This window comes from Pedobacter sp. B4419, assembly GCF_059693725.1.
This window is the reverse complement of sequence record NZ_JCASSL010000001.1, coordinates 1-230,686: the sequence shown is the minus strand read 5'-3', so window position 1 is coordinate 230,686 and position 230,686 is coordinate 1. Positions and strand designations below refer to the sequence as shown.

The following is a 230,686-nucleotide window of genomic DNA, read 5'->3' as shown; positions in this document are numbered from 1 at the left end:
GCTCTTCACTTTGATAATTTGGCCATCGATACAATAGAATAGAACTTCGATTGGCGAATTTTGACGTTTTTCGCATTCTGCCATTACCTGCAAACATGAGCCACAGGAAGTAACCGGATTTTCGATCTTAAAATTATGGGTAAAAGCGGTAATGGCCATTGTTTTGATGACCGCATTAGGGTTGTTGGCACCAATGGCAAACAAGGCTACCCTTTCGGCGCATAAACCCGATGGATAAGCTACGTTTTCTTGGTTGCTGCCCAGAACAATCTGTCCATCGGCCAATAAAATCGCAGTACCTACCTTAAATTTAGAATATGGAGAATAAGAAGTGGCCAATGCCTCCTCTGCTTTTTTACATAATATTTGATCGCTTGCACTGAGCTCTCCTACCCCATCAAACGCCTCGTAGCTAATGCTAAAACTTAGTGTATTCATAAACTAAACATACAGATTATTTATGTAAAACCTAAAATGCCTATATTTAAATAGCTTTTTTTATTGCTTTTACCGAACATTTTAAAAATTTGTTTGTTCTTTTGAGGAGTTAGACCAGATGAGGGTTTACTAAGGTCTAAATTAATTACACAAATAGTTACGCTTGAAGAAGTATCTACGCAAAGGTTTAAAAATTATCCTATGGATTATCGTCAGTGTATTGGCGCTAATTATCCTATTGGCCATATCACTCAATATACCAGCCGTACAAAATTTTGTTAAAGATCAGGCCATTACCTACCTGAAAAAGAAGACCAAAACCGAGGTCCGGCTCGAAAGCATTAAAATTGCCCTACCCAAAGATGTGGTGCTGAACAAGTTCTACATCGAAGACCGCAAAGGCGATACCCTTTTATATGCCGAAAAACTGACCGTCGACATCAGTCTTTTCAAACTCCTCAAGAATACGATCGAGGTTAACAATATCGAACTCAAAAACATCCGCGCCAATGTAAGGCGTATCAATCCCGATACCAGTTTCAATTTTTCTTTTTTGGTTGATGCTTTTATGTCGGAACAGAAAAAACCAGAAGAAAAGGTAGATAAAGACACTACTTCTACGCTTAAGTTTTCTGTAGATAAGGTTTTGTTTGAGGATATCGGCATTACCTATCACGATGATGTGGCCGGCAACGACGTGAAACTCCACCTGGGCGAGTTTAGGACAAAAATTAAAGACTTCGACCTGAACAACCAGCGCTATGTAATTAAACAGCTGAGCCTTAAAAATACTTCACTCAATTACCTGCAGCAAAAACCACTTACCCAGCTCGTACAACACATTACCAAGACGGTTGACAGTGCCGAAAAGGAACAGGGCAAATTGCCGTATATCGAGGTACAGGATTTCTCCTTTAACAATGTGAAGGTAAATTACGACGACCGGCTATCGACCACGAAAGCAGTTGCAGCCATCAACACTTTGGGTCTGGTTAATTTAAAGGTAGACCTGACCAACAGCAAATACGAAGCTGACGAGGCCAAGCTCCATCAGTCGAACATTTTATTTGCCTTTAAACCGGCACCAGCCAGTCAAACAAAAACCGCAAAGCCAGATACAGTTTCAAAGCCATCGCCTTTGGCCTTGCTACTTAAAAAAGTAGATTTTCAGCAAAACAGTTTTCAGTTTGACAACCAGGCGGCCAAGCCTGCCAACAAAGGCATAGATTTTAATCACCTGCTCATTACGGGCCTTAATTTAGGTGCCAATAATGTGAGTTATAGCGCGGCAGGCATCAAGGCCAACGTAGAAAATGGTGCTTTAAAAGACAAAAGCGGTTTTATATTGAGCTCACTAAAAGGCGATGCAGTGTATAACGACAAACAGATCAGGCTGAATAATTTTAGCCTGAGCACGCCAAATACGCACATCGAAAACGTAACTTCTCTTGATTATACTTCGCTTGAAGACTTAACTAAACATCCGGAAAAGGTAAAAATGAGCTTGGTGTTTAAAAATACCACCATTGGATTAAAGGATGCCGGCTTCTTTAGCGATGCCATACCTGCCAACTACCGCAACGAAAAAATAAAGATCAATGCCAAGGTAAATGGCTACCTGAACAACCTCGATATTCCACAGCTTCAGGTAACTGGTTTAAAAAGTACACAAATTGACATTACTGGCAAGGCGAAAGGCCTACCTGATATCAAGAAAACCTGGCTCGACCTCAATATTAAAAAACTGCACCTCACCAAGAGCGATCTTTTGGTGGCCGTACCCAAAAACACATTGCCAAGCAATTTAGAATTGCCCAATGTAATTAATGCAACAGGTAATTTTACAGGTTCGATGACCGATTTCAACACCAAGCTCAACGTACAAACCGATATGGGTTCGGCCGTGGTGGTTGCCAACATGAAAGGTCCGAAAGGCAAAGAAAGCTATAAAGCTGATGTAAGCCTCAACAACTTTAATGTAGGTCGTTTGCTGAAACAGCAGGCTACTTTGGGACGAATTACCGCCAGGGCCAATGTAAGCGGTACAGGATTGGATCCTAAGAAAATCAATGCCAAGTTTACTGCCAATGTATTGAGCGCAACTTATAACAAATACAATTACCGAAACCTGAGCCTAAGTGGCAATTATGCCAATCAACGGGTGGATGTAAAAGGAAACATGCCCGATAGCAATCTCAATTTTAACCTGGATGCCCAGCTAAACCTGGCAGGAAAATATCCGGCGATAAAAGCCAATTTGGAATTGAAACAGGTAGACCTACAGAAACTCAATTTCATGGCTTCAGAACTCAGATTGGCAGGTAATATCAAGGCCAACCTTACTACTGCCGATGTAGATTACCTGAACGGGGATGTTTTTGCAACAGGCCTGCAAATAGTTAAGGATGGCGAACGTTTTAATGTAGATACGGTACAGATAAATGCTGTATCAACCGCGACCGAAAACAAGCTGACCTTAAAATCAGAATTGCTCAGTGCCAAAATTGATGGCAAATACCAGTTGAGCAAGGCAGGCAGTGCCATCATCAACCAAATCAATAAATATTATCAATTCGGACAAGTAACTTCTATTCCAGATCAGCGCATCCGCTTTGACGTACGCTTCTACAATTCGAAGCTACTTCAACGTTTTGTGCCGGAACTGACCACTTTTGCAGCTGCTTCACTTAACGGATTGATTGATACCCAAAAAGACAGCTTGTTGCTCAATGCTTTCTTTCCAGCAGTAGTTTATGGCGATTTCAGGGTAGACAGTACACGATTAACCGTGAACAACAGCGATCAAAAGCTCAACTATAAATTATTGGTGAACAGCATACAGAGCTCGTCTATTGCCTTGTTCAATACAGAAATTTCGGGTATGGCTGCTAATAACCAGCTCGACCTGAATGTTTTCCTGCGCGATAGGCAACGCAAAGACAAGTATGTAATTGGTGGTATTTTTAAATCGATGGATAAGGATTTCAGGTTCAATATCGATCCGAACAAACTCTTGTTGGATTACGAAAAATGGACCATTGCTCCAGAAAACTATATCCAGTTTGGTGCAAATGGTATCCTGGCCAATCAGTTTAACATCAGCAAAAACGAACAGTTGCTCAGCATCAATAGCATCAGCAACACTCCTAATGCGCCACTGAAGGTGGAATTCAAAAATTTCCAGATCGAAACCTTAACCAAATTTGCAGAAACCGACACTACCTTGGTTGGAGGAACCATCAATGGTTTGGTTGATGTAAAGGACTTAGCCAGCAATCCTAAGTTCGAAGCCAATATTAACATTGCCAAGCTTCGCTATCAAAAAGACCAATTGGGCGATTTGAGCGTATTGGTGAACAACAATACCACCAACGCTTTTGAGGTTGATGTACGCTTAAAAGGCATCCATGAACTGCGTGCAAGTGGTTTCTATTATACAGCACCACAAAGTGCGCTAGACCTTACCGTAAATATCGATAAGATAGACCTGAAAGCCATAGAGAGTGTAAGCATGGGGCAGATCAGGTATGGAAGAGGTACGGTAACCGGGCAACTAAGCGTTAAGGGTGAATTGACCAGTCCGAAGATATTAGGCGCTGTGAAGTTTAACAACGCGGGCTTCAATGTGGCTTACATCAACTCCTTCTTTAGCATTCCAGACCAAGAAATTGCCTTTAGCAACGAAGGTGTAAAATTCAACAAGTTTACTTTGGTTGATAGCCTGGGCAAAAAAGCTACGATAGATGGAATGATCTATACCAGCAATTTGAGCAACGTAGGTTTCGGACTCGACATCAGAACTGACAATTTCAGGGCATTGAACTCTACCGTGGCCGACAACGATATGATTTATGGAACGGTGTTCTTAACCAGCAACATCAAATTGAGAGGAAATCTAAAACGCCCAGATGTAAACATGAACATCAATGTAAATAAGGGTACGAAGTTTTTCTATGCCTTGCCATCTGAGGATCCATCGATCATAGAACAAGAAGGCATTGTAGAATTTATTGATGCAGATGCACCGCCATTTAATGGCAAAAAGCCTTTAAAAGTAGACAGCATAACCAAATCGGATATTCAGGGCATGAATTTAGCGGCGAGGATTACCATCGATCCAGAAGCTGAACTTACCGTAGTAGTAGATCCTAGCAACGGCGATGCATTAAATGTAAAAGGCGATGCCAATTTGAACATCACTATTGATCAAAGTGGCAAGATCAGCATGACGGGGCGCTACGAACTAGTTGATGGTTCTTACAAGCTTTCGATAGGCCCATTGAGCACAAAGGAATTTAAGCTGGTAAAAGGAAGCACTATTGTTTGGACTGGTGAACCAACTTCGGCCAATGTAGACCTTACCGCGTTCAATGAAGTAACAGCAGCTCCTATCGATCTTTTAAATGGTTCTGAAAAAGCCGGCGCCAAAAACAAATTGCCATTCCTTGTTTATCTTTACATGAAAGGCGAGTTGCTAAAACCACGAATTTCCTTTAAGATAGATTTGCCTGAAAACGAAAGAGGCGCTTTGGATGGCGATGTATACACCAGGCTCAATATTATCAACAGAGATGAAAGCGAACTGAACAAACAGGTTTTTGCCTTGTTGGGCTTTGGCAGGTTCTTTGCCAACAACCCGTTCCAAAGTTTGGCCGGTGGTGGCAGTGCCTCATCTATTGCGCGCCAAAGTGTAAGCAGGCTGTTAACCGAACAATTGAATAACCTGGCCTCCGACTTGATCAAAGGCGTAGATATCAACCTGGGCCTTAACTCTTCTGAAGATTACAGCAGCGGTGCCATGGAGCAAAGAACAGATTTGGAAGTAGGCCTGTCTAAAAAACTATTAAACGATAGACTAACCGTAACAGTTGGTAGTTCTTTTGGTTTAGAAGGACCAAAAACACCTGGACAAAGCAGCACCAATATTGCCGGCAACGTCAATGTTGAATATGCACTATCGGCCGATGGCAGGTACAGGCTAAGGGCTTACAGACGCAACCAAAACGATGTAATTGTACAGGGCCAGATTATTGAAACGGGCTTGGGCTTTACCCTAGTGGTCGACTATAATAAGTTTAAAGAGATTTTTCAGAAACGCAACCGAAGAAACAGAACAACCATTGAACAGAAACCAAAAAATGAGAAACCTAATTAGACCCTTCTTTTTGATATTGATTTGCTTGGTTTTAGGAAGTTGCAGCAACCTGAAATACTTAAAGCCAGGGCAAGTTTTGTATACCGGTGCCGAGGTTAAGATCAATGTAGACAGCGCCAAACGAATTGACGACCAAAAAGCGGTTAAGCAAAGCTTGGAAGAAAAGACCAGGCCAAGGCCCAACAAAAAAATTCTAGGCTTAAGGCCAAAACTATACATTTATAATTTAGCAGGAGAACCCACCAAGCCCAAAGGCATCCGCCACTGGTTGCGTACCAAGGTTGGTGAACCACCAGTATTGTTAAGCCAGGTGAACCTCAAATACAATAACGATGTATTGAAAAGCTATTTGATTAGCCAAGGTTACCTACAGGCAAACGTTGTAGGCGAAACGGTAGTTAAAAACAAAAAAGGAAAGGCCGTTTATACTGCATCAACTGGTGCAAGGTATAAAATCAGCAGTGTAACTTTCCCTCCAGACACAGGCGATCTCACGAAAATCATAAATCAATACAAAGGCAATACGCTTTTAAAGGTTGGCAATTTTTATGACCTCGATACTTATAAAAACGAAAGGGTTAGAATAGACAATGACCTTAAAGAGAATGGTTATTTTTACTTTAATCCCGATTATTTGATCTTGCAGGTTGACAGTACCATTGGCAAGAATTTGGTGACTATCAATGTAAACATCAAAAAAATTGCGCCAGATGCAGGCCTAAAGCCTTATTCTATTAAAGACATCAACATCTATCCAAGCTACAGTTTAAGACGGGATAGCCTATTGAGAAAGCTGAACCCTACCCTTTACAAGGATTTTAACATCTATGATGACAGAAATACCTTTAAGCCTGGTGTATTTGATAGATTGGTTTTCTTTAAAAAAGGCGAAGCTTATAACCGTAAAGACCATAACCAATCGTTAAACCGAATGGTGAATATTGGTGTTTTTCAGGATGTGAGGGCCGAATTTTTACCAGTAGACAGCTTTAAGAACAATCAACTGGATTTGAACATCTACCTTACACCATTAAAGAAAAATTCGCTTACTTTTTCGGTAACCGGCACCAGCAAATCGAATAATTTTGTGGGTTCAGAAATCAAGCTTACCCAAACCACCCGAAATTTATTCAGAGGTGCAGAACAACTGGACATTAGTGTGAGCGGTGGTTTCGAAACACAGGTAAAAGGTACTTCGCAGGGTAAAAACTCCTACTCTTTTACCGCCGATGCCAAACTGACTTGGCCGAGGTTCATTATTCCTTTTTTCGATTTTACCAGTACCACAGCCTTTATTCCAAAAACCGTGGCCTCTGCCTCCTACCAATTGCTCAACCGAGGTTCCTTATATAGCTTGCATGCTTTTAAGGGCGAGTTTGGCTATAATTTTAAAGAGAACCTCTATAAAGAACATGTGTTCAACCCTATTTCGGTTAGTTATGTGAGGCCTGGCTTTCCTTCTGATAATGTAAGAGATAGCTTGTTTGAGTCCAATCCATCATTGAGAACCTCGCTAGAAAAACAATTCATTATTGGTAGCAATTACAGTTTCACCTATACCAATCAAATGGAAACCCAAAGGCGCAACAATACCTATTTCAACGCCAGTATTGAAACAGGCGGCAATTTATGGGGGGCATTTGTAAAAAAAGATGAGACTGGCCAACGTTCCATTTTCAATGTACCTATCTCACAATTTGTCCGTTTGGAGGCCGATCTGAGAGATTATTACAAAATAAACCGCAACGTTACTTGGGCCAACAGGTTGAATCTGGGCTATGGTTATGCTTATGGCAATACCACTTCGTTACCGTTTATCCGTCAATTTTTTGCCGGAGGAAGCAGTGATATTCGAGCTTTTCCGGCAAGGGCATTAGGTCCTGGAACATATAAAGTTAAAGATGATGCCACTTTTGCAGATCAGGGAGGCGACATCAAAATCATGCTGAATACAGAGTTGAGATTCAAAATGGTGAGTGTACTTTATGGTGCGTTATTTGTAGATGCCGGAAATATTTGGCTCAGAAAAGAAGACAAAGGCGATCCTAACATTCCTGATAGTGGCAAGCCAGGTTCGGGTTTTAAACTAAGCAATGCTTTGAGCGAGATGGCAGTAGGTACCGGCGCAGGCTTAAGGGTTGATGCCTCCATATTCGTTATCAGGCTCGATGCCGCTTTTCCAATCAGAAAGCCTTATTTGCCTAGCGGACAACGTTGGGTGATGGACAAAATAGACTTTGGCAGCAAAGCTTGGAGAAAAGAAAATCTAATTTTAAACATCGGCATCGGTTATCCGTTTTAATGATATGACGAAATTTATAAGCAAGCTCAAAAACTTTTTTGTACACACAGGCCATCTCTTTATTGCAGCCGGAAAAGGTTTTGTAGAAGATAGGGTAACCAAACTGAGTGCGGCACTTGCCTACTATACCATATTTTCGCTTTCGCCATTGATCATTATCATCATTTCTTCAGCTAGTTTGATTTACAGTCAGGATGCAATAGAAAACAAACTCTTTTCGCAAATCAATAAATTGGTTGGACACGATGCAGCCATACAGATCCAAGGCTTTGTGGCCAATGCCAGTTTATCGGGCAAGAGTTCCTTTGCGCTCATCATTGGCATCATTGTGCTGATCATTGGTGCCACTGCGGTGTTTACCGAGATCCAAGACAGCATTAACCTGATCTGGAAAGTAAAGGCCGTACCTAAAAAAGGCTGGAAAAAAATGATCACCAATCGCTTGCTTTCTTTCTCGCTGATCGTATCATTGGGTTTCCTGCTTTTGGTTTCGCTGGTAGTTAATAGCTTGGTATTGAGCTTGGGTAATAAGCTTACACAGTTTATCCCAGAGATTACCAGTACCACCACCGTGATCATTTTGGTGCTGAACAACGTCCTTACCTTTGCCGTGGTTACCGGTGTATTTGCCGTTATATTTAAGGTGTTGCCCGATGTAATTTTAAGATGGAAATCGGCCCTGGTAGGCGCAGCCTTTACCGCATTGCTTTTCGGTTTGGGCAAGTATCTGATAGGCCTTTACCTCGAAAAATCAAATCCAGGAGTGGTGTTTGGGTCAGCAGGTTCAATTATCATCATCTTGCTGTGGATCTATTATACGTCGATCATTCTCTATTTTGGTGCCGAATTTACGCAGGTATATGCCGAGAAATTCGATAATGGCATTGCCCCAACCAAATATGCGGTGCACTTAAAAACCGTTGTAGTGGAGAAAAAAGTAGAAGTACTGCCTCCGCAACATCCGGAAGATACCATGGCGCCTTAATAGTTTTCAGTTATTAGTTACCAGTTGTTAGTTGCCAGTTGTTAGTTGCCAGTTGTTAGTTGTTAGTTATCAGATCAACAAATCGTCATTGCGAGCTTGCAAAGCAATCTCAGTTTGACAGTTTTCAGTTGCCAGTTAACCGCAAAAAGCACGGAGTTTTACGATAGTTGATACGATCTGTCATCCAGAGCAACGCGAAGGATCTATCTCGAGTGAGATACCAGATCAAGCCCACTATGATGCTTCCATGTAAACCATGGACTATAAACTATTAACCATCAACTAAAAACCTAAAAATATGAAGCAATCTTATCGATCAGTTCTTTTTCTGAGAAAGGTTTAAGCACTAAATCATTAATTCCAGAATCGATGTACTTTTTGCGGTCTTCCTGTAAAACGTTTGCCGTAACACCTAAAATCAGGATATTTCGTTTAGCTGGATCTGTATATGCTCTTATGGTACGCGTTAGTTCTACCCCGCCCATTTCTGGCATTTGGATATCGGTTAAAATCACGTCGTACAAGTTTTGTTCAAACAGCTCAAAAGCCTGCTTGCCATCATAAGCTACATCAGTAATCATCTTGTACTTTTTGAGTACGGTTTGCGCCAATAAGATGTTCATTTTATTGTCGTCGGCCAGCAAAATACGTTTGCCTTCCAAATGACCGACACCAACGCCCACTACAAGGCTTTTAACCTCAGTACTGTTCTCTTTGCAAAGCTCGTACGGGATTTCGAAACTAAAGGTAGAGCCTTTGCCCAGTTCGCTTTTCACGCCGATGCGTCCACCCTGAAACTCCACAATCTTTTTGCAGATGGCCAAACCTAAGCCGGTACCTTTTTGCCTGATTTTGCTTGATGAATAATATACCTGTGCGAATTCATCAAATATCATATCCAAATCTTCTGGCGCGATGCCAATTCCGGTATCGATTACCTGAACCTGAAGCACAGCCTGCTTTTTGGTATTTGGAATGATCTCTGCCTTGATCGTCACCGATCCATCGTTGGTAAACTTAATGGCATTGCTTAATAAATTCATCACCACTTGCTTCAAACGCAATGAATCGCCTGAGAAACAAACGTTCTTTTTAAACGAAAGCTCCTTTTTAAGCTCGATGTTTTTGTTAGTTGCCTGGATACTGATGCTGTTTACCACTTCGGTTATCGCATCTAGCGGCGTAAAAGCAATCTTATCAAAATTTACCTTGCCAGTTTCGTATTTAGAGAAATCCAAAATATCGTTCACCACATCTAGCAGCATTACCGATGAACTTCTGATCGCACTCACCTGCTCTGCCTGTTGCACATTCAGCTGGCCTTGGCTCAACTGTTCCGAGAAACCAATAACCGAGTTGAGCGGAGTTCTGATTTCGTGGCTCATATTGGCCAAAAACCTACTCTTTGAAATGGCATACTGGGAAGCCTTTTGGCTGTAGTTGATCAGCTCGCTTTCGTTTTTATAGATTTTCCAAAGGTTATATAAAATAGCCAACACCAAGGCCAGCAACAGCACAATGCTGAGCAAAAACATCTTATCGATGCTTTTTACGGTGGTATCGATATTCCCTTTGATTTCCGTACGGTTCATTGCTACAAAACCCTTTTCATAAGTTTTATAGTCGCGCAGAAGCGTAACCAGTTCAGAAATAATTTGGTTGTTGAGCTCTAAAATCTCGGCTTCGTGTTTATTCAGCGTGCGATTGGTAGCATACAAATTGCGAAAATAGTTGTTCATTTTCTGCAATTGCATCTTGTTAAAGTTTCTGCTTTTTAAAGAGGTATCCAGCTTAACTTCGGTGCGTACCAATTTCTTGCTGGTATCGGCTGCCTTTGCTTCTTCTTTTTTTCTCGAGAAGGCATCGGCCAAACGGCCAAAAAGGCTTTTCTCCGGTCCTTTTTGCTTTGCTGTATGAATGGTATCAACAGAAACCATGGTTTTGAGCTTGCTGTAGGTCATTTGACGACCGTCGCTGCCCTGTAACTGATTGCGGTTTGAGTCTATTCCCGATGACAGCTTGATTAAGCTATCGGCCAGTACCCTTAACCTTAAGTAAAGATTTGTTCTCGCTTTCTTTTGCTCCACAAGCCCTTTAATGCTTTGGGGAACGTTTTTTTCTTTTTCTTCATCAATGTTCCGAATGGTTTCTAAGGTATTCGAAACAAAATTAATCGACTCCCCATAGGCCTTGATGTATTTTTTTTCGCCGGTAGCGGCATAAAGCCTGCAGTTGTTATCGGCCTTGTACAGCATCACGATAGAGGAATCTATCTGCGTATAGTCTTCGTTTAAAGCAGTAAGCTGATGGGTATAAAGCCTGAGGTCGTCGGTTTTACTATTTCTTATATAGAAAAAAATTGCGCATAAGAATAGTGTCAATATCAAAAAGACAACAAGGCTATAGCGCGTGGAGCGATTTTTAGCAGAGGCAAGGGGCATAGGAGCTCGTTATTATAAATCTTAAAACCCAAAAAAAGGGATTTTCAATAACAAATAGGGATGTACAAGTATACGCTAAAAATTTGTTGCTCAATAGTTAAATTTTAAAAATTTTACGCTACTTCCAAATCTTCGGTGCTTACTTCTTTGGCTTCCTCTTCTTTTATCTCGTCTTTTTCGATCCTTAAATTCCTAATGATATGTTGCTGTCTTTCTGGCGTATTCTTGCCCATGTAATATTCTAAAAGACTTTTGATCGTCTGCTCCTTCAAAATTACCGGATCCAACCTGATGTCTTTCCCAATAAAGAGGCCAAATTCGTCAGGAGAAATCTCTCCCAAACCTTTAAAGCGGGTTATTTCTGGTCGGTTGCCCAATTTGGCAATCGCATCTCTACGCTCTTCGTCGCTGTAGCAATAAATGGTTTCTTTTTTGTTGCGCACCCTGAACAAAGGCGTTTGCAGGATGTAAACATGGCCTGCTTTTACCAAATCTGGGAAAAACTGCAAAAAGAAAGTCATCATCAACAAACGGATGTGCATACCGTCTACGTCGGCATCGGTAGCAATTACGATGTTGTTGTAATGCAATCCTTCTAAACCGTCTTCAATATTTAGCGCATGCTGCAAGAGGTTGAATTCTTCATTCTCATAAACCACTTTTTTGGTGAGTTCATAACAGTTAAGCGGCTTGCCCTTTAAGCTAAATACTGCTTGGCATTCTACATCCCTCGATTTGGTGATAGAACCTGAAGCTGAATCGCCCTCGGTAATGAAAAGCGTGGTTTCGTATCTCCTGTCGTGCGTACTGTTGAAATGGATTTTGCAATCCCTCAGTTTTTTGTTGTGCAGCGATGCTTTTTTAGCCCTATCGTTCGCCAGTTTTTTAATGCCGGCAATGTCTTTACGCTCACGCTCCGATTGCAAGATCCTTTTTTGCAAGGCATCGGCCACGTCGGGATGTTTGTGCAGGTAATCGTCAAGTTCCTTTTTCACAAAATCGTTGATAAAGGTACGTACCGATGGCCCGTCTGGCCCTACGTTTTGTGAACCCAGCTTGGTTTTGGTCTGCGATTCGAAAACAGGCTCTTGAACACGTATAGAAACCGCAGCAATGATAGAAGCCCGAACATCGGAAGCATCAAATTCCTTTTTGTAAAACTCGCGAATGGTTTTTACTACAGCTTCCCTAAAAGCCGCCTGGTGCGTACCACCTTGGGTAGTATGCTGCCCGTTTACAAAGGAGTGGTAATCTTCGCCATATTGCTGACCATGGGTCATGGCAATCTCGATATCATGCCCTTTAAGGTGAATGATGGGATAACGGATTTCTTCAGGCTTGTTCTGTTTCGATAATAAATCGTACAGCCCACGCTCAGAAAAATATTTTTGGTTGTTAAAATTGATGGTTAATCCGGTATTCAAGAACACATAGTTCCAGATCATGCTCTCTACAAAATCAGGAATGTAATGGTAGTTCCTAAAAATGGTTTCATCTGGATAAAAAGTAATCGCCGTACCGTTGCGTTGGGTGGTTTCTATAATTGGGTTGTCAATTACGACCTCTCCTTTAGAAAATTCTACTTTTTTGGTTTTGCCATCGCGATAAGACTGCACCATAAAAGCGGTAGACAAAGCATTTACAGCCTTTGTACCCACTCCATTTAAACCTACAGATTTTTGAAAGGCATTGCTGTCGTACTTACCACCGGTGTTGATCTTAGACACACAATCGATCACCTTACCCAAAGGAATACCACGGCCATAGTCGCGAACATTTACTTTATGGTCTGACAGGGTGATTTCTATGGTTTTGCCCGATCCCATTACAAACTCATCGATAGAGTTATCTACAATTTCTTTAAGCAATACGTAAATGCCATCGTCCTGCGCCGAACCATCGCCCAACTTACCAATGTACATACCTGGGCGTAAGCGAATGTGTTCTTTCCAGTCGAGTGAACGTATACTATCGTCGTTATAGATTGGTTCTGCCATAATTTTATTTGTTTTATGCGTCTCTGCGGTAATTGCGAAATGAAGTTGACCTACACCAAATACTTTTGGCACAATAGATTCTCCACTCCTACAAATTTAATCAAATATGGCGTGCTTTATATCATTAGATTTCAACAATTGCACATCTTGGTTCGTTGTTGGTTGTTAGTTGTAAGTTGTTAGCTGATGGCCCATTGTTAATTGCTAAAACTGTTTAATTGCCTTTCGGTCTTTAGGCCTCGGGGCATGAACCAACTATTCGCTATCAACCATAGACTTTAAACTTTCTACTTTAAACCTTAAACTACCGACTATAGACTTCCCAAGACTTTGGACTCAAGCCTAAAAATCCCTATCTTCCAAACATCAAACCTTAATGCATGCAACCTAAAAAGCAGCTTTCTCTCTTTGACCTTTCCATGATCGTGGTAAGCCTCGTTATTGGAATGGGTATTTTCAGAACACCAGTAAACGTGGCCAACAAGGCCCAAATTCCAGAATTGTTTTTTGCGGCCTGGGCGGTGGGCGGTTTCGTAGCCCTTTGCGGCGCATTGACCTATGCCGAAATTGGTTCCCGTTATCCGGTTACAGGTGGCTATTACAAGATTTTTTCGGTTTGCTACCACCCTTCCATTGCTTTTGCCATCAACTGCATCATTGTGGTTTCTAATGCGGCTTCGGTGGCGGGGGTTTCGCTCATCGGTGCAGAATACATTGGCAAGGTAATCCTGAGCCCCGAAATGCAGACCCAAGAATACCGGATATTGATTGCTGCCGTGAGCATCATCGTCTTCTACGCCATCAATCTGTTAGGCTTAAAAACCAGTTCAAAGACCCAAAATGTGCTGACCATGATCAAAATAGTAATGGTGCTGACCTTGATCTGTGCAGTATTTTTTGGCAACCATGCCCCGAGTGCCCCTTCTGTATTTAAAAACGTTACGGGTGCTGCTGCCGGCTGGGCCGATTATGGCAAGGCATTGGGCCTCTGTTTAATCGCAGTATCGTTCAGCTTTGGAGGCTATCAGCAAACCATCAATTTTGGGGGCGAGGCCAAGGAAGCCAAAACCGTTATTCCGCGTTCTATTATCGTAGGTTTGGGCATTATCATTACACTTTATTTGGCCATTAATTATGCTTATGTGAAAGTAATCGGCTTTGAACAGCTGAAAACCGCAGAGAGCATTGCCGCGATATTGGCAGGACAGATTTTTGGTCCGGCGGGCTTTGTATTGCTTTCGGTGCTCATTTATTTCTCGGTTTTGGGCTATGTAAACGTCAACCTGCTCAGCAATCCGAGAGCTATGTATGCCATGGGCGAAGAAAGAGCTTTGCCGGCTGTATTTGCCAAGAAAACAAAGAAAAACGATGTAATGATTGTAAGCCTCACCGTGTTTACGATCATCTCTATATTTACCATATTTTACGCCAAAACCTTCGATAAAATTTTAAATTACACCATCTTTCTAGACAGTATCGGCATGGCCTTTTCGGCGGCTACCATTTTCTATCTGCGCAAAACCACTGCCCATTTAGACAAGAAAAGCATTTATACCATGAAGCTTTACCCCGTTTTGCCTATCATCTTTATTTCGGCCTATTTGTTTGTGGCTTTTAGCATTTATAGCGACGATCCGAATGCGGCCTTGAATGGGCTTTATATTTTTAGCGGTTTTGTGCTCATCTATTTTATCAACAAATACCTCAATCGTAAAAAAACAGTCGCTTAAAAATGGATCTATCCTATATTTTAAATGAATTGGGCGAAGAAAGGGCCAACTATTTTAATGCCGTGGCTCCCCCCATTGTACAAACCAGCAATTTTAGTTTTGATACCGTAGCCGATTTTAGGAATGCCTTGGCCGATGAATACCAGGGCAACCTATATTCTCGTGGTTTTAATCCCACCATTGATATTTTAAGAAAGAAATTGGCTGCCTTGGATGGCGCCGAAGAGGCTTTGGTTTTTGGCAGCGGCATTGCGGCCGTTAGCATTCCGGTGATGGCTTTGCTGCAACAGGGCGATGAGGTCATCTGCGTAGAAAACCCCTACAGCTGGACCATTAAGCTTTTCAAGGATTTCCTGCCCAAATTTGGTATTACCTGCACCTTTGTAGATGGTACCGACTTGGGCCAGTTTGAAAAGGCCATCAGCGCAAAAACCAAGCTCATTTACCTCGAATCGCCCAACACCTTTAGTTTTGATGTACAAGACCTGGGCGCGGTTGCCCAATTGGCCAAAGCCAAAGGTATTTTAACAATGATAGACAACAGCTATTGTTCGCCCATTTATCAGCAGCCTATTGCCTACGGCATTGATTTGGTTGCACAATCGGCCACCAAATACCTAGGCGGGCATAGCGATTTGATGGCAGGTGTATTAACGGGCAGCCGTGAACTTTTAGAAAAGATCTTCAACCACGAATACATGAACATTGGCGCGAGCATTGCACCACAAAGCGCCTGGCTTTTGTTGCGTGGCCTACGTACCCTGCCTATTCGCTTAGATAAGATAAGTGCAACGGCCGAGCAGGTGATCTATTATTTGGAACAGCACCCAAAAGTGGCCAAAGTACTTTATCCTTTTAGCAAAAGCAATAAGGACCTGGCCTTGGCCAAAAAGCAAATGAAAAAATGTGGCGGTTTGTTTAGCATTGTACTGAAAGAGGCATCGCTAGAAAAAATAGAAACGTTTTGCAATAGCCTCCAGCACTTTTTAATGGCCGTTTCATGGGGTGGCTATGAAAGCCTGGCCTTTCCGGCCTGTGCAGGAATTAGCAAAAATGATTTCGACAGCAATAACAACAGGCACATACTCATTAGGCTTTACATCGGATTGGAAGAGCCCCATTATTTGATCAAAGACTTAGAACAAGCATTAGCGATACTATAAATGCCCTTAAAACAACTACCTTTTAAAAAACAATTGGCTTACTCGGCAGGGATGATGGGCTGGAGCATTATGACCAACATCATTATCGTAATGCTGCCCTATTTTTACCTGCCCCCCAACAATTCTGGCCTGGTGCCTTTGGTACCGCAGCTTTTGGTATTTGGGGCGCTCAATATCCTTTCGCTTATTGCAGCTTCTGGGCGTTTGTTCGATGCCGCATATGATCCTTTTATTGCTTCCATCAGCGATGCCAGTACCAATCCAAAAGGCAGGCGTTTTCCGATTATGAAATGGGCCATTTTGCCTGCCATTGTATTTTGCAGCTTGGTATTTAATCCATTGGTGAAGGGGGAAAGCCTGAATAATGCCTGGTGGCTCACCATAGTGCTAGCTGGGTTCTTTATCTCGGTTACTACTTATATCATTCCCTACAATGCCCTATTGGCCGAATTGACCCATACGCCAGAAGAAAAAGTAAAGCTCTCTACCTTTCAGCAGGTAGGCTTTGTGCTGGGCATGATCATCGGCGCGCTCTGCAATAATTTTGCCGACCTTATCCAAACTGTTTTTCATGTTACTGAACGGTTCGAGGCTTTGCAGTATACGATTTGGGCCTTGAGTATTTTCTCGGGCTTGGTGATGACATTGCCCATCATCTTTATCAAAGAAAGAGAATATGTGGAAAGCAAACCTACCCACGTTCCTTTATTGCTGGCGATAAAAAGTACTTTCAGGAATTCGAACTTCAAATATTACCTGATTTCCGATTTTGTGTATTACACGGCATTGAGCCTGATGTCGAGTGGCTTGCTGTATTTTGTAACGGTGCTGCTGGGCCTTCCCGATTCGGATGGTGGCAAATTCATGGGTTTAATGGTGGTGCTTTCACTGGTCTTTTATCCCTTTATTAACTACGGCTCTCAAAAGTTTGGCAAGAAGACCTTGGTTTTATTGGCCTTTGGCATATTAAGCCTGATTTTCGTCACCATTTTCTTTTTGGGAAAATTGCCTTTCGAGCCCGCCAACCAGATGTATATCTTGGTAGTTTTTGCTTCTTTTCCACTCGCAGCATTGGGTATTTTGCCTAATGCTATTTTGGCCGATATTGCCCAAAAAGATACCAAGGAAACCGGCGAAAACCACGAAGGCATGTACTTTGCCGTTAAATATCTATTTGTAAAACTGGGCCAGACCTTGGGTATTGCCATTTTTGCCATGCTTACCGTTTATGGTAAAGACCCAGGTCATGATTATGGCCTGCGCCTAAATGGCGTAGTTGGTTTTGCCTTATGCTTATTGGCTTTGCTCTTCTTTACCAGGTTTAAGGAAAAAGCCTGAGTTTTCGGTTGGCAGTTGCCAGTTTGCAATTCGCAACCAGCCAATCCATACTAATGAACCAACAACACTAATGAACGATTGAACGATTAATACCAATGAACATACAATTTAAACCCGCCGTTACAGACCAAGATTTTGAAGGTATCTTATCACTTCAACAACAAAATCTGTATAGCTCTCTTAGCGAAGACGAACAACATCAACAAGGTTTTGTGTTTGCCCAACATACCGTAGAACTGCTCAAGACCATGGCTGCCGAACTACCTCAGGTAATTGCTGTTGCCGATGATCAGGTTGTGGGCTATAGTTTAGCCATGACTGCAAATATGAAAACTGTTGTACCCAGTATTATCCCCATGTTCGACGCATTTGAAAACTGTATTTATAAGGGAAAACCATTAACGAGCTATCGATATATTGTTGGCGGACAGGTCTGTGTAGACCAAGCATTCAGAGGACAAGGATTGTTGAGCAAACTTTACCATGCCACAAAAGACCTCGTCGGCGATGACTATCAATTTTGCGTGACAGAAATTTCCAGCAGAAACCAACTGTCGCTAAAAATACACCGGCGCATGGGCTTCGAAGTAATTGGCACCTACCACGACGGCCAAGAACTTTGGAATGTGGTACTTTGGGATTTTAACCAATAGGCGGTTTTCAGTTCACAGTTGTCAGTTGCCAGTTATTAGTTGTTCGTTGTCTGTTGTTCGTTGCTAGTTGTCAGTTAAACAGTTCTCACAATTAATCAATTGTTAGTTCAATTCAGAACACAATTTATCATCCAGAGCAAAATTGTCATTCAGAGCAAAGCGAAGGAGCTACTCTTGAAGCAGATTCCTCCAAAATTGTCATCCAGAGCGAAGCGAAGGATCTATTCTTGAAGTAAATCCCCCGCTCATTAACTGCCAGAGCCATGTCTAACCTATTGCTGTCTAACCAAGGTAATGAAACCTTTTTGCTTCAGCTTCTCTGTTCCAAAATCGATAATGTAATAATAAGTGCCTTCGGCCAATGCCTGACCGTTCACCGTACCGTCCCAAGTATTATTGTAGCCTTTTTTGGTAAATAAAATCCTTCCTGCACGATCGAATACCTGTACCAAACAATTCGGATAGGCATCAATGTTCTCAATAACCCAAAGGTCATTTACCCCATCGCCATTGGGCGTAAGGATATTATTGGCTTTTACTGCCTGAAAGTCGTCGTGAACTTCGATGGTAATGCTCGCCGACTGGCTACACCCGTTGGCATTGGCTACTGTTACGGTATAGGTAGTAGTTTGGCTTGGCCTGATCGCTAATGTTGCTCCATTCTGGCTACCAATAATGCCGTTTGCTGCAGCCCAGTTATACGTTCCGCCACCAATTGCCAAAAGGTTCAGTGTTTCGCCTTTGCTGATGCTCAATCCTTTGCTACTGGTGATGGCAATTACAGGCAATGCGTTAATGGTTAAATTGCCTGTTGCATAGCTGATGGTATAATTATTGGCAATCGCAGCAGCCGGTGTAAGTATATAAACACCTGCCGGCGAATTACGATTAGCTGTTGTGCTTACCGTTGGTTTGGTACTGAGGGCATTTTCATTGTCTCCATTTTTAAAGCCCGAATAAGTTACGCCAAAGCTTGGCAGATTGTTGCCTTGGCATAGGGCACTGTTATTGGCTGTTATTAAAAGTGTTGCCTTGGTAATCGTTAAATTTGCCGGAACATAGCTGATGCTATAGTTCGATCCTGCAACAAGCGTACCTTGATTGATGGCATAAGTGCCTACATTTTCGCCTGTTGCCCTGCTCAGTGTACCCGTAATGGCATCGGTACCAACCAAACCAGAGCTGGTATAGGTCAGCGAAGGATCGGCATCGCCATAGACCTTGCTTTTGGCTTGGGCAGTAATGGTTAGTATTTTATTGGTAATGCTTAAGTTGGCTGGCACATAGGTGATGCTATAATTCGATCCTGCAACAAGTGTACCTTGATTGATGGCGTAAGTACCTACATTTTCGCCTGTTGTCCTGGCCAGTGCACCCGTAATGGCATCGGTACCAACCAAACCAGAGCTGGTATAGGTAAGCGAAGGATCGCCATCGCCATAAACCTTGCTTTTGGCTTGGGCAGTAATGGTTAGTACTTTATTGGTAATGCTTAAGTTGGCTGGCACATAGGTGATGCTGTAATTGTTCCCGGCAACAAGTGTACCTTGATTAATAGCATAAGTGCCTACATTTTCGCCTGTTGTCCTGGCCAGTGCACCCGTAATGGCATCAGGACCAACCAAACCCGAACTGGTATAGGTAAGCGAAGGATTGCCGTCGCCATAAATCTTGCTTTTGGCCTCAGCTGTTATAGTTAAACCTGCTTTGGTTATGGTTAAGCTTCCATCCTGATAAGTAATGGCATAGTTGGTTGAGGTATAACCTGTCGGACTGATGAAATAGCTTCCCACATCCTTGGCTCCAATTGCCGTTCCTGTATAACTTAAAGCGCCTTGCAGAATCTGTTCATTTTCTCCATTTACAAATCCATTATAGCTCACGCCATTCCCTCCGGTATAAGCTGCCGCATTATAGGTTTTGTTGAAATTATTAGCGGTAATGGTCAGCGCTTTTTGTTGCACATTGATTGTAAAACTTACCGGACTGGCCGCAGTGTGGTTCACATCTCCGGGCTGGCTGGCCGTTATCGTCGCCGTTCCTGCAGCCAAAACCTGCACCTGTCCGCTTGCATTAACGGAAGCTACCGCAGGATTGCTGCTTGCATAACTCACTGCCAATCCTGATGAAGCAACAGCCGAAGCATCAACAACAGCACTTCCGTATGTTAACTGGAGTGTAGCACCCGATACCTGGTTATTAAACGTAATTACATTGGCTCCAGATGGCACAATGCTAAGCGTACCATTTTTATAGTCGAAATCGTAATTGGCCGAGGTTAATCCGCTAGGGGCGATCAAATAATTTCCGGTATTCACGGCGCCCTGCGAATTACCGCCATAAACTACTGTTCCATTTAATGCAGCCTGGCTTTCGCCGTTTACAAAGCCATTGTAGCTCACTCCATTTCCGCCTGCATAGGCTATAGCATCATAGGTTTTGCTAAAATCATTTGCGGTAACGGTTAATATTTTCTTGACTACCTGCACCTGAAAACTTATTGGGCTGGCTGGACCATAATTGGCGTCGCCGGCTTGGCTTACCGTTAGGGTGGCTGTACCTGTCCCCAACAAGCTGACCTGCCCCGAAGCATTTACGGTAGCCACCGATGGGTTGCTGCTTTGGTAAGTTGCCGTTAATCCAGAGCTGGCATTCGCCGATGCATTGAGATCGGCATCGCCATAGGTCTTGGTTAATATACTGCCTGCGGTTTGGGCATTAAAGGTTAAGGTATTTACATTGTTAAGCGAGATTACCAATTGACCATTTATATAACTGATGGCATAATTAGTCGCGCTCAATCCGCTTGGAATAATGGTATAATTGCCCGTATTTATAGCACCTTGAGCACTGCCACCAAAACTCAATGTTCCAGAAAGTACGCTTGGATCTTCGCCCAAGGCAAATGTACCATAGCTTACCCCATTGCCACCGCTATAGCCAAAACCATCAAATACCTTACTGAAATTGTTCGCGGTAATGGTCAATGGTTTTGGCATAATTGAAGCGGCAGTACTCGAGAGATCGCTAATATTTGCTACTTTATAATTTCCCGCCTGTGCGCCAGTCAATAAAACATTGGCTATGGGCAGGGTAATCGTCTTTCCGGTTCCGGCATCTTTGCTATCGTATTGAGCTAGGCCAGAATTTAAACTTAGTTGTACATCGTCATTGTTGATGATATCGCCATTAGCCAATATCAGATCTGTAACCTGAAAGGTGCCAGCGGTATTGGCATCGTAAACTTTACTAAAAGTAGCCGTTGGCTTGATACTTACGTTAACCAGCCTCTTATTTATTGTTAAACTGAAAACAATATCAGGAGCTGGCTCGAAACCACTTCCTCCAGCCTGACTGGTTGTAATATTTACGGTTCCCGCTTTTTTGATATTCAGTTTCCACTTATTGCCATCTGCAGCATCTTGAAAGGCTTCGGCAATGCTATTATCAGCAGAAGCATAGCTTAATGCCAAGCCTGAACTTGCTGTTGCTACTGGCACAAAGGCTACATCGCCATAAGTCTTAGTCTGATTGCCTGCTGTAATGGTTTGCGATTGATTTTGTAGCTCATAAGCTCCCAAATCGATATTAGCTCCCATTAAACGCGTACCACCACTAAGATCTTTGGTATTTGCATCTAAACCTGCATAAAGTGTTTGGTTACCAGCATTTATAGCAGGACTTCCTGTTTTTAGTCGGTAATCTCCTCCAGTGTTAAGTCCAGCCGCCAAAGGTGCTACAAAAACATCGCCCGTTAAAATTCCGGTTGCGTTTATATTGCCATTTGCCGTACTGCTTAGTCCTTGTACCAAACTGCTTTTGATAATTGGTATACTATTATTATTGTTGATTCCGCTGTTATTGCCAAATATAAAGCTGTTATAAATAGAAGGCGACTGACCTTCGTTGTGCAAACCTCCTCCAGCCGTAGTGGCTGTATTGGCAACAATGCTAAGGTTAGTTAATACAGCTGTAGCGCTCGAAAGATACATGCCCCCACCCCATGATCCGGCCGTATTGCCACTGATTAGCAAATTGGTAAAGCTCGAATTGCCACTGATCGAATAATCACATATACCGCCTCCATTGCCTGATGTGCTATTGCCACTAATAATCATATTGGTCAAGTTAAGCGATGACCCAAACGCATCGCTAAAAATACCCCCACCGTTTACAATGGCGTTATTGTTCGTCATTCTTGTACTACTGGCATTAAGGGTTGCTTTGTTGTAATTATAGATGCCGGCCCCTTCGAAAGAAGCTTTATTGTAAGCGATGATTAAATTGCTTAAAGTCAGTGTGGCATTGATGTTATAGAGCGCTCCACCATTATTTCTTGTAATTATTTCACCATTTACAGTGGTAAAACTGTTTGGAGTAGCATTGCCCCCGGTTATGGTAAATCCATTCAGTTCGGCGGTTCCCATCGCACCAGCCGAAACCACCACATGGTAGCTGTTATTGCCGTTAATCGTAGTAGAAAGGTTATCGGCTAACACATCGTTATTATCAATATCGCCACTGAGTGTACTTTTATTAGTGGTTAAGGTCAAATCGCGTTGTGCAAGCGTTGCTTCTGTACCGGCAAAACCACCGTATACTTTCACATCTTTAACCAGCAAAAAGGCATTGTTTTGGCCTGCCGGAATACCAAAATCGTTATCTGCCGGACTATACATTGGCTTATAAACGCCACCTGCTACCCAAATCTGTTTTACCTTTCCGGGAAATCCTTTATTTAGGGTTTTGGCCGCTACCAATGCATCACTCAATTCCGATATTGCATTAGACCATCCGTTGCCATTTCCAGTAGCTCCTTGCTTTACATAGAGTATGCCATTTACATCGGGCTTATAAGGTGTCTTAAGCAAAACCGTTACCGTAATTGGAGTTCCGCTACAACCATTAATAGCTGGCGTAATCGTGAAATTTACGGTTCGTGGCGGACTGTCAAGATCATTGGTTAATGTCCCACTGATGATATTGCCGGTGCCATTAGTTGGCATGCCCATTGCATTAAATATATTGTTTCTTATCCAAGTATAGGTTGTTCCAATTACATTACTGCTGAGCACGATTGGGGTAATTGCCTGGCCCGAACCAACTGTTTGTGTGTTGGGTGTAGCCACCACATTAGGCGTTGGATCTATGGTATAGGTAAAAGTCTTGGTCTCAGGACTAGGACATGGCAGGGAATAAGCAATAATGATTTCTCCCGTACCATTCTGAAATCCCTGTGTGTGCACAACCGAAGTAGCTTGCGGATCGGCATAGCTGCTGCCACCGCCACCACCGCCATAAGCAGCGCCACCACCGCCGTAATAGCCACCACCACCACCGCCAGAAGCCGTACCCAAACCACCAGCAGTACCACCAATACCTAACGTACCTGCAGTTGCTGGCGTGGTGCCCGCAGCACCTCCAGCCGATTGGGTTCCCCCCTGTCCAACAGACGTACTCGTTTGGCTGCCACATTGATAGCCAGTTTCACCGATCGGGCCGCCTCCCGCACCTCCAGGTTCTACATTGTTACTACAGTTATTTCCTCCGCCGCCGCCACCACCAGCAACAATTACCCTATTGGCTAATGCCGTTCCACCAATTCTGATATCGGAAGCACCGCCGCCATTGGGCTGTGCAATGCTACCAGCACCATTTCCACCACCGTTATAGCCTACACCGCCAACAAAAATATTGAGCGTTTGGCCAGGAGTAACTGGATATTCGGCCGTTACCCTGCCCCCATTTCCTCCTAAATCATCAGGTTTTACTCCAGGCTGGTTATAAATAGCGCTTCCTCCCTGCGCCCCCTTTACATCAACCCTGATGCTGGTTACCCCGACAGGAACCACAAATGTTTGCATTGCGCCTGTATAACTAAAAGTTTGACTGATTTCGAACTTTGGCGAAACCGTTATTGTTGCAGCAACTGAACTTGTTCCGGTATTTACTGGATTAAATGCGGGAAGGTTTCCTTTGCCACTTGCCGCCAAGCCGATAGCCGGATTAGAATTTGTCCAGGTATAAACCACATTCGGAGTGCTACTTGTAAAAACAACCGGAGCCGTTAAAACTCCATTGCAGGCCTGCTGATTTAGGGGTTGGTTCATATTTAGCGGACAACCATTGAGTACAGTCCATTCTAATGTATCGTTCAGTGCATTTGTATCTCCTGCGCGCACTACCCATACCTTGATTGTGTAAATACCTGGAGCAGATAAGTTTGCCTTTGTATTGAAAGAAAAATTCCAACTTGCCCCCGGTAATAAATTTGAACTCAATGGCTGTGATACTGTTGCACCACCATTAATTGAATAATTTACCGTTATTGTATTAGACGGCATAACTACACCCGAGTTGTTGTTGATCAGTACCGTTACTGTTTCCGAATTGCTTAAGCTTCCAGAATTTGGCGAGAAATGATTTTGTAGCCAAACATCCTGAGCAACTACAAGCTTAGCCATAAAACAGAATAAGATAAGAAGTAAAGTTTTTTTCATTGGAGATAATTTAGACGTGATTTAATCTATTAGAAAAATAGAACCAGACCAACACCATAAGGCAAAGTGCAATAACAATAATAATGATTGATATTAAGCTGTCTTTTGATGGCTTTCGCATGTATCGAAATTAGAAAGCCATATTCGCCATAACAAGGAATCAGGGCGGACAAAAAGCGGACAAATATGGGAGTTTAGAGTTTGGGGCGCTGAGTTTGGAGTTGAAAGTTCAAAGTTTAGAGTTCAAGGTTGAAAGTTCAAAGTTGAAAGTTCAAGGTTGAAAGTTCAAAGTCTCAGTTGGCGACTTTAAAAGAATAGGGCATGTTGACCTCGATCTAGTATTCCACTCGGGATGACGAACCGATGGACGATCAATTACAAAATGAACTAATCGTTCAATGTACGAATGTACTCTTCCAAGATCGTATCATCAGGCAGGTCGATTCGGTTTTTCAAACGTCGCTTGCTTCGCGAAACACTATCGGCACTAATACCTAGCATATTTGCAATTTGTTGGTTATTCAATTGCAGGCAAATCAAACTGGCCAAACGTTCTTCGGCCGGATTTATTCTTGGGATCAATTCCTTTAATCGGAGAAAGAATATGGGATAGGCTTTGTTAAAGGCTTCTTTAAACCTGGTCCATTCGCTATCCGTTAGCAAAACATAGTCGAACAGACTTTCGCTAATAGCCGAGCCTTCCGTATCGGCTGATCCATGAGTTGCCTTGATAGTCTGTTTCAGGTTCTTGATCAGTTTTTCCTTTTCGTAAATGTTGCGCGTAAACGATTTGATTTGCTCCTTTGCTTCTTCTACCTCTTTTTCGGCCTGTTTTCTTTTCTGATGCAGTATTTCGGCTTGATGCCCAGCTTTGAGCCTTTGCCGGTTATACAATAGCAAACTAATTACGGTTAATAATGCAATACCTATCAGAATGAGGTTGCGGACAAGCTTTTCCTGTTCCAATCGATCGTTAATCCGCTCTAAATCGCTCTGCATATCGTCGTACTGCATCTTTACCTTTAAGGCAGAGAGTTTTTTCGAATTCACATCTAAAACCCGCTGGTTGGTCAGGTTAAAATAAAGATGGTCGTATTTGTAGGCACTGTCTACTTGGTTCAGCTTCCGGTAGCTACTGGCTATGCCCTGTAGAGACAAAATCTTCTGCTCAATTACATAATATTGGCTCTTCATGGCCCAAGCATGCGCCTGTTTCCACTTTTCGAGCGCCTCGGCAAATCGCCCATATCGATACGCCATCCCTGCCAAAATATTTTGGGCTATAGCCATGTTGTTATACGATTTAACTTCGGTACTGTACTGCAACTGCAGGTTGACCAAAGCCAATCCTTCTGCTTCGTGTCCCTGCAAAATCAAGACATGGCCAATATTTCCCTTGGCTATGCCCAACCACAGTTTTTGGACATTTGCATCTATATCAGGCTTATCGATTAACGTGTCGATGATCTTCTGGTAATAATACCGGGCACTGTCGTATTTATTCAGTTTGAGAAAAGATGCCCCAATGATATCGAGCTGGAATAAATACACGCGTGGATCCCAGCTTTTTTGAGCCACATTTTTATAAGAAAGACATTGCAAACCATAATTGAGGCTTTGTTGATACTCGTTGTTCATGTAAAGCCCATAACTGGCATTGAAATATCGGTTATGAATATACATGAAGTGCTCCAGCCCTATTTTCTTTTCCAGCTCAAGCGCTTTAAGGTTGTACAGCACGTAATTGCTTGGACAAACATCTGCAAAAAGCGTATACAACTCGGCTTTGAGCTGATCGTCTTTCAACTTGTGGGTGAGTTTGATGTCTTCAAATAGCTGGGCTGAATCTTGCGGAATGATCTTAAATTGATGGTGTTTTTTGGTGAGTACAGCATACATATCGATGCGAACCTTTAGCCTGTCGTCAGGATTTTCGGCCAGATAGGCATAAAGTGCCTTGATGGTTCCCCCATGGGCTATAGGGTTTTTTAGGCGCTTCATCTGCTCATAGGTTTCTTCGGCAACATGTGTCTGGCCGGTATCCGAAACCCGCCAAGCCTTGATCAATGGCTCAATAGGTAATTGTTGCGCTGCGACAACCGAACAGCACAAAGCACAAAGAAGCGTTAGGAAAGTGCGTTTAAGCATCAATGCAAAGGGGATGAAATTTTGCTAAAATACACGAAAATGATAATTCAACCTAGATTTTTGGACATTAATTGGCAAAACGTCTCATATCGACACCTTAGCTCCTATTTAGTACATAAGTTAAGGCTCAACTATTTTTTGTATCTTTGTGCACGAAGCAGAATTTCTTTAATCATTTAAAGCAACTCGCAAGTTAGTCTTTCCCACAATGATTGTTCTAGCTTCTTCGATTTACATTAAACATATTTACTTTGTTATTTTCAGAATTAAAACTCATTGCGCCCCTTTTAAAGGCGCTTGAAACCGAGGGTTATACACAACCAACCCCTATACAAGAACAAGCCATCCCAAGCATATTAAAAATTAAGGATTTATTGGGCTGTGCACAAACAGGCACGGGTAAAACCGCAGCCTTTGCCATTCCGATGCTGCAGATTTTGCACATGCGCCACCTCAATACCAACAAAAGAGCCATTAAGGCTTTGGTATTGACGCCAACCCGCGAGCTGGCCATTCAAATTCAGGAAAGCTTTAATGCCTATGGCAAAAACGTGAACCTTAAAAACCTGGTTATCTTCGGCGGTGTAGGACAGCAGCCACAAGTTGATGCACTTAAAAGAGGTGTCGACATCCTAGTAGCCACGCCAGGCAGGTTATTGGATTTGATGAACCAAGGCTACATCAGCCTAAAAGAAATCGAAATCTTTGTACTCGACGAGGCCGACCGCATGCTCGACATGGGCTTTATCCACGATGTGAAAAGAGTGGTAGCCAAACTTCCAGAGAAAAGGCAGACTTTGTTTTTCTCGGCAACAATGCCTACCGAAATCCAAAAATTGGCCAATACCATTTTAAAAGATCCGGTTACGGTAGAAGTTACCCCGGTTTCATCTACGGCAGAAACCATTAACCAATTCGTTTACTTTGTTGACAAGCCCGACAAAAAGAAGCTGTTAAGCCATTTGCTCGACGAGTTGAAAATAGACCATACTTTGGTATTTACAAGAACCAAACATGGTGCCGACCGTATTGCCAAAGATCTGGTTAAATTAGGCGTTAAAGCTGCTGCTATTCACGGCGACAAGTCACAAAATGCCCGTCAAAGAGCTTTAAACAGCTTTAAGGATAGAGAATTGAGGGTTTTGGTGGCAACGGATATTGCAGCAAGGGGAATCGACATCGACGACCTTCAGTATGTTTTCAATTACGATTTGCCAAACATTCCAGAAACCTATGTACACCGCATTGGCCGTACAGGTAGAGCTGGAGCCAGCGGCACGGCCATTTCTTTTGTTGATGGCGAGGAAAACGAATACCTGATCGACATTCATAAATTGATTAAACGGGTAATCCCGATAGTTGAAGAGCATCCTTTCCCTTTAAGTTGGCAAGGCATGATGGCCAAAAAAGAGGTGGTGCGCCAGCCACAGAAAGATTCAAAAGGCAGTGGTGTTGCCAAACCGAATAAGAAAAAATTCTTCAAACGCGGACCTAGGAGAAACTAGTCTGTAGTCTAGAGTCAGAAGTCCATAGTCATTGGGCTTCCGGCTCTAGGCTTCGATTTAAAACTACCTGCTGATATTGTTTGGTCTGGTGTAAACCATTTGCATGACATTGATGTTGCGCATTTCGAAAGCCGCTTCGCAATAGTTGAGGTAATAGTTCCATTTGCGGATAAAACGATCGTCGAAACCCAAAGCCTTTACTTCGGCTATGCTATGGTTGAAGGCATCGAACCATAATTTTAGGGTGCGTGCATAATCTAAACCCAAATCTTTGAGATCAACCAAAGTCAGTTCACTGGTTTGATTGATGGCCTTATTCAATTGGGCGACCGATGGCAACAATGAACCTGGAAAAATGTGTTTTTGAATCCAATCTACGCCGTTGCGTAGACTCTCATAACGGCTATCTGGACTTGTAATGACCTGAAAGGCCAAGATTCCGTTCTTTTTCAGCACTTCGTTGCATTTGGCAAAATAAGTTTCATAATAATTATGGCCTACGGCTTCGAGCATTTCTACCGAAACAATCTTATCAAACTGTCCCTCAATGTTGCGATAATCCTTGATCACGATTTCTACCTGATCCGTCAGACCTGCATCGGCCACTCGTTGTTGCGCTAATTTTTGCTGTTCTTTTGATATCGTAACCGAAGTTACTTTACAGCCATAATTTTTGGCCATAAAGATGGCATTCGCGCCCCAACCGCTCCCAATTTCGAGGACATGATCATTGGCATTCAGTTGCAATTGTTCGCAAAGGCGACGGTATTTTTCTTCCTGCGCCTGTGCCAAAGACAAATCCGGGCTTTTAAAATAGGCGGCAGAATAAGTCATCGATGGATCGAGAAAGGTGGCAAAAAAATCGTTGTTCAGGTCGTAATGCTCGGCAATGTTCTTCTGCGAACCCGTAATGCTGTTCGACCTGTTGTTATGCGTCCACCTGTTGAACCATTTAAGCAGGTTCAGTCCGATGTTTTTCACCCTGCTTCCTGATACCGACGGTGCATTTTCTATGTTCAGGATCACCCATTTAATTACATTGGTTACATTATCGGTTTCCCATAAACCATCTACATAGGCTTCGCCAAAACCAATATCTCCATACAGCACCACATTTTTAAAGAAGAGCTTGTCTTTTACTACGATTTTAGCCCTGATGGCTGAATGTTGCTGGCCAATTTCAAGATTTTCGCCGTTGGGCAAGTCGATTTGTAAAAAGCCTGCCTGCATTTTGCCCAATGCCTGGAGCACGGCATTTTCATAAAAACCAGCTTGATGTTTCGCTATCGAAATTGATGACATTCGTTTATGGATTAGGTTTATAGGGCTTATATACGTCTTTTTGCAATTCTTGGTTTGCAGCTTTACTATGGTATTTTATCTTTTTTATCCAAAGCAAAAATGCCTGCCAATGGATCATCCACATTATCCGCAACGGAATAAGCGGCATCGAAAAAAAATAGCGCAGCATGGCCGCATTGGTCAGCGGTTTTTGCTTTCCTTTTAAAGTACTGATGAAAAACCTTTGTCCGTTCTTATCATAATCATCTATCTTAATATCGAGTTCTTTATCGGGAATAGCAAGATTAAAGTCGAAAAAATCGTCCAAATCAATGAATGGAGAAACATAAAAAAGCTTTTCGGTTCTTAGCTTAAAAAGGCCATCCTTCAGCTCCTCTTGGCCAAAGAAGAACATTTTCATTTCGTGATACGTATTGCTGATCTCGGCAACTGCGCAAAGCGGATGGCCTTGTTCGTTGAAACAGAAATAAAAAGAAACCGGATTAAAATTGTAACCTAAAACACAAAGATTAGTCAACAGCATTACCTTGCCAGCGCCTATTTCTATACCATTTTGCAAGAGGTATTGGCTAAGCTGTTGCTTGGTTGACGCCCGATGCGGAAGATGCGCGATGGAAGCTGGAAAATCGGCGGATAGAGCGCCTTCACCCGTTGCCTTCTTTTCGAGCTGGATATGGTCTTTATCCCTAAAATTAAAAAGATTGAAACGGTTGTAGCCGAACCAACGCAGTTTTTTAGACAACAGCTCAAGTTCATCCAAATCGATATAGAACATATAGACCCGATACCAAAAGCTGTGCTTTTTAGGCGCCAACCTGTGGTGCATTACGCGAGCGGTATATATCGACGAATTCATTATTAATGTAAAATGGAAGAGGGCATATGGAAGATGTGTGTTACAATGGATAAGTTTACTCTATTTGCCAGAAGAGAGCTTAATGGAGGCAAATATTTTTTTAAGCTCCATGGCCTCTTCTTTGTATTTTTTAAACTCTGTTTCAAATTTTTCATCATCATACAATTCTCTTAGTACTCTCAACCAGTGAACACTTTCACGTGCCTCTCGATAAGAAATCCCAATTCTATAGTTAAAGTCTCTTTTGCTCGACGCTCCCTGTGCCTCTTCATAATTTGCCCCAATAGAAGTAGAAGATCTGCTCAGTTGTAAAACGGGAACTTTATAAACAAAGCTGTAAGGCAGTCTGTTCAAAAATTTCAATACATTAACCCCAAAACAGAATGTTCTGTCAAGGAGTTGTTCGGTTTTTGCATTCATAGTATGATGTTTTAGGTATAGATTAAATCTACCAAAAATCACCCTTTTAACCTACCTCACTTTCAACCTCATACCTTCCCTCTTACATCTTACATCTTCCCTATTCCCTATTCCCTCCTATATTTTACCCTTTACATCCTTCTACACAAATCCACCGCACTTTTATACGCATCTTCATGGAAGCCGTACTTAAAATAGCTGCCACAGAAATAAACAGGTCCTTTTTCGTTTAGTTTATATAATTCCTCTTGCGCCTGCATGGCCGGTACATCAAACAAGGGATGTTCGTAAGCTATTTCCTGGATCACTTTGCTCTTGTCTAAACTCGAGCTCGGGTTGATTGACACAAAATAATCTACCTGATCAGATACGCCTTGCAATTTGTTCATCCAATAAATGGTACTGGGCACCAAGCTCTCGCCCTGCTTTTCTACCCTATAATTCCAGCTGCTCCAAGCCAGTTTTTTCTTTGGCATCTGGCCCTTGTCGGTATGGAGCACTGCCAAATTTGGCTGGTACTTAAACTTAGATAACAAGCGTTCCTCATCTTCGGTTTGGTGTTTCAGCATGGCAAAGGTTTGGTTGGCATGGCTGGCCATAATCACCTTGTCGAATTCCATTTCCTCGCCACTGGCAGTCACCACCATTACTTTGCCATTATCCAGTCGTTGCACAGAGGCAATCTTGGTATTGATCCTGATTTGGTTCCTGAAAGGAGCGATCAGTTTTTCGCGGTAAGCTTGGCTGCCCTGGTGCAAGGTATACCATTGATGCTGGGTATCAAGACCCAAAAAGCCGTGGTTTTTGAAGAAGCGCACCAGAGACACCGCCGGAAAATCCAAAATCTGCTCCATTGGGGTAGACCACACGGCCGAACTCATTGGGATAAGGTATTTCCATAGCATGTCTTCGCCATAGCCAAACTCTTTGATATAGCGTCCCAGCGAATAATCCAGGTATTTGGGATCATCCAAAATCTGTACACTCTCCTGGTTAAACCGATTGATCTGCATCAGCATCTTTAAAAAAGAAGGCTTAAACAGGTTTCTTTTCTGTGCAAAAAGGTGCTTCATGCTCGAACCGCTATACTCCAAACCATTGGGCAGGTACTGCACGCTAAAAGACATGTCTGTTTTTTTAACAGGCGCCTTAATCTCGTCGAACAGCTCGCACAAATGCGGATAGGTTTGGTAATTAAACACCATAAATCCGGTATCGATGTAAACAGGTTTGCCTTCTTCTTCAACAGTAATGGTATTGGTATGCCCGCCCACATAATTGAGCGCCTCGAAAACGGTAAGGTCGTATTTGTTATGGAGGAAATGCGCACAGCCCATTCCAGCGATTCCCGTTCCTATGATGGCAAGTTTTTTCATATCTAACATGCTTTCGTCATGCTGGCCCTGATCCAGCATCTTATCTCGAGATAGCTCCCAAATCGAGGTCCGGGATGACGATATTTTTATTTTTCAAACAAATAATGGCAAACCATCCATTCGTTGCCTTGGTTGTAATTGAACAATTCGGCACAGGCCATGTAAAAAAGACGCCAGTATACCCACCACTTTACTGCATTTGCAGCGCCGTAGGTTTCTACCAAAATAGGCATGATTTCTTTTTTGTGCTTGTCCATATTGCTGAGCCAGGCTTCTGAGGTTTGGCCATAGTGGCTGCCATTCACCACCCAATGTTGCTTTACCTGCAAATCATCATTAAAATAGAACAGCAGATGATTTGAGGGCATTATTCCTCCGGTAAAAAAGTACTTGCTCATCCAATCAGTTTCGTCAATTATTTCGTACTTGTAGGCCAGGGTTCGGTGTGTAAAAATGTGCACAAAAAGCTTTCCCTCTGGCTTTAAAAAAGAAGCTACTTTAGCCAGCAACAGTTTGTAATTGCGCATGTGTTCGAACATCTCTACCGAAACTACGCGGTCAAAGGTATCGGCGATGCTAAACGTATTCATATCGGCTGTAAGTACGGTTAGGTTTTGTATACCTCTTTGCTTGGCTGCATCGTCTATAAAAATCTTTTGTGTTGCCGAATTAGAAACCACCGTAAATGTGCTTTCTGGAAATTTGGCTGCCATATACAAAGACAAAGAGCCCCAGCCACAACCCAATTCCAATACGTTTTGGCCATTTTGAAGCTCGGCCCTTTCGCAGGTCAAGGCCAGCATATCATCTTCAGAAGTATCAATATCGTGTACGCCTTTGTTCCAATAGCCACTGCTGTACTTGAGGTTTTTGCCCAAGCAATATTTAAAAAAGGCGGTAGGCAATTCATAGTGCTGTTCGTTGGCATCTGAAGTATTGACGGCAATTGGAGAGGCCTTTAATTCGTTTACAAGGGCCATTACCTTCCGTTGCTGCAATTCCTCGTCGCCTATGCTTTCGTCTTTAAGGCGTTGCTTGAGGAGTTTTCTAATACCAGCCCGCAATACCGGATCGGGGAGTTTATCGTTTTCTAAGAGTTTATCGTACCACATATGATGGATAATTTAAATATAAAACGGAAGAGGTAAGATGGAAAATGGTTGGAGTACATCTACCCTATCACCTCTTCCATTTTACCTGCTTTTTTTCCAAGGGAAAAAAGCGCTGGTTGTTTCCTGGTATTTTTTATAAGCTACAGGTTTGCTTCGCAGGTTTTGTTCTTCGTTATTGGGCACTCCCGTAACTTTAAGCAAGAGGTACAAAATAATTGCCGGACTAAGCACAGCCAATATTCCCCAAGGCGAAGCCAATGCAAATACAAAATAGGCCATCCAGCTTAGCCACTCGAAAAAATAGTTGGGATGCCTGCTGTAGTTCCAAAGGCCTGTATCGCATACTTTGCCTTTGTTGCTGGGATCTTTTTTAAAGTTGGCCAATTGCTTGTCTGCCACCATTTCGCCAATAAAGGCCACCAGCCAAATGGCCAGGCCAATATATTCCAATAAATGCAACTGAGGATCTGGATTGGCCATCACCAACAAAAAAGGAATAGCCAGCAATACATTCGAAATGGCCTGAAACTGGAAAAAGAAAAAGAAGTTGCGGTCGGCCTGTTCGCCCCATTCTTTTCGCAACTGCTGATAGCGTCCCTCTTCTTCGCCCAAATGGCCAATTACCCTTTGCCAAAGGTGAATGCCTAATCTTAATTCGGCCAACAAAAACATACCGCCGATCAATAGCTTGCGTGTTTCGAAGCCATCAGATAAAAAGTAAATAATAAGGGTAATTACCGGAAAATTGAGCGCCCAAAAAACATCGACCACTCCGGCATTCTTGATGCGCCTGGCCCAAAGCCAAACCAAAGCCATAATAGTACAACAGGCCAACAGGCAAATGAGCGCAATAAATAGAAGGTTTTTGTAGTTCATTGAGTATCAAGCAGCAAGTATCGAGTAGCAAGTATTAAGATAGCTACGCCCTTACACCTTCTACCCTCTCACCTTCTACCTTTCTACAAGCAATTCTTTAACACCTTGGCCTGGCTTTAGTTTAAACAATTTGATTAAAACATAAGCGCATGTGCCCAAGCTACCTAAACATACGAATAAAATTGTCCACAGGATTTTAAATGCGACAGATTTTTCTTTGTAGTACATCCATAAAGTAATGATCAAAATATTGGCATAAAAATCCCAAAGCGTTGCCCGCATCCAAGGGATGGCTCCCAAGAAATCCCATTGCTCAAACAGGGAACTTGCCAGGCTGGTACTCACCACTATATAGATCATCCACACCAAAACAAGTGAAAAAAGAACTTTTAATGTGGTGATCGTTTTCATAGTACAGTATTTAGATTTTTCTGATCCTGATGATCCGCATCCAATGCAAAACCTTCATCACCGGATAAGTTGGGTCGAATTCGAACCATCGGGTGGCAAAATTCGGACTATTTGGTTTTTTATGGTGGTTATTCTGAAAAAGCTCGCCCATCAACAAGAAATCCCAAGGCAAGGAGTTTTTGCTGTGGTCATCGTTATTGTGGTTCGAATAGCCGTATTTATGGCCGCACCAGTTTACAATGGCACCGTGCAATGGCCCCATCAAAAAGTGGATGGGCAATAACAGGAACATCCACCATTGTGTGGCATAAACCACATAAAACCCGATATAGAATAAGCCACAACCAATGCGCCAGAACCAAGAATCACCAATTCGGTCTACTAATGGCCACTCCGGATAATTGCCCCTAAAAGCCGGCTCTGGCTCTATCTTGTGGTGCAGGTAATTGAGGTACATGTTCTTTGTGGCGATCATCATGCCAAACACATCCTTGAAAAAATGTGGCGAATGCGGATCTTTCTCGGTATCGCTGTAGGCATGGTGCATGCGGTGCAATATGGCATAGGCCCTAGGATTTAAAAAAGAAGATCCCTGCGAGATCAATAAAATAAGGTAAAAGAATTTTTCCCAAAATGGCTCCATCTTAAACATCTTGTGCGATGAGTAGCGGTGCAGAAAAAAGGTTTGGCTAAACAACGACAGGAACCAGTGGACTAAAAAGAATATTAAAATGATCATGTATATTATAAACGGTTGTTAATTGAATTTGGTTTTAAGCATGTGCTAAACAGCACCAAAAAGCATCAGTAAAAACCCTATTGCAAATCCCATAATCGACGTAAGAATCATGGTAATCAGGTAGCTGAGCAAGGACAAAAGAAGAACTGTTATGCCCGAAAGCTTATTGAAGAACTGCATATTTACCCATATGCCTAAAACTAGTGCTATCAGTCCCAAAAAACTGCTCAAAATTACAAGGGAAGGACTACCCGCTAATAAATAACCAAGTGGAAAACACAACAGCTGTATCACGAGCATCTGCCCTAATAAAAAAGTGGCAAGCACAAAATGTTCGATAAAGTTATAGCGTTGTTTCCTAAATGCGAGATAAGATCCAAGTGCGGCAAAAGGCAAGGAAATAAGTGAAAAAGCCACATAATGATGTGAAGCCCAATCATTAATTTTCTTAAATAATTCTATGCCTTTGGGGTCATCGCTAAACTTAAAGCCACCTGTAACATCGGTATGAAAATAGAGTGTTAAAAGCCCGTACAAAGTAGCCAATAAGACCACAAAAGAAATGGGTTTAAAATGCATTACCCTTTTGCCCTCGATATATTCGCGTATAGAATGTCCAGGACGGGTAAACAGCTCTTTAATGGTAAAGAGCACCCCCCTATCAAAATGCAACAAGCCATGCTGGATGTCGTGCACTACAAAGTGAGAATTTAATCGATGCGTATTTGTGGCTTGGCCACAGTTGCTGCAAAAATTGCCAGCTATATCATTCTGGCAATTTTTACAACTATTGGTTTCTTGCATAAGAGCTTAAATTAGTACAAACTGTGCCTATCTGCCGAAATCGTCTTGTACACGAACGATATCGCTTTCATCTGATGGATTTTGGGCATCGGTATGTTGCCAAATTTCGGCTACTACGCCCCAGTCTTCCAAGCCGATTAAACGGTGGCGTTCGCCTTGCTGCAGTTTGATCTGGTCTTTTGGATGGTATTGTTTCACTTCGCCTTCTTCGTCGGTTGCGCTGGTTTTAATGCCAACCGTTCCGCTTACTACTTGCCAAATTTCGGCTCTGCGGTGGTGGTATTGCCAAGAAAGGCGGGTATTTGGAGCTACGATTAAAATTTTCGGACTTAATTTGCCTCCAATCTTAAGACTGTTTACATCCAGTCCATCAAAATAAGTATCGGCAAACTGTTGGGCTTGGTCTTCGTCTATCACAAAGAAACCACCCCAAGGACGTGTTTCATCGCGATTTACCACATTAAAGCCTTCTATCTGCAAACGTTGTGCAACGGTATCGAATATTTCTTTCTTTTGGTTTTCCATCAATGTTATTTTTTGTTTTTATCAGGTTTGAAACACCTTGACAACAGTATTTCAATAAGTTGTAAAAATAAGAAAAAAGCCCTTTCGGGCTTTACATTTTTTCAACAAAAACGTTTTAGTTCTCAGCAGACGATTTTCAACTTGCAGTTAATTGCATTTTTAGGTAAGGCGTATCAAGTATCAAGATGGGGTGCTAAGAATTTAAGCAACTAATGACCAATGAACTCCTCAGCAAAAAACTTGCGTAATCCTTCTTTTCTTCGCGGTTAATACCTTACTACTTGATTTCGTGGATCAAGATATCTAAGCCTAGTCCTGCTGTTTGCAAGATGAGCGGGAAGTTGGGGTTGTTTAAAATCCAAAGTTCTACTTTGCCATCTTCGCTCGCCACATGGGTAGCATCAACTTCTTTATCGCCAAATTTCATCGGCTTTGCTCCCGTTTCCTTTACTTTGAACTTAAGGGTATTATAAGTAAAGGATTTGTTGGCTACCAATGATTTATAGGCTTCTTTTGAGATCAGTCCGTACGTTTCGTCATCGCCCAGTTTTGTAGTTCCTTGCGGGGGCTGCTGCGTATAAATTGTTTTGCCGTTATCCAATGCTTTTTGGTTGATTTCGAACTCGCCTTCGCCATAGCCATCTACATACCAGGCAAAAGTAACTGGCGCTTCAACGCGTTTGATGGTAAAAAGAACCGGCACTTCTTGGCTCTGTACATAAGCTGTTGCGCTTAAAGTGGTGCCTGCCTTGATTTCGGGCAATACTTTTTGTGCTTGGGCTACCAATAAAAACCCTAAGCAACACAGGGTGAGGATGACTTTTTTCATAATGGTTTTAATTTTCCGGTTAATGGTCTAACCCTATGAAATTATTCAATTTAAGCCATACTAAAAATAGCTGTGTCTATTAATTTTATGTAAACAATATTGTGTACAGCGAATTGCCTATGACAAGGCCATATCACACTAAAATTTCAAATAGCTTTTCTTTACCCATTTATGGTCGGTACTGATCTTGCACCAGCCATTTTGCGTTGTACTGATAAAAACCTCCTGCCCATTTGCCAAGCTGCCCACCTTAGGATAGCTTGTGCCTGGTCCGCTTCTTACATTTAGCGTAGTGGCATTCACTGTGGCTCTTATTACATCCGCAGTATAGCTGCCATTTACCCAATGGCTTTCCAAATTCGATATTTTATACCAGCCATCTTTTGCTTCATAAACCCTTAGTATAGCGCCTAATGTTGCAGGCTGTCTACCCGGCACCATTTTGCTTTTGGCATTGCTACCCATTCTAATGTTTAGGGTGTCGGCTGTAACGATTACGTATTTCAGCAATTTTGGCACTGCAAGTGGTGGAGTACCACTCAAGGCATTTTCAACCAGCGGCAACAAGTTATTCTCGCAATCGGCCACTTTATTTCCGCCAAAGAAATTTGTTCCCGGACAGGTCTTATTGTTCTTTGTGCCATTATTGCGAACACCACTTATCAAGTCGAACCAGTGGTGATAAACTACTTTGTCACTATTAACCGGCACGCTAAAACGCCTGCACAAAGCTGCTGTCATCCTTATAATCGTATCTTGATGCGCCTGTGTCATTGTATCCTTGCCTTTGTCAAAATTGCCCAGGTTCTCTATACAAATGGCAAAGTTGTTGTTGCCAAAGATACAGGCAGGCGAATTTTCCAAACTCCGTCCAGTCACTATGCTCCCGTCTGGAAAGCTGGTAAAGTGCTGGCCAATATCCATCCAGCCATTGTTGCTTACGTGATAGGTCTTCATGCCCTGCTGCAGCTCAAAATGATTGCTGCCATTAAAGGAAGCATAGCTTGGATTCCAGGCATGGTGTTCTTGAACATACAGGATGGTCCTGGCCACCTTAAGAGAGGCAATCCAAGTTTCGAACTCGGATATGCTCATTTTTGTAAAGCCGAATTTTGTTGTCATACCTCGTAGTTGTTTAGCGAGAATAATATTAAATATCGGGTTAAATTACGACAGATACATGCAAGATAAAAAATTGAACGTCTCTAAAACATAAGCCTGTAGAAAGCCAGCCACTGCTTTTGTAGAGTCATGGATTTGTTTTGGAGCGCACTGCCATGTGGCAGATTAAAGCCAATCCAACTTTCCGCTGTATCTTTTTTGCCCTAAAGCCAAAAAAGGATGCCGCTTCAATTCGGGCTATTTTACGCACGCCTGTATAAGGAACATAGCTGTAGGGACTATTGTTAATAAACCTGATGGAAGCGCGCACGCAGTAAAGCGGACAGCAGGACCAGGTTTGCCATTAAAGCTCCCGCTCTCCCTTTCAAAAAACACCTGTATATATTGGGGAAGTCTAGCCAAATTCGCTATAAGCCATCTTATTTAAGCCATTCGCCTTGAGGTACACAAAATTACGCTCCGCATCGATAATGATATTGAAACGTTTCAATACATCACCGCCTATGATACTCATTTTTTGGCGACCAATCGATCCTTCAAAAAAGCCTACGGGCACATCCTTCAGTTTTTCTTTCCCTAAAATAAATGCAGGCAGCACGGCTTTTTTGGTTTTGATGCTATTGCCGTATGAATCTTTAAGCGATTTCTCTCCGATTACCTTTAGCAACTCGCCCAATTTGTTTTCGCTGGCGAATTTATCGTCTAGCAAAATGCCACCCGAATAGCCTGAATGGATCAAGAATTTGTTCTTGTAAGTGCTTTCGCCAATTTGGCAATTCCCCTCGATAAACATATTGCCATTGCTATACGTTAATTGGAGCTGTTCATATTTTTTTGCTTTGCTTGGTAAGCTATTGCTCACGATGATCACATTTTTATCGAAATCAATTTCTATTACTTTTTTGTCGAAAAGATTAGTGCCGAACTTGCCATCGGTATGTTGGCCAGAATTTTTATCTTCCCATATCGGCAGATTCGCCCAGCTAAGCCCTTCTATTTGCAGGGTGTTGCTTTTGCTAAACCTCGACGAGCTTTGTCCACCCCAGCTGCTTACGCTATCTGTTCTGTTAAATTCTAAACTAGACATGCGTTTGGTGGCCTCTTCGGTAAGCATGAGTCCATCAACAGCCATATGAAACATTAAATTGACCGTATCTTTTTGGTTAACGACCGCCTTTACCGACATGTTGTTGTATTCGGTTAACTTAAAAGGGATCACGGTTGGTTTTGTACTTTGCGCAAAAGCAAGCTGACTGCCAAAAGCCAGTAATGCCAGCAGGCAGGATCTTAGTTTCTTCATGGATTGGATTTCTTTTGTGTTAAAAATAAAACCTCCGGAAAATTTATCCGAAGGCTTTACAAATTAGAAATTTATGGGCTGATCTCCCTACATCTATCTTATATTTTACTTTGTCTCTTCAAAACTAATTGCATAGCCACCCGCTGCTGCACAAAACTGCGCCAGTTTGGTTTTGCTGCTTACTGCTACCTTGCGGATGTTGTAGGCCTGCGGATTGGTTTTGTAATTGGTTTCCTTGGTATCGGCATAAATGGTAGCCATGTATTTTTTGCCTTTTTCCAAGAAATCCAATGAGATGTTAGAAGTACGCGTGTTATCGCCGTTCACGCTACCCAAAAACCATTTGCCAGTGCCCTTGGCCTTACGTGCTACGGTAAGGTATTGGCCCGGTTCGGCTTCCAGGTATTTGCTGTCGTCCCAGTCAACTGCTACGTCTTTAATAAATTGGAAAGCATCAGGAAAACGGTCGTAGTGCTCAGGCATATCGGCTGCCATTTGCAAAGGACTGTACAAGGTTAAATACAAGGCCAGCTGATTGGCCAAGGTACTGTTTACGTGGGAATTATTGCCTGGACTGAATTTGCTGATATCCATCTCGAAAATTCCAGGTGTATAATCCATCGGGCCACCCAACAACCTGGTAAAAGGAAGAATGGTTACATGGTTTGGCTTAGAGCCCCCAAAAGCCTGATATTCTGTCCCCCTGGCTGATTCGTTGCCTATCAGATTCGGATAGGTACGGGCAATACCGGTTGGTCTTACAGCTTCGTGGGCGTTGACCATGATTTTATATTCAACTGCTTTTTCTATCGCATATTGGTAATGGTTGATGATCCATTGGCTATAATGGTTTTCGCCCCTCGGTAGGATATTGCCCACATAACCGCTTTTAACCGCATCATAGCCATTGGCCTTCATAAATTTGTAGGCCGTATCAATATGGCGTTCGTAGTTTCTTACCGACGAGGAAGTTTCGTGGTGCATAATCAGCTTAATGCCCTTGGCTTTGGCATAGGTTCTCAATTCCTGTACATTAAAATCGGGATAAGGCGTAACAAAATCGAAAACATAGTCTTTCGAGTGGCCAAACCAATCTTCCCAACCTACGTTCCAGCCTTCCACCAAAACCGCATCAAAACCATTCTTAGCGGCAAAGTCGATGTATTTTTTCACATTGGCCGTTGTTGCCCCATGCTTGCCGTTAGGCTTGGCCTTGCTGTAATCGGTTACCCCCAATTGAATGGTCGGATATTCATCGGTATAAGACCAAGTGCTTTTTCCGGTAATCATCTCCCACCAAACGCCTACGTATTTTATGGGCTTGATCCACGAAACATCCTTGATTTTTGAAGGCTCGTTCAGGTTGTAAATCATTTTCGAAGCCACGATATCGCGGGCATCATCGCTTACCATAACGGTACGCCATGGCGTATTAAACGGAACCTGGATATAGCCTTTGTCACCTTTGGCATCAGGAGTCAGCCACGATTGGAAAACCATATTCTTATCGTCGAAGTTGAGGTGCATGCAGGGATAATTGATCAAAGCTGCCTCGTGTATGTTAAGGTAAAGGCCATCATTGCTTTTCATCATCAAGGAAGTTTGTACACCTGTTGGTGAAAATCCCTGTTGCGACACATTGGCTGTCCTGGCTTTTTCGCCAAGCGCCCTGATTTCGCTCAGCTTTGTGGTATTATAGTCGTATTCTTGGGTATCGTAATCGCCCGGAATCCAAAAAGCCGTGTGGTCGCCAGCCATGGCAAACTCTGTTCTTTCTTCTTTGATCACAAAATAAGTGAGGTCCTTTTGCGAAGGAAATTCGTACCTAAAACCTAAACCTTCGTCAAACAAGCGAAAGCGAATGAGGATTTGTCGGTTGGTTTCTTTTTGGGCCAAAGTTATCGCCAATTCGTTGTAATGGTTGCGAATGGCATTCACTTCGCCCCAAACTGGTTTCCAGGTTTCGTCGAAAGTGGTGGTTTTGGAATCCGTGATGGTAAAATCATCCAACAAGGATTTTTTATCGTCCTTTAGTTCCAAGCCCAGCTTACTGGTTTTGACTACTTCTTTTTGCTTGTATTTCAAGCTATAAGTTGGTGTACCATTTGCTGCCAAGGCAAAGTTGAGGGTGATATTGCCATTCGGCGATTTTAATTGCTGTGCATTTACCGCAAGTGCAAAAACGAACACCAAAACAATTAAGAGTTGTAGTTTCTTCATATATTAGAATTGAAGCAATAAAATTAGCCTATTAATTCAATAAATATAAATCTTGTTACAAAGGAATTTGCGCCATGCTATTTAAAGAAGTGCAGTTACAGGGAATCAGGTCTGGAATAATCAGTCTCGCTTTTAGAAAATGGGGAAACGCTACCGTAAAACAAGGAAGTCTCATCAAAACCTCAATTGGCATAGTAGAGGTTACAGCCATTTCTATCATCGAAGAACAGGACATTACCCTTAGCGATTTAGAAAAAGCGGGTTATAAAAATTTGCAGCAGCTCTTAAAATCATTCTTTCAAACTAACAAAGGCAACATTTACAAAATAGCAGTCAGGTATCATTCTGAAGATCCAAGGCTAGCGCTCAGAACACAAGAAGCATTAAGCGAGCAAGATTTTTTGCTGTTGAAAGAAAAATTAAACCGCTTGGACCGCTATAGCAAGCATGGCGATTGGACCATGAAAATTCTATTGGCAATTAAAGACCATCCCCATTTAAGGGCCCGAGACCTCGAAGCGCTAACTGGATTTGAAAAGGAATGGCTGAAACTACATATCAGGAAACTGAAAAACCTGGGACTTACCATCAGCCACTTGGTGGGCTATGAAATTTCACCTTTTGGCGAAACCTATCTGGCAAAAGTCGGGTAATTAAATGAGGAAAACCTTAAGAAGTGAGGAGAAGGTTGTTTTATTCCTCCCCCTACCTCCTCCAAAGAGGGACGGCATAACGTCCAACAACTCATATGCCTTAGTTTTATTTCCTCCCCCTGCCCCCTCCAAAGGGGGACGGCATGGCGTCCAACAACTTACATACCTTATGTCTCTTATGTGGTAATGTAGCCACAGCTTAACAGATTGGTTTTTGACCACCTTCTTTTAAAAATCGTCATATCCGACCCCGATCCGGTATCCATTTCAAGAGTGAATAATTCGCTTATTCCTCCCCCTGCCTCCTCCAAAGAGTGACGGCATGACGTCTTGTGGCCTTTGTGCTTAAACCCCACTAAGTATTTACCACATAGGCACATAGCTTGGTGTATTTTGTGCCTTTGTGATTAAATAAGATTCAATCTGTTAAGCGGTGGCTAAAATCAAGGTGTTAGAAATAAACGCCAGAAGCCAAATCTTCAAGCAGGCTTACCTGTTTTGGTTCCCAGCCCAATGTTTGGCGACTTTGTTTGCTTGAAGCCATACAATTTTTAGCTGCAAAAAAAGTAAGCCAGCCAAAATGCGCTTCCGCATCCGCAGCTTCTTTGCTTACCGTGGGTAGGTTTAAGCCTTGTCCAATAGCCGCAGCAATTTGTCTAAAAGGGATTCCCTCTTCGGCTACCGCATGATACACCCGTTGCTTAGGCTGTTTTTCTACAACGAGGCGATATAAAACAGCTGCATCAAAGCGATGCACTGCCGGCCAGTTATTTTGCCCTTCACCAATGTAGGCTGATTCGCCTTTTTCTTTTGCCATGTCGATGATCATCGGAACAAAGCCATGGTCGCCTTGCCCATGTACCGTTGGCGGGAGCCTTACGATATAGGCATTTACCCCTTGTTGAACAAGCGCCTGCGCAGCTTCTTCGGTAGCCGCACGTGGCATTAGTGCCGACTCTATTGCCTGGTCGTCTTCGGCAAGTAATTGACTGGTACTGAGCACGCCTATGCCCGAGGTAATTACCAATGGCCGATTTGAGCCCGCAAGCCCTTCGCCCAATGTTTGGATGATTTGCCTATCGGCCTCGCAGCTTGCTTTAAACTGGGTAAAATCGTGGTTAAATGCAGTGTGGATAACCGCATCACAGTTCTCCACGCCTTTTTTTAGACTTTTCAAGTCATCGAGGTTGCCCCGATGTACTTCGGCGCCCACGCTAACCAATTGTTCGGCAGCGCTGTCGGTACGGGCCAGGCCAAGCACCTGATGTCCGGTCTGTAAAAGTTCTTTAACAATGGCAGCGCCCACAAATCCGGAAGCTCCTGTAACAAATACTCGCATAATGAATGAATTTTGAGCTACAAAGTTGCGTCAATCCATTGCCCAAAAAAGAGGTCATTTGACCCTATTTTAGCTTAGCGATGTAATCGTGCGTGGCGGATGCGGGTAAGTGTTTTTAGGGAAATGCCCAGGTAAGCGGCGATCATACGCAAAGGCACACGCGATAGCAAATCGGGCGAACTGCGTACAAAATCTTCGTATTTTTCTTCGGGCGTAGCGCTCAAAGCAGTGAGGATCCGTTGCCTGCTGCTATGCATATTGTGGGAAATGAGCTTTTCGGAAAAAACCTTCAGCTTTGGGATTTCCTTTAACAGGCGATTAAAATCAGGTTTGGCCCACAGCAATACCTCGCTTTTTTCGATAGCCGAAATATTAAAAACGGCAGGCGTTTCGCGATCATAGCTCTCCACATCCAAGGTCCAGTTGTTGGCTGCTGAGAACTGTAGAATATGTTCATTTCCATCAGCACCAATGGCGAAATTTCGAAGCAATCCTTTTAGTACAAAGACCTTATGCCGGCATACCTGTCCCTGTTGCAGCAACAATTCGTTGCGTTGCACTGTTCGTTGGATAGCCAAGGAGTATACCTGTTTCATCTCCTCATGGCTCAGGTGAACCTGTTCACTAAAAAAGGCTTGAAATTCGGCTGTCATTGCACCAAAGTTAAGCGCTTCTTAGTTGCTAATCAAGAGCCCAGCAAAAAGCCCTCCGATTATCAGAAAGGCTCTTTGTTTGGTATTATTCAGACCAAGGTGAATGCAAAATGCAATCGCAGAAGTTTTTCCGGTGGAAATTAGGGATCATATAAGCACAAACATCAGCCTTGATATTGCCAAAGGTGGTTTCCGTTTTATGTTCAAATCCAGAAAAGAAGGTAGGAATGATTTTATTTTTGAAATCATTTCTTGGGAAAGCATCGATAATGGCCTCGCGGTTGGCATCGCTTAGATTTTCGTAGCCCTCTCCCATTACATCGAGCCCCACACCCGAATACAACAAAGCCACTTCCGGTTCTTTGTATTCGGCCACGCCAATCGTGGTATGCAAGGCAATGGCATCCCATACCAATTGCATCGACTCTTTAGGCAAGCCATGGCTTTTTAAGAATTCCCTGGCAGCATTGGCTCCATCTACTTCAAATCTTTTATCCGCACTGCTATAATGGGGCACCAAACCCAAATCGTGAAATACCGCACTGATGTAAAGCAATTCGGGATCGTATTTGAGCTTGTTGCGTTGTCCATTTAGGGAGGAGAAGATAAAAACCCTCAACGAATGGTTATAGATAAAGGAGGTACCGTGCTCCAGCAATAATTCGGTGGCTTGTTGCGCTAGGGTACTGTCGGGAATATTGATTCCTGCTACTGATTTTAACCTATTTACTGACATAACATTTTGATTTATGCCACAAAGTTAGGTGCTCCAATCTCGAACGGCTTATCAGAATTGGCGTTTCACCTGTTAAAATTTACGGCTTGAAACCGATAATCGGAAGGCGAGTTTTGGGCGTTTTTCTTAAAGAACTGGCTGAACTGCTCGGGAGTAGCAAAGTTGAGCTTATAAGCGATTTCTTTTACCGCCAAGGAAGAAAATTGCAACTGGCGCTTGGCTTCGGCCACCAACTGACCATTGATCATTTCTTTGGCACCCTTGCCGCTGCTTCGACGGCAACTATCGGATAGCCTACGAGCAGTAACATTCAATTGCCTGGCATAATCAGCCACCTCATGCCATTGATCAAACCGTTGGCTTAACAGCTTAACGAACTGATGATACAGTTGTTGGTCTTCGTTGTTATAGCCTTTGGCCAGTGCCAAATTGATATTGGCCATTTTAATCATGATGATTTTGAGATAAGCGGCCAGCACATCCAATTTATTGATATAGGCATCGGCCATAACTTCTTCGTACAAGGCCACAAAATGAGGCAAAAGCCCCAACATATCGGCATCGCTTAAAGGCAGGCATTGGTTATGGCTTGCATCGTTAAAAAGTACGGCTTTGCAGTTATTGGCACTGGATGGCGTGCGCTCCCAAAAACAATCGCCAAAAGCGATTTCGTAACCCGTTAATTGGAGGTCTTTGGCGCCTTTATAAACCTGTCCCTTCGAAAGCAAGAACAATTGCTTATCCCTTACCGCAAATTCTTCTTCATCTATTTGGATGTAGCCTTCCCCTTTAATCACCAGCAAAATGCGATGGTAGGCCAAACGATAAGTTTTCCTTGCCTGATCGGAGTCCAATAAATTTACCGCAAACGAATCAGCTATGTTTGCTTCTAGGATGGGAAACATAAATGTAAAAGTAAGCAATCTATCAACTAGGTATGTAGCCTACTTGTAAAAAGAAAAAGCGAAAGGCATCGTGCCAAATCGCAGTGATTTTTAATTGCACAAAGCCTTTTCAAAATCCTTGGTTTGATAGGCGTTTAAAATCTGATATTCTTTTGAAGCCGCCGTCAGTACTTTTTCTGTCGGCTTAACGATAGCTTGATCTTCCATGCTTCTGATCACGCTATCGTTTCTCACATAAGTTCGCAGCTCTCTTTTTGTTTCGGGACCAATCGCAGGCCCACCAATGAGTACATCGTATCCAAAAATAAACTTGCCGTCTTGATAATAGTATTCCGTTACCCATGAACCGTCTCCAATGGCTCCACTTTCAACAATTTTTACGATTTTGCCTTCGTTGAAAAAATAGCTCACTATCCCGTCTTCCACACAGCCATCGGCTTCCCAGTTAAAACTTTTCTTGGTCAATTTTAGCGCGTTTATTCTCGCAAACTCAGCCCTGATTTCTTTAATAACCTCTGCCGTATCAGGTTTTGACACTGTTTTGCTGTCAGACAGGCTATCGGCGATAGCGCTCTTGTCTTCTTTCAGGTTTGCTTCTTTTTGTGTTGCATGATCTTGCCTGCATGCCGTGGCCAACAGACAAAACGCCAAAATTATAATTGGATATCGCATAATTATCGGGATTGATTGCCTAGGGCTTTGCAAAACCGATGCCAAGCTGGCCATTGTATAAATCAAATTACAATGCATTAATTGGTCGTTTTTACCGATATTGATGAACGATTAAAGCCTAAGCTTATGAAAGGTATTCTATTGATTTTGATGCTATTCACCTTGGCCTGCCGGGATAAGACACCTAAAAACCAGGTTAGCTCAACAAAAAAGAGCGATTCGGCTTTATTGTGGACGGATTACCAGATTGGCGAACTGCCGCCAGAAGGATATTATGATGCAAAAGACAGCATCATTAAAAAATGGAAGATCCGTTATAAAAGAATAGAAGGTGGCTGCGAAGCAACTGTGGCCGATAGGGAAAAATTTGAAGCGGGAAATGCCGAATATTTTTTGGAGCTAGAAAAGAAATATGGCAAAGATTGGCAAACACAATTTAGGCAGGAAGTTACCAAACTGGATAGTGTTTTGAAGCTAAACAAAAAAAGCCCATGACAAAAAACAATTCTAATTATAGGCGATAAAATTAATGGGAAGAGTTCAATTTTGCTACTTTTATCCAATTGTGGCAATTACCTAAATTTAGCATTGCTATCGTAAAGCAGTACAGCCACTTGCGTATTTTACCAATATCTTGATGGTATTTATTTAACATAACACTATTTTGTTATTGCCACCATTTCGGTATATGATCCGATCGTTGAGACCTGTAGCCTGATGCGGTATGCTGAAGGTGTACAGCCTTGAAATTCCTTGAAATAACGGTTAAAAGATGTCTTGGAATTAAAACCGCTTCTACTAGCCAGCACCTCGAGCTTAATGTCCATTCCCGATTGGCAGATGAGCTTGCAAGCATAGTCAATCCTAAATTTTCCCAAGTATTTGTAAAAGTTCATTCCGATCCTGTTGTTGAGCAACTGGGTTAAATGGTGTTTGGAGATATGCAACACAGCGGCCAATGAAGTGAGCGACAGGTCACTATCTAGAAACAGTTCATCAACCGCCATTAGCTTCTCTAATGTTTCTTCATACCTGTCTAGTATTTCTTCAGAAAGGTTATTCTTTTGATACGCCTGAACTACAGAGCCTCCCTTGGTCCTCGTCTCGAAGCCCAAAAAGAAAAGCAATCCTGCCCGATAACGAAAAGCGAAGTATACAGCAATAAACAAGAATAGGCAAATCAATAAGATCATCGCTGTTACCTACCTGTGCTTTCTTTCAACTCTGTGAGATAAGCCCTGATTTGATCTTCCCCGATCATATCAAGCAACTCTGTGTATCCGTAATAGCCTATAGCGATTGTAATATCTACCTTGTTGAGTAGCCTTTCTGTGGCCATGCTGTCCATTTGTTGGTTTGCCCAATAGAGTGGTGGCACCAAATACTTTTCATTGGATTTTCTTTCTCTCATTGTTACGCTTTTTTCAAGTTGAATCCCATTCCTTGCCCTGTTTCTAGTGCATCTCTTTTGAAAGCATTTCTTTAGAAATCCCGCCCCTCTTTCTCTTGACACATAGCTATCTCCTATCAGAATTGCTCCGATTTGCAATAGTTATGCTTGTTATTGCCCAAATTTAGCATGGATATCATTTGGCGAAACAGACACACAGGCATTATAGCAACATTATGCCATGCTAGGATTCAAAACAGCAAAAACATGCTATTACTCCTATTTAAAGGCCCAAGTTAATTGTGCTTGCCACACGTAGAAGATTTGCGCTGGATGGAGACATGTGTTACATTTGCAACGAATGGCATGAAGGTGATATTGATAAAGTAATAGCCAGACTGACATCGGTCTTAAAGTATGGGCATATCAGCAAAATCAAGATTTACGGACATATAGATAAACAGTTGACTTTGAAGCACAGCAAAAAATTTAGCCCCTTAAAAAATTACGGGGTCATATTCCTGATACTATCATTCTATAGGTGTACAGCTTGCAACGCCCAAGCAAACCCTAAATATATCGGCAACCAATACGGCGTTTTTGACCTGGACAAGATCAGCTTTTCAGAGCAACCAGATACTTTGCTTTCAAAAACTGAAAAATTCTATAAGCTTCCCCAAGAAGATGGATATTTCGATGAAAAGCAAAAAAAGTTCGTTGCCACGGGTACACTTTACCATATTTATAGAATACTGCCAAAGCATGTAAGCTCAGGGATGTTTAAGTTTAAGCAACTGGCGATACCGCCCAATCAGGTTATAGATTTTTATGTAGACAATTCCCAAAAACTCAGAAAAGTTGAACTATCAGTTTACCTGGAAGATAAAAAGTACCGTGACCTTCTCACTGCATGCAAGGATTTTAAAGATGTAACCACTGCGCAGATCAGTAAGTTTAACAACGGCAGATACGTGATCCTGCAACATGAAAATCCTGAAAAGACCATCCAAACAACACTTTACTGCCTGGATAACCGCAATGAAAACAGCACAGACCTCAACCAGAATTATTTCGTGAGGATATCCAAGATCAGCCTTAAAACCAAAAATGACAAGATTTACAAACGGCTTACTGATGAGGTAAAAACACCGTCAGGGAATAATAAAAACTAATATCTCAGATTTATTGAAAGCACGAGCCATCTATCGTTCGTTATCGTAGGCAAAGAATTACGACAGATGAGGTCATTTGATCCAATTTAAAACAAATTCTCTTAGCCATTGATCCAACAATCCATCAGTATAATTCAGTTTTTTTAATTCATCCCTCTTTGGTTTTAATTCAATTACCTGTTTTACAAATCCTTCTGCGTTCATGTTTATCTATATAATTATAAACTTTGCTTCAACTGTCTTCTGGCTTCCACAATCATTAAGTCAAAGTATTTTTTAAGCCTTAGTTTTGATTGGTAAGCTTTTACGTAACATAAAAAAGCCAAATGCGGACATAACTATAATCAACACCAGAACATGCGTATCTAATGGGCAAGCAATATAAGTTGTAATTGTAAAAAGATAGCCTCTGGGATAATCAATGCCCATACTTCTTAATGTACAAGATCCGGCCGCACCTAGCGCAGATTTATTAGAACAGGCCAACTCAGTGTATAGACCAGAATAATTAATGTCGTAATCAAATGTTGTTCCAGTAACCACAGTTTGGTACACATTGCCAAATATTGGATCATAACAAGCCGATCCAGGAACCGGAGTTATCTTTGGCCCGGCAAATAGAGAATTGCTAATTAAAAGAAAAAACAGGCATAGGGGAAATATAACCTTCATAAAGTAAATTATAGTAACTTATTTAATAACTATATTTACAATAAGGGATGATGTTATAAAAGTAGTATTTATTTTGAGAAAACGACGGCCTTAATTTGCCTTCCAAATACTATAACATAACTACTCAATTGATATAAAAACATAACGTAAAAAGGAAAGTATCTTATGTGGTCTTTTTTAAGCACATTAACATAGGTATTCATCCTAATCAATTCTGCAAGTTGTGTTTCAAGGCTTTTAGTCATTGATGCTATTGTTAGTTTATTTGGTTTGGCACTCAAAACCTTCTTCAATAATTCATCAGATAAATTATCATCATAACGCCCTGAAAACTTAAATACCTATGTGGGTTGATATTATTCCTATCCTAATTTCAATGTATGTATTGCTACAAACATTTTGAGTATATTTATGTTAACAAAATATATCCTTATTCTAATTGTTATGGAAAAATCAGAAATCATAGCGCTACTCGAAGTCATCAATCAACAGGTAAGTTCATCAATACTAGGGGGAATGGAAGAAGAATATGAAGAACTTGAAAGTATGGGTCTGATCAAAATCAATCGCGAATCCGTACAATGGTCTGCAGCAATGACCCCTGAAGGGAATGCCTATCTAGGGCATGATTAGCCAACCACCGTTTATCAGCTACCATAACCTGTCAATTCACTTGCAAAACGCCAATTGAATCTTGAACATAAAAAAAAGGATGCCATTATTGACATCCTTTCATGTGGACTTAACTGGACAAACATCGAACCGTTTTATCGAAGATCTTTCAAAAATTGCCTCTATTCATACGCAACTAGCCGACGATGATATATCTCCTTCTCCAAAGCTAAAACCGGCATATTTGACAATCAAGTACCAGAAGAAGAAAGCCCCGAAAAGCAATAAAAGACCAAAACTCTAAAAAGCATTTCTGTGTCAGAATGGATAGTATCATTCATTTGATAGTGCTCGGGTGGCTCGTAAAACTCCTTAAGACTTTTTAGGCAATATTTTTAGCAACGCCTGATACCCATCCTTTTGGATTGAGTAGCTCGAAAGAAACGGCAGTGGCAAATCCATTTCCCGCAAATAAGGGGTTAACATATCTTCTTCTGTGACAAAATACGATTGCACTTCATAGTCTGTAACATCTATTCCGTATTTATCCGTTATCTGAGAAAGATTAGCCTTAAGCCATTCATCTCTTTCCATGTGCTTATCTATCCAACCCTTTTTGTCAGGGCTACCGAACAATTTCCCTGACTCCTCAACCATTTCCCGGATATTCCTACTTGGAGCCATAGCTTTGCATTCAAGACTTGATACACGTTTTAGTTGTTGATCGATAACTAGAACATCAATATCTCCTATCAGTTTAACATTTTTCAATTCATGTTCATCTTTAGGGCCAATAAATTGGTCCGTAACAATAAATAGGTCCTTAGAATCAATTGAGTCAACGACCTTCTTTACTAATGCATCTCCTCTAATTTGGGCGAATTCCCCCAGCACTTTCTTTACCGCTTTCTCGCCTTTTAAAACTCTAAATCTATCAAGTTGGCACTGTTCCGCTAAATAGATTCTGCTGGAAAGCACCTGCCTTGCTCCCCAATATGCAGTCTTTATTCCTTTTTCTTCAATGATTAATAAAGGGCGTCTCATCCATGACAATAACCTATTAAATCTCCAAGGTTGGATATCTATATCCTGATATCCTTCGGGTACATTATTTACATCACCTCGATAATTAAGCGATAAGAAAGAAACTGCATTATCAAACTCATCTTTTTCGAACTTAAATGCTCCTTGATTAATTTGGTCATAAAGTTCATCAAATGGTAAACTCACAAAATCCTGTGGTTGAGAAAAGCCAATGACAGCGAGCCCATCAATGAATTCACAAATTCTGGTGAAACTTATCCCATAGTCTGTTTTGAATGCATCATCCAAGTTAGCAGGAATTGCTTGACCTTCAACTTTGTCATTCTGCGGAAATACTTGTTTAAATGTTCCAATGGCGTCCACCACGTTTTCAGATGCCTTTGACTTATGGTATGGATCAAATACGTCATTATGAATTGTCTTATCAGTGCCAACTCTTCCTGATTTTAATATCCCAATCCTTATATCAAAAAGATTAAAATAAATATGGTCACTGGTTGAACCCCAAGCAATGATCTGATCCATTATCCCTATCAATTCATCTACTGCTGTTGTTGAAAGAGGACTTGTCCCATAGTATGGCTCAGCAGTTATATGCTCGATGATTCCCCTAATTGCCACTGTCGTTTTGCTTAGCCTCCCCATACTTTCTTCTAAATCCGCCGCTTGCTGATTCTCAGAAACAAAACATGCTATTCTAGTGGGCGTGTGAATTCTGATTTCTTCCCTTTTACGTATCAAACTTTCGTGCTTTCCAATTAATATCTTGAGCAAGTCAGGGGTGTTGTATAGTTTCAGTTTCTCCCGCAACAAATTTAATAGAACCTCTGTAGCTATTTTATTCGCAAATAATTGACGTTCCTCTTTAGTGCCAATTTCCCCTACTGGTGGAACTGCAGTTCCAAGAGCAGGAACAATTTGATCTAAGACATTACTTACATCATATTCTTGCACATATCTGTGTTCCTTTAGCTGCCTTGGATCAAAAAGCAAGTTATCGCTACTATCCAGTATAAAGAATTTTTTCTTCATCCCTAGAGGCGCATTGTTTTCAATCATGGCCTCTAAATCTTCTATAGACACTACTGGTAAGTTTTTACTGATTAGAAATTGGTTAAAACCTTCCAAAATCTTCTTGACAAGCACACGTTCTCCTTCATTATTAATACCATATAGGTATGCAATTAGCTGAAACGGAACAACGATATTAAATCCCCATTCCTTAATCTCTAACTTGAAAAAGGACTCTAGGTTTTCCTCCCTTTTGAAATCTAGTTTTATATCTTCAAACTTTGTTGGCTCATCTAGTTCGAAAGTCACGACTAAAGGGTGGCTAGCCAAATCATTTAAATAAGGAGATAAATCTTTTTGCACTTGCCAAAGCCAAAAAGCAACGGCATCGGCCAGTTGCCAGTAAATGTCTTTTAATTCCTTACTTAAAGTATCTGGCACATTAAATGGTTCAATCCATAAAGGCTGAGGAAATCCTTCAACCGCAAATTTAAGTTCTCCAGCAGCGAGTCCCATTAATTCAAGATATACGGGAGCAAATATATCTTTCCTTTGTACAGGTACAGGAACAATCCTTCCTTCTCTATCGTAATATATCGAGTGGGGATCCTTATTTTTCTTAGCCCGCGCTAGCCACTCTTTACATTCGCCAAAATTTAATGGTGGCAATGGATGCTTACTCTCATCAGTATAATAGAAAGAGTCATTATGTTCCTTGTAAAATTTAAGTAAATCTAAAACAGAAAATTGCGATGGTAAGGGATGTGCAGTAAATTTTTCTCTGGTAATAGCAAACTTCCAAAGATCGATCGCTGTGATATTTTGTAATCGCCAAATTACCTCTATGTCAAAAACTGGGGTCACAATTGTTCTTAATTCCTCATGGCTTTTGTGCATATAATAAACGGTTCTGCCAATCATCGACAACAGTGTAAGCTGCATATATTGGAAGGCATTGTAATTAGTATCTGCCTTCAACAACGCAATTGCCTTTGCAGTTTCGTCTGGGCTGATTGCACCTGTGACTGCGTGCTCAGGATTTTTATGATATCCAAATCCGTTATCGGCTACATAAGTGATATAAGCAATTTTATCATCATCAAATTTGTAAAACCCGGACCATTTATTTTCCAATCCCTCTTGGTTTTTCACATAAACGCCGCTAAATCCGATTTGCCCGAGATAAAGCTGCATCGCATTCCATATAACACTGTGGTAAGCATCACCTAATGCCTTCACACAACCACTTTGGTCAGCACTAGCCCAAATATAATCTGTCAAAGCTAGGCCAATAGTAGCGGGCGATGCAATTATGTATTCATCATTTATGTACACAATAGGTTTATACAAAAGTGGATTTCTTTCCATTGCTAGCGTTTCCTGAGTTATCTCCGCTGGATTCAATAGAAACAGATCAAGGGCTTCCTTCGCTAGTGAATGTTCCGCAAGTAAAGCTTCCATTTCTGCTTTAGAAATGGTAACCGCAGACTTAAGCTCATTAAGCTTTTCTGATCCGGGAATCTTTAATAAGTCATTTGAAACTTCGCCATCTTGATAACGATGTAGACCGGCTTTTTTAGCAATCTTATCACTTATTAGAAGTAAGAGTCTTGCCACAAAATGTACATTGGTTTTATATTGTTCGGGTAAATCGTTGTCAGGCCATTGATAAATTGCCGTGAGCAAGTTAGTGAGCATTTGTTCTCCACTCTCTGTAATTCCAGGTAGCAGTAAGTAGTCTCCCCCAAAGAAAGTTACCAAATCTGTAAACAGGTTGACACAAGGATCTTCCATATAACTTGATTCGAAGTTCTCTTCAGTAAAATTCCGTATATCGTCTGAATTTGGAGACAGATTAGTGCCGTTGATATTAATTAAAGCGTGTGTACTTAGCTGTTCCAGCCTAAAGTTCTTGCCATAATTATCAGGCAACAAGGTCAGCGCTGCAAAAACTTTTAACAGATCAGCTGTCGCATATTCACTAAAAAACGGTTCCTTTTCGTTCTTCATGGGCGATATCTTCGAGGGAGGAATAATTATAGGTTTGCTATTCAGGAGCATACAACATTTTTTATACTTAATTCCGCTTCCGCAGTTACACAATTCATTCCTTCCCTGAGCCATAGTTTATATTTTTTAGTTAATCAAATTTACACTTAATTAAAGCGATATGACTAAGTTTACGCTATTATTCAATACGGATAACACTTCTAGTAATAAGGGCTTTATGAGCATATCTGTTGATTTTGATAATTATCTATCGCAAAGCATGGATGAGGTAGGTCTAAAGACCATCCATCGCTTTTTCATTACTTTTTCAAGATTTGAATTTGCACTAAAGGCATCTATAGTCTACGCTCGTCAAGCGGGAAATTATTTAGAACCTAACTGGGATGTTTTTACCAATACAATACAAGCTAACTTCCATGCTGCAAAAAATCAAGAACTACAAGATGCTGTTGACTATATTCTCCAGCATCCACCCCAAAAGCAGTCTATAGCTAACGGAGTCATTATATGGATAGACAGGGTGTTTGTTGATAATATCTCTGATGTAAAAAAATTAGATATCCATATTCGTGACATAAGAAACAATCTTTTTCACGGCTCAAAATTTAACGGTAATTTCCAGCCAGATGTTTCCAGGGATTTTACGTTATTGCACTCCTCACTCATAATTTTGGATGAATGGCTCAATTTAGAGCCTAATGTTGCCCATTTATTTTCTCAACCTGTTAGCTAATGAACCTAGCAGGCTTAAAATTCGAAAAATGCGGTATAACAGGCTATCCATTAAAAGCAAGTGAAGCCAAATCTGTTACAGGAACGCTTTTAGAATATGAAACTCAATTTGTTGGCCAAGTAAAGATTGAACTTTCAGTGTATGCTGCTATGTTGGACAATAAGAACCGTATGCCAGGGATATTCTTTCAGATATAAGTAAAAATAGAACACTGAACAATCTGGCACATCGCAAAAAACACCCGAGAACTTGGCGGGAAATCAAACACAAAACAAACGCCCTGAAGGTGGCACCAACACATTTTTTCAAATTTCATCCTGTAAAGTCCTTGGAAACTTGGGGAGAAAATCGAACACAAAATCCAGAGGATCAAAACCTATTGACTGTCAAATATTTACGGACACAAAAAAACGGAACACCAGTATTATGGTGTTCCGTTAAGTGGAGAATACCGGATTCGAACCGGTCACCTCTTGCCTGCCAGGCAAGCGCTCTAGCCAAATGAGCTAATCCCCCATTTCCCAAGTTTAGTCCTTGGGCTGGCAAAAATAGCAATTAGTTTTTTTAATGCAAACAATAAGTCAACAAAATACCGAATACGTTTTACAAACTGTTTAAAAATGGAGTAAAATATTGCAGATTAATAAGGCGGGTGGTGACACCCGCCTCTAGCACGAGCTAATGGGCGGTGTCCCCACCGCCCATATGTCATAGATAATAAATAAACAATAGCAATTAAACAGCTTTTCAATCTTTATTGGCCACAATAGACAATTTAAAGCTATTTGTTGTTTCTTTGCCTTTGGTCACCAATCGGATGCGATAGATTTTCTTGCCCCACATTTTGGCAATCCGCTCATCATCAATCACCTGCTCATCTATCTTGGCCTCTAATTGTTGGACATCAAAATTCAGGACCACACCCCGATCTTGGAAGATGAGCTTCCCAGGTTTCAATTCAACTGGGACAGCAGTTAAAAAATTGAGTTCAGACGGTGCCTTATAGCTGTTCAGTACAAAAGCATCGGTTAAATTGATCATATTTTTCGATCGGTTAAGGCTAATGCTCCGTTCCCATTTTTGAACAGCAGCCTCAGCGGGATAGGCTTTGGCAATATCCATCGAAACCGTAGCCAGACTAGCGGTATTGCTAAACTTAAAGCCCTCCGCCTTATATTGCTTTCCATCCTTTTGCTGTACCCCATTAATAGTTGGGCAATTGTGCCATTGCGATTGTACATTCCACAGTTCATAGCGTTTGCTGCTAAATGTCTTGGCGGTATATACCCCTACACCCGCATCTATCAACAAGGGATTGCCATCATGATACACAATGAAATTGCCAATATCGTTATGGTTATGGCTTTCGGCATTATTACCCCCCTTCGCCGCGAAAAAGAAACCTTTGGTACTTCCGGCAACTGCACGTGCGTTAAAAACCTGTAAATCTGGAAGCGCCGAATAAAGAGGATAGGGTGCCTTGGCCGGCGTGTTGTCCAAATCTTTATAGGCTGCCGCAATGGCCAGAAAATCAGTAATGTCATTGGCCGAAATTTGCTTCTCCCTTGCCTTGAACAAAAACGAGGCATACCCTTTAAGCATTTCATCCTTAAACAAAAACCCATATTGGTAAACGCTTTCGGGATTTTGCGTGTAGGTTGGAAAGGCATCGGCAAAATTAACCATATAGGTTCCGTTGATCTGCATCTTATAAGTATAGGTACCGATCTGATGCAGCAATGGCTTATCATTCCAATTCAATTGGCCATCTGAGGCTTTGTTCAACAAAGACAGCAAACGGATCAATCGGCCACCGGCCATGTCCCAATAAGAAGGGCCCTCGTCACAACCCCCATCTTCTGGATATTGATTAATAAAATTATCGGTGCTTTTTAATATTTTGGCGCTAATCGAATCGAGCTTTTTGCCCGGAGGCAATACCAATAAAGCCGCCTGCAAGGTATTGCTGTTCACGTAGGTGTTCCAATTGTTAACAGAATTGCCCTTAAAGCCCATCCACCAAAAATGGTCGTATTTAAGGTAAGGATCAAAAAGGCGACGGTTCAGCTCGTAAACAATCCGTCCGTTGACCACTTTAGAATAGCTGGCAAACTTTGCCGAAAGCATATTGTAAATGGTGGCGACGGTAAGTCCCGTGCTTGATGCATGCAAATCTATATATGGATTTTCGATATTAGGCAGATCTGCACCCTCCTTCTGCACGGTAATATGTGCCGGCGCCACCCAGGTACTCTCTTCTAAAACAAGCCAAAGTCCGTTTACGATTTGGGGAATAAACCTGCCTTTGTTTTCGATCAACTCGCCTGCGGCAAGCAAAGAGAGTGTTCTGCGACGTTCGTTCACCAAATTTTCGTAGGTGGTTCGGGTTCCGGTAATTTTATAGTCTAGGTATAAGCTAGCAGGTAGCGAAGGCCATTTATAGTTGAGCGCAGCCTCAGCCTGTTTCAAAATCCGCTGTTTGACGGAATCGGGCAAATTGGCCACATGAGCAAGGCTACTTGAATGCTGCTCTTTTTGCCAGTTTAAAAGATTGGGGAAAGCCTTGCCATTCGCATAATTCTTTTGATAGGCTTCCATAAGCCAATCTCTTTTCACCACTTTCTGGGCATTTAAATTCAAGGCGATGCTCCATAAAATGAGGCAACAGCAAATGGTTCTTTTCATATTGGGGATGTTCATTGGGGATAGGTTATGTGATAAAAATAAAACAAATCTGTAAGCATAAAAAGGCCGTCAATATTTTGACAGCCTAACTAACCAATTTAATTTATCCAACCCGTATTTTGTTTCAAATTTGGATTTCGTTCAATTTCAACTGCCGGAATTGCCCAGTTGTAGAGGTAATCTCCCTTAAACGAATAGGCATAAACCACTTTGCCCCAAGCTTGTTTTACACCATTACCAGTATAAAAAACTTTGTCTTTCCAGCTTTTCCATCTCATTTCGTCGAAGAAGTTGATCCCCTCATTAGGAAACTCTACCCTTCTTTCGTTGCGGATGCGCTCTTTTAAATTCGCCTGATCGCTTACAAAAGTTGGCAATGCGCTATTCGTATTTTGCAATATAGCGACACCAGCTCTCGCCCTCACTTCATTTACTTTTGCCATGGCTTCGGCAACCAAGCCCTGCTCATTTAAGGCTTCGGCCCACATCAACAATACATCGGCATACCTGATCAGCGCGAAATCGGTCGGACCATAATCTCTAGCTGGGGTTTCGGCATTGCCTTCGTACACATATTTCCTGTACAGGTAATAGAACAAGCTTTGGGTATCCGTACGCAAATCGCCATTGGTTGCTCCTTCAGAGCGGTAAGGCCATCTTGAAGTTACCACAGCATTTGCCCCGCTAAATACGCCCAAATAAGTTGAGTAAGGCGTAATGACGTTGGCGGCCAAGCGAGGATCGCGGTTGGCATAAGCCTGCAAAATCCTGGCTTCATTACCAGTTGGAAGGTACAAACTCATTTTTGCCCCTCTTGTTGTAGCGGCCGTAATTTCGGCAGGCGTTAGGTTGTTGCGCAGAAAATATACTTCTCTTTCGGCCACTGATAATGCAGAATAACCTGGCAAAACTGCGTCCCAATTAAATTTGGAACCGTCTGCATTTTCATATAAATCCACCAGGTTTGGCGATACATGATAGGTATTCCAGCAGGAGCCAAAAGAAGAACGGGTACCACAATAAAACTGTGTGGTAGAACCAAATCCGGCGATACCAATTTGCTGAATAGAGAAAATCATTTCATTGCTCTGCTCATTGGCCGTTTTAAAAAGGGTAGCGTAATTGTTAAACAATCCATAGCCTGCATCTTTTACTTTTTGGAAATCGGCAGCGGCCGAATCCCATTTCTCCATATACAAATAAGCCTTTCCACGTAGCGCGTAGGCTGCGCCTTTGGTTACATGGCCGTAAAGTGCATTGCCGGCTACATAACGATCAGGCAGGTTAGGTTCGGCAATGGCAGCCGTTAAATCGCTGACCACCTGTGCCCAAACTTCGGCTTCTGTAGCCCTTCCTTTTTTGGCTTCGTCAGCCGTAAATGGCTCCAAATAAATAGGGACGCCCTTATAAAGCTGATTTAGCCTCAAGTAGAAATAAGCCCTTAAAAATTTGGCTTCTGCAATGTACCTGGCTTTCTTTTCTGGAGCCGATGGCGATTTCAATGGAATATTTTTAAGCGCATCATTTGCCCGCTGGATTCCCTCGTAAAGGTTTTGCCAATGCGAACTGAAATAGCCGTTGCTTGGGGTTACTGTTCCAGAAAGCAATGATTCCGCTCCACTTGTCTGACCGGTAAAGCCTAGACAATCCATTTGGTAAAGCTCCAAACCCGATGCCCCACCCGAGGCATTTCCATACCTCAATAAGGCATACACTCCTGTCATGCCCTGATCGGTCAGGTTATCTGTTGTCCACATCGTTTCAGATGCCACCTGAGAATAAGGTGCAGTATCTAGTAAGTCTTTTTTGCAACCCGTTAACACGATAACGATTGCCACTATTATTGTTATAATCTTTTTCATCTTCTTTTAAACCGTTAGAAAGTAACATTCAATCCCAAAGAATACTGGCGAAGTGTTGGATAGCCTACACCCGCTCCAATTTCTGGATCGAGCCCAGGATAGTTGGTAATCGTAAACAGGTTTTCTCCCGACACGTAAATCCTTGCCCTGCTCATCGCTACCTTTTTGCTAATGTGTTCTGGCAAAGTATAGCCAATCTGCAGGTTTTTAAGTTTAAGGTAAGAAGCATTATACAAGTAGAAATCGCTTGCCACGGCCGCATTTTGCGCATCGGTGGTATTCTTTAACCTCGGGTAATGTGCCGTAATGTTATTTGCCGGATCATTCGGATTAGCCTCATTGTAATAGTAATGGTCATTGGCAATTAAAGTACTCACTGCATTTCCCAACGAAACGATAGAGTTGTTATAGCCTGTTGCATTCCAATAATACCACATGCCTGCACTTCCCGACCATAGCATAGACAGATCGATGTTTTTATAAGACATATTCAGGTTCAGGCCATACACGTATCTTGGTGTAGAAGACTTGTTCAGAAATTGTGCATCGAAAGAGTTTCCGTAAAGTCCATCTCCATTGTTATCCGCATAGATTAAATCGCCGTAATAGATTTTGGTTTTGCCTACACCACCAGCCGGCTGAAAGTTATAGCCCGCGGCGATCATCGCATTTAACCAAGCCATGTCATCAGGTGTACGGATCATTCCGTCTTTTGGTCCGCCACCGGCATTTACCTTGCCATCTACAAAATAGCTTCCATTGCCCTTGTAAACGGTTTGTAGGTAGTACTCGTTAATTTCATGACCTTCTAAAATCCGGTTGGCGCCTCCACTGGAAACACCGCCCAGGTTTGAGGTGTACACCCGGTTGCCAGCAGCGTCGGTGGTGTAGCCTGCCTGAAAAATCCCCTTGTACTTGTTCACACGGTTATAGTTATAGGCGAAATTACCCGAAACACCATACTTGAAGCTTCCAATATTGCCCATATAACCCAAGGTTACCTCAATGCCTTTATTGGATACTTCGGCAATGTTTTGGGTAGCTGCCGTGGCCGTTCCGGTTGTGATTGGAATAGTTGGGGTAAACAAAATTCCATCGGTATATTTTTTGTACCAATCGATTTCGAAGGTCAAAGCACCTTTAAGCAGGTTTCCATCTAAACCAATATTGGTGGTGGTAGTGGTTTCCCATTTCAGGTTGTTGTTGGCAAACTTGGTAGACACCAATCCCGACGACTGCAAGCCATTGAAAGAATAATTGGTTGCGCCATAAACGGCTTGGTAATCGTAATTGCCAGAAGCGTTGTTACCTGTTTTACCCCAAGAAGCCCTTAACTTCAAATTGCCGATGTAATTATTCAACCCTTGCATAAAAGGTTCTTCAGAAATACGCCACCCGGCAGATACAGCTGGAAAAAAGCCCCAGCGGTTTTCGGAAGAAAATCTTGAAGAACCATCATACCTGAAAACGCCTTCTAACAAATAACGATTGTTGTAAGTGTAGTTTAAACGGCCGAAATAAGAACGCATGGCATAATCGTATTCATCGCCAGAGGCCGATGTGAGCGTAGTTGCCGAGCCCAAAGTGGTAATGGTTTCATCAATCAGGCCTTTTTTGCTGGCACCGAAGTTATAGTAGTTGTAATAATATTGGTTATAACCCGCCAACACACTCAGCTCATGCACCTTGGCAATGGTAGTGGTATAATTAAGGCTGTTATCTATCGTGTATGCATAGTTTTTATTGAAGCCATAATTCGTGCTCAGCTGATCGGGCGTTGTAGCGGCCTGCTTGAGCGTGTTGCTGGCAAAATTCCACTTCTCAAAAGTAACCGAATGGGTATTGAACTCTTCCTGACGGGTTTGAAAGTTGAAACGGCTCTGGAAGTTCAAGCCTTTCAGGATATCAAACTTGGCAAAAACAGTCGTATTGATCCGGGTTTCATTGTCAGCACCTCCCGTGCCATACAAGTACTGCACAATGTTGTTTGCGGTAGAAGATTCTTCCGCAGCAGCCGGGAAACCATATTTTCCATTATATAAGGGGTAAACACCTGGGGTAGTTTGACGCAAAAAGTTGAAGGCATTATCTGTACTGGCCAAGCCATAGGTTTGATAAGAGGCAAAAGTTTGGGTACCTACCGTTAAGAATTTAGCCACTTTAGATTGCAGGTTGATCCTCAGGTTGTACTTATCAGATCCCGTATTGGCCATTGTGCCTGGGTTATTCAGGTAAAAGGCCGACAACAGGTATTGTGTATTTTCTGAACCGCCATTCAACGAAACGTTATGTTGCTGCACCAGGTTGTTTTCGAAAATCGCTTTTCCCCAGTCGGTATTAGGGTAGGCAATGTAATTCGGGATACCTTGCGCCGTTAAGCCATTAGGATTGGCATTTGCCGCTTGCCATTGGGCAATGGTTGCATCGGTATAAATTCCAGTCTGACCCAAATTTCGATAACCCTCGTTCACCAATTGCATGTGCGTAACATAATCGGTTACAAAAGTGGGCAAGTTCGCAGGTTTAGCTATAGAGGCCAAGCCACTGTAAGTTACCGTAGTTTTGCCTTTGCTTCCTTTTTTAGTGGTGATTAAGATAACGCCATTGGCTGCCAATGAGCCATAGATAGAAGCCGCGGCTGCATCTTTTAAGATGGAAACCGTTTCTACATCGTTAGGGTTTACGGCATCCATGCTGCCCACAATGCCATCTACGATAATCAAGGCATTGTTGCTGTTTAATGTTCCGGTTCCACGAATACGGATAGCTGCACCATCAGAACCCGGCTTGCCCGACCCCTGCTTTACAAAAACACCAGAGCTTAAACCGCCCAAAGACGACGACAGGTTGGTTACCGGCCTGTTTTCTATGGCCTTGGCATCGATAGTAGCCACAGAACCGATGAGGTTTACCTTCTTCTGCACGCCATACCCTACAACCACCACATCATTTAAGGTATTGTTTTGTTCCTGTAAAACTACATCGAGCGTAGGCGAAGAGCCAACCGTAACTTCTTTGGCTTCATAGCCAATAAAGCTGAAGAGCAGCACGCTTTCTTTAGACGGAACGCCGATGGCAAACTTTCCATCTGCGCCTGTAACAACGGCAGCCGTTTCGCCTTTTAGCTTCACGCTTACGCCAGGCAGAGGTCCGCCCTGCGCATCTTTAACCGTGCCCGTTACTTTTATCGCCTGTGCAAAAGCTGTAAAAGCCATTAAATTAAATAAGAAAAGCATCAAAAACAGTTTTCGCGAAAGCCAGCGGTTACCGGCATTTAACTGTTCTAGCTTAAAATCATTGTAGCATTTTTTCATAGTTGTTCTGTTTTTTCATTTTGGATATTTGGTTATTGATAAGGTCTGGAAGAATAAGACCGGTGTAGGAGATTACTCGATGTTGTGATAGCAACAAGCACAGGGATTCATAGGCTATATATAGCCGTATCAGCTTGACGGGGATCATGGTTTTCAATTTGGTTTACTCAAAATTGTTGTTTTAATACTTACCAAAAGGGGTAAAATCTTTAATAAATAGGGGTAAAATTCTAAAATGATACATTTCTGAACATCAACTCCTGCTTTATTGGGCTTGGGCAATCAGGGCGAAAACCATTTTGTAGATAGAAACATAATTGTACATTTACGATACCCTATGATAATTTAAAGATGAGACTGCTCCCCCTGGCATTTTTATTGTGTTTCGCATTTTTTGCGCGGGCTCAGCACGATTATAATTTTAAACACCTCAATGTAGAAGATGGCCTTTCGCAAAGCGCTGTGCTGGCCATTGCACAAGACGCCAATGGCTTTATCTGGTTTGGCACCCGTTTTGGCCTTAACCAATACAATTCGAGAAATTTTAAGGTGTATAAAGGCAATACAAAAGATTCAAATGCCTTAAGCGATTCTTATGTAGTTTCTCTGTTAAAAGCAAAGGATGGAACCCTGTGGGCGGGCACCATTGCAGGCTTGAACAGGTACAACGAAAACAAAGACAATTTCGAGCGTTTTGTCCATCAGGATACTATCCCTTCTTCTATTAGCAACAATAGTATTGCCTGTATTTTTCAGGATAGCAAAAACAGGATTTGGATCGGCACCGGAAACGGACTTAACCTTTGGTTGCCCAAAAAGAAGGCATTTATGCACTTTCTCTTGGGCGATAAAATTGAACAAAGGGTATATACCCTGGCCGAAGACCACAAGGGAACCATTTGGATCGGCACCTCTACCGGACTGATGAAGCTCAACATCAAAAACGGCAAAGCCAGATTTACGTTCATCAAGCCTTTTAGCGATCAGATTAACCTGGCCAACGACAATCATGTAACCAGCATCATTGAAGATCAAAACAAAAACTTATGGATAGGCACCAAGCAAACTGGCTTAAGCAAACTCGACCTGAACACGGGCGCTATAACTACTTATCGTTATTCGAGCCTAAACCCTGATGGTATTTGCAGCAATAACATCCGCAAGATCATTATGGATTCGGAAGGAAAGCTTTGGATTGCGACCATCCATGGCATTAATATTTACGATCCAGCCAAAGGAAGTTTCAGCACCTTACAAAATGAACCAGAAAACATAGCCAGTTTAAGCCAGAACTCGGTTTATGATATTTTTCAAGACAAGCAAGGTATTGTATGGATTGGTACTTATTACGGTGGCATTAACATCGCCTACCCAAACTATACTCCATTTAAGGTTTACAAAAGTGCCAATAAAAATGGCTTGAGCAGCAATGTGGTAGGTCCGATTATAGAAGACACCAAGCACAATTTGTGGATTGGAACTGATGGCGAAGGGCTCAATTACTTTGATCAAAGCACCCGAACCTACACCCATTATAAATATAGCCCCAACAACCCGAACAGTTTGAGCTCCAATTTGGTTAAAGCCATATTGAAAGATGGACAAAACCGGATTTGGGTGGGCACGCACCTCGGCGGACTCAATCTTTTTATGCCCGGCAAGGGCTTCAAAAGGTTGATGAATCGGAAAAACGATCCTACTTCCTTAAGCAATGACGAAATAACATTCTTATTTGAGGATAGTTACGGCCGGTTTTGGGTAGGTACCAACGGTGGCCTTAATGCCTTTGATCCTGGTAACAGCAAGTTCCAGCTCAATAATTCCATAGGCAAATCGACAGCCATTTATTACATTTTTGAAGATTCTAAAAGAAATATCTGGGTTTCGTCTAACGCCGGATTGTTTTTGATGCGCGCCAACTCGAACACCTTTGTCAACATTAATGATGCCCTTATTGCAAAAGAAAAATTTAGTCTTGGTGGCATCAACTGCATTGCCGAAGACAAAAAAGGCAACTTGTTTTTTGGGACTTTAAGGAGAGGCCTCTTAAAGCTGGATGTTCAAAGCAAAAGCTATAGCCTCACCACAAAAAAGGACGGATTGCCCAGCGATAACATCATGGCCATATTGGAAGACGAGCAACAGAACCTTTGGATCAGTACCGACAACGGCCTATGCAATTATAATCCAGCCAAAAGCACATTTAAAACCTACAATATTGAGGATGACCTGCCGGGCAACGAATTCAATTATCGCTCTGCGTTAAAAGATTCAAAAGGCGAGTTCTTTTTTGGCAGTCTCAATGGGCTGATCAGTTTTTTCCCATCGCAGATTAGAGCAAACAAACTGGTACCCAAAGCCATTTTTACCGACCTCAAGCTGTTCAATAAGCCGGTGAGCCTGGACAATGAAGATGGATTGCTTCAAAACAATATCAGCCATGCCAAATCGATTACTTTCAATTCGGATCAAAACGTTTTCAGCATAGATTTTACCATTCTCAATTTTATCAAATCTGATAAAAACCGATACGCCTACCGATTGGAGGGTTTTGAAAAAAACTGGAATTACGTAAACGTACCTTCGGCCAGTTATACCAATCTATCGCCGGGCAATTACACCTTAATGGTAAAAGGGAGCAATAACGATGGAGTTTGGACAGCCAATACCACCAATTTAACAATAAAGGTCTTGCCTCCTTTTTACAGAACCTGGTGGGCTTACCTTATCTATTCGGCGTTGGCAATTGGCATCTTGCTGCTTTTGCTGCGTTATTTGCTGATTAAGGCATTGCTCAAAAAAGAAAAAGAAGTCAACGAGCACAAACTCGCATTCTTCACGCATATTTCTCATGAGATACGTACGCCTTTAACGCTTATTGTAGGTCCATTGGCCAAGCTCATCGAAAATGCAAAAGACGATCCCACATTAAACAGAGAGCTCCAGCCCATCAAAAACAATGCTGATCGTTTGATGAACCTGGTGAGCGAACTGCTCGATTTTAGAAAGGCCGAAACAGGCAAAATGACTTTGCAGATCAGTCCGGGCAATATGGTGAAGTTTAGCAAGGAGATTTTCATGGCTTTTCAAAACATGGCCATTGCTAAGCAGATTACCTACGTTTTTGAGACAGATCAAGAAGAAATAGAACTGTATTTTGACAAGATGCAATTGGAAAAAGTGCTGTTCAATTTGCTGTCTAATGCCTTTAAATTTAGTAACACTGGCGGAAAAATTAGTGTCCACATCGAACAGGAAAACGCTTGGGTAAATATCCACGTAACCGATAATGGCAAAGGCATTCCGATAGATAAAAAAGCCAACCTATTTACCGATTTTTACCAGGCGAACCCCAGTACAAATATTGGCACCGGATTAGGGCTCTCCCTTTCGAAAAGCATTGTAGAACTGCATCATGGCCAAATTGATTTCGAAAGTACGCCTCAAGAGACAGGCAAGGCTGGATTTACCTGCTTTAACGTTAGCCTTAAAACCGGAAAAGACCACTTTAAGCCAACCGATTTTATCAGAGACTATGTTTATTACGATGATGCAGCCAATTACCAGCCAAAGCCAATTGAAAAAGAGAGCCCTGAAATAGCACCAACTGCTACCCACACTGTAACTGCTACTCCTACAGTAACTGCTGTCTTAGAAAAGAAATATACCATTTTATTGGTAGAGGATAACGAAGAAGTAAGGCTGTTTATCAAAAACCTGCTCGACAGCACCTATCATATCATAGAAAAAGAAGATGGTTTAAAAGGTTGGGAAAGTGCTTTAGAATTAATGCCTGATTTGATTATAAGCGATGTAATGATGCCAAACATGGATGGGCTGGAACTCTGCAGAAAATTGAAAACCGACGAAAGAACCAGTCACATCCCCGTAGTGTTGCTAACGGCCAGGTCTGCCTATATCCATCAGGTTAACGGATTTGAAAATGGTGCCGACACCTATATCATGAAGCCGTTTAATCCTAAAATATTGACGCTTAACGTGCATAATCTTTTACAGGCGAGGGAAACCATTAGGCAAAAATTTGCCCAAGTCATTACGCTGGAACCTCAAAAGCTGATCATCAACTCTACTGAGCAGAATTTCCTGAACAAAACCATTCGGATGATCGAAGACCATATTGCCGATCCAGAATTTGATGTGCCTACCTTGGCTTCAGAAATTGGCATGAGCCAGCCTATCCTTTATAAAAAAATAAGGGCCCTCACCGGTCTTTCTGTTAATGACTTTATCAAATCAATGCGCTTAAAAAGAGCCGACCAACTTTTGAAAGCCGGTATGGGTAGCATTGCAGAAGTTGCTTACAGCGTTGGCTTTAACGATCGTAAGTACTTTAGCATAGAATTTAAGAAGCAGTTTGGAAAAAGTCCGACGGCGCATTTAGGAAATCTGACAAAAGACGAGGAGCAGTAATTTTCCTATATTTTTAACTGTTAACGATTTAAGACTAGCGCAATACACAATAATTGTTATTTTAGAGGCTGATTATGCGCCTCCCATCCTCTCTATTGATCCCTGTTTTGCTATTGCTCTTTATGGGCAGCTCCTGTCATTTGGCCATGGCACAAGTAATGGGCACTCCACCTCCTACAAAAAGCTTGGCAGAACTGAAGGAGATGAGTCCTTCTGCAGAAAAAACGATGCAGGTTTTGCGCTATGTACGCAATCCCAAAACCATTTATTCTGAGGAACTCAAAACAATGCTCGATGAAGCGTTAAAAAACTCGAATGACCTTGGTCGAGAAGATTTAATGGCGAGCACAATAGCTACACAGGCCATTTCAGAATTGGGATTGGGTCATCAGGAAGCTGCCATTAGCCTCATTAAACAGGCCGAAACCTATTTGCCTAAATTGCCCGATCAGATAGTCATTAGCCTGCTTTCGGATCTTTCGAGGATTTACAACAGGGTTGGAAACATCGAAAAAACTGCCTTCTACTACGACAAAATAGAAGCTTTTACCAAAGATAAGCCTCAAATGCTTATTTCGAGGGTTTTTAACCTCCGAAACCGCTCCAACCTAGACTTTAGGACTGGAAATCCAAACAAGGTTAAGCAAAACTTTGAACTGGCGCTGAACCTGGCCAAACAAAGCAATAATCCTTCGCTTTTGAAAGATACCCGATTTGCCTATGCCTATATGCTGGTTAATCTTCATAAAGAAAAAGAAGCCTTCGCCATTTTACAGGACCTTATTCCAGATTTGGAAAACAACATCAACGATCGGACCATTCAGTTTTTTGAAATCCTATCGAGAAACTACGAATCTACCGGCGACTACAAAAATGCCTTTTTATATGCCGAAAAAGCCTATAACCTGCCGGCAGCCACGATACAACAGAAAGGCTATAACGTTAACCGTATGCTCATGCTATCGTTTCTGCTAAAAGACTATAGCAATTTCGATGCGTACTTTGCCGCACATAAAAAGTATGGCATGGATCAAAACAGCCTGCATTCTAAAAAATCATATCAATTAGCCGAGGGCCGATACTATGAAGCCAAAAACAAAAACCAGTTAGCCAAAAACAGTTATATCAAGGCCTATAAAATGAAAATGGGCAACACAAACTCACCCAATTTTGATGTAGAAATTTTAGCTGGACTGGCCAATTTGTATGTGCGTGAAAACAAGCTGGACTCGGCATCGGCCTATCTCAAAATGGCTGATGGCATTCTGAAAAGATACCCCCTGCCCCCTGATACCCGTCTGTTTTATACGAACGCGCTGAAAAACCTCAATCAGCAAAATCCAAAAGGCCAAGACACCTTGGTCAAAAGCTTGGAACAGCAGCTCCATTTACAAGATACGCTGCATCAACTGGCCTTGCGCAAAGCAACGGGCGAATTGGAAACCAAGTACAAAGTACATGAAAAAGAGCAGCAACTGGTTTTGGCCAAAAAACAGCAAGAAGTACAAAACCTAGAACTGAAACAGCAAAAGCAGCGCAATTGGATCATTTTTAGTTGCTCGGCCATCGTGGTTTTGATATTGGCGGGCTTAGCCTACCTCTCTTATCAGCGTAAAAGACAGGCCGGAATTTTACATCAGGCTACCTTGAGCAATTTAAAGCAGCAACACCAGCTCGATTTGAGGGATACACTTACCGAAGTACAGGAACAAGAGAGAAAACGCATTGCGGCGCGCTTGCATGATGAGGTTGGCGCCATGCTGTCCATCACCAAACTAAATATCAATACCTTGGGCGATGAAGTGTTTGTAGTTGGTTCTGATGCTTCAAAAAAACTGGAAGTTGCCCGAAACCTCTTGGGCGACATCAGTGAAACCGTTCGGAACATCAGCCATGCCTTAATGCCGATTGCCCTTGAGAAATATGGGTTCAAAACGGCTATCTTAGACCTGATCAGCGCCATTAAAACAGCGAATAGCCTAAGGGTCGAACATGTAATCGAAGGCTTTGAACATACCGAAAAATGGCCTCAGCAATTTACGTTGAGCGCCTATCGCATTATTCAAGAAATCTTAAACAATGCCATTAAGCATGCCGAAGCCAAACACCTGTTTATCCAATTGATCGAACTGGAAAATACCATGACCATTTATATTGAAGACGATGGCAAAGGCATTAAGCAGGAAAGCAATGAGGCAACAGGCGCAGGCATGAAGCTGTTGCAGACCAATATCGCCTATTTATCTGGCAGATTAGAAATAGAAGGCAAACCCAACGAAGGAACTTTTGTATTAATTGAACTACCTATCCCCCCTATAAGCTAATATGAAAATCCAATTGATACTGGCCGATGACCACCCTGTTGTGTTAAATGGCATCAAAGCACATTTTGAGAACGACGATCGTTTTGAGATTATTGGCATGATGAACAATGGCATCGAGCTTTTAAACTCTCCATTGCTGGTTGAGGCCGATATCATTCTGCTCGACTTGAACATGCCCGGCATCGATGGTCTTAGGGCTTTGCAAGAACTGAACAAGAGAAGAATAAAGGCCAAGGTAATCGTATTGACCAATTACCACTCTCACGAGCTGGTAAAAGACACTAAGGCCAATGGGGCCAGTGGCTACATTGTAAAATCTGATGAACTGCACAAATTGGCGACCAGCTTATTGGAGGTAATAGACGGCAAGGGTGTTTTCCCAAACTTCAACGAAAAAGAGACACCAGAAAGCCGTTTCTCCTTTTTTGACGATTTCCTCAAAAAATATAAGCTCACCAAAAGAGAGGTAGAAATCATCAGGCTTGTTTGCCAAAACCTGCGTACCAAGGACATTGCCGAACGCCTGTACCTTTCGGAGTTTACCATTCATACCCACCGCAAAAACATCATGCGCAAACTGGATCTTTCAGACTCAACGGTGGCACTCTATGAATTCGCCTTAAAATCGAATTTGATTAGTCATTAAATAAGGTTAAAGTATAAAGCTGAATTTCAAAAGCTTGGCGCACATTTGTCCCCCTTTGGAGGGGGAAGGGAGAGGAAAAAGAAAAGTCTAATCTAAAACTTGTTGGTGGAGGCACCAACAAGGGCTGAGTGCAGTACCGGATCAAGTCCGGTATGACGCGTGAATACGATTTGGTCACCTTGAACCCTTATTCAAATTAAAAATAAAAACGATTTGTCATGCAGAACAACGCGAAACATCTATCTCGAGATAGATTCCTCGTTAAACTCGGAATGACAAACCGTTTTTAAACTAGCCGAACTGAAAAAGTCCAAAAACTTGGCGCACATTTGTCCCCCTTTGGAGGGGGCAGGGGGAGGAAAAAGAAAAGTCTAATCTAAAACTTGTTGGTGGAGACACCAACAAGGGCTGAGTGCAGTACCGAATCAAGTCCGATATGACGTGTGAATATGATCTGGTCACCTTGAACCATGATTCCAGTTGAAATAAAAAACGATTTGTCATGCAGAGCAACGCGAAGCATCTGTTCTTGAGATAGATTCCTCGTTAAACTCGGAATGACAAACCGTGGAAACACCATTGTATGAATGTCATGTTGAGCCTGTCGAAACACATCAAAAACTTCTAAAATATTCGTTGTCTTCAACAAGCTCAGATTGACAATATGTATCAAGCAAAAAAGGCAGAACCTTTGTTCTGCCTTTTTGATCTACTTAGCTGTAGAGAAAGAATAAGGAAAAGCGCTCTCGCTAATTCCTCTTGTTTTATTTGGCGTAGCCGACATGCCAAAATCAAGTACGGCCCCTTTTTGCAAAGTCGAATGGCTCAACCAGTTTTTATCATAGCTGGCACCATTTACCTTCAAGGTTTGAACATACCTGTTGGCATCGCTGTTAGCAGCAGCATTGATCACTACGGTTTTACCATTCTCTAATGTTAAGGTTACCTTTTTAAACAAAGGCGCACCGATTACATATTGGTCAACCGCTGGGGTAACCGGATAAAAGCCCATGGCCGAAAACACATACCAAGCCGAGGTTTGGCCGTTATCCTCATCGCCGCAATATCCATCTGGCGTAGCATGGTACAACCTGTTCATTGCTTCGCGAACCCAATATTGGGCTTTCCAAGGTGCACCACCATAATTGTACAAATAAATCATGTGCTGTATCGGCTGGTTACCGTGTGCATATTGGCCCATGTTGGCAATCTGCATTTCTCTGATCTCGTGGATCACGCCACCGTAGTAGGTATCATCAAAAATTGGTGGCAAGGTAAATACCGAGTCCAGTTTTTGAACAAATTTCTCTTTGCCGCCCATCAATTTGGCTAAACCAGCAATGTCTTGAAAAACCGACCAAGAGTAATGCCAGCTGTTGCCTTCGGTAAAGGCATCGCCCCACTTAAACGGACTAAACGGCGATTGAAAAGTACCGTCTTGGTTTTTGCCACGCATTAAGCCACTCGCCGGATCGAACAAGTTTTTATAGTTCATCGCCCTTTTGGCATAAATACCGATTTCGCTTTCAGGTTTGCCCAAAGCTTTACCAAATTGATAAATGGCAAAATCATCATAGGCATATTCTAAAGTACGCGCTGCGTTTTCGTTGATTTTTACATCGTAAGGCACATAACCCAACTCGTTATAGTATTTAACGCCTTTACGGCCTACCGCTGTCATTGGTCCTTCGTTATTAGCGCCATGTTTTACAGCTTCCCAAAGCGTTTCAGTATCGTAGCCACGCAAGCCTTTGATATAGGCATCGGCCACTACCGAAGCAGAGTTGTTGCCAATCATGATATCCGCAAAACCCGGACTGCTCCATTCTGGCAAGAAACCGCCTTCTTTGTAATCGTTAATCAGGCCTTCCTGCATCTCTTTGTTGATGGATGGATATACCAAGTTCAAGAAAGGATACAAAGCCCTGAAGGTATCCCAAAAGCCTGTTCCGCCAAACATATAGCCCGGCAAGATCTTGCCATTGTAAGGGCTCCAGTGCACGATTTTATTATTGGCATCTAGCTCATATAATTTATTAGGGAAGAAAAGCGTGCGGTAGAAAGATGAATAAAAAGTGCGGGTTTGGTCAACCGTGCCACCTTCTACGCTAATGCGGCTCAAGGTTTTGTTCCAAATGGCTTTGGCCTTGGTTTTGGTCGCATCGAAACTATCGTTGGCCAACTCTCTTTTCAGGTTGATTTCTGCCTGCTCAAAACTGATGAACGAAGAAGCTACCTTGGCATGTACCTTCTCGCCGTTTTTGGTTTTAAAGCCAATCACCGCGCCAGTATGATCGCTTTGCAATTCTAAATCGCTTGCATTTAATTTATTGCCCGACCAGGTTTTGGCCACGGTAAATGCCTTGTCGAAATAGATCACAAAGTAATTTTTAAAATTGCTTGGCAATGGTCCACGGGCATATTTGGCGGTATAACCAATAATTTTGCGTTCCTCTGGAATAATCTTGATATACGAACCTTTGTTTAAGGCATCAACCACTACAAAAGCGCTATCAGTTTGCGGATAGGTAAAACGGAATTGCGCAGCCCTTTCAGTAGGCGTAATTTCTGTTGTTACATTGGCATCGGCCAGGTATACGCTGTAGTAATAAGGCTTGGCTACCTCTGCCTTGTGGGTAAACCAGCTGGCACGCTCATCTTCGGTAAATTTGAGTTTTCCAGTAACCGGCATGATGGCAAATTGGCCATAATCGTTCATCCATGGAGATGGCTGATGTGTTTGCTTAAAGCCGCGGATTTTATCGGCATCATAGGTATAAGCCCAACCATTACCCATTTTACCCGTTTGGGGCGTCCAGAAATTCATTCCCCATGGCACTGCAATGGCAGGATAGGTATTCCCATTAGAAAGATCGGGCTTTGATTGTGTACCCATTAACGGATTGATCCATTCTACAGGATCGGTAATTTTGCCTACCGTTTGCGCCGAAAGACCCAAACCTGCAAATACCAATGTAGCGGTGAGTAGTTTCTTGATCATTTTTAAATATTGAGGATAAAAGAATATTTTAAGCATTTGGATTAGCCGCATAAGCTGCCCAAAGTTCATCTACAGTTTTGCCCGTCAGGTCTTTCCAAACGGTTTCTTTATAGGTATGCGTACGCATGATGTTATCGAGTTTAACCACGATGCCCTTGTTGCCATGCGTTTCGAGCCAGTTGAGGAAACGGGCAGTGATGCGATAGGCGTTTTTATAGCTATGCTCTGGCTTGAATGGTGTTAAAGTCCAGTTGGCACCAGGATTATCAACGCCATATTTAAAGCGCACATAATCGGCAATGCCTTCGGTTAGCCAGCCCGGTCCGCCACCATTGCCATAGTTTTGTACCACGTGCATTACTTCGTGGGTCACCACATCGATATCGCCTGGGTGTTTTACAAACCACTCTGGATTGTACACAATTCGGCCGCCACCTGTTGCCGCTACGCCTTTGTAGGCCGTATCAATGCTAAAGGTTACCGACTTATCGGCATTTTTGTTAAAATCATTGGCCAATACCGGATACACTTTGAAAAAGGTTTCGATCATACGTTTTTTAAGTGCTGGATCAAAAGAGGCCGAATTGTTCAAGAAAGTTAGGGTATAGCCATTTCTGCTTATTGTTTCAGGATTTTGGGCTTGTACGCCAAGTGCAGTTAAACTGAGCGCTAATCCTATTAAAAATGTTCTTTTCATTGTGCTGTTATAGTTATAGTTATTTTAGGGATTATAGTTTAAAGCTGAAGGAGGCAAATTGCTGCTGCCCCATGTTTTGTTGGGCAAACTGCCCATTTGCAAAGCGAGTACACCACCCTCTTGCAATTCTTGGTGTGTAAACCACGAGCGATTTAAAACCTTGCCATTTAAAGTAGCGCTTTGGATGTATTTGTTGGTGGCCGAATTATTTTTGGCCAATAAGGTAAAAGTTTTGCCATTATCCAATTTCATGGATATTTCGTTAAAAGCCGGACTGCCGATGCTATATACCGGAACTCCTGGGGTAACCGGAAAAAAGCCCATCATAGAGAAGACCACGAAAGCGGTCATCCCGCCCCCATCTTCATCACCCGGAATACCAAATAGGTTATCGGTGTACCAGGTATCCATCAGCATCCTGATGCGTTTCTGTGTTTTCCAAGGCGAACCTAGGTAATTGTAGAGGTAAGGAATATGGAAGCTCGGCTCATTGCCCATTACAAACTGGCCAACCAAGCCTGTTGCATCTGGAAAAGTGTACCACAAATTGTATTTGCTGCGACCAAGGCTTGCCCTAAACAAATCATCCAATTTCTCTTCGGCTTTTGCCTTACCTCCCATCAATTGGAAAAGGCCATCCAAATCGTGTTTCACATCCCAGTTGTAGGTATAGGCATTGTTTTCGGTAAAATATTCACGACCGCCTTGTCCGCCAGAAAATTTAGGATCGAAGGGTTCTATCCAATTGCCCTCGCTGTCTTTTGGCCATACAAAACCTTTGTCTTCGCGAAATACGTTCTTATAATTGGCCGCACGTTTCAAGAACAAGGGTTTATCGGCCTCATTGCCACTTTTGCTGGCCAACTGTGCTAAGCACCAATCGTCGAAGCTGTTTTCTAACGTAACCGAAACACTCTGTCTTTTTTCGAAGCCATGTACCGCTGCTACGGTTTCTTTTTCACCGGGTTTAAGTGCAGGCATATAGCCCTTTTCGGTATAAAAAGTATCTAAAGAAGTTGCCTTACCATTCTTCCATGGCAATAAGGTAGCTTCTAAGGAGTTCTTTTTGATGCCTTCGTAGGCTTTTTTCAAGTCGAAGTTGCGGACGCCTTTCTGATACGAATCCAAGAACCAAGCCGTTGCATGGTTACCTGTCATACAGGGATTATCGCCAAAAGCCAGTGCAAAAGAAGGCATCCAGCCACTCTGTTCGTACATCTGCACATAAGAATTGAGCTTATCGCCCTCCATTTTTGGATTTAAGATAGTTTGCAACGGTTCTAGCGCGATATACGTATCCCACAACCAATTATCCACAAAAAACGGACGGTTGGAACTGTGCACCTGATGATCGTAGGCACTGTAGTACTTGCCATATTCGTTAATATCCACCATGCGCTCGTAAGAACGATACAGCGAAGTATAAAAAACACGTTTCTGAGCTGTTGTACCCCCTTTTACATTGAGTTGCGAGAGCACTTTGTTCCAGGCAGCGGTAGCTTTATTTTGTAGCTTGCTTCTATCCCAATCGGTAATTTCCTTGGCCAGGTTTTCTTTAGCCTGCGCAATGCTGATGAAAGAGACACCATATTTAAAAACGACTTTTGGATTTTGATCGGCAATTTTGATCAAAGCACGTTTTTTGCCTTGTCCGTTTTGGTAACTGATCTCGTCCAGGCTTGCATTCACCTCGGCATAGAAATAAGCCTTCATTCCCTGAAAATCTTCCGTACCGCTAATGGCGTGTTTATTTTCCAGCTTGATTTCGCCATTGTTCAGAATGTTGAGACGCAAATAGTGGTTGCTTTTATCGGCAAACACAAATTCAAAAAATCCAGCTTTGGCACCAGGCGTGAAGCTGATGGCGGTACCATTATCTTCGAGCAAAGCTTTGTAAAAATCGGGCTTGATCTGTTCGTTGTCTGAAGTAAATTTCTTTCCCCAAGCCTGCTCATTGATTGCACCCGAATAAGGCATCAATCCGAACAGCCAGTTTTGGCGGTGCGAAGAAATGGTTAAAGGAAAATAGGCAATCTGGTCGTCCAGTTGATCTGTACGCGCCGGAAAAACCCGAACCATGCTGTTCGGCAGGTGTACGGTTGGCCGGGTAGGTTCTAAAATAAGACCAACGCTTCCTATGGTGGGATCTACATATTGCAGATTGCTCGGATTCTGTTGGGCAAAACTTGAACTTGCCATCAACAAAAGCCCAAGAGAAACCATCAACTTTAAACTGCCTATTTTTACCGATTTCAACTTCATTTTTATTTAAGCAATGCTGGTTTTTCGTTATAAACTTTCCATAAAAATTCGCCAAACAAGGTATTTGCCCAGGCAAACCAGCTGCGGGTAAATTTGGTAGGATCGTCTTTGTGGAAACTCTCGTGCATAAAGCCCTTGCCTGCATGTGTGCGCTTTAGCATGGCGATACAATTTTTGATCTCTGCGTCGCTTACCGATGTAAGGCCCTGCATGGTGATAGACATCGGCCAAATCATATCCGGACCAATATGTGGCCCGCCTACCCCTTCGGCAGCCGTTCCCTTAAAGAAATAAGGGTTATTGCTCGACAGGATAAACTTGCGCGTGCTTTTGTAAAGCGGATCGTCTACTTTAATGGCGCCCAAATAAGGCATAGACAATAAACTTGGCACATTACTATCGTCCATCATATAGGCACTGCCAAAACCATCAACTTCAAAGGCCAGCATTTTGCCAAACTCTGCATGGTCTTTCACTGCGTATTTTTTCAGGGCAGTTTCTACTTCTACGGCCAATGCCACCAACTGATCGGCCAAGGCTTTGTCGGGTTGTAGAGCCGTGATCATTTCGGCCGCATGCCTTAAGCTGCTTGCTGCAAAATAGTTGGAAGGAATTAAGAAAGGATAAACCGTGGCATCATCGCTCGGGCGGAAAGAAGAACAGATCAGGCCTACAGGTTTTACCGGAAATCCGTAACCATTCATCGAAAGCGTATCGGTTGGATACAAACTTTCGCGCTGAAAACGGTAAGGGCCTTTGTTTTCTTTACGCTGTTGTTCTTTGAAGGTTTTTAAGGTTGCTTCGATTGCTTTTTTCCAATCGGCATCGAAAGGTGCCTTATCACCTGTTTTCTTCCAATAGTTATAGCCCAAGCGAATGGGATAGCAAAGCGAATCGATCTCCCATTTACGCTCGTGTACGCCTGGTTTCATATCTGTTTTATCGCTTTTCCACTCTCCTACCTTGGTTGGATCGTTATAAAAAGCATTGGCATAAGGATCTTTTAAAATATAATGGGTTTGACGATTGATTACACCCGCAATCAGGTCTTTTAGCTTTTGGTCTTCATTTACAAATTGTAGGTACGGCCAAACCTGGGCAGAGCTGTCGCGCATCCACATGGCATCAATATCTCCGGTAATGACATAGGTATCTGGTTTGCCATTTTTTACAGAATAGGTTACCGTAGTATCCAATGTATTTGGAAAGCAGTTTTCGAAGAGCCAACCCAGTTCTTTATCGGCCACATGTTCCTGAAAGGTTTTAATGGCTTTTTCTACGGCTACGCTTGTAAAATGGCGCTTATCAGCGGCTACCCTAACCACCGGAAATTCTGGTGTTGGCAACGCAAAGGAAAACTTTGAAGCCAATACTCCAGCCCCTAATAAACCTGTGTTTTGAATAAATTTTCTTCTTTTCATGGTTTAGATTTTTTGTTTGAAGCGCGTGGTTCTTGCGCATTATTTCTTGTTGCTTATCTCTTTTAGTGAGTGGTTAAATCCCAGCTGCTGGCTGCACCAATCAGCGCAGCGTGTTCATTTAATTCGGTTAGTTTAATAGGAATATTTAAACCTTGTTCGCTGAGCCCGATGTTTAAGCTTAACGCAAAAAGCTCAAAGGCCTGTGCAATATTCCCTCCTAAAATTACCACTTCGGCATCATGTTTCTTAATAATCGGCGCTAAAAATTGAGCCAAATTGGCTCCAAATTCTACCAGCACCTGTTTAGCCGAGGCATCGGTAGCAACCAGGTCGGCCAGCTCTTTTACCCCGTCCAAGGTTTTGCCACTGAGTTCGTTGTAACGACCAATAAACCAGCGGGTAGAAAGGTAATCTTCGGCTATGCCATCCAGAAATGCAGAATCCCACAGTTCGGCATCAGAAGCCACCCCATCGATTGACAGTGCCGAGCCGAGTCCGGTACCCAAGGTTAAGCCTAACACACGGCTATGTCCTTTGGCCGCACCACTAAAAACCTCGCCCTGCATAAAGCCGGCTGCATCGTTGATGAAATGGATCGAAGCAGGTTTGAGCTGCAATCGCTTAGCCAGTTCTTCCTTAATGTTGATCAAATACAAGGCATTGAATTTATCCTGTTCCTTGATGAGCGAAATACCCTTTTCATAATCGAAAGGACCAGGCATGGCAATACCAATGTATTTTTCTTTGCCATTGGCACTTTGAAAAGCATCTTCTATTACGCTGCACCAGGCACTTAATATTTCTTCTTTTTCTTGTTTAGAATTAACTGCGTTTCGTTTAATCGACTCTCTAACTAAAGTTCCTGTTTCTAAATTTACCAGCGCAGCCGTAATATGCGAGCCACCTATATCAACACCTAATACAGCAGGTTTTTCCATCTTCATTTATCTAATATATTCTTCTATTCACTTACTAAATCCTTTTACTTAGTAAGCGAAAAGGGTTTATCTTCTTTTGCCAGCCCTCTGTTGGTGGCTGGTTTGTTATCCATTTCTAATTTTAAAATCCCTCCATTAACCACATCAGCATGGTTAATGTAATTGTGCGTGTAGGGCTTGCCATTGAGGGTTGCAGACTTAATGTATACGTGAGATGCGTCATTAGCTGGTGCTTCAATTACAAATTTCTTTCCGCTCTCTAAAGTAAGGGTTATTTTTTTAAAAAGTGGACTTCCCATTACATATTCGCCTGTTCCGGGAGTAACGCTGTAGAAACCCAAAGCGCTGAGTACATACCAGGAAGAGGTTTGTCCTTGGTCTTCATCGCCAGGGTAGCCGTTTTCAGTGGCATTGTAAAGCTTTTTCATTACCTCGCGGGCATAAAATTGCGCTTTCCAGGACTCATTGGCATAATTATACAAGTAAACCATGTGTTGAATAGGCTGATTTCCATGTGCATATTGCCCCATATTGGCCATTACCATTTCGGCCATTTCGTGGATCATGCCTCCATAAGTACCCACATTTACTTTGTTAGGCTCAGAGAAAACAGAGTCGAGTTTAGCCGTAAAATTTTTATTACCTCCCATTAAATTGATGAGGCCTTGGGTATCCTGAAATACTGACCATGAGTAATGCCAGGCATTTCCTTCGGTAAAAGGGCCACCCCATTCTGTAGGATCGAATTTTGGAGTCCATTGACCATTGGCATTTTTGCCACGCATGAAACGGGTAGTAGGATCATATACATTTTTATAGTTATACATTTGGCGGGCAAACACCGATTGGTAAAAATCATTGCCTGTTAGGCGGGCTAGTTCAAAGCCGCAAAAATCATCATAGGCATATTCGAGGGTTTTGGCTGTAGCCTCACGGTATTTCGGATATGGCACATAACCCAGTTCGAAGTATTCTTTCCAACCATCGCGGCCATTTGCCGGTCCCCATGGCCCTTTATTCATGGCCTCGTGGGCATAAGCTTCCAAGGCTTTAGCTGGATCAAAAGTTTTAATACCCTTGGCCCAGGCATCGGTAAATAAAGAAATAGCATGGTTACCAATCATACTGCCCCCTTCGCTCGGGAACGACCAAGAAGGCAGCCAGCCGCATTGCTCATAGGCATCGAGCATGGCCTGCATGTAACGACCGTGCATTTCTGGGTGCATCAAGGCATTTAATGGAAATTGTGCCCTAAACGTATCCCAAAAGCCTGTATCGGTAAACATATAACCAGGATGTATTTTGCCATCGTAAGGACTGAAATAATAAGGCTGACCGTCTTTACCTATTTCGTAAAACTTGCGAGAAAACAAACTGGCCCTGAAAAAACATGAATAGAAAGTAGCGATGTCTTCTTCGCTGCCACCTTCTACCAAAACTTTACCCAATGATTTATTCCAAACCGCAGCAGCATTGGCTTTAGTCTGCTCCAGGTTTTTGTCTTTGCCCAACTCTTGCTGCAGGTTTAATTCGGCTTGTTCGGCACTGATGTAAGAGGATGCCACCTTGGCCTGTACCTTAACCCCGGCTTTAAATTCAATATAGGCGCCTTTGCCCAATCCTTCAGCCACGGTAGAATCAGCCTTAATGGTATTGGTTTTATTTTCCCAAGTTCCATAAGCTTTGATAGGCTGATCAAATTGGATCACAAAATAACTTTTCCATCCCTTTTTAAAGCCCTCGCCATTGTTTACATAGCCTGTAATCCTTTGCTCCTTTGGAAAAATCCGGACACCGCTTAAACGGGTATAACCATCGAGCACCAGATAGCTTTTTTTGCTTTTCGGATAGCTGAACCTAAGATGTGCACCACGCTCTGTTGGGGCAATTTCTGTGGTGAGCTGGTTATCGAAAGTAACTTTGTAATAGTTAGGCTTGGCGATTTCGTTTTGGTGGCTAAACTTGGTTTCGCGTTTATTTTCGTCAACCACCAGCTCGTCAACCATGGGCATGAGCGAAAAAACAGCATAATCTCTTGTCCAAGAGCTGCATTGGTGCGCCTGTTGAAAGCCACGGATTTTGTCTTTAAAATACTGATACTTCCAGCCATCGCCGTTTTTGCCGGTTTGTGGTGTCCAAGTGTGCATACCAAAAGGCAGTGCTGTAGTTGGGTAGGTGTTGCCACGCGTAAGTTCATGTTTGGAATTGGTGCCCTGCAAGGTGTTTACATAATGGACCAAATCTTTTTCTTGCGCCGTTACACTCGTAATGGAGCAGCAAATTAAAAAGCCTAATAGTTTGAGTTTCATGTTGTGTGTTTGTGTGTTTTGGTTACCAGTTGATAGCTACGCTTACGCCTTCGCTGTAATTATCAAAGCTCAGCAAGAGGGTTTTAGAGCGCTCATCCCAATCATTTTTAAGCAGGTTCAGGTCTTTTCCATTTAGCTTGGCCGATGTCTGCCTTGGTTTTTTAGGCAAGAGGATCCGCATGGCATTAACGGTGTTAGACGGACTTTTGATGATAAAGGAATAGCTGTTTTTAGTGATTTTCACAGAGGCATCCTCCAAACGGCCAGCGGCTGCCAATACCTGTGGCGTGTTTTTGGCAGTTGCCTTGTTAACATCGAACAGGTAGGCCTGGGTGTTTGGGGCAACGGTTTTTTGTTGCAGAATAGGTAAAGTAGGGTCGAATAAATCGATAAAAGTTCCAGTTAACGTTAGGGCTTCGTCTTTAGGGGTTTCATTTAAAACGGCCACCATTTTAAAAGGGCCACGATCTAGCACGAAGTTGTTTTTGAAGATAAGGTTTCCTGCATGGGCCTCTTTTTCATAGGCTTTTTTTAATTGGACCAGGAAATCGGCATCGCCATTGGCCTGCATCACCAGTTCTTTGGGGTCTTTGCGTACAATGAAAACCTTGCCTTTGCCGGCACTGTATTCAGTTTGGCTATCGGTTGGCTCAAGGCCTAACAACTTAAACAAATGGGCCGATGGAGCTTTAAAGCTATTGCCATTTGTATTCCACCATTCCTTCACGTTTTGAAAAGGGTCATTGTCTCGGCCATAATACAAAAGTACGCCTCCATTTTTTACCCATTTGGCCAATTCTTCGTGGTAACTGGTGGCCAAAGGCTTCATATTGGCATAGCTCATGATCAATACTTTAATGTCTTTCAGCGTATTTTTATTGGCCAGATTTTCCATATGGACCGTTTCTACCGGTATTCCTTTTTTCAACAAAGGGATCGCCATGCCATAGAAATTCGATAATTGTGGATCATCATAGCCCGCATGCGTAGGAAAACGCTGAAACATCATTGAATTGGCCAATAGTACCCCAATACCGTGACTACCATTCAGTTTGTTATTTGACAAGGGCATTTGGTTGAGCGAATTCACCATGACCTGCATTTGGGTGGCATAAGCTTTAGAGATGGGCTGTTTTTCCTTTTGGCCCTCTACATTGAATTTGCCGTTGTAAATGCGGTTTGGCCATGGCATTACCTCATAGTTATCAACCATTGGGTATAAGAGCTTAGCCGTGAAGGTTGCTTCGTAATTGACTTTGTAATCGTCCCAGCTCCTGGTGCGGTCTTCAATTGGATCGGTTAGGAAAAAGATTTTTCTCCCGGTTGGCGCTGTCATCGAAACCATGGAGCCATACTCCAAGAACGCATTTTCAAACACTCTTTCCTTTTCTTTGCCATTGTAGTAAATCGGTTCTCGAGAGGTACCTGTCCACACCTGTGCGATGTAGCCATCCATGCCCTCTAAATTAGCCAAGCTAGCTTCTGGACTCACAATTTGCCAAGAAGAATAATTGATTAAAGAATGTGTAGGCACATAGCATTTTACCCTTTTGCCGATGCTTTCGCTATAGCTTTTCACATAGCTGAACACTTCCTTTAGGGCATTGAAATAAAGCTGATATTTTAATTTGGAAGACAGATAGGTAGCTTCTGGCGATTCATGTTGGGCCATCCATGGCGAACCATAATAGTTTTGCCATTCTTTTTTAAAGGCATCACCATAGCCTGCACGTGCCCAAAACTCGGGTTCTTCGAGGTAAATGGCGCTTACGCCAGCATCTATTGCGCGTTTAACATGGGTTTTCATGTAGGTTAAAAAGTTGGCAGAAGGCACGATGTAAGGCACATTTTTGCCATGCCAAATGGTTTCTCCATTACGCATTACCTGGCCTTCGTCCAAGTGGTTTTTGCCATCCCACTCGCCCAAGAAATAATCCTTGTATTCGCCCCAGGCAATACCGGTCATGAATTGCACTTCATAGCCTTTATCGCGATAGCTTTTTACCCTTTCCTCAAAATTGCCACCAGCATCGTTAATGCCATACACCATGGCAATATCAGAACGTACATCGTAATTGGCGCTCCAAGGCGCCGCTACCTGAAAAGAGGTTTTCTGTTTTGATTTATTTTGCGCAAATCCGCTAGCGGAAACGAGCAGCAGGATTGAACATACGATTGTTAACTTTTTCATAGCATTAGTTTGTAGGGACGACGTCGGTAAAATCAAGATAGTGCAGTGTTCCGCACTACCTGATCATTATAAATTGATTGGGACAATTAAATTACCAGCCCGGATTTTGCACCATCAGGTTATCTGCATTCACATCCTTTGCCGGGATTGGAAACAGGTAATGTCTTTTGGTGAATGTCCTGGTTTCGAAAGCAGTTCTTTGGAAAAATTCTGGCAGGTTTTTGGTGATATTCAAGCCATACATCGGTCCATTATCGGTGGTTTCTGCAATTTTCCATCTTCTGGTATCGAAGTACCTTACGTTTTCGAAGGCCAATTCTGATCTGCGTTCTTTTCTGATGGCTTCACGCATGGCATCTTGACCAACCGGAGCCGGAATTTGACCTGCACCACTTCCATACTCGGGGATACCTGCCCTATTTCTGATCTGATTGAGGTAAGTTAAAATATCTGCATCTCCAGGGGTAGCTTCGTTCAAAGCTTCTACGTAATCCAAGAACAAATTGCCTACACGGTATAAAATTACCGGACGGTTGTTCTCTCTCCAGTTGCCCAAACCTTGTGCTTTCCTAACCGCATAACCTGTTACGCTATAATCATTGCCACCAGTTGCCTTGCCCGAGTTGCCATTGTTGTTAAACTGGGTAACTACATTGCCAAAGTTGGTGTTTAGCCACACACTGTTGTGATAGGTGATGTTTACATAAAAACGCGGTTCGCGGTTTACCCATTGGTTATAGGTATCTGTTGCAATCGGGCTGCCCGGTGCCTGGTACATGGTTGTTCCTGTTTGTACATAACCGCCTAGCGGATCGTCGATACTGCGGCCATTGGCAGTAAAGAAGGCATCAACTTGATTTTGGGTAGCGCCCAAACCAGCAGAGCCTCTTACTTCTGAGTTAAATCCGTTATGGTAAGGGGTCATTTCGTATTGTCTGGCCTCGATAGAAGATTCGACACGCATCATGATGATTTCGTTGTTGAAACGGTCGATGAAGATATCCCTGCACGATAAATACGGATCGAAAACTCCAGCCGAATTATTTTTTCTGAACAAGCTGTAAGTGCCCGGTACAAATTGAGTGATATAGGCTTTATAGGCATCGGCTGCTCTTTTCCACTTGTTTACATCAACGCTTTGGCTGATCAGCTGTTTGCCATCCTTATTTTTCAGATTGGCCAAATCGGTATTGCCATTATACAACGGACTTGCCGCTAACAACAGAGCCTGCAGTTTGTAGCTTAAGGCCATGCCTTTGGTAATGCGACCGTAGCTGTTGTCGTTAACCGGAGTGGTAGGCAAATTAGCGGCAGCGGCATCCAATTCCGATGCAATGTAATTGACACATTCGTCCATGCTGCTTCGTGGCAACCTGATGCTTTCAGTTGGCGCATCTGGCTCGATTACATTTTCGCCAATAATAACTACCGGACCATACATGCGTACCAAATAGAAATAGTACATGGCCCTTAAGGCTCTGGCTTCGTTTTTATACTGGACGATGAGTTGTGGCGTAATATCTTGGTTTACCTTATCGATATTAGCCATAAAGAAGGTTGCCGAACGGATGCCTCTGTAAAAATTGTTCCAATAATCGTTGACGAAGCTGGTGTTTGAATCCCAACTACCAATGTTCACATTATTAGCAAGGTTAAAGCCCCAAACCCATTCTGCCTCATCAGAAGCGCCTGTCCAGATGCCCGCATTACGGTCTGTATTAGGGTTACGCTGACCAAATTCATCTGGTATTTGGCTATATACATTGTTGAGGAATTTCTCGGCGGTTGCACGGGTGTTAAAAGTTTCGTCAAGGGTAAGCCTATCATTGGGCACTTGATCTAAGAAGCCTTTTTTACATGATGTAGCTAGCGTTAAAGCCAGTACAAGCGAAAGATATATATACTTTTTCATGTTCGTAACAATTAAAATTTAAGATTGATACCTAGCGATAAAGTTGCAGTTAAGGGATACCTGTTACCATTTGCCCTGCCACCAGTATTCAATTCGGGATCCCATAATTTCCAGCTGCTGAAAGTAGCGAGGTTGGTACCGATCAAATAGATCGCTGCGTTTTTAACATGGATTCTTTCAGACCAGGATTTTGGCAGGTTATAGCTCAGCTGTGCGGTTTTTAAACGCAAGAAGTTGACATCTTTTACCCACCAGGAGCTTTCTTGGGTATTATTGGTGTTATCGGCTTCGCCATAGGCTAAACGCGGGTAAAATACGTCTTGGCTTGGGTTAGCCTCTGTCCAACGGTCTGTTGCTATAGTATAGGCATTGCTTAAACCGCCTCCGCCATTAAACGGAAAGATTCCCGAACCGCCCAACATGATATCCGCACCATGTACGCCTTGGAAAAAGGTGCTCAAGGCAAAACCCTTGTAAGAAATATTTAGCCCAAAGCCGTATACCTTATTAGGGATATCGCCACGGCCAATTTTGGTTTTATCATAATCATTGATCAAACCATCGCCGTTTAGGTCTTTATACTTGATATCGCCTGGCTTGATAGAAGCTTTCGAGCCTGGAGTAGCACTGGCATCGATTTCGGCCTGCGAATCGAATAGCTTTTCGGCAATGTAGCCATACCTGGCAAGTACGTTATCTCCGATATGCGACATCCATGGATAAGGCTGTACCGGACGATCGTCTTCTACAATCTTGTCTTTGTTATAGGTAAACGTAGCACGGAAACCCAAATCTACTTGCCCTAATTTCGTATTGTATTCTAAAGTGGCGTCAATACCCCTATTATCCACCACACCCAGGTTGCCATAAGGCTGATTGGTTAAACCCACATAGCCTGGGATAGATTGGCGCTGGAAGAAAATGCCAGTTCTGTATTCCTTAAACAAATCTACGATAAGGTAAAGGTTGTCTTTTAAGGTTCTGATCTCCACACCTAAATCCTGTTTTCTCGATTCGGCCCAGCTTACATCGATTCCATAATCGGTTACGTTGATCCCGCCGGTATTAGAGAAATTCTTACCGAATTGGTAGCCATTGGCATTATCGGCCACCAAAGTTAAATAGGCAAACCTTCGGCCCGGCAAATCGCCGATACCGGTTTTACCATCAGAATACCTGAATTTCAAGAAAGAAATCACATCCTTCATGTTGCCCCAGAATTTCTCGTTCGATGGAATCCATCCAATACCAAAGGCTGGGAACGAACCAAACCTCTTTTTAGGATTAAAGTTCTCCGAACCATTGTAACCAAAGTTGAATTCGGCAAAATAACGGTCATCGTATGAATAGGTAGCTCTTGCTGCAGCGCCCAATTGCCTAAAAGGGATAGAGGCTGTAAAATTGTCTGCAAAAGGTTCTGTCCTGTCATCAGAATAGCCAAGCAATAAACCGCCTACACGATGTTTGCCAAAGGCCCTGTCATAATTGATCGAAGCTTCTGTATAAAACTTGCGGTTGCCCCCTCTTCCAGGTTCATAACTTAAATAGTTTTGCGAGCTGGTAAAGGTTTGGATCAGGTCAAGGCTGCCATCAGCTTTGTAGGGATTATTAATGTCCCTTAAAAAGTAGGTACTTTCTCTTTTTGATCTTTTAATAGAGTTGGTATTGGTGGCATCAAAGGCAATCATGGCTGTAGCACTCAAGCCTTTCACCAAAGGACTGATATCCTGTGTTACCCTCAAATTGCTATAAATCTGATTGGCAAATTCGGTTCTGTAGCCTCTTCGGGTTAAATCGGCATAAGGGTTACGGAAACCACCGTTAGAAGAACGGCCAGGTACCGAACCGTTAGGGTAGATTTTTGGGTATTCTACAGGCGAAACATCCAATGCAGAACCGAAAATACTTTCGGTGGTTTCGCCAGGATAGTTGCCATTAGCTGCAAAACCCTGAATACCTAAATCCAATTTGGTTGTTCCAGTAATTTTGAGGTTCAAGTTACTGGTAAAATTATAACGGGTATAGTTCATGGCCGAGTTATAAGCTGCCAGATCATCTGTTTTTAAGAACCCGTTTTCGTTGTAATAAGCTAATGATACATAGTATTGTGCATTTTCTACGCCACCGCCGGCATTCAGGTTGGCCCTGCGGATGCTGCTGTAGTCCTTAAACAATTCATCCATCCAGTTTACGTTTGGATAAACCAAGGGATCTACACCCGATGCCGTTTTATTGATATAATCTTGGCTATACTTCGCGGCCTGTCCTCTGCCGGTTAATGCTTCGTTGGCCAAATTCATATAGGTAACCCCATCTAAGGCTTCTGGATGGCGTGTGAAAGTACTTAAGCCTTCGTTATAATCGAAAAAGATAGAAGGCTTGCCCACTTTACCGGTTTTGGTTTTCACCAAGATTACCCCATTGGCACCTCTCACACCATAAACAGCTGTACCTGAAGCATCTTTTAAAACCGTAAACGATTCGATGTCTTCTGGGTCGATATTCGAAATGCTTCGTTGTACACCATCTACCAAAACCAAAGGCGAACTTGAACCGCCACCAAAAGTGGAAATACCACGGATCCAGATATCAGCTGCACTTCGGCCAGGCTCCCCACTCCTCTGCACGCCAACCACACCGGCAATTCTACCGGCCAACGATTGGGTAACACTGGCTACCGGAACCTTCAGTTCTTTGGCATCAACGGTTGATTGTGCTCCAATCAAAGAGACTTTACGCTGCGTACCAAAACCTACGATAGCTACTTCTTCTAAGGCATTGCTGCTCGGCTTTAATTGTACGGTAATTGTTTTTTGGCTGCCCACAGTTACTTCTTGCGTTTCGTATCCTACATAACTGAATACCAAGACCGAGCTTTCTGAGGGAACCGTAATGCTGAAACTTCCATTTACATCGGTAGCCACAGTAGTTAACGCGCCTTTTAACTTAACGCCAACACCAGGTATGCCTGTGCCCGTTTCATCCTTTACAATACCCCGAACTGTGATATCTGCAACCGAGCGTTGCAGTTCGCTTTTAAGATTGAGCGATGCTGGAGCATCTTTTGCATCCGCCGATGCGCCAAATGCCAAACAAATCGCCATTGATAAAGCACCAACCTTGAGGGTGCTCTCTTTCGTCATCAGCCTGCGCTTGATGAGTCGAGTAAATGTTTTGTCCATAATTTTCTGTTTATAGTTGGTTTTTATTTGAAGCTGTTAGGTGATGGTGGTTTTTCTTTTATTTTTTCATAGGCTGTTTTTTAATTTTCTTCTCAATGGCCTGTGCCACAAGCCAGGGTTTTATTTTTTATTTTTCCATTGCTCTGCCAACAACTTGATAAAGTAGCCGCCCACCACGCTCCTCGCCTGGAAGCCTACCATTTTTCCGTTGGTGGTTTCATGCCAATCGCTCAAGGGTACCCTACTGCTGGTTTCTGTCGCAAAGCGGAACACAGGATTGACGAATTTTTGAAAATCAGCCTCTTGATCTGTTAAGGTGGCGGTCCACATAATCCAATCTGATTTGGTATAGGTTTTACGGCTATCCAGTGGCAAGCCAAACTCTTGCTGCTTGGTGAGGTAATAGCTGATTTCCTTTTGATATACTTCTTTAGGGAATAAATTAAGCTCCAGCAACTTGTCCCAAACCATGTTGTATTTTTGGCTCCAGGTGCCTTTATCGTTAAAAGTCAGTGCATAGTGATCGCCATCAGCTGCCAATTCCATCCATTTTTTGGCCATGGCCAAGGCTTCGCCCCTTACTTTTTTGGCTTCTTCGGTTTTACCTAAAGCCTGCGCCAGTTGGGCATAGCCTCCCAAAGCCACGATTGCTTTTACAGATAAGTTCGCGTTTCTGGCCAAATGCCCTGCAAAATCATCGGTGCATAACTGGTTGGCAGGATCAAAACCTTCTTTAAGCAAGTAGTTTGCCCACACCGAAAGTACTTCCCAATGTTTTTTGGCATAATTGGCATTGCCCTCGGCCTTCGCAATAGCGGTGGTAAGGATGATCATATTGCCGGCCTCTTCTACAGGCATGTCTTCGCCGTAGGTTTGTCCATTGGCTAAGGGATAAGTCCCCAAATCGTGGGCAGCGAATGGTTTTTTCCACTTGCCACTTTCCGAGTAATAGAAAATTCCGTTCAACATGCCCTTGAGCAATTCTGGATTATAAATCAAATATTGGGGTGCTGAAGGATAGGTGATATCAACCGTATTGATTGAGCCATTACTAAAGTTTTCTTTAGAAAGGAATAAAATATCGCCGTTTGGCGCATATACGATTTTATGTGCTGCTATGCTTTGGCGATAGGCCAATTTGCATAGATTGGCGTAGGCCTTGCCACCGGCACGTAGGGCATCTGCGTAGAGTTTTTGGTCGAAAGCCGAGCATTTAAGCTTAATTGATGCATAGTCCTGACTAGCTTTGATCAAGTGGGTTTCAAAATTTTTGCCCGATTTTTTCCAGATTGGGTCAAGCTGTTCTTCGAAATATTCAACCGATTTGACATCGTCATAACCCAACATCAGGTATTTGGATACTGTAGCTTTGCCTACTTTTCCGAATGGAATGATACTGGCTAAATTCAGTTGTTTGCTGTCGGCAATTTCTTTGGTAACCGGATATTTTTGACTGATAAACTGAGGCAGGCTTTCGTTTTGCGGTGCCAAGTACTGTAGCGCCTTAAATTGTGATGGAACAGCAACATATACATAGCCCCAATCAATTCTTACATCATCGCCTCTCTTTTTTAAGATGGGCTGTTCAACAGTTCCCGCTTTTTGGATGGATAAACCTCCGGCATTGCTTTGCCAGGCGCTTACCGGCTGATTAGGCTGGTTAACGGCTAAAGTAGAAGATGCGCTAAAATAAAGGTCGACCTGATGGGCTTGGGCATCGGCAGTTTTTACTGCATAGCTGATGTAGCTGATCGGTCTGGCTGTAAGCTCGATATCATTAAGCAACAAGGGCGAAGTGAAGGTAACTTCGAGGTTTACCTTGCCACAGGCGAAATTATAGATCGTACTAGTTGCGGTTAGCTTTACATTTTTCTGCACGGCTTCCAACACTTTCGAACCATCTGGAATTTCTTCTACGATACCTGCGTCCAAGTGTCGGCCACCGGCCGTGTTCTTGCAATGGATGGCCAAAGTATTTTCGCCCGTTTTTAAAACACCGGCTTCAATAGGAATATAAATGTACTCATGCACCCAGCCCTCTTTTTGGTAAATCGTTTTACCATTTAGGTACACAATAATGTTATCGTCGTGGTTTAACTTTAAGTATTTTTTGGCTGTTGATGGTTTGCCTACCGAGAAGGTTCTGCGGAAATAAATATTGTCGGTATTCCATTTGGTTTTGGCAGATTGGTCGTCGCCAAACGGCGCATCGGCTTTTTTCCAGCCCTGCTCGTCAGAACCTGCAGCTGTCCAGTTGTTGGCTGGCGTATCAAAAGTATAGCTTGCCTGGTAGGCCTGTTCGTCGGCTGTAGGCAATAGGCTTTTGTAGTTTTTGGTGGCCGCACCTAAAAAGCGATAGTACTGGCCATCAACTTTAAGCACCCCCAATAAAGACTGCTCTCTTCCGGTCCAATGCTTGGTTACTGATCCATTCAGCTTGTCGCCAAAAGACCATACGCTAAAATAGGTATCGTGGGTAATTAGGGGATAAGCCGGCGCTTTGTCCTGCGCATTTAAATTAAAGGCTAAAATTAGGCTACAAAGTGCCAGCAGACATTTTTTCATCATACAGTTTATTTTGGTTACTCTTAATAAAACGTTTTAGTAAATAATTAAACAGGTTTTTGTTGAGGTTGCCCTGAGGCTTTTAAACAAAAATCTATGTTGAGGGTAATTTAGAGCAGAAAGCGCTAAAACGTTTTACTAACTCAATTTTAAGTAAAAATTTTCACGGATGAAATACCAAAAGGTAACTTTTATGTTACAACAAAAGTTGCCACAATAAAAAAGCGCTCGGTTAAAAGCGCTTTTTTATGAATGTTTATCAATTAATTGTACCCTGGATTTTGTGTCAAATTGGAATTCAGGGTTCTTTGCACCTGAGGAATTGGAAATAGGTTCCTAAATGCTGCCGATGGTGCATGGTCCCACCAGCTGCCAGTAGTAAATTTCCCAAAACGGATCAGGTCATCTCTCCTAAAACCTTCAAAGATGAACTCTCTTCCTCTTTCTTCCAACAATTCATCCAATGTTAAAGTTGTTGTGGTATAGGCTCTGCTTGCCCAATCTGCATCAGTAAATGCACGTTTTTTACAATCGTTGATCAGCTGCACCGCTTCGGCATTGGCTAAACCTCCGTTTTTACGCATGATGGCTTCGGCTTTTGCAAAATAGATCCAGGTTAAACGGTAAATGTTCCAATCTGTGTTGTTATAGTTTGGATCTGGTGCAACAGGCACACCGTTTACCACTCCCGCTACTTGATTACCCAACTTATACTTGTTAAAACGTACGCCGCTGTTTTCCTCGCCTTCACTCATGGTTGAAACTGTTGACCCTATTTTGTTCTTCCTGATGTTGTCTACAAAAACGATCTGCTGGTCGCTGTACTCATTTCCTCCCCTGGCAATAGCGGGTTGTCCATTGTCAAACCTTACCATCGGACCTTCTAACAACCATCCCCTTTTTCTGAGGTCTGCATCGTCATATTTGGTGAATACACCAGGAATAACCACAACGCCATCGTTTCCGTTACGTGCGCCACCGTAGATCTGGTCTTGCTGAAAATGGTAGAATTCTCCTGTCCATGAAGGTTGGAACGAAGCCAGCCTGAACTCGTAGGCAATGGCAAAAATTGCTTCTTTTGACAACTCATTCGTTGATTTAAATTGGTCGAAGATATTTGGGTCAAGGGCCATAGCGCCATTTTGGCCACCCGCAGCGCCGCTGATCAGCTTGTTGGCCGCAGCAATACAATCGTCCCAACGGGCAGTCCCTGTCCAAACCTCGGCATTCAGGTATAATTCTACCAGCATGGCATAGCCGCCAGCCTGGCTCATCCTGCCTGTCATTGTTTTAGAATGTAACGGCGCCTTATCAATGTTGTCTTTTATTTCTTTTTCTATAAAGGCAAAAACCTCGTTTCTTGGCAAAGTTGCCGGTCTAGCCGGAATACCCACTTGTGTTACAACAGGAATATTGCCAAAAAGATCCATTAACTTAAGGTAGTGAAAGGCTCGGAGCAATTTAAGCTCGGCGATGTATGAATCTTTTTCTGCCTGCGTAATGCCCATTGCGGCAATATCTCTTTTCTCTAAGTTCTCAATAGGATCGTTGCACAAGCCCATGCCCCAATACATCAAAGACCAGGCATTGTTCAATGGTCCATCGTCACTTAACCAGGTGTGGTAATGCAGGCGCTTCCACTTGCCTCCATCTTCGCCATGGCGTCCTTTGGTTGGCCAGGCCAGCTGATCACCGGCAAGCTCCGAGGGGCGCCACCAGCCATCTTGGCCCGAAGGCGTAACCCAGGCATTGGCATGCGTATAAGGCCTTAAAACTGCCGAAAGCACTTCGTTTTTGTTGTTGTAAAAGTTATCAGAAATCAACTGATCGTAAATATTTTCGTCAAGCTTGGTACAACCGTTGATCAAAAGCAGTGGTGTAGCCAATAACGCTATGAATATTTTTTTATAATTTTTCATCTTTCTAAATATTAAAATCCAAAATTAACACCGAATAAAAACTGTCGAGTACTAGGATATGGGCTTCTCGAATCGATACCCGGACCTAAGCCTGTGTCGCTGATGAAATCAGGGTCGTTACCTGTATAACCTGTAATGGTGGCCAAGTTTTGTCCAGTGAGGTAAACTCTCAAATTCCTGATCTCCTTAAGCCTAGTTTTAAAGGTATAGCCAATGGTTACCTCGTCTATCTTGGCAAAGCTGCCTTTTTCTATATAATAGTCGGAGTACATATAGGTATCTTTAATTTCGGCATATTTGGTAAATGCGGTATTAAGCAAATTGCTTTGTGCACCGTTTTTATTGCCATAAGAAATAGCCATGGTGTTCAAGATGTCATAATCAAGCTTACTTCTGATAAATACCCTTAAATCAAAACCTGCATATTTAAAGCTATTGGTTAACGACAGGTAGTATTTTGGAATGGCATTACCGATTACCGCTAAATCTGTTTGGTCTCTAAATGTTGAGGTATTGATATTGGCATTAGAAACAATTTCTCCTTTTCTGTTATAGAACTGCCATTTGCCATCAGGTGTGAAGCCTGCAAAGCGCTTGCCCCAGAATTCGCCCAGGTTTCTTCCTTCGTAGGTACGGATGGCATCGCCCAAGGCACCAAATCCACCAATAGCACCAAAGGTTTTCAGGTCTCTTTTGTATTCATCATTAGAATACCTGTCTAATCGATTTCTGGTTGTGCTTCCGGTAAAGTCAACATTCCAGGAGAATTTTGAATTTTGAATGGCCGCATAGCTGAGGGTCACCTCAATACCTTTAGCAGAGATTGTTCCTACGTTTGTATTGATAGAAGATACGATAAACGGAGGTTGCGGAGAGGTATAAGTATCCAATAAATCTTTGGTAATCCTATTGTATAAATCGATGGAACCCGACAACCTGTTTTTTAATACCGTAAAGTCTATCCCCAAGTTGGTTTCTTTTTTGGTTTCCCATCTGATATTTGGGTTAGGGTTTCTGTTGGGACCATAAGTCTGCAAATACTCTCCCGTTGGAAATAAATAAATGCCTCCGCCACCAAGCGTTACCAGTGAAGAGCCATCAGCAAATCCGGTATTACCCGTTTCACCATAGCCTATTCTCAGTTTAAGGTTATTGACAAATTTCACGTTCTCCATGAATTTTTCCTGGGTCAGATTCCATCCCGCAGAAATTGCTGGGAAATTGGCCCATTTGTTATTAGCCCCAAATCTCGATGAACCCTCGCGACGGAAAATGGCCTGGGCAAAATACTTGTCATCGTAAGCATAATTCACCCTTCCGAATACCGCAATTAAGGTATTGTCGTTTTTATAGCTGCCCAATCCAACCCTGCCTACTACAATAGGCACGCTGCCCATGTTATTGTCTTCAAAAACATCATTCACATAGCCACGGTTGTTGGCATTGAAGCCTTCGTTTACTTCGTATCGATAGCTGTAGCCTCCAATAGCGGTTAATTTATGTTTGGTGCCGAACATACGTGTGTATTCCAAGGTAGGTTCGATGTTAAAGTTTTGGTTCAGGTTGGTACTCTTGCCAGCATAGCCTCCATTTGGCGAATCGCCATTTTCTACAGAGTTCTGACTGGCTTTATCTCTATACTCGCTGCCTTGGGTCCAGTTTCTCTGGTGCGCTCCAAAAATAGATCCCTTTAATCCTTTGATGATTTCAAGATCAATCTTGCCATCTACCGATGAGGTTTGTTGTTGCAAAGTGTTCCGCTCCTGCTCTAACCTGGCGATCTCGTTGGTAATGTTTCTGGTAAACAAATAAGAACCATCTGGTTTGTAATAGGATTCGGTTGGGTTTTTAGTCAGTACGTTCTCCCAGCCACCGCCACCTAGCAAGTTTGCATTATTAAAATTGGTAGCCACGTTAAACTGGGCAGTAAGTCTGTCTTTAAATCCCTTTTGGGTTAAACTTAGCCTAATTCCGTATTCTTTGCGCGAATTTTCCTTGGCAAAGCCCTGCAAATCTCTATAGTTTAAACTTGCCCTATAGCTTGAATGCTCGCTTCCTCCAGAAACAGCCAAGTTATGGTTGTTAGAAATGTTGTTTTTATTGATGAGGTCTTGGAAATAGTCAAAATCTCCACCATAGTCTGGAATGACATAGCTTCCATTGGCTATTTTTTCCCTCAGCTGGGCGGCATTCATAAAATCAGGCCGTTTTACCAAGGTTTCTGTTCTTACATAGGCATTGTAATCGAATTTGGCGGGGCCTTTTACCCCTTTTTTAGTGGTGATTAAAATTACGCCCGCATTAGCTCTTGTACCATAAATAGCTGCGCCAGAACCGTCTTTTAGCACACTAAACGATTCGATATCGTCTTGTTGCAAGAGGTCTAGGTTTCCGCCCGGGATACCATCGATAATGATGAGCGGGCTTTGGGAACCTACCAGCGAAGTTACACCCCTTAGCTGCACGCCAACGCCAGAGTTTGGATTAGTGCCGCTTGTTCTGGTAATTTGTAAGCCGGCTACTTTACCCACCAATAAATCGAGTGCATTTCTAGAACCGCTTTGCCTAAACTCGGAAGAGTCGATTTTTGTAACTGCGGAGGTGATCTCGTTTTTATTTAACGTACCATAACCCACTACTACGACCTCGTTGAGTTTGGTGCCTTGCGCGGGCACAAGCTTAATGCTGAGCGAAGTTTGTGTACCTACTTTGATGTCTTGCGTAGCATAGCTGATAAAAGTGAATCGGATTACATCATTTTCATTTGCTTCGATGCTGAATTTACCACTGGCATCAGTTACGCTACTTTTGCCACTTGTAATGTTCTTAACACCAACCCCGGCTACAGGCAGGTTGTTTTCATCCACGACGGTGCCGGTTAACACTTTTTGACTTTGAACCTGCTGCCACAACAGGTTTGTTTTCATGAATCCCTCGGATAGCTCCTTGTCATGATTCATCGAAAACGCAGTACCACTGAACAGAATGCCTGTACAGAGTCCTGCCATCTTGAGTAAATTAATTTTCATGTGCGATTTTAGTTTAGTTATAGAATTTAGTTTTGTTGCACTGCTTGACTAATCAACTATGTGGCAGATTTCATAATCAACTAGTGGTTTTAGGAGAACCCTATAGGAGCAGACCCATCCCTGCCAATCCGATATTGGTGACATGAATAATTGATCATACAGTAACTTGGTTATCCTTATCAGTAAAACGTTTTACTAAAAGGTGCAATGGATTAACTTTTTTAATGTTCCGCTACACCTTAACTAAGTTTTACGTTTCAACTAATTTAATAGTAAAACGTTTTACTATCTCAATATTAACCAATTTCTGCCCATGTAAAATAACTATGATGTAACTTTTATGTTACAATTTCAGTCGTTGGGTTTGGCGCTATCCTTGCGCTAATGAATAGGAATTTAAGGTGATATTAGCCTAATACCATCTCCGATTGAAAAAATGCCTAGTGGCGTAAAATCAATTTTCCCGGAATGATGATCTGCTGATCTGGCAATTTGTTTTTAGAAGCCAGCTGATTCAAGATGAGCCTGATGATGGTTTCAGCAATCTCTTCTAAAGGCTGCTGAATGGTAGAAATACTTGGCGTATGCAGTTCGAAGGCCTCATGATCGTCGTAACCGATTACCGCAAAATCTTCGTCTATTTTTTTATTCAGCTCTTTAAGCACCTTTAGTCCGCTAATGGCCAAATAGTTCGTAGCAAACAATACCGCATCGATCTGTTTGTTCTTGAAAAGCTGCTTGATCTGCTTAATGGTATTGGCTTCTGCCTGATTAAAAGGGATTTTGAGCAATAGTTCTTCATCAAATGGAATGGCATGATCGGCCAATGCCTTTTTATAGCCTTCCGCACGTTCGATGATCTGCTGCACATTGATGTCGGTAGTAACTAGGGCAATGTTTTTCTTGCCTTGTTTGATGAAACTCTCGATAGCCTGGTGCGATGCCACAAAATGGTTGGCACCTACATAATTGGTATTGAGTTCGGGCAGGTTCCTGTCGAACAAAATCACAGGCTTGTTTTCGTTGAGCAGGATCTGGATGTCTTCTTCTATTCCCTTGATGGGTGAAATGATATAGGCATCTACCTTTCTGGATTTGAACATGTTAATGAGCTCTTGGGCTTTTTCTACGCTGTTCTCAGTACTCGAATAAATAATTTTATAGCCTTTTTTATAGGCTTTGTCTTCTATCAGGCGGGCAATTCTTGAGAAAAAGGAGTTGGAAATATCCTCTACGATAAGCCCTATGATATTGGAATTTCCGGTTCTCAGGCTTCTTGCAATCTGATTGGGCTTGTAGCCGCTTTCGGTAATGATCTTCTGAACTTTCTTGATTACCGCATCGCTAATCGACTTCTCCTTGGCCTTTCCATTGATGATAAATGAAACTGTAGTGATGGATACTTTGGCTTTTAAGGCTATGTCTTTAATAGAGAGGGCTTTCATGTTGTGAGTTAGCTAATCGATCAAATATATCATAAATGTTCGAAGATAGCTTATTTTGAGTGAGTAATGTGGCTAATGATATGTTAAAATATGTTATTTTAGTTCTTGTACAATCAGTTTTGCTGTTCTTTCAGACGCTCCAGCCGTACCCATTTTAGTCGCTAGTTCTTCATAATCGGCCAGCATTTTTGTTCTGCCCGCCCCTTCTACTATCAGGTTCAGGTTTTGACTAATCAGTGTGGCATTACAGTCTTCCTGGATCAGCTCTTTCACTACTTCCCTATCCATAATCAGGTTGACTAAGGAGATAAACCTGATTTTAACCAACAAGCGGGCAATGGCAACAGATACCGAACCACCCCGGTAAAGCACCACTTGGGGCACTTTGAACAGTGCGGTTTCTAAAGTGGCCGTACCCGAAGCCACCAATGCCGCATGTGCGTGATGCAATAAATGATAGGTTTGCGCAAACACCAGGTTGGCTGGCTTATGGCCAATGTATTGCTGGTAATATTGTTCGGTAAAAGTTGGCGCTGCCCCGACTACAAACTGATAACCCGGGAATTGATCCACCACCTGGAGCATATCTGGCAACAAACGTTCTATTTCCTGTTTACGGCTACCCGGCAATAAAGCAATGATAGCTTGCTCGGTTAATCCATTTTCTGCCCTGAAGTTTGAATTGGGCTTAAATTGGGCAATTTCATCTAGCAAAGGGTTCCCTACATAATTGACTTCCATGCCCCATTCTCTGTAGAAATCTACTTCAAAGGGCAAAATGCAGAACAGCTGATCAACGATCCGTTTTATTTTTAATACACGTTTTTGGTTCCAAGCCCAAACTTTTGGCGAAATATAATAGCAAACCTTTATGCCCTGTTCCTTTGCAAACTCGGCAATTTTGAGGTTAAAGCCCGGAAAATCTATCAATATCAGTGCATCTGGCTGGTAGGCCAGTATATCTGCTTTGCAGGTTTTGAGGTTTTTGAAAATGGTACGCAGGTTAAAAAGCACTTCGGTAAAGCCCATAAAGGCCATATCGGCATAGTGTTTCACCAGTTCGCCACCTTCGGCCTGCATTTTATCGCCACCAAAATACCTGAATGTTGCATTCGGATCTTCCGATTTCAATGCTTTCATGAGGTTGGCCCCATGCAAATCTCCAGAAGCTTCGCCCGCTACGAGGTAATATTTCATCTTGATTGGTTCATTAGTGTCACTAGTTCATTAGCTGATTAGTCATTGGCTGATTGCTTTATTGTTCAATTGTTAATTGCTAGCTGTAAACTATTCACTTTCGGTTTCCCTTCCTAGAGTACTTTATAAAAAAAGAAGGCAAAGGCCCACAGGAATGTGATGCTTAAAATACCTCGCCCCACATTCTCTTTATTGATTTTAAAAAAATAGTTCATTAAAAAAGCATTGATGGCTACGCAGCCAATCAACAATAAATCAGCATGCTGCAGGGCTTTTACGTTTTGCATCAGGTACCAAACCAAAATACCTGGAACAACAGGAGCCAAGATGCCTATGGCGATACCCATCCAAACATTATTTCTGATTGCCCTGATTCTTTCCTGCATCATTAACCCAAGTTTGTGCCGTCAGGGCCTGCCGTCTTTTCTACTTTTGACTGTGAAGCCGGGCTGGCATTTAAATCCCAGCCATTTAAGATTGGAATGGCATGATGGGCAGTTAGATCGAACTGTACCGGAACCACCGAAGCAAAGCCATGTTCTAATGCCCACACATCGGTATCCTCACCTTTATCATAATTTTCGAAAACTCCGGTCAACCAGTAATAAGGCCTTTGGTAAGGATCTTTTCTTTCTTCAAAGTCTTCGGCCCATTTGGCATTGGCCTGCCTGCAGATTTTGATGCCCTTAATATCGGCTCCTTTTGGAAAATTGACGTTAAGCAAAGTGGCCTCTGGCAAGCCATGGTTAAGCACCTGCAAAGCGATGGTTTTAATAAAAGGCTTGCAATGACTGAAATCGGCATCTTGTGCAAAATCATCAAGGGAAAATCCGATAGATGGAATTTTCTCAATTGCACCTTCAACAGCAGCAGACATGGTTCCCGAATAAATTACGTTGATCGAGTTGTTTAATCCGTGGTTAATGCCCGAAACGCATAAATCTGGTTTTTTACCTTTAAACACTTTGTTCACGGCCAATTTTACACAATCGACCGGAGTGCCGGAACACTTGTACATTTCAACACCAGGATAAAGGTCTACCCGATCAAAGCGCAAAGGTTTGCCAATGGTAATGGCGTGACCCATGCCCGACTGTGGACCATCGGGTGCCACTACTACTACCTTGCCAATTTCCTGCATCACTTCGATGAGGTTTTTAATACCGAGAGCGGTAATTCCATCGTCGTTCACCACCAAAATAGTGGGCTTTTGGTTGTCTTTATTCATGCTGTAAAAATAGCAAGAGTTAACCATAAAGGCACTAAAAATGAGCAGAAATAATAATTGGGGTCTAATTAATTAACAGAGAAACCAGGAGCTGCTTAAAGAATTTTACTTGAGAAAAAGCCTTTTAATGTAATCAATCGAGCCGTTTTGCAATCCGCAATGGCCGAGCTTAACAATTTATTGAGGGTCTAAAATAGCATAACTATAATTTTGGCCAGTATTAAGGGTGTAATTTGCATATAGCTTACCTTCTATTAATACATAGGTTTCTTTATATCCACCAGAATTTACAGCATAACCGCCTACGTTAGCTATAGGCAAGAAAGTTTCTGTACGCAAAGCGGTACCTACTACAAAGCCGGCATCTACTTTATTTTCGTTAGGATGAAATGTATAAAAAAAGTTAGAATGCTGCACCGTGCCATCCTTATTGTAATATTTACCTATATAAGTTTTACCTGAAAGGGAACTGGCTTTACCTTTTTTTACCAAACGCCAAGTACCTTCTATTAGGATACCTGCGCTATAAAACTGCACCTCGTTATTATTGATAATAATGGTAAACTCAAGACCACCTCCACTTATTTTGATGCTATTGTCTATTACTTCATAAGGTATCGAATTATTGTTCCCGCCAAATGTCACATTCGCTTTTTTCCCTTCAGTAAAATTAACTGTAACGCACAGATGTTCTTGCTTTGCAAACCCTATCACTATATGGTCTTCTGGCTTGTTGATATCAAATTTTCCGGTTTCAGGATCATCATTTCCCTGCCTGTCTTTTTTACAAGAAACAAAGGTGGTTAGGAGGCCTGTAATCAACATTAAAATCAAAATTCTTGTTTTCATGGTAAATAGATTTTATAACAATGCCTAAAAATATAACCGAAGGAGCACTATATTTTTTAGAATGATCGAAACCCTGCATTTAGCGAGCAGACCTATGTTTCTAATGAGCAAATACCAAATCGCTTAAAACGCATTTCTTAAATATGCCAATCATATCCATCGATTTTGGCAGCAACTATTCTTCTCTAAGAGGCCATACAATTTCCATAGGCGACGTATCGTCCATCATGCAAGAGAATTTTCATCTTAATTTATTGGGAATTACTTTCCATCCGCTTATATTTGATAACTAACTTATTAGAAATCAAATATTCTTAAGGGGCAGGTATCACTTGCCTTTGAACTTTGATCAAATTTAAATCACATAAAACTGATGAAAACCAAACTTTTACTCTTTGTCTGCTTGTTACTGGCGGGCAAACAACTATTGGCCCAGTCTACCTATCAATGGAAAACAGCCACATCTGGGGGTTACACCTATAAATATGTAACCAACGATCCTTCTAAAACCCGTTTTTACACTTTAAAAAATGGATTAACGGTTATTCTTTCGCCTAACAACAAAGAGCCTAATATCCAATGGAGAATGAGCGTAAGGGCCGGCAGCAACACCGATCCGAAAAACGCAACCGGTTTGGCCCACTACCTGGAGCACCTTTTGTTTAAGGGAACCGACAAATTCGGCACCAACGACTGGGCTAAAGAAAAGCCTTATTTAGATAAAATCGATGCGCTTTACGAGAAGTACAACAAAACTACCGATCCTGCACAGCGCAAAGAAATCTACAAAGAGATAGACAAAACCTCGGGCGAGGCTTCTAACTTTTCTATTGCCAACGAATACGACAAAATGATGGCCGGAATTGGTGGCAACTCTTCCAATGCGCATACCTGGTATGAAGAAACTGTTTATAATGAAGATTTCCCTTCTAATGCCATAGATAAATTTCTGGCCATCCAAGGCGAGCGTTTCCGCAAACCTATTTTCCGTATTTTCCATACCGAATTAGAAGCAGTTTATGAAGAGAAAAACCGTGGCTTAGACAATGATGGCAACAAATTGGACGAGGCCATGATGGAGAAGCTTTTCCCAACGCATAACTATGGCCAGCAGACTACCATTGGTACCATCGAGCACTTAAAAAACCCATCGTTGGTAGAAATCAAAAACTACTACAACAAGTACTATGTGCCTAATAACATGGCTGCCATTTTCGCTGGAGACTTCAATCCTGATGAAATGATCAAAAAAGTAGATCAAACTTATAGTTACATGGTGGCTAAACCGGTAGTACTTTACAATCCTGTTCCAGAAAAGCCACTGGCCAGCATTCAAAAAGTCGATGTATATGGTCCTAGCGCAGAAACAGTAGAAATCTATTATCGCGGTTACCCTGAGAACTCGCAACAAAGTCTTTTGCTTGAACTTATCCGTAGCATTTTAATGAACGGCAAAGCAGGTTTGATCGACATCAACTTGAACAAACAACAAAAAACCTTAAGGGCCAGCGCCAGTTATCAGCAAATGAAAGACTATGGCGTATTCAATCTTTCGGCACAGCCTAAACAAGGCCAAAGCTTAGAACAAGCGGCTAAATTATTGTTAGAGCAGATCGATTTGCTTAAACAAGGCGCTTTTGACGATGAGTTGTTAAAGGCAATCGTAGCCAACCGAAAATTAAGCTTCTTACAGGCTTTTGACAGCAACGACAACAGGGCAGAAAACCTTTCGACCGAGTTTATTTTAAACAGAGGTACCAAATGGGACAAAAGCCTAGGCGAAATCGAAGCAACTTCAAAGATTACCAAGGCCCAAGTGATGGCTTTTGCCAAAGAGTTTTTTAAAGACAACTATGTAATCGGCTATAAGCACAAAGGCGAAGACAAAAACGTAATCAAGGTAGAGAAACCGGCCATTACACCAATCAATGCCAATGCAGACCTTACGTCTCCGTTTGTAAAAAACATTTTGGAGTCTCCGGTAAAACCGATTGCACCTAAATTCTTGGATTACCAGAAAGACATCGCCTATGGCAAAGTAGGCGTGGCCGATTTAATGGCAACCAAAAATAGCGACAATTCTATTTTCAGAATGACCTATAGGTTGAATATCGGCTCTAATAATTACAAGTTGTTGCAATATGCAGCGAGTTATTTGCCTTACCTGGGCACCGATAAATACACTGCCGAAGATTTGAGCAAACAGTTTTACAACATTGCATGTACCTACAACCTGAGTGTTGGTGCAGAAAACACTACCATTAGCATTAGTGGCTTGCAAGAGAACTTTGATAAGGCGGTAAGTTTGGTTGAGCATGTTTTTGCCAATGCTAAAGTAAACGAAAAAGCTTTAGAAGAATTAAAAAGCAGCATTTTAAAAGGCCGTGAAAACGCCAAACTGAACAAAGGCCAAATTATGAATGCCTTAACTTCTTATGCACAGTATGGCGAAGTTAATCCGTTTAACAATGTATTGACCAACGAGGAAGTAAAAAATATCAAAGCTACAGACTTGGTTGATCTATTGCACAACCTGACCAATTATGAGCATGTAATTACGTACTACGGTCCTAAAGACTTGGCCAGCATTACACCAGAAATCAAAAAGCAGCATTTATTGCCAAAAGAATTTACGCCTGCAGCGCCTGCAAAAGTGTATACCTACACTACCCAAGATGCCAACAAGGTATATTTTGCCAATTATGACATGGTACAATCAGAAATTCGCTGGTTAAGGAATACAGGTGTTTACAACAAAAAAGACGCTGCCAATATCCAGGTATTTAACAGCTATTTTGGCGGAGGCATGGGCTCTATCGTTTTCCAAACCATTAGAGAATCGAAAGCATTGGCCTACTCTACTTTTGCTTCTTACGTTTCGCCAGACAAAGCAGACAAGCAGTACAGCATGGTGGCTTATGTAGGTAGCCAGGCCGATAAAATGACCGACGCCGTTAATGGAATGAATGAATTATTAAATGTTTTGCCAAAGAGCGACAAATCATTCGATGGTGCCAAAGCAAACGTAGTAAACAATTTAGAAACGACGCGCATTACAAAAGATGCCGTAATCTATAGCTATCTGGCCGATAAAAAGCTAGGCTACGACCACGATTCTAGAATTGATTTGTACAGCGAGTTGAAACCGATCAATTTTGATAGCATCAAGGCTTTCCATGGCGAAAAAATTGCCAACAAGCCTTACACCTATTTAATTGTAGCTTCCGACAAGAAAGTGAAATTAGAAGACATGCAAAAATTTGGCACGGTAACCACCTTAACTTTAGCGCAATTGTTCGGCTATTAATCCAGGGCTGACCAAACCTAACAAAGGCTGTTTCGAAATCGGAACAGCCTTTGTTTTTTTACGAATGCCAGTTTTCTATTTTAAGAGATTTAGCTTATTTTTAACCTCATGCGCTTCTTCATCCTCGCTATTTTATTTGCTCTTTTTGCGCTTCCCACAAAGGCCCAAGATCCTATGGCCGATCGTTTGAAAGCATATGGCGAGGCCAAACAAAACGCCAACCTCTTTGTGCATTTTGACAAAAACGTTTACACCAATTATGAAACGGTATGGTTTACGGCTTACCTACTCAGAAAAAACAAATCTGCCATAAATCAGCATAGGCTTATTTCTGTAGCCTTGATTAGGGATGTAGATAGCGTTGTAGTTGTGGAAGACAGGTTTCCGATGCAAAACGGATTGGCTTTTGGCAGCTTGGTTTTGCCAGATTCGATTTTGACGGGCAATTACCGCTTATTGGTTTTTACAGACAGGGTAATCAACAATAAGCCGGAGGCGATCTTTGTACAACCCATCACCATTAAAACCAATCTCGATGTTCCCTTTAAAGCGAGCATGAAGCTAGCCGAACCTTTTACGCTTGCCAGCAACAGCCATAAGGTATTGCTTTCGGTGACATCAAAAGACAACAATTTTCTCCCCAAGCCTACCAGCATCAATTATAAATATGGAAACCTGACAAAAACTGCAAAAACAGATGCTTCTGGTCAGGTTTTGCTCAACTTGCCCAAACAGGAGAATGTTTCGGATCCCAATCTCTATGTTAAACTGAAATATGAAAAAGACAGCAGTTTTGTGAGCATGGCGTTGCCAATTGGCAAGAGCAGGGCGAGCGTAAAGTTTTATCCCGAAGGCGGAAACTTGGTGGCTGGCTTGCCCATCAACATTGCTTGGGAAGTGAAAGACCAATTCCAAATGCCTATTGCACTCACTGCCTTTTTGCTTAAGAACAATCAGGTAATCGATACCATAGAAACCAGCAGTTATGGCATAGGCAAGTTTAGGCTATTAATAGAAGCAGGTGCCGACTATACGGTTAAGCTTTTGCATTCAGGCCTGGCCGACAGTGTTTATCACTTGCCCGTTTCATTGGCCAATGGCATTAGCCTCAGTATCCCAGAAGCAGTTGCAAAAGATAGCTTACGCCTAAGTTTGCGTACAAATAGTACCCAAAAGCTCATCATTCGCATCCACAACTTTAAACAAAGTTTTTTATATACGCCTTTTGATATGGGCACCCATTATCGGACTCTTAAAATTCCGTTAGAAGAGGTTCCGAAAGGCCTCAATACCATCACCATTTCTGATAGCCTGGATAGGCCTTTGGCCGAAAGGATGTTTTTTGCGCATTATGACAATAGCACTAAACTGGCTATTACTACTGACGAAGAAAGCTATGGACAACGGCAAAAAGTAAGCCTCAAACTCAAACTCGACGACAAGGTTGGGAATGCGCTAGTTTCTATTGCCTGTGTACAAGACAGCAGGATCGACATCAAAAAAATGAACGATATCGAAAGCTATACTTTTTTAAGCAACGAACTACAAAAACTGCCCATAAATTTGGGTGGCAATGCCTATAGGGACAAGGCCTACCTAGAGCAGATCCTTTTGGTTAAGGGCTGGAGAAGATATACCTGGCAAGATTTTCAGGCATTTAAACCTGAGGAAGCCGATGCAAAACCAGACAGCCTTCAAATTATTGGCAAGGTAACCAAGTCAAAAAAAGAGTTGTTGGCTCCCATACTTTTGGGGGCGATGAGCGCTCAACAAATCAACTTGGTTAACACTACCGAAAGGGGAGCGTTCAATTTGGATGCCAACGAACTCATGGTAGAGGCCGGCAAAAAAATGTTCTTGTTTATCAATGAAAAGAACAAACTGCCTTACAAAATAGAAATCGACGACCCTTTTGCCAAGATAAACACAAGCCTGGGAAAGCAACTTTTTGAAGAAACCAATGCCTTGCCTTCTACCTTATTAAACAACGACGAATTGGTACTTAAGCGTAACGAAAAGGCCATTAGGCTAAAAGAAGTGACCATTACAGCCAAAAAGGACAATGGCTTTGCCTATGGTTCAGGCCTGCCTGGCAGCAATCCCTGTGGCGATTACGTATGCAGGTACAACATCTTAAATTGCCGCAATCATATTGGAGATTATGGCAATACCCAACCCATTCCGGGGAAATCATATACAATGGGTGGCACTTCTATAGTGTATAGGGAATGCAAGATCAGCGCAGCTAACGACAATGAGATTTTCATGCCTGCAAAAGGCATACACCTGCAAAAGGAGTTTTACCTGAATGATTATAAAGATCCGCAAGAACCTGCATTTTTTTCGACCATTTATTGGAACTATGCTACAGTATTAAATAGCGCCACAGCCAAAGAACTCAGCTTTTATACCAGCGATATCACGGGCAAGTTCCGGATCGTTGTACAAGGCATAACAGATACAGGCGTAATTTATGCGGAGCGTTTTTTTGAAGTGAAGGCCAAACAAAAAAGCGACCCCTAAAAGAAGTCGCTCGTTGATGTAAAAATCAGAGAGAATTAATCCATTTTACCAATTCGTCCCTTGCTTTACCAGTTTTTTGCTGCAATCTGCCTAACAATTCGTCATCCTGGCCCTCTTCGTGTTTCAGGTCATCGTCAGTTAAATCTGCGTAAGCCTGCTTCACTTTTCCTTTGATCTCGTTCCACTTTCCTTTCAACTCCAGCTTGTCCATAGGTTTTGTATTTAGTTCAACAATCTATTTGTTGATTAAGTAACAGACAGATAGTTGTTATTGTTTTGGCAGATGGCTAATAGTTCATGGTTGATAGCCTAAAGCGTCAATTGCTGCTTCACTAGAATAGCAGTTGTTTGTTGGCGCCAGTCTTGTTGCTAACGATACCCAATTGGCTCCAAGTTCTGTTTTTTTACTTTATTGATTTAGTGCTTTCGTATTCCAATATTTATTGATTAATCAAAATAAATTAAAACATGAAAATTCTAAATTACCTCCCAAACCACAAGCTTAGCGATAAGCTAAATTTAGTCGACGACAGAATTGACATTGATTTTGTAACCGGCAGAGTTGAAATCATCAGCAATCACAGATTCGAATTAAAGAACCTCTCCAAAGAAGAGCTGTTGGCCATCAAAGACAAATTAGTTAGCGTAGAGAAGTTCGACTCGGAAAACGAAGTACAGGTTCAGTTAGACCCTGGAACGATCATCACCATCATTTCTATCATTGTAACCTTGTTAAGTATGCTACAAACAGTGATCGGCTATGTAAATGGCGGCAAATGCAAGAAAATACTGATAGAAGAAACGCATGAAGAAGTAACCGAATACAGCAACGGTACCACTAAAAGGAAAACCTGGAAAACAAAACGCGTTGAAATCGAATGCTAAATAAAAGGGCCCCTCACGGGGCCTTTTAATATTATAATGATTTAGCTGCACTAACGATCTCTTGAACTACTGCCGGATCGAGCAAAGTACTGATATCGCCCAAATTCGAGGTATCACCTTCGGCTACCTTGCGCAAAATACGACGCATAATTTTTCCAGATCTTGTTTTTGGCAATCCAGATACAAATAAAATCTTATCAGGTTTGGCAATGGCGCCAATAATACGCGTTACTGTTTGCAAGATGTCTTTTCTGGTTAAGTCCTCTTCCTTACTTAGACCAGGATAGATGACAAAAGCAAAAATGCCTTGTCCCTTTACCTCATGCGGATAACCCACCACAGCACTCTCAATTACGCCAGCATGCATATTGATGGCATTTTCAACTTCGGCTGTTCCAATTCTGTGTCCAGAAACGTTAATCACATCATCTACCCTTCCGGTAATGCGGTAATAGCCATCCTCGTCGCGCAAGCAGCCATCCCCTGTAAAATATAGATTTTCGTAGGTTGAAAAATAAGTTAACCTGCAACGTTCATGATCACCATAGGTAGTACGTAACATGCCTGGCCAAGGAAACTTGATACAGAGATTTCCATTTACGCCATTGCCTTCGATTTCCTTACCGTTCTCGTCGACCAATATCGGCTGGATGCCTGGCAGAGGCAAAGTAGCGAAGCTGGGTTTGGTAGGCGTTACAAAGGCAATCGGCGAAATCATGATTCCTCCAGTTTCGGTTTGCCACCAAGTATCTACTATCGGGCAGTTCTTTTTCCCTATTTCTTCGTCAAACCAGTGCCATGCTTCTTCATTGATCGGCTCTCCCACCGAGCCCAGCACACGCAGGCTGCTCAAATCTTTGCCTTGGATTGGTTCGGTTCCAAATCCCATTAAGGACCTGATGGCCGTAGGCGCCGTATATAAAATATTTACTTTGTGTTTTTCTACAATATCCCAAAATCTCGATGCATTGGGATAAGTTGGTATCCCTTCGAACATCAACGTTGTTGCACCTTGAGACAATGGCCCGTAAACGATGTAGGAATGGCCTGTAATCCATCCGATATCAGCAGTACAGAAATACACTTCTCCAGGCTGATAGTTGAACACGTTGGAGAAGGTATAGCCTGCGTAAACCATATAGCCCCCACAGGTATGCACTACGCCTTTGGGTTTGCCCGTAGAGCCGGAGGTATAAAGGATGAACAACATGTCTTCGGCATCCATTTCTTCGGCCGGACAGTTTGAGTCAACCAGTTTAATCTCATCTTCCCACCAGCAATCCCGACCTTTTAGCATAGAAACAGGCGTGCGGGTATGGGTGAGTACAATTACTTTTTCTATAGTAGGGCAACCGATTAAGGCATCGTCTATTACTTCTTTTAACTGGATCTGCTTATTGCCACGGAAAGCGCCATCGGCCGTTACTACTACCTTGCAGGCAGCATCGTTAATCCTATCGGCGATGGATTTGGCAGAAAAACCTCCAAAAACAACAGAATGTACTGCACCAATGCGGGCACAGGCCAAAACGGCTACGGCCAATTCGGGTACCATAGGCATGTAGATACATACCCGGTCTCCTTTTTTCACTCCGTGTTTTTTCAACACGTTGGCAAATCTGCAAACCTGCTCGTGCAGTACACGATAGCTTAAAGTAATGCTTGCTTTTTCAGGATCGTTGGGTTCCCAGATGATGGCTGGCTTATCGCCATTCTCTATCAGGTGCCTATCTAGGCAATTCTCGGTTATGTTAAGCTTGGCTCCTTCGAACCATTTGATATCTGGTGTCGTAAAATTCCACGATAGTACATTGTCCCATTTTTTCTTCCACAGGAAGTTTGAGGCAATATCAGCCCAGAATTCTTCAGGATGTTCTACACTTTTTTGATACGCTTCTTGATATTTTTCAAAGGAATTGATCTGCATAGTAATGATTTTAGGTATTTGGTAAGCCAAATATAATCGTTAATCCTAAAAATTCAGAAAAAGCAATGAGCTAAATCCAGCAAATCGTATATTTGATTGCACTATTAACAAAACCCTATCTTTTCATGAAACTTAATTTCACCCTGATCGCCCTTTTAATGGCATTTGGCTTAGCAGCTAGTGCAGGGACGATCAAAAAGAACATCGATGTTCAAAGCGATACCTTGAAAAAAGGCAAAAACTATATCCTTTTTAGCAAAAGCGAAGAAGTAGAAAACGTATTTTTTAGCAAGAATAAAAAAGCGAAGGAAACGGTACTCAGAATCCATTTTGGCTATGTAACACCGATCCCAACTTCAAATACCATCAGCAGCAATGTCATATCGGCCCATAAAAAGAAAGATGTTCAATTGCCGGTTTTCGATAAGATCGATATTATCAGTGGCAACTATAAGGATATCAAGGTGGAACGAGAATCGGATTTAAAAAACCTATTTACCTTTACAGATCTTCAATTTCCGTTAAGATTAAAGCTGACCAGCGGAAAAGAAACCCTTGATTTGGAGCTAACTGAGGCCGGCGAATGGGATATTCGCATTGATTTGAAAAATAATTAAAATCATCCTTGATGTTTACGAAAATATTTCAGATATTTGCACACTCTTAAAAAAATTAAGAAGCAACGAATTATCAAATAACAATAAAGTCATGTCAAGAGTTTGTGATTTAACCGGAAAAATGGCGATGTCGGGACATAATGTTTCTCACTCGAACGTTAAAACGAAACGCAAGTTTTACCCGAACCTACAACTTCAGAAGTTTTATATTCCTGAAGAAGATCGTTGGATAACACTAAAAGTGTCTACTTCAGCTATTAAAACCATCAATAAAATTGGTATTTCTGAGGCGATCAATCGTTTCATGAAAAAAGGATTTTTGTAAAAACAATGCTGATTTCCATCAGCTTTAATAAAAAATAAAATGGCAAAAAAAGGTAATAGAGTACAGGTTATTTTAGAATGCACCGAGCACAAAACGAGTGGCATGCCTGGTATGTCTAGATATATTTCTACGAAAAACCGTAAAAACACTACTGAGCGTTTGGAATTGAAAAAATTCAACCCAGTATTGAAAAAAGTAACCGTACACAAAGAAATTAAATAAGACTGAAGGCGAAAGGTTTAAGGCTTAAAAACCTCAATCAATCTATCGTTCAATCATTAAAATTTTAAAGACATGGCAAAGAAAGTAGTTGCAACCCTTAAAACGGGTACCGGAAAAGAATATTCAAAAGTTATCACGATGACAAGATCACCAAAAACTGGTGCTTACTCATTCAAAGAAATCATTGTTCATAACGATCACGTAAAAGATGCGCTTGCTAACAACAGCAAGTAGTCTTATCCACGAATAGCATTAAAGGCCGTTCCGTATTAAACGGAAGGGCTTTTTTATTTTAACAATATTTTATGGGTTTATTTGATTTTTTCAAGAAAAAAGAAACTGCGCCAGAAGCTCAAGAGGCTTTAGACAAAGGCCTGGAAAAAACCAAAGAAGGTTTTTTGAGCAAAATCACCAAAGCGGTTGCCGGCAAATCGACCGTTGATGATGATGTACTCGATAACCTGGAAGAGGTTTTGGTTACTTCTGATGTAGGTGTGGCCACTACTTTAAAAATCATCGACCGTATTCAGGCCCGCGTGGCTAAAGACAAATACCTGTCTACCACAGAGCTTAACCATTTGTTACGCGATGAAATCCAGTTGCTATTGGCCGAGAACAACAGCAATGATTTCCGCAATTTCGAATATGGCAACCACAAGCCTTATGTAATTATGGTGGTGGGCGTAAATGGTGTAGGCAAAACGACCACCATTGGCAAGTTGGCCCATAAGCTCAAAAACGAAAACCTAAAAGTAGTATTGGGCGCGGCAGATACTTTCCGTGCAGCAGCTGTTGACCAGATTAAGCTTTGGGGCGAACGTGTAGGTGTGCGTGTAGTTGCACAGGCTATGGGTTCTGATCCGGCTTCTGTTGCCTTCGACACCCTGCAATCGGCCGTTGCCAACCAAGAAGACGTAGTGATTATTGATACCGCTGGCCGTTTGCACAACAAAGTTGGGTTGATGAACGAACTAGGCAAAATAAAGAACGTGATGCAAAAGGTAGTACCCAATGCTCCACATGAAATTTTGCTGGTACTTGATGGCTCTACCGGACAAAATGCATTTGAGCAGTGCAAACAATTTACCGAAGCTACCGATGTAAATGCCTTGGCCATTACCAAATTAGATGGTACGGCAAAGGGCGGCGTGGTGATCGGTATTTCAGATCAGTTTAAAATTCCAGTAAAATATATTGGCGTTGGCGAAAAAATGGACGACCTGCAGTTGTTCGACAAAAAAGAATTCGTTAACTCCCTTTTCAAATAAGATGATTACAAAAAAGGCTATAAAATCAGTTGCTAAACCTAAAATTAACGTTATTACCTTAGGTTGTTCTAAAAATACTTACGATTCTGAGGTATTGATGGGACAATTACGTGGCAATAACCTTGCTGTTGAACACGAATCCAATCGCTTAGGCAAAGACGATATTGTGGTAATCAACACTTGTGGTTTTATTGATAATGCCAAACAAGAATCAATTGATACCATTTTACAGTACAGTCAGCTGAAAGACGAAGGAAAAGTTGGGAAAGTAATTGTAACCGGCTGTTTATCTGAGCGCTACAAACCCGAACTCGAATCGGAAATTACCAATGTAGATGCCTATTTTGGCACAAACGACCTGCAAAATATCCTCCACAGTTTAGGAGCAAACTATAAACATGAGCTGATTGGCGAGCGTTTGCTGACTACCCCTTCGCATTTTGCCTATTTTAAAATTGCCGAAGGCTGTAACCGTCCCTGCTCTTTTTGCGCCATCCCGTTAATGAGAGGCAAACATGTTTCTAGAGACATGAACGAGCTGGTAAACGAAGCCAAAATATTGGCAGCGAATGGTACCAAGGAACTGATTTTAATTGCCCAAGACCTTACCTATTACGGCTTGGATATTTATGGCAAACGCAACCTCGACGAATTATTACGTCGCCTATCTGATGTAAAAGGCATTGAGTGGATTAGGTTGCAGTACGCCTACCCTTCTGGTTTTCCAATGGAGATCTTGGATGCCATGAACGAGCGCGAGAACATTTGCAAATATTTGGATATGCCTTTGCAGCACATTACAGATAACATGCTGAAATCGATGCGCAGAGGAATTACCAAACAAAAAACCATTGATATTGTAAACGAAATCAGGGCTAAAGTTCCAAATATTGCTATGCGTACCACTTTAATTTGTGGCTATCCCGGCGAAACCGAAAGAGACTTTGAAGAAATGTACAGCTGGGTAGAAGAAACCCGTTTCGATCGTTTGGGTTGTTTCACTTATTCCCACGAAGAAAAAACACATGCCCATAACCTGGTTGACGATGTACCTGACGAAGTAAAGCAGGAACGCGTAGACGCCATTATGGAGTTGCAACAAGGTATTTCTTTTGATATTAACCAAACCAAAGTAGGCCAAACCTATAAAGTACTGATTGATAGAAAAGAAGGCGATTTCTTTATCGGCCGCACAGAGTTCGACTCACCAGAAGTAGATAACGAGGTGCTGATTGATGCCAATTCTGGCTATGCTGCCGTGGGAAGTTTTGTACAAGTGAAAGTAGACCGTGCCGAAGATTTCGACCTGTATGGACAAATTGTAAAATAAACATGTCTGCCATAATTTTGACAACATTAATTTGCAACTTGGCGGAATATTGTCAAAGTTTAAACCATAATGAAGGCTAAATACATCTCTTACCAAGATACCCACTCGTTTTCTAAATTAGTATTAGATTATGTAGACGACGAGGAATTTCTGCGTAGCTTCTACACTTTCAGACCCGATATTAAAGGGCTAAAGCAAGCTGTAGATGCCCGTAACTTTAAGGGAAGCAGAGCTGTACTGGTTGATGTACTGAACCAACAATACGAAAACATCAAGACCAATAAAGCGGTTAATCAAAATATTGCTTTGCTGGCTAAAGACAACACTTTTACGGTAACTACAGGGCACCAGCTCAATTTATTTACCGGTCCGCTCTATTTCATCTACAAAATAGTAACCACCATTAATTTAGCCATCGAGTTAAAAATGGCCTATCCCGAAAAGAACTTTGTTCCGGTGTATTGGATGGCTACCGAAGATCATGATTTTGAAGAAATCAACCATGTAAGTGTAGATGAAAAAAACATCAGCTGGATTCAGCAGACCAATGGTGCTACTGGCAGGTTGAGTACCAAAACTGTTGCCGCCGCCGTAATGGCTTATAAAGGCTATTTGGGCATCAGCAAAAACGGAAAAAAATTGGCCAAACTGGTAGAAAATGCTTATCTCAACAATGATAATTTAGCAGATGCTACCCGCGTATTGGTCAACAGCCTATTTGAACAGTATGGCTTGGTGATCATCAATGCGGATGATGCCCAGCTCAAAAAAGAATTTGCACCGATTATTGAGCAGGATATCCTTGAACAGCACAGCGCAAAACTGACTGAACAAACCAGCGAGGAGCTGACATCAAAAGGCTACAAAACCCAGGTGAACGGTCGTGAAATTAATTTCTTTTACCTCATTGATCACCTTCGAGAGAGGATCATTGAGAAAGACGGACTGTTTACAGTAAACCATACCGACATCAGCTTTACCAAAGAAACCCTGATCCAGGAAATCCAAAACCATCCAGAAAGGTTTAGTCCGAATGTGATTATGCGTCCGCTTTACCAAGAAGTGATTTTACCCAACATTGCATACATTGGCGGTGGCGCCGAAGTTTCTTATTGGATGCAGCTCAAAGCTAATTTTGATTATTACCAAATAGATTTCCCTGTGCTCTTGTTGCGTAATTCGGCTTTGCTGATCGACGAGCGTAGTGCGGATAACCTGAATAAATTAGGCTTTTCTTTTGAAGATGCTTTTTTAGCTACCGAGGCCTTGCAAAAAAGATGGATCAGCGAAAATAGCCAGTCTAATTTAAGCCTAGCCGATGAAACAAGGGCGATACAGGCGGTGTTCGACCAGATCAAGCTTCATGCCTTCAAAATCGACAAAACGCTGGAAAGCTCTGCAGATTCGGCAAAGACAAAAACCAATCACCTACTGGCTAACCTGGAGAAAAAGTTGTTTAGGGCTGAGAAACGCAAACACGATGTCTCTTTAAACCAAATCGAGAACGTAAAAAACAGGTTGTTTCCTAACGGCACCTTGCAAGAACGCGTCCTCAACCTGGCACCAATGTATGTGAATTATGGCGATGATTTTATTTCGTCGCTTATTGAAAACTTCCAGCCATTGGGCGGAGATTTTACTTTATTGCTTCCATCCTAGCACCGCGTCATCCTGAGCTTGATTCAGGATCTCATACGATAATAAAAACAGATGTCGGATCAGGTCCGGCATGACGAAGATATACGATATGAACTTTATCACATTTACCGAAGAAACACTTAGAAACTTTACCTATAGCGTTTTCGAACGCATGGGTTGTAGCGAGGAACATGCCAACCTAGCAACCGATGTATTGATTCGCTCTGATTTGCGTGGAATCGATTCGCATGGCGTTGCCCGTTTAAGCGGCTATGTTCGCCTTTGGGAGAAACAGCGGATCAACCCTACTCCAAACATCAAAGTTGTCCACGAAACGCCTACTACAGCTACAGTTGATGGAGATGGTGGCTTAGGCCTAGTAGTTGCACCTTTTGCGATGGAAATTGCCATTCAAAAGGCCAAACAATATGGAAGCGGCTGGGTGGCGGTAAAAAACTCAAACCATTTCGGCATTGCCGGTTACCATGCATTGCTAGCCGTTGAGCAGGACATGATTGGGATCAGCATGACGAATGCCAGTCCTTTAGTAGCCCCTACCTATGCCAACGAACGTTTACTGGGCACTAACCCAATGTGTTATGCTTTTCCGGCAGGACAACACCCGCCTGTAGTGGTTGATATGGCTACCGCAGCTGCCGCCAACGGCAAACTAGAAATTGCACAACGGGCAAATACTTCAATCCCAGATGGCTGGGTTCAAGATGCGAATGGCCAAAGTTCCATTAATCCGAACGAATTGAAAAATGGTGGCTCCTTATTGCCTTTAGGGAGCGACAAAGACCATGGCAGCCATAAAGGCTATGGACTTGGTGCCACCGTAGATATTTTATCGGCCGTACTTTCTGGTGCCAATTATGGTCCTTGGGTGCCTCCGTTTGTAGCTTTTCTGGAGCCTCCTACCGATCCGGTTGGCGAAGGTATTGGTCACTTTTTAGGTGCTATGCGTGTTGATGGCTTTAGGCCAGTTGCCGATTTTAAAAACCATTTGGATAATTGGATCGAACGTTTCAAAAGCGCAACAACAGTTGATCCCAACAAAAAAGTGGTGATTCCTGGAGAGCCTGAACATGCATTTGAACAGGAAAGAAAAACGGCTGGTATTCCGCTAATTGATGTGGTGGTAAACGATTTGAACGAATTGGCTGCCAAATTAGGCATAGCCAAATTGAATTAAATAGAAAGGGCAGCCTTTTGGGCTACCCATTTCTTGACCAACTTATAAACTACATCCCATAACAGCTTGGGTTTGCAGAGTTTCTTTAATTGCTTAGTTTACTTTTACGCCAATGTATCTCCAAGGTGAGTAGTAAAACGGACTTGTACCCGTGTAAACTTGGCTTTCTACATTATACAAAGTGAAAGAAGAAGAGCCGATGTTGCTCACCGTTACTGTATAAGCTTGGCCAACTGGCAGCGGTGTGCTGATTTGCCAAGGCCCCGAAGAGGTAAAATTACCTGTCCAGCTTCCTGCTGTTCCCGAAACCGTAACTGAGGCTCCACCCGAAGGCACTCCATAGGGAAAGCCTACATAAATACCCGTCCTCAGGCTATTGTAATAATCCCATTGGTAAGAAAAACGACTTTTTGTTGTTGCATTTGCAATTGAACTGATCATTGCAAACAGTAAGATGGCTGTGGCCACAGCCATCTTAAACTGTAATTTGCTTGGTGTTTTCATAGTTTAATTTTTTTATGGTTTCTTATTGAATTTTTACAGATGACATTTTATCATTGGCAGTTGGCGATAAAGCCCCAAACCAACTATTATTAGCAGTTAAATTCCACGAAGTGCCCGAAAAATTATCATTGGCATACATGGTTACTGTCCAGCCCGGAGGTATTTTTACAGAAGAAGCCCAATCATTCGGTACGCCTTTTGCCTGCAATTGAGCCAATGTATAATTGCCTTTGGGCAGCAATTGGGAAGCTGTGCCTCCATAGTTCGAATCCTGAAAAAACTGCACACCTGTTGTAGGTGGAGTTGTATCCGAACCCTTTTTGCCAATTAGGTTAATTGACAACATCACACTAGCTGTTGTGCCCGCGTTTTGAGTTATCATCATGGTAAGCGTATGGCTACCCTTAGTTAGCGTACCTGGTATACTACTGGTGTGGGGCGGAACGGTATCGCTTTGACAATAATTTCTTGTAGGGTAGTTCCAAAGGCCTGATTGTATACTCCCATTCGCTACAGAAGGATTTCTATCTTGATAACGACCTTCAGGCTGACAGATCATTCTAGTGCTATAACTATCTATCTGTACCCCATCTATTGATACGACATTTTGCGTATACTGTCCTTCGCTTCCCGTATAAATAGTTCTAATTTGTGCATTGGTCAAATCATTGGGCACATTAAAAGTTCTAGTTATTGTGGTCGATTTAGGCATAGTAGATATGGTAAAAGGATATATAGACTGTACATGATTTTTTGAAAAAGTAGCTACATCTGTGCTGCCCGAGCTTGCTAAAAAAGCATCAACCTTATAAGTAAAAGATTGATTAGATGGCTGGCCTTGGTTATGGGCTATCCATACGGTAGAATCCGGGTCTTTCAGTGCGGATGCAAATGCACTTATATCAAATGCATAGGTAACTGCGGTATTTGAAGGTATGGTCTTAAGCACTCCGCTTGTCCAATCGGTAGCCAGATACGGAAGAATGTACCTTACCATCTCTACACGTTTGGCATTATAAGCAGTGGTTAAGCCTACATCGTCTTTTGCAGTAGGCACAGCAGTATTATTGGCCGTTTTAAAATAGTAAAAATAGCCAAATGGCTCTGTATCGGCAGTGCCGGGATAGATGTTAAGCTTTAACGTAAGTGTAGCACCAATGCTTTGTTTTTGCGCATCTGTCAACTTGGTTGCATATACCAGGTTATCATAAACAGTTGAAAGAAGAGTAGCGGTATTTGCATTGGTATAGGATATCCCATTAGTAGGATAAAAACGTACGGTATCTGCCAAATGTATTTCCCCTGTGCCAGTATGTGGCGGGGGAAGAACCTCGGTTTTCTTTATGGATAAACTTACTGGGGGTTCCTGTACAACAACATCCCGTTTGCACGAAGATAAATAGCCTAGCAAAGTAAAGGCCGTTAACAGCCCATACAATTTAAAATTTGTTTTTTTCATGGTAGTTTTGATTATAGGTGAATGAATTAACTGATCATACTTCGTTATAAACTGCTTGACAAAAGCCCTATACTACATCTTATCACTATTTATTTAACAAATAACTGCCTAAAAGCACCAATTGCATTACTACAACTGGCGCCTTTAATGGCTTCTCTTTATGGCATCCAATATACTTTTTTGAGTACTTGGGCGCTTTCATTGACACCACCTGTTGCCGCTTGCCAGTTTGCCTGGTTGTTTACCTGCTCATCATTAGGGTAAGGCAACCTGTTGTATACCGCAGGTGTATAACTTGCATCTTTTGGTGTTAATCCGGTACGCCTAACCGTATTCCAGGCTTCTACAGAATTGAACAGATCGGCCAGCCACGATTGGGTAATGATCTTTTTGTAGTTTCCGGCAATGTCACCAGTAGTAAATTTCACTGCAGGGTTTGCGACAAAAGCATCTATTTGCGCTTGGGTAATAGGCCCTGGTTTGGCCGCAGCCGGCCAAATAGTAGTGGTATTGTTATTTACCGTTGTGTACCAGAAATTTACAGAGGCTTTTATGCCCGCATTGTATGCGGCCTCGGCCAAGGCCTGATCGGCAGCCACCCCAATGCCTTGATTATAAATCTCGGCCTTTAAAAACTGTACATCTGCTTCAGAAATAACTACATAAGGGAAGCTCTCGTAATCGCGAACCAGGTAATAATTAAACGAGGCAAATTTATTGCTAGGATCGGTACCTGGCGCCATTGGTGCATTGCTTGATGTATTTGGATAGGGTGTTCCTCCATCCTGCACAGAGCCGTTTTGAGGCTGTGGCACCCATTTACCTGCATTATTTGGCATAAACCAAACCTTATACCTCGGATCGAAAAATCCTGAGCCATCGTCGGCATTAGTAGACGACATTTGAGCGAAAACATTTGAGCTCATCCTGATCCTCGAAACAGAAAGCTCTCGGAACGAATACCATAAACGGTCAAAATAATCAGGATTATTAGGGACTACGATCAAGGGGTAATTGCCAAAATTGCTTTTGCTCAAGCTGGCCAAATCTTGGTTATTTGGCAATGGGTAGGTTGAGGGATCGCCCAAAATTTCGGCGATAATACCCTTGGCCTTGCTTTGCAGATTGGTCTTGCTCAAACGAACAGCATATCGTAGCCTTAATCCGTTGCCGAATTTTTTCCAGGCTACAAAATCATTCGCCAAAAACGATTCATAAGTGCCAATAGAAACCTGGTTAGCACCACCAATACCTACCACCGCTGCTTTCAAATCGTCTAAAACACTGCTGTAAATGGCTTCTTCCTTATCGTATCTAGGCTTGTAGTTTGCAACGCCTTCCGCAGCAATTCCTGCCTGACTATAAGGAATATCGCCATAGCGATCGAGCATAGACATGGTCTTGTAACTCATCAAAATAGTAGCCATGTACTTCACGTCGTTATAAACTTCAGGGTTTGAAGATTCCCTGACCAGTTTTAGCAGTTGCTTATAATCTGCCAAATCCTGATAGTAATTACGCCAAAAACCGGTAATATAATTCAGGTAAGGCAGGTTTACGTTTTGAACGCCCTGCTGATTGGTAATCGGCATAAATAAGCCGGTAAACAAAGTATAATCGTCTTCTGTTGCACGTTTGGCCAAGTTGTTAAAAAATCCGGCCGGCGTTGCCGTAGAAACTGTTGCGTCTTTATAAGGCTTGTTTAATTCTTCAAACCCTTTTTTGCACGATACCACACTAACCATTAATGTAAGGCCAAGTATCGAGGAAATTAATTTATGTTGAATTTTCATGTTTTGATACTTTAAAGGTGATTAGAATGAAGATCTTATAGAGAAACCAAATGACCTGGTTTTTGGCAATGAATCATATTCAATGCCCTGCATGTTACCAATACTATTTACCCCTTCTGGATTGAGGCCTTTAGGTATGGTGGTAAAAATATAGAACAGATCTCTTCCAACCAGTGAAAGCGACATGCTTTGGATAAATTTGGTTTTTTGGATCAGCTTAGTTGGCACCTGATAGGTTAAAGCAACTTCTCTCATCTTCATCCACGAGTTTTTAAATACCGAAGCTGACCGGGGCACGCCAACGTGGTTCCATGCCGAGTAAGTACCTTGGTAATACCACAAATAATTTACTACATCATTATTTTGGCTAACATTGGTAATATTGCCCTGCGCATCGCGGGTAACAAAAACACCTCCAAAATTAACTCCGGTATTGGCTCTTGTTCCATCTGGATATACCAAAGGCAACCCCCCGCCATTACGCTCTTTCAGGGTTTCTTTGAGATTCCCGCTGCCCATGCCTGCGGCATAAGAGCCAAAAAAGGTGTCGCCACCAATTTTTGCATCGGCCAGTACATATAACGAAAATGCCTTATACCTGAAGGTATTGGTAATACCGCCTGTTAAAAACGGCTGCGAGTTGCCAATAGCCACTTCATTGTCTGTTAAAACCCATTGGGTACCTGCATAATAGGTTTTTCCATCAACGGTATATTGCATAGGCAAACCATCTGTTCCCTCTGCGCGTTTCACTACTTTTTGGCCGTTTACATAGGTAAAATCTTTGCCATAAAGCGTACCATAATAATCGCCTACCTGTACTTTTTGACTAATTCCGTTACCGCTAAAAAAGGTACCTAGGGTTAGGGTATTTACTCCATCTTGCAAGGCCAAGACCTTGGTACGTGCATGCGAACCGCTTACAGATACATCCCAGCTAAAATCTTTCGTTTTTACTGGCGAACCGCTCACAATAAATTCGAAACCCGTATTGCCTAATGAGCCTGTATTGATTTTTACGTTGCCAAAACCAGACGATAAGGCCAATGGGTTATCCAGAATCTGATTAAAGGTTTTCATAGAGTAGGCTGTCAAATCTACATTCAGCCTGTTATTGAAGAAACCTAAGGTTAGCCCTCCTTCATAAGACCTGCTTTTTTGAGGCTTTACACCTTCAAACTTCAAGGTTGATGGCAGACTTTGCGCCTGTTGGCCATTGTTTGTGGTTACATCTAAAAGGTTGAATATGGTATAAGGATCGGTATCTGATCCCGTTTCGGCATAAGAGAACTTAAGCTTACCAAAACTTAGCCAAGGCATATCTTTTTGCAGACCTTTAAAAGCATCGGTAAACACAAAACTCAAATTAGCTGCAGGATAAAAATAGGAGTTAGAACCGTTAGCCAAAGTACTCGACCAGTCGTTACGGCCAGTAGCCTCTAAAAACAGGTAATCTTTATAAGAAAGGTTCAAAAAGCCAAAGGCAGAATTGATCTTTTTGGCATACCTGGTTTCCTCTGGCTGCGGTACAGGTTTTGAACCATTATTTAAGGCAAATACAAATGGCTTTACCAAATCGCCATCAGTACGGTTACTCGCGATATAATCGTTTCGGTAATAGCTTTCTACACCTGCCGTGAAGCTTCCGTTAATCTCTTTTCCGAAAAGATTGTCTTTGTGCAAACGGGCAAATACCTGCAGGTTCGAAGTAAGGTTTTTGGCCTGTGCCAACTTATAGGCGCCTTCTTTCTGTCCCAATACATCTGTCGGGTAGATTTTGGTGGTCGTTACATCATTAGAATTGTCTACACCGCCTTGTGCTGTAATGTTTAAGAAATCGGTTAGATCGGCTATCAATTTCATACCCCCCATTAAGCCATTTCTGTTAAACACGGTATTGTTGTTATTGATGTTCCAGTATTGATTAGCCAGGTAGCTGCCGCTATAAGGATAGGCGGGCGAACCTGCCGGAAAATTACTCTGGGTTAATGCATCCCTTCTCGAATTGTTAGGGCCATAGGTATTCGCAAAATCAACATAAGGATCATAATCTCTAGGCATCGAATAAATTACACCGCCCAAATAGCCAGAGCCTACAGCAGGGGCATTTAAACGGGTAAAATTAACATAGCTACCGGTTACCTCGGCACTTAGCTTCTTAGAAATCTTAAGCGTAGACCCCAAGTTGAAGGTATTCGATTGGATGTTGCTGTTTAAAATATTGGCATCGGTATAGTTTCTGGTGTATGACAAACGTCCAGTGGCATTTTCGCCACCGCCAGAAATAGCTACATTATGGGTCTGGATAGAACCATTAGGAAAAAAAGCCTTCCAGTTATTGGGCTGGGCCGAATAAGGCCTTAATACACCATCGTAATTTAAAATAGGCTGATTATCGAATCTTGGGCCCCATGACTGGCTACCTGGATAACTGAAATAGGCATCGGTCAATTTACCATTTGGATAAGGAACTGTACCGAATGAATTGCTTTTATAATCGCCAGGCGAGTTGTAATTATTTCCGATCTGGTAACGTTGGCCTGCTCCATTTACCGGGAACATTTTATTGTTATCAGCGGTTAACATCGCTGCCACTGCACCTTGTCCGTATTCATTTTGAAAATCCTGTATTTCGTATGGGTTGGTATAGCGATAAGAATAGTTGTAATCGATGCCCAAACCTGGCTTGCTGCTTCCTTTTTTGCGGGTGATTAAAATTACACCATTGCCTCCCCTGGCCCCATAAAGTGCCGCGGCAGCTGGTCCCTTCAATACGGTTATGCTTTCAATATCATCCTGATTGATAAAGTTCATGCCCGTGCCCCAGTCGTTGTTAGTTGAAACGTCGGTACCTGTACCACCTGCAACAGATGAAGTATTGTTGCCATTAACGTTGGCGGGATCGTTGTTGATAGCTACCCCATCTACAATAATCAGCGCCCTATTATCACCAGTTAGCGAGGTATTTCCACGCACCACAATCCTCGATGAGCCGCCTTCTACCCCACCGCCTGATTGCGATATCTGCAAACCCGCCACTTTACCCATCAAGCCTTGCGCAATGGTAGGTGCCTGTGCAATGGTTAAGTCTTTGCCGGCCACTTCTTGGGTGGAATACCCCAGCGCCCTCTTTTCTCGTTTTACGCCGAGCGCTGTGACTACTACCTCGCTTAAATCGTTGGTAGACGGCTCCATAACGACCGTTAGATTGCTCGAAGCACCAATCGTTACTTCCTGTGGCTTAAAGCCAATGTACCTGAACACCAGGATATTTCCTTCTGTAACAGAGATGCTAAATTTTCCATCGGCATTAGTACTGGTTGTTTTTTGCGTATTCTTGACCTGAATACTTACGGCTGGCAGAGTCTCGCCACTTGAATCTTTCACCGTTCCCGTAACGGTTTTTTGTGCATAAGCTGTTATGGCCATGCAGCCTAACAGGAGTATGCCTAAACACATTAGATAGATTTTTTTCATAGTTTTAATTGGTTTAGTTGATATGTAGGATAGTGTGTGTTCTTTAAGTCGGGCTGATCGGCATGATAGGGATGGTTATTGTTAAAAAATTAGGTTCTTAGTTAAAAATGCTGTGCTCTATAACCAAACTTGCGGAAGCCATTAATTCGGCATCTTCAATGAGTTTGGAAAGTATAATGGTTGTTTTTTCTGCGATACGCGGAATACAGAATTCGTTGATGGCCTGTTCTATGGCTGGCAATAACATTTTTCCTGCTTTTGCCCCCCTGCCACTCAGCACAATGCTTTCGGGGTTCATGATATGGATCAAAGTAGCCAGGCCCTTGCCAATCTGAAAAGCGGCATCAGATAAAATAGCGATGGCCAAAGGATCACGCTTTACCACGGCATCTAAAAAATGATCGGCTTTGTGTTTTTGCCCATCTTTAAACAGCTCGCGCATGAGCGATTCGGAACCATCGGCCAATGCCTTTTCTGCATTAGCTACCATGACCAGCAAGGAAGTATCTACTTCTAAGCATCCTACCTTGCCACAAGAGCATAAATTTGATGTTTTCGACAAAGGGATATGGCTAAATTCGCCGGCGTAGCCGCTGCTTCCTCTGTAAAGACTGCCATTTACAATCATACCCAAACCAGTTCCCCAACCAATATTCACTACTAGTACATCTTTTTTGTCTCTGGCCACCCCAAAATTGAGCTCCGCCAAAGCAATTAAACTCGAATCGTTGTCTATATGTACCGATAGGTTTAAGCTTGCACTGAGGTAATCGCGCAGATTGGAACCATCGTTTGTTTTAAGGCAGGAATAATTAATGCCTTCTTCGATGTTTACAAAACCTGGCATTCCAATGCCAACACCTAAAATCTGATTTTTCGATAGCCCTTTCGCCTCAATGTTTCGGGCGATGAACTGGCTGATCTTGGCTACGGCATTTGGATCTTGAATATCTAAATCAAGATTTTGCGTCGGCATCACGACTTCGTGGGCCAGGTTATAAATGGCCATCCTCGTCATCAGCTGGTCCATGGCCACCGCGACTACAAATTTTTCCTTTTTGGGATTGAGCAAAAAGGTCTGTGCACGGCGCCCTCCAGTAGAAGGACCCAAACCTTGTTCGATGATATATTGCTCTTTGATTAGCATGTTTACCGTTGACGTAATCAGGGGCAGGCTCTTTTGGGTTCGTTTACTGATTTCGGTTAGGGAAAGTGCTTTTCTATAGTAAAGTTGCTTGATAATGTCGGCCCGAAGCTGTTGCCCTTTAGCTGTTACAGTCATGTTTAATTTAGTTGTAACACTAAACTTACAAATAAAATAATGAACAATGCAAATCTTTTTAAAAAAATTATAAAGATCTATAGAGTTAATAATAAAAAAGAGAAGCCATCCTGATGATCAGGATGGCTTCTCTTTTTAAAAATAGCGTATGTCTTTTAATGGATGTCCTTAAATAGTCTGTTCCAGCGAATTTTGCTGAACCAAGAGCCTTGGCTGTCAAAACTCATCCAAATGAACAAGGCCTTACCCACTACGTGATCTTCGGGCAGGAAGCCCCAAAAACGCGAATCGATAGAATTGTGTCGGTTATCGCCCATCATCCAATAATAATTCATTTTAAAGGTGTAGGAAGTAGCGGGTTTGTCGTTCAGCATCCACACATTGCCTACCTTTTCCAGCTTATTGCCTTCGTAGGTTCTGATGGCGCGGTAATACACCGGCATGGTATTACTGTCCAGTTTAACGGTCCAGCCTTTTTTAGGTACGATTACCGGTCCGAAATTATCAATGTTCCATTTGCGGTTCGGATCGTAGGTAAACAGGTTGTCGTCATCTACACCCGGAGCGGCCACGCTTAAACTTACTGATTTTACAAAATCCAGCTTCTTCACCTTTTCGATCATTTCTGCTGTTGCAAAGCCTTCGTAAGTATTTGGCTCAGCCGTCATTCCTCCTTCAAGCCCTATATCAGTCAGCACATTTAGGTTAACTTCTGCAATGTTGAACTGTATTTTATAAGGCATTTTTCCGGCACTGGCCAAAGGTTCGGCCTTGCCATTTACGGCGACCAAGCCATTGCTCATGCTAATGGTATCGCCTGCAATACCAATGCAACGCTTAATGATGTTTTCGCGTTTATCAACCGGCCTGGTAGTGATGGTATATTGATTGTTTACCTGCTTCCATCCCAGCTGCCTGACCAAGGTATAATAGCTGATGTCTTGATTCTCGAGGGCAACGGTATCGCCAACCGGCAAATTGAAGACTACAATATCGTTTCGTTTTACATTCTGAAAGCCCGGCAACCTTCTATATTTCCACTGTACGCCATCCCAATAGGCTTTGGTTCCCGTCAGGGGCATGGTGTGGTGCGCAAAAGGAAAGGCAATTGGGGTCATCGGAATTCTGGCGCCGTAGTTTACCTTGCTTACAAACAAGAAATCGCCTACCAGCAACGATCTTTCCATCGAGCCCGAAGGAATGGTGTAGGCCTCGATAAAAAACACCCTGATAATGGTGGCCGCTACTACCGCAAAGATGATGGCATCGGTCCATTCGCGGGCCTTGCTTTTTTTCTTCTTAGGCTCAGTGCCCTTATTTTTTTTCCAAAATTTCCAATTCATGTCGTTGTATATTGTCTTGTTTAAAAAACAGGGTTAAATTAAAGTTTTTTCAAGATTTTAGAGCGGAACATTTTTATTTTGTTACATATAAAAAAAAGTGCCATTCAAACGAACGATGCTTTCTAATTTTCTATTCTGTTATTGTTTTTGAATACTCTGACGGAGGGGCATTCTGGTGGGTGAAGACACCCAACAGTGCATCGAGAGCAGAACATTTTTATTTTGTTACACATAAAAAAAGCACCATTCAATTGAACGATGCTTTCTAATTTTCTATTCTGTTATTGTTTTTGAACACTCTGGCGGAGGGGCATTCTGGTGGGTGAAGAGACCCAACGGTGCATCGAGAGCGGAACATTTTTATTTTGTTACACATAAAAAAAAGCATCATTCAATTGAACGATGCTTGATATCATGTTGAGGCTTTATTAGTGGATTCCTTTAAATATCCTGCCCCAGCGTATTTTGCTGAACCATGAACCTTGGCTATCAAAACTCATCCAGATGAACAAAGCCTTGCCTACGATGTGATCTTCGGGCACAAAGCCCCAATAACGCGAATCGAGCGAGTTATGCCTATTATCGCCCATCATCCAATAGTAATTCATTTTAAAGGTATAGGAAGTAGCCTTTTGACCATTGATCAGCCAATCGTTGCCTACTTTTTCTACTTTGTTGCCTTCGTAAGTACGGATTGCCCTATAATACAAAGGCATGGTATTGCTATCAATCTGAACGGTCCATCCTTTGGCAGGAACTTTAATCGGGCCAAAATTATCCCTGTTCCAATTCCTGTTGGGATCGTGCGGAAATACGCCACCCATTTCTGCATCTGCGGCACCAGCAGCGGTAAAGGTGGCCGATTCAACAAAGTCAAGCTTTTTCAATTCGGCAATCATCTCTGCAGAAGCGTTAACGATATAGCTATTTGGTACATTTCCTTGTTGAAATTCGCCAGTTGTAAAGCCTAATTTCTCCAACAGCTGCAAATTTATTTCTGGAGAAGTAAACTTAACGAAGTAAGACATCATCCCTGTATTTTTGAGGGGCTCATCCTTGCCATTAATATTGGCTACGCCGTTCTTCATGCTCACCACATCGCCAGCAATGGCAATGCAGCGCTTAATGTAGTTTTCACGTTTATCAACAGGCCTGCTCGTAATGGTGTATTGGCTATTCACCGATTTCCAGCCCAAACCTCTTACCATATCGTAATAACTAGAATTCTGATTTTCTAGCGCTACGGTATCTCCTTCTGGGAAATTGAACACTACTACATCATTTCTTTTCACATCCTGAAAGCCTGGGAGCCTTCTGTATTTCCACTGTACGCCATCCCAATAGGCTTTGGTTCCCGTCAGGGGCATGGTGTGGTGCGCAAAAGGAAAGGCAATTGGGGTCATCGGAATTCTGGCGCCGTAGTTTACCTTGCTTACAAACAAGAAATCGCCTACCAGCAACGATCTTTCCATCGAGCCTGAGGGGATGGTATAAGCCTCGATGAAAAACACCCTAATGATAGTTGCAGCAACTACCGCAAAGATAATGGCGTCGGTCCACTCGCGGGCCTTGCTTTTTTTCTTCTTAGGCTCAGTGCCCTTATTTTTTTTCCAAAACTTCCAGTTCATGTCTTAGGCTTTAAAATTAAAAATATCGGCAATGCTATAAAAGCCTTTCTTATCCTGTAGCCACTCTGCCGCGATTACCGCACCCAAGGCAAAACCTGCCCTGCTGTGTGCCGTGTGTTTAATTTCGATATCATCGACCTCCGAACTGTACACTACGGTATGTGTTCCGGGAATATTTTCGATGCGATGTGATTCGATCAGCAATTGCTCGTTTTTAACCACATCTGGAATTGGTGTTCCGATAACTTCATTTAGCCATTCAGATTTACGGTCCATTTCCTCGATAATATCTTCGGCAATGGTCATGGCCGTACCGCTTGGTGCATCCAGTTTTTGGGTATGGTGTATTTCTTCTACCTGTACATCGTAGGCCGGATAATTGTTCATCAGCTTAGCCAGTACCTTATTGAGGTGAAAGAAAATATTTACTCCAATGCTAAAATTAGAGCCGTAAAGCAAGGTATGGTCGCCGGCTGCACAATCGTTTTTGATTTGCTGAATATTGCCATACCAGCCGGTGGTACCTACCACAACTGGAACTTTGGCTTCAAAACATTTATAAATATTGTCTACCGCAGCGCTTGGCGCACTAAAATCGATGGCCACATCGGCCTTCGACAGGTTTGTTGAATTGAGATCTTCTAAATTGTCGATGCTGATTTTGAGCACAACTTCGTGCCCCCTTTCCATGGCAAAGCGCTCTATAATCTGGCCCATTTTACCATAGCCCAATAATGCAATTTTCATCTGTTAAAATATGTCTTCAGTGGTGATTAAGCTACCATGATTGGCATGGCGGTTTCATTTATATATAATTAATTTTTATCGATTGGCTGATGCTATACATGTTCAAACATCTACCCATTGGCCCTAAAGGTAAGGAAACAGATTTGCAATTAAAACACAGGAATACATTAGTTGAACTCGCCTGGTTTCATAGCTTGATGATCAGCTTTAATGCCGGTGTGGGTGCGCTGAAACTGTACATGCTGCCCGAGTTGATAACCGATGGGGTAACCTTAAACGACAAACTTTCGTCTACATTGAAATATTTTAAACGCGCAGTTACGTAGGCATCCACAGCGCTGAGGCCATAAAGACCTACCAAGGAGATTAATACCACTTCACGGTTTCGCTTATAAATATTTTTGGCTGTTGTTAAGGCCTGGGCATCTCTATACTGCTCCAATCCATTACCCTGCAAAGGCTGGTTGTTATTCAGTTGCCTGTACTGCAGTTCTTTTAAAAACCTGCGGTACAACTGGTTATTATCCATATAGGCGATAACCAGTGCGGTACCACCGCCATAAATCCCTCCCAATTTGGCGAGGATGTAGGTTTTTTGCCAAAATTTTGTGCCTTCTACCCTACCGCTTTTCACATCGTCAACTACTTGGCCATAATTATACATCTGGCCGAGGCCAGGAAAGATCAAAGAGCGTCGGAAAGCTTTTCGACCGGCAATTTTACCTTGGTTGATGTATTTTGGTTCGCCATCTAAGGTATCTAACTTACCTTTAACGGTATCTTTTGGTTTTTTTACCACAGGATCCTGTGCCTTTGCCATAGCAAAAGTGAAGAGCAAAACCACCAAAAGAAAAAGGTGTCGCATTACCAATCTAACAGTTCTAAAATTCTATTGAGATCGTCGCCTGATACAAAAGGAATTTCGATGGCGCCTTTGCCATTTTCGTTCACTTTCAGTTTTACCTTGGTTGCAAATTTAGAAGCCAGGTCATTCTGTAGTTTTTGGTATTCGAAAGAAACACCGGCAACTTTGGCCTTAACAGGCTTTACTTGCACATGGTGGATGCTACGTACCAATTCTTCTACCTTACGTACTGAAAGGCCTTTATCTAAGATTTCTTGGTGGATATAAAGTTGTTTTTCTGCTTCTTCAACGTTGATGAGCGCACGGGCATGGCCCATTGATATTTTGCCGTCGCGAATGGAAGCCTGAATTACTGGTGGCAATTTAAGCAGACGCAAATAGTTGCTCACGGTTGTGCGGTTTTTACCTACGCGATCGCCCAATTGTTCTGGCTTGAGGTTACACTCGTCTATCATCATCTGGAAACTCAAAGCCACCTCAATGGCGTTCAGGTTTTCCCGCTGGATGTTTTCGATCAAGGCCATTTCCAACATCTGTTGGTTATCGGCATCGCGGATGTAGGCGGGAATTTGTTCCAGTCCGGCCAATTTCGACGCCCTAAGCCTACGCTCACCAGAAATCAACTGGTATTTGTTACCATGCTTTCTTACCGTAATGGGCTGGATCAATCCTTGTACTTTGATCGATTCTGAGAGTTCGTTCAAGGCAACCTGATCAAACTCTGTACGAGGCTGATAAGGGTTGGTTTCTATATCATTGATATTAACTTCGCTAATGCTGCCGGCCAATAAGGTTGGCGCTGGCGACTCGACAGCCGTTTTGGGCTGATTTACCGAATCATTATCATCTAAGAGCGCACTTAATCCTTTTCCTAAACCTGTTTTTCGCTGAAAAGATGTCATCTATGTAATTTATATGGTTGCCGTATCTAGGTTTTGTTCTTCGCTGGTTATCAAACCGTTTTTGCGAACAATCTCTCTGGCCAAGTTTAAATAGTTAATTGCCCCTTTGCAGTTGGCATCGTGCATAATTACCGATACGCCATAGCTAGGCGCCTCGCTCAAACGTGTATTGCGTTGGATAATGGTATCAAAAACCAAGTCTTGGAAGTGGGTTTTCACTTCTTCAACTACCTGATTAGACAAACGCAAACGCACATCGTACATGGTTAATAAAATGCCTTCGATTTCCAATGCAGGATTTAAACGGTTTTGTACGATTTTAATTGTGTTCAATAATTTGCCTAATCCTTCTAACGCAAAATATTCGCATTGTACCGGTACGATTACCGAATCGGCTGCAGTTAAAGAGTTGATGGTGATCAAGCCCAAAGATGGAGAGCAGTCGATGATGATGAAATCGTACTGGTCTTTAATCTTATCCAGCACGGCTTTCATTTTGTATTCGCGGCTGGTCAGGTTGATCATCTCGATCTCGGCACCTACCAAATCAATGTGTGCCGGCAATAGGTCCAAGTTAGGCGTATCTGTTTTAAGGATGGCATCTTGGGGTTCCACATCATTGATGATGCATTCGTAAATGCTGTTTTTGATGTTTCTTGGATCAAAGCCAATGCCTGAGGTAGAATTGGCCTGCGGATCGGCATCAACCAAAAGCGTTTTGAACTCCAATACCGCCAAGCTGGCAGCTAAATTAATAGACGAGGTAGTTTTACCTACGCCTCCTTTTTGGTTTGCTAAAGCAATAATTTTACTCATCTATCTTTCTAAAAATCGCCAAAACTGGACATGGCTTTATTTCACAATAAAAAATCTTCAAAAAATGCTATTTTTGTATCGATTTAGGCATTTTTTACAATTAGCTAAGATACAAACTAAATCACAATTCCAGTACTAAAGCCATAAGTGTTTTGAACATCTTATTAACAATTTTAGCATGATTACCATTATATCCGGCACCAACAGGCCCGACAGCAATACCCTCAAAGTAGCTCAATATTATCAGAAAGAGCTGGCTAAAAAGGGATTGCAGACTCAGCTGCTTAACCTGCAGCACTTGCCTGAAAATTTGATCAGCTCGGATCTTTATGGCAAAAGAAGTGCGGAGTTTCAGGAAATGCAGCAATTGGTAGACGATACCAGCAAATTCCTGTTCATCATCCCTGAATACAACGGTAGTTTTCCGGGCGTACTGAAAACCTTTATCGATGCCTGTTCTTTCCCATCCAGCTTTTACGACAAGAAGGCTTGTTTGGTGGGCATTTCCTCGGGCAAATATGGAAATATTAGGGGTGTTGAACATTTTAACGGGGTGTGCGCCTACCTACACCTGAATGTAATGCCTTTGCGCCTGCACATTGCCTGCATTAAAAACGAGCTTGACGAGGCAGGAAATTTCCGTTTGGCAGACACGCTCAAATTTACCGACGAGCAAATGGATAAGTTTGTTAAGTTTTAGCTTGGGCTCAATTGTTTAATTGCCGATTGTTAAAAGGTTGGAAAGTTAGAACGTTGGAAAGTTCTAGGTGTAAACTAGCAACTGAAAACTTCTTTTAACCATATCAGACATTTAAGTTCACTTAAGAACCATGTGCCTATGTAGTCAGCCTGATGCTTCAATTCTTGCCACTGAAAATTGGTAACTGAAAATTTGTCAAAAAGAGATTGCTTCATCACTGCGTTCTTCGCAATGACGAGCTTTTGAAGCAGTCCATCTTACATCTTCCCTTTTACATCTTCCCCAACTATGGACTATCGACTGCAGACTAGAAACCTATCGCTCAAGCGCATACACCGCAAAAGAAGCCAACCAATGGTCGCCACCGTAATTCCCTGCAAAAACCAAAGGCAAGGCATTGCTCAGGAACTTATTAGCGGTTTGTTCAAAATGTTTTTTCCATTTATGGTTTGATGGCAAATGAGTCGCCACACTCCGCATGCACCAGGCACGGGTAAAAGACAAGCCCACCAAATGAACGGTTTGGTAATCGTTCAAATCGCTGATGATTGGCAGTTCGCTAATGCGCTGTATGCTTCTTTGTTCATAAAATTTATTGAGCCAGGCTACAAATTCCTTTTGAGGCAATACCCTACTCATTAAATCGGCCACTTCTAGGCTTGGCGAAAAGAAATCGGAACCATCTGGCTCCATATAGGCCGGAGTAGCCACATTAGTAAGGTAAAATGATTTGGCTTTGGCAATAATTTCCTGTTCAAAAGCAAGATCTTTTTTAGTGCGGGCCCAATCTAAGGCAAACACCAATCCGAATGCCGTATTCGGATGTACTCCTGTACGATTTGGATAGGTTTGTTTGGGCAGGTAAGCTTTCCAGAGTTTTAAGATTTGTTGGGTTAAGGGTTGCAATGCCGCATGCCAGCGTTTGGCGTCTGGATTATCCCAGGTATAAAGCTCTTCGTCTAATTTGAGCAGCCAGGCCCAGCCGTAAGTTCGCTCATAGGTATTGGCCACCTGATATTTGGTAAAATAGGCCGCCTCGCTCTCCATGTTCGCCTGCGTAAATGTTTTGTTCAGTAATGCAACAATAGCTTCTTTATTTTTAAGATCGGTTATGGTTTTGAGCAATCTGATTAGCATCCAATGTCCATGCACCGAGCTATGCCAATCTAAACAGCCGTAAAACGCAGGGTGTAATTCGCTCGGCAATAGCCTGCCATCAACTGCAGTATTGGCTACATGCGAAGTCTTGTTCGGGAATTCCTGTATGATACAGCCCAATGGCATTTTGGAGAGTTTCTCAGCTACATTGGCAGTGAGCGTTGGCACTTCTTGAGCGCTTAAAGCACCGAATATGAGCGAAAGGAAAGTAAATAAAAGCGTTTTCTTCATGGGTATATTGATGAATGCTGAAATTAGTTAATTGTTAAATTGCCCAATTGTTAATCGAAAACCGAAAACTAGCAATTATTTAATATTGTTCGGTGCCATGAGGCACAATTACCATATTGCTAAGTTGCTTACTCAAAACTGGCAACTGAAAACTGGCAACTGAAAACTTATCGAAAGAGATGGCTTCGTTCCTCGCAACGCCGATTCCATCTTCCATCTCACCTCTTACATCTTCCATTACTATCCACAACCAGTTATACGCTAAACCTGATCCAGCGGGAACCTTCATGGCCAAAAATAAAATGTCCGGGATGGATCATTTCGGCCATGTCTTCAATTAAGGTAATTGCATTTTCGGGCGTTCGCTGTCTGTTCGCATCGTCGTTCAGCAAAATGATTCGACCATTTTTTACAGCCTGCCATTCTTTATCAAGCAATGCCGGAACTTCGCGCATCAAATCTACCAGCGTTTTATTGGGTTCATAGTAAATAATATAAACCGCGCCTATTACATCTGTTTCGAGCATGCCACCAGCGGCCTTCATTTCTTCGGCCAACAACAAACTCGGGTTATTCGCCGTATCTAAACAAACCACAGGCACCTGTTCTATAAATTTGATTTTATGTGCTACTATATCCACGCGTTCTTGCAGCTCTTCGCGCAAATTGGCGTCATTTTCACTATTTATCAACTCATTTAAAAAAGACATCTGAATTTATTTATTAATTTGTACAAAAATAGTATTCTCAACCGATGCGTAGAATTATAAGCGATATATTTTGGATTTTCGCCCTCCTTTTCATGGTTTCCTGCAAAAGAAGTACTGAAAACGATGGCAAAAAAGTGTTTAACATCAACCTCGATCAAAATGTAACCTCGCTCGATCCTGCTTTTGCACGCAATCAGAATGCCATTTGGATGATCAACCAGATTTTTAACGGTTTGGTACAGGTAGACCGGCAACTGAACACCATTCCCTGCATTGCCAAAAGCTGGGAAACTTCTGCAGACGGTCTTGTTTACATTTTTCATCTTCGCAATGATGTTTTTTTTCAAGACGATGCCCTGTTTACAAACGGCAAAGGCCGAAAGGTAGTGGCCGAAGATTTTGCCTATAGCTTTAACAGGCTCATCGATCCTAAAGTGGCTTCTTCTGGTGGCTGGATTTTTAGCGACAAGGTAAAAGACGCGCAAAGCTTTAAAGCGGTTAACGACACTACTTTTCAGATTACGCTGCTCAAGCCTTTTCCGGCTTTTATGAATTTGCTAACCGCCCAATATTGTTCGGTAGTGCCCAAAGAAGTGGTTGAACATTATGGAAAGGATTTTAGGAGCCATCCGGTTGGTACCGGCCCGTTTAAATTCAAATATTGGAAGGAAGACGAAATCCTCGTCCTGCTTAAAAACGACCATTATTGGGAGAAAGACGGCAATCAAAAGCTGCCTTATCTAGATGCCATAAAGGTGAGTTTTATCACCGATAAGCAGAGTGCTTTTATGAATTTCATCAAAAAAGACCTCGATTTTTTCAACAGTGTTGACGGCAGCTACCGCGATGATATCCTGACCAAAAGCGGCCAGATGACCAGCAAGTACAAGGGCAAGTTTCAATTGATCAAAGGCCCCTACCTCTGTACAGAATACATTGGAATTTTGGTGGATACCTCTAAAGCCATCGTTAAAAATTCGCCCTTGCGCATGCAGAAAGTACGACAAGCCATTAATTATGCCATCGATAGGCAAAAGTTGATCAAATATTTAAGAAACAGTATTGGTACGCCAGCCACTGCCGGATTTGTACCCAAAGGGATGCCCGGCTTTGACAGCACGCGCGTAAAGGGCTATGATTATAATCCAGCCTTATCGGCTAAATTATTAGCCCAGGCAGGCTTTCCAAACGGTAAGGGAATGCCTGAAGTTACCCTGAGCACCTCTACAACCTATAAAGACCTTATCGAATTTGTACAGGGCGAACTGAATACCATTGGCATCAAAGTTAAGGTAGATGTGAGCCCGAATGCCAGCCTGCGCGATATGATGGCCAAAAACGAAGTCAACTTTTTTAGGGGCTCGTGGATTGCCGATTACCCTGATGCAGAAAACTATCTTTCTGTTTTTTACTCTAAAAACCGAGTGCCTTTTGGCCCTAATTATACAGGCTATTTTAACGACGAATTTGATAAGTTGTTTGAGCAGAGCTATTACGAAAGTGATGCCAAGAAACGTTATGAACTTTATTATAAAATGGACAATATGGTGATGCAGTATTCGTCTGTTGTGCCCATTCTCTATGACCAATCTGTAGTGATGCTCCAAAACAACATCAGTGGCTATCCTACCAATGCATTGAGCCTCATGATTTTGAAAAGAGTGAAGAAGCAATAGTTCATTGGTCCACTAGCTATTAGCTGATCAGGTGTTGTTCAATTGTAAACCTACAACTGCCGATCGCAAACTTAGATTTAGCCTATTGCTAAGATTCGTCATGCCTGACACTGATCCGGCACCTCAATGGAGACAGACCCTGAATCAAGTTCAGGGTGACGGCTGATAAATTAAAAAGCCTCTGATGCAATTGCACCAGAGGCTAGAAATTATATTTGGTTGTTTTGAATCTCTTTTTTATTCCGACTTGTCTCTTATTTTAACTAGGTCGTTTTTCAAAGATAGAAGAAAATTTGATTCCAAACGAATCTGATTAAAAAATATTTTCAACTCTTTGTTAGAGCGCCGGCACAACTATAATCGGCTTTAATTCATCGCGGCAGATAAGCATGATGCCATGCAAGCTGCATAGGTCAATTCTGGTGCGCCTGCTGGTGGCGACATGCCTGGTATACCTGTTTGCCATCCGCCAGCTTCTGTTTTACATGAGGAATCGCATTTCAAATAACGATCGGCATCGCTGTTGCCTGTCCCGGTTGATGGTGGCACCGAACCCGAGCCCGGTGTATCGGCCAAACCACCAAGAATATTTTTCATTTGTTTTCTGTCTAATACTTCTAAATTCTTTTTCATATTTATTGGGTTAATGGTTGAACCTAAAGCTAATCACAAGTCTTCAAAAAGCCAAGTTTGTAAAAAAAAAGACCTTTGATTTTACTCAAAGGTCTTTAGGCTCATTTGTGTTTAATATTATTGATTGCCACCCATTTGGCCACCGCCCATGCCGCCGCCTTGTTGCTGGTCTTGCTTCACGTCGTCGTTTTTGATTTTTTTCTTCTCGGTAAATTTAAGCTTACCAAAATTGTAGCTAAAGTTCAAGCCAAAAGAACGCAATGGGTAAAGAATGTTCTGGCTTTGATAGGTAAATGCCGATTGCGTAACCGAATTGATTTTCAGGTCACGCTGAAACGGATTCAGCGTATTGATGGCAATACTTCCTTTTTTGTTCAGGATCTCTTTCTTCACCGCGAAATAGTGGATAAAGAAAGCGTCTGTTTTCCCTTGAAAAGTATAACGTGGAGAATTGATTACGCCAAAAGCTTCAAAGCTCCATCCTTTTTTAAACGAAGTTGCCGAACGCAAAAACACGTTGTAGTTCCAGAATGTCTTGGTGTTGTTCACCGTACCAAATGATGCGCTGTTGGCATCGATGTTATTTACCTGGTAGCTATTGATACCGATATTGCTCATCAATGTCCATTTTGGCGTTGGATTGTATGAACCAAACACATTAAAGCCATAACTTTCTGAGGTACCTACGTTGATAAAGGTAGTCAACACCTTAGTGTCTGTTAACGGGTCAACCAAGTTGGCATTTTCGATTACGTTTTGCGTACGGCGATAAAAAACCGAGGCATTGATGATAGAACCCTTAATGAAAGTTGAGTAACCAAATTCCAAGTTATCGCTCAGCTCAGGATCAAGATCTGGATTTCCCTGAAAAACAGTGAACTGATTGGCTTCATTACGGAATGGGTTCAAGTAGCTTAAACTTGGACGTTGCACCCTGCGGTTATAGCTCAGCTTAAGTGTCGTCATCGGACTAAGCGGATGCGATATGATGGCACTTGGAAAAAGGTTAAAATAATCGTTTTTGCTATTGGCGAAATTAATTGCAGTATACTCAGCCCTTAAGCCTCCTTTAAACTGTAATTTTTTGGCCAAGTTAAAACTGATCGTGCTGTACAAGGCACCCACGTTTTGATCATAGTCAAAAGTTTGCGCCGAACCGCTGCCATAATCGCTAATGATGTTACGGAAAATCCCTTTGGCACCGGCCTCAAAAGTTACCGATTTGCTAAAAGGATAAACATAATCGGTTTGGGCCGTATATTCTTTGTTCTTACCGGTATTGCTGCTGGCCAATACATTATCTGGAAAACCAACTTTTTGCAAAGTATTGGTAAACTCATTCGTATTGCGGCCACTGGTTAACTGACCCGAAACCGAAAACTCTTCGCCGGCTTTTTTGCTGGTCTTTTTATAATCGATGTTCCAATCGATATTGCTGTTGCCCATATCGGTTTGGCCAAGGTTTTTAGCGGCCTCATTATCGATCATTAAATTAGTTTGACCCGGACCGCCATTAAAAAAGTGGTTATACCTTGCGTTTGTGCTGATATTGTTATAAGCATTGAAATCGTAGTCTAAACCTAAGCTACCGTTGTACATCTGCCTGGTCCAATCTGAATAACCATCCTGAAAAACACTGGTTGTACCTGTGCTAGAGGTTGTTCTATTTAACGATGTTACCCTGGTTTCTTGCGGATAAGCCAACATGGTACCCAAGTTGGTATTTACACTCAAGCGACCTGTTTTTGCCGTTAAGTTAAACGAACCTGTATTTTGACGGGTACCTGCAGTTGCATTTACGCTACCGCTCACCCCTTGTGCATTCGATTTTTTGGTAATGATGTTGATGATACCACCAGAACCTTCAGCATCGTATTTGGCCGATGGGCTGGTAATTACCTCTACGCTTTTGATCTGATCGGCTGGCAACATTTTCAAGGCATCGGCAACGCTGTTGGCCATGGTACCCGAAGGCTTGCCATTGATCAATACGCGAACCGCAGCGCCACGCAATTGTACGTTGCCGCTCATATCTACCGAAAGCATCGGCACCTTACGCATAACGTCGGTTGCATCGCCACCGGCATTGGTTGCATCGGCTTCCGCATTGTACACCATTCTATCGATCTTATTCTCGATCATGGCTTTCTTGCCTTCCACTGTTACTTCTTTTAAGGTATTTGAGCTCGACACCAAAACAATATTGCCCACATTATTATCTGGCTTTCCAGGTGTAGTGGTTACCAAGATGCTTTTTGAGGCATAGCCGATAAAGCCAACTGTCAATTTATATTCGTCTGGAGCCACATTTTGGAGGATCACTTTTCCTTTTTCGTCGGTTACCCCACCATTTACAGCTTTGCCATCCTTTACTTTTACTAAAGAAACGGTTGCGTAATCAACTGGCTGTTTGGTTAGCGAGTCTATGATGATTGCAGTTATACGACCAGTAACCTTCGGTGCCGCTGCGCCACCTCCCATGCCTGGGAATTGTGCCTTTGCACCAATCACTGTCATTAAACCAATACATAGTAGTAGAATTCTTTTCATTATAATTATTGTTTGTTTGCTATTTAGTCTGCCAAAAATAGATTTTGTTACAGGCAAAGCCTACTGATTTCTGTTTACTGGACAGGAAAAATCGGTGAATGGCATTTTTGAAGCGGTGAGTGGTAAAGTATGACCAATCGCCTCCCAAGCCAATCTCTGTAGGTTTTGGCTCGGGGCGATGGATTACAGGTCTTAGGCTTTTTCAAAAGCTTCTATTTCTTTTAAAAATTGGCCAGATTTAATCACCGAGGTCCATTCTGCTCCGGAAAACATGATTTTAAACCATTTTTTGTCGCTGTTTTTAAGATTGATGTTTCTATACAACCAAATGCTGGCCAATACGAAAAGAAACACAATAGGCAGGTGGATAAAATAGAACGAATTTGGCGATTCTTTGATCCATTGAAAATTGATGTACCAAGTAGAATAAAATGGCAGCTGCAACAACAATACCCTTACAATTTTCAAGGTAGAAGCCTGCAAAGCAGACAGTTTCTGCTGGATGTAAACTACGCTTTCGCTGTTGTCTATATCATTAATCAAGTAGAGCTGATCGATATAAACCACAATGGCAATGATTGTGATCACGATACTGATACTGAGTGAGGCCACAAAGAATATCTTCTCGAATGTAAGCGAATGATAAACCAGAAAGCCTAAAACAGCTACGTAAATTAAACCTGCAATAACGGCAAACAGTTTCATTCTTTTTGCTGGCTTCAGGGCTTTTTTTGCCTTTTGCTGCTGCAAATCGGCTATAATTTTTCGATTGAGAGAAAGTGATTGTTCTAATTTCTCGTCGTATTGTTTCCAAAGATTTATGATTTCTAATTCTTGCATGATGCTAGGCTTTTAAGTTTGAAAATTTTTGTCTCAACAGTTCTTTGATGCGGCCAATTTTGGTGGCTACATTGCTGAGGCTGATCCCCATGATTTCGGCTATTTCCTTTTGTTGTTTCTCTTCCAAGTAAAGCAATAAAAGCGCCTTGTCTAATGGTTTAAGCTCGTTGATAAATTGCTGCAACAGGCTGAGGTTAGTTTCTAAACCCGCGTCCAGGTTTTCGTCTGCCATTTCTATCACATGTTCGCCCATTAAAACCGTGTTTGTTGCTTTTCTTTCCCGGCGGTAAAAAGAGATGGCTACATTCAGGGCTATACGGTACATCCAGGTAGAGAGCTGGTAGGTATTGTTGAAACTGCTCCACGATTTCCAAAGCTGGAAAATGATTTCCTGAGCCAAGTCTTCACGGTCGCTCGCATTGCGGCAATAAGAATTGCATACCTTAAAGATAATGCGCTTATTGGCTTCAATGAGCTGGATGAAATCTGGTTGGGCTACAGGTGCTTGTTGCATGTTTTTAAAACTGTTTTCCCTATTATTCGCAACAAGGTCTAAAAAATCACAAAATTTCTGAAAAATATTTTAAGGAAAGGCGGAGGTCTGGAAGGTTGAAGGTATAGGGCGACAGTTCGAAGTTGATAGTTAATCGTTTGGATTTAAGAATCCATCAAGCGAAATACTGAATTAACTTCAGCATGATGATTGAAGAAAAAAGCCACAGACCAACAGTTTTAAAATCTGTCAGTCTGTGGCTGAATTATGCGAAGCTGAGATCCTGAAACAAGTTCAGGATGACGCCTACTATTATTCCTTAAACTACAATATTTACAATCTTTCCTTTTACGAAAATGATTTTTTTCGGCGCCTTGTCTTCCAAGTGTTTCTGCACCTGTTCATTGGCCAATACGGTTTCCGTTACCTGCGCTTCGTCTAAACCTAAACTTAAATTCAAGTTCATCTTCATTTTGCCATTGATCGAAATCGGATAGGCAAACTCATTTTCTTCCAAATAAGCCGGATTAAATGTTGGGTAGCTTGCCGTAGATAAATTTTCATGCCCCAACAACGACCACAGCTCTTCACAGATATGCGGTGCATAAGGAGAAAGCACCACCACCAAATCTTCCAATACCTGACGGTTTTTGCATTTCAAGTCAGTCAGTTCGTTAACAGCAATCATAAAGCTCGAAACCGAAGTATTGAACGAGAAGCGCTCGATATCATCCTGCACTTTTTTAATGATCTTATGCAATGCTTTCAACTCAGCTTTGTGAGGCACCGAATCGTTCACATGGAACTGCCATTCTTCATTGTGGAACAAACGCCAGAATTTACGCAGGAACTTAAATACACCTTCGATTCCGTTGGTGTTCCACGGCTTGCTTTGCTCCAACGGTCCCAAAAACATCTCGTACATGCGCAAAGTATCTGCTCCATAATGCTCAATCAACACATCGGGGTTTACCACGTTGAATTTTGATTTCGACATTTTTTCTACTTCTACGCCACAGATGTATTTGCCACCTTCTAAAATAAACTCGGCATTTTCAAACTCAGGCCTAAACTGTTTGAATTGTGCGACATTGAGTATATCGTTCTCTACAATATTTACATCTACGTGCAAAGCGATGGTTTTGTAATCTTTCCTCAATCCATAAGACACCAAAGTATTGGTACCCCTGCCCTCGGCATCAACTACGCGGTATACAAAATTGCTACGCCCCTGGATCATCCCTTGGTTGATCAGTTTTTTGAATGGTTCTTCTTCGCTTACATAACCCAAATCCTTCAAAAACTTGTTCCAGAAACGGCTGTACAGCAAGTGTCCGGTAGCATGTTCAGAGCCGCCGATGTACAAATCAACGTCCTTCCAATAGGCTACTGCTTCTTTTGAGGCAAATTCAGAATCGTTTTGCGCATCCATGTAACGGTACCAGTACCAGCTGCTGCCTGCCCAACCCGGCATGGTGCTCAATTCGTATTCGTATTGGTCTTCGTATTTCCAATCGGCAGCACGGCCCAAAGGCGGTTCGCCGGTTTCTGTTGGCAAATATTTATCGATTTCTGGCAATACCACAGGCAATTCCTCTTCTTTCACCAAATAAGGCAATCCGTTTTTAAAATAAACTGGAATAGGTTCGCCCCAATAGCGCTGGCGACCAAAAATAGCATCGCGCATGCGGTAATTGATTTTTGCTTTGCCTACACCCTGCTCTTCCAACCAGTTGTTTAAAAAGGCAACGGCATCCTTATAGTTAAGGCCATTGATAAAGCCAGAATTGATGTATTTTCCTTCTTTAGTGGCATCTGCCTGGGTTTCGATATCTTGTTGGGCATCTAAAATCTGGATAATCGGCAAATTGAAATGCGTAGCAAAAAGCCAATCGCGCTGATCGCCACTTGGCACGCCCATTACGGCACCAGTGCCATAGCCTGCCAACACGTAATCGGCAATCCAGATCTGTACCTTTTCTCCATTAACCGGATTAAGCACATAACTGCCTGTAAAAGCACCAGAAACCGTTTTGGTATCAGCCATGCGATCCAGTTCGGATTTCTTTTTGGTTTGTGCGATATAATCGTCGACCATTTGCTGTTGCGCAGGTGTAGTTAATTGTTGCACCAATTCATGCTCCGGCGCCAATACCACAAATGAAACACCGAAAATGGTATCAACTCGGGTGGTGAATACCTCTATGTAGTTAGCAGTTGGCAGTTCTGAGTTTGCAGTTTCAATCTTAAACCTTACACTGGCACCAACACTTTTGCCAATCCAATTGCGTTGCATTTCCTTAATTGGCTCTGGCCAATCGATTGTATCTAATCCCTGAAGCAAACGTTCTGCATAGGCAGAAATCCGCATGCTCCATTGCATCATTTTCTTTTGCTCTACCGGAAAGCCGCCACGTTCTGAAAAGCCGTCTTTCACTTCATCGTTGGCCAATACGGTTCCCAAAGCCGGGCACCAGTTTACGGTACTTTCTTTGAGGTAGGTTAAGCGATATTTCAACAGCTCTACCTGTTTTTCCTCATCGGTAAAAGTAGCCCAATCGCTAGGCATAAAAGTATTTACATCTTCATCGCAAACGGCCTTTACTTCGGCACTGCCCGATGCATTGAATTTTTCGATCAAGGTGGTAATATCTTCCGCACGGTCGGTTTCCAAATTGTACCAAGAGTTGAACAACTGCATAAAAATCCACTGCGTCCACTTGTAATAAGCAGGGTCGCTGGTGCGGACTTCACGGCTCCAATCAAAAGAGAAACCAATCTGATCCAACTGTCTACGATAGGTAGCGATGTTCGTTTCGGTGGTAATGGCCGGGTGCTGACCGGTTTGAATGGCATATTGCTCTGCAGGCAAACCAAAAGAGTCGTAGCCCATAGGGTGCAACACGTTAAAGCCCTTCAATCTTTTGAACCTTGAAAATATGTCTGATGCGATATAGCCCAGCGGGTGACCTACATGCAGTCCTGCACCAGATGGATAAGGAAACATATCCAGTACAAAATACTTTGGTTTGTCCGAATTGCTATCGGCTTTAAAAGTTTGATTGGTGGCCCAATATTTTTGCCACTTTTGCTCTATCTCTTTAAATTGGTAGTCCATTAAAATGCTCTTGCTTAAATAGTTTGCAAAACTACGGAAATAAAGCCTGTTTTTGAAGCGTGGTTTAAAGATTTAATATTGTTGGCGAAGACGTCAACAAAACAAACGATTCCCTAGTTGGCGGGGGCGCCGGCAAGCAAAAAAAAAAGCGCCATCTGCTAATGCAAATGGCGCCCGTATGTTTGTAATGACCTTGCCTAATTAACGGCTCAGGTAATAAGTTTCTGTTGTTCTGGTGCTGGCGCCCACTACGGTTCCTGTAAAACGGAATTCATTATCGCTAATTACCGTGGTAGTGCATTCTAAATCCTTTTCAGAAAAATCCAGGAAAAAGGTATCGTTGATCCTCACTTTGTAATTACCCAAAGCCCTGTTGTTGGTGCCCAAACTTAACTCTACATCGTCGTTTGTGTTGTCTTTAAAGTCGATGTAATCTGTTGCGGCGTAGGTAGTGGTGTTAGTGGTTGGCGTTCCCGATGAGTTGTAAGTGGTAAAATCGATTTTGTTTACCCGCCATTTGCCCAGCATCTTGGTACGAAGGGGTTCTGTAGCTTCATTTTGTTTTTTACATGCACTAAAGCCTGCGATCATGAAGAGCATCATTCCTGCTAATACTAATTTCTGTTTCATCCGTTTATTTTAGTTGTTTTTTAGTTGTCAGATGGAGCCTTCGATTAAAATAGTCATCTATTTTTAATGATCATTTTAATCGTGTCGGGTTCATTCAGCTTTTTTGATTTTAGTTTAATAAGAAACGCCAATGCTACAGCTCGGAACAAAACATGTGCCACTTATTTAACTTTAACGAAAGGTTAAATAATGTTAAGAGCCTAGCTTGCTATAGCTAATTTGAGTAATTTGCTGCTGCTAAATTCGACTGAGTTGTAAAAACAAGGCCATTTAATTTACGTTTTTACTTATCTTTCTTTATTTTCGCAAAAACAAAAACATAGCTACATGGAAGAATTTGAAGTAAGTGAAGCCTCTAAAAAAACGAAGACCATCTACATCTCTACCATTTTTAGCATCGCATTGGTGCTATTGATGCTGGGCATGTTAGGCCTAATTTTAGTACACGCTAAAAATCTCTCCAACTATGTAAAAGAAAACATCGTGCTCAACATCATTGTTGATGAGGGTGCGAAAGAAACCGACATCCTGGCTTTCAAAAAAGAATTGGATGGCAACATCGCGGTAAAGCAAAGCCAGTATGTAAACAAAGAAGTTGCGCAACACAACCTGACCAAAGATTTGGGCGAGGATTTCGTGAACTTTTTGGGCTACAATCCCTTGCTTTCTACCATTGATGTTTACCTAAAGGCTGATTACGCAAATAACCAAAACATCGATGCCCTGAAAAAGACCATCGAGAAAAACCCTATTGTTAAAGAGGTAGTTTACCAAAGCTCTTTGATTGATATGGTAAATAAAAACATCAACACCATTAGTTTAATCGTTCTGGGCTTTGCCATTATCTTATTGGTAATTGCGGTTGCCCTGATCAACAATACCATTCGCCTGGCCATTTTCTCGCAGCGCTTTTTAATCAAGAGTATGCAATTGGTAGGTGCCACAAAAAACTTCATCAGAAAACCTTTTATTTTGGTGGCTGCCCTGCACGGATTGATTGCCTCATTTATTGCAATCATCATTTTGCTCGGCCTGTTAACCTACGCCCAAAAAGAACTTGGCGAAATCAAGATCTTAGAAAGCTATACCGAGTTTGGCTTTGTTTTCTTGAGCCTGGTAGCCATTGGCATTTTCATTACAGCTATTAGCACCTGGTTTGCGGTAAGCAGATATTTACGTTTAAAAATTTACGACCTTTATAGATAATGGCAGAAAAACAAACTGCTCCTACCAGCAAGGAGCAAAATTCAGAATTGGTGTTTACCAAAAAAAACTATCAGTTATTAATTATTAGCATTGCAATTGTAGTTGTAGGCTTTTTGCTGATGATTGGTACAACTGGCGATATCTACGATACCAGAAGAACCTTATTGGCACCAATGGTTGTGCTTTTCGGTTTTGGTTTCGGCATTTACGCCATCCTCAAAAAGTAGGAGTCGATGAATTTTATACAAGCCTTAATCCTTGCAATTATTGAAGGGTTAACTGAGTTTTTGCCGATTTCTTCAACCGGCCACATGATTATTGGCTCTTCTGTAATGGGTATTGCCTCCGATCCTTTTGTGAAGCTTTTCACCATCTGCATTCAGCTGGGCGCCATTTTATCGGTAGTTGTACTGTACTTTAAGCGTTTCTTCAAAACCTTCGATTTTTATATCAAATTGCTCGTCGCCTTTATTCCGGCTGCTGTTTTTGGCTTTTTGCTAAGCGATAAGATCGATGCCATGCTCGAAAGTCCGCTTACCGTTGCCATTTCGCTGGTAATTGGCGGGGTAATTCTTTTGTTTGTAGACAAGTGGTTTAGCAAGGCCAGCATTACCGAAGAAAAAGACATCAATTATTTAACGGCCTTGAAAATTGGCTTCTTCCAATGTCTGGCTATGATTCCAGGTGTATCTCGCTCTGGTGCAACCATTGTTGGAGGGATGAGCCAAAAGCTCACCAGAAAAGCCGCAGCAGAATTCTCTTTCTTTTTAGCCGTGCCTACCATGTTTGCGGCAACAGGCAAAAAACTGTTGGATTTTTACAAAGAAGGACACAGCTTTACCAAAGACCAAATAGAGATTTTGGCATTTGGCAACGTCATCGCTTTTATCATCGCGCTTTTGGCCATTAAAAGCTTTATCGGCTACCTGAACAAAAACGGTTTCAAGGTATTTGGCTGGTACAGAATTGTGGTTGGCTTGGTTATCATCATTTTGATCTTATCGGGACATCAGCTTTCTGTGATATAATCCGTAGCTTTGCGGCAAAATTTATTATAAGCTTTTGGACCAAAAAAATCCGACATTTCCCGATTTCAATTTTGCCGAAGGAGAACTTTTGCTCATCAACAAGCCTTTCAAATGGACTTCGTTTGATGTAGTGGGCAAAATCAGAAACTCGCTCAAACCCTTGAAGCTCAAAGTTGGCCATGCGGGCACTTTAGATCCATTGGCAACTGGTCTTTTGATTATCTGCACAGGCAAGCTCACCAAACAGATCGATACTTTTCAGGCAGAAGAAAAAGAGTACACCGGTACTTTTACCTTAGGCGCCACTACCCCATCATTCGACTTGGAAACAGCTATCGATCAAGAATTTCCGATCGATCATTTAACCGACGAAGCCATTTATGCTGCCGTTGCGCCTTTCATTGGCGAAATCGAACAATATCCGCCAGCACATTCTGCGGTGAAGGTAAATGGCGAAAGGTTATACGTAAAGGCACGTTTAGGTGAAGAAGTAGAACTGCGCAAACGCCAGGTTACGGTAAGTGTATTCGAAATTACCAGAATTGCCCTGCCTGAAGTAGATTTCAGAATTGTATGCAGCAAGGGTACTTATATCAGATCGCTGGCTTCAGACTTTGGCAAGCAACTGAACAACGGCGCTCATCTTTCTAAGCTCACTCGTACGCGTAGCGGAAACTTTTTATTGGCCAATGCATTTGAGGTAGCGGATCTGGTTCATTATCTTCGAAGCAAAAGAGAAGAAGCAAAAGACAACAAAGATCAATAAGGGCTTATGGAACACCTAAAAAACAAAAGTTCGCGTTTAATTAAAGAGATTGCACTTATCGTTTGTGGTGTAGTGTCTGCTTGTTTTGGACTAAAGAGTTTTTTAATTGCCAACCATTTTATTGATGGAGGCGTTACCGGCATTTCCCTGCTGGTAAGCACGTTAACGGGCTGGAATTTATCTTACCTCATTGTCATTATCAATATTCCTTTCGTGATTTTGGGCTATAAACAAATAGGAAAAACCTTTGCACTTAAAACATCCATTGCAATTATCGCACTCTCTTTGGCCCTGATTTTTTTGCCTTTTGTACCCATCACCCACGAAAAACTGTTGATCGCCTTTTTTGGTGGTTTCTTTTTAGGTGGTGGTATCGGTTTGGCCATGCGCGGTGGCTGTGTAATTGACGGCACCGAGGTTTTGGCGCTTTACATCAGCAGAAACAGCCAACTAACCGTAGGCAATATCATCCTGATCCTCAACATCATCATCTTTGCTTTTGCAGCTTATTTCATCAATATCGATACGGCCTTGTATGCCATCCTTACCTATCTCTCGGCTTCTAATACGATAGATTTCATTGTAAACGGTCTCGAAGCCTATACGGGTGTGACTATCATTTCTGAAAAAAACGAGGAGATCAAAGCTTTCATCATTTCGAACATGAAAAGAGGCGTGACCATTTACAAGGGCGAAGGTGGCTATTTAGAGAAGAAAGACATCGACATTATTTATACCGTAGTTACTAAACTGGAAATGAGCAAGCTACAGGCCGAAATTAGGGCAATAGACCCTGATGCTTTTGTGGTGCAGCAACAAATTGCCGACATTAAAGGCGGCGTGGTTAAACGCCAAGCCTTTCACTAATCCTATTCGTTTTGAAAATATATAACCAGCTATCGGATTTTAAAAAACTGGATCATGCCGTAGTAACCATAGGCACTTTTGATGGCGTACATTATGGCCACCAAAAAATCATCAAACGTCTATGCGAACTGGCCAAATCGTCCGGTGGAGAAAGCGTCATCCTTACTTTTTTCCCGCACCCGCGGATGATCATCGATCCTGAAAACCAGGACCTGAAAATGATCAATACCATTAAGGAAAAAGCGCAGATCCTGGAGAATTTAGGTGTAGATCATTTGATCATCACTCCTTTTACGCGAGATTTTTCTAACCTCACGGCCGATGAATACATCAAAAACATACTGGTAGACACCATTGGCACCAAACAACTGATTGTGGGTTACGACCATCGCTTTGGCAAAGACAGAAAAGGGGGCATGGAAGAATTGCTGGCCAACGCCCAGCAGTATGGCTACACGGTAGAACAAATTGCAGAGCAGGACATTAACGATGTGGCGGTGAGCTCTACCAAAATACGTAAGGCCTTGCTTAATGGAGATGTGGCTTTGGCTGCCGAATACCTAGGCTATCATTTTTCGATTAACGGTCCGGTAATTAAGGGCGATAAAATTGGCCGTACCATCGGTTTTCCAACGGCTAATATATTTATAGAAGAAACTTATAAACTTATTCCAAGCGATGGCATTTATGCGGTTACCATTGAAATGAGTTCGGAGCTTGGAAATGAGAGTTTGGAGTTGGTTGATGACACACAACTCAAAACTCAAAACTCAAAACTCAAAACCTACAGAGGCATGGCCTACATTGGGCAACGACCAACCATTAACGGCATGACGAGAAACATCGAGGTCAACATCTTTGATTTCAATCGGGAAATTTACGGACAGACCATTACCATGAATTTCTTGAAGTTTTTGCGCCATGATGTAAAATTTACCGGATTAGAAGCCTTAACTACTCAACTGCATCAGGATAAGCTGGATACTTTGGCGTTTTTTGACAATGACTGAAATTAAAAAAACCAGTGGCGCAAGAATAGGACATGCTAATGCTACCTGGCCGTTTGTAACCCTAATAGCTACCAAGGATAAACTTGAACTCAAGGCAAGTATACTTGGCCATTACGTTTTTAGGGCAAGCGATATTATTTCTTTAGTGCCTTCTTCAAACTTTTTAAGAACTGGTGTAAAAATCAACCACTGTGTTCCAGATTATCCACAAGAAATCATCTTTTGGACAGGCAATCCGCAACAACTCATTTTTCAGATTCAACAACTTGGCTTTTTCGAGAATATCAATCCATCTGTAACAGCAGTTGAAGAACAAATCACCTTCAAACAATCGCAAGGTGGATTCCCCATTAAAATACCCGTTGCAATTGCCATCATAGTGATCTGGAATATTTCATTCTTTATTGACTTTAAGAATTTTTTTACAGGCAAAGCAATTAGTTTTGGCGTAGGAATCGGCGAACAATTGGGATTGGGTTTTATTTTCACCATCTGCCTGCTTACCTTGTTATCAAAACCCTTTAGCAGACTGGTTTTAAAAGAAGGCCGAACGGCTAATGATCTAAAACCATTTATCTTTTTTATTATGTTTATTTGTGGCATGATGTTATTGATCACATCATTGCATTAAAAGAAAGTCCTAAATCAAAATATGAGCTTTTTGAAAAACATACTTAGCAAAAAAGGAAGGCCAATTGTTAACCATAACGATTTTTGGAACTGGTTTCAACAAACGGAAAAGAAACTTTTCGATACCTTAAAAAACGAGGCCAACATAGAGCAAGATTTTATCAACACGCTATCTTCAAAGCTCGATGAACTGAGGGAAGGCATCTATTTTTCTGGAGGCATGTTTAACAGCGAAACTGCAGAACTCATCCTCACTGCAGAAGGCAATTTAAAAAACATTGCATTCGTTGAAGATTTGGTTAAAAATGCGCCAAAAATTTCAAATTGGAAATTTACAGCTTTAAAACAACCGTTAGCTATTACCGATGTGAATATTTCAATGGCTGGCTATAAATTTGATGCTGATTCTTTATTTTTTTATGCAAATGAGGAAAATAACTATCCAGATCAGATAGAGATTACAATAGTACACAACAAGTACAACGAAGAAAATAAAGATGCTATCATCAATGGAAGCTATATATTTTTAGACTATTACCTGGGCGAGCTCAATTTGGCGACCACCATCGATCATATTCAATTTACAAGTAAGGAAGAGGCCACGGAGGAACTTGTTCCAATCATCAAATTAAAAGATTTTCTGATTTGGAGGGAGAAAGAGTTTCTAGAAAAATATGAAGGCACAAGGTACAATACAGAAAACGACAGTTATTCAAGCCTCGAAGCTACCCTGCAAAACGGCATGTCTTTGATTGCTATTGTGAATACATCGTTGCTCAAATGGGACAGCAAAGCATCACACCCTTGGATCTTAACCATTAAAATAAAATATCCTGGCAATGCCAACGGAATGCCAGAAGCCAACACCTACCAACAGTTGAACGATTTTGAAGACCAATTGATGGAAGTACTCAAAGACAGCGATGGTTACCTTAATGTTGGAAGAGAAACCGCTGATGGCATTCGTGAAATCTATTTTGCCTGCAAAGACTTTAGAAAACCCGTTCGAGTACTAGATCAATTGATCAAAGCAAACGACAACGATTTCGAAATCTCGTTCGATATTTACAAAGACAAGTATTGGAGAACTTTTGATAGATTTATGTAAGCACTAAATCACATTGAAAAACAAACCGCTCCACAACCATTGTCATCCAGAGCAAAGCGAAGGATCTATCACAAATTATCCCAGGCAGATTCCTCCTATCGTCGGAATGACAAAATAGATCGGAATGACAAAGGATTTACCTAATCAAAGTCTCCGGAAAATCTTCGATCCTTTCACAAGAAAGCTGTTCCATTACTTGTTTCAGCTGCGCTTTGAACATCGAGATGGTGTGATCGCCACCCTTGTTGCCCAAAGCACCTACGCCATACATAAACGGCCTGCCCATAAAGGTGAAATCGGCACCAGTTGCCAAGGCTCTTCCAATATCGGTACCAGAACGCATGCCCCCATCAATCATTACAGTTAATTTTTCCTTGTAAGCAGGATTGGCCAATAGTTTCGCCAAAGAAACAATCGTGGATTCGCCAGCATCAATCTGACGGCCACCGTGGTTAGATACAATAATACCATCAACGCCAAGATCAACACAGGCCTTGATATCGCTTTCGGTTACGATGCCTTTGAGCACCATTTTGCCTTTCCATTTATCACGGATGGCTTTAACCTTATCTATATCTACCCTTCCGGTAAATGTTTTGTTCATAAACTTGCCCAGTTGGGTCATGTCTAAACCCTTTTCCATATAAGGCTTCAAGGTAGCGAATGATGGAATGCCATGGCGCAAAGTCTGTATGCCCCAAGTTGGACGAATAGCAGCCTGAAAGATGTTGTTGATATTCATCTTGGGAGGCATAGATAAGCCGCTCTTAATTTCACGGTATCTTAATCCAAAAGAAGGAACATCGACCAGCACCACCAAAACAGGGCATTGTACAGCGGCTAAACGTTGCAAAATATCGTCTCTTAAGCTATTTTCGGTGGGATGATATAACTGAAACCAGGCCTGTCCCTCAGAAACTTCGGCAATCCGTTCGATGCTGCTGGTTGACACCGTACTCAAAATATAAGGCACGTTGTGCTTTAGAGCGGCTTTTGCCAATATTTCCGGTGCATTTGGCCACATCAACCCCTGCAAGCCAATTGGCGAAATACCAAAAGGTGCATTGTAGCGATGTCCAAATAAGGTAGTCGACATATCAATGCCATTGAACTTCTTTAAATAGCTCGGCTTTAAGAGTACATGGTGGTAATCGGTCTCGCTTCTGAGCAGGTTTACTTCTTCGTTGCAGCCACCTTCTAAATAATCGAAGGCAAATTTTGGCATTCTCGACTTTGCACGTTTTTTGAGATCCTTAACTGAAGGATATTTTGGGTTATAAGTTAGATTTTCGATAGGCATGCCGTAAATATAAGTGCCATCAACCTAATAAAAAAGTGTTTTTTTGGCCAATTCTGATCAAATTTTGGCATTTTTTCACTATATTTAGGGCAATGAGGGTATTAATTGCTTTTTTATTGCTCACTTGTTTATGTATGGCATCTCGTGCCAAAACAAACTCGGGCACATTAAACTCTGCAATATCCATCCGGCAATCAGGCCCCAGTCTTAAAGCCGCGATTCCTCATCAAAAGGCAAAATCGGCCTTTAAAAAAGAAACATTGGCCAACGACGAGGTCAATCTGATTCAGCAGCCTATTGCATCTTTTGCCTTAGTGGCTATTCAGTTTCTTCGCAACGCTTATTGTTATTCATTTTTTCCAATACAAACAGTCAGGATTTTTAGGGATAAAGGCAATTACAGCTACCATTTTATCTGGGGTTGCCTGTATCCGAAGCATACTTTTTGGTAAATGTACTGCCCGCACAGCATTATTATTTATTCATCAAAAAATTATACTTTATGATCCATTTACCTGTATTAATTGCAGATTTAGGCCTTATTCTAGCCGCAGCCGGAGTAACTACACTCCTTTTCAAAAAAATTAAGCAACCTCTCGTACTCGGCTATATTTTAGCTGGCGTATTGGTTGGTCCACATATCAGTTTCATGCCCACGGTTACCGACCAGAAAAGCATTACCATTTGGGCAGAAATTGGCGTAATCTTCTTATTATTTAGCCTCGGGCTCGAGTTCAGTTTTAAAAAACTGGCCAAGGTTGGAGGCTCGGCTGGCATTACCGCTATCATCGATGTTTGCGGCATGTTTACCCTAGGCTTTTGTACCGGCCTTTTATTGGGTTGGTCTAAAATCGACAGCATCTTTTTAGGAGGAATCATGTCTATTTCCTCTACCACCATCATCATGCGCGCTTTCGACGAACAGAATGTGAAGCACAAGAAATTTGCAAGCCTCGTATTCGGTGTACTCATTGTAGAAGACCTCTTTGCCATTTTACTATTGGTATTGCTCTCTACCTTGGCTGTAAGCCAACAATTTGCCGGTGGCGAGGTATTGATCTCCGTACTTAAACTGGGTTTTTTCCTAACGCTTTGGTTCTTGGGCGGAATTTTTATCATCCCCACTTTTTTAAAGGCAACTAAAAAGCTGATGAACGATGAAACCATGTTGGTGGTTTCTTTGGCCTTGTGTTTAGTAATGGTACTCTTGGCCGTTAAAGTAGGTTTTTCTCCTGCATTGGGCGCCTTTATCATGGGTTCTATCTTGGCCGAAACTACGCAGGCCGAAAAGATCGAACACCTCACCAAATCAGTTAAAGACCTATTCGCCGCCGTATTCTTTGTTTCGGTTGGTATGATGATAGATCCTTCGGTTTTGATTCAGTATGCAGGCCCGGTATTCATCATCAGTTTTGGAATTATTTTCGGCAAATTTCTATTTGCAGGCTTGGGGGCGCTACTTTCTGGCCAGCCACTTAAAACATCTGTACAAACAGGCTTGAGCTTAACCCAAATCGGCGAGTTTTCTTTTATCATTGCCACATTGGGATTGAGCCTCAAGGTAACCAGCCATTTTCTCTACCCTATTGCCGTTGCCGTTTCGGCCCTAACTACTTTTACCACGCCCTACATGATCAAAGCGGCAGAACCGCTAGCTGGATTTTTGCAAAGAACCTTGCCCACCAAATGGGTTGAAGGCATTGGCAGGTACAGCAGCAGTACAGCCGGCATCACCACCTTGAGCGATTGGCGAAAACTATTAAGGGCCTACGCTTTTAATACCCTGATCCATGGCGTAATTCTAGTAGGCCTTGTATTGCTTTCATCCAGATACCTGCAGCCCTTTGTAAGCAAGCATTTGTTAGGCGGGCACAATGGAACCGTAATTAGCCTCATCATTGCCTTGATTTTAATGGCGCCATTTTTATGGGCACTGGCCATTAGGCGGATTGAACGCAAAGCCTATTCGCACCTTTGGCTCAATAAAAAATATACCCGGGGCCCATTGGTTGCTATTGAGTTTTTAAGGATTGCTTTAGCTATCTTCTTTGTGGGCTTTTTGATCGTTCAATTTTACAATACCTGGATCGCGGTTTCTATTGCCTTGGTTTTGATTATTGGCGGCATGGTTATTTTCTCCAGAAAACTGCAAGGCTTTTACGAGCGTATGGAACACCGGTTTTTGCATAACCTCAATGCACGCGATGAAGCTAATAAACAGCCCGAAATACTGCCTTGGGATAGTCACTTGCTCGAATTAACGGTAGCGCCAGAATCTGAATTGGTGGGCAAAAGCCTGATCGATTTGGCCATCCGCGAAAAACATGGTGTAAACATCGCATTAATTGAGCGTGGCAAGATCATGATTCCTACGCCCAACCGTGACGAACGCCTCTACCCCAACGACAAGGTGCTGATTATCGGAACCGATGATCAATTGGCTTCGGTAACTCCTCTTTTCGAAGGCAGGCTAAACGATGACGGCTCTACCTTCCCTAAACAGGACATGTCTCTGCAAAAAGTGGTGATCACGAGTAAATCGCCTGTTTTTGGGCAAAGCATTCGAAGTTCTGGCATCAGGGAGCAAACACAAGGTTTAGTGGTAGGCATTGAGCGTAACGGACAACGGATCTTAAATCCAGATTCGAATATGGTATTCGAAAACGAAGATATCGTTTGGATTGTCGGCAACAATAAGCGTATTCCAGAATTGCTTAAGTAAGACGATCCGCATAAAGCAAGAAGCCTTATGCGGATCCCTGGCCATAGCATTGGCTTCCGTTTGGCTAAAACCGACCTTGGCTGGCGCGAATGGCACCAATTTGCCAAAACACTACCATTGAAGCGTCAGGCGCAGTCGTGGCTTTTTTGTCTACTTTTTCAGCTACTGGAAAAAGTAGAACCCGCGGTAGCGAAAGTTAGATAATATTTTCTAGCAGAATTAGGGCAAACAGAATCTTCTTACTAATTTCATTTACCAAACCATTGAAAAATGAAACAGTACGACGAACGCGTGGATGACTATATTGCCAAAGCGGCCAGTTTTGCCCAGCCTATTTTAAAGCAGCTGAGGGCAACGATCCACCAGGCCTCCCCATTGATCAACGAAACCATTAAATGGGGCTTTCCACATTTTGACTACAAAGGTACCATTTGCTCGATGGCCTCATTTAAGGCCCATTGTGCATTTGGTTTTTGGAAAACCTCCTTGATGCAGGATCCTTATCAGCTCTTTAGCGAAAAGGAAAATGCGATGGGCAGCATGGGTCGGATTGAAAAACTGGAAGATTTGCCAGAAGCCAAAATCCTGATCGAATATACCTTGCAGGCACTCAAGCTAAACGAAGAAGGCACCAAGGTTAAAAAGAACGTTGTGCCTAAAGCAGCAATCGACATGCCTGCAGATTTCGCCTCGTTATTGGCCAAACATCCAAAAGCGCAACAAACTTTTGAAGCCTTTAGTCCTTCGCACCGACGTGAATATCTAGAGTGGATTACCGAGGCCAAAGCCGAAGCCACCAGAAACAAGCGTATGGAAACCGCGATAGAATGGCTTAACGAAGGCAAGTCGAGGAATTGGAAGTATCAGAGGTAGTTCTGAGTTGGTAGTTGTGAGTTGGCAGTTTTCAGTTCGCAGTTTTCAGTTTACAAATCGCAAAGGACGTAAAGTTCTCGCGAAGAATAAAAAGAAGTCGAAAGTCCATAGTCCAAAAATCGTCATTGTGAGAAGGAATGACAAAGCAATCTCTTTTGACAAATTGGTTGTTAGTTTTCAGTCTTGAGCGTGTAATCGACCGTAGACTTATGAATCCAGACCATCAACCATGGACTATCGGCTAAAAATCAACCTACCTACTTCCCTAACGCATTCTTAATACTTTCCCTATTAGGTTTAGAAACAGGAATTTTATCGCCATTCTCCATTAACAGAGTGCCTCCATCTTCCTTGAGCCAACTTTTTACGTAAGCAGGATTAACCAAATGGCTCTGGTGTACACGCAAGAAACTATGAGGTTTGAGCAGATCCGAATATTCTTTTAGGGATTTTGAAATCAGGATCTTTTCATTGTCCAAAACAAAATTGGTATAGTTGTCATCTGCTTCGCACCTTATAATATCTTTTACCTTAACATACCTGATTTCGCTATGTTGAGGCAGGGCTATTTTAGAATCGACAGTTGATTGTTGTCTATCTTTGGCTAGGTTCGGTTTTGTGGCTTGCTTTCCTTCCTCGCCCGGAAAACTTCTAAACTGTATTTGATTAGGGCTTAACAGAACTGTCTTTTCTTCTCCCCTACGTTTAGTAAGGTAAATAATAAGAAGAACAAACAAGCTCAGAAATACCGCAAAAACGATAGTAGAAATCAAGATCATTATGATTTCGGGCGTACCAAGATTTAACATAGTGATAAAGTTAACAACTAATCTCATTATACTATTTACTTCTATTTGCAAGATATTTAAATAGTAAAACAATTACACAAATCGAACCGGCTAAAAAGCCCAGTGCAATAACAATCATAATAATTTCGGGAATACCTAAGTTTAACATCTGTATTTAATTAAGCTTAATCCTTCATTGGATCATAGCCAAAATTATCTTTAAATAAACTTTAAGAAAGTCCTATTGAGTATTCTACGACATTGGCTGAGTATTTAAATATGGAAAAGGTAAGATGAAAGGGGTTCTCAGCACCCAAAGACTATAGACTAATGACTAAACCTAGCTATTTCCCCAAGGCCAATTTAATACTCTCACGGTTTGGTTTTGACACCGGAATTTTATCGCCATTCTCCATTAACAGGGTGCCTCCATCTTCCTTAAGCCAACTTTTTACGTAAGCCGGATTAACCAAATGGCTCTGGTGTACACGCAAGAAACCATGAGGTTTGAGCAGATCCGAATATTCTTTTAAAGGTTTAGAAACCAAAATTTTATCGCCACCGGCTAAAAAGAAAAAAGTATAGGTATTGGCCGCTTCGCAACGCACAATTTCACTCACAGCTACATACCTGATCTCATTTTGTTGGGGCAAGGCTATTTTTGGGGCACTTGTTTCTGTTTGTTTGAGCTGCTGCAATAAAAAATTAAGCTGCTCATTCTGGTGTTTGTGTTTTACCTTACTTTCGGCCTTGCCTACTGCATGCACCAATTCATCTGGATTTACTGGTTTCAAGAGGTAATCTAAGGCTGCAAATTTAATGGCCTGAATGCCATAATGATCATAAGCAGTTACAAAAATCACTTCGAATGGTTTTTCCTCCAATTTAATCAATAGGTCAAAGCCCGTGTTTTTACCAAGCTGAATGTCTAGAAAGAGAAGATCTGGCTGATGCAACTGGATAAGTGCACTCGCCTCTTCCAATTGCGTAGCGTAGCCAACTATCTTTACTGTAGGACAATACTTTTCCAACAGCAACTGCATATTCTCCAAATTTGCCTGTTCATCATCTACTAGTATTGCTCGCATTTTATAACCATTGTGTTAAAGTAATTGTAATGATGGTTCCTTTATCCTTTGCCTCCATCATTAGATGAATAGGCGTTTCCTGATAAATGGCATTTAATAAAGATATTCTGTTTTTGCTCAACTGCAAGCCTAATCCTTCGTAATTTTTAGCCGTGTCAAAACCTTGGCCATTGTCTGTTACCTGAAGGACGAGGTCTTTATCCTGCTGCTCAAATGACACAGCGATATAGCCAGCTTTTTCTTTTTGGGCTATTCCGTGCTTTACGGCATTTTCTACAAAGGGCTGGAGCAACATGGCTGGGATTTCTATGTTATCAGCATCTAAATTATCGCTTGCCTTAATCTCATAACTGAACCCGAAACGAAGCTGCTCCATCTGCAGGTAGTCTGTGAGCAATGCCTGCTCTTCGGCCAAGCTCACCAATTCTTTATTATCGAGCACATTTCTGGTTAGGCGTGCGAACTTAGACAAGTACCGATTGGCTTCGTCTGTTTTTTGTTTGTTCATCAGGTTTTGAATACCCGCCAAGGCATTGAACAAGAAGTGTGGATTAAGCTGTGAACGCACCATGGCCAGCTGTGTTTTAGCCAATTCTTTTTGCTGCTGCTCACCAAGCACCTGCTTTTGGTTTTTCTTTTTAAGCCTGGTTACCACTGCGCCTAAAATCGCTCCAAATACAGCACATAAAACAAGACCAATTATGGCAATTTGTTTGCTGGATAAGATTCGCTTGGGATGCAATTCAGGAAGCACCGTGAACTTAAATCGTTTTGCCTGCTCTACCAGGTATTTAATAGGGCGACCTCCCGGCTTTACTAATTTTGGCGTAAAAGTAATTTCATATTGCCCCGGCTTGTTCCAATATTCCTTGTATAAGAAATAACTACCATTATATTCGCCTAACTCTATGTTTTCAATTTTGTCGTCAATGGTCCTTTTCAGGCTGATTTGGTAATTATACGGCGTAGGCAGATTCATAGAACGAAACCCGATCCGAACCAAAGAATCGCCCAACCTAAACTTAATGTCATTTAAAGTATCGGTTTCTAGAAAATTTACTTTCGCCGATTTTTTATCCTTGCCTAAGGAAGCCGACAATAATGAACTTCCCCACGTTTTAGATCGATAATCAAGCGTGGTCCAGAAATTTAATGCCCTTGGTTTACGCCAATCTATGATCATCGCATCACGGTCTTTATAATTATTTACATTGTAGATTTCCACTAAAACAAACTGGTTTTCCTGGTTTTCGATCTTGCCCAAATAGCAATAACTCGCTTTTCCATCTTCGGTTTGACGAAAGTTGTTAGGAATAGACCAGCTCTTAAGCTCTTTATTATCATTTTGAATAATCCGATAGCGATAATCTTTTGCATTTTCTGGAGTAATTAAACCGTCAATTACTTCTACGGCAGAAGCGCCATCAATAAGCACCGTATTCCTAAAAAGGGTACCCCATTGCCACGGGTTGCCTTGATAAATCTCTGCACCCGTATTTTGCTGAAACCTCAGTGCCAATGAGTGCCTAGGAAAATCACCGGGATAAAATCCTACGTAAAGACCCCAGAAGCGATTATCCGACAGCACATTTGATCGCTTTCTGAAAGCAATTCTTTCGAGTTGCGCCGATGTCGCTTTGCGAATATCAACAAGTTTACGGCCATCATACTGTATGTATTTAGAGGAATCACTTTTCAAAATATAACTACTTGTACCTTCAATATGCACATACTTGGTAGTGTCTATCTGTGCAAAGGCACCACAGTTGGCTAATAGCAAGACTATCAAAATAATTTTCTTCATGTTATTTAGCTATTTCACGGTTTAAGATGGCTACTAATTTTTCTGGTTCGCTTGGCCTAACTGCATCACTGTCTACTATCTTGCCTTGCTTATCAATAATAATAAACCTAGGAATAAAATTAGCCTGGTAGGCTTTGGCAAAAGTGTCGTTGGTATCTTCTAGTTGCAACCATTCCATCCCATCTTTCTTTATGATGTCATACCTTCGTTTTCTATTTTTGGCATCAAAAGCAGCGATACTGATTATCTCCAATTGGCCATTGTCTTTATATTGATTGTAGATTTTCTTTAAGTAGGGGGTTTCTTCTTTACAAGGCCCGCACCAGCTCGCCCAAAGATCTATATAAACTACTTTACCTTTAAAGCGATCTAAATGATGCAGGTTGCCACTGGTATCAGGCAGGTTAAATGCTGGCGAAACATTACCTGCTTGTAAGCCGAAAGCTGTTTTTATTCTTGCGGTTTTTAAATTCTCTAGCCGTTCCCTTAGTTTTGGTTCATTTATTTTTTCAATATAGGGCGTTAACTTATAAATATCTTCCAGTTTATAAACAGACGTCATATTTCTTTCGATGGTTTGGCTGGCTACATAATCGTATACCTTTCCGCTAAACAATTTGGAACAAAGGTATAAAGTATAGTTTCCCTGTTCCTTTCTTGCACTATCGGCTGGAAAAGCATTGTATTCTTTACAGTAGAAGGGATACTCCGAAACAAAATAGGAAAAACTACTGCTGGCTAAATTTGCTTCATTATTCAGCTCGTTTTCTAATGCTTTAAAGCCTAATTGTTTAACCATTTGATGAATTTGTGTCCAAGTCAGCTTGTTTTCATAGGCGTACGAATTGAATAATCCAATCAAAGGGCCAAACCTCTTGTCCAGTAACAGCGATTGCCTAAAATAATCGGCATAAGGCTCGCGGTTGGATACATCAAATATTTTATTGATAAGGGTATGATCATTTAAAAAAACTAATTGATGTGCAATGTAGGCATCAGGATCTTTGGCATTCCATTTCACAGTATCAGGCTTAGATTTTGCCAAGGCTTCTTGCCAGTAACTATTGGTTTTAGCCCCAATTCCGGTATAGGTAAGCGTTGATTTTGCTGTTTGGTAATCCTTTACATCGGCATCGAGTTGCAGATCATAACCTGGGGCTAAGAACAACTGGATTTGAATTTGCTTTCTGTTGGTGAGACCCGCCCGGAAAGGCCCTTTGATCTTTATGGTTTCGTAACTGAAACTGCCATCGGCATTTACAAGAATACTATCTTTAAAATTCCCAGTATTGGGTACCAATTCTAGAACCTTATCTTGGCAATTGATTAATTTTCCAGTAATTCTGGTACGTTGCTGCGCCATGCCGGTTAAGGCAAGAAGACAACACAAGGCAATGGAGATTATATTTTTCATGTTTAGAATAATTGATGATCCAAAACTCATCAATCAATCTTTACCAGAAAAGCCATAAATAGCAAAAAGGCTCAGTGAAAAAGTATCTATACCGCTACAAACAGTATTCGGATTACCTCAAATAAATCACAGCCTGTTTTACAACAAGATAGAGTGCCAGTATCCAAAGAAATATGGCGATAGATTTATTGATCAAGTGGCTGCTCAAGGCAAATTTTTCCTGTATGTAGCGTGCAAAGTGGGCATAGCCATAAAGCGCTACTGTTGAGCCTATTCCAGAGGTAATCATAAAGATATCTATATAGGTACCCAGCCTTACTTCATTGATATTGGAATCAAGGTTTACATCTCTAGATACCCAACGGGCAAAGTGCAAAGCTTTCAAAGAAAAGAATGGAAAAGGTAAGATGGAAGAGGTTTTCAGCACCCAAAGACTAAAGACTTTGGACTAAGGACTAAACCTAGCTATTTCCCTAGAGCCAACTTAATGCTTTCACGGTTTGGTTTTGAAACCGGAATTTTATCGCCATTCTCCATTAACAGGGTACCTCCATCTTCCTTAAGCCAGCTTTTTACATAAGTCGGATTAACCAAATGGCTCTGGTGTACACGCAAGAAACCATTGGTTTTGAGCAGGTCGGCGTATTCTTTTAGGGATTTTGAAATCAGGATTTTATCACTATTAATAAAGAAAAAGAAAGTGTAATTATTCGAAGATTCACACCTTACAATATCATTTATAGAAACGTATCTAATTTCATTAAGTTGTGGCAAAGCTATTTTAGGAGGAGAGAGATCAGCTCTTTTTAACTGTTGTAGCAGGAAGCCAAGTTGTTCGTTCTCCGTTTTATGTTTGATGCGCTCACTTGCTTTATTTACTGCAATGATCAACTCATCAGAATTTACCGGTTTTAACAAATAATCCAACGCAGCGAATTTTACCGCTTGAATGCCATATTGATCATAAGCTGTCACAAAAATGATTTCGAAAGATTTTTTCGGCAATAAATTGAGCAGATCGAAGCCTGATTGCTTGCCCATCTGTATATCTAAAAAAAGTAAATCTGGCTGATGCAAGTTAATGAGTTGAACAGCTTCGTCAATACGATTTGCAGTTGCAACCACATTCACCATAGGGCAATGGCTCGCCAACAGAACCTGCAAATTCTGCAGGTTTGCCTTTTCATCGTCGATTAAAATTGTCCTCATCTTATAACCATTGGGTTAAAGTTACTGTAATTCTGGTTTGATTTGCCTCAGCACTCATACTCAAAACAAAAGGCGTCTCCTTGTAAATGGTATTTAGTAAAGCTATTCTATTTTTGCTGAGCTGTAAACCTAGGCCTTCGTAATTTTTAGCTACATCAAAGCCATCGCCATTATCCCTTACTGCTAAAACCAGGTCTTCATTTTGTTTAATAAATTCGATCTCAATTTTACCTTTTTCTTCCTTCTCACTTACGCCATGCTTTACTGCATTCTCTACAAAAGGCTGTAATAACATTGATGGTATTTCTACATCTGCTATAACCAGTTGAGGATCGATATTGATCTGATAGGCAAATCCAAACCGCAATTGTTCCATCTGCAAATAATCGTCGAGTAATGCTTTTTCATCGGCAAGACTAACCAACTCTTCATTATCGAGCACATTTCGGGTTAACCTCGCAAATTTGGTTAAATAGCTGTTGGCCTCTGCTGTTTTTTGCTGATTCATTAAATTTTGGATCCCTGCTAAGGCATTGAACAAAAAGTGCGGGTTAAGTTGCGAACGCACCGTTGCTAATTTTGTTTTGGCCAGTTCTTTTTGTTGTTCCTCTAGCACTAGTTTTTGATATCCTTTTTTCTTAATATAAGCAATGCTTCCACCCATAATGGCCCCAAAAACAGCACATAAAATAAGACCATAAATAATAAGCTGCTTTGGTGAGACAGATCTGACCTCTCGCCTTACAAATATTGTTTTCCTTGTAATCTGATCCTCTGAGATCTTACCAAATTTAGGCTGTACTCTTATTTCAAACTTGCCGGTTTTCTCAAAAAATTGCCAAGGCAACAACATACTGGCAAAACCCTCGCCTAGCTTTAACTCCCAAGCCTGAAAAAATGTATTGATGCCTATGGTATCATTCTCCAGTTTTTCCTGTATGGAAACAGAATAAAGATTTGAGAACTCATTAGATTTAGTCAAGACTTCAAATCCTAAGGTATTTTCATCTGTAATTACCAAGTCTTTTGGTAAAGATGAGAAAGTAGTTGTGCTATCATTGAGCTTTTTCTTTATGCCAACCATCAGATCCTGAGCCTTCGGGATTTTCCTATTATAAATAACTACACTCGAAACCAAAGTCCTGTTGTTTATTTTATAGTAAAGAATAGTAAGTTTTTTCCCATCGATATTATGTTTTCCAAAACTGGCAGCCATAAAAGGTTTGTTTTGATAGACAGAAGACTTAGTTGCTATTGGAACTGCATCATTCACAATTCTGACTGTGTCATTTTCAATTATCGAATAACGGTAAATCGATAGGCTATCACTTGGTATAGAGGTTTGAATATCTACCATTTTTGCCCCCTCTAGATACACAAAATTTGATTGTTGTTGGCCTAATACTGCATTAAAATTAGAGAGGAACGTTGTAGATTTATCTATAAACATTCCTAGAGATAGGCTTCCGTTCCCTTGTATCTGACTCGATATTGGATATAATGTTGGCTTCCCATTTTTATCAGGAACTAATGCATTTAGGTTGCTCCTTTGCTGGGCGCTTAAAAAGCCTGCAACAAATAAAAGCAAGGCAATGAGAATGGTATTTTTCATGGTTTTCAAGTTTAAGATTTCCTCAAACCTGCTGGTAATTTAACTTTAAAAAAAGATGAAGATAGCAATTGGCCCAAATCATTGAGCATTTATTAGAAATGAAGTAGAATTTAGATAGAGATTGATGGTTGATAGTTTAAATTCTCTCTGAATCCTATCTAGAGTGAGATGCTGGATCAAGTCCAGCATGAAGCATCGATAAATAATGATACAACCAATGACTAATCAGCCAACGAACCAACCTCTTACCTCAAATAAATCACAGCCTGTTTTACAACAAGATAGAGTGCCAGTATCCAAAGAAATATTGCGATGGATTTATTGATCAAGTGGCTGCTCAAAGCAAATTTTTCCTGTATGTAGCGCGCAAAGTGGGCATAGCCATAAAGCGCTACTGTTGAACCTATTCCGGAGCCAAGGCTAAAAATGATAAGCGACAAATAATCGGTCTTGATCCACTCGTGCAAGATCACGTAGTTGCCAAAAAACAGCCAGAAAGGGATTTGCACAGGATTTAAAACCCCCAAGAGCATGCCATAAAACATACTGCCCCGTTTGCTGCTGTTGCTATCCTTCGTTTTAGGCACCTTATTACGGTTGATCCAAGTAAGGGTACCCATTACCACAAAAAGGGTAATCATAAAGATATCTACATAGGTGCCCAGCCTTACTTCGTTGATATTGGAATCAAGGTTTACATCGCTAGATACCCAACGGGCAAAGCGCATCATCCCAAAAGTAAAAAGAACCTCTACACAGGAAAAAGCCAAAATAAATGACCAAGCTTGCCGCATGCCCTTATTGATGGTGAGCTGTGCAACCGTCAGGTTGATGTTTCCAGGCGGTATGTAGCCCATGGCATTTAGCAGTATGCCTATAATTAAGGTCAGAAAGAGCATAAGTTCGCTAAGATACTATTTCAAATGGGCTTTTAAAAATTGGCCTGTATAAGACTCCTTCACATTCAATAAATCTTCGGGTTTGCCCTCAAACACTACATTTCCGCCTTTATCGCCACCTTCTGGGCCGATATCTATCACCCAGTCGGCACATTTGATCATGTCCATGTTGTGTTCGATCACCAAAATGGTATTGCCCTGTTCGATTAATGTATGCAATGCTTTCAGCAGTTTTTTGATGTCGTGGAAATGCAAGCCGGTGGTCGGTTCATCAAAAATGAACATCGTTTTCTGGGCATTGTTGCCTTTAATCAGGAAAGAAGCCAGTTTGATCCGCTGTGCCTCGCCACCCGATAAGGTATTTGACGATTGGCCCAGATGCACATAGCCCAAACCCACATCAACCAAAGGCTGCAGTTTTTGAAGGATTTTATTTTCCTTGGCAAAAAACTCAACCGCTTGTTCAATGGTCATGTCCAAAATATCGGCTACGTTTTTATCCTGATAAGTGATATCCAGCACTTGTTGCTTAAATCTTCTGCCTCCACACGCCTCACATGGCAAAAAGATATCGGCCATGAACTGCATTTCTATTTTCACTTCGCCCTCTCCTTGGCAAACCTCACAACGACCGCCCTCTACATTGAAAGAGAATGCTGCAGGTTTTAGTCCGGCAGCTTTTGCCGATGGCAATGCCGAAAATAAAGCCCTTACATCATCCCAGGCCTTTACATAGGTGACCGGATTAGAACGCGAAGAACGGCCAATCGGGTTTTGATCTACCATCTCTACCGCACTTACCAAATCGATATTTCCAAAAACACCATCGTAGGCACCAGTTTGTTCACCTGCATAATTACCAATGGCTTTTTGCAAGGCTGGATAAAGGATTTTTTTGACCAAACTGGTTTTCCCAGAGCCAGATACGCCGCTTACGCAGGTAAATATGCCCAACGGGAATTTCACATCAATGTTTTTCAGGTTGTTTTCTCGGGCTCCCTTAATCAGGATGTGATCGCGCCATTCTCTTCTTTTAGCAGGAACAGCAATTTCTTCCTTTCCGGCCAAATACCTGCCGGTAAGCGAATTTTTATCTTTAACAATCTCTTTATAGGTACCGCTAAATACCAAATTGCCTCCATGCGTGCCTGCTTCTGGACCGATATCGATGATATGATCGGCCGCTTTCATCATTTCTTCTTCGTGCTCCACAACCAAAACGGTATTGCCTACATTCCTTAATGATTCGAGTACGCCGATTAAACGATGCGTATCTCGAGGGTGTAAACCGATGCTCGGTTCATCAAGCACATAAACAGAACCTACCAAGCTGCTGCCCAAAGAAGTCGCCAAATTAATACGTTGGCTCTCTCCGCCAGAAAGGGTATTGGATAGACGGTTTAAAGTCAAATAGCCTAAGCCAACATTATTAAGGTAAAGCACCCTGCTTGAAACTTCGGCCAATAAACGTTTGGATATTTTTGCCTGGGTATCAGTCAGATTCAAATTTTCGAAAAAGGGCAATAAGGTAGACAATGGCATCAATACCATATCTAAAATAGACTTGCCTCCTACTTTCACATACGAAGCATCCTTGCGCAGGCGCGTTCCCTTACAATCAGGGCAAACGGTTTTACCGCGATAGCGCGAAAGCATTACACGGTATTGTATTTTATAGGTTTGTTCTTCTAGTTCCTTAAAAAATTGGTCGAGCCCAGCAAAATAGCTGTTTCCTGTCCACAATAATTGCTGCTGTGCTTCGGCAAGCTCACGGTAAGGCCTATGGATCGGAAAATCGAATTTATCGGCATTTTTAACGAAACGTTTCAGCCATTCGCCCATTTTCTCACCACGCCAAGGCGCAATGGCGTTATCGTAAATACTTTTGCTTTTGTCTGGCACAACCAAATCTTCGTCGATGCCAATTACATTGCCATAACCTTCACAACGTTTACAGGCCCCGTAGGGATTGTTGAAGCTGAAAAAGTTAGGCGTAGGCTCCTCGAATTTAATCCCATCCAACTCAAAGCGATCACAAAAGAAAGTCTGCTTGCCTTCGTGCTCCACGTAACAATCGCCTTTGCCTTCAAAAAAAGCAGTTTGCACCGAATCGGCAATGCGACTTAGGGTCTCCTCTTCTTCGTTTACTACGATACGGTCGATGAGGATTTTAATGGTATCGTTATCGGCGAGTTTGATGTCTTTTATAGATTTATCTTCCAGCACCTCCTCTATTTTGGTGATTTTATTGTTAAAGTAAACCCTTAAAAATCCCTTTTGGAGCAACACGGCCAATTCTTCTTTTATCGTTCTGTTGTTGTGCGGGTGTAGCGGACAAAATACCGTAACTACGCTATCGGTGCCCAGGCCTACAATAAAATCGACCACTGTACTCACCGTATCTTTTTTAACCACCTGCCCCGAAACAGGAGAATAAGTAATGCCGATACGCGAATAAAGAAGCTTGAGGTAATCGTAAATCTCTGTAGAAGTACCTACGGTTGACCGCGGATTAGAAGTTATTACCTTTTGCTCGATGGCAATTGCCGGCGCAATGCCTTTAATATAATCTACATCAGGCTTGTTCATACGCCCCATAAACTGGCGTGCATAAGACGATAAACTCTCTACATAACGGCGTTGGCCCTCTGCATATAGGGTATCGAAAGCAAGGGAAGATTTTCCGGAGCCCGACATTCCTGTAATAACCACTAGTTTATTCTTCGGAATGGCCACATCTATATTTTTAAGATTGTGTACCCTGGCGCCTTTAATGATGATGTTTTGGTGTGGATCTTTCTCTATTTCCTTGCTCATGTACCGCTTGATTAGCTATATTCTATTGTAACCCCAAATTTACGATTTTGGTTTCAACCCCTCTAAAAATAAGATGCGATTTATAAAATTTTACAAATTTTAGCAGAATTATTATTGGAATTTCAAAAAAAAACCTTTCTTTTGAATTTATAACTCACACGATTAGAAACTGTATTTTAAAAACAAGGAGATCTGCTATAGATTAAAAAGCTACTTATTTATTATTTTAATAAAACGAGAAGAATTTTAGTATACGCACTCCTATGAAATTACAGCAGCATAGTGATCAGGATTTAGTGAAGCTATATCTTAACGGAGAAGAATCTGTATTAGAAGAATTACTTCGGAGACACAAATCCAAAATATATACCTCTATTTATTTATTGGTAAAAGACCAATACCTGGCAGAAGACATCTTTCAAGATGCTTTCATCAAGGTAATCAACACTTTACGCAGCGGCCGATACAACGAAGAAGGCAAGTTTTTGCCTTGGGTAATGCGCATTGCCCATAACTTGGTCATCGACTATTTCCGTCGCGAGAAACGTGCACCGGTTATTACCAGTGCCGATGGAACCGATGTGCTCAACCTATTGCAGATACACGAAGAAAGTGCCGAAGAACGCATGCTTCGCGAGCAAACGCACCTCGACCTGCGCGCAATGATCCATTTATTGCCCGACGAACAAAAAGAAGTGCTGATTATGCGCCATTACGCAGATTTGAGCTTTAAGGAAATTGCCGACTTGACCGACGTAAGCATTAATACGGCTTTGGGCCGAATGCGCTACGCCTTGAGCAACCTGCGCAAGATGATGAAGGTAAAAGAAGTCAGCCCAAGGGGGCTCTAATTTTTTCCATCTCGTTTTTATTAGTGTTCGATCCATTCCATAAATTGGTTAAATTATTTAATTCGCAGTTAATTATTTGGCTAAAATTGACGGAATCGGCATTTTGAAAAATTTTATTTGGAAAAAATAATTAATTTGTAAAGGCCATAAAATAAAACATATGCAATTACGTTTATCTTTTTAAACAACCAGAAAAATAAATATTGCGTATGACAAAAACCTCTACATTAAACAACCTTACTAATTTCTCAAGTCCACAGCCTGTTGAAAAGGCACTAGATGAGGGCGACCAACAAAATCAGTTGTTTTACAACAGCATTAAATCCAAATTGGACCAGTTGGCAAAAGAACCGTCTAACGAGACCATCGAGAAAATTTTAGCCTACGCTAAAAAAAAGTAATCAAAAAAGTCCCGGCTCAGTAGCTCGGGACTTTTTTTTAGAAAGCAATTTACAGCTCAACTACCTCCCAAAAGGCCTTACCAATTTGGTTTTTCATAAACCGTGTTATGAAGCACCAGCTTTTCATATGTTTTAGGGGTTAAGGTGAGTTTTTTCCAGCTTTCTTTTTATACCCCGCTCTAAATAGCCAATGCAAAAAAGGTTCTCGGATTTTCGTTCAGAGCCTTAGCTGGTTTTCCTTCGCATAAAATCAAAGGCCAATAAATCTTTTCATTGCCTTAAAACCAACCCTCTTTAAGCACGATGCCGATCCCTGTTGCTGCAAAATCCTTCCGTTTGTTCAAATTGCCGTTTATTGAAAACGTGAGGCCCACATTATCTTTTAATCGAAAGCCATAGCGGATTTCGCCCGCAAAACCAATTGCTTTTTTCGGCAGATTTGCGTTTCGACTGGAAAGTTTTTCATTTCTCAGGGCACCTACATACATGCCTCCAGCTCCAAATTCTAAAATCTGTGAATTTCCAATATCCAGTCGCCTTCCGATCAAGAAACCAACTTCACCCAGGCTTGGCTTCGCTTCTGCACGGATATTTTCTTCATATTCCTCTTGAAGTATGGCTGAAAACTTGAACTTTAGATAGGTATTTGTTTTACTATAGCTATAAAATCCAGACATCATGGGTTCTTTTGTGGAACTTACTCCAATTTCAAGCCCTGGACTCGATGCCCTCAGAAAATCGTCAATTGGCGATTGGGCCTTGCCAATGAACGAAAAACAAACCAGTACGGTTAACAATGATGATTTCATGTTGATTTAATTTAGCGGTTAATTGATTAAAACAAGCCTACAGCAATGCCAGCCGAAACACCTGCATAACTTTTAAGGAAATTGGCATTGGCTATTCCCGAGCAACTAATGGCAAAAGCCCTCTTGAACTGGAACGAATACCTTACTTCTGCAGGGAGGCCAACGGTAAATTTCTTTTTGAAGCGATCAGGCTGGTAAGATTCCTTTTGCCTATTAAAGGTTTCGTCCTTGTCTGTTTTGACAAAAGCCGATAAGCCAGCCCCAAATTGGATTTGATGATGTTTTCCTGCCCGATAATTTTTTCCTGCCATAAAGCTGATGTCTTCAAAGCCAACATTTTCCTGCGCACGATCGCTATCGTAATAATAGTCTTCGTATAGTTTTTTCTCGGCCTTGGTATTATCGTCAAAGGCACTTACTGCTTTAACCTTAAAGTAAAATTGATCGAGCTGCAAATAAGCTCCACCTTGGATCATGTGCTGGTAGCTTTTTGTTTTGCCATATTCGGCATTCATATACATGTTGCTAAATGATGGTTCTTGCTCATTTTGTGCTATGGCCTCGCTGCAAAATCCAAACAGGCCGGCCATTACTAATAATTTGCTTTTCATGTGTTTTCGATTTTAATTTTCTGATCTAAATTACCCTATCAAAAACAGATGAATTATCCTTAAAAACGTATACGAATAGTTAATAAAACTTTTAAGTAAAGTATTTTAAAATATTTGCGACATAATTAATCTTAAAAATTAGTTAGGCAAATAATTATTTCTTAAAAAATTATTAAATTAGATGAGATTAACTCATTAAAGGATTTTTTTATGTCGGATTTTCAGGTCTCTTTTTTTGAAAGGCTCAAGTCGGCCATTCCAGATTACCAAAACTTGGCACAGAGCGTAGCCGATGCCTTGGACATTAGTATGAACGAAGCCTACAAGAAGATGCGGGGCAACAGTGCGCTCAGTCTGCAACAGGTAATGCAATTGTCTGACGCATTTAACGTTCCTTTTATCTACAACCCCAATCAATCGTCGAGCGTAACTTTTAACTTTTTGAGCGTAAACGAAGACCTCAACATGGTTAATTACCTGCGCGACCTATTGACCAACCTCAAACTCATTCAGCAGAGCAAAACCAAGCACATTACAATTACCACCGACGATATTCCGATCTTTCATTTCTTCAAATACCCCGAACTTACGGCCTTTAAGCTTTTTTTCTGGGCAAACAACGTAAACAATAGCGAACTCAAATTCGATAGCCTTGTCATTTCCGAAGAAATCATTAGCCTCTCCCAAGAACTGCATCAGCTTTATTTAGAAATACCGAGTACTGAGATCTGGGCAAAGGACACCGTTCATGGCACCATAGAACAGATCAGGTATACGTTTGAAGCGGGCTACATCAGCGACAAGGCACTAGCCCAAAAAGTGGTAGAACAGGTGCGCTATTGCCTAACCGACATGAATATGTACGCCATCAGTAGCAAAAAGACCATCGATCCCAACCATAGTTTCAACTGGTACAACTGCGACGTGCTGGGCAGCATTGCCTATCTGGTCGATTTTAAGGATAGCATGCGTTGCTTTAACCGGTTCAACACTTTCAACTACCTCAAAACCGATGATCAGTTTTATTGTGAGCAGACCAAACGCTGGATGCAAAGCCTCATTAACAAATCCGTTGCCTTTAGTGGCCAGGGCGAAAAGCACCGCAATAAATACCTATATGAATCTTTCGCAGCCTGCGATGCCTTGATCAAGGAAATTGCGCTGTAGATGAGATCGAAAAGGGAAGATGGGAGATGTGAAATGGAAGAGGTAAGATGAAAGATGGCATCCCTGGCTACCAAGCCATAGACTATCAGACTATGGACTATGGACTGCTGACTTCCGACTACAGACTCCCGACTATTAAACAATGAACTAACATAACTATATTTGCACATGCTCAAAAAAGAACGTTACCAAAAATTTGTCGCCCACTTTGCCACCAAGCAGCCCGATGCCGAAACAGAATTGCACTACAACAATCCCTATCAGTTATTGGTTGCCGTTATCTTATCTGCACAATGCACCGACAAAAGAATTAACCAGGTAACACCAGCTCTTTTTCAGCGCTACCCCAACCCTAAAGCACTAGCCGAAACTACGCCCGATCAGGTTTTCGATTACATCAGGAGCGTGAGCTACCCTAACAACAAGGCGAAACATTTGGTAGGCATGGCCAATATGCTGGTTAACGAATTTAACAGCCAAGTACCTTCAGACGTAAACGAACTGCAAAAAATGCCTGGCGTTGGTCGCAAAACCGCGAATGTAATTGCTTCTGTTGTTTTTGATGCACCGGCGATGGCAGTTGATACCCATGTTTTTAGGGTAGCCAACAGAATTGGACTAACCCGAGGTAAAACGCCTTTGGCTGTAGAAAAGGATTTGGTTAAGCACCTGCCCGAACATACCATTTCCATTGCGCACCATTGGCTTATCCTACACGGCCGTTATGTTTGCGTGGCCAGAAGTCCAAAATGCAGCATTTGCGAAATCACCCATTTTTGCAAATATTTTGAACAGAATTTTAAGCTAAATAATTTAGCTATTTAAGAATGTTGAAAAAATAAATCTAGTTTTATTTGCACTTATTAAAATTAAATTGATATGTTTGCTAAAGTTATTAGCATTATTGCTTTTTATTAGCCGATATTTATTTTACATTTACTTTCAGATTTACAGACATGAACCCAAACACAGAAAAACTTAAAGCGTTACAGCTTACCCTAGATAAATTAGAAAAATCATACGGCAAAGGCTCCATTATGAAATTGGGCGATCAAGCTGTAGAAAGCATTGAAGCCATTTCTACCGGCTCTATCAGTTTAGATATTGCCTTGGGCATTGGCGGTGTACCTAAAGGACGTGTAATAGAAATTTACGGTCCGGAATCTTCTGGTAAAACCACTTTGGCCACTCATATTATTGCAGAAGCGCAAAAGAAAGGTGGCATTGCAGCCATTATCGATGCCGAGCATGCTTTTGACAAGTTTTATGCAAAAAAATTAGGGGTAGATACAGACAACCTATTGATCTCTCAGCCAGACAATGGTGAGCAGGCTTTAGAAATTGCAGACAACCTGATCCGTTCGGGCGCTATTGACGTAATCGTAATCGACTCTGTGGCTGCTTTAGTACCAAAGGCAGAGATCGAAGGAGAAATGGGCGACAGCAAAATGGGTTTACAGGCTCGTTTAATGAGCCAGGCTTTGCGTAAGCTTACGGGAACCATCTCAAAAACCGGATGTTGTTGTATTTTCATCAACCAGTTGCGTGAAAAAATTGGCGTGATGTTCGGCAATCCAGAAACGACTACCGGTGGTAATGCGCTCAAATTTTATGCTTCGGTGCGTTTGGATATCCGCAGGACTTCTCAAATCAAAGATTCTGATGAAGTTTCAGGTAACCGCGTTAAGGTGAAGATCGTAAAAAACAAAGTTGCTCCTCCGTTCCGCGTAGCAGAATTCGACATCATGTTTGGTGAAGGTATTTCAAAAACCGGCGAGATCATCGATTTGGGTGTTGATTTTAACATCATTAAAAAAGCAGGCTCATGGTTCTCTTATGGCGACACCAAATTGGGTCAGGGAAGAGATGCCGTTAAGCAATTGTTGTTAGACAATCCAGAATTGGCAGAAGAAATAGAATTGAAGATCCGTGCAGAAGTAACCGGAGATAAATTAGAGGATAAAGAAGGCTAGAATTTAAAGGTTTTCAAACCGATGCCATCAGCTCGAATGAGCGGACCAAGGGAGATCTATCTATATGTTTGCCAAGACAGGATAACTCTTTGTTCGCTCAGTCGATAAGATGGCTTTTTTATTGGTGGATAGAAGAGCCGGAAAGGGAACAGATAAGCTGGAAAAGGGATTTGTCGTCGAGAATGAAGTGAAAAAGCTACAAGAGAAGAGTTACTCGAAATAGGTTCTTGTTATACTTGAAAAATGACAAATTGGTTTAAAACGAACTCTTAGGCAAAAAAAAATCCCTACCTAGAGAACCCTGCCTATTCTTTGCCTTTAGTCGAACTAAAACTATTTGAAGCTTGAAGATTTAGGCGCTACCTGCCCATTGTCTTTCATGAAGTTCTTATCCAGCTTGATGATAGTATAGGTTGCAATGATGATTCCGAATACCAGAAAAAACAATCCTAAATAATTCCTCTTTTTGTCTTGTTTGATCATCCAAATCAAAAATATGATCAATGGAATAAGCATCAAACCAAAAAACACAAAACTCATCGTTCCCATAATTCTATTTTTTAAAAGTTCATTCTTGCCATTGGCGAAACATCCTGCCCTACAAATTCTTTAGCCAAAAATTTATGATAACCGGCAATCGCAATCATGCCTGCATTATCTGTACAATACTGGAAAGCGGGAATGTACACATTCCAACCTAGCTTATCTTTCATTTCCTGCAAGGCATTTCTCAGCCCTGAATTGGCCGAAACACCTCCAGCAATGGCAATATCCTTAATTCCGTATTGCTTAGCTGCTTTTTTCAGTTTATTCAACAAAATATTGACAATACTGTATTGCACCGAGGCACATATATCTGCTAAATTCTCCTCAACAAACATCGGGTTTTCCTTTTGTTTATCTCTCACAAAATATAAGATAGCCGTTTTAAATCCACTAAAACTGTAATTCAGTTCCTGAATTTGTGGCTCTGGAAATTTAAAAGCCAAAGGATTTCCTGTTTGTGCATGTTTATCAATAAGCGGTCCACCTGGATAAGGCAAGTTCAATATTTTTGCTGTCTTGTCGAAAGCTTCGCCCGCAGCATCATCTAAGGTTTCGCCCACTATTTCCATGTCAAAATAATCTTTCACCAACACAATTTGTGTATGCCCGCCAGAAACGGTAAGGCACAGAAAAGGAAACGGGGGTTTAGGATCATCTATAAAATGAGCCAAAATGTGCGCCTGCATATGATTCACAGAAATAAGTGGCAAATCAAGCGCCAAGGCAAAAGACTTTGCAAAGGAAACCCCTACCAGCAAAGCGCCCAATAAGCCAGGTCCTTGCGTAAAAGCTACCCCATCTAACTCATTTTTGTTAACTTTAGCAATAGCCAAGGCCTGCTGAACTGCAGGAACTATGTTCTGCTGATGAACCCTTGAAGCCAATTCTGGAATTACGCCACCATAATTTTCATGAATTGTTTGGTTTGCAATAACATTGGCAGTAATTTTGCCGTTGTTACAAACGGCAACCGAAGTTTCATCACATGAAGATTCTATAGCAAGTATTACAGGCACGATTAAAGATATTAAGCTACAAAATTATTAAAAAACTATTAAAAATACTGCTTTGGGTTGTCGCATCAATAATATTGTTGCTTGGCGTAGTGTTATTCTCGCTTCAATTTAAGCCCGTACAGACCTATGTAGCGCAAAAAGCAGCGGCTTATTTATCTAAAGAACTCAAAACTACCATTAAAATAGGCGGGCTTTATGTAAAGCCTTTCAAGTCTGTTATACTAGAAAACCTGGTTGTATTGGACCAACAAAAGGACACCTTAGCCAATTTTCCTAAGTTTATTGTAGACATCAATAAATTTTCTCTAAAGGAACGGATATTAGATGTCAACACCGTGCAGGTGAATAATGGCTCTTTCTTTTTAAAGGATAATCAGGATGGCTCATCCAACCTCGATTTTATCATCGATTATTTTGACAGCCCAGCTCCAACAAAACCTAAAAAGAAGAAAAAGAAATTTCAATTGCTATTTAACCGCGTTATTTTAAATAATGTAGCCTTTAAATATAAAAACCTCAAACTTAACAACGTTGTTAAAGGCGTAAATTTTGAAGATATAGACCTGAAGCAATTGAACGGCATTTTCGAAAAGCTGGATACCAAAGACCATATTCTTCAGGCCAACATCAAGAACCTCACCTTCAAGGAAAAAAGTGGTTTTTATTTGAAGAATCTCAGTGCTTTCACCACTATTGACACCAATGCGATCGAACTCCAAAAGTTGTTGTTGGTAACCAATCAAAGCCGTTTAACCGATTACTACCAAATGAAGTTTGACAAGTTCAAAGACTTCAACAAGTACGTAGAGAAGGTAAGGATGAAGGCTAATTTTAAAGAGAGCCATATTTCATCGAGAGACATCGCCTACTTTGCTCCAGAGCTGAATAAAATGAAGCTCGATATTGACATTGATGGTCAGATTTCCGGCTATGTAAGCAATTTAAAAGCTAAAAAATTAGCCATTAAAGCCGGGAAAGCGACTTACATCAAAGGCGATTTCACCATGAAAGGTTTACCAGATTGGGAGCAGACCTTTATGGACATGAAGATAGAAATGGCCGGCACCAATAAAAAAGACTTGGAGGCCATCTTGACAGACGTTACCGGCAAGCCGATGAAGTCTATCCCACCTATTGTAAGCAAGTTCGGCAATGTGAACTTTAACGGTTCATTTACGGGTTTCCAAAATGATTTTATTGCCTATGGCGAATTCAAGACCAATCTCGGACGCTTTAAATCTGACGTAAACCTTAAAATCGATAAAAAGGGGATGCCATCTTATACCGGAAACGTGCAAACCTTTGATTTCAATTTGGGCGATCTGCTGAACGAAAAAAGCTTGGGCCGCATCACTTCCGAACTTTATGTGAAGGGAAAAGGTGCCGAAGTAAAAGAACTGACCGAACAATTGAATGGCAATGTCACTTACATAGATTTTAATGGCTATCGCTATCGCAATGTTAAGATCGATGGTACTTTCGATAAGAAGTATTTTGATGGGAGCCTGAAGATCGATGACAAAAACGTACAATTGGTTTTTGATGGCGGTGTTAACCTCAACCCTAAATTACCCGTATTTAACTTTAAGGCCAGCATTAAAAATGCCCGTTTAAAAACACTCAAGCTCTATAAGGATTCGCTTAAGGTTGATGCAGATTTCAGCACCAACTTTTCGGGCAATAACCTTGACAATATTCAGGGCAATTTGCTGGTGCAACACATTACCTTGAACAATAAAAAGGGGATTTACCATATTGATTCGGTACAGTTGGATGCCAAAGGCATTGGCCAGGAAAGGAGCTTGGCCATCAAGTCTGATATTTTCGATGCCAGTATCAAAGGCCAATACGACCTTAATACCATTGCTTCTTACTATAAAGCAATTGCCAAAACTTATATCCCATCGTTAAAAGCCGATATCATCAGTTACAAAACGCAAATTTTTGATTTCAATCTGCGGGTAAAACGCTTCGAGCCAATTGCCGAATTAGTAGCTCCAGGGCTTCAAATCGACGATCAGGCTATTTTAATTGGTTCATTCGACTCGCGGAATAATACGGCGACACTGAATGGTAGCATCAGGAAACTGACCTACAAAGGCATTACTGCGAATAACATCATTTTAGAGGAAAACACAACGGCTAAACAGTTACAGGCCATTATTACTTCAGACCGTGTTGACCTGAACGACAGTTTGTACATTAAAAACGTGAACATTGCCAATGTGCTGAGGAATGACAGCTTGGCGCTCAACTTAAAAATGTCTAATGCAGATGATGCCAATCAGCTCGATTTGAACGGCTTGGTAGAATTTGTAAACGACAGTGCCAAAATCAGTATTTTACCTTCGATTTTGAAGATCAATAGTGAAGATTGGAACATCCAGGAAAAGGTTCGAATTAATTTCAATAAAGGAAAAACGGAGATCGAGAATTTCGCACTGAGCAATAACCGACAAATGCTTTCTGTAGATGGCGTACTTTCCGATGATCCTAAAGATCTATTATTGGTTGGTTTTGAGAACTTCAATCTTAAAACATTGAATCCATTCGTAAAGACGCTTGGCGTAAAACTAGGCGGAAATGCAAATGGCAAAACACGCTTATACAACCTCTTAAAAACACCGGTAATCAGCGACAGCCTGAGAATTGATTCGCTTACTTTCAACGATACCTACATTGGCCGTTTAACGGATACCTCTTCATATGACCAGGTAAAAAATGCCGTAAACGTGTTTACACAGATATTGGCAGATGACAAGGAAACCTTTAAAATAACTGGCGGCGTAGACCTCAAAGAAAAGCAGATCGATCTCAAAGTTAAACTTGATGGCAGCAAGCTCACCGTATTGGAACCTTTTGTAAAGAAACTGGTTTCCAATCTCAAAGGCAATATTTCTGCCGATCTAACGGTAAAAGGACCTTTGGATAAACCGAAGATCAATGGTGATATTTCTTTTGATCGAGGCGAAGTAACGGTGAATTACCTCAAAACAGCATATACTCTCAACGATAAGATACAGGTAGACAATAGTGTAATCCAGATCAACGATTTGGCCCTGGAAGATGCAGAAGGTAACGAAGCCGTCGCAAACGGAAGCGTTGACTTGAACAATATCGACGATCCGAATATTCAGGTGAAATTAACTTCCACCAACTTCATGGCGTTAAACACTACTTCAAAAGACAATTCCCTGTACTATGGCCGTGCTTACGCCACGGGTAATTTCTCTTTTAGCGGCCCTACCAGCAGCATGTTGATCAACATTGACGCCAAGACTGAAAAAGGAACCATTTTTAACCTTCCATTGAATAGTTCTGAAACGATTTCGGACAAAGACTTTATCACTTTCGTAAACAAAGACACGACTAAAGTGGTAAAAAAACAAACCAGTTTTGACGGTTTGAAGATGAACCTCAAATTGCGCGTTGACCCTAACACGGTCGCCAACATTTATACGGTATTAGGAAAGTTGAGCGGCAAAGGAAATGCAGAACTGGAACTGAACATTACCAGCACAGGCGATTTCGAAATGAAGGGCGATTACATTATCGAAACCGGACTTTTCGATTTTACGGCTCAGGAGGTTATTAACAAACGCTTTGAAATCCGCCAGGGGGGAACAATCAGGTGGACGGGTAATCCGGCTAATGCACAGATTAACCTCAAAGCTATTTATGCCTTAAGGGCAAGCACAGGCGATTTGTATACCGCAGCCAATCAGGACCAATCATCGGCAGGCAACAATGAAAGGGTGCAAACTGAAGTAGAAATGGGTTTAAGTGGCTTGCTTTTGCAGCCAGATATCAAATTGGATATCTTCTTCCCCGCCAACCCCGCCATTAAAGAAAAATTGCAATCGTACTTTAACGATGGAAATAACCTGAACACGCAAGCCTTGAGCTTAATCATTCAACGCAGGTTTGCACCAGGCACCGGAAAGGAGAATTTAGGGCAACAGTTAGGCTCTGTGGGTACGAGTACGGCCAGCGAATTGATTTTTAACCAGTTTAATAACCTGCTTTCTTCACTCAACCTGAACTTTGTAGACATTAACATTCGTTCGTTCAACGAAGCCAGTGCATCGGTTAAGCTTTTTAATGATAGAGTAATCATCAATGCTGGTATTGTTGACAATACCAAAAGCTCTACCGATTATTCTGTAGGCTTATTTAAAGATAATGTGGGTAAAGAGGTGGAGATTTTAGGCCTCATTAGAAAAGATGGAACCTTGGTAGGCAAACTGGCCAACAAGCCTCCTACACAACAAAGTATATTTGCCAATCCGGGCGTAGATCCTAATGCCAATGTAACTTCATTTGGTTTGATCTACAGTCAGCAGTTTGATACATTTAGGGAGTTCTTGCAAAAAATAACCGGGAAATACCGTAAGGAGCAGCAGAAAAAAGAGGCTGCTAAAAAAGAACAGGTAAACAAAGAAGCTATTTTGAACGAGAGTAAGAAGAATAATCCGAAGAAGTAGTTTTTCAGTTGTCAATTTCTAGTTGCCAGTCTGGATTCATAAACCATTTTCAAAGAATCTTCATTGCGAATAACGGCGAAATGGTTTTTTAGTTGACAGTTAACTGATTAACCCATTTGCCAGTTTATAGCATAAAAAAATCCGAAGTTTTAGCTTCGGATTTTTTGTTTTATTTCATGATTTGATGTCCCATTTTATCCCGCTTGGTTTTCAAATAGGTTTCATTATGTTTATTGCTTTCAATCTCTATGGCCACATTTTCTACGATCTCCAAACCGTAGCCGATCAAGCCAGCTCTCTTGGTAGGATTGTTAGACATTAAGCGCATTTTGCTTACGCCTTGCGCCCTTAAAATCTGTGCACCAACGCCATAATCGCGTTCATCGCCTTTAAAACCTAGTTTAATGTTGGCTTCAACAGTATCGAAACCGGCATCCTGCAAATTATAAGAGCGGAGCTTGTTGATTAAGCCAATTCCCCTTCCCTCTTGGTTCATGTAAACGATAATTCCCTTTCCTTCTTGCTCTATCATTTGAAAGGCTTTATGTAATTGCGGACCACAGTCGCAACGACATGAGCCAAAGATATCACCAGTTACACAAGAACTATGGATCCTTGCCAAAATCGGCTCGCCTTCTTCCCATTCGCCTTTGGTTATGGCCAAGTGTGTCGCATTGTTGCTTAACTGCGTATAAGCTGTCATTTTAAAATCGCCCCATTCCGTAGGCAAGTTCACGGTTACTTCTTCCCTGATTAAACTCTCGGCAGCCAAACGGTAAGCAATCAAGTCTTTGATAGAAATGATTTTCAATTCGTGTTGTGCAGCGATTTTCATCAAATCGGGTAAGCGCGCCATGGTACCGTCTTCGTTCATAATTTCGACAAGCACTCCCGCTGGCTCAAAACCTGCCAAACGCGCAATGTCTATAGTTGCTTCGGTATGTCCGGTTCTTCTCAATACGCCTTCCCTACGTGCCTTCAACGGAAAAATATGTCCAGGTCTGCCCAGGTCTTCCGGCTTGGTATCAGGATTGATTAAGGCTTGAACTGTTTTGGCCCTATCATGTGTAGAAATACCTGTTGTACAGCCATGGCCAATTAAATCAACCGATACGGTAAATGGAGTTTGATGGAGCACAGTATTGTTCTGCACCATAAGATCGAGCTTTAAATCATTGCAGATATCTTCAATCAACGGTGCGCAAATCAAACCTCTTCCATATTTAGACATGAAGTTGATTACTTCTGGCGTCACATTTCTGGCAGCCGTAATAAAATCGCCTTCGTTTTCGCGATCTTCGTCATCTACCACAATAATGATTTTGCCTGCCCTAATCTCCTCTAGCGCTTCGTCTATGGTATTTAATTTTATTTCCATTTTGTATTTGATCAAATTGACAGGATAAGGCATAGGCCTATTTCCCGAAATGCAAAGTTACAACCTTTGCAAACAATAATTTGGCTTAAAATATCATTGATAAGTAAGGAATATCGCCTGCGTTATTTAATTCTTTTCTTTCTTTTTAAACAAGCCTACAAACAGCTGCTTGTAGTAATCGACATCGAATAGGGCCGAGTCAACAGTGGCTTTGTAGGTTAAGAAAATGCCTAATGGCGTTAATATGATAATGGCTACCCACATCCCAAAACTAGGATCTAAAGAGCCTTCTTTGGCCGATTTTTCTGCTACTGTAGACAGGATATGGTAAATCAGGAAGAAGACAATGGCAATAACCACTGGCAGGCCCAGCCCTCCTTTTCTAATAATCGCGCCCAATGGCGCTCCAATAAAGAACAGCAAGAGACAAGATACCGCCAAAGTATATTTACGCTGGTATTCGATCTTCGCTTTGATGATTTCCTTTGTTTTGAAATCAAAATCCAATAACCTGTTAGTGACAATCTGCTTGATTGCTTCTGCCTGATCATAGCCTGATTGCAGGGCTTGGGTACGCAGGTTTTTAGGAATGGCATTTACGATGGAGCCTTTAATTACCTTAACAGGAACTTTGATTTTTGTATAGCCTTTGGCGATTTCATATTGCTTAAAATAAACCGAGGCATTTGCTTTTGTGGTTTTGTTTAAGCTATCGAGGCTTTTTTTGATCGAATCTTCACGGTTCAATAGCTCCTTCCTATTGAGCATAGGCGCATTATTTTTAAAACTGGCCTCTTGTGTACGGTTAAGTCCGCCAAAGCTGCTCAGGTCAAACTTTACTTCGGTCTGTTTGAAACGCATCCGTGTTAAGGTTTGCCTCGGATTAAAAGAACTGCTATTGCTTCCGGCATTTTCTTCGTAACGCACGCCATTTACCAAGCTCAGCACCAGGTATTGGTCATCACTGGTTTTGGCCATCCTTCCCTTTTCGGCCATGATAATCTTCGGGATGCCATTGGTACCCGTATGGTCGTAAATCATGATGCCATATAAGGAATCCACGCCAGCCTCGCCTTTGCGCTCTACCCGCATGGCATAATTCTGTATACTGTTATTGAATACCCCTGGCTTGATCAGAAATGACAGCTTTTTATTGCGCATGTCATAAAGCAGGGAGCCATATTTAAGGTTGGCTTTGGGCAACATGTAATCTGAAAAAAGAAAAGAAGCGAAAGCCAGGCCAATGATAAAGACAAACAAAGGCCGCATTGCCTTCTGCAAAGAAACTCCCGCCGATTTGATGGCCACCAGTTCGTAGTTTTCGCCCAGGCTCCCGAAAGTCATGATTGAAGAAAGCAGAATAGCCAAAGGCAGGGCCATGGCCACATTCGAGGCTGATGCGTAAAACATGACTTCGGCAATGGTGTACCATTCGAAGCCCTTTCCGATCAAATCGTCAATATACTTGAACAGGAAGAACATCAACAGGATGAACATCACAATAAAAAATGTGACGAAAAATGGCCTGATAAATGCCTTAATCAGCAGTAGGTGTATCTTTTTCAATGTACAAAGATAGGCAAACCCAGCGAAAAATTAGCCTCCGATAACGCTAACTAGGTAAGTGATCTGGTTATCCCAGATTTGTGTCTTTTCTGCACGGGTTTCGTCGGTTGCAAAATCGGTAATAGACAAGGCTACGTCGTTGGTGAGTTCGTCTTGAACGATTTCCATCTCAAAATAACAGTGTGGATCATCATCAACCCATTTGAATTTCACAAGCTTGTTTTCTTTTATACTTAGCAATTTGGCTTTTTGCACTTCTCCATCCCAGGTAAAGGTGTAGGTCTGGTCTCTGAAAACCACATCGTCTGCAAACCATTGCGACAGCCCGTTAGGCTCGCTGATAAAGCTGAACAGTATACGTGGAGAAGACCTCAATTCATATTCTAGATTAAATTTTTTCTTTTCTGACATCCTTAAACACCGCTATCTGTAAAAATATTGGACTATTTTTTTAACTTTTGTTTCTAAAGAAAAGTAATTTATTCTATATTTGCAACTCTTTAAAAAATAGTATTCAACATTTGATATTATTTTTCCCGGCGGGGTAGCTCAGATGGTTAGAGCGCAGGATTCATAACCCTGAGGTCGGCAGTTCGATCCTGCTCCCCGCTACTGGTAAAGCTCAACGAAAGTTGGGCTTTTTTTATGTGTAAATGCTTCGTTTATCAATGTTTTTGCCATTCTTTTTGGGGTAATGCAAACTCAATTGGCAGGTCTGTTTTCTCATCTCGGTATTCAATTACTTCTAAATGGTTTACCTGCCTCTCTAACATTTCAAGAATGCCCTCGTCAAAGTCTTTTGGAACTTCCATTCTGCTTTCCACATACTGATTGGCTAGGATATTCATCAATTCGGCAACGGTAACCTGTCCATTCGCATTCAGAAAAATTTCTTGTGGCCAATAATCCATGGTAATCATTGTAGGCTTATTGTCGAGAACAGATACAATACATATGTCCTTTTCACCAAACCAATCCCAATGCCTTGTTCTTACAAAATATTTGTCTTTATGGGCGAAATGCTCCAAAAAAGCGAAATGTGGGATTTCTATTTTCTTTTTAGCGAAGAGTTTTTTAAACATTCTAGCAGTCTATTGATTAATTAGAGTAAAACTAACTTAAGCAAAAAGAAGAACAATTAGAGCTCCTGTACCAAGAGAAATTTTTACTATTTTAGGCCTAGGGTAAGCAAAAAACTATGGCAAAAACAGACTATCAAACAATCGCAGAATACCATAATGCATTTCCGAAAGAAGCACAAGAGCGACTGGAACAAATCTATAAAGTGATTAAGAAGGTTGCTCCCGAAGCGGATGAAGTGATCAGCTACCAGATTCCTGCCTTTAAGATCGGCAAACAATTCCTGATCTATTATGCCGCATTTGCCAAGCATGTCACACTTTCGAGCCCATGGAGCGCTGCTTTTTTAAAGCATTTCGAAAACGATTTAAAAGGAATGAAAGTAAGCAAATCTGTGATCCAGTTTCCAGATAAAGATGCCTTGCCTTTAGACTTTATTGAGCGTATCATCAATTTTAGAAAGAAAGAGATTGAAGATAAGGGTTAAGCCTGCTTTGGCTGATTAGTTCATTAGTCATTAGTTCATTGAGCAGGTATGACTACTGAAAATGTACCAATAAAGATTGCTTCATCACTTTGTTCTTCGCAATGACGATCCAATTTTCCATTTTACCTTCCATATCCATTTTGCTTGAAAAACAATAGGCTTGCTTGTCGGCAATTGTAGCCCTCCTTTTCGCTTTACTCCATTACATTCCGTGCCCGCTCCAATAAGGTTTATTAAATGATAAGCAGTGAGGCTTTTGTTTAAAGCCATAGCAAACTTGCTGAAAGAAATTGCTTCGCCATTCTTCCTCGCAATGACAATTTAGGCTGTCATTGCTAATTTTTTTTCGAAAAAATTTGTGTAGTCAAATAACTACATTTATATTTGTAGTCAAATAGCTACATAATGAATTTAAGAAGAGACGTATTTCAGGCCATCGCCGATCCCACCAGAAGAGCCATATTGCTGTTGGTGGCCACCCAATCGATGACAGCTGGCGCCATTGCTACCAACTTTGATACGGCAAGGCCAACGGTTTCCAAGCACTTGCAGATCCTTACCGAATGTGCCTTGCTCAAGCAGGAACAGAACGGACGAGAAATCTATTATCACATCAACGCAAAAAAAATGAAAGAAGTAGCAGACTTTATCGAACCCTTCCGCCAAATGTGGGATGAGCGTTTCAACAAACTGGAGCAGCTGATGAAAAATTATCAACCTAAAAAATAACGGCATGGAACTTAAAACAAAAATCAGCGCCGAAGACGGCAAGCAGGAACTAACAATTACCAGAGAATTTGATTTGCCCGTAGAATTGCTCTTCAAAGCCTACGAAGAACCAGAAATTGTAGAACAGTGGATGGGCACAAAAGTACTGAAGCTTGAAAACAAAAAGCATGGAGGCTACCAATTTGAAACCAGCGACAACAAGGGAAACGTGGTATTCAGATCGAACGGCACCATTCACGAGTTTCTGCCGAACCAAAAAATCACAAGGACCTTCGAAATGGAAAACACGCCTTTTGACGTACAGATCGAGTTTTTGGAGTTCGAAAAACTGAACGACCAGACCAGCAGATTAACCATGCATGTGGTGTACAGATCGGTTGAACTTAGAGACAACATGCTCAAACTGCCATTCAAACAAGGCCTTAATATGGCGCATAACCGATTACAGGAAGTTGCAAACAAGTTAAAATAGAGAATAATGAAAAAAAGAGATCAAATTATCTATTGGATTGCCACAGTTTGGCTTGCCTTAGGAATGGTATCTACAGCCATCGTGCAATTGCTCAAAGTAAAAGACGAAGTCGAAAATGTGACGCATTTAGGCTATCCGCTTTATTTGTTAACCTTATTGGGAATCTGGAAAATACTAGGTGTGGTTACCGTGTTGCTTCCTAAATTTCCCTTGCTTAAGGAATGGGCCTACGCAGGCTTTTTCTTCGCCATGTCTGGTGCCATATTTTCGCATTTGGCATCAGGAAATCCCGTAAGCAAAATATTTCCTTCGCTGTTATTGCTCGTGCTTACAGTAGTATCGTGGTACTTCAGGCCAGCCGACAGAAAAATTGCGTTGACCTAGCTTTTAATTTTAAGTTCTGTTTCCTAATTTACATAAAATGGATGCTGTTGAGTACCTGAACAAATTTAAAAAAGCCAGCGAGCAGCTCGACCAAAAAAGGCTTCACGAAAAACAGCTGGAAGTAGCTGTTGGCGAGGTCTTGGATTCGGTTTTCTTAAAATTGTATAAAAAATCGTGGGCAAGTCCGTTTCAAGATCCATTAACAGCCCAATCGAGAATTTTCTTTTCTGTTTGGATCAACGAAGAGGCCATCGAAGAGCAAAAAATCTTTTACAACGTCCATGCTTTTAAATTAAGGCATTTGCAGGGCTATAAGATCCAGAGCAGGAAATTTGCAGAACTTTTTAGGGCGGATTTTAAAGATTTCGAACATAAATGGCCAAATGTAAGCGTTGGTTTCGGACCGCTCATCTTAATGGAGGGCTGGTTAAAACTAGACCCAGGAAATATTGAAGGTGACATCCTGAAATTAGCCAATCGCTTTTTAGAGATTGAGCATTTGATTGATGAGACCCTCTCCAATTTTAAAACGAATTGATATGAATCCTAAAGTTGACTTTTATTTCAATAAGAACAAAAATTGGCAGGAAGAAGTGGAACGTTTGAGACTAATCGCGCTTGACTGTGGCTTAGTTGAAGAATTGAAATGGGGCTGCCCTTGTTATACTTATCAAAAAAACAACATCGTACTGATCCATGACTTTAAGGAGTACTGTGCGTTTCTCTTTTTTAAAGGGGCCTTGCTCAGCGATCCCAATCATATCTTGATCCAACAAACCGCCAACGTACAGGCAGCCCGCCAAATCCGCTTTACCAATCTCAGGGAGATATTAGATCAAGAAGCTACATTGAAAACCTATATCCACGAAGCCATCGAGGCAGAAAAAGCTGGCCTGAAAGTAGAGCTTAAAAAGACAAGCGAATTTAAGGTTGCCACAGAATTTCAGCATAAGCTGGATTCAATTCCTGCATTAAAAACAGCTTTTGAGGCTTTAACGCCTGGTAGACAAAGGGCGTACCTTTTGCATTTTTCTTCGCCCAAACAATCGCAAACCCGTACATCGCGGGTAGAAAAATGCATTCCACAAATTTTAAACGGCAAGGGCTTGAACGATTAGAATAAAAAACGACAAAAATCAACCCATTAATGATATGAAAAACGATAAAAAGAAACTCTCTCCTATACAAAACGAAGAATTGCTTAGCCTCTTAAAAGAACGCTTCGAGAAAAATGCAAATCGCCATAAAGGCATTGAATGGGCCAAGGTACAAGCCAAATTAGAAGCTGATCCAACTAAACTTTGGGTACTCGACGAAATGGAAAGCACCGGTGGTGAGCCTGATGTAGTGGCTTACGATCAGAAGACCAATGAATATGTTTTTTTCGATTGTTCGGCAGAAAGTCCGAAGGGACGCAGGAGCATTTGCTACGACCATGAAGCCTTGGAAGCTCGGAAAGAACACAAACCGGCCAACAGCGCTATCGAAATGGCCAAGGATATGGGCATTGAAATTTTAACAGAAACACAATACCGGGAACTGCAACAATTGGGCAATTTCGACACCAAAACATCAAGCTGGATCCTCACCACGCCCGAGGTTAGGAAACTAGGTGGCGCACTTTTTTGTGACCGCCGTTATAATACGGTTTTCTTGTACCATAACGGTGCAGAATCTTATTATGCGGCAAGGGGCTTCAGAGGTTCGCTGAGGGTTTAGTTTTAACCGGCGTATGTTTTTAAATGGGTTGGGTTACAAATCCATAGTTATTGGGTCGGGATGGCACATCCCGACCAATTCGAAATGGACAGCGAAGTTTAGTTCTTCTTCAGGTAATCAATTACAATATTATTCGCCAAATAGCCCTTTTTACTTCGCGTTAGCTTTGCGCCATGAGGCACTTCTATAATCAGCACCGAATTTTGTGCACTGATGCTGATTCCAACCTTACCGCTTACATTTCTGGCCAAGAATTTTTGGCTCACGGCATCATACAGATCTCTTTTGCCTTTTGAGCCGATCACATAGTTTATACTGCGAGCCACATTAAAAGGATTGTACACCAAATAACTTGGATAAGCTTTATTGCGGTAAAAATCCGTTGCCAACACATCAAGCTTTAAAACACCTTCTATATTGGTATTTTGAATGATGCTCCCAAAAATACCCACATGCCCACTGCCATAAACGCTGAACTGCGATACAGCTGGATTTTTTCCGGGTACCCATTTCGGTCCGTCGCCTTGCGCCACTGGCGCTTTTAATTGGGTATATAAAGTATCGAAAGTAGAGGCTTTAGCCATCCCTTCATAGGCGATTACACCTTTGGTTACTTCGGCATATTGTGGCAGGGTTTGATGCTCGGCAGGCATATACTGCGGATAAAACAGCCTCGAGGCATTGGCGGCGTTGAGCATCCACTTGCCAATGGCATTGGCGTATTGCGGATCGTAACGGACCATAGGAACCATCGGCCAGGCCAAATCAAAGGTATTCATTAAAAAGCCATAGCCTCCATGGTCAACCGTACTGCCTACGATGCCCGAAATATCATAACCATTCCAGTTGCCAGTTAATACGCCCCAGCCTTCTCTGCAAATGGCCGTTCCATCAAAAGTCCAGCTCAGCATTTTAGCTACGTCAAAATGGGTACCCACTTCAGCGTTCATGCGCGCTGCCAAATAAGCCCCAAAAGGCATCAGCAATTCGTAGGTTGGATTGATGGGCTGAGCCTCTAGCGCTTTCATCGCATTAATGGCACCATTCAAATATTTTTTGTCGCCAAATTTTTTCCAGGCACTGTATAGCACATAGGCATGCCCAGCCGCCGCATCGGGTTGCGCACAAATCTGATTTTTCATGGGCTTCATCTGTCCATAATCAAAGAAGGAATAGTTATAGTTGCCATTTAAGATCGAATCGGCCTTATAGAATTTATCAGCAATGCTCCTCGCCATCCAGTTAAAGTCTTTTTCATTGGGATATTTTTCTACGATGGCATAAAACAGCACATTTGGCCAAACATCATACCACCAATCACGGCCATAGCCTCCACCCAACAAGGCCACTTCTGGTGCCGTATTGTTCATCATGATGTTCCATTTGGTATCGCGATTGAAATAATTCTTCAGCATGCCCACATAATTATAAGCCTGCTTGCTTTTGTCAATGCCAATCAGACTGGCACCCAATACCGAACCCATGTTGGCTACGGCTTCATGAAACATACCTTTATTGTTGGTGCCCTGTCTTACATCGGCCACTGCAGTATACATGCCTAAAGTTGGCTGATCAAAATTTTTGCGGGTATTGTCGATCCAAACCATAGGCCAATATTGCCCGTTGGCCTTAAAATCGTAAATTGTTTGGTCGAACTTGACAGCCATGGCCTTCCAATCGATAATTTGCAAAGGCTGGGGCACATCGGCCATTTCGTTCACCCGTTTCAATTCCAGTTGCCTTACCTGGGCATTGGCATTAAAAACTAGTGAAAAGAATAAAGCGATAAGGAGGCTAAAAGGATACTTCATACAAGTCATGTTCATTAGTTCATTGGCTGATTGGTTAATTGCCAGATTGGTTAATTGTTAACTGAAAACTGGCAACTGTTCAGGCAAATTTTAAAAAATCTATTAATCCATCAAAGGTTCTACAATGGTTGGCCCATCGGTACCCACAGGTGGGGCTTCGTCTATGTTTTCTATTTTGCCCTGCTTTACAATATCTTTGGCTACCCAATACGAGGCCAACTGGGCTACGGCCACAATAATAATGGCATAACGCAAGGCCGCTTCTACCGAAACGAAATAAGCAATGAGCAAGAACATGCCTGCGCCAGTTAAACGGCCAACATATAAACCAGCTTCGTGATTTAGGATATAGGCAAACTCGCTTCTCTTTTCTTTTTTGGTGAGGATATCGATTACACTAAACTGGATGGGGAAATAAGCTAAATCGAGCAAGGGCTTGGCCAACAGCAAAAAGAGCATAAACAAAATTACGCCCAAACTGCTAAACAATATCCCATTGATAACCGCAGCCAAAGCAAACAGGCCTAAACCTGCACCAAATACATACAAACGATGTTTTGGCGAAGTATTCCTGCCAATGATGTACATGGCAACCGCAGCAATAATAGCCCCTACCGATTGGGCTGTACCCAAAGCGCCTTCCTTACCTACCAAACGCATAATGAGCATGGCCGGGGCCGTAACCAAAAATCCCTGCACCAAACCTTTTAAAGAAGCCAGGCGCAAAAGCTTGTACCAGTAAGGATCAAACTTGAAATACACAAACTTTTTATTGCTCGGATTGGCAAAATTCCCCCTAAAACACATGATAGATGCAAAAACGGTAACCACAAAAACAGCTCCCGTTACTATTTTATAAGCCAGGTTCACATTGCCATTGCCAGCGTAAAGTTCGATAAACCAGCCAATCAGCACAGGGATAACCACCGCAATGATGGTATAGAAAAAGGTTTCCAGTCCATAGTAATAATTGCGATTGCTATCATTGGTAATGGCCAAGGCTAAGAAATCGCGGTTGGCCCAATAAAAACCAAAAGACATGCCCATGATCAATCCGGCAATACCGATGCCTGTGTTGTCTAAGGTAGTTAGCGACATCATCACCATCATGGAAACCCCGCTCAACATCATCCCCAAAGAGTAGAGTGTTTTAATGGAAACCCTGCTCAGCAAATATCCATTGAGGAAAAAGGTAATGGGAATTCCTGTATAAATAGTGAGCTGATAGATCACCACTTTGGTGGGATCGTTCGAACTGCGCATCACATAGGCGGCAACAAAAATATCGATTACAGGCAATACTATGCTGTAGATCAGATTGGTCAAGGTAAGCACCCTGAAATTGTATGACTGTTTGCCAAAATGCGAAAGCTCGGTTTTAAGTTTATTCAGCATGGCTGTACGTTAAAGTGGATAAAATTTCTTGGATTGAAAACTTGGCCGCACATACGAATTCGTCGGCAGCGCCGTAATAAACCGTCAGTTCATCACCTTTGAGTAGATGTCCGTTGGTAAAAACCACGTGTCCGAAAAAGCCTTTCAATTCATATTCTTCTACCGGCATCATAATCGGGTCTTTGCTTTGGGCAATTACTTTATAAGGGTCTTCGAGGTCCATTAAGAAAGCACCCAAACAATACTGGTGTTTTTCGTTGGCTCCATGATAGATTTCAAGCCAGCCTTTTTCGGTTTTGATCGGGGCTGCGCCAGCGCCTACCCTTTTACTATCCCAACTGCCTTTGCGCGTTTGGATAATACATTTGTGTTTTCCCCAGTGGGTACCATTTTCAGATTCTGCAATCCAGATGAAATTGCCACCCAAATCAACGCTGCTCGGACGATGCAAAGCATAATATTTGCCATTGATCTTTTCCTCAAAAATGGCGCAGTCTTTATTATGTGGCGGAAAAATTAAGCCATGCTTTTCAAATGTTTTCCAATCTTTGGTGGTACGCATACCCACGGCAACGCCATGGCCAGATACCGAAGTAAAGGTGAGGTAATACGTATCGCCAATCTGTGCCACGCGACAATCTTCTATGCCAAAAGCCTCATCTTCGCCTTCGCCCTGTAATAAAGGATAGCCTTCGGGTTCATAAAAGTTAATACCGTCGTCGCTGCAAAGCAAGCGCAGGTGCGAAAGCGTAGTCAGGTAATCGGCCAATTGGTAATTGATCACCCGGGGATCTGTGGCAATCAACTCTGGATGCCCTTCTTCAATTTCGATGATTTCAATCCCTGTTTTGGTTAGCACCGGAAAAGAAATGATGCCCGGTTGTTGCGCAGGTCTTTCGGCTACACGAACAATCAGCCATGTTTTGCCTTCGAAAGTAAATACGCCTGGATTGAGCAAACAGGTAATTTCTAAACCTGCCACGCTGGGTTGCAAATCTGCTGGCGCCAATAATGGATTTTGAGCGAAACGTTGAGCAATATCTTTCATATTTTAGATTTTAGATGTACGATTTTAGATTGGAACTTATGCGCCAATCCAAAATCGTCAATCGTAATTCGTCAATTTTAATAACCTGGGTTTTGTGTAATTGTTCCTCCCGATTTATCGATATCGCCTTGCGGAATTGGGTACACATAGTTTTTGTCTTGAAAGTTTTTACCCAAGGCCGTTAATACAGATTTGGCCAATTTCCAACGTTTAAGGTCGTTAAAGCGATGGCCTTCCATGCCTAATTCTACCCTGCGTTCTTGAACAATCCAGTTTTTAATAGTGGCTTTGTCTGTGGAAGCCGGACGGTCTGGCAAAGTACCTACAGGAGCCGTACTGCCAGTAATGGTTGTACTGGTTCTGGCTCTTGCCCTAATTTGGTTGATGATGGTAATCGCTCCTGAATAATCGTTGGTTTCGTTTAGCGCTTCGGCTTTCCACAACAACACATCGGCCATGCGGATATAGATTTTGTTACTTCCCGCATCATCATTGCCTTTATTGGCACCGGTTTTATCGCCTAAAATCTTAAAGATATTTTGGTTTGGCACATCAACGGTTAGGCCCAAACGTGGATCGTTCGCCTCGAAGGAATTGATGAAATTGGTAGTTGGCGCAAAGAAACCCCATCCCAATGGTGCGCAAATGCCGTTTCCGTTTCTTGGTGTTTTGCCCGATTGGTGATCGTAAACAAAGATGTCTTCATTTTCTGCAAACTCTTTGGTTTGGTCAAAGGCATCGAAATAATTTGTGTTTAAGTTATAAAAACCAAGGGTCTGCAAGGCATTTACATGGGTAATCACATCGGTCCACTTTTGGTTATACAATGCGGCTTTGGCCTGCAACGCAATCACCGCTCCCAAAGAAACGCGCCATTTATCAGTCGCATTGCTGTATTTGGCATTCGGAAACAATGCTCTTGCCTTGGTTAAATCGCTATTGATTTGCTCCCACACCTGGGCAGCAGGCACACGTTTGGCTACCTCGTAAGCTTCTGAAAAACTTTTCAAAGGCTTTAGCAATACCGGCACATCGCCAAAATTGGTTACCAAATCAAAGTAGTAAAAGGCTCGAAGAAAATACACCTCGCCTAAAGAACGGTTGCGCAAATCGCTGTTCAAGCCAACTTTTGCAATCAAAGCATCGTCGGTAAGATAGCTAATGGCCAAATTGGTTCTCGAAACGCCTTCGTAATCGTATGCCCAAATGCCATTAAAAGCTTGGTTGGTGGCGATAAAACTGAAATTATCTACTTGGTCCATCCAAGCCTGGTCGCCATCTGGATTCCATTTCTTTTGGGCATCATCAGATGCTACATCCTGCACAATCAGGTCGTTTCTAAACACCGTACCGGCATCCCAGTTCCATTCGCCCAACAAGTTTAAGGTGTTCGACAACATTTGATAGGAAGTAGTAACCGATGAAGTAACCGTATTTGCGGTAGGATCGGTATTTACCTGCTCGGGCGTAATCAGTCCGATTGGGTCTTTGTACAATTCTTTTTTACATCCAGCGACGAAGATCAAACTTGCCATTATTGCCGATGCATATATCTTTTTAAATTTTGGTTTCATAATTTCAGCGATTAAAATTTAACATTTACACCAAACAAGAAGGCTTTCGATTGTGGATAGGTACCATAGTCGATGGCATCAACTGTTTCAGGATCCAATCCGCTATACTTGGTTTTGGTCCATAGATTTTGGCCAGACACATACAAACGGATGTTCTGTACGCCAATGCCCCATTTCTTCACCAATGCTCCAAACGAATAGCCCAGTTCCACGTTTTTTAAGCGGAGGTAAGAAGCATCTTCTACAAAAATGCTCGAGATCTTGCTGCTTCCATTGTCTGATTGGCTAACGCGAGGAATGGTATTGGTACTGCCCGGACCGTTCCAGCTGCCCAAAACGGCTGTGGTTTGGTTAAACGGACGCGTATCGTAATCGATAATCTGTTTCAACTGGTTGTACTTGTCAATACCCTGCACACCTTGAAACAATACCGAAAGATCAAAGCCTTTATATGATCCATTCAGGTTTAATCCGTAGCTGAGTTTTGGAATATTGCTGCCGATATAAGTCCTGTCGTTGTCGTTAATTACACCGTCCCCATTCAAATCGGCAAATTTGATATCGCCAGGTTTTTCTGTTGGCGTATTCGTGCCGTGCAGGTAACTGTTAATTTCTGATTGGGTTTGGTAAATACCCACCATTTGGTAGCCATAAAACTCATTGAGCGAGTGGCCAACCGCAGTACGGCTTACCGAGCCTATAATGCTTGGCAAATTAGGATGCAGTTTTTTCACCTCATTGGTTAAGGTGGCCAAGTTTCCATTAATGGCATATTTAAAGGCTCTTTCGTTATTGGTGTAGTTCACTGCAAACTCAAAACCTTTGTTCTGTACTTCTCCGGCGTTGACATAGGTTGGTTTTACATTGCCCACAAAGCCCGGAAGCGAAATTGGCAGTAAAATACCTGAAGTGGTTTTGTTAAAATAATCTACCGAAACGTACAGGCTGTTTTTCAGGATACCAATATCTAAACCAACGTTGGTTTGCGTGGTGGTTTCCCATTTCAAATCTGGATTGCCATAACGATCGGTTACATAGCGATCGCCATCTTTGCGGATCAAGGTCAAGTAGGCATAATTGTCTATCTCCTGGTTACCCAGTTTACCGTAACTGGCGCGAAGCTTTAAGTCAGACAGCCATTTTACGTCTTGCATGAATTCCTCAGAAGTAACTTTCCAACCTGCAGAAACTGAAGGAAAATAGCCCCAACGGTTGTTTTCTGCGAAACGCGAGGAAGCATCGGCCCTTAAGTTTCCGGTTACGAAATACTTGTTGGCATAATTATAGGTTGCTGATCCGAACAAGGAGAACAGGCTCCATTCTGCACCTGAGCCACCGTTGTATAAATCAGCGGTTGTGCCTCCAAAGTCGATGTATTGGAAACTGCCCGAAATGTAATCATACCTTCTCCTCGAGGCAGAAATGGCATCGGCCTTATTGCTGATGAATTCTGAACCGATCAAGGCTGTTAAATTATGCTGGCCAAATGCCTTGTTGTAGCTAAAGGTATTGTTCCAGGTAACGTTCAGTTCTTGTCCACGCTCTTCGTTTAAGCCATTTGGTCTGTTGATACGGCCTTGGCCAACATCCGCAGCAGCACCGCCACCGTCGTCATCTCCAAAATTCTGCAAGAAAGCCTTGTTGTGTCTGAACAATAAATCGACCCCTACATTGGTACGGAATTTTAACGACTGGTCTGCCAAGAGGCCATATTCGGCAAATACGTTTCCAAAGGTCCTGAACTGGTTTCTCTTGTCGTCGCTAAAATAAGCCAAGGCAATTGGGTTTTGCGAACGCTCAAAGTTCATGTCCCAGCCGTTGGTGGTATTATTGTTTTTATAGAAAGGCAAATCTGTAAATGGATTGTTCGGACTGTAAGTCGGATCGCTCGGCGATTTGTAAACCGGCATAACCGGTGGCCTTAAAAATGCATGGCGGATAATACCCGGCGAATCGCCTTTTGACGAAAGCGCATCCTGAAGCTCGTTAGACAACTGCAAATTGGTTCCCACTTTTAAGCGGTCGGTTAAATTAGCCGTAATGTTTGCCCTAAAGTTTAAGCGTTTGTATTGGTCGTTGTTAAACACCACGATTCCATTTTGCTGATAGTAGGCGCCAGACAATAAATAAGAAACCTTTTCGCCACCGCCGCTGGCTGTTAACTGCAAGCTTTGCGAGTGGCCTGTTTCAAACAATTCATCCAACCAATTGGTATTGGCTAAATCTGTTCTGGCCTTTTCGGCAATGTAGGGATTGGTGCCCGCATAGCCCGCGTTGTTCCATGCCTCTTCTTCTTTGGCCAGGTATTGCTGGGTGTTGAGCATGGTTGGCAAATTGCTTACGCGCTGGATGCCGTTAAAATAATTGATGTCGATAGACGATTTGCCTTTAACCCCTTGCTTGGTGGTAATTACAACCACACCTGCCGAGGCTCTTGAACCGTAAATAGCTGCAGCCGATGCATCCTTAAGTACACTCATTGATTCGATATCGCTGGTATTTAAGAAAGAGATATCGCGAGACGGAATTCCATCCACAATAAACAACGGGCTGTTATTGCCGATTGTTCCCTCTCCACGAATACGGATGTTGATCGGATCACCAGGCGCGCCGGTACTTTGCGTTACGGCCACACCCGCAACTTGGCCCTGTAAGATCTGGGCTACATCAGGCACACGACGCTTTTCGGCATCAGACATGTTTACCGTACCCACGGCACCGGTAATGCTCAATTTCTTTTGCGAAGTATAACCCAACACCACTACCTGGTTTAACGACTGGGACGATGGCTTTAGCGAAACATCTACGTTGCCCGAGCCAGAATACTCCACAGTTTGTGTAGTGTATCCGATAAAAGTAAAACTTAATGTTTTTGGACTGGCATCTTGCAGGGTGAGGACAAAAACCCCATTTGCATCGGTAGCCGCTTTGTTCTGTGTATTGGCTTGCGTTACCACCACGCCAGGCAAGGGCTGGTTGGTTTCGTCGGTTACCTTACCCGTAACCTTTGTTTGTGCATAGGCATTGGTGCCTGCAAAGGTTAAGCCAAGACAAACCAATAGAAATTGTAAAAGTCTGCTCATTTTCATTCAGATTAATATTTGGTTGTTTGAGGTTTGAATTATGATTATTGATATAACCAGCATAAAAACCCTTTTTGATTGATTTTGATTGTAACAAATATAGATGGGCGGATGGCACAAAACAGTGCACTATAGTTTCATTTTAGTTCACTATAGTTACAAAATATAGGTTTTTAGCCTTATTAGACTATATTTTCTGGTGTACTGCTGGCTGTGTGCTGTGCTGCCCGATAATCGTTAGGGGCTTGGCCGTAGATCTTTTTAAACTCCCTGAAAAAGTAAGATCTATTGTTAAAACCGGTTTGATAGAAAATTTCGGCAACGGTAAGTTTAGAGCTCTGCAATAATACCGCAGCATATTTTAGCCTGATGCGTTTGATAAATTCTGAAGGCGTCATCCCGGCCAGCGATTTGAGCTTGCGGTAAAGCTGCATTTTAGAGATGCAAAGAATGTCTTCTAGTTTGGCTGCATCCAGATCAGGTTCCGCTAAATTATCTTCTACCGCCTTAACCAGGGCATTTAAAAATTCGCGATCGCCCTGCTCCATTTCCACATCGCTAAACTGGTTGTTGATGTGCTTATCTTTGAGCAACTCGTTCATGCGTTTTTGGTAATCGAGCAATTTTCGCACCCGCACCAAAAGGTAATCTACATGAAAAGGCTTTGGAATATAGGCATCGGCACCTAACTCATAGCCTTCGGTTTTATTCTCTTCGGCACTTTTGGCCGAAAGCATAATAAAAGGGATGTGCATGGTTGCTGGAGTGGTTTTTACCATTCGGCAGAGCTCTAAGCCATCCATGTCGGGCATCATTACATCACTGATGATGAGATCGGGTTGTATTTTTTCGAGTACCTGCAAGGCAGCCTGTCCATTCTCTGCTTCATAAACCACATAAATATCGTCCAACACATTTTTGAGGAGGAAACGGAGCGACACATCATCTTCTACAATCAATATTTTATGTTGTTTTTCTCTTTGCAAATCATTGAGCAAGGCATTTTTATTGATCTCGGCAATGGGTTCAGCCACTTTTTTATCATAAGGTTTCAATATCGTTTCGTACAGGTAAGATGGCGCCGAAGTAATCACTTCGTCTTTTTTGCCTACCACATTGGTTTTGAGCTTAAATTTTACCTTAAAATAAATCCAATTTTCCTTGAGCTCTGCTGTAATATCACCTTCCAAAAGGGCAACCAATTCTTTGGTAAAGGCCAGACCAATACCTGTACTGAACCTTTCGAAGTGACGGTCGTGCGCTACATGGTATTTGCTAAAAATAAGCTCGAGATCTTTTGCAGTTAAGGTACAGCCAGAATTGGCAATGATGGTTTCCAAAGAATGGTCATTGGCATCATAATTAACCTGCAGGGTAATTTCTGCGTTGCGTCCAGCATGTTTAAAGGCATTAGACAAAAGGTTAAACAAGATTTTTTCGTATTTATCCTTGTCGATAAATCCAGCTATATTTTCTTGGATATAACTGTTGAAATATTGTTGGCCCTCGGCAGCTACCGGTTCGAAAAGAGTTTTCAGGCTGTTCAACATTTTAGAAATGTCAACATAGTCGTCGTTTCTGCTCAAATGGCCAGCTTCAGCCCTTCTAAATTCCAGCAGCTGCTGTACCAGGTACGTCAATCGGGCGGTATGCTGATGGATAAGCGATAAAAAGTAATTCTTGCCCTGACCCTTGTTTTCCTTTTGGATGGTATGCTCTACCGAACCCATAATCAGCGTTAAGGGCGTCTGGATTTCGTGGGCAATATTGGTAAAGAAATTAATGCGCTGCTGATGGATTTCTTCGTCTTTTTGCCTGAACAAGGTCTCTCTTTCCAACTTAAACTTCATCTCCAACTTATTCTTTCTGTACAAATGAAATGCATAAGCCGAGCTTGCCGCAATCACTAAGTACACCAGATAAGCAGGCCAGGTCAGCCACCAAAACTGCCTAATGGTTATATGAAGCGCCTGTACATCTTTGGTCCACACCCCCTCGCCATTAGACCAGCGCACCAAAAGCGTATATTTTCCTGCCGGAATGTTATAATAGGCAATCTTGCCATCTGTACCGGTGTAATGCCAGTTTTTCTCGAGGCCGTTCAGCTTGTAGGCAAATTCGTTTTTAGATGCATTGAAATAATTGAGTGCCGTGAGCGCAAACTGAAAGAAGTTGTTTTTCCTTTCAATTTCGAGCTCTCTGATGTCGGTATTGATGGGCTTAACCGTAAAAAACTGGTTATTGAGCAATGATTGGCCACCAAATTGCAAATCGGAGATCAACAAATTGGGTTGGATGGTGTTTTCCGCCACATTTTTGGGCAAGAAATAGTTAAATCCGTAAATGCCCCCGAAAAGCAGATTTCCATTGCCTGCCCGGTAAACCGCACCATCGCTAAACTCGTTGCTTTGCAGTCCATCTGTTTCCTGGTAGTTGGCAATGGTCTTGGTTTTTACATTCAGCTTGGCCAAACCACGGTTGGTGCTCAGCCAAACATTGCCGTTGCCGTCTTCCTGCAGGCCATGGATGGTATTGTTGGGCAAACCATTATCGGTAGTTATTTTATTGAAAGATGGCTCGTTTTTTAAAGATTCGGTTCTGGTTAGATAGTTCAATCCATAACTTGTACCAATCCATAATATTTGATGCTGATCAAAATAAAGAGATAAAACGTCGCTATGCGACAGTCCATTGGCAAGCCCCGATGCTTTATAGGTTTTGAAAGTATCTTTTCTTTGATCGAAAACAGTCAACCCTCCATAGCGACAGGCCAACCACAGGCGACCATCGGCATCAGGTGTTAATGCATAGATGATATCACTGGCCAAATGCGGATAGTTTTTGGTCGCATATTGCTTAAATCCATCTACTTTAAAACCGTTTTTATCTCTGTTAAGCTGCAACTGGATCAGTCCGTAGCCACTGGTACCTAGCCAAAGCTTTCCATCTGGAGCCTGCCAAATGGCATAAACCGATTTAAAAGCGGGCAACCGATCGGCACCTCGAATAGCCTTCCAATTAACTATTTGCTGGTTGCGATGATCATAAAGCGTAATGCCCAAACCATCAGAGCCAATATAGGTGATATCATCGGTGCCATGCTTAATAACATAAATGGCATTGTTGTCCAAACCAGAGCGACTATCCAGCTTCTCTATGCTGCTTTTTTGCTTTTGTTGCCAAAAGTCTTTGTAAATCAATATGCCATTGCCCTTGGTGCCCACCCATAAATCATTGCCCGCTTCGGCAAAACTCCTGATGGGTTTATTGATCGGCAATTTGTCCATTTGGGCCACCAAACCGAAATAGTTTGCCTTTTGGTAAATCTGTACCAATCCGTTGCCATCGGTACCCAGCCAAAGCATGTTGTTCTGTCCGGTACTTATCGAGGTGATCCGTACATTTTCCAGCTTGCGGATTTCGTTTTGCAGGTAAGCAGATGGCTTAAAATCCTGATCAAAAACACTCAATCCCTGATTTTCCCAAGCCACCAAATAATAATTGTGGTAACCGGTGAGTGCCTTGATTTTGCGTTTACCCAGCTGCAGGTCTGTCGATTTCAGGTTTTTGTCTAAGTAAAATTGCTCGTCATTATTGGTCGTATAAACGAGTTGGTTGCCCAATACAAAGAAATTGCTGATCCCGCCTGTTGCAGTAATTGAGTGAGTTGTTTGATAGCCTTTATCAAGATTCAATGTCCTTAAACGCTCGCTTTTATCAAGCACCCAAAGCCTGCCTGCACCATAGCTCGCCTTCATCGGAATTTCTCCGTTTTTAAAACTGGCTACCGTTACAAATTGGTCTTTGCTTGGATTATATTTGGCTAACTGTCCATTGGCTGCAAAGCAAAATACACCCTTACCAGGAACCGTTACAATTTCATACTCCTTTTCGCTAACCTTGCTGCTGGTCGATTTGTAGAAATATTTATAAAATTTGCCCGTCTTTTTTTCATACCTCGAGATGCCTCCAATCGTGCTGATCCAAATGTTTCCAAAATCATCTTCGTTAAGCGATTGGATCACATTGCTGCCCACGCTGGTTTCGGCAGTATTGATGTTATGGTTGTAGGTGGTAAACTTGGCGCCATCAAAGCGGTTCAACCCATCCCAGGTTCCGATCCATAACAATTGATCCTTGTCTTGTAAAATGGTATTGATAGAGCTGTTAGAGAGGCCGTGTCTATTATCTAATTGCCTGTAAACAAAGGTACGCTGGTCTTCATGGTCTACGGCATGTGTCTCGAAAACCGAAACAAAAAGCAGTAAAAAGAAGCATACACTGAGGTATCGGATCATGAACAGGCAAGGTTAGCTGACTAAATTTACGAAAATAGACCGCATTTGGCTCCTAAGTAACGAATACTTTGCCTGCTACGTCTATGTTAGCCAGATTATTCTAGGGTACGAGCACATGCTAGCGCCAACATATTTGGAGCGCTTCTTCCCTGCAACTATTTAAATGCTTCCGGCTTTCTGCTATATCTTTTTTGCCTCAACGCAAAAAAAATGCCGCTCCAATCCGGGCTATTTGGGTTGGGCCTGTGGTTCTTACCAAGACAAGCTGTTCTAAAATGGATTACAAATCCATAGTTAGCGGGTCGAGATGACACATCCCGACCAACCGGTTCGGCGCTTGTTGGTGTTCTTCACCAACAAGGTATCATTCTTTTTCTCATGTGATTTGTCGTTGGTGAAGAACACCAACGACTGCTCAGAGGACAGTAATTTGTTAGCGTTGCCGCCAATAGTGAGCTAACCCAACAGCTCTTTGACGCTCTTTTCGGCATAACCGGCGCTGGCCGTCATTCCTTTGCCACCAATTGCAGTCCGGATATGTATTTTATCATCCAAATCGAGGGTTACGATATGTTGCTCTGGATGTTGCGGATAATAGCCTGCCCAATACTGCTGTATGTTACGCACATCAAAATTCACGATCCGCTCTGCTTCTTTCAGCATCAATTCGTTAATATACTGATTGAGGTTAAAGCCCAAATCGTCAAAATTATTCACGCCTGCATACTCATGCGAATCGCCGATGATGAAACTGCCATCACTTGCCTTTTTAAAGAGGATATGGATTCCCCATTTCTTCAGTTCTTCATAATGTGCAGGAGTTTTAATGCTTGCAAAAGAAGGACAGTTATATTCGAAGCTTTCGTATCTTCTTGTAGTTAATCCTGTTAAAATATTGCCTTCCAGTGCAATTTCGGGCATGGGCTGTGTACGCATCATCTGCAATTTGCTGATCACAATACCACTATTGGCAAAATATTCAGGGAACAAGAGCTTAAATTCATAGCCATTGCAGATCACTACTTTAGCTGCACTGAATTGTTCGCCTTTGCTTAGCCTGATTTCAACGCCCTCACTTGTAGTTTCACAAGCTGTTACAGCTGCATTATAATGTAGCGTATAGTTTTTAAAATCGGCTTGTAGGTATTGGTGCAGCTTTTTGATCATTTGGTCTGGCTCTACACTGATCTCCTGTTCAAAAAAGAGACCCTCCAAAGCATATTCAGGCTTTAAGGCAGGGTACTTTTTAAGCAAAGCCGATTGCGATAAAAGTTCGCAACCATAGCCCAAACCATCGTAATATGCCTTTAGTTCATGTATCAAGGTTTGCTCGTCGCTATCTGAAGCAATATAAACACTTCCGTTCTGCCTTACCGAAATATCAAATTTGGCTTGGATGCTTTTGTACTGTTCGGTACTGCTGTTGCCATATTCAAACCAAACGCCCTCCATACCCGAAGGAACGACCTGTCCGAAATTTCTTACGGTAGCCCCTACCGGAAAATTATCTTTTTCTAGCTGCAGCACTTTTTTGCCAGCCATTAATGCGTGGTAGGCATGGAAAGTTCCTAAAATACCTCCTCCAACTATAATAACATCGTATGTTTTGTTCATGGTGTAGATTTTGAAATTAACTGAGCAAGGGATTTGACAAAATGGATGTCGATCGTTTTGCTTTTTTATTGTTTGCCAACGTTTTTCCCCTAAAATAGAATAAAGAAAGGAGGCTGCAAATTCCGCCCAATATGGCACCTACAATCAAGCAGTTTTGAAAAAAATGCAACCAGCTGATTTTAATATGGCTCATTTCCTTAAAGCTGAGGATGCTGATGCTGGCTAAATAGCCAAACGAATCGGATATATATATTAAAAAGCCAACATTGCTCTTGTAATGGAAATTTGCGATCAAGCGCTCAAAGAAAATGGCATTATAAGGAATATAGGCCATAAAAAGTCCGGTACCCACCATCGTCATCCATGCTACGGGGCCTATGCTATGGCCATGGAAAAGATAGGTTGCCAAGCCCACCAGTACACAGCCCAAAATAATCATCAGGTGGATCAGTGTAAAAGCCTTCAGGTTGTTCTTCACCAAAATGAGCAGGCTGATCATCATCAAAATCACCACCGAGATGATGGTGTCGATCTGCGTAAAGATATGGTTGCTATTAATGCCAAGCCCCCTCCATATCTCCACCTCAAAATTATCGCGCATATCTCTCAGCGTGGTAAAAATCACATAAATAATTACCGTAAGCACAATACCAGGCAAAAAATTAAGCACGAATGCCTTTCTTTCCGAAGCGTTCATTGGTACTCTTTTGGTTCTTAGTTCCAGGTCTTCTTTGGTAGGGGGAGGAATAAGTTCCAATAAAAAAACAAATAATACAAGAGGCAATACAAAGAACAAGCCGGTTAGAAAAGGCATCCAATACTCATTTATAGGAAATATGGCCATTAGGGAACGGGCCACGGTTTTGATAAATCCGGAGGCAAAAATAAGGGTGATGGACAGTACGCCACCCATAAATTCGGTGGTTTTTCGGCCTTCGAGGTAACCAAACACCAAACCCCAGATCATGCCCAATGGAAAGCCGTTGATAAACAGCATAATGATATTGTAGGGCGCCGGAACCAGGGCAAAACCCAACAGTGCCAGCCAGCTGATGCCAATAAGGACTAAAATTCTTTGAGCACGGTTATTTTTGGCAGATTCAGAAATAAATTTGATCCCATAAAACTTGCTAAAAGTATAGCCCAGCATCTGGATAATTACCAGCCATACCTTATAAGTTACTCCAAGGTAGCTTACATTTTCGAAGGTGCCCGCCGCAAAGGCTTTTCTAAAGGCGTACATGCTGGTGTAGCAGCCAAATGCCGCAATGGCCGCCAGCAAGGTAATCCATATCGGGTTAAGTTTGGCTACATCTTGGCGCAGTTTTACGAGCAATTTCATTGTAGACTTATTTAACGATTTCCAACACTTGGGCTATGTTATCAATGATATGGGTTGGACCGTGCGGCACCAGTTCTTCGCGTTTAAATGCGCCTGTTGTAATACCAATTACATATTTGCAACCTGCATTTTTGCCTTCGTTAATGTCTACTTCGGTATCGCCTACTTTTGCAATGGTGTTGGCATCTTCAATCTGCAGCTCGCCCATCATTTTTTGGATCATATAGGGAAATGGCCTGCCTTTTGGCACTTCGTCGCTGGCCACTACGATATCTACTTTATCCTGCCAGTTCAGCCTTTCGATAATAACATCGGCAATATCTTTGGAGAAACCGGTATCCAGACCAATCTTGATGCCCCTATTGCGCAATTCGACAAAGGTATCTTCGGCGTTGGGCAAAGGTTTTATCTCCTCAGAATTACGATAAAACTGAAGCATTTCTTTTACGAAATCTGCATGGATAGGCGCTACCAAACCTTCTATTTTGGCATTCTCAATTCCTTGCTGCTCTAAAATCATTTGGATGGCCAATGGTTTTTCGTAGCCCATTATTGGATTGATCTGCTCCAAAGGAACGTTGTAGCCATAATTGCGCATGGCATTTTGAAAAGCCAAGCCTACATAATTTTTGTCTTTTACCGTTGTACCGGCCATATCAAAGACCACTAGTTTTATACTCATTTCTAAAGTTAAATTGATATTACAATAGTAAACAAAGTTTATTATTTGTAAACACAAAAAACATTAAATTAGTATTAAGCTTTTGTTAAGGCCGATGTAGCTAAAATTAATCTATCCTATAGAAAATACTATCGGATTGGAGTCGGCAAGATGGATATAGGCCTTATTCGAAGAAGTAGATGACCAGCATGAGCGCCTTGGTTGATCCTGCATTTACAGGTGTATGCAAAATACGTCCATCAAACAACATCGAATCGCCTTTTTCTAGGATTACCTTTTTCTTGGCAAACTGATATTCTACCGTTCCCTCGATGATATATTTAAACTCGTAGGCTTCTGTTTGTACCATTGGGCGATGGGCATCTACCTCCAGCTCCAGCAGCACAAAATCTATGGTAGATGATTTGATGCTTTTAGACAGGATACGCTGATAGTTAAACCCTACTGCCTGTTCTTTTTCGAAGGATTGGTACTGGTCTTTGCGCTTGATTAGAATTGGTGCGTCTTTTTTATTGAAATTGATATCCTTAAAAAAGGTGTTGAGATCGATGTCGAGATTCTTGATAATGTCTATCAGTACCATTAGCGACGGAACCGTTCTGCTGTTTTCGATTTGAGAAATCAACCCTTTGCTTACCGCAGCCTTATCGGCCAGTTCTTGAACAGTGATACCTAGGGCTTTGCGTCTTTCTTTTATTTTTAAGCTAATTTGGAGGAGGGTGTTCTCAGACATCGATGGTTCTATTTCAGTTTTAAGGTTGACCAAATTTAAAGAAAATACCCACATTTGCACTATAAAAATCGCATTGCAAAATGAAGCCTCCCAAACCGAAATTCAGGAGGCTTTTTTTGAGGGATGTATAGCTTTTTTCACCACTTAAGGTGGCAACACAGAACTATATCTCAAACTGGTAAGGGAAATATTCGTTTTCTACCGTACCATCACTGTATAATTTGAGCAGTGCATAACCTGGAGGCGTTTCTTGATAATAGTAGGATGCGGCCGATTTTGCATCGCCTTTGCCCCACCAAAAACCACTCATCGCACCGTTGCAAAAATAGTTGACGCCATTGTACCAAGCCCTATCCAGCAGGTGCTGATGCCCGCTCAGGCAAACCTTTATTTTATCCTTATGCTTATAAAACAATGCTTTTAGCTCTTTGTGGTCGCCATGTTGCCCGCCTTCCCAAGTACCGGTTACCGTTAAAATGGGATAGTGCGACATGAGCAGCACCGGGGTATTTGGCTTTAAGCCATCCAGCTCCTTGTGCAGCCATTCTGTTTGCTCCTTATCTAACTTGATACCACTGTTATTGCCATCGAGGATGATAAAATGCCAGCCATTTTTGCTAAAACTGTAATAGCGATTGGGAATTTTAAGGCGCTTCACTACATAAGGAATGCCGTACATTTCGTCGGTCTTCTCTGGCGCTTTCCACCATGGATCATGGTTGCCGATACAACTGTATACGTTGGGCTTGGCATGGCTGATAAACTCATCCCATACCGCCCACTGATCGGTTACCTGTTGGCGTACTACATTATCATAAGAAGCATCGTGAATGGAATCGCCGCCGTTTAAGATAAAATCGAGCTTATGCTTCAATACTTCATCCAAGCATTTTTTTGCCCTTGCCGGTATGTTGTCGTTGCCCCTGATGTGTACATCTGTAATGTGGGCTATCGTTAATACCGGCTTGTTTTTTTCTTTGCTGGCAGCCAGGGTTACACCAGTTGGCAAAACCCCTAATGCTCCAATAAGGCTTGTACTTTTAAGGAAATTTCTTCTTTTCATGGTTATAGATTATTGATCCCAGCCAAAAACCTGTTTCAACTTTGGATTGAGCGAGATTTGGCCAATAGGAATTGGACGATAGTAATATTTAGGTTCGACAAAAATCCTCGGCTGATCGCGGTCTCTTGTAAAGGCAATAAAGCCCGAAGTACCATTGGTCAAATAAAAATTGGTATTGTTGCCCGAAGCATCTTTCAGGTAATATTTGCCCAAATTGGCTTTTACGGCCGGTGGCAAATTGGCAATTGGCGATTCGTCTGATGGCGAAGCCAAGATAGCGATATCTTCTACACCATCGCCTGTCACATCCATCGCGCCCAATGCCGGAACATACATACCTACCTGACTATTCTGCAACAACACACCCGATTTCCAGCGCATTAAATCGTCGTAACGCAAACCTTCGCAAGCCAGTTCTACCCTGCGCTCTCTTCTGATCTCTAGCAAAACCGCCTTATTTGTTGCTGTTGCATTTGGATACATAGCTGCCAAAGCAGGATCTTGAGCCACCCCCATATCTAAATTTGGCATATTTACCCTTTTCCTCAACAGGTTGATGGTTTTATCCAAATCGCCCTGCGTCAATTCACCTAGTTCGGCTTTAGCCTCTGCATTGATCAGCAATACTTCCGCCAACCTGAATACAGGCAAATCGGTAAAGTTCAATTGCCAGCCCTGCATCAGTTCTACGGCACGTGGGTAATATTTGATCTGGTTCAATCCGCCTAAAGTTGCCTTGGTTTTGTAAGGCACAGTGGTACCGGTTTGTACAAAACCTGGATAGCCTATGGTTTCCATCATGCGCGGATCTCTGTTGGCAAACATCTGTGTGAACAACAAGTTATTGTTAGCCGGAACCGGCGTACCATCGGTTTTTAGGTACGAATCAGCCAGACTCTTGCTCAAAGCGTAAGTGTAATCGAATACGGTATGCGAGTTGTTGCCCCTGCCTATTTTCTGATCGTAATCGGCCCAAAGTATGATTTCTTTATTAGTGGACAATGTATTAGACGAGAATAAATTTCTATAATCTTCTCCTCCTTTGCCCGTATTGTAAATGGTAAAACCACCTTCGGTCATAATTTTGGTTGTTGCATCGGCAGCTATCTTCAAAAAGCGATTGTAATCACTGGTTAAGCCTATCTCATCATGGTATTTCCTAAAGGTACCTTCATGCAATGCAAAACGCGCCAAAAGCGTTAATGCCGCCCATTTGGTAATTCGGGTATTGCCTCCAGTTGCCTGAATGTTATCCGCAGCAAACTGCAGGTCTTCTAAAATATGGTTCACCACATCGGCTCTTGGATCTTGGCCCTTATACAATGCCGGATCTTCCGAGCTGAGCACCGAGCCGTACCATGGCACATTGCTGTATTTTTTTACCTTCGAAAAATAGAACCAGCCTCTAAAGAAACGCGCAATGCCAATGTAGTGGTTAATTTCGGTCTGGTTACCTGTAACCGTGCCCACATGATCTAACATGTAGTTGATGCTTCTCAAGCTGCCCCAATCGCTTTTGTCCCAGCCACCATAATTGTTCTGCGAAATGGTACCGCGAACCAGGTTATCAACTTCGCCACTGGCATTGTAATTGGAAATGTTATCAGAGTTCAGATCATCGTACCCAAATTGCAACTGGCCATAAAGACCATTGGTATAGGTCTGCAAATCGGCCGGTGTTTTAAAGAAAGAAGCATCCGTTACATTGGTTTGGGGATCCCTTTGCAGGAAATCCTTTTTGCAGCTGCTGATGAAAGCGCCGCTTAGCACTAGCAACGCTATATATATTGATTGTTTTAATTTCATGATTTCTGATTTTATAGCGTAAGGTTAAGACCAAATGAATATGTTTTTTGGAATGGATAAACATCGCCACCCAATGCCTCAGGATCGAGGTTGCCCTTGATGTGTGAACGGTCTAGGATATTCTCTCCACTGAAATAAATCCTCAGCCTGTTGATCCGCAGCTTGCTGGTCAACACTTTAGGGAAGGTATAGCCAACCGTTAGGTTTTTAAGTCTTAAGTAAGAAGCATCCTGCAGGTATTTGGTTTGTGGCTGGCCCAATTCGGTTGCATCTTCGGCAATGTAGGCCTTTAGGCGAGGGAAATAGCCATTTGGTGTTTCTGGCGACCAGTGATCCAAGTTTTGAACGGTTACGTTGGTCCATGGTTGTGCATAAACACCCCAGAAATAGATGTTGCTGGAGTTAGGGTACCAATCTTGCTTGCCCACACCTTGAATAAATGCCCGCACGTCAAAGCCTTTCCAGCCCAAATTTACATCTACTCCATAACGGTAACGGGCACTGCTGTTGCCGATTCTGATTAAATCGCCATGATCCGACAGGGTACTTTTGCCTTTGTTAACTTTGTTATCACCGTTTTGGTCTTTGAATTTTAAATCGCCCACGTAGAATTTGTAGCCGGTATCATCAGCACCTACTGCAGTTTGATCGGCATGGCTTTTCAATTCGGCTTCGCTTTGGAAAAACCCTTCGGTTTCAAGTCCCCAAATTTCGCCCAGCTCCTTGCCTACATAATAATCGCCCAAAGCACCGGTTGGATTGTCGTATTTGGTAATAAAGGTTCTGCTGTCAGAAAGGTTAAGGCCTATGTTATAGGTTAGCGGACTTCTTGCCACGTTAACAGCATCTTTCCAGCCAATCCTGAATTCCCAGCCCTTGGTTTTTAAATCGGCTGCATTAATGGTTGGTTCGCCAGTACCAAATACGCCAGGCAAGGTTTTGCCTTTGGTAAGCATCCCTTTGGTATAGCGGGTAAATTTATCAAAGTTAAGTTCGAGCCTATTTCCAAACCAGCCCATGTCAACCCCAAAGTTTACGGTAGATACTTTTTCCCAAGTCAAGCTAGGCGAAATAGAGCCCGGTGCGTATACGGCTGTTGGTCTTGTCCCATCTAAAATCGAGGCAATTTGACCCGATCCCATTGTGGCGATATAAGAGTAGGCGCCTACGTCTTGGTTACCCAAATTTCCGTAAGAAGCCCTCAATTTAAAAAGATCCAAATGGATGTTATTGGCAAACGATTTGATGAATTTCTCGTTTGAAACTACCCATGACGCCGAAGCGGATGGAAAGAAGCCCCATCTGTCTCCGCTAGGAAAACGCGAAGTACCATCATAGCGGCCATTGAGTTCTAAGATGTATTTATCGTCGTAAATATAGTTCACCCTGTAAAACAAGCCACGTACTGCCCAATCGGTTATCGATTCGCTGGCCGTTACATCGCCTGTGGCTAAAGACAGCGAAGGCAGGTTGTTGCTGATCAATATTTTTCGGTTTGCAGAAGTAGATCCCGAGTACCTATATTCTTGGTTAAAACCCACTAAAGCCTGCACATAATGCTTGTTAAACGTTTTATGAAAATCGGCATAAAGGTTATACAAATTGTTGCGTACCTCGCCATTGTCTACCTGTGCAAAAGAAGGATTAGAACCTACCAATTTTGCCGCAGTATTTGGTCCTGTATAGTAAGACACCGGAAAATCATTGCTTTTATTGATTTGTGCATTTCTTCTAAAAGTTGCATCGGCCTTTAACTGAAATACATCTTTAATGATATTTGCCGTTGCACTAAAAGTAGTTTGGAAGTTATTGGTTCGATACATCGATTGTCCGCCCTCTTTTAAACGCCCAATAATCGAAGCACCAGAAGTGGTATAGGTGCCATCTGGATTATATACCGGATCTAATGAAGGCTGACGGTTTACATTCCAAAAGAAATCGTTGGCCGCCACGTAAGGCACCTGATAATAAGACGACGCAAAAGTGGTGTTGTTTTCTACATTTAACCAATCAAGCACCTTTAGATCTACTTTGCCTCTCAAGTTATAGCGATCGTATGATTCTTTGGCATCTTTTAATGCGCCATCGGTACGCATGTATTCTGTAGAGATGTAATAGTTCAGTTTTTCTGCACGTTTGCTCAGGCTGAAATTCGCATTATAACTTGGCGAATTGTCATTGTAGGCTTCTTTTAACCAATTGGTATTGCCTACGTTTTGCCAGGTAGTTGGGCTTGCGGGATCGATATAAACCGAAGGCAAAGACATATCTGCCGAACGTCTTTTGGCATAATCGAGGATGGCACCGGTAAAAAGGTCATAAAGCGGATAAGCCGCATCGTGTTTATAAGTCATTACCGTATACGGATCGGTTACCAGCTCTGGCAACCTGCCCACCGTTTTTAAAGCGTAATAAGTGTTGGCGCTTACATTTAACTGATCGCCTTTTGCTGTTTTGGTGGTGATGAGGATAACACCAAAGGCTGCTCTTGCTCCATAAATAGCTGCCGAAGCCGCATCTTTAAGTACACTAACGCTTTCAACATCGTTAGGATTGAGAAGGCTCAATTCTGCAGCAGTATAAGGTACGTTATCGACCAAAATATAGGGACTGCCGCCCGAGAGCGAAGTAACACCCCTGATGTTAAACCCAGGCGCATCAGTAGCCCGGCCGCTACCAATAGATACGTTTAGGTTGGGAATAAGGCCCTGCAAACCTGCACCTAAATTGGCAATGGGCCTGTTTTCTATTTCCTTGGCCGTAATGCCATCTACAGCGCCACTTAAATTGATTTTTTTCTGTTTGCCATAGCCTACAACCACCAACTCGTTAAGTGTTTGGTTATCTTCTTTTAAAAGGATGCTGATTTCCTTTCTTCCGTTAATGGCAATCTCTTGTGGCTGTGAACCGATAGAGCTGACAACAAGCACATCGTTCGCATTGGCATTGATCTTAAAACGGCCGTCGGCATCGGTAATTGCCACTACTGTGGTTCCTTTAACTTTTACCGAAGCACCAGGAATAGGCGCACCATTGATATCGGTTACCTTTCCTGTAATTACATCGCGGGCAACAGAGACCATCTCTGTACCCGACAGTGCAGCGCTGGCTTTATTGGCCTGCCCCGCAAATGCCAAAGCAAATGCGAGTATAACCAAAAGCCCTTTCTGGATTGTAGTATATTCTTTCATAATTTAGTTATTTTTTGTTTAGCTAAACTAAACTATGTTTATTAAAATAAAAAGAATTACTTGTTAACAAATAGTAAATATTGTTTACAATAAACCACTTGTAATCAACACAAAAGATGTTTATTTCATGTTAAATTATCTGTAATTTCCAGCAAATTGTTAGCGTAAACCTGTTTTTTAAGCATCAACATTACTAAACACCAAAAACCTTAATAGATTAATTTAAAGTTTACTTTTTATCGCTAAATTTATTTTGATCAAACCTGTTTAATTATGAATGGCCGTAAACTACTTTTATTTATTATTGCGATAACCGGCTGGACTTCGCTCATTGCGCAGCTGATCCTCTCCTTTGGTTACAGCGTAACAGATACCACGGAGACCCTTGTTCGGTTCTTCAGCTACTTCACCATCCTTACCAATACCCTGGTTGCTTTTTTTGCCAGTGTTCAGCTATTTTCGAAATCGCCCCAACAGGGATTTTTTGGCAATGCCAATACGCAGACTGCCATTACCATGTACATTGCTATTGTTGGACTGGTATTTAACCTGGTTCTGCGCAGCCTATGGAAAGAAGGGGGCATGCAGGCGGTATTGAATGACCTGTTGCATTCGGTTATTCCCCTATTGATGATTTTCTATTGGTGGAAACATGTAGACGGGAAAAAGGCGACTTATCAAAGCATCCCTATTTGGCTGATTTATCCGGCATTGTATGCCATCTATACGCTTTTAAGAGGTACTTTTGCAACTTGGTATCCCTACCCTTTTATGAACGTAATAGAATTGGGCTATCCAACCGTGCTGCGCAACAGCGGAATTTTGGTACTGGCTTTTTCCTGTTCTTCACTACTCTTCGTATTTCTGGGAAAGAAAAAACCTGTTCAGCCCAACTAAACTTTAAAATCACTACGCATAAAAAAGGCAGCAATTTCTGATTGCTGCCTTTCTATTCTAAATGCTGATGGCTACCTGTTGTTTCCGAATTTCACCCTCAGGTACACCTCAAAGCTCCCGTTGGTATAGCTGTTCAGCTCGGAAGTGCTCGAGGTATAGAGCCCGCTGATCAGGTATTTCTTTTTGTAGTCCATGCCAAAGCCGAAGGTGGCGTTTTTGGTGCTGTGGTACATCGCCGACATCAGTACCTGCTGGTCGAACAGGGAAAACTGGCCACCTGCATCCCAGATGTTGTCGTAGCCCGACACCACCCTGTAGGCCACCAATGGCTCTACCAGACCGCTGTTCGCTGCAGCGCCCAATGGGATTTTGTAGCTCACTGCCGAATAGAACCTTGCCACGTCGGCATATTTGGTATCGTCGCGTTTAAAAAGCTTGTTCAGGTTTGGCAATGCCGCGTTAACGGTTAGCCCATTGCTGGTATAGGCAGCGCCGAAATCGCCGTCGATATAGGTTTCGCGGTCGTTGTACTGGCCTACCAGCACATCATTCGGGTTTCCCTTGATATCTGAATTACTTAAACGCTGATTGGCAAAACCCAATGAAACCCCAAAACTCAATTTATTGGTTTCGCTTAAAGGCAGGTGGTAGGCAAAACTGCCCAGTACCCTGGTTTGGCGCTGCAAACCCGCTTTATCATTCACCACGTTCAAGCCAATGCCTACCTTGTTAAAGCCATGGTCTGCGGTAATAGCCTGTGTAACCGGCGCGCCTGGTATGTTGTTATAAAGGCTACGGTAGCCCAGGTTGAGGCTGGTTCCGTGCTCAATTCCGGCAAAAGCCGGATTGAGCTGGTAACGGTTATTGAAATATTGCGATGACAATGGATCTAACTGCGCTTTAGCCGTTAGCGATGTGGCCACGATGCCAACCAGGGCTAAAATTTGATATCTTTTCATTTTATGTTATTTAGTTCCTTGTTAATTACCTTGACGTACGATGGTGATGAATCCTTTTTTCTTCAGCTTTCCTGGCCCGAAGTCGATGATGTAGAAATAGGTGCCCTCGTTCAGCGGCGCCCCGTTCAGCGTAGCATCCCAGCTGTTGTCGTAGCCTTTTTTGCTGTACAATACACGGCCTGCCTTATCGAATATAAATACCTCGTTGTTTGGATATTGATCGATGTTTTCTATCACCCACTTGTCGTTCACTCCATCGCCGTTTGGTGTGAGGATGTTGGTGGCTTCGATGGCCTGGAAGTCGTCTCTCACTTCGATCGTAATGCTCCTCACATCGCTACAGCCTGTGGCATTGGTTGCCGTTACGGTGTAAGTAGTGGTCACGCTAGGCCTAACGGTAAGCGCTGGTGTGTTCTGCCCGCTGATAATGCCATTGGCAGTTGCCCAACTATAAGAAGTACCACCCGAGGCCGTCAAAATCGTAGTTTCGCCTTTGCTTAACGAATTGCCTTTGCTCGACACAATGCTGATTATTGGCAATGGATTAATAGTCAGCGTTCCGTTCTGGTAGCTGAACACATAATTTGCAGCTGCACCACCTGTAATGTTGATCGGATAGCTGTTGGCAATTGAGTTGCCACTGGCTGCCGTAGTTATTGCCGGCGCAGTTGTTAATACACTAGCTGTTTCACCATTTACAAAGCCTGTATAGGTTGCCGTAAATGTTGGGTTTGGCTGGCCATAGCAACGGGCCTTATCGTCTGCCCTGGCTGTTAATGCGGCTTTGTTTACCGTTAACGTTCCATTTATAAAATTAGGCTGATAGTTGGCAGAAGCATAGCCTGCCGGTGTAATGGCGTAAGTACCCGCATTGATAGCGCCTTGTGCCGTACCTGCATAGGTTAGTGTTCCCGTTAAGCTATTGGCTGCGTTATCCGAGCCTACAAAACCTGCGTACGTTACACCGTTGCCTCCTGTAAAGGCCAAGCCATTATAGGTTTTAGTGGCATTCGTTGCCGTAATATCCAAAGGTTTTTTGGTGATGGTTAAATTAGCTCCAACATAGGTTAAGATATAGTTGCTGCTCAATGCCAAGGTATTCTGGCCAATGGCATAGGTACCTACATTTTCACCAGTTGCACGGCTCAACGAACCGCTGAAACTATCGCCTGCTACCAAGGCAGGACTGAAGGTATAGGTCAGTGCCGGATCGGCGCTTCCGTAAACCTTGCTCTTTGCATCGGCTGTTGCCGTAATGGCTTTAACGCCTACCACAATATTTCCGGCTATGTAAGTAATGGCATAATTGCTTACAGTAAATGTACCACCAACAGCTGCGCTAGGTGTTGCTTTTGAAGCATAAGTTCCAACTGCATCGTTCACTGCGGCACCGGTTCCATAAGCGATGCTTACCGTGCCTATGGTTTCGCCGTTTTTCAATCCAGTTGAAACAAACGCAGTTGAACCCGTGGCACCTGTTAATACGTCGCCATAGATTTTATTGACGTTGTTTGCCGTAATGGTTAATGGAGCGGCGGTTACAGTACTCGAAGCAACTGCTTTATCTACAGTAATGGCCCCTGCGCTGGTCAATGTAATGTTTCCATTGTACGAGCCCACGGCTGTTGTATTTTTTAACCTGAGGTAAACCGGTGTACTGGCAATCATGCCCGCAGCGCCAACCGTTACCGTGTTGCTAAAGTTGCTGTTATCTGTACTTACTTCAAAACCAGCTGGTGGTGTTACCAGTATGCCCGCAGTCATGTTTACACCTGAAACCGCAAACTGGCTTGAAGCCGAAGCTGTTCCATAAACCGTATTTAAGGCATTTAATGTACCTGATGCCGTAATTGTTGGAACCGTGATTACAGCAAATGTATTCGTTGCACTGTATGCACTTGCATTTCCAGCCACATCGGTGGTCAATGCTTTTAGGGTATGCGTACCATCCAGTAAGGCTGTTCCCAAGGTATAGGTCCAAATACCGCTTCCGTCAACAGCGATGTTGCTGCTTACTGTAGTTGCATCTACTTGTAGCGTTACTGTTGAGTTGGCTTCAGCCGTTCCGTTAATTGCTGGAAGACCGGTATAAACAGTGGTACCATTTGCAACAGCTACAATTACTGGTGCACTAGGTGGAGTAACGTCTATGGTCCAAGTATAAATTGCTGGGCTTGTATCTACATTGCCCGCTGCATCAATTGCCCTTACCCTAAAAGTGTGCGAGCCCGGAGCCAGCGCATTGTAAGTTAAAGGCGTAGTTACAGTTACATAAGCACCTCCATCCAGCTGGGCCTCGAAGGTACCGGTTTCGGTACTCGTAAAGGTAAATGTTGCATCTGTTACATTGGTAATTGCTGGTGGATTGCTGGCAATAGCTGTATTTGGAGCTGTATTATCTACCGTTACAGCAGTTGAGGCCGCACTTAAGGCTTTGTTGCCCGCTGCATCAGTAGCTGTATTGGCCGCAACGCTGAAGGCAATGGTTCCATCGCCAGCCAAACCACTTAGGGTTACGGTTCTGGTTAAACCTGTTCCGCTTACCGCAGCCGTTCCAGTTGCAGTTCCACTGGTAATGATGGCAATATCGGCATTGGTTAATGAAACCGTTCCATCAGAATAGGTCAAGGTAAAAGTTACCGGACCATTTTTGGTCAGGGCTATCGAAGGACTGCCAATGGTTAAGGTTGGCTTGGTCTGGTCGATGTCGTAAACCTGGCCACTGGCAAAGCTTGCATTTGTAGAGTTTCCGGCAATATCAGTTACGCCTGTACCGCTCGCTTTAAGGTCAAGGCGTAGGGTTCCGTCGCCAGTAATCGAATTCACGTTAACCGTGTAAACAGTAGTGCTTACCGGAGTAACACCCGCTACGGTTCCTTCGGCAGTACCTGTTTTGGTAAGGATAAATGCACTTGCACTTACTCCCGTTACCGGTTCAGAGAAGGTTACCGTATAATTTAGGCTCGTTGAGTTGCTAGGCGTCGCACCTGCACGATTAATCGAAGCTACCGTTGGCACGATACCATCGACAACGATGTTTTTGTTTGCGCCAAGCGACCCTGCCGCACCAGGTGCAGGCAATACTAAAGTAGCATTATTGTTTAGTGCATCTTTGATGGTTCCTCCTGCCAAAGTCAAGGCATTTGCCGAAGCATAATCAAGATCGGCAGTTTGGTTGCCCGATGCTACTGTGTATTTAAATACAAGGGCTGATGAACCGGTACCTGAATTATAAAGGGCATTTGCACCTGCGTTCAAGGCTAACTCAGGCGTACCAGTAACCGTTACCGGCATGTGGAAATTCACCTGAACATCAATTACATCTCCTATTTTATAGGTTCCATTGGCGGTGCTTGCAGTTACGCCAGAAACACCAGATGGCTGGGTAATGGTATAATTGCGTGTAAGGGTACAGCCATTGGCATCGGTTACGGTTACTGTATAGCTACCTGCAACTAACCCAGTTGCTGTTGCTGCCGTGCCACCTGATGGAGACCATAAATAGGTATAAGTTGGCGTACCGCCGGTTACGCTTACAGTGGCCGAACCATTTGCTGCGCCAAAGGCGGTGGCATTTGTTTGGCTTTTTGTTGCGGTTAATACCGTTGGTTCATTAATTATAAAGTTTTTGGTCAAGGTACAGCCATTGGCATCGGTAATGAGCACCGAATAGCTACCTGCTACAAGACCTGTAGCCGTTGATGCCGTTCCTCCAGATGGCGACCATGCATAAGTATATGGCGCTGTGCCCCCGCTTACGGTTACACCAGCTGTACCAGTTGTGCCACCATTACAGAGTACATCTGTTTTAGAGGTGCTGGCAATTAATGTTGCAGGTTGTGTAATGGTAAAGTTTCTGGTCGTTGAACATCCGTTGGCATCGGTAATGAGCACCGAATAATTACCGATGGCTAAACCGACAGCCGTAGCTGCTGTACCTCCGCTTGGAGACCATAAATAAGTATATGCACCTGTTCCACCACTTACGGTTACCGAAGCGCTGCCAGTAGCCGAACCGTTGCACAATACATTAGTCTGTGCAGTAGTAACGCTCAGCAAGGCCGGTTGTGTAATGGTAAAGCTTTGGGTAGTTTGGCAAAAGTTGGCATCGCTAACCGTAACAGTATAGGTACCTGCGAACAGGCCGCTAGCCGTTGCTCCCGTACCACCTGATGGCGCCCATGAATAGGTATAAGGTCCGGTGCCTCCAGTTACGTTAACCGTAGCCGAGCCGTTTGCGCCACCATTGCATGAAACGTTAAGCTTTGTACCGGCACTTGCCGTTAAGGCCATGGCTGGTTGGGTAATGGTAAAGCTTTGGGTAGTTTGGCATAAATTGGCATCTGTAACGGTTACCGTATAAGTACCTGCCGTCAAACCTGTTGCAGTTGCATTTGTACCTCCAGACGGAGCCCATGAATAAGTATAGGATCCAGTTCCACCGGTTACGTTAACTGTAGCAGAACCGTTTGCTCCACCAAAACATGATACATTGTGCTGGGTACCAGCAGTAGCTACCAAAACGGTAGGCTGGTTGATGGTGAAAGTTCTGGAAGTTTGGCAATTGTTCGCATCTTTGATGGTTACGGTATAGGTTCCCGCAACAAGACCTGTTGCTGTTGCTGCGGTACCTCCAGATGGTGCCCACAAATAGGTGTAGGCTCCCGTGCCTCCGGTTACGGTAACCGAAGCCGATCCCGTAGCCGAACCATTGCAAAGCACATCTGTTTTCGAAGTAGTTACACTAATTTGAGTTGGTTCTGTAATGGTGAAACTTTGGGTAGTTTGACAAAGGTTGGCATCCTTAACAGTTACTGTATAAGTTCCGGCAGTCAAGCCACTTGCCGTTGCTCCTGTTCCACCTGATGGTGTCCATGCATAAGTGTAGGCTCCTGTTCCACCGGTTACACTAACTGTAGCAGAACCGTTTGAGCCTCCGTTGCACAATATATTCGTTTGTGCACCAGCCGTAGCTACCAAAGCAGCCGGCTCAGTGATGGTGAAAGATTGAGTGGTTGTACACAGGTTGGCATCTTTAACGGTAACTGTATAAGTTCCAGCAGCTAGGCCACTTGCTGTTGCGCCAGTACCGCCTGAAGGCGACCATGAATAAGTATAAGCCCCAGTTCCACCGGTTACGTTTACTTTGGCCGAACCATTAGTTCCACCATTGCATAAAATATTGGTTTGTGTACCGGCCGTAGCTATTAAAGCAGCTGGTTCGGTAATGGTAAAGCTTTGGGTAGTTGTACATAGGTTGGCGTCCTTAACAGTTACTGTATAAGTTCCGGCTGTTAGTCCGCTTGCCGTGGCTGCCGTACCGCCAGAAGGCGACCAAGCGTAAGTATAAGCCCCAGTTCCACCGGTTACGTTTACTTTGGCTGAGCCAGTGGCACCGCCATGGCATAAAATATTGGTTTGTGTACCAGCAGTAGCTATCAAAGTAGCTGGTTGAGTAATGGTGAAAGATTGAGTGGTTGTACACAGGTTGGCATCTTTAACGGTAACCGTATAAGTTCCAGCAGCTAGTCCGCTTGCCGTTGCAGCAGTACCGCCTGAAGGCAACCATAAATAAGTATAGGCTCCGGTTCCGCCTGTTACATTAACTGTAGCCGAACCGTTAGTTCCACCATTGCATAAAATATTGGTTTGTGTACCGGCAGTAGCCACTAAAGCTGGTGGTTCTGTGATGGTGAAGCTTTGGGTAGTAGTACACAAGTACTGATCGGTAACGGTTACTGTATAGGTTCCGGCAGCAAGACCTGTTGCTGTTGCACCAGTACCGCCCGATGGTGCCCATGCATAAGTATAGGGACCTGTTCCGCCAGTTACGCTAACCGTGGCTTTTCCATTGGCACCACCATTACACGATACGTTAACTGTAGTACCAGCTGTTGCTGTTAACGCCGCTGCTGGTTGGTTAATCACAACATTTCTAATTAAAGTACATCCATTATTGTCAGTAATAGTAACCGAATAAAGTCCTGCAGCTAAGCCCGTAATTGTTTGTGTAGTTGCTCCTGTAGACCACAAAAAGCTGTATGGGGCTGTTCCTCCACTTGGACTTACACTGGCTATACCTGTTGAACCACCATAGCAGGCAATATTGGTTTGGCTTGTGCCCGAAATTAGTGCCGACGGCTGGGTAACAACAATTCCTGTAATCGTTTTGGTACATGAATTGGCATCAGTTATCGTAACCGAATAAGTTCCAGCTATTAGGCCAGTTGCGGTAGGCGTAGTTTGATTGCCTGCTGCCGCGTTCCATTGATAAGTATATCCTCCTGCACCACCGCTGGCAGTTACAGTAGCAGTTCCATTTCCACCCCCATTGCAGCTTACTGAAGTCGTAGATGCAATACCCGCTAAAACAGTTGGCTGGTTGATGGTAAACGAACGTGTAGTTTGACAAGCATTGGCATCAGTTACCGTTACCGTATAGGTTCCTATAGCTAGGCCAGTAGCTGTTGCGTTGGTACCACCACTTGGAAACCACGAATAAGTGTAAGATCCAGTTCCACCGGTTGGCGCTACTGTGGCCGTACCATTTGCGCCACCATTGCAGCTCACATCCGTTTTGCCACCGCCTGTTGCCGCGGATAAAGCTGCCGCTGGCTGGTTGATGGTAAATGCGCGTGTAGTTTGGCAACCATTAACATCGGTAACGGTTACTGTATAAGTTCCAGTAGATAAGCCAGTGGCTGTTGCATTGGTACCACCACTTGGCGCCCACGAATAAGTGTAAGGCCCAGTTCCACCGGTTGGTGTTACTGTAGCTGTACCATTTCCGCCACCAAAGCAGCTCACGTTGGTTTGTCCGCCACCAGTTGCTGCAGATAAAGCTGCGGCTGGTTGTGTTATCGTAATACCCGAAAGCGTAGCCGTACAGCCGTTGGCATCCGTAATGGTTACCGAATAGGTTCCTGCAGTTAATGCGGTACGGTCTTCGGTGCTAGCACCATCTGCCCAGTTATAGGTATATGGACCTACGCCACCGGTTGGTGTGAGGTTAATAGCTCCTGTACTGCCACCAAAGCAGGCTATGTTGGTTACAACCGTTGTTCCCGAGACGGCTGCTGCTGGCTGTGTTACCGTAATACCCGAAACAGTTTTAGTACAGCCATTGGCATCGGTAATGGTTACCGAATAAGTACCGGCTGTAAGGAGCACCCGGTCTTCGGTGCTAGCACCACCTATCCAGTTATAGGTATATGGGGGTATACCGCCTGTAGGCGTAAGGTTGATCGCCCCGTTATTGCCACCGAAGCAGGCCACGTTGGTGACTACTGTTGTTCCTGAAAGAGCAGCTGAAGGTTCTGTAATAGTGGCCGAAACCATACCTGTACAGCCGTTGGCGTCGGTAATGGTTACCGAATAGGTGCCCGCTGCTAGAAGCGTACGGTCTTCAGTGGTAACACCACCGCCCCAGTTAAAGGTGTACGGTCCTGTACCACCAGTTGGCGTTAGGTTAATTGCTCCTGTATTGCCACCAAAGCAGGCCACATTAGTTAACATTTTGATTCCCGAAACAGGGGCAGCTGGTTGCGTTACCGTAATGCCCGAAACCGTGCCCGTGCAGCCGTTGGCGTCGGTAATGGTTACCGAATAGGTTCCAGGGGCTAAACCTGTACGATCTTCGGTGGTAGCACCGCCTACCCAATTATAGGTATAAGGACCAACACCGCCTGTTGGAGTTAAGTTAATAGCTCCTGTGCTGTTACCAAAGCAGGCCACGTTGGTGACTACCGTTGTTCCCGAAACAGCGGCAACTGGCTGTGCTACCGTAATACCTGAAATAGTTTTAGTACAGCCATTGGCATCGGTAATGGTTACCGAATAGGTGCCGGCGACTAAACCTGTACGATCTTCGGTGGTTGCACCATCTGCCCAGTTAAAAGTATATGCACCTACACCGCCTGTGGGCGTCAGGTTAATAGCTCCTGTGTTGTTACCAAAGCAGGCCACATTGGTGACTACTGTTGTTCCTGAAAGAGCGGCGGCAGGCTGGGCGATTGTAAAAGTACGTGTGGTTTGGCAGCCATTAAAATCTTCTATAGTTACGGTATAGGTACCTGCGATCAAACCAGTTGCAGTTGCATTGGTGCCTCCTGATGGAGACCATGAATATGAATAAGGTGCGGTTCCACCACTTACAGTTACCGTTGCAGAACCCGTATTTCCTCCAAAACAAGCAATATCAGTTTGAGAAGTTCCTATCGTAAAAGCAGGAGGTTCATTAATGGTAAAGTTTCTAGTAATTGTACAACCTTTAGAATCGGTAACTGTACAAGAAATAGCCCCTGGAGGCAAACCTGTTGCGATTGGAGTTGTTGCTCCATTTGTCCATAAATAAGTGTACCCTCCGTTACCACCACTAACGTTAACAGCAGCTACACCATTATTATAGCCATTGCAGAGAATATCGATTTTAGCAGTAGTCGCATTTAAAACAGATGGTTGGGTAACCACTATTCCTGTAACTACTGTTGGACATAAATTTGCATCTCTTACCGTTACACTATAGGTGCCTGCAGTAAGCCCAGTTGCTGTAGCCGTAGTTTGACTCCCTGCCGATGCACTCCATTGATAGGTATAAGGGGGCACCCCTCCGCTAGAAACGATAACAGTAGCTGTTCCATTACCGTCTCCGTTGCAACTTACCGGTGTTGTACTTGATGAAGTTACATAGGCAGGAGGCGCTGAAATTGTTGCGCTTGCGGTTGTCACACAGTTTTTAGAATCTCTTACCGTACAGGTATAAGTACCTGCAGTTAATCCAAATATCGTTGCTGTTGTAGCGCCATTATTCCATAAATAAGTATAGCCTGGCGTACCACCTGTGGGAGTAACTGTCATATTTCCATTGGTACCGCCCGGGCAGGTTACATTATTCACAGTAGTTACGGCTGCACTTATAGCCGCTGCAGGTTCAGTAACGACAACAATTACGGAGGTGTTACAATTTGTATTATTGTCGGTAATTGTACAGGTATAGGTATTGGCAACCAATCCTGTTGCAGTAGCTGCTGTGCCACCACTTGGTGACCACGAATAACTATACGAGCCACTTCCGCTAGTTACAGTTGCAGTAGCTGTACCATTACCTCCCCCTTTACAAGACACAGGAGTGAATGAACTAGTAGCCGTAATCTGATTAACAGTAAGGGTTGCTGAGTTAGAATTGGTGCTACCATCTGCATTGGTTGCAACACATCTATAAGTGTATCCACTCATACTCGCTGTAACGGGAGAAACACTTAATGTTGCAGTAGTAGTGCCTAAGTAAGGCGCACCTACAGGTATATTGGTAAAACCACTTCCAGTATTTACTTGCCACTGGTAGCTGGTTGCTCCTGAAGCAATTATAGGGAAAGTTGTGCCGCCGCCATTGCAAGTGGTTTTGTTTGGGGGATTACCTGTGATGGTGGGTTGCAGAGACTTAGTCCATGTGAAGGCATCTAGTGCCACATACTGAAACGAGCCACCTGTTGTAATCACAATTTCATCGATTAGTGTGTTGGAGTTGTTGGAACCGCCAAACGTACTTAGATTAATCAAAGTAAATCCATTGTTAGTAGCGGTAGAAGTAACAAAGCCACTACTAGCCGTTGCCGTAAATTTCGAAACACCACCCAATTTGCCTTCAATGGTTAAAGAACCTGCCACCGCTTGAGAAGTATTAGAATATTGTGCAAAAAACATATACATGCTGTTCAACTTAAACGGCACAGCACCTGCCGTAGAAATAGTAAAGCCAACGGCGTTATTGCCTCCTGTACCAAGCCCTGCGTTATCAATATACCTGTTGTCATTAATTGTGCCGTTCCACCCTGTTCCCGGAAAACCGCCTTGGATCTTGAACGGTCCATTAGCCTGCGAGGTAATGTTAAACACCTGGCCATTATCGGTAAACGAAGTAGAACCGGGACTTTCTGTTTCAAAGGTCTCGGTAGTCTGCGCATATAGACTTTCTGTATTTGCTAGATATACAAAAGAGAACAGGAGTAACAGACTTAAGAAAAATTTTTTAAAGTAAAATTTCTGCATAATTATAAGTTTAGGTGGAGTAGAATAAAGAAAATGAATCCAATAGGATCATCCTTAACAAGGAGTTAAGTGTACAGCAAGCTAATGCCAAAAAGGCAAAAAATCTTTCTTAGCCTATTGCTTTCGAAAAAATAACTGGAATACGAAAAAGTCGATGACTTTTAAATTATACGTCGTAACGTATAATTGCCCATGAGTCTGGGGCTTTATGAATTTGTTGAGAGCATTCATAATTGAGAGATTAAGGATAATTTAGCTATCCAAATATATGCAGCGCTTCTACCAATTCCAAATTAATAAGCATACATTTATGTTCAAACATCTAATTATCCCTCTCACAACTCTAAAAAGAATACTTCACAACCAATAGCTCTACCTTTGTTAAATTAAACCTTAAATCTCCTTTAACCAAACACCGTAAAAAAAGATAAAATACTGTAAAACAACAACTTGCTTGTTCATTTTTAACCGAAATTGATTTGATAGCTTCACCGCTTTATATTTGAATAAACATCATCCTCTAACTTGACCCTACTTAGCAATAAGATTAGTAAATTCTGGTCTGGCGTAATTGGCAAAGAGTACCAATACACCTTGGAATGCCGTATTTTTAACGCCGTTAGCATTTTGGCAGCACTAACGGCGGGGATCAATGCTACTGTGAATTTTGCATTGGGACTCGCTTTTTATGGCTTCATTATGTTGCCATTGATTGTCATACTGATTTTTGGCTACTACCTCTCCCGCTACAAAAACAAACTCAATATTGCCGTTGGCTTGTTTGCCATTGCTTTTAACTTCCTCTGTTGTGCCACTTATTTCGCCAGCGAAGCTTCAGAAGGAGTAAATCTTTTCACCTTTATACTGATAGCCTTTATATTGACCATTGTAAGCGATCATAAGCAGTTTTGGATCTGGATTCCCTTTACTCTCTTGGTAATCACAGGTCTTTTCTATGTCGAATACAGCTATCCTGAACTCATCAAGCCTTTATATGATACGCCTCAAGCAAGGTTGCTAGACCATGTGCAAACCGTTTTAGAAGTGATATTGATGATCACCATTATTACCGCCTTCGTTAAAAAAAACTACTATAAGGAAAAGAGGCTAGCCGACCAGCGCTTTACAGCACTCGAGGAAATCAACGAAACCAAAAACAAGCTGTTTTCTATTGTAGCACACGATTTAAAAGCTCCACTCTCGTCGATAGAAAATTATCTTTCTCTGCTTAATCTAGTAGAAATGGATGCCGAAGAGAAGGCGATTATCGAAAAGTCGCTACTCATTTCTACCAAGCAGACCTCGGAAATGCTGCAGAATATTCTCTCCTGGTCTAAAGACCAAATGGATGGCACTACGGTGAAACTTGTCCCTGTGCCCATTCATGATGCGCTCAACAAAACGATACAGCTACAAGAAAACCTGGCCCGAGACAAACAGATTACGCTAGTGTATACGCCACAGCCACACCTCATTGCTTTGGCAGATCCAGATCTTTTACAGCTGATTGTGAGAAACCTGCTCAACAATGCCATCAAATTCTGCCATAACGGTGGTACCATTTTATTTGAAACCATTGATCAGGTTGATCAATGTCTCCTAAAAGTAAGCGATAATGGAATCGGCATCAAGGAAGAAGAAAAATCGCAGATTTTCTCCTTAAAACACAAAGGAACCTATGGCACCAATAAAGAAAAAGGGGTTGGCCTCGGACTTAAGTTGGCCAAAACCTATACCGATCTACAGCAGGGCCAAATCTGGTTTGAAAGCGAAATCGGCAAGGGCACAACTTTTTATGTAAGCCTACCCAAACCTAAAAACTAAGCTCAATCTTGTTAACAAACTGAAAGCGGCCAATTGGAAACCATCAAACTTTTGTTTGGAAAACAATGGCAGTGCCATTTGGCAATTGCAGCCCCTCTTTCTGCTTTACTCCATTGCATTTCGTGTCCGCTTCAATAGGGTTTAGTTAACAAAAGGCTGTGGTTCATTGGCATCATTTCAAATCGATTTGTCATTCCGAGGCACGAGGAAACTATTTGAAGAACTCTTCCTTACTAGATCCTTCGCTTCACTCTGGATGACAAGTTGTTAATTGAAACTACCATCTCCCCTCCGCATTACCGGCCTGCCATTTCTGCCCCTGGCACCTGTCCATTTTTGCAATCTTAAACTGGCCCTCACCATAAAATACCTGCTTAACGCATTGGTTTTGGTATCGGTATAGCTGCCATCATCGGCTATGGTACGGTTAATGAAATTGTTCTGGTTCAACAAATCGAATGCCTGTATGGTTACTGTTGCCCTACGCTTCCAAAGTTCTTTTTGCAGGTAGCTATTAATTACCAATGGATTGTTGGTGATATTGGCATTAATGCCGCTTACAAAATTCTTGCTGGCACTATAGCCCAAAATCAGGCTGCCCCACATGATAAACCTGCCATCGATATTCAGGGAAACCGTATTTGTCCTGCTGTCTCTAAATGTAGGCAAGGTATTGTTTGATTTAGTTACACTGTAGGCAACATTCGGATTTACTTCCAACCATTCATTCGGAGTAATCCTTGCCCCAAAACGCTCGTTCATAGACCAGGTAGTAGTCAGATTTTTATTAAAATTACTCATCGAAACGGTATGGTTGTTAGACACATTGCCACTTAGCGACAAGTTGTATTTGCGATCGTTCAATTGCTTGCTGATCGAATAGTTTCCGTTGATCCGGTATACGCCATTCATGTTTACAAATCGGGTTTCGCTCTTCCAAATGCTATCGGCACCCTTAATATCAACGGTGTTCCTGATTACGGCATTGTCTATAAAGGTAGCATTCAGATTCACCGAATAATTCAGCTTTGAATTGGCGATATAGTTGTTGTAGTTGGCATTAATCGAATGGTTAAAGGTTACCTTCAAATTTGGGTTACCAATTACTGGATTTTGAGGATTGGAAACATCCCTTACCGGCTGGATCTGATCAAAAGTGGGTTCGGTGGCATTGCCCGAATAGTTGATCTGCATGCTGTGCTGCCTCGACCATAAGTACTGAAACCTGGCAATAGGAATAATATTAAAACTGGTTCTGTGCGTACTCGTACCCAAGCTTACTTTTGTACCGCTTAGCACTGCCGGCACGGCGGTTAATCCTAATGAGAACCTCGTTTTAGAACCTTGATCTACCCCATACCGATAATTTAAGGCTATCCTGGCCTGGGTAAAAGAATAATCATAAATATTGCTCAGCGAATCGATAACCTGGTTTACGCCTCCCGCATTTACATTGCTGGTGAGTGCCGTATTATCATAGCCATTGTAGTTCACCTGTCCGTTAAATTCTAATTGCGCCTTGGCAGATAAGGGTTCTACATAAGTTAAGCTACCCCTGTAATTTTTAGTCAGGTTATCTCTTTCTACAATCCGATGGATGAGCGAATCTTTTGAAACCGTGGTTCTGGTACTGTCGGTATAGGAAATGATATTCGAGTTTCTCTCCTGTTCTGCATCTTGTTTATTGCTGCTCATGCTGATTTGTACCGAAAAATTTCTCCTTGGTTTTTTGAAGATATGCTGATAAAACAAGGTCGCATCGATATTGGGTCTTTTGTTAGTGCTTGTGTTATTGCCACTTTGATCCTGATTGATAAAGCCACGTTGCATCACGTTTGATGCTCCTCCATTCATAGAAGAACTGTAACTAATATTTGGGGTAAACCTGATGAAGTTGTTGCTGTCTAAATTGGCTTCTAGCTCGAAGTTAAAATTGTGGTTTTTGCTATTGTTATCGCTCGAGCTTTCGTTGGTAGAAAAAGTACGCCCGCCCGAACTAAAAATCTGCGATGCGCTGCTGTTGATAGAATTGACGTTATTGAAATTATACCTGTAGTTGGTATTGATCTCTACCTTTGGACTCAATTTATCCCTAAACGAGAACGAAGTATTGCCATTATTGGTTGTGCCCCCGCTTCCGCCCGAAGAGCTATTTCCTCCGCCATTGCCGCCACCACCATTTCCTCCTCGGCCACTACCGCCTCCGCCACCGTTTCCACCTCCACCATTTCCGCCATTACTTCCACTGTTGGCTACGCCATTTACCGTATTATTCAATCGGCCACTAATACCCAAAGTTTGGTTGCCGTTAATCCTTGTACCAAAAACAGAAGCCTCATAACGCTTGTCGTTGCCCACTCCGGCGCTGGCATTTCCGGTGTTACCCACTGATTTGTCTGTTCGCGTTACTATATTCAATATCTTTTCCGGATCTCCATCCTTAATTCCGGTCCTGGCAGCCTGGTCGCCATAATCGTCTACAATTTGTACCTTATCTACTATTTCGGCAGGCAGGTTTTGAATTGCAGTGGCCACGTCGCCACCTAAATAGGTTTTCCCGTTAATTTTTGCCTTGGTAATGTTATTGCCCTGATGCACCAGGGTACCATCGGTACCTACTTCCATGCCCTCCATCTTTTTCAAGAGTTCATCAACGGTGGCATTTTCCCTCACAATGTAATCGCTGGCCTTGTATTCTACCGTATCGGTTTTATAGGTGATAGATGGCGTACCGTTTACCACTACTTCGTTTAAGGTATTGGCTTGTGCATTTAAAACAATCGGATCCATTACTATTCGTGGAATCGCATCATTTTGCTTGAACCTTGCCACAATAGCCTTATAGCCCAAACTGCTGATAGAAAGCGTATAAGTGGCCGATTTTACATTTTTGAATATAAAAATACCATCCGGATTGGTACTGGTTACCAAGGTATCCTTTGGCGAGGTTAGTTTAACCGTAGTTCCGGGTACGCCAAGATCTGTTGTATCTTTTACAATGCCACTGATTTCACGTACCGGCAAAGGCGGTGGGGTATTTGTTTTAGGTGGATTTTGCTGTTGCGCCAATGCCATATTGCCTAGTGCAAAAACCAGGACAAGGGCAAATAAGCCTTTAATAAGGGCAACATATGAGGAGAAGTTGAGCATCTGAGGTTGAGTTTGATTGGTTGGTTTATTGATCGGTATCGGCTATTTTTTATAAAGGGTATATTTTCCCCAGAAATCTGTGGCACTCATTAAATCCTGGTTGCCTCCGCCACCACCAAAGCCACCGGCTCTTCCGCCGCCACCTCCGCCAAAGCCACCTCTTGCACCGCCAAAACCGCCACCACCTCCGCCAAAGCCCATATTGCTTAAGCCATTCAATTTGATCTGATACATCAGTTCTTTTCCATCGGCTGGGTTCAATTCCAATAAGGTTAATGGAATGGCGAGTTCATAAACATAAGCTCCTTTTTGGTCAAAGGAAGCAACGGCTTTTAATCCATGTTCATTATAGATTGAAACCAATGAATCTGGAATGGCCTTAAAGCCTGCTATTTTTATTTCCTTCACACTAGCCAATTGCGATTTATGCAAAACTAGCGATGCAGAATCGCGTTGTTGCTGTGTTTGTTGTGTTCTATTCTGAAAACCGCCTTGCCTTTGTCCACCTTGTCCGCGCCCCCCCTGCGCCCGATTGGCCCTGTTGATGAGCGGATAGGTTACGCTCATTGCGTCTTTATCGCGCTTTTTGCCTTGCGTATTGATCACAAAAGTAATCCCCCCAGCCATAATTTTTGTAGCTTCGGTTGATTTGATGATCAGGTAAAGATTCTTATCGTCGTTGGCAATGGTATACAAGATGTCGGTACGTTTATTTTCGGCTGCGTACGTATCGTTCCATTCCGTGGCTTTTCCATCTATCCTGATATTGGCAGGAGCTGGCATATTGGCAGCTTGAACATCAGGTAATTTTTGGGCAAAGGCGCCAAAACCAAATAGGCAAAAACAAATAATTAAGTAGCAAGGTTTCATAGCGTGTGAGGTTGGTTCGTATGTGTTAGGTTTAAGGCAATAGACTGTGGAATTGGTCAATGGCTTAATGCTATTTTTTGAATTTTAGGGTACGATAATTACCAAAATTGCAATCAACAGCCTTCAATGTAAATAAAAGCCGTTTTTATAGGCCATTTCTGTTCGCATATCGCTAAAATGTTACTATTCTATTCCTTGGTTTAGGGCCGGCCGACGATTCCTGTTGCTTGTATTGCCAGCACTACCTTCCATAAAATAGCCCAAATTGGAGCGGCATCCTTTTTTGCCTTCTGGGCAAAAAGATACAGCGGAAAGTTGGACTGTCTTTAATTATGGCAGAGGCAACGCGCTTCAAAACAAAAGCTTCAATGAATTAATCATTGCCCTGTGCGCCTTATCACCAACAATTGGCACAAAAAAAATCCCCGATGTCTATTATCGAGGATTTGATGAGTATTAAATTATTTTATTTTGATAGTTCGTAAGAAGCTGCCAGTTTTAATGCATTATAGGCATTTACAATGCCACCGCTTACGCATATTTCACTAAAAAGTACACGCACATTTTCGTCTCTTTCATTTTTATACTTAACCTTATGTGCAACTTTGCTTACCGACTTCATGATGATGTCACGAACCTGTGCAGGGCTTAGTTCTGGATGGTAGCTCAAGATCAAGGCCGCCAGACCCGAAACTACCGGTGCGGCCATACTGGTACCGTCATATTCCTCGTATTTAGATCCTGGAACTGTAGAATTGATCATAAAACCCGGCGCGAATACATCTACATTGAATTTTCCGTAATTAGAGAAAGACGCTTTCAATTCATCGTCGTCTTTATAAGAACTTGCCCCAACTTCTATCCAATTGTTGGCATGTGGCAAATTGTATTTTGCCGAATCCAGCGGAGCAGGTTTGGCAAATGCATCCGACCTGCGGCCCATTCCTTGTGCCTGTCTCATCAATTCGTCGCGGGTAGGTGGTTTTAGAGCTTTTGCAGGCTTTTGATGTGCCTTTGCATAGGCTTCTGCTTCAGGGCTATCGTAGTATTTGTTCGGAAAATTGTCAACGATATCATTATTACTGTTGTCGTTTCCTGCAGCGTGTACCAATAATACGCCCTTTGATTCGGCATATTTAACGGCTTCATCAACTGCTTTCTTATCCCATTTATAGGCCTTTCCAAAGCTCATGTTAATCACTTTGGCTCCATTATCAACTGCATAACGGATGCCATTGGCTACATCTTTATCGCGTTCATCGCCCTCAGGCACAACCCTAATCGTCATGATGCTTACATTATTGGCCACGCCCAAAATACCTAGCGCATTATTTCTGTTGGCCGCAATAATACCCGACACGTGCGTGCCATGGTCTGCATTCGGACCAGTTACATCGTTGTTTCCATAATTACGTTGTGCCGAATTGGCATAATCATCGCCTACTAAAGCGGCACGCTCATCATACTTTATTTCTAGGTTGTATTTAAGCATCACCTCGAGTTCGTGATAGCCTTTTTTAATGTTTTTATAGAATTTCTCTATGCTACCGTCTTCTTTAGAACCCTTACGGATAATTTTCTTTACGTATTCTTCCGTTTCATCATCGGCTTTATAGCGCTCAATATCTTCTAGTGAAGGAACCTCTTTTTTATTGATGAAAGCAACCGAATCCATTACTTTTTTAATGGCGATATAAACCGGAAAAGTACTGCTGGCTTCGTCATATTTTTTGCCAAAATCTGCCTGCACCTTTTTATAAAGTGCATATTCTACCTTTTCTGCACTGTCTAGTACGGTAGTCATGATGGTAGACTTGTATTTAGGCTCCAATTTTCTTTTGATCCTTACCAATTCAAGATTATCGTAAGCCAGGTTTCCTTTGTTGGAGCCTATAAAGTTCCAGCCATGTACATCGTCAACATAGCCATTGCCATCATCGTCGATGCCATTTCCAGGAATTTCTTTGGTATTGGTCCACAGTACATCCTTTAAGTCTTCATGCTTAATATCCGTACCGCCGTCTATTACCGCCACAATAACCTTTTGCTTAGGCTTTTTGTCTTTTAGCAATTCGGCATAGGCTTTTTCGGTGCTGATACCAAAATAACCGTTGGCTACTAAATCAAGGTTAAACCAGTTGGGAGGTAGTGTTACATTTTTATCTTGGGCAAGCAATTGTGTTGCCAGCCCCATAAAAACTGCAATAAACAGACTAATCTTCAATTTCATGGTTAATATACTTTCAGAGATTAACGTAAATTACAATAATACGGTTTTAAAATAGTTAGGAAGCTAATTTAGGCCGATTTTAACAAATATTTAACAGGAGGGGCATAAAACAATAAAGGCCACCCGCTCTATGCGGATGGCCTTCGAATTAAAATTTGGCGCCGACCTACTCTCCCACGTGTTACCGCAGTACCATCGGCTCTGGCG

161 protein-coding genes, 2 tRNA genes and 1 pseudogene (1 of these 164 cut by a window edge) are annotated in these 230,686 nt (G+C 42.3%); 56 read left to right on the top strand and 108 right to left on the bottom strand.

Going from position 1 to position 230,686, the window contains the following annotated elements:
• Nucleotides 1-438, bottom strand: partial view of a cytidine deaminase gene (locus AC570H_RS00820; protein WP_497350717.1) — the 5' portion only. 54 nt of this gene lie to the left of the window's left edge; only the first 438 of its 492 coding nucleotides appear in the window; its start codon is at nucleotides 436-438; its stop codon lies beyond the left edge, outside the window.
• Nucleotides 439-601: 163 nt separating this feature from the next.
• Between AC570H_RS00820 and AC570H_RS00815 the strand changes: the two genes are divergently transcribed.
• The 3 genes from AC570H_RS00815 to AC570H_RS00805 are packed head-to-tail and all read left to right on the top strand — an operon-like array spanning nucleotide 602 to nucleotide 8,880.
• Complete coding sequence (locus AC570H_RS00815; protein WP_497350715.1) at nucleotides 602-5,593, top strand: translocation/assembly module TamB domain-containing protein; 4,992 nt, start codon at nucleotides 602-604, stop codon at nucleotides 5,591-5,593.
• Entirely contained in the window at nucleotides 5,577-7,895 is a 2,319-nt protein-coding gene (tamL, locus tag AC570H_RS00810) for a translocation and assembly module lipoprotein TamL (protein ID WP_497350713.1), read from the top strand. The genes AC570H_RS00815 and tamL overlap by 17 nt, the downstream gene beginning before the upstream one ends.
• A 4-nt stretch (nucleotides 7,896-7,899) precedes the next feature.
• The gene (locus tag AC570H_RS00805) at nucleotides 7,900-8,880 is read left to right on the top strand and encodes a YihY/virulence factor BrkB family protein (protein WP_497350711.1); all 981 of its coding nucleotides are present in this window, start codon (nucleotides 7,900-7,902) and stop codon (nucleotides 8,878-8,880) included.
• Between the two features lie 290 nt (nucleotides 8,881-9,170).
• Here AC570H_RS00805 and AC570H_RS00800 read toward each other — a convergent pair whose 3' ends face one another.
• Entirely contained in the window at nucleotides 9,171-11,261 is a 2,091-nt protein-coding gene (locus AC570H_RS00800) for an ATP-binding protein (protein ID WP_497350709.1), read from the bottom strand.
• Between the two features lie 173 nt (nucleotides 11,262-11,434).
• Nucleotides 11,435-13,318, bottom strand: a complete 1,884-nt coding sequence (locus AC570H_RS00795; RefSeq protein WP_497350707.1) for a DNA topoisomerase IV subunit B — start codon at nucleotides 13,316-13,318, stop codon at nucleotides 11,435-11,437.
• Nucleotides 13,319-13,698: 380 nt separating this feature from the next.
• Between AC570H_RS00795 and AC570H_RS00790 the strand changes: the two genes are divergently transcribed.
• From AC570H_RS00790 to AC570H_RS00775, 4 genes are all read left to right on the top strand, one after another.
• Nucleotides 13,699-15,048: an APC family permease gene (locus tag AC570H_RS00790; protein ID WP_497350705.1), complete on the top strand. Its 1,350-nt coding sequence runs from the start codon at nucleotides 13,699-13,701 to the stop codon at nucleotides 15,046-15,048.
• A 2-nt stretch (nucleotides 15,049-15,050) separates the two neighbouring features.
• Entirely contained in the window at nucleotides 15,051-16,211 is a 1,161-nt protein-coding gene (locus AC570H_RS00785) for a trans-sulfuration enzyme family protein (RefSeq protein WP_497350703.1), read from the top strand.
• The gene (locus AC570H_RS00780; RefSeq protein ID WP_497350701.1) at nucleotides 16,212-17,549 is read left to right on the top strand and encodes an MFS transporter; all 1,338 of its coding nucleotides are present in this window, start codon (nucleotides 16,212-16,214) and stop codon (nucleotides 17,547-17,549) included.
• 95 nt (nucleotides 17,550-17,644) lie between these two features.
• The gene (locus AC570H_RS00775) at nucleotides 17,645-18,202 is read left to right on the top strand and encodes a GNAT family N-acetyltransferase (RefSeq protein WP_497350699.1); all 558 of its coding nucleotides are present in this window, start codon (nucleotides 17,645-17,647) and stop codon (nucleotides 18,200-18,202) included.
• A 272-nt stretch (nucleotides 18,203-18,474) separates the two neighbouring features.
• Here AC570H_RS00775 and AC570H_RS00770 read toward each other — a convergent pair whose 3' ends face one another.
• Nucleotides 18,475-24,702, bottom strand: a complete 6,228-nt coding sequence (locus AC570H_RS00770; RefSeq protein ID WP_497350697.1) for an MBG domain-containing protein — start codon at nucleotides 24,700-24,702, stop codon at nucleotides 18,475-18,477.
• A 387-nt stretch (nucleotides 24,703-25,089) separates the two neighbouring features.
• A complete protein-coding gene (locus tag AC570H_RS00765) occupies nucleotides 25,090-26,850 on the bottom strand; it encodes a helix-turn-helix transcriptional regulator (RefSeq protein ID WP_497350695.1) in 1,761 nt (586 codons plus the stop codon).
• 251 nt (nucleotides 26,851-27,101) lie between these two features.
• On the opposite strand from AC570H_RS00765, the gene AC570H_RS00760 reads away from it, so the two are divergent.
• On the top strand, nucleotides 27,102-28,355 hold the full coding sequence (locus AC570H_RS00760; RefSeq protein ID WP_497350693.1) for a DEAD/DEAH box helicase: 1,254 nt from the start codon (nucleotides 27,102-27,104) through the stop codon (nucleotides 28,353-28,355).
• Nucleotides 28,356-28,418: 63 nt separating this feature from the next.
• Here AC570H_RS00760 and AC570H_RS00755 read toward each other — a convergent pair whose 3' ends face one another.
• The 14 genes from AC570H_RS00755 to AC570H_RS00690 all read right to left on the bottom strand — a co-directional run bounded on the left by AC570H_RS00755 (nucleotide 28,419) and on the right by AC570H_RS00690 (nucleotide 42,247).
• Nucleotides 28,419-29,657 carry a class I SAM-dependent methyltransferase gene (locus AC570H_RS00755; protein WP_497350691.1) on the bottom strand — a complete coding sequence of 413 codons (1,239 nt, stop codon included), beginning with the start codon at nucleotides 29,655-29,657 and terminating at the stop codon, nucleotides 28,419-28,421.
• A 4-nt stretch (nucleotides 29,658-29,661) separates the two neighbouring features.
• The gene (locus AC570H_RS00750; RefSeq protein WP_497350689.1) at nucleotides 29,662-30,513 is read right to left on the bottom strand and encodes a DUF1365 domain-containing protein; all 852 of its coding nucleotides are present in this window, start codon (nucleotides 30,511-30,513) and stop codon (nucleotides 29,662-29,664) included.
• A gap of 60 nt (nucleotides 30,514-30,573) precedes the next feature.
• On the bottom strand, nucleotides 30,574-30,933 hold the full coding sequence (locus AC570H_RS00745; protein WP_497350687.1) for a four helix bundle protein: 360 nt from the start codon (nucleotides 30,931-30,933) through the stop codon (nucleotides 30,574-30,576).
• A 131-nt stretch (nucleotides 30,934-31,064) separates the two neighbouring features.
• Nucleotides 31,065-32,309, bottom strand: coding sequence for an NAD(P)/FAD-dependent oxidoreductase (locus tag AC570H_RS00740; RefSeq protein ID WP_497350685.1), 1,245 nt, complete (start codon nucleotides 32,307-32,309; stop codon nucleotides 31,065-31,067).
• An 86-nt stretch (nucleotides 32,310-32,395) separates the two neighbouring features.
• A complete protein-coding gene (locus AC570H_RS00735) occupies nucleotides 32,396-33,421 on the bottom strand; it encodes an SAM-dependent methyltransferase (protein ID WP_497350683.1) in 1,026 nt (341 codons plus the stop codon).
• Between the two features lie 81 nt (nucleotides 33,422-33,502).
• Nucleotides 33,503-34,297 (bottom strand): DUF1295 domain-containing protein, encoded by a 795-nt coding sequence (locus AC570H_RS00730; protein ID WP_497350681.1) that lies wholly within the window; start codon nucleotides 34,295-34,297, stop codon nucleotides 33,503-33,505.
• Nucleotides 34,298-34,372: 75 nt separating this feature from the next.
• Complete coding sequence (locus AC570H_RS00725; RefSeq protein ID WP_497350679.1) at nucleotides 34,373-34,708, bottom strand: DUF1475 family protein; 336 nt, start codon at nucleotides 34,706-34,708, stop codon at nucleotides 34,373-34,375.
• Nucleotides 34,709-34,718: 10 nt separating this feature from the next.
• Nucleotides 34,719-35,447 (bottom strand): acyl-CoA desaturase, encoded by a 729-nt coding sequence (locus AC570H_RS00720; RefSeq protein WP_497350677.1) that lies wholly within the window; start codon nucleotides 35,445-35,447, stop codon nucleotides 34,719-34,721.
• Nucleotides 35,448-35,492: 45 nt separating this feature from the next.
• Nucleotides 35,493-36,251: a DUF3667 domain-containing protein gene (locus tag AC570H_RS00715; RefSeq protein ID WP_497350675.1), complete on the bottom strand. Its 759-nt coding sequence runs from the start codon at nucleotides 36,249-36,251 to the stop codon at nucleotides 35,493-35,495.
• Nucleotides 36,252-36,278: 27 nt separating this feature from the next.
• Nucleotides 36,279-36,776 carry a cupin domain-containing protein gene (locus AC570H_RS00710; protein WP_497350673.1) on the bottom strand — a complete coding sequence of 166 codons (498 nt, stop codon included), beginning with the start codon at nucleotides 36,774-36,776 and terminating at the stop codon, nucleotides 36,279-36,281.
• 277 nt (nucleotides 36,777-37,053) lie between these two features.
• The gene (locus tag AC570H_RS00705) at nucleotides 37,054-37,605 is read right to left on the bottom strand and encodes a hypothetical protein (protein ID WP_497350671.1); all 552 of its coding nucleotides are present in this window, start codon (nucleotides 37,603-37,605) and stop codon (nucleotides 37,054-37,056) included.
• 138 nt (nucleotides 37,606-37,743) lie between these two features.
• Entirely contained in the window at nucleotides 37,744-38,727 is a 984-nt protein-coding gene (locus AC570H_RS00700) for an SH3 domain-containing protein (protein ID WP_497350669.1), read from the bottom strand.
• A 394-nt stretch (nucleotides 38,728-39,121) separates the two neighbouring features.
• Nucleotides 39,122-40,027 (bottom strand): hypothetical protein, encoded by a 906-nt coding sequence (locus tag AC570H_RS00695; RefSeq protein WP_497350667.1) that lies wholly within the window; start codon nucleotides 40,025-40,027, stop codon nucleotides 39,122-39,124.
• 105 nt (nucleotides 40,028-40,132) lie between these two features.
• Nucleotides 40,133-42,247 carry a glycoside hydrolase family 97 protein gene (locus AC570H_RS00690; RefSeq protein WP_497350665.1) on the bottom strand — a complete coding sequence of 705 codons (2,115 nt, stop codon included), beginning with the start codon at nucleotides 42,245-42,247 and terminating at the stop codon, nucleotides 40,133-40,135.
• 74 nt (nucleotides 42,248-42,321) lie between these two features.
• Between AC570H_RS00690 and AC570H_RS00685 the strand changes: the two genes are divergently transcribed.
• Complete coding sequence (locus AC570H_RS00685; protein WP_497350663.1) at nucleotides 42,322-42,900, top strand: hypothetical protein; 579 nt, start codon at nucleotides 42,322-42,324, stop codon at nucleotides 42,898-42,900.
• A gap of 451 nt (nucleotides 42,901-43,351) precedes the next feature.
• On the opposite strand, the gene AC570H_RS00680 is transcribed toward AC570H_RS00685, so the two are convergent.
• From AC570H_RS00680 to AC570H_RS00660, 5 genes are all read right to left on the bottom strand, one after another.
• On the bottom strand, nucleotides 43,352-44,239 hold the full coding sequence (locus tag AC570H_RS00680; protein WP_497350661.1) for an SDR family oxidoreductase: 888 nt from the start codon (nucleotides 44,237-44,239) through the stop codon (nucleotides 43,352-43,354).
• Between the two features lie 74 nt (nucleotides 44,240-44,313).
• Nucleotides 44,314-44,892 carry a Crp/Fnr family transcriptional regulator gene (locus AC570H_RS00675; RefSeq protein WP_497350659.1) on the bottom strand — a complete coding sequence of 193 codons (579 nt, stop codon included), beginning with the start codon at nucleotides 44,890-44,892 and terminating at the stop codon, nucleotides 44,314-44,316.
• Nucleotides 44,893-44,977: 85 nt separating this feature from the next.
• Nucleotides 44,978-45,628, bottom strand: a complete 651-nt coding sequence (locus AC570H_RS00670; RefSeq protein WP_497350657.1) for an HD domain-containing protein — start codon at nucleotides 45,626-45,628, stop codon at nucleotides 44,978-44,980.
• Nucleotides 45,629-45,693: 65 nt separating this feature from the next.
• On the bottom strand, nucleotides 45,694-46,533 hold the full coding sequence (locus tag AC570H_RS00665; RefSeq protein ID WP_497350655.1) for a helix-turn-helix domain-containing protein: 840 nt from the start codon (nucleotides 46,531-46,533) through the stop codon (nucleotides 45,694-45,696).
• A 90-nt stretch (nucleotides 46,534-46,623) separates the two neighbouring features.
• Nucleotides 46,624-47,205, bottom strand: a complete 582-nt coding sequence (locus tag AC570H_RS00660) for a hypothetical protein (RefSeq protein ID WP_497350653.1) — start codon at nucleotides 47,203-47,205, stop codon at nucleotides 46,624-46,626.
• A 126-nt stretch (nucleotides 47,206-47,331) separates the two neighbouring features.
• Here AC570H_RS00660 and AC570H_RS00655 point away from each other — a divergent pair, with 126 nt between their 5' ends.
• On the top strand, nucleotides 47,332-47,700 hold the full coding sequence (locus AC570H_RS00655) for an FEKKY domain-containing protein (RefSeq protein ID WP_497350651.1): 369 nt from the start codon (nucleotides 47,332-47,334) through the stop codon (nucleotides 47,698-47,700).
• A 164-nt stretch (nucleotides 47,701-47,864) separates the two neighbouring features.
• Here AC570H_RS00655 and AC570H_RS00650 read toward each other — a convergent pair whose 3' ends face one another.
• Together AC570H_RS00650 and AC570H_RS00645 are read right to left on the bottom strand one after the other, a co-directional pair.
• Complete coding sequence (locus AC570H_RS00650) at nucleotides 47,865-48,398, bottom strand: helix-turn-helix domain-containing protein (RefSeq protein WP_497350649.1); 534 nt, start codon at nucleotides 48,396-48,398, stop codon at nucleotides 47,865-47,867.
• A 5-nt stretch (nucleotides 48,399-48,403) separates the two neighbouring features.
• Nucleotides 48,404-48,616, bottom strand: a complete 213-nt coding sequence (locus tag AC570H_RS00645) for a hypothetical protein (protein WP_497350647.1) — start codon at nucleotides 48,614-48,616, stop codon at nucleotides 48,404-48,406.
• 281 nt (nucleotides 48,617-48,897) lie between these two features.
• Here AC570H_RS00645 and AC570H_RS00640 point away from each other — a divergent pair, with 281 nt between their 5' ends.
• Complete coding sequence (locus AC570H_RS00640) at nucleotides 48,898-49,767, top strand: hypothetical protein (protein ID WP_497350645.1); 870 nt, start codon at nucleotides 48,898-48,900, stop codon at nucleotides 49,765-49,767.
• Nucleotides 49,768-50,043: 276 nt separating this feature from the next.
• Here AC570H_RS00640 and AC570H_RS00635 read toward each other — a convergent pair whose 3' ends face one another.
• Nucleotides 50,044-50,439, bottom strand: a complete 396-nt coding sequence (locus AC570H_RS00635) for a hypothetical protein (RefSeq protein ID WP_497350643.1) — start codon at nucleotides 50,437-50,439, stop codon at nucleotides 50,044-50,046.
• A 444-nt stretch (nucleotides 50,440-50,883) separates the two neighbouring features.
• Here AC570H_RS00635 and AC570H_RS00630 point away from each other — a divergent pair, with 444 nt between their 5' ends.
• The gene (locus AC570H_RS00630; protein ID WP_497350641.1) at nucleotides 50,884-51,072 is read left to right on the top strand and encodes a hypothetical protein; all 189 of its coding nucleotides are present in this window, start codon (nucleotides 50,884-50,886) and stop codon (nucleotides 51,070-51,072) included.
• Between the two features lie 351 nt (nucleotides 51,073-51,423).
• Here AC570H_RS00630 and AC570H_RS00625 read toward each other — a convergent pair whose 3' ends face one another.
• Complete coding sequence (locus AC570H_RS00625; protein ID WP_497354885.1) at nucleotides 51,424-55,116, bottom strand: anti-phage protein Upx-like protein; 3,693 nt, start codon at nucleotides 55,114-55,116, stop codon at nucleotides 51,424-51,426.
• A gap of 48 nt (nucleotides 55,117-55,164) precedes the next feature.
• Nucleotides 55,165-55,230: pseudogene (locus tag AC570H_RS00620) on the bottom strand (SEC-C metal-binding domain-containing protein); the annotation flags it as partial.
• 46 nt (nucleotides 55,231-55,276) lie between these two features.
• Here AC570H_RS00620 and AC570H_RS00615 point away from each other — a divergent pair.
• Both AC570H_RS00615 and AC570H_RS00610 read left to right on the top strand, forming a co-directional pair.
• On the top strand, nucleotides 55,277-55,849 hold the full coding sequence (locus AC570H_RS00615) for a hypothetical protein (RefSeq protein WP_497350639.1): 573 nt from the start codon (nucleotides 55,277-55,279) through the stop codon (nucleotides 55,847-55,849).
• Nucleotides 55,849-56,046, top strand: a complete 198-nt coding sequence (locus tag AC570H_RS00610) for a hypothetical protein (RefSeq protein WP_497350637.1) — start codon at nucleotides 55,849-55,851, stop codon at nucleotides 56,044-56,046. The genes AC570H_RS00615 and AC570H_RS00610 overlap by 1 nt, the downstream gene beginning before the upstream one ends.
• Nucleotides 56,047-56,291: 245 nt before the next feature.
• Here the strand turns inward: AC570H_RS00610 and AC570H_RS00605 are convergent.
• The 4 genes from AC570H_RS00605 to AC570H_RS00590 all read right to left on the bottom strand — a co-directional run bounded on the left by AC570H_RS00605 (nucleotide 56,292) and on the right by AC570H_RS00590 (nucleotide 63,710).
• A tRNA-Ala gene (locus AC570H_RS00605) sits at nucleotides 56,292-56,365 on the bottom strand.
• A 231-nt stretch (nucleotides 56,366-56,596) separates the two neighbouring features.
• Complete coding sequence (locus AC570H_RS00600) at nucleotides 56,597-58,549, bottom strand: heparinase II/III domain-containing protein (protein ID WP_497350635.1); 1,953 nt, start codon at nucleotides 58,547-58,549, stop codon at nucleotides 56,597-56,599.
• A gap of 83 nt (nucleotides 58,550-58,632) precedes the next feature.
• The gene (locus AC570H_RS00595; protein ID WP_497350633.1) at nucleotides 58,633-60,396 is read right to left on the bottom strand and encodes a RagB/SusD family nutrient uptake outer membrane protein; all 1,764 of its coding nucleotides are present in this window, start codon (nucleotides 60,394-60,396) and stop codon (nucleotides 58,633-58,635) included.
• A gap of 14 nt (nucleotides 60,397-60,410) precedes the next feature.
• Entirely contained in the window at nucleotides 60,411-63,710 is a 3,300-nt protein-coding gene (locus tag AC570H_RS00590) for a SusC/RagA family TonB-linked outer membrane protein (RefSeq protein WP_497350631.1), read from the bottom strand.
• Nucleotides 63,711-64,061: 351 nt separating this feature from the next.
• Here AC570H_RS00590 and AC570H_RS00585 point away from each other — a divergent pair, with 351 nt between their 5' ends.
• The 3 genes from AC570H_RS00585 to AC570H_RS00575 all read left to right on the top strand — a co-directional run bounded on the left by AC570H_RS00585 (nucleotide 64,062) and on the right by AC570H_RS00575 (nucleotide 71,111).
• Nucleotides 64,062-68,141, top strand: coding sequence for a hybrid sensor histidine kinase/response regulator transcription factor (locus AC570H_RS00585; protein ID WP_497350629.1), 4,080 nt, complete (start codon nucleotides 64,062-64,064; stop codon nucleotides 68,139-68,141).
• Between the two features lie 74 nt (nucleotides 68,142-68,215).
• Entirely contained in the window at nucleotides 68,216-70,465 is a 2,250-nt protein-coding gene (locus AC570H_RS00580; RefSeq protein WP_497350627.1) for an ATP-binding protein, read from the top strand.
• A 1-nt stretch (nucleotide 70,466) separates the two neighbouring features.
• Complete coding sequence (locus AC570H_RS00575; RefSeq protein WP_497350625.1) at nucleotides 70,467-71,111, top strand: response regulator; 645 nt, start codon at nucleotides 70,467-70,469, stop codon at nucleotides 71,109-71,111.
• A 709-nt stretch (nucleotides 71,112-71,820) separates the two neighbouring features.
• Here AC570H_RS00575 and AC570H_RS00570 read toward each other — a convergent pair.
• The 17 genes from AC570H_RS00570 to AC570H_RS00490 all read right to left on the bottom strand — a co-directional run bounded on the left by AC570H_RS00570 (nucleotide 71,821) and on the right by AC570H_RS00490 (nucleotide 101,256).
• A complete protein-coding gene (locus AC570H_RS00570; protein WP_497350623.1) occupies nucleotides 71,821-74,112 on the bottom strand; it encodes a GH92 family glycosyl hydrolase in 2,292 nt (763 codons plus the stop codon).
• A gap of 28 nt (nucleotides 74,113-74,140) precedes the next feature.
• Nucleotides 74,141-74,809: a basic secretory protein-like protein gene (locus tag AC570H_RS00565; protein WP_497350621.1), complete on the bottom strand. Its 669-nt coding sequence runs from the start codon at nucleotides 74,807-74,809 to the stop codon at nucleotides 74,141-74,143.
• 24 nt (nucleotides 74,810-74,833) lie between these two features.
• Entirely contained in the window at nucleotides 74,834-77,071 is a 2,238-nt protein-coding gene (locus AC570H_RS00560) for a GH92 family glycosyl hydrolase (RefSeq protein ID WP_497350619.1), read from the bottom strand.
• Nucleotides 77,072-77,073: 2 nt separating this feature from the next.
• Entirely contained in the window at nucleotides 77,074-78,492 is a 1,419-nt protein-coding gene (locus AC570H_RS00555) for a glycoside hydrolase family 125 protein (RefSeq protein WP_497350617.1), read from the bottom strand.
• A 62-nt stretch (nucleotides 78,493-78,554) separates the two neighbouring features.
• Nucleotides 78,555-79,430: an ROK family protein gene (locus AC570H_RS00550; protein ID WP_497350615.1), complete on the bottom strand. Its 876-nt coding sequence runs from the start codon at nucleotides 79,428-79,430 to the stop codon at nucleotides 78,555-78,557.
• Between the two features lie 44 nt (nucleotides 79,431-79,474).
• Nucleotides 79,475-81,739 carry a GH92 family glycosyl hydrolase gene (locus tag AC570H_RS00545; protein WP_497350613.1) on the bottom strand — a complete coding sequence of 755 codons (2,265 nt, stop codon included), beginning with the start codon at nucleotides 81,737-81,739 and terminating at the stop codon, nucleotides 79,475-79,477.
• A 22-nt stretch (nucleotides 81,740-81,761) separates the two neighbouring features.
• Complete coding sequence (locus AC570H_RS00540) at nucleotides 81,762-83,930, bottom strand: hypothetical protein (RefSeq protein WP_497350611.1); 2,169 nt, start codon at nucleotides 83,928-83,930, stop codon at nucleotides 81,762-81,764.
• A gap of 91 nt (nucleotides 83,931-84,021) precedes the next feature.
• On the bottom strand, nucleotides 84,022-85,842 hold the full coding sequence (locus AC570H_RS00535; RefSeq protein ID WP_497350609.1) for a RagB/SusD family nutrient uptake outer membrane protein: 1,821 nt from the start codon (nucleotides 85,840-85,842) through the stop codon (nucleotides 84,022-84,024).
• Nucleotides 85,843-85,853: 11 nt separating this feature from the next.
• Nucleotides 85,854-89,024, bottom strand: coding sequence for a SusC/RagA family TonB-linked outer membrane protein (locus AC570H_RS00530; RefSeq protein ID WP_497350607.1), 3,171 nt, complete (start codon nucleotides 89,022-89,024; stop codon nucleotides 85,854-85,856).
• A gap of 120 nt (nucleotides 89,025-89,144) precedes the next feature.
• Nucleotides 89,145-91,589: a glutaminase family protein gene (locus AC570H_RS00525; RefSeq protein ID WP_497354883.1), complete on the bottom strand. Its 2,445-nt coding sequence runs from the start codon at nucleotides 91,587-91,589 to the stop codon at nucleotides 89,145-89,147.
• Nucleotides 91,590-91,852: 263 nt separating this feature from the next.
• Nucleotides 91,853-93,508 (bottom strand): RagB/SusD family nutrient uptake outer membrane protein, encoded by a 1,656-nt coding sequence (locus AC570H_RS00520; RefSeq protein ID WP_497350605.1) that lies wholly within the window; start codon nucleotides 93,506-93,508, stop codon nucleotides 91,853-91,855.
• A gap of 11 nt (nucleotides 93,509-93,519) precedes the next feature.
• A complete protein-coding gene (locus AC570H_RS00515) occupies nucleotides 93,520-96,537 on the bottom strand; it encodes a SusC/RagA family TonB-linked outer membrane protein (RefSeq protein WP_497350603.1) in 3,018 nt (1,005 codons plus the stop codon).
• Nucleotides 96,538-96,977: 440 nt separating this feature from the next.
• A complete protein-coding gene (locus AC570H_RS00510) occupies nucleotides 96,978-97,982 on the bottom strand; it encodes a LacI family DNA-binding transcriptional regulator (protein ID WP_497350601.1) in 1,005 nt (334 codons plus the stop codon).
• Between the two features lie 93 nt (nucleotides 97,983-98,075).
• Nucleotides 98,076-99,179 carry a lipid-A-disaccharide synthase gene (gene lpxB, locus AC570H_RS00505; protein ID WP_497350599.1) on the bottom strand — a complete coding sequence of 368 codons (1,104 nt, stop codon included), beginning with the start codon at nucleotides 99,177-99,179 and terminating at the stop codon, nucleotides 98,076-98,078.
• 113 nt (nucleotides 99,180-99,292) lie between these two features.
• A complete protein-coding gene (locus tag AC570H_RS00500; RefSeq protein ID WP_497350597.1) occupies nucleotides 99,293-99,568 on the bottom strand; it encodes a stationary phase survival protein SurE in 276 nt (91 codons plus the stop codon).
• Complete coding sequence (surE, locus tag AC570H_RS00495; protein WP_497350595.1) at nucleotides 99,568-100,407, bottom strand: 5'/3'-nucleotidase SurE; 840 nt, start codon at nucleotides 100,405-100,407, stop codon at nucleotides 99,568-99,570. Before surE ends, AC570H_RS00500 begins: the two co-directional genes overlap by 1 nt.
• A 177-nt stretch (nucleotides 100,408-100,584) precedes the next feature.
• On the bottom strand, nucleotides 100,585-101,256 hold the full coding sequence (locus AC570H_RS00490; RefSeq protein WP_497350593.1) for a hypothetical protein: 672 nt from the start codon (nucleotides 101,254-101,256) through the stop codon (nucleotides 100,585-100,587).
• Between the two features lie 373 nt (nucleotides 101,257-101,629).
• Here AC570H_RS00490 and AC570H_RS00485 point away from each other — a divergent pair, with 373 nt between their 5' ends.
• Both AC570H_RS00485 and AC570H_RS00480 read left to right on the top strand, forming a co-directional pair.
• Nucleotides 101,630-104,563 carry a M16 family metallopeptidase gene (locus AC570H_RS00485; protein ID WP_497350591.1) on the top strand — a complete coding sequence of 978 codons (2,934 nt, stop codon included), beginning with the start codon at nucleotides 101,630-101,632 and terminating at the stop codon, nucleotides 104,561-104,563.
• A 108-nt stretch (nucleotides 104,564-104,671) separates the two neighbouring features.
• Entirely contained in the window at nucleotides 104,672-107,086 is a 2,415-nt protein-coding gene (locus AC570H_RS00480) for a hypothetical protein (protein WP_497350589.1), read from the top strand.
• Nucleotides 107,087-107,111: 25 nt separating this feature from the next.
• On the opposite strand, the gene AC570H_RS00475 is transcribed toward AC570H_RS00480, so the two are convergent.
• Nucleotides 107,112-107,297: a CsbD family protein gene (locus AC570H_RS00475; RefSeq protein ID WP_199140272.1), complete on the bottom strand. Its 186-nt coding sequence runs from the start codon at nucleotides 107,295-107,297 to the stop codon at nucleotides 107,112-107,114.
• 257 nt (nucleotides 107,298-107,554) lie between these two features.
• On the opposite strand from AC570H_RS00475, the gene AC570H_RS00470 reads away from it, so the two are divergent.
• Nucleotides 107,555-107,971, top strand: coding sequence for a hypothetical protein (locus AC570H_RS00470; RefSeq protein WP_497350587.1), 417 nt, complete (start codon nucleotides 107,555-107,557; stop codon nucleotides 107,969-107,971).
• 31 nt (nucleotides 107,972-108,002) lie between these two features.
• On the opposite strand, the gene acs is transcribed toward AC570H_RS00470, so the two are convergent.
• On the bottom strand, nucleotides 108,003-109,898 hold the full coding sequence (acs, locus tag AC570H_RS00465; protein WP_497350585.1) for an acetate--CoA ligase: 1,896 nt from the start codon (nucleotides 109,896-109,898) through the stop codon (nucleotides 108,003-108,005).
• Between the two features lie 125 nt (nucleotides 109,899-110,023).
• Here acs and AC570H_RS00460 point away from each other — a divergent pair, with 125 nt between their 5' ends.
• The 8 genes from AC570H_RS00460 to AC570H_RS00425 all read left to right on the top strand — a co-directional run bounded on the left by AC570H_RS00460 (nucleotide 110,024) and on the right by AC570H_RS00425 (nucleotide 116,493).
• On the top strand, nucleotides 110,024-110,515 hold the full coding sequence (locus tag AC570H_RS00460) for a hypothetical protein (RefSeq protein ID WP_497350583.1): 492 nt from the start codon (nucleotides 110,024-110,026) through the stop codon (nucleotides 110,513-110,515).
• A gap of 91 nt (nucleotides 110,516-110,606) precedes the next feature.
• Nucleotides 110,607-110,840, top strand: coding sequence for a 50S ribosomal protein L28 (rpmB, locus tag AC570H_RS00455; protein WP_497350581.1), 234 nt, complete (start codon nucleotides 110,607-110,609; stop codon nucleotides 110,838-110,840).
• Between the two features lie 39 nt (nucleotides 110,841-110,879).
• Complete coding sequence (gene rpmG, locus AC570H_RS00450) at nucleotides 110,880-111,062, top strand: 50S ribosomal protein L33 (protein WP_008242799.1); 183 nt, start codon at nucleotides 110,880-110,882, stop codon at nucleotides 111,060-111,062.
• Between the two features lie 72 nt (nucleotides 111,063-111,134).
• Entirely contained in the window at nucleotides 111,135-111,296 is a 162-nt protein-coding gene (locus AC570H_RS00445; protein WP_199140264.1) for a DUF4295 domain-containing protein, read from the top strand.
• 71 nt (nucleotides 111,297-111,367) lie between these two features.
• Entirely contained in the window at nucleotides 111,368-112,330 is a 963-nt protein-coding gene (gene ftsY, locus AC570H_RS00440) for a signal recognition particle-docking protein FtsY (RefSeq protein WP_497350578.1), read from the top strand.
• Between the two features lies 1 nt (nucleotide 112,331).
• Nucleotides 112,332-113,660 (top strand): 30S ribosomal protein S12 methylthiotransferase RimO, encoded by a 1,329-nt coding sequence (gene rimO, locus AC570H_RS00435; protein WP_497350576.1) that lies wholly within the window; start codon nucleotides 112,332-112,334, stop codon nucleotides 113,658-113,660.
• 69 nt (nucleotides 113,661-113,729) lie between these two features.
• The gene (gene bshC, locus AC570H_RS00430; RefSeq protein ID WP_497350574.1) at nucleotides 113,730-115,319 is read left to right on the top strand and encodes a bacillithiol biosynthesis cysteine-adding enzyme BshC; all 1,590 of its coding nucleotides are present in this window, start codon (nucleotides 113,730-113,732) and stop codon (nucleotides 115,317-115,319) included.
• Nucleotides 115,320-115,407: 88 nt separating this feature from the next.
• On the top strand, nucleotides 115,408-116,493 hold the full coding sequence (locus AC570H_RS00425) for an Ldh family oxidoreductase (protein ID WP_497350572.1): 1,086 nt from the start codon (nucleotides 115,408-115,410) through the stop codon (nucleotides 116,491-116,493).
• A 93-nt stretch (nucleotides 116,494-116,586) separates the two neighbouring features.
• Here the strand turns inward: AC570H_RS00425 and AC570H_RS00420 are convergent, their stop codons facing one another.
• The 11 genes from AC570H_RS00420 to AC570H_RS00370 form a co-directional block, all read right to left on the bottom strand.
• A complete protein-coding gene (locus AC570H_RS00420; RefSeq protein ID WP_497350570.1) occupies nucleotides 116,587-116,997 on the bottom strand; it encodes a hypothetical protein in 411 nt (136 codons plus the stop codon).
• Between the two features lie 22 nt (nucleotides 116,998-117,019).
• Nucleotides 117,020-118,456 (bottom strand): hypothetical protein, encoded by a 1,437-nt coding sequence (locus AC570H_RS00415; RefSeq protein ID WP_497350568.1) that lies wholly within the window; start codon nucleotides 118,454-118,456, stop codon nucleotides 117,020-117,022.
• Between the two features lie 158 nt (nucleotides 118,457-118,614).
• Nucleotides 118,615-120,249, bottom strand: a complete 1,635-nt coding sequence (locus tag AC570H_RS00410; protein ID WP_497350566.1) for a SusD/RagB family nutrient-binding outer membrane lipoprotein — start codon at nucleotides 120,247-120,249, stop codon at nucleotides 118,615-118,617.
• Between the two features lie 21 nt (nucleotides 120,250-120,270).
• Nucleotides 120,271-123,726, bottom strand: coding sequence for a SusC/RagA family TonB-linked outer membrane protein (locus AC570H_RS00405; RefSeq protein WP_497350564.1), 3,456 nt, complete (start codon nucleotides 123,724-123,726; stop codon nucleotides 120,271-120,273).
• A gap of 97 nt (nucleotides 123,727-123,823) precedes the next feature.
• On the bottom strand, nucleotides 123,824-125,008 hold the full coding sequence (locus AC570H_RS00400) for an ROK family protein (RefSeq protein ID WP_497350562.1): 1,185 nt from the start codon (nucleotides 125,006-125,008) through the stop codon (nucleotides 123,824-123,826).
• A gap of 155 nt (nucleotides 125,009-125,163) precedes the next feature.
• The gene (gene lepB, locus AC570H_RS00395) at nucleotides 125,164-126,351 is read right to left on the bottom strand and encodes a signal peptidase I (RefSeq protein WP_497350560.1); all 1,188 of its coding nucleotides are present in this window, start codon (nucleotides 126,349-126,351) and stop codon (nucleotides 125,164-125,166) included.
• Nucleotides 126,352-126,779: 428 nt separating this feature from the next.
• Nucleotides 126,780-127,979, bottom strand: coding sequence for a signal peptidase I (lepB, locus tag AC570H_RS00390; protein WP_497350558.1), 1,200 nt, complete (start codon nucleotides 127,977-127,979; stop codon nucleotides 126,780-126,782).
• A 3-nt stretch (nucleotides 127,980-127,982) separates the two neighbouring features.
• The gene (gene dapB / locus AC570H_RS00385) at nucleotides 127,983-128,726 is read right to left on the bottom strand and encodes a 4-hydroxy-tetrahydrodipicolinate reductase (RefSeq protein ID WP_497350556.1); all 744 of its coding nucleotides are present in this window, start codon (nucleotides 128,724-128,726) and stop codon (nucleotides 127,983-127,985) included.
• Between the two features lie 187 nt (nucleotides 128,727-128,913).
• Nucleotides 128,914-129,591 (bottom strand): DUF5683 domain-containing protein, encoded by a 678-nt coding sequence (locus tag AC570H_RS00380; protein WP_497350554.1) that lies wholly within the window; start codon nucleotides 129,589-129,591, stop codon nucleotides 128,914-128,916.
• Nucleotides 129,591-130,493 (bottom strand): ParB/RepB/Spo0J family partition protein, encoded by a 903-nt coding sequence (locus AC570H_RS00375; RefSeq protein WP_497350552.1) that lies wholly within the window; start codon nucleotides 130,491-130,493, stop codon nucleotides 129,591-129,593. The genes AC570H_RS00380 and AC570H_RS00375 overlap by 1 nt, the downstream gene beginning before the upstream one ends.
• Before the next feature lie 9 nt (nucleotides 130,494-130,502).
• Nucleotides 130,503-131,309: a ParA family protein gene (locus AC570H_RS00370; RefSeq protein WP_497350550.1), complete on the bottom strand. Its 807-nt coding sequence runs from the start codon at nucleotides 131,307-131,309 to the stop codon at nucleotides 130,503-130,505.
• Between the two features lie 178 nt (nucleotides 131,310-131,487).
• On the opposite strand from AC570H_RS00370, the gene AC570H_RS00365 reads away from it, so the two are divergent.
• Nucleotides 131,488-132,009 (top strand): NADPH-dependent FMN reductase, encoded by a 522-nt coding sequence (locus tag AC570H_RS00365; RefSeq protein ID WP_497350548.1) that lies wholly within the window; start codon nucleotides 131,488-131,490, stop codon nucleotides 132,007-132,009.
• A gap of 315 nt (nucleotides 132,010-132,324) precedes the next feature.
• Here the strand turns inward: AC570H_RS00365 and AC570H_RS00360 are convergent, their stop codons facing one another.
• The 3 genes from AC570H_RS00360 to AC570H_RS00350 all read right to left on the bottom strand — a co-directional run bounded on the left by AC570H_RS00360 (nucleotide 132,325) and on the right by AC570H_RS00350 (nucleotide 134,108).
• Nucleotides 132,325-133,398, bottom strand: coding sequence for a DUF2891 domain-containing protein (locus tag AC570H_RS00360; protein ID WP_497350546.1), 1,074 nt, complete (start codon nucleotides 133,396-133,398; stop codon nucleotides 132,325-132,327).
• Between the two features lie 79 nt (nucleotides 133,399-133,477).
• Nucleotides 133,478-133,636: a hypothetical protein gene (locus AC570H_RS00355; protein ID WP_497350544.1), complete on the bottom strand. Its 159-nt coding sequence runs from the start codon at nucleotides 133,634-133,636 to the stop codon at nucleotides 133,478-133,480.
• A gap of 16 nt (nucleotides 133,637-133,652) precedes the next feature.
• Nucleotides 133,653-134,108: a hypothetical protein gene (locus tag AC570H_RS00350; RefSeq protein ID WP_497350542.1), complete on the bottom strand. Its 456-nt coding sequence runs from the start codon at nucleotides 134,106-134,108 to the stop codon at nucleotides 133,653-133,655.
• 44 nt (nucleotides 134,109-134,152) lie between these two features.
• Here AC570H_RS00350 and AC570H_RS00345 point away from each other — a divergent pair, with 44 nt between their 5' ends.
• Nucleotides 134,153-135,784, top strand: a complete 1,632-nt coding sequence (locus AC570H_RS00345) for an ABC transporter substrate-binding protein (RefSeq protein WP_497350540.1) — start codon at nucleotides 134,153-134,155, stop codon at nucleotides 135,782-135,784.
• A gap of 366 nt (nucleotides 135,785-136,150) precedes the next feature.
• Here AC570H_RS00345 and AC570H_RS00340 read toward each other — a convergent pair whose 3' ends face one another.
• The 6 genes from AC570H_RS00340 to AC570H_RS00315 form a co-directional block, all read right to left on the bottom strand.
• The gene (locus AC570H_RS00340) at nucleotides 136,151-136,417 is read right to left on the bottom strand and encodes a hypothetical protein (protein ID WP_497350538.1); all 267 of its coding nucleotides are present in this window, start codon (nucleotides 136,415-136,417) and stop codon (nucleotides 136,151-136,153) included.
• Between the two features lie 117 nt (nucleotides 136,418-136,534).
• The gene (locus AC570H_RS00335) at nucleotides 136,535-138,967 is read right to left on the bottom strand and encodes a TonB-dependent receptor (RefSeq protein ID WP_497350536.1); all 2,433 of its coding nucleotides are present in this window, start codon (nucleotides 138,965-138,967) and stop codon (nucleotides 136,535-136,537) included.
• Nucleotides 138,968-139,159: 192 nt separating this feature from the next.
• Nucleotides 139,160-139,807 carry a hypothetical protein gene (locus AC570H_RS00330; protein ID WP_497350534.1) on the bottom strand — a complete coding sequence of 216 codons (648 nt, stop codon included), beginning with the start codon at nucleotides 139,805-139,807 and terminating at the stop codon, nucleotides 139,160-139,162.
• 4 nt (nucleotides 139,808-139,811) lie between these two features.
• Nucleotides 139,812-140,321, bottom strand: coding sequence for an RNA polymerase sigma factor (locus AC570H_RS00325; RefSeq protein ID WP_497350532.1), 510 nt, complete (start codon nucleotides 140,319-140,321; stop codon nucleotides 139,812-139,814).
• 298 nt (nucleotides 140,322-140,619) lie between these two features.
• Nucleotides 140,620-143,418: a leucine--tRNA ligase gene (gene leuS / locus AC570H_RS00320; RefSeq protein ID WP_497350530.1), complete on the bottom strand. Its 2,799-nt coding sequence runs from the start codon at nucleotides 143,416-143,418 to the stop codon at nucleotides 140,620-140,622.
• Nucleotides 143,419-143,619: 201 nt separating this feature from the next.
• Nucleotides 143,620-144,048: a hypothetical protein gene (locus AC570H_RS00315; RefSeq protein ID WP_497350528.1), complete on the bottom strand. Its 429-nt coding sequence runs from the start codon at nucleotides 144,046-144,048 to the stop codon at nucleotides 143,620-143,622.
• Between the two features lie 327 nt (nucleotides 144,049-144,375).
• Between AC570H_RS00315 and AC570H_RS00310 the strand changes: the two genes are divergently transcribed.
• Genes AC570H_RS00310 through AC570H_RS00275 form a run of 8 tightly spaced genes read left to right on the top strand, consistent with a single transcriptional unit; the run spans nucleotide 144,376 to nucleotide 150,663 of the window.
• Nucleotides 144,376-145,254 carry a cell division protein FtsX gene (locus AC570H_RS00310; protein WP_497350526.1) on the top strand — a complete coding sequence of 293 codons (879 nt, stop codon included), beginning with the start codon at nucleotides 144,376-144,378 and terminating at the stop codon, nucleotides 145,252-145,254.
• Nucleotides 145,254-145,481: a DUF3098 domain-containing protein gene (locus tag AC570H_RS00305; RefSeq protein ID WP_497350524.1), complete on the top strand. Its 228-nt coding sequence runs from the start codon at nucleotides 145,254-145,256 to the stop codon at nucleotides 145,479-145,481. The genes AC570H_RS00310 and AC570H_RS00305 overlap by 1 nt, the downstream gene beginning before the upstream one ends.
• 6 nt (nucleotides 145,482-145,487) lie before the next feature.
• Complete coding sequence (locus AC570H_RS00300; protein WP_497350522.1) at nucleotides 145,488-146,282, top strand: undecaprenyl-diphosphate phosphatase; 795 nt, start codon at nucleotides 145,488-145,490, stop codon at nucleotides 146,280-146,282.
• A 34-nt stretch (nucleotides 146,283-146,316) separates the two neighbouring features.
• Nucleotides 146,317-147,048, top strand: coding sequence for a tRNA pseudouridine(55) synthase TruB (gene truB / locus AC570H_RS00295; RefSeq protein ID WP_497350520.1), 732 nt, complete (start codon nucleotides 146,317-146,319; stop codon nucleotides 147,046-147,048).
• Nucleotides 147,049-147,054: 6 nt separating this feature from the next.
• The gene (locus AC570H_RS00290) at nucleotides 147,055-147,915 is read left to right on the top strand and encodes a YitT family protein (protein ID WP_497350518.1); all 861 of its coding nucleotides are present in this window, start codon (nucleotides 147,055-147,057) and stop codon (nucleotides 147,913-147,915) included.
• Between the two features lie 11 nt (nucleotides 147,916-147,926).
• Complete coding sequence (locus tag AC570H_RS00285; protein ID WP_497350516.1) at nucleotides 147,927-148,925, top strand: bifunctional riboflavin kinase/FAD synthetase; 999 nt, start codon at nucleotides 147,927-147,929, stop codon at nucleotides 148,923-148,925.
• Entirely contained in the window at nucleotides 148,918-149,556 is a 639-nt protein-coding gene (locus AC570H_RS00280) for a hypothetical protein (RefSeq protein ID WP_497350514.1), read from the top strand. Before AC570H_RS00285 ends, AC570H_RS00280 begins: the two co-directional genes overlap by 8 nt.
• A gap of 21 nt (nucleotides 149,557-149,577) precedes the next feature.
• Complete coding sequence (locus AC570H_RS00275; protein ID WP_497350512.1) at nucleotides 149,578-150,663, top strand: DUF695 domain-containing protein; 1,086 nt, start codon at nucleotides 149,578-149,580, stop codon at nucleotides 150,661-150,663.
• Between the two features lie 136 nt (nucleotides 150,664-150,799).
• On the opposite strand, the gene AC570H_RS00270 is transcribed toward AC570H_RS00275, so the two are convergent.
• A complete protein-coding gene (locus AC570H_RS00270) occupies nucleotides 150,800-151,963 on the bottom strand; it encodes an alpha-hydroxy acid oxidase (RefSeq protein WP_497350510.1) in 1,164 nt (387 codons plus the stop codon).
• Nucleotides 151,964-152,465: 502 nt separating this feature from the next.
• Between AC570H_RS00270 and AC570H_RS00265 the strand changes: the two genes are divergently transcribed.
• Both AC570H_RS00265 and AC570H_RS00260 read left to right on the top strand, forming a co-directional pair.
• On the top strand, nucleotides 152,466-154,685 hold the full coding sequence (locus AC570H_RS00265) for a cation:proton antiporter domain-containing protein (protein ID WP_497350508.1): 2,220 nt from the start codon (nucleotides 152,466-152,468) through the stop codon (nucleotides 154,683-154,685).
• A 270-nt stretch (nucleotides 154,686-154,955) separates the two neighbouring features.
• A complete protein-coding gene (locus tag AC570H_RS00260) occupies nucleotides 154,956-155,558 on the top strand; it encodes a YdeI/OmpD-associated family protein (protein WP_497350506.1) in 603 nt (200 codons plus the stop codon).
• 257 nt (nucleotides 155,559-155,815) lie between these two features.
• Here the strand turns inward: AC570H_RS00260 and AC570H_RS00255 are convergent, their stop codons facing one another.
• The 9 genes from AC570H_RS00255 to uvrA form a co-directional block, all read right to left on the bottom strand.
• The gene (locus tag AC570H_RS00255) at nucleotides 155,816-156,367 is read right to left on the bottom strand and encodes a LytR/AlgR family response regulator transcription factor (RefSeq protein ID WP_497350504.1); all 552 of its coding nucleotides are present in this window, start codon (nucleotides 156,365-156,367) and stop codon (nucleotides 155,816-155,818) included.
• A 323-nt stretch (nucleotides 156,368-156,690) separates the two neighbouring features.
• The gene (locus AC570H_RS00250) at nucleotides 156,691-157,434 is read right to left on the bottom strand and encodes a LytR/AlgR family response regulator transcription factor (RefSeq protein ID WP_497350502.1); all 744 of its coding nucleotides are present in this window, start codon (nucleotides 157,432-157,434) and stop codon (nucleotides 156,691-156,693) included.
• A 1-nt stretch (nucleotide 157,435) separates the two neighbouring features.
• A complete protein-coding gene (locus AC570H_RS00245; RefSeq protein ID WP_497350500.1) occupies nucleotides 157,436-159,238 on the bottom strand; it encodes a sensor histidine kinase in 1,803 nt (600 codons plus the stop codon).
• Nucleotide 159,239: 1 nt separating this feature from the next.
• Nucleotides 159,240-160,652, bottom strand: a complete 1,413-nt coding sequence (locus AC570H_RS00240) for a TlpA family protein disulfide reductase (RefSeq protein WP_497350498.1) — start codon at nucleotides 160,650-160,652, stop codon at nucleotides 159,240-159,242.
• A 112-nt stretch (nucleotides 160,653-160,764) separates the two neighbouring features.
• Nucleotides 160,765-161,037: a hypothetical protein gene (locus AC570H_RS00235; protein WP_497350496.1), complete on the bottom strand. Its 273-nt coding sequence runs from the start codon at nucleotides 161,035-161,037 to the stop codon at nucleotides 160,765-160,767.
• Between the two features lie 80 nt (nucleotides 161,038-161,117).
• Nucleotides 161,118-161,861 (bottom strand): LytR/AlgR family response regulator transcription factor, encoded by a 744-nt coding sequence (locus tag AC570H_RS00230; RefSeq protein WP_497350494.1) that lies wholly within the window; start codon nucleotides 161,859-161,861, stop codon nucleotides 161,118-161,120.
• Nucleotide 161,862: 1 nt separating this feature from the next.
• Nucleotides 161,863-163,473 carry a sensor histidine kinase gene (locus AC570H_RS00225; protein ID WP_497350492.1) on the bottom strand — a complete coding sequence of 537 codons (1,611 nt, stop codon included), beginning with the start codon at nucleotides 163,471-163,473 and terminating at the stop codon, nucleotides 161,863-161,865.
• A gap of 245 nt (nucleotides 163,474-163,718) precedes the next feature.
• Nucleotides 163,719-164,330 carry a LysE family transporter gene (locus AC570H_RS00220; protein WP_497350490.1) on the bottom strand — a complete coding sequence of 204 codons (612 nt, stop codon included), beginning with the start codon at nucleotides 164,328-164,330 and terminating at the stop codon, nucleotides 163,719-163,721.
• Nucleotides 164,331-164,387: 57 nt separating this feature from the next.
• Nucleotides 164,388-167,189, bottom strand: a complete 2,802-nt coding sequence (gene uvrA / locus AC570H_RS00215) for an excinuclease ABC subunit UvrA (RefSeq protein ID WP_497350488.1) — start codon at nucleotides 167,187-167,189, stop codon at nucleotides 164,388-164,390.
• Between the two features lie 263 nt (nucleotides 167,190-167,452).
• Here uvrA and AC570H_RS00210 point away from each other — a divergent pair, with 263 nt between their 5' ends.
• Together AC570H_RS00210 and AC570H_RS00205 are read left to right on the top strand one after the other, a co-directional pair.
• Entirely contained in the window at nucleotides 167,453-168,040 is a 588-nt protein-coding gene (locus tag AC570H_RS00210; protein ID WP_199141906.1) for an RNA polymerase sigma factor, read from the top strand.
• A 209-nt stretch (nucleotides 168,041-168,249) separates the two neighbouring features.
• On the top strand, nucleotides 168,250-168,441 hold the full coding sequence (locus AC570H_RS00205) for a hypothetical protein (RefSeq protein ID WP_497350486.1): 192 nt from the start codon (nucleotides 168,250-168,252) through the stop codon (nucleotides 168,439-168,441).
• A 278-nt stretch (nucleotides 168,442-168,719) separates the two neighbouring features.
• Here AC570H_RS00205 and AC570H_RS00200 read toward each other — a convergent pair whose 3' ends face one another.
• Nucleotides 168,720-169,250: a hypothetical protein gene (locus AC570H_RS00200; RefSeq protein ID WP_497350484.1), complete on the bottom strand. Its 531-nt coding sequence runs from the start codon at nucleotides 169,248-169,250 to the stop codon at nucleotides 168,720-168,722.
• A gap of 26 nt (nucleotides 169,251-169,276) precedes the next feature.
• On the bottom strand, nucleotides 169,277-169,861 hold the full coding sequence (locus AC570H_RS00195) for a hypothetical protein (RefSeq protein WP_497350482.1): 585 nt from the start codon (nucleotides 169,859-169,861) through the stop codon (nucleotides 169,277-169,279).
• Between the two features lie 210 nt (nucleotides 169,862-170,071).
• Between AC570H_RS00195 and AC570H_RS00190 the strand changes: the two genes are divergently transcribed.
• The 3 genes from AC570H_RS00190 to recA all read left to right on the top strand — a co-directional run bounded on the left by AC570H_RS00190 (nucleotide 170,072) and on the right by recA (nucleotide 173,001).
• Complete coding sequence (locus AC570H_RS00190) at nucleotides 170,072-171,028, top strand: helix-turn-helix domain-containing protein (protein ID WP_497350480.1); 957 nt, start codon at nucleotides 170,072-170,074, stop codon at nucleotides 171,026-171,028.
• A gap of 168 nt (nucleotides 171,029-171,196) precedes the next feature.
• Complete coding sequence (gene nth, locus AC570H_RS00185; protein ID WP_497350478.1) at nucleotides 171,197-171,853, top strand: endonuclease III; 657 nt, start codon at nucleotides 171,197-171,199, stop codon at nucleotides 171,851-171,853.
• A gap of 131 nt (nucleotides 171,854-171,984) precedes the next feature.
• Nucleotides 171,985-173,001, top strand: a complete 1,017-nt coding sequence (recA, locus tag AC570H_RS00180; protein WP_497350476.1) for a recombinase RecA — start codon at nucleotides 171,985-171,987, stop codon at nucleotides 172,999-173,001.
• A gap of 333 nt (nucleotides 173,002-173,334) precedes the next feature.
• On the opposite strand, the gene AC570H_RS00175 is transcribed toward recA, so the two are convergent.
• Nucleotides 173,335-173,550, bottom strand: coding sequence for a hypothetical protein (locus AC570H_RS00175; protein ID WP_497350474.1), 216 nt, complete (start codon nucleotides 173,548-173,550; stop codon nucleotides 173,335-173,337).
• Nucleotides 173,551-173,561: 11 nt separating this feature from the next.
• Complete coding sequence (gene tsaD / locus AC570H_RS00170; protein ID WP_497350473.1) at nucleotides 173,562-174,563, bottom strand: tRNA (adenosine(37)-N6)-threonylcarbamoyltransferase complex transferase subunit TsaD; 1,002 nt, start codon at nucleotides 174,561-174,563, stop codon at nucleotides 173,562-173,564.
• A gap of 74 nt (nucleotides 174,564-174,637) precedes the next feature.
• Between tsaD and AC570H_RS00165 the strand changes: the two genes are divergently transcribed.
• The gene (locus tag AC570H_RS00165; RefSeq protein ID WP_497350471.1) at nucleotides 174,638-179,047 is read left to right on the top strand and encodes a translocation/assembly module TamB domain-containing protein; all 4,410 of its coding nucleotides are present in this window, start codon (nucleotides 174,638-174,640) and stop codon (nucleotides 179,045-179,047) included.
• Between the two features lie 169 nt (nucleotides 179,048-179,216).
• Here the strand turns inward: AC570H_RS00165 and AC570H_RS00160 are convergent, their stop codons facing one another.
• The 3 genes from AC570H_RS00160 to AC570H_RS00150 all read right to left on the bottom strand — a co-directional run bounded on the left by AC570H_RS00160 (nucleotide 179,217) and on the right by AC570H_RS00150 (nucleotide 182,402).
• Nucleotides 179,217-180,425: a bifunctional 3,4-dihydroxy-2-butanone-4-phosphate synthase/GTP cyclohydrolase II gene (locus tag AC570H_RS00160; RefSeq protein ID WP_497350469.1), complete on the bottom strand. Its 1,209-nt coding sequence runs from the start codon at nucleotides 180,423-180,425 to the stop codon at nucleotides 179,217-179,219.
• Nucleotides 180,426-180,551: 126 nt separating this feature from the next.
• Nucleotides 180,552-181,991 (bottom strand): LptF/LptG family permease, encoded by a 1,440-nt coding sequence (locus AC570H_RS00155; RefSeq protein ID WP_497350467.1) that lies wholly within the window; start codon nucleotides 181,989-181,991, stop codon nucleotides 180,552-180,554.
• Nucleotides 181,992-182,021: 30 nt separating this feature from the next.
• The gene (locus AC570H_RS00150; protein WP_497350465.1) at nucleotides 182,022-182,402 is read right to left on the bottom strand and encodes an START-like domain-containing protein; all 381 of its coding nucleotides are present in this window, start codon (nucleotides 182,400-182,402) and stop codon (nucleotides 182,022-182,024) included.
• Between the two features lie 127 nt (nucleotides 182,403-182,529).
• On the opposite strand from AC570H_RS00150, the gene AC570H_RS00145 reads away from it, so the two are divergent.
• Nucleotides 182,530-182,603, top strand: a tRNA-Met gene (locus AC570H_RS00145).
• Between the two features lie 53 nt (nucleotides 182,604-182,656).
• Here the strand turns inward: AC570H_RS00145 and AC570H_RS00140 are convergent.
• Nucleotides 182,657-183,073, bottom strand: a complete 417-nt coding sequence (locus tag AC570H_RS00140) for a hypothetical protein (RefSeq protein WP_497350463.1) — start codon at nucleotides 183,071-183,073, stop codon at nucleotides 182,657-182,659.
• A 116-nt stretch (nucleotides 183,074-183,189) separates the two neighbouring features.
• Between AC570H_RS00140 and AC570H_RS00135 the strand changes: the two genes are divergently transcribed.
• From AC570H_RS00135 to AC570H_RS00105, 7 genes are all read left to right on the top strand, one after another.
• The gene (locus AC570H_RS00135; RefSeq protein WP_497350461.1) at nucleotides 183,190-183,558 is read left to right on the top strand and encodes an iron chaperone; all 369 of its coding nucleotides are present in this window, start codon (nucleotides 183,190-183,192) and stop codon (nucleotides 183,556-183,558) included.
• Between the two features lie 405 nt (nucleotides 183,559-183,963).
• Nucleotides 183,964-184,287 carry an ArsR/SmtB family transcription factor gene (locus AC570H_RS00130; protein ID WP_497350459.1) on the top strand — a complete coding sequence of 108 codons (324 nt, stop codon included), beginning with the start codon at nucleotides 183,964-183,966 and terminating at the stop codon, nucleotides 184,285-184,287.
• A gap of 4 nt (nucleotides 184,288-184,291) precedes the next feature.
• Nucleotides 184,292-184,759, top strand: coding sequence for an SRPBCC family protein (locus AC570H_RS00125; protein WP_497350457.1), 468 nt, complete (start codon nucleotides 184,292-184,294; stop codon nucleotides 184,757-184,759).
• 6 nt (nucleotides 184,760-184,765) lie between these two features.
• On the top strand, nucleotides 184,766-185,143 hold the full coding sequence (locus AC570H_RS00120) for a DoxX family protein (protein ID WP_497350455.1): 378 nt from the start codon (nucleotides 184,766-184,768) through the stop codon (nucleotides 185,141-185,143).
• Nucleotides 185,144-185,180: 37 nt separating this feature from the next.
• A complete protein-coding gene (locus AC570H_RS00115; RefSeq protein WP_497350453.1) occupies nucleotides 185,181-185,681 on the top strand; it encodes a hypothetical protein in 501 nt (166 codons plus the stop codon).
• Nucleotide 185,682: 1 nt separating this feature from the next.
• The gene (locus AC570H_RS00110) at nucleotides 185,683-186,261 is read left to right on the top strand and encodes a YdeI/OmpD-associated family protein (RefSeq protein ID WP_497350451.1); all 579 of its coding nucleotides are present in this window, start codon (nucleotides 185,683-185,685) and stop codon (nucleotides 186,259-186,261) included.
• A 34-nt stretch (nucleotides 186,262-186,295) separates the two neighbouring features.
• Entirely contained in the window at nucleotides 186,296-186,862 is a 567-nt protein-coding gene (locus AC570H_RS00105) for a DUF4256 domain-containing protein (RefSeq protein WP_497350449.1), read from the top strand.
• Nucleotides 186,863-186,960: 98 nt separating this feature from the next.
• Here AC570H_RS00105 and AC570H_RS00100 read toward each other — a convergent pair whose 3' ends face one another.
• The 13 genes from AC570H_RS00100 to AC570H_RS00040 all read right to left on the bottom strand — a co-directional run bounded on the left by AC570H_RS00100 (nucleotide 186,961) and on the right by AC570H_RS00040 (nucleotide 210,502).
• Nucleotides 186,961-188,673: a hypothetical protein gene (locus tag AC570H_RS00100; RefSeq protein WP_497350447.1), complete on the bottom strand. Its 1,713-nt coding sequence runs from the start codon at nucleotides 188,671-188,673 to the stop codon at nucleotides 186,961-186,963.
• A gap of 102 nt (nucleotides 188,674-188,775) precedes the next feature.
• Nucleotides 188,776-190,068 (bottom strand): MFS transporter, encoded by a 1,293-nt coding sequence (locus tag AC570H_RS00095; RefSeq protein WP_497350445.1) that lies wholly within the window; start codon nucleotides 190,066-190,068, stop codon nucleotides 188,776-188,778.
• On the bottom strand, nucleotides 190,058-191,116 hold the full coding sequence (locus tag AC570H_RS00090; RefSeq protein WP_497350443.1) for a glycoside hydrolase family 130 protein: 1,059 nt from the start codon (nucleotides 191,114-191,116) through the stop codon (nucleotides 190,058-190,060). Before AC570H_RS00090 ends, AC570H_RS00095 begins: the two co-directional genes overlap by 11 nt.
• Before the next feature lie 77 nt (nucleotides 191,117-191,193).
• On the bottom strand, nucleotides 191,194-192,690 hold the full coding sequence (locus AC570H_RS00085) for a RagB/SusD family nutrient uptake outer membrane protein (protein WP_497350440.1): 1,497 nt from the start codon (nucleotides 192,688-192,690) through the stop codon (nucleotides 191,194-191,196).
• An 11-nt stretch (nucleotides 192,691-192,701) separates the two neighbouring features.
• Nucleotides 192,702-195,773 (bottom strand): SusC/RagA family TonB-linked outer membrane protein, encoded by a 3,072-nt coding sequence (locus AC570H_RS00080; protein WP_497350438.1) that lies wholly within the window; start codon nucleotides 195,771-195,773, stop codon nucleotides 192,702-192,704.
• A gap of 182 nt (nucleotides 195,774-195,955) precedes the next feature.
• Nucleotides 195,956-200,071 (bottom strand): two-component regulator propeller domain-containing protein, encoded by a 4,116-nt coding sequence (locus tag AC570H_RS00075; RefSeq protein WP_497350436.1) that lies wholly within the window; start codon nucleotides 200,069-200,071, stop codon nucleotides 195,956-195,958.
• A gap of 456 nt (nucleotides 200,072-200,527) precedes the next feature.
• Complete coding sequence (locus AC570H_RS00070; protein WP_497350434.1) at nucleotides 200,528-201,685, bottom strand: TIGR03364 family FAD-dependent oxidoreductase; 1,158 nt, start codon at nucleotides 201,683-201,685, stop codon at nucleotides 200,528-200,530.
• Between the two features lie 16 nt (nucleotides 201,686-201,701).
• Nucleotides 201,702-203,027: a DUF5690 family protein gene (locus tag AC570H_RS00065; protein ID WP_497350433.1), complete on the bottom strand. Its 1,326-nt coding sequence runs from the start codon at nucleotides 203,025-203,027 to the stop codon at nucleotides 201,702-201,704.
• A 7-nt stretch (nucleotides 203,028-203,034) separates the two neighbouring features.
• Nucleotides 203,035-203,709 (bottom strand): HAD-IA family hydrolase, encoded by a 675-nt coding sequence (locus AC570H_RS00060; protein ID WP_497350431.1) that lies wholly within the window; start codon nucleotides 203,707-203,709, stop codon nucleotides 203,035-203,037.
• 163 nt (nucleotides 203,710-203,872) lie between these two features.
• The gene (locus tag AC570H_RS00055) at nucleotides 203,873-204,442 is read right to left on the bottom strand and encodes a helix-turn-helix domain-containing protein (protein ID WP_497350429.1); all 570 of its coding nucleotides are present in this window, start codon (nucleotides 204,440-204,442) and stop codon (nucleotides 203,873-203,875) included.
• A 163-nt stretch (nucleotides 204,443-204,605) separates the two neighbouring features.
• A complete protein-coding gene (locus tag AC570H_RS00050) occupies nucleotides 204,606-205,505 on the bottom strand; it encodes a metallophosphoesterase family protein (RefSeq protein WP_497350427.1) in 900 nt (299 codons plus the stop codon).
• Between the two features lie 9 nt (nucleotides 205,506-205,514).
• On the bottom strand, nucleotides 205,515-207,311 hold the full coding sequence (locus AC570H_RS00045; RefSeq protein ID WP_497350425.1) for a RagB/SusD family nutrient uptake outer membrane protein: 1,797 nt from the start codon (nucleotides 207,309-207,311) through the stop codon (nucleotides 205,515-205,517).
• An 11-nt stretch (nucleotides 207,312-207,322) separates the two neighbouring features.
• A complete protein-coding gene (locus AC570H_RS00040; protein ID WP_497350423.1) occupies nucleotides 207,323-210,502 on the bottom strand; it encodes a SusC/RagA family TonB-linked outer membrane protein in 3,180 nt (1,059 codons plus the stop codon).
• Nucleotides 210,503-210,775: 273 nt separating this feature from the next.
• On the opposite strand from AC570H_RS00040, the gene AC570H_RS00035 reads away from it, so the two are divergent.
• A complete protein-coding gene (locus tag AC570H_RS00035) occupies nucleotides 210,776-211,399 on the top strand; it encodes a Pr6Pr family membrane protein (RefSeq protein ID WP_497350421.1) in 624 nt (207 codons plus the stop codon).
• Nucleotides 211,400-211,470: 71 nt separating this feature from the next.
• Here AC570H_RS00035 and AC570H_RS00030 read toward each other — a convergent pair whose 3' ends face one another.
• Nucleotides 211,471-212,358, bottom strand: coding sequence for a PorP/SprF family type IX secretion system membrane protein (locus AC570H_RS00030; protein WP_497350419.1), 888 nt, complete (start codon nucleotides 212,356-212,358; stop codon nucleotides 211,471-211,473).
• A 21-nt stretch (nucleotides 212,359-212,379) separates the two neighbouring features.
• Nucleotides 212,380-222,405 carry an MBG domain-containing protein gene (locus AC570H_RS00025; RefSeq protein WP_497350417.1) on the bottom strand — a complete coding sequence of 3,342 codons (10,026 nt, stop codon included), beginning with the start codon at nucleotides 222,403-222,405 and terminating at the stop codon, nucleotides 212,380-212,382.
• 525 nt (nucleotides 222,406-222,930) lie between these two features.
• Between AC570H_RS00025 and AC570H_RS00020 the strand changes: the two genes are divergently transcribed.
• The gene (locus AC570H_RS00020; RefSeq protein ID WP_497350416.1) at nucleotides 222,931-224,229 is read left to right on the top strand and encodes a sensor histidine kinase; all 1,299 of its coding nucleotides are present in this window, start codon (nucleotides 222,931-222,933) and stop codon (nucleotides 224,227-224,229) included.
• Nucleotides 224,230-224,496: 267 nt separating this feature from the next.
• On the opposite strand, the gene AC570H_RS00015 is transcribed toward AC570H_RS00020, so the two are convergent.
• The 3 genes from AC570H_RS00015 to AC570H_RS00005 all read right to left on the bottom strand — a co-directional run bounded on the left by AC570H_RS00015 (nucleotide 224,497) and on the right by AC570H_RS00005 (nucleotide 230,479).
• Nucleotides 224,497-227,379 carry an outer membrane beta-barrel protein gene (locus AC570H_RS00015; protein ID WP_497350414.1) on the bottom strand — a complete coding sequence of 961 codons (2,883 nt, stop codon included), beginning with the start codon at nucleotides 227,377-227,379 and terminating at the stop codon, nucleotides 224,497-224,499.
• 42 nt (nucleotides 227,380-227,421) lie between these two features.
• Nucleotides 227,422-228,249: a hypothetical protein gene (locus AC570H_RS00010; protein ID WP_497350412.1), complete on the bottom strand. Its 828-nt coding sequence runs from the start codon at nucleotides 228,247-228,249 to the stop codon at nucleotides 227,422-227,424.
• Between the two features lie 466 nt (nucleotides 228,250-228,715).
• Nucleotides 228,716-230,479 (bottom strand): S8 family peptidase, encoded by a 1,764-nt coding sequence (locus AC570H_RS00005; RefSeq protein WP_497350410.1) that lies wholly within the window; start codon nucleotides 230,477-230,479, stop codon nucleotides 228,716-228,718.
• Nucleotides 230,480-230,686: the final 207 nt, after the last annotated feature.

Coding starts and splice junctions, on each gene's coding strand:
- tamL (WP_497350713.1), top strand. CDS start 5,577: ATGAGAAACCTAATTAGACCCTTCTTTTTGATATTGATTTGCTTGGTT.
- AC570H_RS00805 (WP_497350711.1), top strand. CDS start 7,900: ATGACGAAATTTATAAGCAAGCTCAAAAACTTTTTTGTACACACAGGC.
- AC570H_RS00795 (WP_497350707.1), bottom strand. CDS start 13,318: ATGGCAGAACCAATCTATAACGACGATAGTATACGTTCACTCGACTGG.
- AC570H_RS00790 (WP_497350705.1), top strand. CDS start 13,699: ATGCAACCTAAAAAGCAGCTTTCTCTCTTTGACCTTTCCATGATCGTG.
- AC570H_RS00785 (WP_497350703.1), top strand. CDS start 15,051: ATGGATCTATCCTATATTTTAAATGAATTGGGCGAAGAAAGGGCCAAC.
- AC570H_RS00780 (WP_497350701.1), top strand. CDS start 16,212: ATGCCCTTAAAACAACTACCTTTTAAAAAACAATTGGCTTACTCGGCA.
- AC570H_RS00775 (WP_497350699.1), top strand. CDS start 17,645: ATGAACATACAATTTAAACCCGCCGTTACAGACCAAGATTTTGAAGGT.
- AC570H_RS00770 (WP_497350697.1), bottom strand. CDS start 24,702: ATGAAAAAAACTTTACTTCTTATCTTATTCTGTTTTATGGCTAAGCTT.
- AC570H_RS00765 (WP_497350695.1), bottom strand. CDS start 26,850: ATGCTTAAACGCACTTTCCTAACGCTTCTTTGTGCTTTGTGCTGTTCG.
- AC570H_RS00755 (WP_497350691.1), bottom strand. CDS start 29,657: ATGTCATCAATTTCGATAGCGAAACATCAAGCTGGTTTTTATGAAAAT.
- AC570H_RS00750 (WP_497350689.1), bottom strand. CDS start 30,513: ATGAATTCGTCGATATATACCGCTCGCGTAATGCACCACAGGTTGGCG.
- AC570H_RS00745 (WP_497350687.1), bottom strand. CDS start 30,933: ATGAATGCAAAAACCGAACAACTCCTTGACAGAACATTCTGTTTTGGG.
- AC570H_RS00740 (WP_497350685.1), bottom strand. CDS start 32,309: ATGAAAAAACTTGCCATCATAGGAACGGGAATCGCTGGAATGGGCTGT.
- AC570H_RS00735 (WP_497350683.1), bottom strand. CDS start 33,421: ATGTGGTACGATAAACTCTTAGAAAACGATAAACTCCCCGATCCGGTA.
- AC570H_RS00730 (WP_497350681.1), bottom strand. CDS start 34,297: ATGAACTACAAAAACCTTCTATTTATTGCGCTCATTTGCCTGTTGGCC.
- AC570H_RS00725 (WP_497350679.1), bottom strand. CDS start 34,708: ATGAAAACGATCACCACATTAAAAGTTCTTTTTTCACTTGTTTTGGTG.
- AC570H_RS00720 (WP_497350677.1), bottom strand. CDS start 35,447: ATGATCATTTTAATATTCTTTTTAGTCCACTGGTTCCTGTCGTTGTTT.
- AC570H_RS00715 (WP_497350675.1), bottom strand. CDS start 36,251: ATGCAAGAAACCAATAGTTGTAAAAATTGCCAGAATGATATAGCTGGC.
- AC570H_RS00710 (WP_497350673.1), bottom strand. CDS start 36,776: ATGGAAAACCAAAAGAAAGAAATATTCGATACCGTTGCACAACGTTTG.
- AC570H_RS00705 (WP_497350671.1), bottom strand. CDS start 37,605: ATGAAAAAAGTCATCCTCACCCTGTGTTGCTTAGGGTTTTTATTGGTA.
- AC570H_RS00700 (WP_497350669.1), bottom strand. CDS start 38,727: ATGACAACAAAATTCGGCTTTACAAAAATGAGCATATCCGAGTTCGAA.
- AC570H_RS00695 (WP_497350667.1), bottom strand. CDS start 40,027: ATGAAGAAACTAAGATCCTGCCTGCTGGCATTACTGGCTTTTGGCAGT.
- AC570H_RS00690 (WP_497350665.1), bottom strand. CDS start 42,247: ATGAAGAAACTACAACTCTTAATTGTTTTGGTGTTCGTTTTTGCACTT.
- AC570H_RS00685 (WP_497350663.1), top strand. CDS start 42,322: ATGCTATTTAAAGAAGTGCAGTTACAGGGAATCAGGTCTGGAATAATC.
- AC570H_RS00680 (WP_497350661.1), bottom strand. CDS start 44,239: ATGCGAGTATTTGTTACAGGAGCTTCCGGATTTGTGGGCGCTGCCATT.
- AC570H_RS00675 (WP_497350659.1), bottom strand. CDS start 44,892: ATGACAGCCGAATTTCAAGCCTTTTTTAGTGAACAGGTTCACCTGAGC.
- AC570H_RS00670 (WP_497350657.1), bottom strand. CDS start 45,628: ATGTCAGTAAATAGGTTAAAATCAGTAGCAGGAATCAATATTCCCGAC.
- AC570H_RS00665 (WP_497350655.1), bottom strand. CDS start 46,533: ATGTTTCCCATCCTAGAAGCAAACATAGCTGATTCGTTTGCGGTAAAT.
- AC570H_RS00660 (WP_497350653.1), bottom strand. CDS start 47,205: ATGCGATATCCAATTATAATTTTGGCGTTTTGTCTGTTGGCCACGGCA.
- AC570H_RS00655 (WP_497350651.1), top strand. CDS start 47,332: ATGAAAGGTATTCTATTGATTTTGATGCTATTCACCTTGGCCTGCCGG.
- AC570H_RS00650 (WP_497350649.1), bottom strand. CDS start 48,398: ATGATCTTATTGATTTGCCTATTCTTGTTTATTGCTGTATACTTCGCT.
- AC570H_RS00645 (WP_497350647.1), bottom strand. CDS start 48,616: ATGAGAGAAAGAAAATCCAATGAAAAGTATTTGGTGCCACCACTCTAT.
- AC570H_RS00635 (WP_497350643.1), bottom strand. CDS start 50,439: ATGAAGGTTATATTTCCCCTATGCCTGTTTTTTCTTTTAATTAGCAAT.
- AC570H_RS00630 (WP_497350641.1), top strand. CDS start 50,884: ATGGAAAAATCAGAAATCATAGCGCTACTCGAAGTCATCAATCAACAG.
- AC570H_RS00625 (WP_497354885.1), bottom strand. CDS start 55,116: ATGAAGAACGAAAAGGAACCGTTTTTTAGTGAATATGCGACAGCTGAT.
- AC570H_RS00615 (WP_497350639.1), top strand. CDS start 55,277: ATGACTAAGTTTACGCTATTATTCAATACGGATAACACTTCTAGTAAT.
- AC570H_RS00610 (WP_497350637.1), top strand. CDS start 55,849: ATGAACCTAGCAGGCTTAAAATTCGAAAAATGCGGTATAACAGGCTAT.
- AC570H_RS00600 (WP_497350635.1), bottom strand. CDS start 58,549: ATGAACATCCCCAATATGAAAAGAACCATTTGCTGTTGCCTCATTTTA.
- AC570H_RS00595 (WP_497350633.1), bottom strand. CDS start 60,396: ATGAAAAAGATTATAACAATAATAGTGGCAATCGTTATCGTGTTAACG.
- AC570H_RS00590 (WP_497350631.1), bottom strand. CDS start 63,710: ATGAAAAAATGCTACAATGATTTTAAGCTAGAACAGTTAAATGCCGGT.
- AC570H_RS00585 (WP_497350629.1), top strand. CDS start 64,062: ATGAGACTGCTCCCCCTGGCATTTTTATTGTGTTTCGCATTTTTTGCG.
- AC570H_RS00580 (WP_497350627.1), top strand. CDS start 68,216: ATGCGCCTCCCATCCTCTCTATTGATCCCTGTTTTGCTATTGCTCTTT.
- AC570H_RS00575 (WP_497350625.1), top strand. CDS start 70,467: ATGAAAATCCAATTGATACTGGCCGATGACCACCCTGTTGTGTTAAAT.
- AC570H_RS00570 (WP_497350623.1), bottom strand. CDS start 74,112: ATGATCAAGAAACTACTCACCGCTACATTGGTATTTGCAGGTTTGGGT.
- AC570H_RS00565 (WP_497350621.1), bottom strand. CDS start 74,809: ATGAAAAGAACATTTTTAATAGGATTAGCGCTCAGTTTAACTGCACTT.
- AC570H_RS00560 (WP_497350619.1), bottom strand. CDS start 77,071: ATGAAGTTGAAATCGGTAAAAATAGGCAGTTTAAAGTTGATGGTTTCT.
- AC570H_RS00555 (WP_497350617.1), bottom strand. CDS start 78,492: ATGAAAAGAAGAAAATTTATTCAAAACACAGGTTTATTAGGGGCTGGA.
- AC570H_RS00550 (WP_497350615.1), bottom strand. CDS start 79,430: ATGGAAAAACCTGCTGTATTAGGTGTTGATATAGGTGGCTCGCATATT.
- AC570H_RS00545 (WP_497350613.1), bottom strand. CDS start 81,739: ATGAAACTCAAACTATTAGGCTTTTTAATTTGCTGCTCCATTACGAGT.
- AC570H_RS00540 (WP_497350611.1), bottom strand. CDS start 83,930: ATGAAAAAGTTAACAATCGTATGTTCAATCCTGCTGCTCGTTTCCGCT.
- AC570H_RS00535 (WP_497350609.1), bottom strand. CDS start 85,842: ATGAAAAAGTATATATATCTTTCGCTTGTACTGGCTTTAACGCTAGCT.
- AC570H_RS00530 (WP_497350607.1), bottom strand. CDS start 89,024: ATGGACAAAACATTTACTCGACTCATCAAGCGCAGGCTGATGACGAAA.
- AC570H_RS00525 (WP_497354883.1), bottom strand. CDS start 91,589: ATGAAAAAATGTCTGCTGGCACTTTGTAGCCTAATTTTAGCCTTTAAT.
- AC570H_RS00520 (WP_497350605.1), bottom strand. CDS start 93,508: ATGAAAAATTATAAAAAAATATTCATAGCGTTATTGGCTACACCACTG.
- AC570H_RS00515 (WP_497350603.1), bottom strand. CDS start 96,537: ATGAAAATTAATTTACTCAAGATGGCAGGACTCTGTACAGGCATTCTG.
- AC570H_RS00510 (WP_497350601.1), bottom strand. CDS start 97,982: ATGAAAGCCCTCTCTATTAAAGACATAGCCTTAAAAGCCAAAGTATCC.
- lpxB (WP_497350599.1), bottom strand. CDS start 99,179: ATGAAATATTACCTCGTAGCGGGCGAAGCTTCTGGAGATTTGCATGGG.
- AC570H_RS00500 (WP_497350597.1), bottom strand. CDS start 99,568: ATGATGCAGGAAAGAATCAGGGCAATCAGAAATAATGTTTGGATGGGT.
- surE (WP_497350595.1), bottom strand. CDS start 100,407: ATGAATAAAGACAACCAAAAGCCCACTATTTTGGTGGTGAACGACGAT.
- AC570H_RS00490 (WP_497350593.1), bottom strand. CDS start 101,256: ATGAAAACAAGAATTTTGATTTTAATGTTGATTACAGGCCTCCTAACC.
- AC570H_RS00485 (WP_497350591.1), top strand. CDS start 101,630: ATGAAAACCAAACTTTTACTCTTTGTCTGCTTGTTACTGGCGGGCAAA.
- AC570H_RS00480 (WP_497350589.1), top strand. CDS start 104,672: ATGCGCTTCTTCATCCTCGCTATTTTATTTGCTCTTTTTGCGCTTCCC.
- AC570H_RS00475 (WP_199140272.1), bottom strand. CDS start 107,297: ATGGACAAGCTGGAGTTGAAAGGAAAGTGGAACGAGATCAAAGGAAAA.
- AC570H_RS00470 (WP_497350587.1), top strand. CDS start 107,555: ATGAAAATTCTAAATTACCTCCCAAACCACAAGCTTAGCGATAAGCTA.
- acs (WP_497350585.1), bottom strand. CDS start 109,898: ATGCAGATCAATTCCTTTGAAAAATATCAAGAAGCGTATCAAAAAAGT.
- AC570H_RS00460 (WP_497350583.1), top strand. CDS start 110,024: ATGAAACTTAATTTCACCCTGATCGCCCTTTTAATGGCATTTGGCTTA.
- rpmB (WP_497350581.1), top strand. CDS start 110,607: ATGTCAAGAGTTTGTGATTTAACCGGAAAAATGGCGATGTCGGGACAT.
- rpmG (WP_008242799.1), top strand. CDS start 110,880: ATGGCAAAAAAAGGTAATAGAGTACAGGTTATTTTAGAATGCACCGAG.
- AC570H_RS00445 (WP_199140264.1), top strand. CDS start 111,135: ATGGCAAAGAAAGTAGTTGCAACCCTTAAAACGGGTACCGGAAAAGAA.
- ftsY (WP_497350578.1), top strand. CDS start 111,368: ATGGGTTTATTTGATTTTTTCAAGAAAAAAGAAACTGCGCCAGAAGCT.
- rimO (WP_497350576.1), top strand. CDS start 112,332: ATGATTACAAAAAAGGCTATAAAATCAGTTGCTAAACCTAAAATTAAC.
- bshC (WP_497350574.1), top strand. CDS start 113,730: ATGAAGGCTAAATACATCTCTTACCAAGATACCCACTCGTTTTCTAAA.
- AC570H_RS00425 (WP_497350572.1), top strand. CDS start 115,408: ATGAACTTTATCACATTTACCGAAGAAACACTTAGAAACTTTACCTAT.
- AC570H_RS00420 (WP_497350570.1), bottom strand. CDS start 116,997: ATGAAAACACCAAGCAAATTACAGTTTAAGATGGCTGTGGCCACAGCC.
- AC570H_RS00415 (WP_497350568.1), bottom strand. CDS start 118,456: ATGAAAAAAACAAATTTTAAATTGTATGGGCTGTTAACGGCCTTTACT.
- AC570H_RS00410 (WP_497350566.1), bottom strand. CDS start 120,249: ATGAAAATTCAACATAAATTAATTTCCTCGATACTTGGCCTTACATTA.
- AC570H_RS00405 (WP_497350564.1), bottom strand. CDS start 123,726: ATGAAAAAAATCTATCTAATGTGTTTAGGCATACTCCTGTTAGGCTGC.
- AC570H_RS00400 (WP_497350562.1), bottom strand. CDS start 125,008: ATGACTGTAACAGCTAAAGGGCAACAGCTTCGGGCCGACATTATCAAG.
- lepB (WP_497350560.1), bottom strand. CDS start 126,351: ATGAATTGGAAATTTTGGAAAAAAAATAAGGGCACTGAGCCTAAGAAG.
- lepB (WP_497350558.1), bottom strand. CDS start 127,979: ATGAACTGGAAGTTTTGGAAAAAAAATAAGGGCACTGAGCCTAAGAAG.
- dapB (WP_497350556.1), bottom strand. CDS start 128,726: ATGAAAATTGCATTATTGGGCTATGGTAAAATGGGCCAGATTATAGAG.
- AC570H_RS00380 (WP_497350554.1), bottom strand. CDS start 129,591: ATGCGACACCTTTTTCTTTTGGTGGTTTTGCTCTTCACTTTTGCTATG.
- AC570H_RS00375 (WP_497350552.1), bottom strand. CDS start 130,493: ATGACATCTTTTCAGCGAAAAACAGGTTTAGGAAAAGGATTAAGTGCG.
- AC570H_RS00370 (WP_497350550.1), bottom strand. CDS start 131,309: ATGAGTAAAATTATTGCTTTAGCAAACCAAAAAGGAGGCGTAGGTAAA.
- AC570H_RS00365 (WP_497350548.1), top strand. CDS start 131,488: ATGATTACCATTATATCCGGCACCAACAGGCCCGACAGCAATACCCTC.
- AC570H_RS00360 (WP_497350546.1), bottom strand. CDS start 133,398: ATGAAGAAAACGCTTTTATTTACTTTCCTTTCGCTCATATTCGGTGCT.
- AC570H_RS00355 (WP_497350544.1), bottom strand. CDS start 133,636: ATGGAAGATGTAAGAGGTGAGATGGAAGATGGAATCGGCGTTGCGAGG.
- AC570H_RS00350 (WP_497350542.1), bottom strand. CDS start 134,108: ATGTCTTTTTTAAATGAGTTGATAAATAGTGAAAATGACGCCAATTTG.
- AC570H_RS00345 (WP_497350540.1), top strand. CDS start 134,153: ATGCGTAGAATTATAAGCGATATATTTTGGATTTTCGCCCTCCTTTTC.
- AC570H_RS00340 (WP_497350538.1), bottom strand. CDS start 136,417: ATGAAAAAGAATTTAGAAGTATTAGACAGAAAACAAATGAAAAATATT.
- AC570H_RS00335 (WP_497350536.1), bottom strand. CDS start 138,967: ATGAAAAGAATTCTACTACTATGTATTGGTTTAATGACAGTGATTGGT.
- AC570H_RS00330 (WP_497350534.1), bottom strand. CDS start 139,807: ATGCAAGAATTAGAAATCATAAATCTTTGGAAACAATACGACGAGAAA.
- AC570H_RS00325 (WP_497350532.1), bottom strand. CDS start 140,321: ATGCAACAAGCACCTGTAGCCCAACCAGATTTCATCCAGCTCATTGAA.
- leuS (WP_497350530.1), bottom strand. CDS start 143,418: ATGGACTACCAATTTAAAGAGATAGAGCAAAAGTGGCAAAAATATTGG.
- AC570H_RS00315 (WP_497350528.1), bottom strand. CDS start 144,048: ATGAAACAGAAATTAGTATTAGCAGGAATGATGCTCTTCATGATCGCA.
- AC570H_RS00310 (WP_497350526.1), top strand. CDS start 144,376: ATGGAAGAATTTGAAGTAAGTGAAGCCTCTAAAAAAACGAAGACCATC.
- AC570H_RS00305 (WP_497350524.1), top strand. CDS start 145,254: ATGGCAGAAAAACAAACTGCTCCTACCAGCAAGGAGCAAAATTCAGAA.
- AC570H_RS00300 (WP_497350522.1), top strand. CDS start 145,488: ATGAATTTTATACAAGCCTTAATCCTTGCAATTATTGAAGGGTTAACT.
- AC570H_RS00290 (WP_497350518.1), top strand. CDS start 147,055: ATGGAACACCTAAAAAACAAAAGTTCGCGTTTAATTAAAGAGATTGCA.
- AC570H_RS00280 (WP_497350514.1), top strand. CDS start 148,918: ATGACTGAAATTAAAAAAACCAGTGGCGCAAGAATAGGACATGCTAAT.
- AC570H_RS00275 (WP_497350512.1), top strand. CDS start 149,578: ATGAGCTTTTTGAAAAACATACTTAGCAAAAAAGGAAGGCCAATTGTT.
- AC570H_RS00270 (WP_497350510.1), bottom strand. CDS start 151,963: ATGCCTATCGAAAATCTAACTTATAACCCAAAATATCCTTCAGTTAAG.
- AC570H_RS00265 (WP_497350508.1), top strand. CDS start 152,466: ATGATCCATTTACCTGTATTAATTGCAGATTTAGGCCTTATTCTAGCC.
- AC570H_RS00260 (WP_497350506.1), top strand. CDS start 154,956: ATGAAACAGTACGACGAACGCGTGGATGACTATATTGCCAAAGCGGCC.
- AC570H_RS00255 (WP_497350504.1), bottom strand. CDS start 156,367: ATGTTAAATCTTGGTACGCCCGAAATCATAATGATCTTGATTTCTACT.
- AC570H_RS00250 (WP_497350502.1), bottom strand. CDS start 157,434: ATGCGAGCAATACTAGTAGATGATGAACAGGCAAATTTGGAGAATATG.
- AC570H_RS00245 (WP_497350500.1), bottom strand. CDS start 159,238: ATGAAGAAAATTATTTTGATAGTCTTGCTATTAGCCAACTGTGGTGCC.
- AC570H_RS00240 (WP_497350498.1), bottom strand. CDS start 160,652: ATGAAAAATATAATCTCCATTGCCTTGTGTTGTCTTCTTGCCTTAACC.
- AC570H_RS00230 (WP_497350494.1), bottom strand. CDS start 161,861: ATGAGGACAATTTTAATCGACGATGAAAAGGCAAACCTGCAGAATTTG.
- AC570H_RS00225 (WP_497350492.1), bottom strand. CDS start 163,473: ATGAAAAATACCATTCTCATTGCCTTGCTTTTATTTGTTGCAGGCTTT.
- AC570H_RS00220 (WP_497350490.1), bottom strand. CDS start 164,330: ATGGGCTACATACCGCCTGGAAACATCAACCTGACGGTTGCACAGCTC.
- uvrA (WP_497350488.1), bottom strand. CDS start 167,189: ATGAGCAAGGAAATAGAGAAAGATCCACACCAAAACATCATCATTAAA.
- AC570H_RS00210 (WP_199141906.1), top strand. CDS start 167,453: ATGAAATTACAGCAGCATAGTGATCAGGATTTAGTGAAGCTATATCTT.
- AC570H_RS00205 (WP_497350486.1), top strand. CDS start 168,250: ATGACAAAAACCTCTACATTAAACAACCTTACTAATTTCTCAAGTCCA.
- AC570H_RS00200 (WP_497350484.1), bottom strand. CDS start 169,250: ATGAAATCATCATTGTTAACCGTACTGGTTTGTTTTTCGTTCATTGGC.
- AC570H_RS00195 (WP_497350482.1), bottom strand. CDS start 169,861: ATGAAAAGCAAATTATTAGTAATGGCCGGCCTGTTTGGATTTTGCAGC.
- AC570H_RS00190 (WP_497350480.1), top strand. CDS start 170,072: ATGTCGGATTTTCAGGTCTCTTTTTTTGAAAGGCTCAAGTCGGCCATT.
- nth (WP_497350478.1), top strand. CDS start 171,197: ATGCTCAAAAAAGAACGTTACCAAAAATTTGTCGCCCACTTTGCCACC.
- recA (WP_497350476.1), top strand. CDS start 171,985: ATGAACCCAAACACAGAAAAACTTAAAGCGTTACAGCTTACCCTAGAT.
- AC570H_RS00175 (WP_497350474.1), bottom strand. CDS start 173,550: ATGGGAACGATGAGTTTTGTGTTTTTTGGTTTGATGCTTATTCCATTG.
- AC570H_RS00160 (WP_497350469.1), bottom strand. CDS start 180,425: ATGGAAATAAAATTAAATACCATAGACGAAGCGCTAGAGGAGATTAGG.
- AC570H_RS00150 (WP_497350465.1), bottom strand. CDS start 182,402: ATGTCAGAAAAGAAAAAATTTAATCTAGAATATGAATTGAGGTCTTCT.
- AC570H_RS00140 (WP_497350463.1), bottom strand. CDS start 183,073: ATGTTTAAAAAACTCTTCGCTAAAAAGAAAATAGAAATCCCACATTTC.
- AC570H_RS00135 (WP_497350461.1), top strand. CDS start 183,190: ATGGCAAAAACAGACTATCAAACAATCGCAGAATACCATAATGCATTT.
- AC570H_RS00130 (WP_497350459.1), top strand. CDS start 183,964: ATGAATTTAAGAAGAGACGTATTTCAGGCCATCGCCGATCCCACCAGA.
- AC570H_RS00125 (WP_497350457.1), top strand. CDS start 184,292: ATGGAACTTAAAACAAAAATCAGCGCCGAAGACGGCAAGCAGGAACTA.
- AC570H_RS00120 (WP_497350455.1), top strand. CDS start 184,766: ATGAAAAAAAGAGATCAAATTATCTATTGGATTGCCACAGTTTGGCTT.
- AC570H_RS00115 (WP_497350453.1), top strand. CDS start 185,181: ATGGATGCTGTTGAGTACCTGAACAAATTTAAAAAAGCCAGCGAGCAG.
- AC570H_RS00110 (WP_497350451.1), top strand. CDS start 185,683: ATGAATCCTAAAGTTGACTTTTATTTCAATAAGAACAAAAATTGGCAG.
- AC570H_RS00105 (WP_497350449.1), top strand. CDS start 186,296: ATGAAAAACGATAAAAAGAAACTCTCTCCTATACAAAACGAAGAATTG.
- AC570H_RS00100 (WP_497350447.1), bottom strand. CDS start 188,673: ATGAAGTATCCTTTTAGCCTCCTTATCGCTTTATTCTTTTCACTAGTT.
- AC570H_RS00095 (WP_497350445.1), bottom strand. CDS start 190,068: ATGCTGAATAAACTTAAAACCGAGCTTTCGCATTTTGGCAAACAGTCA.
- AC570H_RS00090 (WP_497350443.1), bottom strand. CDS start 191,116: ATGAAAGATATTGCTCAACGTTTCGCTCAAAATCCATTATTGGCGCCA.
- AC570H_RS00085 (WP_497350440.1), bottom strand. CDS start 192,690: ATGAAACCAAAATTTAAAAAGATATATGCATCGGCAATAATGGCAAGT.
- AC570H_RS00080 (WP_497350438.1), bottom strand. CDS start 195,773: ATGAGCAGACTTTTACAATTTCTATTGGTTTGTCTTGGCTTAACCTTT.
- AC570H_RS00075 (WP_497350436.1), bottom strand. CDS start 200,071: ATGATCCGATACCTCAGTGTATGCTTCTTTTTACTGCTTTTTGTTTCG.
- AC570H_RS00070 (WP_497350434.1), bottom strand. CDS start 201,685: ATGAACAAAACATACGATGTTATTATAGTTGGAGGAGGTATTTTAGGA.
- AC570H_RS00065 (WP_497350433.1), bottom strand. CDS start 203,027: ATGAAATTGCTCGTAAAACTGCGCCAAGATGTAGCCAAACTTAACCCG.
- AC570H_RS00060 (WP_497350431.1), bottom strand. CDS start 203,709: ATGAGTATAAAACTAGTGGTCTTTGATATGGCCGGTACAACGGTAAAA.
- AC570H_RS00055 (WP_497350429.1), bottom strand. CDS start 204,442: ATGTCTGAGAACACCCTCCTCCAAATTAGCTTAAAAATAAAAGAAAGA.
- AC570H_RS00050 (WP_497350427.1), bottom strand. CDS start 205,505: ATGAAAAGAAGAAATTTCCTTAAAAGTACAAGCCTTATTGGAGCATTA.
- AC570H_RS00045 (WP_497350425.1), bottom strand. CDS start 207,311: ATGAAATTAAAACAATCAATATATATAGCGTTGCTAGTGCTAAGCGGC.
- AC570H_RS00040 (WP_497350423.1), bottom strand. CDS start 210,502: ATGAAAGAATATACTACAATCCAGAAAGGGCTTTTGGTTATACTCGCA.
- AC570H_RS00035 (WP_497350421.1), top strand. CDS start 210,776: ATGAATGGCCGTAAACTACTTTTATTTATTATTGCGATAACCGGCTGG.
- AC570H_RS00030 (WP_497350419.1), bottom strand. CDS start 212,358: ATGAAAAGATATCAAATTTTAGCCCTGGTTGGCATCGTGGCCACATCG.
- AC570H_RS00025 (WP_497350417.1), bottom strand. CDS start 222,405: ATGCAGAAATTTTACTTTAAAAAATTTTTCTTAAGTCTGTTACTCCTG.
- AC570H_RS00015 (WP_497350414.1), bottom strand. CDS start 227,379: ATGCTCAACTTCTCCTCATATGTTGCCCTTATTAAAGGCTTATTTGCC.
- AC570H_RS00010 (WP_497350412.1), bottom strand. CDS start 228,249: ATGAAACCTTGCTACTTAATTATTTGTTTTTGCCTATTTGGTTTTGGC.
- AC570H_RS00005 (WP_497350410.1), bottom strand. CDS start 230,479: ATGAAATTGAAGATTAGTCTGTTTATTGCAGTTTTTATGGGGCTGGCA.